Source organism: Streptomyces sp. NPDC048606 (assembly GCF_040650855.1).
GTDB lineage: Bacteria > Actinomycetota > Actinomycetes > Streptomycetales > Streptomycetaceae > Streptomyces.
The window spans coordinates 1-226296 of record NZ_JBEZIB010000012.1 but is presented as its reverse complement, the minus strand read 5'-3'; the positions used below and the strand labels follow the sequence as shown (position 1 = coordinate 226296).

The 226296-nt window shown below is 72.9% G+C and carries 210 protein-coding genes, 1 tRNA gene, 2 pseudogenes and 1 riboswitch (1 of these 214 only partly in view); of the genes and pseudogenes, 126 read left to right on the top strand and 87 right to left on the bottom strand.

From position 1 onward, the window contains the following. From AB0D01_RS16235 to AB0D01_RS16215, 5 genes are all read left to right on the top strand, one after another. Positions 1-767, top strand: the 3' portion of a protein-coding gene (locus AB0D01_RS16235; protein ID WP_363055799.1) for an SDR family oxidoreductase. 16 nt of this gene lie to the left of the window's left edge; only the last 767 of its 783 coding nucleotides appear in the window; its start codon lies off the left edge, out of view; its stop codon occupies positions 765-767. Positions 768-782: 15 nt separating this feature from the next. Further along, positions 783-1397 (top strand): TetR/AcrR family transcriptional regulator, encoded by a 615-nt coding sequence (locus tag AB0D01_RS16230; protein ID WP_363055798.1) that lies wholly within the window; start codon positions 783-785, stop codon positions 1395-1397. A 40-nt stretch (positions 1398-1437) separates the two neighbouring features. After that, positions 1438-2595: an acetyl-CoA C-acetyltransferase gene (locus AB0D01_RS16225; protein ID WP_363055797.1), complete on the top strand. Its 1158-nt coding sequence runs from the start codon at positions 1438-1440 to the stop codon at positions 2593-2595. A 209-nt stretch (positions 2596-2804) separates the two neighbouring features. Beyond that, positions 2805-3008: a cold-shock protein gene (locus AB0D01_RS16220; RefSeq protein WP_125816912.1), complete on the top strand. Its 204-nt coding sequence runs from the start codon at positions 2805-2807 to the stop codon at positions 3006-3008. Between the two features lie 103 nt (positions 3009-3111). Further along, positions 3112-4791 carry a DEAD/DEAH box helicase gene (locus AB0D01_RS16215; RefSeq protein ID WP_363055796.1) on the top strand — a complete coding sequence of 560 codons (1680 nt, stop codon included), beginning with the start codon at positions 3112-3114 and terminating at the stop codon, positions 4789-4791. Positions 4792-4898: 107 nt separating this feature from the next. On the opposite strand, the gene AB0D01_RS16210 is transcribed toward AB0D01_RS16215, so the two are convergent. The 5 genes from AB0D01_RS16210 to AB0D01_RS16190 are packed head-to-tail and all read right to left on the bottom strand — an operon-like array spanning position 4899 to position 9299. Beyond that, positions 4899-5822 carry a tyrosine-protein phosphatase gene (locus tag AB0D01_RS16210; RefSeq protein WP_363055795.1) on the bottom strand — a complete coding sequence of 308 codons (924 nt, stop codon included), beginning with the start codon at positions 5820-5822 and terminating at the stop codon, positions 4899-4901. 30 nt (positions 5823-5852) lie between these two features. Next, on the bottom strand, positions 5853-6959 hold the full coding sequence (locus tag AB0D01_RS16205) for a nitronate monooxygenase (protein WP_363055794.1): 1107 nt from the start codon (positions 6957-6959) through the stop codon (positions 5853-5855). Positions 6960-6964: 5 nt separating this feature from the next. Further along, positions 6965-7702 (bottom strand): CoA-transferase, encoded by a 738-nt coding sequence (locus AB0D01_RS16200; RefSeq protein ID WP_363055793.1) that lies wholly within the window; start codon positions 7700-7702, stop codon positions 6965-6967. Beyond that, positions 7699-8553: a CoA-transferase gene (locus AB0D01_RS16195; RefSeq protein WP_363055792.1), complete on the bottom strand. Its 855-nt coding sequence runs from the start codon at positions 8551-8553 to the stop codon at positions 7699-7701. The genes AB0D01_RS16200 and AB0D01_RS16195 overlap by 4 nt, the downstream gene beginning before the upstream one ends. Then, the gene (locus AB0D01_RS16190; RefSeq protein WP_363055791.1) at positions 8550-9299 is read right to left on the bottom strand and encodes an enoyl-CoA hydratase family protein; all 750 of its coding nucleotides are present in this window, start codon (positions 9297-9299) and stop codon (positions 8550-8552) included. The genes AB0D01_RS16195 and AB0D01_RS16190 overlap by 4 nt, the downstream gene beginning before the upstream one ends. A 56-nt stretch (positions 9300-9355) precedes the next feature. Here AB0D01_RS16190 and AB0D01_RS16185 point away from each other — a divergent pair, with 56 nt between their 5' ends. After that, on the top strand, positions 9356-10117 hold the full coding sequence (locus AB0D01_RS16185) for an SDR family oxidoreductase (RefSeq protein ID WP_363055790.1): 762 nt from the start codon (positions 9356-9358) through the stop codon (positions 10115-10117). Between the two features lies 1 nt (position 10118). Next, positions 10119-11099 (top strand): SDR family oxidoreductase, encoded by a 981-nt coding sequence (locus AB0D01_RS16180; RefSeq protein ID WP_363055789.1) that lies wholly within the window; start codon positions 10119-10121, stop codon positions 11097-11099. A 72-nt stretch (positions 11100-11171) separates the two neighbouring features. Here AB0D01_RS16180 and AB0D01_RS16175 read toward each other — a convergent pair whose 3' ends face one another. Together AB0D01_RS16175 and AB0D01_RS16170 are read right to left on the bottom strand one after the other, a co-directional pair. Then, positions 11172-11543 (bottom strand): peptidase inhibitor family I36 protein, encoded by a 372-nt coding sequence (locus AB0D01_RS16175; protein ID WP_363055788.1) that lies wholly within the window; start codon positions 11541-11543, stop codon positions 11172-11174. Further along, the gene (locus AB0D01_RS16170) at positions 11540-12271 is read right to left on the bottom strand and encodes a hypothetical protein (RefSeq protein ID WP_363055787.1); all 732 of its coding nucleotides are present in this window, start codon (positions 12269-12271) and stop codon (positions 11540-11542) included. The genes AB0D01_RS16175 and AB0D01_RS16170 overlap by 4 nt, the downstream gene beginning before the upstream one ends. 359 nt (positions 12272-12630) lie before the next feature. On the opposite strand from AB0D01_RS16170, the gene AB0D01_RS16165 reads away from it, so the two are divergent. Both AB0D01_RS16165 and AB0D01_RS16160 read left to right on the top strand, forming a co-directional pair. Beyond that, positions 12631-13278: a DUF4360 domain-containing protein gene (locus tag AB0D01_RS16165; protein WP_363055786.1), complete on the top strand. Its 648-nt coding sequence runs from the start codon at positions 12631-12633 to the stop codon at positions 13276-13278. 47 nt (positions 13279-13325) lie between these two features. Next, a complete protein-coding gene (locus AB0D01_RS16160) occupies positions 13326-14012 on the top strand; it encodes a DUF4360 domain-containing protein (RefSeq protein WP_363055785.1) in 687 nt (228 codons plus the stop codon). 186 nt (positions 14013-14198) lie between these two features. Here AB0D01_RS16160 and AB0D01_RS16155 read toward each other — a convergent pair whose 3' ends face one another. After that, entirely contained in the window at positions 14199-14897 is a 699-nt protein-coding gene (locus AB0D01_RS16155) for an HAD family acid phosphatase (RefSeq protein ID WP_363055784.1), read from the bottom strand. Positions 14898-15044: 147 nt separating this feature from the next. Further along, positions 15045-15920, bottom strand: a complete 876-nt coding sequence (locus AB0D01_RS16150; RefSeq protein ID WP_363055783.1) for a hypothetical protein — start codon at positions 15918-15920, stop codon at positions 15045-15047. 125 nt (positions 15921-16045) lie between these two features. On the opposite strand from AB0D01_RS16150, the gene AB0D01_RS16145 reads away from it, so the two are divergent. From AB0D01_RS16145 to AB0D01_RS16110, 8 genes are all read left to right on the top strand, one after another. Continuing rightward, the gene (locus tag AB0D01_RS16145; RefSeq protein ID WP_363055817.1) at positions 16046-16828 is read left to right on the top strand and encodes a serine protease; all 783 of its coding nucleotides are present in this window, start codon (positions 16046-16048) and stop codon (positions 16826-16828) included. A gap of 256 nt (positions 16829-17084) precedes the next feature. Next, complete coding sequence (locus tag AB0D01_RS16140; RefSeq protein ID WP_363055782.1) at positions 17085-17738, top strand: response regulator transcription factor; 654 nt, start codon at positions 17085-17087, stop codon at positions 17736-17738. 193 nt (positions 17739-17931) lie between these two features. Then, the gene (locus AB0D01_RS16135; protein WP_363055781.1) at positions 17932-19080 is read left to right on the top strand and encodes a histidine kinase; all 1149 of its coding nucleotides are present in this window, start codon (positions 17932-17934) and stop codon (positions 19078-19080) included. A gap of 73 nt (positions 19081-19153) precedes the next feature. Continuing rightward, positions 19154-19474 carry a chorismate mutase gene (locus tag AB0D01_RS16130; protein ID WP_363055780.1) on the top strand — a complete coding sequence of 107 codons (321 nt, stop codon included), beginning with the start codon at positions 19154-19156 and terminating at the stop codon, positions 19472-19474. Between the two features lie 78 nt (positions 19475-19552). Beyond that, positions 19553-22078 carry an aminopeptidase N gene (gene pepN, locus AB0D01_RS16125; RefSeq protein WP_363055779.1) on the top strand — a complete coding sequence of 842 codons (2526 nt, stop codon included), beginning with the start codon at positions 19553-19555 and terminating at the stop codon, positions 22076-22078. Between the two features lie 741 nt (positions 22079-22819). Beyond that, complete coding sequence (locus AB0D01_RS16120; protein ID WP_363055778.1) at positions 22820-24208, top strand: aminotransferase class V-fold PLP-dependent enzyme; 1389 nt, start codon at positions 22820-22822, stop codon at positions 24206-24208. After that, a complete protein-coding gene (locus AB0D01_RS16115) occupies positions 24205-25614 on the top strand; it encodes a SidA/IucD/PvdA family monooxygenase (protein WP_363055777.1) in 1410 nt (469 codons plus the stop codon). Before AB0D01_RS16120 ends, AB0D01_RS16115 begins: the two co-directional genes overlap by 4 nt. 69 nt (positions 25615-25683) lie before the next feature. After that, the gene (locus AB0D01_RS16110; RefSeq protein WP_363055776.1) at positions 25684-26316 is read left to right on the top strand and encodes a GNAT family N-acetyltransferase; all 633 of its coding nucleotides are present in this window, start codon (positions 25684-25686) and stop codon (positions 26314-26316) included. A 116-nt stretch (positions 26317-26432) separates the two neighbouring features. Here the strand turns inward: AB0D01_RS16110 and AB0D01_RS16105 are convergent, their stop codons facing one another. Continuing rightward, complete coding sequence (locus AB0D01_RS16105) at positions 26433-28217, bottom strand: 5'-nucleotidase C-terminal domain-containing protein (RefSeq protein WP_363055775.1); 1785 nt, start codon at positions 28215-28217, stop codon at positions 26433-26435. A gap of 152 nt (positions 28218-28369) precedes the next feature. Between AB0D01_RS16105 and AB0D01_RS16100 the strand changes: the two genes are divergently transcribed. The 3 genes from AB0D01_RS16100 to AB0D01_RS16090 all read left to right on the top strand — a co-directional run bounded on the left by AB0D01_RS16100 (position 28370) and on the right by AB0D01_RS16090 (position 31180). Then, entirely contained in the window at positions 28370-29074 is a 705-nt protein-coding gene (locus AB0D01_RS16100; RefSeq protein WP_363055774.1) for an SIMPL domain-containing protein, read from the top strand. A gap of 136 nt (positions 29075-29210) precedes the next feature. Beyond that, entirely contained in the window at positions 29211-30638 is a 1428-nt protein-coding gene (pyk, locus tag AB0D01_RS16095; RefSeq protein ID WP_363055773.1) for a pyruvate kinase, read from the top strand. An 83-nt stretch (positions 30639-30721) separates the two neighbouring features. Further along, positions 30722-31180 carry a MarR family transcriptional regulator gene (locus tag AB0D01_RS16090; RefSeq protein WP_363055772.1) on the top strand — a complete coding sequence of 153 codons (459 nt, stop codon included), beginning with the start codon at positions 30722-30724 and terminating at the stop codon, positions 31178-31180. Here AB0D01_RS16090 and AB0D01_RS16085 read toward each other — a convergent pair whose 3' ends face one another. Together AB0D01_RS16085 and AB0D01_RS16080 are read right to left on the bottom strand one after the other, a co-directional pair. After that, a complete protein-coding gene (locus AB0D01_RS16085; RefSeq protein WP_363055771.1) occupies positions 31181-31927 on the bottom strand; it encodes a transcriptional regulator in 747 nt (248 codons plus the stop codon). Between the two features lie 110 nt (positions 31928-32037). After that, a tRNA-Leu gene (locus tag AB0D01_RS16080) sits at positions 32038-32112 on the bottom strand. A gap of 98 nt (positions 32113-32210) precedes the next feature. Between AB0D01_RS16080 and AB0D01_RS16075 the strand changes: the two genes are divergently transcribed. Then, complete coding sequence (locus AB0D01_RS16075; RefSeq protein ID WP_363055770.1) at positions 32211-32867, top strand: response regulator; 657 nt, start codon at positions 32211-32213, stop codon at positions 32865-32867. A gap of 69 nt (positions 32868-32936) precedes the next feature. Here the strand turns inward: AB0D01_RS16075 and AB0D01_RS16070 are convergent, their stop codons facing one another. The 8 genes from AB0D01_RS16070 to AB0D01_RS16035 all read right to left on the bottom strand — a co-directional run bounded on the left by AB0D01_RS16070 (position 32937) and on the right by AB0D01_RS16035 (position 42623). Further along, entirely contained in the window at positions 32937-33653 is a 717-nt protein-coding gene (locus AB0D01_RS16070; protein WP_363055769.1) for an ABC transporter ATP-binding protein, read from the bottom strand. Further along, on the bottom strand, positions 33650-34618 hold the full coding sequence (locus tag AB0D01_RS16065) for an ABC transporter ATP-binding protein (protein ID WP_363055768.1): 969 nt from the start codon (positions 34616-34618) through the stop codon (positions 33650-33652). The genes AB0D01_RS16070 and AB0D01_RS16065 overlap by 4 nt, the downstream gene beginning before the upstream one ends. 5 nt (positions 34619-34623) lie before the next feature. Then, on the bottom strand, positions 34624-36339 hold the full coding sequence (locus AB0D01_RS16060) for a branched-chain amino acid ABC transporter permease (protein ID WP_363055767.1): 1716 nt from the start codon (positions 36337-36339) through the stop codon (positions 34624-34626). Between the two features lie 5 nt (positions 36340-36344). Beyond that, entirely contained in the window at positions 36345-37277 is a 933-nt protein-coding gene (locus AB0D01_RS16055) for a branched-chain amino acid ABC transporter permease (protein ID WP_363055766.1), read from the bottom strand. Positions 37278-37390: 113 nt separating this feature from the next. Next, on the bottom strand, positions 37391-38626 hold the full coding sequence (locus AB0D01_RS16050; RefSeq protein ID WP_363055765.1) for a branched-chain amino acid ABC transporter substrate-binding protein: 1236 nt from the start codon (positions 38624-38626) through the stop codon (positions 37391-37393). 542 nt (positions 38627-39168) lie between these two features. Next, on the bottom strand, positions 39169-39570 hold the full coding sequence (locus tag AB0D01_RS16045) for a hypothetical protein (protein ID WP_363055764.1): 402 nt from the start codon (positions 39568-39570) through the stop codon (positions 39169-39171). A 227-nt stretch (positions 39571-39797) separates the two neighbouring features. Then, positions 39798-40298 (bottom strand): hotdog fold thioesterase, encoded by a 501-nt coding sequence (locus tag AB0D01_RS16040; protein ID WP_363055763.1) that lies wholly within the window; start codon positions 40296-40298, stop codon positions 39798-39800. A gap of 54 nt (positions 40299-40352) precedes the next feature. Further along, positions 40353-42623 (bottom strand): FdhF/YdeP family oxidoreductase, encoded by a 2271-nt coding sequence (locus tag AB0D01_RS16035; RefSeq protein ID WP_363055816.1) that lies wholly within the window; start codon positions 42621-42623, stop codon positions 40353-40355. 352 nt (positions 42624-42975) lie between these two features. On the opposite strand from AB0D01_RS16035, the gene polA reads away from it, so the two are divergent. Continuing rightward, positions 42976-45696, top strand: a complete 2721-nt coding sequence (gene polA / locus AB0D01_RS16030) for a DNA polymerase I (protein ID WP_363055762.1) — start codon at positions 42976-42978, stop codon at positions 45694-45696. Positions 45697-45736: 40 nt separating this feature from the next. Here polA and AB0D01_RS16025 read toward each other — a convergent pair whose 3' ends face one another. Continuing rightward, entirely contained in the window at positions 45737-46609 is an 873-nt protein-coding gene (locus AB0D01_RS16025; protein WP_363055761.1) for a DUF4184 family protein, read from the bottom strand. A gap of 146 nt (positions 46610-46755) precedes the next feature. On the opposite strand from AB0D01_RS16025, the gene AB0D01_RS16020 reads away from it, so the two are divergent. From AB0D01_RS16020 to AB0D01_RS16010, 3 genes are all read left to right on the top strand, one after another. Then, positions 46756-48054 (top strand): lytic transglycosylase domain-containing protein, encoded by a 1299-nt coding sequence (locus AB0D01_RS16020; protein ID WP_363055760.1) that lies wholly within the window; start codon positions 46756-46758, stop codon positions 48052-48054. A 147-nt stretch (positions 48055-48201) separates the two neighbouring features. Beyond that, the gene (locus AB0D01_RS16015; RefSeq protein ID WP_363055759.1) at positions 48202-48342 is read left to right on the top strand and encodes an SPW_0924 family protein; all 141 of its coding nucleotides are present in this window, start codon (positions 48202-48204) and stop codon (positions 48340-48342) included. 12 nt (positions 48343-48354) lie between these two features. Next, the gene (locus AB0D01_RS16010) at positions 48355-49347 is read left to right on the top strand and encodes a DUF3068 domain-containing protein (protein ID WP_363055758.1); all 993 of its coding nucleotides are present in this window, start codon (positions 48355-48357) and stop codon (positions 49345-49347) included. Here the strand turns inward: AB0D01_RS16010 and hrpB are convergent. Further along, complete coding sequence (gene hrpB / locus AB0D01_RS16005) at positions 49337-51901, bottom strand: ATP-dependent helicase HrpB (protein ID WP_363055757.1); 2565 nt, start codon at positions 51899-51901, stop codon at positions 49337-49339. The genes AB0D01_RS16010 and hrpB overlap by 11 nt on opposite strands. A gap of 1 nt (position 51902) precedes the next feature. Then, entirely contained in the window at positions 51903-52751 is an 849-nt protein-coding gene (locus AB0D01_RS16000) for a class I SAM-dependent methyltransferase (protein ID WP_363055756.1), read from the bottom strand. A 364-nt stretch (positions 52752-53115) separates the two neighbouring features. On the opposite strand from AB0D01_RS16000, the gene rpsA reads away from it, so the two are divergent. From rpsA to AB0D01_RS15980, 4 genes are all read left to right on the top strand, one after another. Then, positions 53116-54630, top strand: coding sequence for a 30S ribosomal protein S1 (gene rpsA / locus AB0D01_RS15995; protein WP_363055755.1), 1515 nt, complete (start codon positions 53116-53118; stop codon positions 54628-54630). Between the two features lie 262 nt (positions 54631-54892). Then, complete coding sequence (locus AB0D01_RS15990; RefSeq protein WP_363055754.1) at positions 54893-55831, top strand: PAC2 family protein; 939 nt, start codon at positions 54893-54895, stop codon at positions 55829-55831. Positions 55832-55904: 73 nt separating this feature from the next. Beyond that, positions 55905-56525 (top strand): dephospho-CoA kinase, encoded by a 621-nt coding sequence (gene coaE, locus AB0D01_RS15985; protein ID WP_363055753.1) that lies wholly within the window; start codon positions 55905-55907, stop codon positions 56523-56525. Between the two features lie 201 nt (positions 56526-56726). Continuing rightward, positions 56727-57059: a tetratricopeptide repeat protein gene (locus AB0D01_RS15980; protein WP_363055815.1), complete on the top strand. Its 333-nt coding sequence runs from the start codon at positions 56727-56729 to the stop codon at positions 57057-57059. 52 nt (positions 57060-57111) lie between these two features. Here AB0D01_RS15980 and AB0D01_RS15975 read toward each other — a convergent pair whose 3' ends face one another. Further along, positions 57112-57372 (bottom strand): DUF6343 family protein, encoded by a 261-nt coding sequence (locus AB0D01_RS15975; RefSeq protein ID WP_363055752.1) that lies wholly within the window; start codon positions 57370-57372, stop codon positions 57112-57114. A 90-nt stretch (positions 57373-57462) separates the two neighbouring features. Continuing rightward, positions 57463-58077, bottom strand: coding sequence for a hypothetical protein (locus AB0D01_RS15970; RefSeq protein WP_363055751.1), 615 nt, complete (start codon positions 58075-58077; stop codon positions 57463-57465). A 110-nt stretch (positions 58078-58187) separates the two neighbouring features. Between AB0D01_RS15970 and AB0D01_RS15965 the strand changes: the two genes are divergently transcribed. From AB0D01_RS15965 to AB0D01_RS15955, 3 genes are all read left to right on the top strand, one after another. After that, complete coding sequence (locus AB0D01_RS15965) at positions 58188-59699, top strand: helix-turn-helix domain-containing protein (protein WP_363055750.1); 1512 nt, start codon at positions 58188-58190, stop codon at positions 59697-59699. A gap of 221 nt (positions 59700-59920) precedes the next feature. Further along, on the top strand, positions 59921-62788 hold the full coding sequence (locus AB0D01_RS15960) for a DEAD/DEAH box helicase (RefSeq protein WP_363055749.1): 2868 nt from the start codon (positions 59921-59923) through the stop codon (positions 62786-62788). After that, positions 62785-63993, top strand: a complete 1209-nt coding sequence (locus tag AB0D01_RS15955) for an SWIM zinc finger family protein (RefSeq protein WP_363055748.1) — start codon at positions 62785-62787, stop codon at positions 63991-63993. Before AB0D01_RS15960 ends, AB0D01_RS15955 begins: the two co-directional genes overlap by 4 nt. Here AB0D01_RS15955 and AB0D01_RS15950 read toward each other — a convergent pair. Further along, positions 63983-64576, bottom strand: a complete 594-nt coding sequence (locus AB0D01_RS15950) for a hypothetical protein (protein ID WP_363055747.1) — start codon at positions 64574-64576, stop codon at positions 63983-63985. The genes AB0D01_RS15955 and AB0D01_RS15950 overlap by 11 nt on opposite strands. Before the next feature lie 130 nt (positions 64577-64706). On the opposite strand from AB0D01_RS15950, the gene AB0D01_RS15945 reads away from it, so the two are divergent. Next, a complete protein-coding gene (locus AB0D01_RS15945; RefSeq protein ID WP_363055746.1) occupies positions 64707-65441 on the top strand; it encodes a chaplin in 735 nt (244 codons plus the stop codon). A 42-nt stretch (positions 65442-65483) separates the two neighbouring features. Here AB0D01_RS15945 and AB0D01_RS15940 read toward each other — a convergent pair whose 3' ends face one another. Next, a complete protein-coding gene (locus tag AB0D01_RS15940) occupies positions 65484-66167 on the bottom strand; it encodes a DUF2293 domain-containing protein (protein ID WP_363055745.1) in 684 nt (227 codons plus the stop codon). Positions 66168-66305: 138 nt separating this feature from the next. Here AB0D01_RS15940 and AB0D01_RS15935 point away from each other — a divergent pair, with 138 nt between their 5' ends. Further along, complete coding sequence (locus AB0D01_RS15935; RefSeq protein WP_363055744.1) at positions 66306-66674, top strand: cupin domain-containing protein; 369 nt, start codon at positions 66306-66308, stop codon at positions 66672-66674. Positions 66675-66788: 114 nt separating this feature from the next. Here the strand turns inward: AB0D01_RS15935 and AB0D01_RS15930 are convergent, their stop codons facing one another. Next, complete coding sequence (locus tag AB0D01_RS15930) at positions 66789-68234, bottom strand: WGR domain-containing protein (RefSeq protein WP_363055743.1); 1446 nt, start codon at positions 68232-68234, stop codon at positions 66789-66791. A gap of 122 nt (positions 68235-68356) precedes the next feature. Here AB0D01_RS15930 and AB0D01_RS15925 point away from each other — a divergent pair, with 122 nt between their 5' ends. Beyond that, the gene (locus AB0D01_RS15925) at positions 68357-68959 is read left to right on the top strand and encodes a uridine kinase (RefSeq protein ID WP_363055814.1); all 603 of its coding nucleotides are present in this window, start codon (positions 68357-68359) and stop codon (positions 68957-68959) included. 54 nt (positions 68960-69013) lie between these two features. On the opposite strand, the gene AB0D01_RS15920 is transcribed toward AB0D01_RS15925, so the two are convergent. Further along, a complete protein-coding gene (locus AB0D01_RS15920; RefSeq protein WP_363055742.1) occupies positions 69014-70042 on the bottom strand; it encodes a PfkB family carbohydrate kinase in 1029 nt (342 codons plus the stop codon). Continuing rightward, positions 70039-70971, bottom strand: coding sequence for a pseudouridine-5'-phosphate glycosidase (locus AB0D01_RS15915; protein WP_363055741.1), 933 nt, complete (start codon positions 70969-70971; stop codon positions 70039-70041). Before AB0D01_RS15915 ends, AB0D01_RS15920 begins: the two co-directional genes overlap by 4 nt. Positions 70972-71053: 82 nt before the next feature. On the opposite strand from AB0D01_RS15915, the gene AB0D01_RS15910 reads away from it, so the two are divergent. Both AB0D01_RS15910 and AB0D01_RS15905 read left to right on the top strand, forming a co-directional pair. Then, a complete protein-coding gene (locus AB0D01_RS15910) occupies positions 71054-71839 on the top strand; it encodes a class I SAM-dependent methyltransferase (RefSeq protein ID WP_363055740.1) in 786 nt (261 codons plus the stop codon). A gap of 73 nt (positions 71840-71912) precedes the next feature. Further along, positions 71913-72293, top strand: a complete 381-nt coding sequence (locus AB0D01_RS15905; protein ID WP_363055739.1) for a cupin domain-containing protein — start codon at positions 71913-71915, stop codon at positions 72291-72293. A 29-nt stretch (positions 72294-72322) separates the two neighbouring features. Here AB0D01_RS15905 and AB0D01_RS15900 read toward each other — a convergent pair whose 3' ends face one another. The 3 genes from AB0D01_RS15900 to AB0D01_RS15890 all read right to left on the bottom strand — a co-directional run bounded on the left by AB0D01_RS15900 (position 72323) and on the right by AB0D01_RS15890 (position 75509). Further along, positions 72323-73639, bottom strand: coding sequence for an MFS transporter (locus AB0D01_RS15900; RefSeq protein ID WP_363055738.1), 1317 nt, complete (start codon positions 73637-73639; stop codon positions 72323-72325). Positions 73640-73794: 155 nt separating this feature from the next. Next, entirely contained in the window at positions 73795-74358 is a 564-nt protein-coding gene (locus tag AB0D01_RS15895; RefSeq protein WP_363055737.1) for a methylated-DNA--[protein]-cysteine S-methyltransferase, read from the bottom strand. A gap of 227 nt (positions 74359-74585) precedes the next feature. Then, positions 74586-75509: a glycerophosphodiester phosphodiesterase family protein gene (locus AB0D01_RS15890; RefSeq protein WP_363055736.1), complete on the bottom strand. Its 924-nt coding sequence runs from the start codon at positions 75507-75509 to the stop codon at positions 74586-74588. A 200-nt stretch (positions 75510-75709) separates the two neighbouring features. Here AB0D01_RS15890 and uvrB point away from each other — a divergent pair, with 200 nt between their 5' ends. The 4 genes from uvrB to AB0D01_RS15870 all read left to right on the top strand — a co-directional run bounded on the left by uvrB (position 75710) and on the right by AB0D01_RS15870 (position 81954). After that, a complete protein-coding gene (gene uvrB, locus AB0D01_RS15885) occupies positions 75710-77893 on the top strand; it encodes an excinuclease ABC subunit UvrB (protein WP_363055735.1) in 2184 nt (727 codons plus the stop codon). Between the two features lie 87 nt (positions 77894-77980). Further along, positions 77981-78559 (top strand): TerD family protein, encoded by a 579-nt coding sequence (locus AB0D01_RS15880; RefSeq protein WP_363055734.1) that lies wholly within the window; start codon positions 77981-77983, stop codon positions 78557-78559. A 130-nt stretch (positions 78560-78689) separates the two neighbouring features. Further along, the gene (locus AB0D01_RS15875) at positions 78690-80696 is read left to right on the top strand and encodes a TerD family protein (RefSeq protein ID WP_363055733.1); all 2007 of its coding nucleotides are present in this window, start codon (positions 78690-78692) and stop codon (positions 80694-80696) included. A gap of 250 nt (positions 80697-80946) precedes the next feature. Continuing rightward, entirely contained in the window at positions 80947-81954 is a 1008-nt protein-coding gene (locus tag AB0D01_RS15870) for a TerC family protein (protein WP_363055732.1), read from the top strand. 39 nt (positions 81955-81993) lie between these two features. Here AB0D01_RS15870 and AB0D01_RS15865 read toward each other — a convergent pair whose 3' ends face one another. The 3 genes from AB0D01_RS15865 to AB0D01_RS15855 form a co-directional block, all read right to left on the bottom strand. Next, complete coding sequence (locus tag AB0D01_RS15865; RefSeq protein WP_363055813.1) at positions 81994-83391, bottom strand: MFS transporter; 1398 nt, start codon at positions 83389-83391, stop codon at positions 81994-81996. A 167-nt stretch (positions 83392-83558) separates the two neighbouring features. Beyond that, entirely contained in the window at positions 83559-84215 is a 657-nt protein-coding gene (locus AB0D01_RS15860; protein WP_363055731.1) for an MBL fold metallo-hydrolase, read from the bottom strand. Positions 84216-84245: 30 nt separating this feature from the next. Next, complete coding sequence (locus AB0D01_RS15855; RefSeq protein WP_363055730.1) at positions 84246-84941, bottom strand: maleylpyruvate isomerase family mycothiol-dependent enzyme; 696 nt, start codon at positions 84939-84941, stop codon at positions 84246-84248. Positions 84942-85127: 186 nt separating this feature from the next. Here AB0D01_RS15855 and uvrA point away from each other — a divergent pair, with 186 nt between their 5' ends. Then, positions 85128-88133 (top strand): excinuclease ABC subunit UvrA, encoded by a 3006-nt coding sequence (gene uvrA, locus AB0D01_RS15850; RefSeq protein ID WP_363055729.1) that lies wholly within the window; start codon positions 85128-85130, stop codon positions 88131-88133. Between the two features lie 72 nt (positions 88134-88205). On the opposite strand, the gene AB0D01_RS15845 is transcribed toward uvrA, so the two are convergent. Further along, entirely contained in the window at positions 88206-88856 is a 651-nt protein-coding gene (locus AB0D01_RS15845) for an NAD(P)H-binding protein (RefSeq protein ID WP_363055728.1), read from the bottom strand. 69 nt (positions 88857-88925) lie between these two features. Between AB0D01_RS15845 and AB0D01_RS15840 the strand changes: the two genes are divergently transcribed. Then, the gene (locus AB0D01_RS15840; protein WP_363055727.1) at positions 88926-89531 is read left to right on the top strand and encodes a TetR/AcrR family transcriptional regulator; all 606 of its coding nucleotides are present in this window, start codon (positions 88926-88928) and stop codon (positions 89529-89531) included. Here the strand turns inward: AB0D01_RS15840 and AB0D01_RS15835 are convergent. After that, positions 89470-90405, bottom strand: a complete 936-nt coding sequence (locus tag AB0D01_RS15835) for a carbohydrate kinase (RefSeq protein WP_363055812.1) — start codon at positions 90403-90405, stop codon at positions 89470-89472. The two genes, AB0D01_RS15840 and AB0D01_RS15835, sit on opposite strands and share 62 nt — an antisense overlap. Positions 90406-90559: 154 nt before the next feature. Between AB0D01_RS15835 and AB0D01_RS15830 the strand changes: the two genes are divergently transcribed. After that, positions 90560-90991: a Rieske (2Fe-2S) protein gene (locus AB0D01_RS15830; RefSeq protein ID WP_363055726.1), complete on the top strand. Its 432-nt coding sequence runs from the start codon at positions 90560-90562 to the stop codon at positions 90989-90991. Between the two features lie 36 nt (positions 90992-91027). Here the strand turns inward: AB0D01_RS15830 and AB0D01_RS15825 are convergent, their stop codons facing one another. Continuing rightward, a complete protein-coding gene (locus AB0D01_RS15825) occupies positions 91028-92014 on the bottom strand; it encodes an aldo/keto reductase (RefSeq protein WP_363055725.1) in 987 nt (328 codons plus the stop codon). Positions 92015-92120: 106 nt separating this feature from the next. On the opposite strand from AB0D01_RS15825, the gene AB0D01_RS15820 reads away from it, so the two are divergent. Continuing rightward, positions 92121-92687 carry a TetR family transcriptional regulator gene (locus tag AB0D01_RS15820; protein ID WP_363055724.1) on the top strand — a complete coding sequence of 189 codons (567 nt, stop codon included), beginning with the start codon at positions 92121-92123 and terminating at the stop codon, positions 92685-92687. 117 nt (positions 92688-92804) lie between these two features. Here the strand turns inward: AB0D01_RS15820 and AB0D01_RS15815 are convergent, their stop codons facing one another. Continuing rightward, on the bottom strand, positions 92805-93824 hold the full coding sequence (locus tag AB0D01_RS15815) for a hypothetical protein (protein ID WP_363055723.1): 1020 nt from the start codon (positions 93822-93824) through the stop codon (positions 92805-92807). A 229-nt stretch (positions 93825-94053) separates the two neighbouring features. On the opposite strand from AB0D01_RS15815, the gene AB0D01_RS15810 reads away from it, so the two are divergent. The 13 genes from AB0D01_RS15810 to pgi all read left to right on the top strand — a co-directional run bounded on the left by AB0D01_RS15810 (position 94054) and on the right by pgi (position 109964). Further along, positions 94054-94653, top strand: a complete 600-nt coding sequence (locus AB0D01_RS15810) for a papain-like cysteine protease family protein (protein ID WP_363055722.1) — start codon at positions 94054-94056, stop codon at positions 94651-94653. Then, the gene (locus AB0D01_RS15805) at positions 94650-95462 is read left to right on the top strand and encodes a hypothetical protein (RefSeq protein ID WP_363055721.1); all 813 of its coding nucleotides are present in this window, start codon (positions 94650-94652) and stop codon (positions 95460-95462) included. Before AB0D01_RS15810 ends, AB0D01_RS15805 begins: the two co-directional genes overlap by 4 nt. Positions 95463-95711: 249 nt before the next feature. After that, positions 95712-97766 carry an excinuclease ABC subunit UvrC gene (gene uvrC / locus AB0D01_RS15800; RefSeq protein ID WP_363055720.1) on the top strand — a complete coding sequence of 685 codons (2055 nt, stop codon included), beginning with the start codon at positions 95712-95714 and terminating at the stop codon, positions 97764-97766. Then, a complete protein-coding gene (gene rapZ, locus AB0D01_RS15795) occupies positions 97763-98722 on the top strand; it encodes an RNase adapter RapZ (protein WP_363055719.1) in 960 nt (319 codons plus the stop codon). The genes uvrC and rapZ overlap by 4 nt, the downstream gene beginning before the upstream one ends. Continuing rightward, positions 98719-99786, top strand: a complete 1068-nt coding sequence (yvcK, locus tag AB0D01_RS15790; protein WP_363055718.1) for a uridine diphosphate-N-acetylglucosamine-binding protein YvcK — start codon at positions 98719-98721, stop codon at positions 99784-99786. The genes rapZ and yvcK overlap by 4 nt, the downstream gene beginning before the upstream one ends. Further along, complete coding sequence (gene whiA / locus AB0D01_RS15785; RefSeq protein ID WP_030237199.1) at positions 99777-100772, top strand: DNA-binding protein WhiA; 996 nt, start codon at positions 99777-99779, stop codon at positions 100770-100772. The genes yvcK and whiA overlap by 10 nt, the downstream gene beginning before the upstream one ends. 173 nt (positions 100773-100945) lie before the next feature. After that, the gene (locus AB0D01_RS15780; RefSeq protein WP_363055717.1) at positions 100946-103912 is read left to right on the top strand and encodes a M14 family zinc carboxypeptidase; all 2967 of its coding nucleotides are present in this window, start codon (positions 100946-100948) and stop codon (positions 103910-103912) included. A gap of 209 nt (positions 103913-104121) precedes the next feature. Beyond that, the gene (gene gap / locus AB0D01_RS15775) at positions 104122-105126 is read left to right on the top strand and encodes a type I glyceraldehyde-3-phosphate dehydrogenase (protein ID WP_362583638.1); all 1005 of its coding nucleotides are present in this window, start codon (positions 104122-104124) and stop codon (positions 105124-105126) included. Between the two features lie 149 nt (positions 105127-105275). Continuing rightward, on the top strand, positions 105276-106487 hold the full coding sequence (locus tag AB0D01_RS15770; protein ID WP_363055716.1) for a phosphoglycerate kinase: 1212 nt from the start codon (positions 105276-105278) through the stop codon (positions 106485-106487). Between the two features lie 6 nt (positions 106488-106493). Further along, positions 106494-107279 (top strand): triose-phosphate isomerase, encoded by a 786-nt coding sequence (gene tpiA, locus AB0D01_RS15765; RefSeq protein ID WP_363055715.1) that lies wholly within the window; start codon positions 106494-106496, stop codon positions 107277-107279. A 133-nt stretch (positions 107280-107412) separates the two neighbouring features. Further along, a complete protein-coding gene (secG, locus tag AB0D01_RS15760) occupies positions 107413-107643 on the top strand; it encodes a preprotein translocase subunit SecG (protein ID WP_363055811.1) in 231 nt (76 codons plus the stop codon). Positions 107644-107810: 167 nt separating this feature from the next. After that, the gene (locus tag AB0D01_RS15755; RefSeq protein ID WP_007263454.1) at positions 107811-108146 is read left to right on the top strand and encodes an RNA polymerase-binding protein RbpA; all 336 of its coding nucleotides are present in this window, start codon (positions 107811-107813) and stop codon (positions 108144-108146) included. Positions 108147-108311: 165 nt separating this feature from the next. Further along, on the top strand, positions 108312-109964 hold the full coding sequence (gene pgi / locus AB0D01_RS15750) for a glucose-6-phosphate isomerase (protein ID WP_363055810.1): 1653 nt from the start codon (positions 108312-108314) through the stop codon (positions 109962-109964). Between the two features lie 104 nt (positions 109965-110068). On the opposite strand, the gene pgl is transcribed toward pgi, so the two are convergent. The 5 genes from pgl to tkt all read right to left on the bottom strand — a co-directional run bounded on the left by pgl (position 110069) and on the right by tkt (position 116851). Then, positions 110069-110851, bottom strand: coding sequence for a 6-phosphogluconolactonase (gene pgl, locus AB0D01_RS15745; protein ID WP_363055714.1), 783 nt, complete (start codon positions 110849-110851; stop codon positions 110069-110071). A 155-nt stretch (positions 110852-111006) separates the two neighbouring features. Next, complete coding sequence (opcA, locus tag AB0D01_RS15740) at positions 111007-112077, bottom strand: glucose-6-phosphate dehydrogenase assembly protein OpcA (protein ID WP_363055713.1); 1071 nt, start codon at positions 112075-112077, stop codon at positions 111007-111009. Next, on the bottom strand, positions 112074-113603 hold the full coding sequence (gene zwf, locus AB0D01_RS15735; protein WP_363055809.1) for a glucose-6-phosphate dehydrogenase: 1530 nt from the start codon (positions 113601-113603) through the stop codon (positions 112074-112076). Before zwf ends, opcA begins: the two co-directional genes overlap by 4 nt. A 2-nt stretch (positions 113604-113605) precedes the next feature. After that, the gene (tal, locus tag AB0D01_RS15730) at positions 113606-114724 is read right to left on the bottom strand and encodes a transaldolase (protein ID WP_363055712.1); all 1119 of its coding nucleotides are present in this window, start codon (positions 114722-114724) and stop codon (positions 113606-113608) included. A 36-nt stretch (positions 114725-114760) separates the two neighbouring features. Further along, positions 114761-116851, bottom strand: coding sequence for a transketolase (tkt, locus tag AB0D01_RS15725; protein ID WP_363055711.1), 2091 nt, complete (start codon positions 116849-116851; stop codon positions 114761-114763). A gap of 315 nt (positions 116852-117166) precedes the next feature. On the opposite strand from tkt, the gene AB0D01_RS15720 reads away from it, so the two are divergent. The 3 genes from AB0D01_RS15720 (at position 117167) to AB0D01_RS15710 (ending at position 119761) form a co-directional block, all read left to right on the top strand. Beyond that, positions 117167-118114 (top strand): heme o synthase, encoded by a 948-nt coding sequence (locus tag AB0D01_RS15720; protein ID WP_363055808.1) that lies wholly within the window; start codon positions 117167-117169, stop codon positions 118112-118114. Positions 118115-118138: 24 nt separating this feature from the next. Beyond that, positions 118139-118498: a hypothetical protein gene (locus AB0D01_RS15715; RefSeq protein ID WP_363055710.1), complete on the top strand. Its 360-nt coding sequence runs from the start codon at positions 118139-118141 to the stop codon at positions 118496-118498. A gap of 102 nt (positions 118499-118600) precedes the next feature. Further along, positions 118601-119761, top strand: a complete 1161-nt coding sequence (locus AB0D01_RS15710; RefSeq protein WP_363055709.1) for an amidohydrolase — start codon at positions 118601-118603, stop codon at positions 119759-119761. 110 nt (positions 119762-119871) lie between these two features. Here the strand turns inward: AB0D01_RS15710 and AB0D01_RS15705 are convergent, their stop codons facing one another. From AB0D01_RS15705 to AB0D01_RS15690, 4 genes are all read right to left on the bottom strand, one after another. Then, the gene (locus AB0D01_RS15705; RefSeq protein WP_363055708.1) at positions 119872-120864 is read right to left on the bottom strand and encodes a COX15/CtaA family protein; all 993 of its coding nucleotides are present in this window, start codon (positions 120862-120864) and stop codon (positions 119872-119874) included. Between the two features lie 4 nt (positions 120865-120868). Continuing rightward, positions 120869-122005, bottom strand: a complete 1137-nt coding sequence (locus tag AB0D01_RS15700; RefSeq protein ID WP_363055707.1) for a hypothetical protein — start codon at positions 122003-122005, stop codon at positions 120869-120871. 94 nt (positions 122006-122099) lie between these two features. After that, positions 122100-122882: an ABC transporter permease gene (locus AB0D01_RS15695; RefSeq protein ID WP_363055706.1), complete on the bottom strand. Its 783-nt coding sequence runs from the start codon at positions 122880-122882 to the stop codon at positions 122100-122102. Beyond that, positions 122879-123805 (bottom strand): ABC transporter ATP-binding protein, encoded by a 927-nt coding sequence (locus AB0D01_RS15690; RefSeq protein ID WP_363055705.1) that lies wholly within the window; start codon positions 123803-123805, stop codon positions 122879-122881. The genes AB0D01_RS15695 and AB0D01_RS15690 overlap by 4 nt, the downstream gene beginning before the upstream one ends. 122 nt (positions 123806-123927) lie before the next feature. Here AB0D01_RS15690 and AB0D01_RS15685 point away from each other — a divergent pair, with 122 nt between their 5' ends. The 12 genes from AB0D01_RS15685 (at position 123928) to AB0D01_RS15630 (ending at position 134055) form a co-directional block, all read left to right on the top strand. Then, positions 123928-124719: a formate/nitrite transporter family protein gene (locus tag AB0D01_RS15685; protein ID WP_363055704.1), complete on the top strand. Its 792-nt coding sequence runs from the start codon at positions 123928-123930 to the stop codon at positions 124717-124719. Positions 124720-124838: 119 nt separating this feature from the next. Further along, positions 124839-125576: an ArsR family transcriptional regulator gene (locus tag AB0D01_RS15680; protein WP_363055807.1), complete on the top strand. Its 738-nt coding sequence runs from the start codon at positions 124839-124841 to the stop codon at positions 125574-125576. Beyond that, positions 125573-126988 (top strand): Fe-S cluster assembly protein SufB, encoded by a 1416-nt coding sequence (gene sufB, locus AB0D01_RS15675; RefSeq protein WP_363055703.1) that lies wholly within the window; start codon positions 125573-125575, stop codon positions 126986-126988. The genes AB0D01_RS15680 and sufB overlap by 4 nt, the downstream gene beginning before the upstream one ends. A 77-nt stretch (positions 126989-127065) precedes the next feature. After that, on the top strand, positions 127066-128244 hold the full coding sequence (gene sufD, locus AB0D01_RS15670; protein ID WP_363055702.1) for a Fe-S cluster assembly protein SufD: 1179 nt from the start codon (positions 127066-127068) through the stop codon (positions 128242-128244). Continuing rightward, positions 128244-128561 carry a non-heme iron oxygenase ferredoxin subunit gene (locus tag AB0D01_RS15665; RefSeq protein WP_363055701.1) on the top strand — a complete coding sequence of 106 codons (318 nt, stop codon included), beginning with the start codon at positions 128244-128246 and terminating at the stop codon, positions 128559-128561. Before sufD ends, AB0D01_RS15665 begins: the two co-directional genes overlap by 1 nt. Positions 128562-128568: 7 nt before the next feature. Beyond that, positions 128569-129333: a Fe-S cluster assembly ATPase SufC gene (gene sufC, locus AB0D01_RS15660; RefSeq protein WP_053785807.1), complete on the top strand. Its 765-nt coding sequence runs from the start codon at positions 128569-128571 to the stop codon at positions 129331-129333. Next, positions 129330-130586 carry a cysteine desulfurase gene (locus AB0D01_RS15655; protein WP_363055700.1) on the top strand — a complete coding sequence of 419 codons (1257 nt, stop codon included), beginning with the start codon at positions 129330-129332 and terminating at the stop codon, positions 130584-130586. The genes sufC and AB0D01_RS15655 overlap by 4 nt, the downstream gene beginning before the upstream one ends. Before the next feature lie 31 nt (positions 130587-130617). Further along, on the top strand, positions 130618-131079 hold the full coding sequence (gene sufU / locus AB0D01_RS15650) for a Fe-S cluster assembly sulfur transfer protein SufU (RefSeq protein ID WP_190181976.1): 462 nt from the start codon (positions 130618-130620) through the stop codon (positions 131077-131079). Next, complete coding sequence (locus AB0D01_RS15645) at positions 131076-131420, top strand: metal-sulfur cluster assembly factor (protein ID WP_007263433.1); 345 nt, start codon at positions 131076-131078, stop codon at positions 131418-131420. Before sufU ends, AB0D01_RS15645 begins: the two co-directional genes overlap by 4 nt. 222 nt (positions 131421-131642) lie before the next feature. Continuing rightward, a complete protein-coding gene (locus AB0D01_RS15640; protein ID WP_363055699.1) occupies positions 131643-133046 on the top strand; it encodes a hypothetical protein in 1404 nt (467 codons plus the stop codon). Positions 133047-133171: 125 nt separating this feature from the next. Next, the gene (locus tag AB0D01_RS15635) at positions 133172-133495 is read left to right on the top strand and encodes a multidrug efflux SMR transporter (protein ID WP_363055698.1); all 324 of its coding nucleotides are present in this window, start codon (positions 133172-133174) and stop codon (positions 133493-133495) included. Further along, the gene (locus tag AB0D01_RS15630) at positions 133495-134055 is read left to right on the top strand and encodes a TetR family transcriptional regulator (protein WP_363055697.1); all 561 of its coding nucleotides are present in this window, start codon (positions 133495-133497) and stop codon (positions 134053-134055) included. Before AB0D01_RS15635 ends, AB0D01_RS15630 begins: the two co-directional genes overlap by 1 nt. A gap of 210 nt (positions 134056-134265) precedes the next feature. Here AB0D01_RS15630 and AB0D01_RS15625 read toward each other — a convergent pair whose 3' ends face one another. Continuing rightward, a complete protein-coding gene (locus AB0D01_RS15625) occupies positions 134266-135141 on the bottom strand; it encodes a winged helix-turn-helix transcriptional regulator (RefSeq protein ID WP_363055696.1) in 876 nt (291 codons plus the stop codon). A gap of 89 nt (positions 135142-135230) precedes the next feature. Between AB0D01_RS15625 and AB0D01_RS15620 the strand changes: the two genes are divergently transcribed. From AB0D01_RS15620 to AB0D01_RS15610, 3 genes are all read left to right on the top strand, one after another. Further along, positions 135231-136505 carry an MFS transporter gene (locus tag AB0D01_RS15620; protein ID WP_363055695.1) on the top strand — a complete coding sequence of 425 codons (1275 nt, stop codon included), beginning with the start codon at positions 135231-135233 and terminating at the stop codon, positions 136503-136505. 56 nt (positions 136506-136561) lie between these two features. After that, positions 136562-137542 carry a 2,3,4,5-tetrahydropyridine-2,6-dicarboxylate N-succinyltransferase gene (dapD, locus tag AB0D01_RS15615; RefSeq protein WP_363055694.1) on the top strand — a complete coding sequence of 327 codons (981 nt, stop codon included), beginning with the start codon at positions 136562-136564 and terminating at the stop codon, positions 137540-137542. Positions 137543-137831: 289 nt separating this feature from the next. Continuing rightward, on the top strand, positions 137832-139058 hold the full coding sequence (locus tag AB0D01_RS15610) for a DNA sulfur modification protein DndB (protein WP_363055693.1): 1227 nt from the start codon (positions 137832-137834) through the stop codon (positions 139056-139058). Positions 139059-139074: 16 nt separating this feature from the next. On the opposite strand, the gene AB0D01_RS15605 is transcribed toward AB0D01_RS15610, so the two are convergent. Both AB0D01_RS15605 and AB0D01_RS15600 read right to left on the bottom strand, forming a co-directional pair. After that, the gene (locus tag AB0D01_RS15605; protein WP_363055692.1) at positions 139075-139329 is read right to left on the bottom strand and encodes a hypothetical protein; all 255 of its coding nucleotides are present in this window, start codon (positions 139327-139329) and stop codon (positions 139075-139077) included. A gap of 228 nt (positions 139330-139557) precedes the next feature. Continuing rightward, positions 139558-141399, bottom strand: a complete 1842-nt coding sequence (locus AB0D01_RS15600) for an endonuclease/exonuclease/phosphatase family protein (protein WP_363055691.1) — start codon at positions 141397-141399, stop codon at positions 139558-139560. A gap of 406 nt (positions 141400-141805) precedes the next feature. Here AB0D01_RS15600 and AB0D01_RS15595 point away from each other — a divergent pair, with 406 nt between their 5' ends. Together AB0D01_RS15595 and AB0D01_RS15590 are read left to right on the top strand one after the other, a co-directional pair. Continuing rightward, positions 141806-143299: a hypothetical protein gene (locus AB0D01_RS15595; protein WP_363055690.1), complete on the top strand. Its 1494-nt coding sequence runs from the start codon at positions 141806-141808 to the stop codon at positions 143297-143299. Between the two features lie 186 nt (positions 143300-143485). Then, entirely contained in the window at positions 143486-144955 is a 1470-nt protein-coding gene (locus tag AB0D01_RS15590) for an alkaline phosphatase PhoX (RefSeq protein WP_363055689.1), read from the top strand. 65 nt (positions 144956-145020) lie between these two features. Here AB0D01_RS15590 and AB0D01_RS15585 read toward each other — a convergent pair whose 3' ends face one another. The 4 genes from AB0D01_RS15585 to AB0D01_RS15570 form a co-directional block, all read right to left on the bottom strand. Further along, complete coding sequence (locus tag AB0D01_RS15585) at positions 145021-145197, bottom strand: hypothetical protein (RefSeq protein WP_363055688.1); 177 nt, start codon at positions 145195-145197, stop codon at positions 145021-145023. Between the two features lie 102 nt (positions 145198-145299). Next, entirely contained in the window at positions 145300-146571 is a 1272-nt protein-coding gene (locus tag AB0D01_RS15580; protein ID WP_363055687.1) for a TerD family protein, read from the bottom strand. A 74-nt stretch (positions 146572-146645) separates the two neighbouring features. After that, a complete protein-coding gene (locus tag AB0D01_RS15575; RefSeq protein ID WP_363055686.1) occupies positions 146646-146867 on the bottom strand; it encodes a hypothetical protein in 222 nt (73 codons plus the stop codon). Positions 146868-146967: 100 nt separating this feature from the next. Continuing rightward, on the bottom strand, positions 146968-148497 hold the full coding sequence (locus AB0D01_RS15570; protein ID WP_363055685.1) for an aldehyde dehydrogenase (NADP(+)): 1530 nt from the start codon (positions 148495-148497) through the stop codon (positions 146968-146970). A gap of 136 nt (positions 148498-148633) precedes the next feature. Between AB0D01_RS15570 and AB0D01_RS15565 the strand changes: the two genes are divergently transcribed. The 8 genes from AB0D01_RS15565 to AB0D01_RS15530 all read left to right on the top strand — a co-directional run bounded on the left by AB0D01_RS15565 (position 148634) and on the right by AB0D01_RS15530 (position 156959). After that, positions 148634-149512 (top strand): IclR family transcriptional regulator, encoded by an 879-nt coding sequence (locus AB0D01_RS15565; RefSeq protein ID WP_363055684.1) that lies wholly within the window; start codon positions 148634-148636, stop codon positions 149510-149512. A 97-nt stretch (positions 149513-149609) separates the two neighbouring features. Beyond that, a complete protein-coding gene (locus AB0D01_RS15560; RefSeq protein WP_363055683.1) occupies positions 149610-150659 on the top strand; it encodes a hypothetical protein in 1050 nt (349 codons plus the stop codon). 205 nt (positions 150660-150864) lie between these two features. After that, positions 150865-152247 carry a histidine kinase gene (locus AB0D01_RS15555; protein WP_363055806.1) on the top strand — a complete coding sequence of 461 codons (1383 nt, stop codon included), beginning with the start codon at positions 150865-150867 and terminating at the stop codon, positions 152245-152247. Beyond that, positions 152244-152909 (top strand): response regulator transcription factor, encoded by a 666-nt coding sequence (locus AB0D01_RS15550; protein WP_363055682.1) that lies wholly within the window; start codon positions 152244-152246, stop codon positions 152907-152909. Before AB0D01_RS15555 ends, AB0D01_RS15550 begins: the two co-directional genes overlap by 4 nt. Before the next feature lie 62 nt (positions 152910-152971). Next, positions 152972-154420: a penicillin-binding protein 2 gene (locus AB0D01_RS15545; protein WP_363055681.1), complete on the top strand. Its 1449-nt coding sequence runs from the start codon at positions 152972-152974 to the stop codon at positions 154418-154420. Between the two features lie 64 nt (positions 154421-154484). Then, positions 154485-154982: a GNAT family N-acetyltransferase gene (locus tag AB0D01_RS15540; RefSeq protein ID WP_363055680.1), complete on the top strand. Its 498-nt coding sequence runs from the start codon at positions 154485-154487 to the stop codon at positions 154980-154982. A gap of 138 nt (positions 154983-155120) precedes the next feature. Beyond that, positions 155121-155828, top strand: a complete 708-nt coding sequence (locus AB0D01_RS15535; protein ID WP_363055679.1) for a DsbA family oxidoreductase — start codon at positions 155121-155123, stop codon at positions 155826-155828. A gap of 72 nt (positions 155829-155900) precedes the next feature. Then, entirely contained in the window at positions 155901-156959 is a 1059-nt protein-coding gene (locus AB0D01_RS15530; protein WP_363055678.1) for an aminotransferase class V-fold PLP-dependent enzyme, read from the top strand. 12 nt (positions 156960-156971) lie between these two features. Here AB0D01_RS15530 and AB0D01_RS15525 read toward each other — a convergent pair whose 3' ends face one another. Next, positions 156972-158042 (bottom strand): aminotransferase class V-fold PLP-dependent enzyme, encoded by a 1071-nt coding sequence (locus AB0D01_RS15525; protein WP_363055677.1) that lies wholly within the window; start codon positions 158040-158042, stop codon positions 156972-156974. A gap of 64 nt (positions 158043-158106) precedes the next feature. Between AB0D01_RS15525 and AB0D01_RS15520 the strand changes: the two genes are divergently transcribed. Both AB0D01_RS15520 and AB0D01_RS15515 read left to right on the top strand, forming a co-directional pair. Next, positions 158107-159201 carry an amidohydrolase family protein gene (locus AB0D01_RS15520; RefSeq protein ID WP_363055676.1) on the top strand — a complete coding sequence of 365 codons (1095 nt, stop codon included), beginning with the start codon at positions 158107-158109 and terminating at the stop codon, positions 159199-159201. A 316-nt stretch (positions 159202-159517) separates the two neighbouring features. Further along, on the top strand, positions 159518-160474 hold the full coding sequence (locus AB0D01_RS15515; RefSeq protein ID WP_363055675.1) for an SCO1860 family LAETG-anchored protein: 957 nt from the start codon (positions 159518-159520) through the stop codon (positions 160472-160474). 22 nt (positions 160475-160496) lie between these two features. Here the strand turns inward: AB0D01_RS15515 and AB0D01_RS15510 are convergent, their stop codons facing one another. Both AB0D01_RS15510 and cobC read right to left on the bottom strand, forming a co-directional pair. Then, positions 160497-161708, bottom strand: a complete 1212-nt coding sequence (locus AB0D01_RS15510) for a CapA family protein (protein ID WP_363055674.1) — start codon at positions 161706-161708, stop codon at positions 160497-160499. A gap of 240 nt (positions 161709-161948) precedes the next feature. Further along, positions 161949-163361: an Rv2231c family pyridoxal phosphate-dependent protein CobC gene (gene cobC / locus AB0D01_RS15505; RefSeq protein WP_363055805.1), complete on the bottom strand. Its 1413-nt coding sequence runs from the start codon at positions 163359-163361 to the stop codon at positions 161949-161951. Between the two features lie 161 nt (positions 163362-163522). Here cobC and AB0D01_RS15500 point away from each other — a divergent pair, with 161 nt between their 5' ends. After that, positions 163523-164248 carry a ZIP family metal transporter gene (locus tag AB0D01_RS15500; protein WP_363055673.1) on the top strand — a complete coding sequence of 242 codons (726 nt, stop codon included), beginning with the start codon at positions 163523-163525 and terminating at the stop codon, positions 164246-164248. 109 nt (positions 164249-164357) lie between these two features. On the opposite strand, the gene AB0D01_RS15495 is transcribed toward AB0D01_RS15500, so the two are convergent. The 7 genes from AB0D01_RS15495 to AB0D01_RS15465 form a co-directional block, all read right to left on the bottom strand. Further along, entirely contained in the window at positions 164358-165809 is a 1452-nt protein-coding gene (locus tag AB0D01_RS15495; RefSeq protein WP_363055672.1) for a cobyrinate a,c-diamide synthase, read from the bottom strand. Next, positions 165809-166408 (bottom strand): cob(I)yrinic acid a,c-diamide adenosyltransferase, encoded by a 600-nt coding sequence (gene cobO / locus AB0D01_RS15490; protein WP_363055671.1) that lies wholly within the window; start codon positions 166406-166408, stop codon positions 165809-165811. The genes AB0D01_RS15495 and cobO overlap by 1 nt, the downstream gene beginning before the upstream one ends. Continuing rightward, positions 166408-168549 carry a putative cobaltochelatase gene (locus tag AB0D01_RS15485; protein ID WP_363055670.1) on the bottom strand — a complete coding sequence of 714 codons (2142 nt, stop codon included), beginning with the start codon at positions 168547-168549 and terminating at the stop codon, positions 166408-166410. The genes cobO and AB0D01_RS15485 overlap by 1 nt, the downstream gene beginning before the upstream one ends. A 151-nt stretch (positions 168550-168700) precedes the next feature. After that, positions 168701-170221: a cobyric acid synthase gene (locus AB0D01_RS15480; RefSeq protein WP_363055669.1), complete on the bottom strand. Its 1521-nt coding sequence runs from the start codon at positions 170219-170221 to the stop codon at positions 168701-168703. Beyond that, on the bottom strand, positions 170218-171192 hold the full coding sequence (locus tag AB0D01_RS15475) for a cobalamin biosynthesis protein (RefSeq protein WP_363055668.1): 975 nt from the start codon (positions 171190-171192) through the stop codon (positions 170218-170220). The genes AB0D01_RS15480 and AB0D01_RS15475 overlap by 4 nt, the downstream gene beginning before the upstream one ends. A gap of 57 nt (positions 171193-171249) precedes the next feature. Continuing rightward, a riboswitch (cobalamin riboswitch) is annotated at positions 171250-171336 on the bottom strand. Between the two features lie 145 nt (positions 171337-171481). Further along, entirely contained in the window at positions 171482-171703 is a 222-nt protein-coding gene (locus AB0D01_RS15470) for a hypothetical protein (protein ID WP_363055667.1), read from the bottom strand. A 28-nt stretch (positions 171704-171731) separates the two neighbouring features. Continuing rightward, a complete protein-coding gene (locus AB0D01_RS15465; RefSeq protein WP_363055666.1) occupies positions 171732-173000 on the bottom strand; it encodes an inorganic phosphate transporter in 1269 nt (422 codons plus the stop codon). A gap of 332 nt (positions 173001-173332) precedes the next feature. On the opposite strand from AB0D01_RS15465, the gene AB0D01_RS15460 reads away from it, so the two are divergent. Both AB0D01_RS15460 and AB0D01_RS15455 read left to right on the top strand, forming a co-directional pair. Further along, positions 173333-174469 (top strand): alpha/beta fold hydrolase, encoded by a 1137-nt coding sequence (locus AB0D01_RS15460; protein ID WP_363055665.1) that lies wholly within the window; start codon positions 173333-173335, stop codon positions 174467-174469. Between the two features lie 266 nt (positions 174470-174735). Beyond that, positions 174736-176052, top strand: a complete 1317-nt coding sequence (locus AB0D01_RS15455; RefSeq protein ID WP_363055804.1) for a hypothetical protein — start codon at positions 174736-174738, stop codon at positions 176050-176052. Positions 176053-176081: 29 nt separating this feature from the next. Here the strand turns inward: AB0D01_RS15455 and AB0D01_RS15450 are convergent, their stop codons facing one another. Then, positions 176082-176477, bottom strand: coding sequence for a VOC family protein (locus tag AB0D01_RS15450; protein ID WP_363055664.1), 396 nt, complete (start codon positions 176475-176477; stop codon positions 176082-176084). A 79-nt stretch (positions 176478-176556) separates the two neighbouring features. Further along, on the bottom strand, positions 176557-177447 hold the full coding sequence (locus AB0D01_RS15445; RefSeq protein ID WP_363055663.1) for a neutral zinc metallopeptidase: 891 nt from the start codon (positions 177445-177447) through the stop codon (positions 176557-176559). 300 nt (positions 177448-177747) lie between these two features. On the opposite strand from AB0D01_RS15445, the gene AB0D01_RS15440 reads away from it, so the two are divergent. The 8 genes from AB0D01_RS15440 to AB0D01_RS15405 all read left to right on the top strand — a co-directional run bounded on the left by AB0D01_RS15440 (position 177748) and on the right by AB0D01_RS15405 (position 183404). Further along, on the top strand, positions 177748-179346 hold the full coding sequence (locus AB0D01_RS15440; protein ID WP_363055662.1) for an ABC-F family ATP-binding cassette domain-containing protein: 1599 nt from the start codon (positions 177748-177750) through the stop codon (positions 179344-179346). Between the two features lie 364 nt (positions 179347-179710). Beyond that, entirely contained in the window at positions 179711-179932 is a 222-nt protein-coding gene (locus AB0D01_RS15435) for a helix-turn-helix domain-containing protein (protein ID WP_007263382.1), read from the top strand. Between the two features lie 216 nt (positions 179933-180148). Beyond that, positions 180149-180928, top strand: a complete 780-nt coding sequence (locus AB0D01_RS15430; RefSeq protein WP_363055661.1) for an enoyl-CoA hydratase/isomerase family protein — start codon at positions 180149-180151, stop codon at positions 180926-180928. A gap of 207 nt (positions 180929-181135) precedes the next feature. Beyond that, on the top strand, positions 181136-181573 hold the full coding sequence (locus AB0D01_RS15425; RefSeq protein WP_363055660.1) for an Asp23/Gls24 family envelope stress response protein: 438 nt from the start codon (positions 181136-181138) through the stop codon (positions 181571-181573). Between the two features lie 29 nt (positions 181574-181602). After that, on the top strand, positions 181603-181818 hold the full coding sequence (locus tag AB0D01_RS15420) for a hypothetical protein (RefSeq protein WP_363055659.1): 216 nt from the start codon (positions 181603-181605) through the stop codon (positions 181816-181818). A 4-nt stretch (positions 181819-181822) separates the two neighbouring features. After that, positions 181823-182215 carry a hypothetical protein gene (locus tag AB0D01_RS15415; protein ID WP_363055658.1) on the top strand — a complete coding sequence of 131 codons (393 nt, stop codon included), beginning with the start codon at positions 181823-181825 and terminating at the stop codon, positions 182213-182215. A gap of 74 nt (positions 182216-182289) precedes the next feature. Further along, complete coding sequence (locus AB0D01_RS15410) at positions 182290-182814, top strand: DUF6286 domain-containing protein (protein ID WP_363055657.1); 525 nt, start codon at positions 182290-182292, stop codon at positions 182812-182814. Beyond that, entirely contained in the window at positions 182811-183404 is a 594-nt protein-coding gene (locus AB0D01_RS15405; protein WP_363055656.1) for an alkaline shock response membrane anchor protein AmaP, read from the top strand. The genes AB0D01_RS15410 and AB0D01_RS15405 overlap by 4 nt, the downstream gene beginning before the upstream one ends. Positions 183405-183485: 81 nt before the next feature. Here the strand turns inward: AB0D01_RS15405 and AB0D01_RS15400 are convergent, their stop codons facing one another. The 5 genes from AB0D01_RS15400 to AB0D01_RS15380 form a co-directional block, all read right to left on the bottom strand. Then, a complete protein-coding gene (locus AB0D01_RS15400; RefSeq protein ID WP_363055655.1) occupies positions 183486-184241 on the bottom strand; it encodes an SDR family oxidoreductase in 756 nt (251 codons plus the stop codon). Between the two features lie 10 nt (positions 184242-184251). Continuing rightward, positions 184252-185037, bottom strand: coding sequence for an SURF1 family protein (locus AB0D01_RS15395; RefSeq protein WP_363055654.1), 786 nt, complete (start codon positions 185035-185037; stop codon positions 184252-184254). A 116-nt stretch (positions 185038-185153) separates the two neighbouring features. Continuing rightward, on the bottom strand, positions 185154-185387 hold the full coding sequence (locus AB0D01_RS15390; RefSeq protein WP_351890894.1) for a hypothetical protein: 234 nt from the start codon (positions 185385-185387) through the stop codon (positions 185154-185156). Positions 185388-185493: 106 nt separating this feature from the next. Continuing rightward, positions 185494-186471, bottom strand: a complete 978-nt coding sequence (locus AB0D01_RS15385) for a DEDDh family exonuclease (RefSeq protein ID WP_363055653.1) — start codon at positions 186469-186471, stop codon at positions 185494-185496. A gap of 126 nt (positions 186472-186597) precedes the next feature. Further along, positions 186598-187257 carry a helix-turn-helix domain-containing protein gene (locus AB0D01_RS15380; protein ID WP_363055652.1) on the bottom strand — a complete coding sequence of 220 codons (660 nt, stop codon included), beginning with the start codon at positions 187255-187257 and terminating at the stop codon, positions 186598-186600. Positions 187258-187388: 131 nt separating this feature from the next. On the opposite strand from AB0D01_RS15380, the gene AB0D01_RS15375 reads away from it, so the two are divergent. The 7 genes and pseudogenes from AB0D01_RS15375 to AB0D01_RS15345 all read left to right on the top strand — a co-directional run bounded on the left by AB0D01_RS15375 (position 187389) and on the right by AB0D01_RS15345 (position 194508). Continuing rightward, positions 187389-188186 (top strand): acetoacetate decarboxylase family protein, encoded by a 798-nt coding sequence (locus AB0D01_RS15375; RefSeq protein ID WP_363055651.1) that lies wholly within the window; start codon positions 187389-187391, stop codon positions 188184-188186. Position 188187: 1 nt separating this feature from the next. Next, positions 188188-189072 (top strand): SDR family NAD(P)-dependent oxidoreductase, encoded by an 885-nt coding sequence (locus AB0D01_RS15370; protein ID WP_363055650.1) that lies wholly within the window; start codon positions 188188-188190, stop codon positions 189070-189072. Positions 189073-189082: 10 nt separating this feature from the next. Further along, positions 189083-190375 carry an amidohydrolase family protein gene (locus tag AB0D01_RS15365; RefSeq protein WP_363055649.1) on the top strand — a complete coding sequence of 431 codons (1293 nt, stop codon included), beginning with the start codon at positions 189083-189085 and terminating at the stop codon, positions 190373-190375. After that, positions 190372-191595: an amidohydrolase family protein gene (locus tag AB0D01_RS15360; protein ID WP_363055648.1), complete on the top strand. Its 1224-nt coding sequence runs from the start codon at positions 190372-190374 to the stop codon at positions 191593-191595. The genes AB0D01_RS15365 and AB0D01_RS15360 overlap by 4 nt, the downstream gene beginning before the upstream one ends. A 140-nt stretch (positions 191596-191735) precedes the next feature. Then, positions 191736-192560, top strand: a pseudogene (locus AB0D01_RS15355) (sterol desaturase family protein); the annotation flags it as partial. 244 nt (positions 192561-192804) lie between these two features. Further along, on the top strand, positions 192805-193434 hold the full coding sequence (locus AB0D01_RS15350; protein ID WP_363055803.1) for a lysoplasmalogenase: 630 nt from the start codon (positions 192805-192807) through the stop codon (positions 193432-193434). 30 nt (positions 193435-193464) lie between these two features. After that, positions 193465-194508 carry a zinc-dependent alcohol dehydrogenase family protein gene (locus tag AB0D01_RS15345; protein ID WP_363055647.1) on the top strand — a complete coding sequence of 348 codons (1044 nt, stop codon included), beginning with the start codon at positions 193465-193467 and terminating at the stop codon, positions 194506-194508. 89 nt (positions 194509-194597) lie between these two features. Here the strand turns inward: AB0D01_RS15345 and AB0D01_RS15340 are convergent, their stop codons facing one another. Then, positions 194598-196142 (bottom strand): S8 family serine peptidase, encoded by a 1545-nt coding sequence (locus AB0D01_RS15340; RefSeq protein ID WP_363055646.1) that lies wholly within the window; start codon positions 196140-196142, stop codon positions 194598-194600. A 275-nt stretch (positions 196143-196417) separates the two neighbouring features. On the opposite strand from AB0D01_RS15340, the gene AB0D01_RS15335 reads away from it, so the two are divergent. The 3 genes from AB0D01_RS15335 (at position 196418) to moaA (ending at position 199600) form a co-directional block, all read left to right on the top strand. Then, positions 196418-196783 (top strand): DUF485 domain-containing protein, encoded by a 366-nt coding sequence (locus AB0D01_RS15335; RefSeq protein ID WP_363055645.1) that lies wholly within the window; start codon positions 196418-196420, stop codon positions 196781-196783. Continuing rightward, entirely contained in the window at positions 196780-198405 is a 1626-nt protein-coding gene (locus AB0D01_RS15330; RefSeq protein WP_363055644.1) for a cation acetate symporter, read from the top strand. Before AB0D01_RS15335 ends, AB0D01_RS15330 begins: the two co-directional genes overlap by 4 nt. A gap of 205 nt (positions 198406-198610) precedes the next feature. After that, the gene (moaA, locus tag AB0D01_RS15325) at positions 198611-199600 is read left to right on the top strand and encodes a GTP 3',8-cyclase MoaA (RefSeq protein ID WP_363055643.1); all 990 of its coding nucleotides are present in this window, start codon (positions 198611-198613) and stop codon (positions 199598-199600) included. A 124-nt stretch (positions 199601-199724) separates the two neighbouring features. Here moaA and AB0D01_RS15320 read toward each other — a convergent pair whose 3' ends face one another. Continuing rightward, positions 199725-200021 (bottom strand): hypothetical protein, encoded by a 297-nt coding sequence (locus AB0D01_RS15320; RefSeq protein WP_363055818.1) that lies wholly within the window; start codon positions 200019-200021, stop codon positions 199725-199727. Positions 200022-200170: 149 nt separating this feature from the next. After that, positions 200171-200449, bottom strand: a complete 279-nt coding sequence (locus AB0D01_RS15315) for a DUF3099 domain-containing protein (RefSeq protein ID WP_363055642.1) — start codon at positions 200447-200449, stop codon at positions 200171-200173. A 232-nt stretch (positions 200450-200681) separates the two neighbouring features. Between AB0D01_RS15315 and AB0D01_RS15310 the strand changes: the two genes are divergently transcribed. Then, positions 200682-200960 carry a GlsB/YeaQ/YmgE family stress response membrane protein gene (locus tag AB0D01_RS15310; RefSeq protein WP_363055641.1) on the top strand — a complete coding sequence of 93 codons (279 nt, stop codon included), beginning with the start codon at positions 200682-200684 and terminating at the stop codon, positions 200958-200960. 81 nt (positions 200961-201041) lie between these two features. Here AB0D01_RS15310 and tyrS read toward each other — a convergent pair whose 3' ends face one another. From tyrS to AB0D01_RS15295, 3 genes are read right to left on the bottom strand one after another with little or no spacing between them, the layout of a single operon-like run. Then, positions 201042-202310, bottom strand: coding sequence for a tyrosine--tRNA ligase (gene tyrS, locus AB0D01_RS15305; protein WP_363055640.1), 1269 nt, complete (start codon positions 202308-202310; stop codon positions 201042-201044). Positions 202311-202361: 51 nt separating this feature from the next. Beyond that, complete coding sequence (locus AB0D01_RS15300; RefSeq protein ID WP_363055639.1) at positions 202362-203765, bottom strand: metallopeptidase TldD-related protein; 1404 nt, start codon at positions 203763-203765, stop codon at positions 202362-202364. Further along, positions 203765-205288 carry a TldD/PmbA family protein gene (locus AB0D01_RS15295; RefSeq protein ID WP_363055638.1) on the bottom strand — a complete coding sequence of 508 codons (1524 nt, stop codon included), beginning with the start codon at positions 205286-205288 and terminating at the stop codon, positions 203765-203767. Before AB0D01_RS15295 ends, AB0D01_RS15300 begins: the two co-directional genes overlap by 1 nt. Before the next feature lie 184 nt (positions 205289-205472). Here AB0D01_RS15295 and fabG point away from each other — a divergent pair, with 184 nt between their 5' ends. The 3 genes and pseudogenes from fabG to AB0D01_RS15280 all read left to right on the top strand — a co-directional run. Further along, a complete protein-coding gene (gene fabG / locus AB0D01_RS15290; protein ID WP_363055637.1) occupies positions 205473-206192 on the top strand; it encodes a 3-oxoacyl-[acyl-carrier-protein] reductase in 720 nt (239 codons plus the stop codon). 5 nt (positions 206193-206197) lie between these two features. Further along, positions 206198-206968: an enoyl-ACP reductase FabI gene (gene fabI, locus AB0D01_RS15285; RefSeq protein ID WP_363055636.1), complete on the top strand. Its 771-nt coding sequence runs from the start codon at positions 206198-206200 to the stop codon at positions 206966-206968. Positions 206969-207480: 512 nt separating this feature from the next. Next, positions 207481-207732, top strand: a pseudogene (locus AB0D01_RS15280) (hypothetical protein); the annotation flags it as partial. Positions 207733-207816: 84 nt separating this feature from the next. Here the strand turns inward: AB0D01_RS15280 and AB0D01_RS15275 are convergent. After that, the gene (locus AB0D01_RS15275; protein WP_363055635.1) at positions 207817-208494 is read right to left on the bottom strand and encodes a FadR/GntR family transcriptional regulator; all 678 of its coding nucleotides are present in this window, start codon (positions 208492-208494) and stop codon (positions 207817-207819) included. A 90-nt stretch (positions 208495-208584) separates the two neighbouring features. On the opposite strand from AB0D01_RS15275, the gene AB0D01_RS15270 reads away from it, so the two are divergent. The 4 genes from AB0D01_RS15270 (at position 208585) to AB0D01_RS15255 (ending at position 211151) form a co-directional block, all read left to right on the top strand. After that, positions 208585-209877, top strand: coding sequence for an MFS transporter (locus AB0D01_RS15270; RefSeq protein WP_363055634.1), 1293 nt, complete (start codon positions 208585-208587; stop codon positions 209875-209877). Between the two features lie 5 nt (positions 209878-209882). Next, the gene (locus tag AB0D01_RS15265; RefSeq protein WP_363055633.1) at positions 209883-210002 is read left to right on the top strand and encodes an SGM_5486 family transporter-associated protein; all 120 of its coding nucleotides are present in this window, start codon (positions 209883-209885) and stop codon (positions 210000-210002) included. 229 nt (positions 210003-210231) lie between these two features. After that, on the top strand, positions 210232-210540 hold the full coding sequence (locus AB0D01_RS15260; RefSeq protein ID WP_363055632.1) for a hypothetical protein: 309 nt from the start codon (positions 210232-210234) through the stop codon (positions 210538-210540). Between the two features lie 89 nt (positions 210541-210629). After that, complete coding sequence (locus tag AB0D01_RS15255; RefSeq protein WP_363055631.1) at positions 210630-211151, top strand: histidine phosphatase family protein; 522 nt, start codon at positions 210630-210632, stop codon at positions 211149-211151. Positions 211152-211250: 99 nt separating this feature from the next. Here the strand turns inward: AB0D01_RS15255 and serB are convergent, their stop codons facing one another. Then, positions 211251-212450 carry a phosphoserine phosphatase SerB gene (gene serB / locus AB0D01_RS15250; protein WP_363055630.1) on the bottom strand — a complete coding sequence of 400 codons (1200 nt, stop codon included), beginning with the start codon at positions 212448-212450 and terminating at the stop codon, positions 211251-211253. A gap of 301 nt (positions 212451-212751) precedes the next feature. Here serB and AB0D01_RS15245 point away from each other — a divergent pair, with 301 nt between their 5' ends. Then, positions 212752-215235, top strand: a complete 2484-nt coding sequence (locus tag AB0D01_RS15245; RefSeq protein WP_363055629.1) for an FHA domain-containing protein — start codon at positions 212752-212754, stop codon at positions 215233-215235. Between the two features lie 119 nt (positions 215236-215354). Here the strand turns inward: AB0D01_RS15245 and AB0D01_RS15240 are convergent, their stop codons facing one another. After that, a complete protein-coding gene (locus AB0D01_RS15240; RefSeq protein WP_363055628.1) occupies positions 215355-216011 on the bottom strand; it encodes a transglycosylase SLT domain-containing protein in 657 nt (218 codons plus the stop codon). 472 nt (positions 216012-216483) lie between these two features. On the opposite strand from AB0D01_RS15240, the gene AB0D01_RS15235 reads away from it, so the two are divergent. The 3 genes from AB0D01_RS15235 to AB0D01_RS15225 all read left to right on the top strand — a co-directional run bounded on the left by AB0D01_RS15235 (position 216484) and on the right by AB0D01_RS15225 (position 218711). Next, positions 216484-217671 carry a GAF domain-containing sensor histidine kinase gene (locus AB0D01_RS15235; RefSeq protein WP_363055627.1) on the top strand — a complete coding sequence of 396 codons (1188 nt, stop codon included), beginning with the start codon at positions 216484-216486 and terminating at the stop codon, positions 217669-217671. Continuing rightward, on the top strand, positions 217664-218326 hold the full coding sequence (locus AB0D01_RS15230) for a response regulator transcription factor (RefSeq protein ID WP_363055626.1): 663 nt from the start codon (positions 217664-217666) through the stop codon (positions 218324-218326). The genes AB0D01_RS15235 and AB0D01_RS15230 overlap by 8 nt, the downstream gene beginning before the upstream one ends. Before the next feature lie 139 nt (positions 218327-218465). After that, the gene (locus AB0D01_RS15225; RefSeq protein WP_363055625.1) at positions 218466-218711 is read left to right on the top strand and encodes a chaplin; all 246 of its coding nucleotides are present in this window, start codon (positions 218466-218468) and stop codon (positions 218709-218711) included. Positions 218712-218896: 185 nt separating this feature from the next. Here the strand turns inward: AB0D01_RS15225 and AB0D01_RS15220 are convergent, their stop codons facing one another. Beyond that, positions 218897-219679, bottom strand: coding sequence for a hypothetical protein (locus tag AB0D01_RS15220; RefSeq protein WP_363055624.1), 783 nt, complete (start codon positions 219677-219679; stop codon positions 218897-218899). Between the two features lie 133 nt (positions 219680-219812). Here AB0D01_RS15220 and AB0D01_RS15215 point away from each other — a divergent pair, with 133 nt between their 5' ends. The 4 genes from AB0D01_RS15215 to AB0D01_RS15200 all read left to right on the top strand — a co-directional run bounded on the left by AB0D01_RS15215 (position 219813) and on the right by AB0D01_RS15200 (position 223024). After that, a complete protein-coding gene (locus AB0D01_RS15215) occupies positions 219813-220613 on the top strand; it encodes an ABC transporter ATP-binding protein (RefSeq protein WP_363055623.1) in 801 nt (266 codons plus the stop codon). 56 nt (positions 220614-220669) lie between these two features. Further along, on the top strand, positions 220670-221098 hold the full coding sequence (locus AB0D01_RS15210) for an NfeD family protein (RefSeq protein ID WP_363055622.1): 429 nt from the start codon (positions 220670-220672) through the stop codon (positions 221096-221098). A gap of 85 nt (positions 221099-221183) precedes the next feature. Further along, complete coding sequence (locus tag AB0D01_RS15205) at positions 221184-222158, top strand: SPFH domain-containing protein (protein WP_363055621.1); 975 nt, start codon at positions 221184-221186, stop codon at positions 222156-222158. A gap of 95 nt (positions 222159-222253) precedes the next feature. Further along, the gene (locus AB0D01_RS15200) at positions 222254-223024 is read left to right on the top strand and encodes a sulfite exporter TauE/SafE family protein (RefSeq protein ID WP_363055802.1); all 771 of its coding nucleotides are present in this window, start codon (positions 222254-222256) and stop codon (positions 223022-223024) included. Positions 223025-223061: 37 nt separating this feature from the next. Here AB0D01_RS15200 and AB0D01_RS15195 read toward each other — a convergent pair whose 3' ends face one another. The 3 genes from AB0D01_RS15195 to AB0D01_RS15185 form a co-directional block, all read right to left on the bottom strand. Further along, positions 223062-223565, bottom strand: coding sequence for an HNH endonuclease (locus AB0D01_RS15195; protein ID WP_363055620.1), 504 nt, complete (start codon positions 223563-223565; stop codon positions 223062-223064). A gap of 148 nt (positions 223566-223713) precedes the next feature. Next, entirely contained in the window at positions 223714-224247 is a 534-nt protein-coding gene (locus AB0D01_RS15190) for a YbhB/YbcL family Raf kinase inhibitor-like protein (protein ID WP_363055619.1), read from the bottom strand. 86 nt (positions 224248-224333) lie between these two features. Then, on the bottom strand, positions 224334-225116 hold the full coding sequence (locus AB0D01_RS15185) for a sporulation protein (RefSeq protein ID WP_363055618.1): 783 nt from the start codon (positions 225114-225116) through the stop codon (positions 224334-224336). A 122-nt stretch (positions 225117-225238) separates the two neighbouring features. Between AB0D01_RS15185 and AB0D01_RS15180 the strand changes: the two genes are divergently transcribed. After that, positions 225239-225880 carry a DNA-3-methyladenine glycosylase gene (locus AB0D01_RS15180; RefSeq protein ID WP_363055617.1) on the top strand — a complete coding sequence of 214 codons (642 nt, stop codon included), beginning with the start codon at positions 225239-225241 and terminating at the stop codon, positions 225878-225880. 220 nt (positions 225881-226100) lie between these two features. On the opposite strand, the gene AB0D01_RS15175 is transcribed toward AB0D01_RS15180, so the two are convergent. Further along, positions 226101-226296, bottom strand: a 196-nt coding sequence (locus AB0D01_RS15175; protein ID WP_363055616.1) for a hypothetical protein, incomplete at its 5' end; no start/stop codon positions are given.

The following is a 226296-nucleotide window of genomic DNA, read 5'->3' as shown; positions in this document are numbered from 1 at the left end:
CCGTGGCCGGCCACCGCCTGCTGGAGGACCGCACCGCCGTCATCACCGCCGCCGCCGGCGCCGGCATCGGCGGGGCCACCGCACGCCGCTTCCTGGAGGAGGGCGCCCGCGTCCTGATCGGCGACTCCCACGCCCGCCGCCTCAAGGAGACCGAGGCCGCGCTCGCCGAGCGGTTCGGCGCCGACCGCGTCGCCTCCCTGCCCTGCGACGTCACCGACGAGGACCAGGTGCGGGCCCTGTTCGCCCGCGCCGAGGAACTCCACGGCCGCCTCGACGTCGTCGTCAACAACGCCGGCCTCGGCGGCACCGCCGACCTCGTCGACATGACCGACGAACAGTGGGGACGCGTCCTCGACGTCACCCTGGGCGGCACCTTCCGCTGCACCCGCGCCGCGCTCCGCTCGCTCAAGGCCTCGGGGAGCGGCGGGGTCCTCGTCAACAACGCCTCCGTCGTCGGCTGGCGCGCCCAGACCGGCCAGGCCCACTACGCCGCCGCCAAGGCGGGGGTCATGGCCCTGACCCGCTGCGCGGCGCTGGAGGCCGCCGAGTTCGGCGTACGCGTCAACGCGGTCGCCCCCAGCCTGGCCATGCACCCGCACCTGGCGAAGGTCACCAGTGAGGAACTCCTCGCCGACCTCACCGCCCGCGAGGCCTTCGGCCGCCACGCCGAGCCCTGGGAGGTCGCCAACGTGATCGTCTTCCTGGCCTCGGGCTACTCGTCGTACATGACGGGCGAGACCGTCTCGGTCAGCAGCCAACGCGCCTAGGACCACAATGGGCGCGTGCCAACGAACAAGAAGCCGCAGGTGACCGCGGCCCCCGAGCGCCGGCGGGAACTCCTCGACACCGCCGCCGAGGTCTTCGCCGCCCAGGGCTACGACGCCACCACCGTCCGCAAGATCGCCGACGCCGCCGGCATGCTCGCCGGCAGCCTCTACTACCACTTCGATTCCAAGGAATCGATGCTCGACGAGATCCTCTCGGCGTTCCTGAACGAGCTGTGGGCGGGGTACGACACCGTCCTCGCCGCCGGCCTCGGCCCCCGGGAGACCATCGAGGCCCTCGTCACCGAGTCCTTCCGGGAGATCGACCGGCACCGCGCCGCCGTCGCGATCTACCAGAAGGAGGCGCGCACCCTCTCCTCCCAGCCCCGCTTCCACTACCTCTCCGACTCGCAGCAGAAGTTCGAGAAGGCCTGGCTCGGGACCCTGGAGCGGGGGGTCGCCGCCCACGTCTTCCGCGCCGACCTCGACATCCGGCTCACCTACCGCTTCGTGCGCGACACGGTGTGGGTCGCGGCGTCCTGGTACCGGCCCGGCGGACACCACAGCCCCGAGGAGATCGCCCGCCAGTACCTGTCGATGGTCCTGGACGGGATCGCCGTACGCGCCACCTGAGCCGTACGCGCCACCTGACCAGCGAAGGAGTGGAGTCCCGATGCCCGAGGCCTACATAGTCGACGCGGTGCGCACCCCCGTGGGGCGGCGCGGCGGCGGCCTGTCCGCCGTCCACCCCGCCGACCTGGGAGCGCACGTACTGAAGGCGCTGGTGGAGCGGACCGGGATCGACCCGGCCGCCGTCGAGGACGTGGTCTTCGGCTGCCTCGACACCGTCGGGCCGCAGGCCGGGGACATCGCGCGCACCGCGTGGCTGGCGGCGGGCCTGCCCGAGGAGGTCCCGGGCGTCACCGTGGACCGCCAGTGCGGCTCCTCCCAGCAGGCCGTGCACTTCGCGGCGCAGGGCGTCCTCTCCGGCACCCAGGACCTGGTCGTCGCGGGCGGCACCCAGAACATGTCGATGATCCCGATCGCCTTCGCCTCCCGCCAGGCCGCCGAACCCCTCGGCCTCACCGAGGGCCCCTACGCCGGCTCGACGGGCTGGCGGGCCCGGTACGGCGACGCCCCCGTCAACCAGTTCCACGGCGCGCAGCTCATCGCCGAGAAGTGGGGCATCTCCCGGGAGGACATGGAGCGCTTCGCGCTGCGCTCCCACCGGCGGGCCGCGCGCGCCCTGGACGAGGGCCGCTTCGACCGCGAGACCGTCGCCTACGGGGACGTCCGCCTCGACGAGGGGCCCCGCCGGGACACCACCCTGGAGAAGATGGCCGCCCTGAGGCCGGTCGTCGAGGGCGGCACCATCACGGCGGCCGTCTCCTCCCAGGTCTCGGACGGGGCCGCGGCGATGCTGCTGGCCTCCGAGCGGGCCGTCGCCGAGCACGGGCTGACCCCGCGCGCCCGGATCCACCACCTGTCGGTGCGCGGCGAGGACCCGATCCGCATGCTGTCGGCGCCGATCCCCGCCACCGCCCACGCCCTGAAGAAGACCGGTCTGGCCCTGTCCGACATCGACCTGGTCGAGATCAACGAGGCCTTCGCCCCGGTGGTCCTGGCCTGGCTGAAGGAGACCGGGGCGGACCCGGACCGGGTGAACGTCAACGGCGGCGCCATCGCCCTGGGGCACCCGCTGGGCGCGACGGGCGTGAAGCTGATGACCACCCTCCTGCACGAGCTGGAACGCACCGGGGGCCGCTACGGCCTCCAGACCATGTGCGAGGGCGGCGGCCAGGCCAACGTCACGATCATCGAGCGGCTCTGACCCCGCCGGCGCCGCCCTCGACCCGGGCCCGTGACACGGTCGCGGGTCGAGGGCAGCGCCGCCGGGCCGAGGTGTGCTAGCTTTGGAGCGTTGCAGTTGTGGTACCCATGAACTTTATGTGCGCCTGACGGGAATGCTCCGACAGGCGCTTTAATTGTTTTTACCGGAATCTCCGGATGGGGCCCTTGCCGCCTATTCAGGAGATTCAAATGGCTAACGGTACCGTGAAGTGGTTCAACTCGGAAAAGGGCTTCGGCTTCATCGAGCAGGACGGTGGCGGCCCGGACGTCTTCGCCCACTACTCGAACATCGCCACCTCTGGCTTCCGTGAGCTGACCGAGGGTCAGCGCGTGACCTTCGACGTCACCCAGGGCCAGAAGGGCCCCCAGGCGGAGAACATCCTCCCCGCCTAATTTCTTCAGCATGCCGGGGTCCGCACCGCGAGGTGCGGGCCCCGGCTTGTCTGCTGTCTCGACCGTAGTTCGCACTTGCCGGTTTCAGGAGGGCTTTTTCCGCATGACCAGCTCCAGCTCCGCACGACCCAGCCGCCGCCCCACCCGGGGTCGAGGTGCGGCCCAGGGGCGTCCGAAGGCTGGCGCGGGACGGCAGAAGTCCGCCCCCGTTGCCCGGCCCCAAGAATTCACCATGCCCGAACCGCTGACCCCGGCCCTCCCGCCGGTGGCCGCGTTCGAGGACATGGACATGCCCGAGGCGCTGCTGAAGACCCTCGCCGCCCAGGGCGTGACCGAACCCTTCCCCATCCAGGCCGCCACGCTGCCGAACTCCCTCGCCGGCCGTGACCTCCTCGGCCGCGGCCGCACCGGCTCCGGCAAGACGCTGGCCTTCGGCCTGGCGCTGCTCGCCCGCACCGCCGGCCTGCGCGCGCAGCCCAAGGCGCCGCTCGCGATGGTCCTCGTACCGACCCGTGAGCTCGCGCAGCAGGTCACCGACTCCCTGGCCCCGTACGCCACGGCCGTCAACCTGCGCATCGCCACCGTCGTCGGCGGCATGTCCATCAACCGGCAGTCGGGCGCGCTGCGCCGCGGCGCCGAGGTGCTCGTCGCCACCCCCGGTCGCCTCAAGGACCTCATCGACCGCGGTGACGCGGACCTCTCGCAGGTCGCCATCACCGTCCTCGACGAGGCCGACCAGATGACCGACATGGGCTTCATGCCGCAGGTCACCGCCCTGCTCAAGCAGGTCGCGCCGGGCGGCCAGACCATGCTCTTCTCGGCGACCCTCGACAAGAACATCGACAAGCTCGTCAAGATGTTCCTCACCGACCCGGTCGCCTTCTCCGTCGACCCGTCCGCCGGCGCGGTCAGCACGATGGAGCACCACGTCCTGTACGTCATGGACGAGACCGACAAGAAGGCCGTCGCCACGCGCATAGCCGCCCGTGACGGCCGGGTGATCATGTTCGTGGACACCAAGCGCGGGGTCGACCGCCTGGTCAAGAAGCTCCTCGCCGACGGCGTGCGCGCCTCCGGCCTGCACGGCGGACGCTCGCAGCCGCAGCGCAACCGCACCCTGGACTGGTTCAAGACGGGCGAGGTGACCGCGCTGATCGCCACGAACGTCGCCGCGCGCGGCATCCACATCGACGACCTCGACCTCGTCGTCAACATCGACCCGCCCACCGACCACAAGGACTACCTGCACCGCGGCGGCCGTACCGCCCGTGCCGGCGAGTCCGGCAGCGTGGTCACCCTGGTGCTGCCCGACCAGAAGCGGGACATGACCCGTCTGATGTCGGACGCCGGGATCACCCCGCGCACCGCGCAGATCAAGTCCTCCGACGAGGAACTGGCCCGCCTCACCGGCGCCAAGGAGCCCTCGGGCATCCCCGTGGTGCTGGAGGTGCCGCAGGCCACCCCGCCGAAGCCGCGCTCCGGCTCCGGTTCCGGGTCCTCGCGCCGCCGCTCCGGTGGTCCCCGTACCGGCTCCGCCACGGGCTCCGCCCCGGCGGGCGGCGGTCGCTCCCGCCGCTCCGGTTCCGCCGCCGGCGGGTCCGGTCAGGGCGCGGGCTCCCAGGGCCAGGCCCGTCGCGGCCAGGGCGGCCAGGGCGGTTCCGCCGCCGGCTCCGCGGGCCAGGGCCGGCGCACCACCGGCGGCACCACCGGGGGCGGCGCCGCCGCGGCCTCGGCGCGCAGCCGGGTCGGCTCGGGCGGCCAGGGCCGTCGCAGGGCGGTCTGACCCCTCGGGGCGGAAATCGTGAAGGGAAGGGCCGGGTCGCGCGTCACGCGCGGCCCGGCCCTTCGCCGTTGCGGGACCCGGCGACCGGATCGCCGCCGTCGGGCCCGCTAGCGGACCATCTTCTCCTGGAGCTTCGCCAACGTCCGCAGGTCCAGGCCGAGACCGTCGGTCAGGTAGCCGTAGAAGCCGCCGTAGTCCGCCTCCATGCGCTGCGTCGCCGCGTCCAGGTAGTCCTGCCGGACCTCCTGGAGCGGGATCAACAGGTCCGGGTTCTGCATCCGCCCCGACTGCTTGAGACCCGCCCGCACCTGGGCGTCGTACGCCCCCCGGAAGGTGTTCGAGGCGAGGTAGTCGCCCTCGGCGCTCGACTGCGGCACGCCCAGCGCCCGCAGCAGGACGTAACTCATCCAGCCCGTACGGTCCTTGCCCGACGTGCAGTGGTACAGCAGCGGACCCTGCCGGCCGTCGGCCACCTCCCGCAGGGTCGTCGCGAACTGCGCCCGGTTCGCGGGATCGGTCACGAACGTGCGGTAGATGTCGCGCATGTACGCCTCGGCGCGCCCGCCCCCGAGCATCTGCTCCTGCTTGACGGGATCGCCGCTGGAGATCGCGCCGACCAGGGTCCCGTACAGGCCGAGGTCGCTGATCGAGCGGGAGGTGGGGGTGAGCCCCGGGGGCAGCCGGTCGGCGCCGTCGTACTGGAGCTCCATCGGAATGCGGAAGTCGACGACCTTCCTCAGGCCGAGACCGGAGACGGTGGTGATGTCCGCCGCGGTCAACTTGGACAGGGCGTCCGAGCGGTAGACCAGGCCCTCGCGGACCCGGTCGCCGGAGTAGGTGCGGTAGCCGCCGATGTCACGGACGTTGACGGCACCCTGGAGGGGGACCTGACGGATCGTCCCCGCCCACGGGTGGGCGACGGGGGCGGCCGCCGGAGCCGGCGCCGCGTGGGCACCGGCGGCGGGCAGGATCCCGGCGAGGAGGGCGGCGGCGGCCGCCGCGATCGCCAGGCGGGTTCGGGCACGGCTCATGGGGGCGACTCCTGTGACGGAGAAGGGGGATCACCCTGGTGGTGGCAGGGTGCCGAGCGGATGCCGGTCGTCCGACGGGTGCGGGGCGTGCAGACGGTCGAGCACGGTGAACGCCTCGGCCATGACGCGGTCGACGAGTTCCGCGCAGGAGGGCAGATCCTCGATCACCCCCGCGACCTGGCCCGATGCCATGACGCCGAGGTCCGTACGGCCCTCGACCATGGACGCCTTCAGGAGCATGGGGGTGTTCGCGGCCAGCAGGACCTGGCTCCAGGACAGGTCCTTGCCGTGTCTCATCGCGAGGCCGTCGCGCACCATTCGCGACCAGGACAGCCCCGAGAGCCGCCTGAAGGCGGCCGCGTGCCGCACGGCCCGCGCGAGCGCCCGGGCCCGGCCCGACCGCTCCAGCGCCTCGACCAGCTCGGTGCGCAGCATCCGGTGCGGCAGCCCGTCGACGGCCGTGGTGACGGTGACGTCCTTGACCGTGGCCTTCAGGTACTCGGCCTTGACGGCGTCCGGGACGGTCGAGTCGCGGGTCAGCAGGAAGCGGGTGCCCATGGCGATGCCCGCGGCCCCGTACGCCAGGGCCGCGACCAGGCCCCGGCCGTCGTGGAAGCCGCCCGCGGCCACCACCGGGATGTCGACGGCGTCGACCACCTGCGGCAGCAGCACGCTCGTGGCCACCTCCCCGGTGTGCCCGCCGCCCTCGCCGCCCTGCACGATCACCGCGTCGGCGCCCCAGGCCGCGACCTTCTCGGCGTGCCGACGCGCCCCCACGGAGGGGATCACGACGACGCCCGCGTCCTTCAGGCGCGCGATCAGCTCCCGCGACGGCGCCAGGGCGAACGAGGCGACCCGCACCTCCTCCTCGATGATCAGCCGCACCCGGTCGGCCGCGTCCCCGGCGTCCGCCCGCAGGTTCACCCCGAACGGGGCGTCCGTACGGGAACGGACCTCGCGCACCGCCGCCCGCAGCTCGTCGAGGCCCATCGTCGCCGAGGCCAGGACGCCCAGCGCCCCCGCGTTCGCCGCGGCCGACACCAGGCGGGGGCCGGCCACCCAGCCCATGCCCGTCTGCACGATCGGGTGACGGACCCCGGTCAGCCGCGTGAACGCCGTCTCCCACACCGCGTCCACGGCCCTCAGCCCCGCACTTCGCGTTCGCGCAGGCCCTCGGGGTCGATGACCTCGCGGATCAGCCGCAGCTCCACCGCCGACGGCTCGCGGGTGGCGGGCACCTGCGCGGGGACGGACAACTCGAAGCCGGTCTCCTCCCGCACCCGGTCGAGGGTGACCCCCGGGTGCAGGGAGGCCAGGCGCATCGTGCGGCCCGGGCCGCCGAAGTCGAAGACCCCCAGGTCGCTGACCACGCGCGGCAGGCGGTGGAAGCGGGTCACCCCGGCCGCCTCGGCCCGGTCGTGACCCACCCCGCTGACCATGTCGACGCGCTCCACGAACACCCGCCGCGAATGCCGCGGGATCCAGTAGCTCACCGGATTGTTCAGCGTGTTGACGGGGGCGCCGCGCACGCCCAGGAGCTGGCGGGCGGGCCGCTCCCAGTCGCCGACGCAGGAGATGTTCTGGTTCCCGTACCGGTCGATCTGACTGGCGCCCATCATCACGTGGCGCCGCCCCCCGGTGACCATCGTCAGGTGCCGCCGGTAGGGCAGCCAGCCCTCGACCGTGCCGTCCAGCCCGACGAGGAGGGCCTCGCCGTCGGTGAGCAGCAGGTCGGGGGAGAAGGTCCGCTTGGCGAGCCGGGCCCCGAAGGAGGGGATCGGACCCATCGGACTGGCGAGGACCTCGCCGTTGTCGCGCCAGGCCTCCGCGCAGGCGATCACGCAGTACTCGGCGCGGGTGATGGCGGTCGCTGTGCTCACGGCTGCTGCTCCTCGTGCCAGGTCCGGACGGCGCGCTGGTAGGCGTGTTCGCTGCCGCCGGAGAGGAAGCGGGCGGCGAACTCGGCCCAGGGGGTGGTCGCGTAGAGCTTCTGGAAGGCCTCGTCGCGGCCGTAGTCGGGGGCGCAGGAGGTGAAGTGCGCGCCGTGGGGGGTCTCCACCACCCCGGTGACCGAGTGGCGGCTGACCAGGAGGGACTGCGGGGGGCCGGCCTTGGCGAGCTCGGCGGTCTCGACGAGCTGCTCGCAGGAGACGTAGGCGGTGTCGGCGGCCTCGCAGAACAGGTCGTCGAAGTACGGGTCCGGGCCGAGGTACTGGCCGTTGCCCAGCCGGTCGGCGCGGTTGAGGTGGACCAGGGCCGCGTCCATGCGCAGGGCGGGGACGGCGACGAACTCCTCGCCGTCGGCGTAGGGGGAGGTGACGGTGCGCAGTTCGGGGTTGACGCGCATCACGTCGGAGCCCAGGCCCGCCCGGACGGGCAGGAACGGCAGCCGGTTCGCGGCGGCGTGCAGGCCCCACATGAACATGGCCTCGTCGTACTCGGTCAGCGCCAGGGAGCCGTTCTCGCGGGCGGTCCGGAAGTGGGGCTCCAGGGGGATGGAGTCGAGGGTGGCGAAGGGGGCCACGAGCCGGCGGATCCGGCCGGCGGCGGCGAGGAGCCCGACGTCGGGGCCGCCGTACGCGATCACGGTCAGATCGGTGATCTCGGACCGGAGCAGCGCTCTGACCAGGGCCATCGGCTTGCGCCGGGAGCCCCAGCCGCCGATGCCGAGGGTCATGCCGCTGCGCAGCCGTGCGACGACCTCGTCGGGGGTCATGGTCTTGTCGGTCACGGGCGCGTCTCCTTGCCGAAGGTGTCGCGGACCCGGTCGGCGATTCCGCTGAGGTTGGCCTCGAAGGTGAAGCCCTGTTCGAAGCGGTAGGAGCGGCGTACGTCGACGGGGTCGATGCCGTTGATGGCGGCCTTGGCCATGCGGATCAGCCGGCCGTCCTTGCGGGCGATCTCGGCGGCGAGCTCCAGGGCGGCCGCCTCCAGCTGCGCGCGCGGGACCACCTTCCACACGGAGCCGTGCGCGTGCAGTTCGGCGGCGTCGACGGTGCGGGAGGTGTAGTAGAGGACGCGCATCAGGTGCGGGGGGACCAGCCGGGACAGGTGGGTGGCCGCGCCGAGGGCGCCGCGGTCCAGTTCGGGCAGGCCGAAGACGGCGTCGTCGGAGGCGACGATCGCGTCGGCGTTGCCGACCAGGCCGATCCCGCCGCCCAGGCAGAAGCCGTTCACGGCGGCGACGACGGGGACCTCGCAGTCGTAGACGGCCGCGAAGGCCTCGGCGCAGCCGTGGTTGGCGCCGATGAGGGCGTCGTGGCCGGCGTCGCGCTGCATCTCCTTGATGTCGACCCCGGCGTTGAAGCCGCGGCCCTCGGCGTCGAGCACCACGCAGCGGACCTCGGGGTCGCGGCCGGCGGCGCGCAGGGCGTCGGCCAGTTCGTACCAGCCCCGCACGGGAAGGGCGTTGACGGGCGGGAAATCGACGGTGACGCGTGCGATGCCCTTGTCCGGGCGGGAGGTGGAGACACCCATGAGAGGATCAGCTACCTTTCCACCAAACATTTGTTAGGTGAGGAAGGTAGCAGCCGATGGAGCTCAACGGGAGGGTTGTCGTCGTCACCGGTGGAACCCGGGGCGTGGGGGCCGGGATCGCCCGCTCGTTCCTCGCGGCGGGCGCGCACGTGGTCGTCTGCGCCCGCCGCCCGGGAGCCGAGCCGGCCGCCGCCGGCCGCGAGGCCGAGTTCACGGCCGTCGACCTGCGCGACCCGGACGCGGTCGACGCGTTCTTCGCGGACGTCGTCACACGCCTGGGACGCCTCGACTGCCTGGTCAACAACGCGGGCGGCACCCCGTACGGGCTGCTGGCCGAGGGCGAGGGCCGCCGGCACGCCCGGATCGTCGAACTGAACCTGCTGGCCCCCATGACCGCCGCGCTGGCCGCGTACCCCCACCTGCGGGCGGTACGCGGCTCGGTGGTCATGATCGGCAGCGTCAGCGGAACCCGCCCCTCGCCCGGCACCGCCGCCTACGGGGCGGCGAAGGCCGGACTGGAGAACCTGGCCCGCTCGATGGCGGTCGAGTGGGCCCCGGAGGTCCGGGTGAACACGATCGTGCCGGGCATGGTGCGCACCGAATCGGCGCACCTGCACTACGGGGACGAGGCCGGGGTGGCGGCGGTCGCCGGCACCGTCCCGCTGGGACGGCTGGCCGAGCCCTCGGACGTGGGCGGGGCGGCGGTCTTCCTGGCCTCCGACCGGGCGGCCTACGTGAGCGGGGCGAGCCTGCTCGTCCACGGGGGCGGCGAGCGCCCGGCGTTTTTGGATGCGGCGACGGTCAACAAGGAGGCCTGAGATGGAGGACGCGGTGGGTGTGGGCGTGGGTACGGGTGCGGTGGCTGTGGGTACGGCGGCGGGTGCGGACGGGGGCGGCCTCGCCGAGGGGCGGGTCGTCGTCGTGACGGGCGCCGGGCGGGGGCTGGGCCGGGCCCACGCGTTGGCGTTCGCCGCGCAGGGCGCGCGGGTCGTCGTCAACGACCTCGGCGTCGGCCTCGACGGGCGCCCGGAGGCCGACGGTCCGGCCGCGCTCGTGGCCGAGGAGATCCGGGCGGCGGGCGGGCGGGCCGTGGCGCACGGCGGGGACGTCGCGACGGCCGCGGGCGCCGCCTCGCTGGTGGACCACGCCCTGTCCGCGTTCGGCCGGCTGGACACCCTCGTCAACAACGCCGGATTCCTGCGCGACCGGATGCTGGTCAACCTCGACGAGGACGACTGGGACGCCGTCATGCGCGTCCACCTCAAGGGCCACTTCCTGCCGCTGAAGTACGCGGCGGCCTGGTGGCGGGCCGAGTCGAAGGCCGGTCGGCGGGTGGCGGCCCGGGTGGTCAACACCTCGTCGGGCGCCGGACTGCTCGGCTCGGTCGGGCAGGGCAACTACAGCGCGGCCAAGGCCGGCATCCTCGGGCTGACCGCGGTCGCGGCCGCCGAGATGGGCCCCTACGGGGTGCAGGTCAACGCCGTCGCCCCGGCAGCCCGGACCCGCATGACCGAGGAGACCTTCGCCGCCTCGATGGCGGCCCCGGCCGACGGCGCCTTCGACGCCATGGCCCCGGAGAACGTCTCCCCGCTGGTGGTGTGGCTGGGCTCCGACGCCTCGGCGGGGGTCACCGGCCGGGTCTTCGAGGCCGAGGGCGGTCGCATCACCGTCATGGAGGGCTGGCGGCCGGGCCCCACCGCCGACCGGGGTGCCCGATGGACCCCGGCCGAGGCGGGCGAGGCCGCGGCCGGGCTCCTCGCGCGGTCCGATCGACCGCTGCCGGTCTACGGGGCGCGCTAGGGCCTGTCGTCAAACTCCTGTCGTCGCCCGCGGGGCAGGCGGGAGTTTGACGACAGGGCCTAGGGGTGGGCCTCAGCAGCGCACGGACCAGGTGTGGGAGCTGCCGCGGTCGTTGGCGTTCGCGTTGTAGCCGACCTCCTGCCCGGGGGCCAGGCAGATGGTGACGGCCCCGATCAGCTCCCGGCCGTCGTACACCTTGACGTGGTCGGGGACGCCGGGGCCGGAGGTGCCGTGATTGGCCCACGAGGAGTCGTAGTTGGAGATGTTCCCCTCCCACCAGTGGTCGTCCCCGCTCTGCTCGATCTTCAGGCCCTCGAAGTTGGCGTCCGTCCAGACGCAGAAGTAGCCGCTGCGGCAGTCGGCCGCCTCGGCGACCGCCGAGCCGGCCAGGACGGTGCCGGCGCCGAACAGGGCGGCGGCGAGAGCGGTGGTCAGTCGCTTCATGCGGGTGGTTCTCCCATCGGGTGGTGCGATCGGTGCGCTCGGTCGAGCAGGGCGGTGGCTTCGGAGAGGGCGTGGGCGCGCAGGCGCCGCCACTCGGCGATCTCGGCGCGGTGGCGCGCGCGGACCCGTTCGAGGTCGCTGTGGGTGTGCGCGGCCTCGGGGCCGAGGTTGTTGACGACCACCGAGGTGCGGAACCAGCGGCCCTGGTCGCCGTAGAGGCGGCGCTGGGCGGCGGCCAGGCACCCGTCGGTGTGGGCGCGTACGACGTGACCCGTCGGCAGGGAGATGGACAGTTCGGCCGGTCCCGCGCCGAACAGGGCCTCGCTGACACGCCGTTGTTCACGGGCGTCGGCCGTCCCCGCGGCCGGCCCGGGGCGGGGCGGAGGTCCGGGACGGGGCGGGGTCAGGCCCCGGCGGGTGAGACAGGCGTCGGTGAGGTGCCGGGTGGCGGCCTTGACCACCTCGTCCGCCGGGTCCGGCTTCCCGTCCGCGCCGGCCTCACCGGCGGTACGGGAACCACGGGCACCGGCGGCACCACCGGCACCGGGCGGATCCTGGCGACCGCTCCGATCCGGCCCGGCGGAGTGCTCGGAGTGCGCGGAGCGGTCGGCCGCGCCGTGCGGGGCGGCGGTCGGTCGCGCGGCGTCGGCGCAGCCGGCCAGCAGCCAGCAGGTCAGGGCCGACGCGGCCGCGAGGGGCAGTGCGGTGACTCGCGTACGGAAGCGCATGCGGGGATCGGGGATTCCTGGTGGTGGGGGGCGTGTTCGGTCACGGTCACCCTCCCCGGCACAGGAGTGCGCCATACCACCCGAAACGGTGAAACCGGGTGTTACCGGGCTGACCCGGGTCACGTGTGCGGGGTTCTGGTCATCCTCCGTCCGGGGCGTCGCGGCTCGCCCGGTCGGGCGGGGCGGGGGAGCGGGCTGATGGGCGCCCGTCGACGCGCGTCCGCCCTTCCGCGGGATCCGGCCAGGGGGTCCGGGGGTCGGTCCCTTGGCCGTATCGCGTCGTTACCGGGCCCCCGCCGGCGTGGTGGCATGTCCACGCCATTCCGCATCGATCGCTCCCCTCGAACGGAGAAACGGACATGCGCCTGCGCAGATTCGGCATCGCGGCGGCGGTCGTCGCCCTGACGGCCGTGGCGGCACCCGCCCGGGCCGGCGACGCCACCCCACCACCCGGCGTCGTCACCGTCGACGTGGTCACCGTCAACGGCTCGGGGTGCCCCCAGGGCACCGCCGACGTCGCCGCGGCCTCCGACAACACGGCGTTCACCGTCACGTACAGCAACTACCTCGCCCAGGCGGGCGGCGGTTCCGGCGGCACCGAGTTCCGCAAGAACTGCCAGCTCGGCCTGCGCATCCACGTACCCCAGGGGTTCACCTACGCCATCGCGCGCGCCGACTACCGCGGCTTCGCCCACCTCCAGCGCGGGGCCTACGGCCAGGAGCGCGCCAACTACTACTTCCAGGGCAACGCGCAGACCGCCCGCAGCACCCACCAGTTCAGCGGACCGCACTCCGACAGCTGGCAGGCGAGCGACTGGACGGCGTACGCCGACCTCGTCTGGGCGCCGTGCGGCGAGGACCGCAACCTCAACGTCAACACCGAACTGCGCGTCTACACGGGCACGTCGAGCCCGCAGGCCCTGAGCTTCATGAGCATGGACTCGACGGACGGCAGCGTCAGCACCGTCTACCACTTCGAGTGGAAGCGATGTCCCGCCGCCTCCTGACGCGGCGCGCGTTCCGGATTCCCGACTCACGGCCAGGAGTGACAACGATGTCTCATTCCCTGCCCCGTACCCTCCTCGTCGGAGGTGCGGTAGCCGCCCTGATCGCCGCGTCCTCGCCGGCCGGAGCCGCCGCGGGCTCCGGCTCCGGCTCCGGCGGGCCGATCACGGCCCCGCCCGACAAGATCGTGATCGAACTCGCCACCGTCAACGGCTCCGGCTGCCGCGAGGGCACCGCCGAGGTCGCCGTCGCGCCCGACAACACCGCCTTCACCGTCACCTACAGCGAGTACCTCGCGCAGGTCGGCCCCGGTGCCCCGGCCACGGCCTTCCGCAAGAACTGCCAGCTCAACCTGCGCGTCCACGTCCCCTCGGGGTTCACCTACGCGATCGTGCAGGCCGACTACCGCGGCTTCGCCTTCCTCCAGCGCGGAGCCTGGGGGCAGGAGCGGGCGAACTACTACTTCCAGGGGATGCCGCAGACCTCCCAGCGCACCCACACCTTCAACGGTCCGCTCGACGACAACTGGCAGGCCACCGACAAGACCGAGTACGCCGACCTCGTGTGGGCGCCCTGCGGGGAGAAGCGCAACTTCAACATCAACACCGAACTGCGGGTGAACGCGGGCACCTCCCCGCCCACGGCCACCAGCTTCATGGCCATGGACTCCACCGACGCCAGTGTCAGCACCCTCTACCACCTGGCCTGGCAGACCTGCCCCACGCCCAGGGGCTGACGCTCCGGGTCCGAACGGCGGCGGCCCGCGCCCGGTCGCCCCGGTCGGGCCCGGAAAGAGACCGCGGGCCCGGCCCCCTGGCGAGGGGTCGGGCCCGCGGTCTCACTCGTGCGATGTGCTATGACTACCCGCCGGACGCGGGCGTTGAACCGCGTACGGCCCCCGGAAGTCGTACGGCCGAACGATTCAGGACAGCTTGCCGCCGTAGTCCGGCAGCTTGACGGTGCGCTCGGCGTGCCCGCCGACGAGGTCGCCCTCCTTGTTGCCGATGTTGGCGATGATCGTGTAGCCGCGGGACTCGATCTCGGCGCGCTTGCCCGTCTTGTACGCGCTGACCTCGTCGAAGAGGTCGGGCAGGTCGCGCACGTAGAGACCGGAGACCGGGTAGCCGACGGACTTCAGGTTCCGCTCCGTCAGCGAGTAGATGATGCCGGGGCGGGCGGTGACGAAGAAGATCGCCACTCCGCGTTCCTGCGCGTGCCGGGTCAGGTCGCGGACCTTGGCGATCGCGGGGGTCGGCTGGACCCAGAACCAGTGGAAGTCCGTCTCCAGCGAGGTGTTGTCGATGTCGAGGACGATGGCCTGCTTCTCACCGGGCCGGGCGTTCGCGATCCGCTGCTCGATGGCCGGGCGGGCGGCGTCGACGACGGAGGCCACGTCGCGCTGCCACGTGGCGTAGTCGATGCCGAGGATCTTGGCGTTCCCGCCGGGCGCGGAGCCGGTGGCGGTGGCGGCCGCGCTCGACGAGACGGCGGCGGGGGCCGCGGCGGGGGCCGCCGCGGCGGCGCCGGCGGGCAGCAGCGTCAGGGCGGCGGTGGCGGCCACGGCGAGCGAAAGGGCCGTGGTGCGGCGGGTGTTGGCATTGATGCGGCGGGTGATGCGCATGTGGGGGACGCTCCTCGGTCGCGCGTTGGCATGTACGCGATCAGGTTCGGGGAGCGTCGAACACATGTCTACTGGTCGGTAGGAAACTTTTCGTGGCCGGGCGATGAATGGCGGCACCCGGCAGTCGCCCGATCGCGCCCCGGGGGTTCAGGTGACGCACTCCAGCACCGTGCGACACAGTCCGCACCGCGCCCGCAGCGCCCCCGCGCGCACCGGCACCCGCAGCCCCTGGCCGCACACCGGGCAGGGGAACGTCACCCGCCCCCGACCGTCGGGGCCCCGGTCGAACTCCGCCGCCCCCGCGCGCAGGCGCCGGGCGTAGCGCAGGCGCTCCCGGGCGCCGGCGGCGGCCGGCGGGGCGCGGCGCAGGTCCCGGGCGGCGTGCGCGCGACCGCGCCGCCAGGCCTCGTGCGCGTGCGGACCGGTGAACCAGGGGGAGGGGTCCTCGTCGAGGAAGGCGGCGCGCTTGGCGAGGACGAAGCCGAACTCCTCGGGGGTGAGGTAGCCGAGCCGCCGGTGGGTGAGCGCGTCCTCGCGGTAGGCGTCGAGGAGCAGCCGGCCGGGCCCGAGCAGGGTGGCGGCGGTGTCGGTGAGGACCTCGTTCGCGTCGGTCGTCGGGAAGGTCAACTCCAGCCGGTGCAGCAGGACGTGGGTGACCTCGTGGGCCAGGACGGCGGCCAGGTCCCCGCGGTGGACGCGGAAGCGGTCGTTCACCTCGACGAAGTACACCGGCCCCGCGCCCGGCTCGACGACGGCCGCGTCCCGCATCGGCTTGAACGCGACCACCACACGGGCCTCGGGCAACCGCAGTGAACGCACCACGGCGGAGGCCACCCGCTGCGCCCCGAGGTGCAGGTCCTCGTCCGGGCCGAACGCCGCGTCGGCGGGGGAGAGGCCCACGTCGTAGGCGCGCACCCCCTCGGCGGACAGGCGGCGGAAGACGGCGGTGATCGCCTGGCGGACCGTGTCCAGGCGTGGAAATCCGTGCTCCACGGGGCTGCCGCGCCCCCGGCTTTGCGTCATGGCGTCCCCCGGGCCGGAAATTGTCCGAAAACGCGTTCTTGTTGTCCGCCGCACGGCGGATGTGTCATGGACTCGTCATTCACCCGATGACAGTGCGCACAGCCCAACCCCCCACGAAAGGCAGTGTGTTGACCGTGGCCACCTTGCCGAGCATCCTCAAGCGCTTCCTCGCCGTCGGCGCCGTCGCCCTCGCGGCCGTCAGCCTCCAGCCCGCCAACGCCGGCGCCGCCCCCGCCCCCGTCGTCGGCGGCACCCGCGCCGCCCAGGGCGAGTACCCGTTCATGGTCCGCCTCTCCATGGGCTGCGGAGGCGCCCTCTACACCCAGCAGATCGTGCTCACCGCCGCCCACTGCGTGAACGGCTCCGGCAACAACACCTCCATCACCGCCACCGCCGGAGTCGTCGACCTCCAGAGCTCCAGCGCCATCAAGGTCAAGTCCACCAAGGTCCTCCAGGCCCCCGGCTACAACGGCAAGGGCAAGGACTGGGCGCTGATCAAGCTCGCCAAGCCCATCAACCTCCCCACCCTCAAGATCGCCGACACCAAGGCCTACGACAACGGCAACTTCGCCGTCGCCGGCTGGGGCGCCACCCGCGAGGGCGGCGGCCAGCAGCGCTACCTCATGAAGGCCACCGTCCCCTTCGTCTCCGACGCCTCCTGCCAGAGCGCCTACGGAAACGACCTCGTCCCCGGCGAGGAGATCTGCGCCGGCTACAACCAGGGCGGCGTCGACACCTGCCAGGGCGACTCCGGCGGCCCCATGTTCCGCCGCGACAACAACAACGCCTGGATCCAGGTCGGCATCGTCAGCTGGGGCGAAGGCTGCGCCCGCGCGGGATACCCCGGCGTCTACACCGAGGTCTCCACCTTCGCCAACGACATCCGCAACGCGGCCGCCGGCCTGTAGCCGACCCCGCCCCGCCCCACCCCCGCACGGCCCCACGCCCTCGTCCTTCCGGCCGGCCACGAACCGACCGGAAGGGCGAGGCGCGCCCGCCCGCCCGCACCTACCGTGGAAGACGCTGTGACGGGGCCGAAGCAGCGCCCGCCCCGCCCCGCCACCCCCTCCCGACAGCCCCCCGAGCGGTTGCGGGCCGGCGCACGCGCGGGTCCCATGGGAAGGATCCATCGGCGGCAGCGGGCGACAGTGGGGCAGGCAGCGCATGACGATCAAAGTGGTCATCGCCGACGACCAGGAGATGGTCAGAACCGGCTTCCGGATGATCCTCGAAAGCCAATCCGACATGGAGGTCGTCGCCGACGTCGTCGACGGGGAGGCCGCACTGGCCGCCGTCGACGCGCACCGACCGGACGTCCTCCTCCTCGACATCCGCATGCCCCGCCTCGACGGCCTCGAAGTCACCCGCCGCCTCGGCGGCCGGGACAAGCCGCGCATCGTCATCGTCACCACCTTCGACCTCGACGAGTACGTCCACGCGGCGCTCCACGGCGGAGCCTCCGGCTTCCTCCTGAAGGACGCGAGCCCGGCCATGCTGGTTGAGGCCGTCCGCGCCGCCGCCGTCGGGGACTCCCTCGTCTCGCCCGCCATCACCGTACGACTGCTGCGCGAGATGGCCCCCCGCCTGCCCGCCGGCCAGGCCGCCCGCCGCCCCGCCGAACCCCTCACCGAACGCGAACGCGACGTCGTCCTGTGCCTCGCGCGCGGACTGACCAACGCCGAGATCGCCGGCGAACTCTTCGTATCGCTGTCCACCGTCAAAACCCACCTGGCGAACGTCCAGGTCAAGCTGGACGCCCGCAACCGCGTCGAGATCGCCGCCTGGGCCTGGGAAAGCGGCCTGGCCACCGCCTCATGATCCCGAGCGGTACGCTCCCGCCCGGTCCGGCGCTACCCGCCACGGCCCGGGACGGTGTCGCGTCCCGTACGCCGGGCGGCCCGGCGCCGTTCACGGCGCGCCCCCGCAGGGCCCGACGTACGGCACCCCCCTGCCCGGGCCACCGCCCGGCCCCCCGTCCGGCCGGCCCCCGCGCCCCGCGTCGGGCGGGGGCGTGAGCCCCCTCGCCGGCTGGGCGCGCCGGCACCCCCGCGCCGCCGACCGGATCCGGCTCCTGCTCTCCCTGACCCTCCTCGCCCTCGTCACCTTCGAGGGCGTCGTCCTCGCCCGCCAACCCAGCGCCCCGCACGCCGCCGTCTGGATCTCGGGCATCCTCGTCTGCCTCGCCGCCGCACCCTGGCCCCGCATCCCCCTCGTCCCCCGCGCCTGGTTCGCCGCGGCCACCACCTGGACCGTCACCCTCCTGCTCATCTTCGGCAACCACCCCATCGTCGTCTGGGGCGGCGGCGAGGCCATCGCCCTCCTCGTCCTCCTCTCCCAGATCCTCCTGCGCGCCCCCGCCCGCACCGCCGCCGTCCTCGGCCCCCTCCTCGGCCTCGGCTGCATGGCCGTCCCCGTCCGCGACACCGACCCCGGACGCTTCACCCTCCTCTTCTCCGTCCTCGCCGTCGTCGTCGGCGCCTACTCCCTGCTCCTGCGCCTCCAGGCCGTCCAACGCGTCCGCGACCTGCGCGCCGTCCGCACCGCCGAACGCCTCGAACTCGCCCGCGAACTCCACGACCTCGTCGCCCACCACGTCACCGGCATCGTCGTCGAGGCCCGCGCCGCCCGCTTCACCCGCGTCTCCGCCGAACACGCCGCCGAGATCTTCGGCCGGATCGAAACCGCCGGCGACGAAGCCCTCGGCTCCATGCGCCGCCTCGTCAAGATCCTCCGCGAGGACGAGGGCACCACCGACGCCCGCACCCCCGTCGCCGGCCTCGCCGACATCCGCCGCCTCACCGAACGGTTCTCCGCCACCGGCCCGCCCGTCGTCCTCCACGTAGAGGAGGGACTCGACACCCGACTCCCCGGCGACGTCGCCGCCACCGCCCACCGCATCGTCCTCGAAGCCCTCACCAACATCGCCAAGCACGCCGCCGGCGCCACCACCGTCCGCGTCGGCCTGCGCACCGTCCCCACCGGCCTCGAAATCCGCATCGCCGACGACGGAGGACGCCCCGCCAAACTCTCCGAGAAGGCCCGCGGCGGCGGCTACGGCCTCGCCGGCATGACCGAACGCGCCGAAGCCCTCGGCGGCTCCCTCACCGCCGGCCCCACCCCCCGGGGCGGCTGGCTCGTCACCGCCACCCTGCCGCTGTGAACCGGCCGGCCGGCCGTCTCACGGACCGACCGAGCCGCCGGACCCGCCCACCGGCCACGTAAGCTCAAGAACCATGAACAACAGCGACACCGACCGCATCGACGAGTCCGTCACCGCCGAACTGTCCCGCCTGCGCGACAGCATCGACAACATCGACGCCGCCGTGGTCTACATGCTCGCCGAGCGCTTCAAGTGCACCCAGCAGGTCGGCCACCTCAAGGCTGACCACGAGCTCCCGCCGGCCGACCCCACCCGCGAGGCCAGCCAGATCGACCGCCTGCGCCGGCTCGCCGAGAGCGCCAAGCTCGACCCGGCCTTCGCCGAGAAGCTCCTCAACTTCATCATCGCCGAGGTCATCCGCCACCACGAGACCATCGCCGCCGGCGAGGAGTAGACCCGCCGCCGGGCGCCCGCCGGGCGCCGCCCCGGGGGTGTCCGGGGTCCCGGCGCCCACGTCGGGCAGCATGGCCCCATGTCCGCACTGACGCGCACCGAAGCGCAAGCCCGAGCCCAGCTCCTCGACGTCCGGAACTACGACGTCAGCCTCGACCTCACCACCGGCGACGAGACCTTCCACTCCGCCACCCTCATCCGCTTCACCGCACGCACCGCCGGCGACACCTTCGTCGAGCTGAAGCCCGAGGAACTGAGCTCCGCCACCCTCGACGGACACCCCCTCGACCCCACCACCCTCACCGACAACCGCCTCCCCCTCACGGGCCTCACCGAAGGCCCCCACGAGCTGCGCGTCGAGGCCCGCATGCGCTACTCCCGCACCGGCGAGGGCCTGCACCGCTTCACCGACCCCGCCGACGGCGAGACGTACGTCTACTCCCAGATGTTCCTCGACGACGTCCAGCGCGTCTTCCCCGCCTTCGACCAGCCCGACCTGAAGGCCGTCTTCGCGTTCACCGTCACCGCCCCCGCCCACTGGACCGTCCTCGCCAACGGCATCACCACCCGCACCGGCGAACGCCCCGCCACCGGCGACCGCCCCGCCGCCGGCACCTGGACCTCCGCACCCACCCCCCTCATCCCCACCTACCTCGCCGCCGTCGCCGCCGGCCCCTGGCACAGCATCCGCACCGAACACGCCGGCCTCCCCTTCGGCATCCACTGCCGCCGCTCCCTCGCCCCCCACCTCGACGCCGACGCCGACGAGATCCTCTCCGTCACCACCGCCTGCTACGACCGCTACCACGAGAAGTTCACCGAGCCCTACCCCTTCGACTCCTACGACCAGGCCTTCGTCCCCGAGTTCAACGCCGGCGCCATGGAGAACCCGGGCCTGATCACCTTCCGCGACGAGTTCGTCTTCCGGTCCGCCGTCACCGACACCGAACGCCAGGGCCGCGCCATGGTCATCGCCCACGAGATGGCCCACATGTGGTTCGGCGACCTCGTCACCCTCGCCTGGTTCGACGACATCTGGCTCAACGAGTCCTTCGCCGAGTACATGGGCTACCAGACCCTCACCGAAGCCACCCGCTTCACCGGCACCTGGACCGAATTCGGCATGGTCCGCAAGCCCTGGGGCTACGACGCCGACCAGCGCCCCTCCACCCACCCCGTCGCCCCCGCCCCCGAAGACGTCCCCGACACCGCCTCCGCCCTCCTCAACTTCGACGGCATCTCCTACGCCAAGGGCGCCTCCGCCCTGCGCCAACTCGTCACCTGGCTCGGCGAGAAGGAGTTCCTCGCCGGCATCAACACCCACTTCGCCCGCCACCGCTTCGCCAACGCCACCCTCGCCGACTTCGTCGACTCCCTCGCCGCCCACACCGACCGCGACGTCCACGCCTGGGCCGACGCCTGGCTGCGCACCACCGGCATCGACACCCTCACCCCCCACGTCCAGGACGGCCCCGCCGGCTGGACCCTCACCGTCGACCGCCAGGGCCACCGCCCCCACCGCATCACCGCCGGCGCCTACACCCGCACCCCGGGCGGCTTCCTCGAACGCACCGAACTCCTCGACCTCGACGTCCCCACCGACGAGGTCCTCTCCGTCGGCGGACCCCGCCCCGCCCTCCTCGTCCTCAACGACGGCGACCTCGGCTACGCCAAGATCCGCCTCGACGACACCTCCCTCGAAGCCGCCCTGCGCGAGACCTCCCGCATCCCCGACGCCCTCACCCGCGCCGTCGTCTGGGGCTGCCTGCGCGACATGGTCCGCGACGGCGAACTCGAACCCGCCTCCTACCTGGCCACCGCCGAAGCCCACCTGCCCGACGAATACGACCTCGCCATCCTCCAGGGCGTCCTCGGCTTCGCCCGCAACCAGATCGCCGACCGCCTCCTCGACCCCGCCGACCGCACCGCCGCCCTCGACACCCTCACCGACATCGGCCGCGCCCTGCTCGACCGCACCGAGGACGGCACCGAACCCGGAACGCGGCTCGCCGCCGTACGCTCCCTCATCGACAGCGCCACCCGCCCCGACACCATCGCCGCCTGGCTCGCCGACGGCACCGTCCCCGGCGGCCCCGCACTCGACCCCGAGCTGAGCTGGCGCATCCTCGCCCGCCTCGCGGTCCTCGGCGCCGTCGACGAGGCCGACATCGACGCCGCCCTCGCCGCCGACCCCAGCGCCACCGGCCAGGAAGGCGCAGCCCGCTGCCGCGCCGCCCTGCCCACCCCCGAGGCCAAGGCCGCCGCCTGGAACCGCCTCTTCCACGACGACAGCCTGTCCAACTACCTCTTCAGCGCCACCGCCCAGGGCTTCTGGCAGCCCGAACAGGCCGCACTCGTACGGGACTACGTGCCCCGCTACTACGCCGACGTCGTCGCCCTCGGCACCCGCCGCGGCCCCGCCATCGCCGAAGCCGCCGGCCGCTGGGCCTTCCCCGCCCACGCCGTCGACGAAGCGAACCTCCGGGCCGGCCACACCTGCCTCCAGGACCCCGAACTCATCCCGCTCCTGCGCCGCAAGCTCGTCGACCAACTCGACGACCTCGCCCGCGCCCTCCGCGTCCGCACCACCCCGCCGACCCCGTAACCCCGCGCCGGGACCGCCCACGAAGCCCACCCCGAGCCCGAGTACCGGGCCGCGCCCCCGCCCGGCCGCCCGGCCCGGCCCCGTCCCGGCCGGGCTCCCCGGCCTGCCCCCGCCTGGCATCCGGGCCGGTTACGGCCGGGCCCCGGCCTCCCGGCGCCGGCCCGGCCTCACGGCTGCGTGCCTCCGGCTCCGCCCCCGTGTTCCCGGCTTCGGGGCCCCGGCCCCAGGCTCCGCACGTCGGGCGGGCCGACGTCGGGCGCGGCAGCGTCCAGGCCCGCGCCCGGTCCTCCCGGATACCTCCGCACCGCAACCGGGGCCCGGCCGGCGGGCCCCGGACCCGTCCCCCGATCACCCCGCCCGGCCTCCGGCCCCGGCCCCGTGCCCGCGGGGTCCGTCCCGCCGCCCGGCGCCGCGGGCCGCCCGGCGGATCTCGGATCCGGCCATCGGGCGGCGGGGCGGGGGAGCCGCCGACCGGGCGCGCGCCGGGGCCCCGCGGAACCCGCCCACGGGCGGCCACCCGCGGGTTCGCACCCCCGGGCACCCACCCGCCGGGCCGACGCCCCACCCCGCACCGCACCCGCCGCGCGTCCGGAAACCGACGCCCGACACACCCCGGCGGTTACCCCATTCGGGTCGGATCGTTGTACCGCCCGGGTGTCCCGCCCGGCCCAGGCCTCCACCGCGCGCAGCCGCACCCCACCGCACCCCCGCCGCGCCCGGCCCGCCCCCGAAGGACCCCGCATGACAGCGCCCGCAACCCCGCCACCCCTCGCCGGAGGCGGCCGGACCGGCGCCGACGCCCTGCGCCCCCTCCTCGACACCGTCCTGACGGCCCTGCGCACCGGAGCCGCGGAACGCGGCGGCCCCCTCCCCGCCGGCGGCCCCGACGCCGTCACCGCCCGCGTCACCGCCGCACTGGGCGACGTACTCCCCGACCGGGGCACGGGGGACCACGAAGCACTGCGCACCCTCGTCCACACCCTCGCCGCAGGCGCCGCCGACCCCGCCCACCCCCTGTGCGCCGCCCACCTGCACTGCCCGCCCCTCGCCGTCGCGGCCGCCGCCGACCTCGCCGCCACCGCCCTCAACCCCTCCCTCGACTCCTGGGACCAGGCCCCCGCCGCCTCCACCGTCGAGGCCCTCCTCACCCGCACCCTCGCCGCCGAGTTCTACGGCACCCCCCGCGCCGACGCCGTCCTCACCACCGGCGGCACCGAGGCCAACCAACTCGCCGTCCTCCTCGCCCGCGAACACCACGGCCCCCACCTGGCCGTCCTCCACGGAGCCAACGCCCACCACTCGATCCCCCGCGCCGCCTGGCTCCTCGGCCTGCCCCCCGCCACCGCCCTCCCCACCCCCACCGGCACCCTCGACCCCGCCGCCCTCGACGAGGCCCTCGCCCGCACCCCCGGACCCGCCCTCGTCACCGCCACCGCCGGCACCACCGACGCGGGCCTCATCGACCCCCTCGACGCCCTCGCCGACGTCTGCGCCCGCCACCGCGCCACCCTCCACGTCGACGCCGCCTACGGAGGCCTCCTCGCCCTCCACCCCCACCGCCGCGCCACCCTCACCGGCATCGACCGCGCCGGGAGCATCACCGTCGACCTGCACAAACTCGGCTGGCAACCCGTCGCCGCCGGCCTCCTCGCCGTCCCCGACACCAGCCGCCTGGCCCCCCTGGCCCACCAGGCCGACTACCTCAACGCCGACGACGACACCGAAGCCGGCCTCCCCGACCTCCTCGGCCGCTCCCTGCGCACCACCCGCCGACCCGACGCCTTCAAGATCGCCGTCACCCTGCGCTCACTCGGCCGCGACGGCCTCGCCCACCTCGTCGACCTCACCTGCGCCGCAGCCCACCGGCTCGCCGAACTCCTCGACGCACACCCCCGCTTCGAACTCCACGCGCACCCCACCCTCACCACGGTCCTCTTCCGCCCCACCCCCGCGGACGACACCCACCTCGCCGCCCTGCGCCGCACCCTCCTCCACGACGGCACCGCCGTCCTCGGCCGCGCCACCGCGGACGGCCGCCTCTGGCTCAAGGCCACCCTCCTCAACCCCCACACCACCCCGCGGGACCTGGACACCCTCGTCACCCTCCTGGAAGGCAGAACCCACCGATGACCGCGCACCTCGATACGCCCCACGACCTCGTCGGAATCGGCATCGGCCCCTTCAACCTCTCCCTGGCCGCCCTCGCCCACGGCCTGCCCCGCCAGGGAGTCGACCCCCTCGCCACCGTCTTCTTCGACCAGCGCCGCGACTTCCGCTGGCACCCCGGACTCCTCATCGACGGAGCCGCCCTCCAGGTCCCCTTCCTCGCCGACCTCGTCACCCTCGCCGACCCCGCCAGCCCCTGGACCTTCCTCAGCTACCTCAAGCACAGGGAACGCCTCTTCCCCTTCTACTTCGCCGAGCGGTTCCACATCCAACGCGCCGAGTACGACGCCTACTGCCGCTGGGTCTCCGGCCGGCTCCCCGACCTCCACTTCGGCCACCAGGTCGACGCCGTCCGCTGGAACCCCGAACGCGACCTCTTCGAAGTCGACTACACCCGACTCGACACCGACGGCGAAGTCGAGGCCCTCGGCCGCACCCACACCCGCAACCTCGTCCTCGGCGTCGGCACCGCCCCCTACGTCCCCGAACCCCTGCGCCCCCTCGCCGACGCCCCCACCGTCCCCGTCATCCACTCCGCCGACTACCTCGACAACCGCCAACGCGTCCTCGCCGCCGACCACGTCACCGTCATCGGCTCCGGACAATCGGGCGCCGAGGTCTTCCTCGACCTCCTGCGCGCCCGCCCCACCGGCCGCGAAGGCCTCAGCTGGCTCGCCCGCACCCCCGCCTTCGCCCCCATGGAGTACTCCAAGCTCGGCCTCGAACACTTCACCCCCGACTACACCCGCTACTTCCACGCCCTCCCCGAGCCCGTCCGCGACCGCCTCGTCCCCACCCAGTGGCAACTCCACAAGGGCATCGACACCGCCACCCTCGCCGCCATCCACGAGGAGCTCTACCGCCGCACCCTCGACGGCGGCTGGCCCGACGCCGTCCTCACCCCCGGAGTCACCGTCCGCACCGCCGGCCGCGTGGCCACCACCAAGATCGAGCTCCACCTCGAACACGCCCAACAGGGCACCCGATCCCGCCTCACCACCGACGCCGTCGTCCTCGCCACCGGCTACCGCGAACGCCCCCTCACCAGCCTCCTCGCGGGCCTCGACCCCTACATCCGCAAGGACTCCTCCGGCCGCCCCCGCATCGACGACCGCTACCGGATGGTCCTCGACCCCTCCGTCACCGGAACCGTCTTCGTCCAGAACGGCGAACGCCACACCCACGGCATCGGCGCCCCCGACCTCGGCCTCGCCGCCTGGCGCAGCGCCGCCATCCTCAACACCCTCACCGGCAAGGAGCCCTACCCCCAACCCCTCCGCACCGCCTTCACCACCTTCGGCCTCGAACAGCGCGAACACACCCGCCCCCACCCCGCCGTCGAACTCCTGCCCCTCGTCGAACACCCCTAGGGCTGTCGACTGTGTAACATCCGACATCGGACAGGGGTCATTACCGTCACCGCTCGGAGGGGTGTCCGCATGTGGGAGATCGCACGCTCGTGGGTCCACGGATGGAGCGCCTCACGGAGCACACCCGAACCGGTCGACACACCGTGGGGCCTGACCGTCCGGGTCGGACTGCCGACCCAGACCGTCCGTCACGTCCTCCTCGACGCCGCCCCCGACACCGCCCGCGCCCTCATCGACGCCACCACCGAACCCGCCACCTGGATCAAGGGCTTCCTCGCCCCGGACCGCATGCGACCGTGGTTCCCGCCCCACTGGCAACCCACCGAACCCGGCTTCCTGATGGCCGTCGACCTGCGCCCGTCCCCCGTACGCACACCCGACGGATACACCGCCACGATCGAGGCCGGCCCCGACCTCGTCACCGTGCGCCTCCTGGCCGCCGACGGACGACCCGCCGCCCGCGGCCAGGTCGGCCTCGCCGCCGGCGCCTGCGTCTTCGACCAGATCATCACCGAGGAGAACCACCAACGCCGCGGCCTCGGTACCGTCGTGATGGCCACCCTCACCCGCGCCGCCCTCGACCAGGGCGCCACCACCGGCATCCTCGGCGCCACCCTCCAAGGACGGGCCCTCTACGAAACCCTCGACTGGAAGGTCCTCGCCCCCCTCACCGGCTTCGTCCACCGACCCGCCGGCGCCTGACCCGCCGGCCCCCGAACCGACGCGGGGCCGGGGCCCGCCACCGCGCACCCCGACCCCGCGACCACCGGCCAGGCGACCACCGACCCCGCGACCACCGGCCCTCCGAGGACCGGCCCCTAGAAGACCGGCACCCCGTCCCGCGTCAGCCGCCAGTCCACCGAGGCGAACCGCGCCGGATCCACCGTCCCCGCCGCCTTCACCCACTGGATGATCGTGTTGCGGATCTCGTCCGAATCCGCCCACAACTGCCGCGCCTGCGGAACGTGCGGGAAGTTGCCCCCGCCCGAAGCCCGGTAGTTGTTCACCGCGAACACGAACCGGGCCTCCGGCTCCACCGCCTTCCCCCCGAAGGACAACCCCACGATCCGCGAACCCACCGGTCGCGCGATGTCCACGTCGTACGTCAGCCCGTACACCGCGTCGTAGTTGTAGTCCGGCACGCCCTCGGAATTCGTCAGCTTCGCCGGATCCACCACCTCACCCGCCGCCGTACGCACGTAGTACCGCGCCGAGTACTCCAGGTAGTCCTTCAGCTGCGCACCCGTCAGCAGCCGCGCCTCCAGCGTGTTCTCGAACGGGTACAACCCCGCCGCGTCCCGGATCGTCACCTTCCCCGCCGGTATCGCCGCCGTCCGCGAGAAACACGACGCCTGCGACAACACCGGCAGCGCCGCCCACTCCGTACCCGCCAGAGCCGCCTTCACCGTCTCCGCCTGCACGTGGTTGATCAGATCGATGATCGGCACGTCCTTCACCGGACCCTCCGCCGAGGACATCGCCTGCGTCGACGTACCGATCACCTGGTTCACGTACGCCACCACCTTGCGGTGCTCGTCCGACAGCAGCCGCGTGATCTTCGGGTCCTCGGCCACCGTGTTCGAGTTCACCACCCGCGCCGCGACCTTCGCCACCGACCAGCGGCCCCGCTCCCACGACAGCTCGAAGTCGAACAGCGTCAACCGCTGACCCCACTTCAACGGCTCCGACAGGACCACGTCCTTGCCCGTCGCCTTGTTCTTCACCCGGTACTCCGGGATCTCCGTGTGCGCGTGCCCCACCAGGATCGCGTCGATCCCCGGCACCTGCTCGGCCACCAACGCCGCCGCGTTCTCGACGTGCGGCAACTGGTCACCGTACGAGGACGTACCGCTCGAACCCGAGTGCGCCGACACGATCACCACGTCCGCGCCCATCGAACGAAGCCGCGGCACGTACTTCGCCGCCTGCTCCTCCAACCCCGGGAACGTCATCTTCCCCTGCACGTTCGCCTTGTCCCACAGCGCGATCCCCGGATTCGTCAGACCCAGCACCGCCACCTTCACGTCCCGACCGTGCGGCGTGCGCAGCCGGTGCATGCTGTACGGCGCGAACGCCGGCCGCAACGTCTTCGCGTCCAACGCGTTCGCCCCCAGCAGCGGGAAATCACACTGCTCCTCGAACTTGCGCAGCACCGGGATCCCGTAGTTGAACTCGTGGTTCCCCAGCGCCGCCGCGTCGTACCCGATCGCGTTCATCGCCTGCGCCATCGGATGAACCGGACCACGCCGCGCCGTGATCGGATCCACCTTCGCGTAGTAGTACGACAACTGCGTGCCCTGAATGGTGTCACCGGCATCGATCAGCAGCGTGTTGCGCCGCCCCTTCTCCGCCCGCACCTGGTTCACCAGCGTCGAGATCTTCGCCAGACCCACGTCGTTGTGCGCCTTGTCGTCGAACTCCTTGTCCGTGAAGTAGTCCCAGTTGAAGACGTTCCCGTGCAGATCGGTCGTCCCCATCACGGTGAACGCGTACGTACGCGGCCCCCCGTGCGCCGCCGCCGGGGTGCTCGTGGCCCCCGCCAGCGCCACGGCCGCACCCGTCGCGGCCGAAGCCCCCATGAAAGTCCTACGGTCGAACGCCATGCCATCTCCCCTTGTGAGGCGTGTAGTGAGGCGTGTTACGAAGCGTGAACAACGCGCGTAGATTCTGACCCACCAGTAACAAGGCGCAACACCCCCGTCAGGTTTCGATCCGATGACCACACCCGAACGGACGACAGTGCGAGAGTGAAACCATGACCCAGGACACCACGCACCAGCCCTACGGAACCCCCGAAGTGCCCCGCGTCGCCGTCCGCGGCGAAGCCCACATCGAAGTCGACCCCGAGATCGCCCGCATCGGCATCACCGTCACCGCACGCGGCACCGACCGCCGCACCGCCCTCGAAGACCTCACCCGCCGCAACAACGCCGTCCTCGACCTCGTCAAGAGCTACGGAGACCCCGTCGAAAAACTCGAAACCGGCACCTTCTCCATCACCCCCGAACTCACCCGCCACGGCCGCGGCGAACGCGTCCGCGCCTACCACGGCCGCGTCCACCTCACCGCCGAGATCGCCGACTTCACCACCCTCGGAGAACTCACCACCCGCCTCGCCGACCTCGAACTCACCCAGGTCGACGGCCCCTGGTGGGCCCTGCGCCCCACCTCGCCCGCCCACGGCGAAGCCCGCCGCCAAGCCGTCCTCGAAGCCGTCCAACGCGCCCGCGAATACGCCGGGGCCCTCGGCGCCGACCTCGCCGCCCTCGTCGAACTCGCCGACCTCGGGGCGGAGAACGCCGCCCCCGTCGCCATGTCCGCCCCCGCCGGAACGTTCCGCGCGATGGCCTACGGCGACACCGAGGAAGCCGGCGCCCCGCCCCTCGACCTCGAACCCCAACGACAGACCGTCCACGCCCAGGTCAACGCCCGCTTCACGATGACCCCGCCCCGGCTCTGAACCACCCGCCCCGGGGGTGCTCATCGGAGCACCCCCACGCACATTCAACATATGTCAACAACCTTTCGCATAAAGGTTGTTGAGTGGACACCGGGAACCAATTTCCTACTGTCTGGTAGGGGCATACCCTCGCCCCATGCGCCGAGCAAAAATCGTATGTACCCTGGGCCCCGCCACCGACTCATACGACCAGATCAAAGCACTGGTCGAAGCCGGAATGGACATCGCCCGATTCAACCTCAGCCACGGCACCTACGCCGAACACGAGGAGCGCTACCAGCGCGTACGCAAGGCATCCGACGAGACCGGCCGCAGCGTCGGCATCCTCGCAGACCTTCAAGGCCCGAAGATCCGACTCGGCCGCTTCCACGAAGGCCCCGTACTCCTTGAACGCGGCGACGAGTTCACCATCACCACCGAACCCCACCAGGGCGACCGCCACACCTGCGGCACCACCTACCCCGGCCTCGCCACCGACGTCACCACCGGCGAACGCATCCTCGTCGACGACGGCCGCGTCACCCTCGAAGTCACCGCCGTCGACGGCCCCCGCGTCCACACCCGCGTCATCGAAGGCGGCATGGTCTCCGACCACAAGGGACTCAACCTCCCCGGCGTCGCCGTCTCCGTCCCCGCCCTCTCCGACAAGGACATCGAAGACCTCCGCTGGGCCCTGCGCACCGGCGCCGACGTCATCGCCCTCTCCTTCGTCCGCACCGGCCGCGACATCGAGGACGTCCACCGCGTCATGGACGAGGAAGGCCGCCGCCTCCCCGTCATCGCCAAGATCGAAAAACCCCAGGCCGTCGACAACATCGACGACATCGTCGCCGCCTTCGACGGCATCATGGTCGCCCGCGGCGACCTCGGCGTCGAAATGCCCCTCGAACAAGTCCCCATCGTCCAAAAGCGCGCCATCAAACTCGCCAAGCGCAACGCCAAACCCGTCATCGTCGCCACCCAAATGCTCGACTCGATGATCGAGAACTCCCGCCCCACCCGCGCCGAAGCCTCCGACGTCGCCAACGCCGTCATCGACGGCACCGACGCCGTCATGCTCAGCGGCGAGACCAGCGTCGGCAAATACCCCGTCGAAACCGTCCGCACCATGGCCCGCATCGTCGAAGCCGCCGAAGAGGACATCCTCGCCAAGGGCCTGCCCCCGCTCACCGAACGCAACAAGCCCCGCACCCAGGGCGGAGCCGTCGCGCGGGCCGCCGCCGAAATGGGCGACTTCCTCGGCGCCAAGTTCCTCGTCGCCTTCACCCAGAGCGGCGACACCGTCCGCCGACTCTCCCGCTACCGCTCGCCCATCCCCCTCCTCGCCTTCACCCCCGACCCCGCCACCCGCTCCCAACTCAACCTCACCTGGGGCGTCGAAACCTTCCTCGGCCCCCACGTCGACTCCACCGACGCCATGGTCGGCCAGGTCGAGGAAGAACTCCTGCGCATCGGCCGCTGCGTCCCCGGCGACATCGTCGTCATCACCGCCGGCTCACCCCCCGGCGTCAGCGGCAAGACCAACCTCGTCCGCATCCACCACATCGGCGACCCCGTCCGCTGACCCGCCCCCCGCCCCCGCGTCGGGCCGAACCCGCCCGACGCGGTCTTGACCTCAATCAAAGTTCAGGTCCTACCGTCACGCCCATGACGACGACCACGACGTACTCCCAGGACCGCCTCGCCGCCCAGCCCATCGGCTACTGGAGCCGCGAGACCGCCAAGCTCTCCATCGGCGCCATCCGCGCCGCCCTCGGCGAGGAACAACTCACCCAGCCACACTGGTGGATCCTCAACCACGTCGCCGCCGGCCCCGGCACCTGGACCCGCACCGCCCTCACCGCGAAGCTCGCCCCCTACGACGACCAGGACACCGACTTCGACGCCGTCCACGACGACCACGCCGACCGCGGCTGGACCACCGAAACCGACGGCACCCTGACCCTCACCCCCGCCGGCGAAGCCGCCCGAGCGCGTTCCCGCGCCCGCATCGCCAAGATCCACGCCCGCGTGCGGGCCGGCATCGACCCCGCCGAATACGCCGCCACCATCGACGTCCTGCGCCGCATGGTCGCCAACCTCGGCGGCTCCGGCGACCTCCCGTAGTCAGTACTTCGGCCCGATGTGCGCGTCCATGAGGGCCACGGACGCCTTACGGGCGACGGAGACGTTGAAGGCGTTCCCGCTCCGCGCCTGGAGGGTCCATGCGACGCCGACCTCGGTGAGCGTGTCGGTGCACAGCCGGCGGATGTCCTCGGACCTGTTGGTGAAGAAGTAGCGGGGGTACTCGTAGCGCTTCCCGTTCCGCACGGTCCAGTTGGTGATCCGGCACCCGTCGGAGTGGATCAGGCCCCGTAGGAACTCCCACGGGTGCGTGTCGACGATCTCCCGCTGCCATGCCTCAAGGGCGATCCGCCGGTCGTGCTTCTTGCCGGGTCCGTGCTGCGGGAACAGACACGTCCAGTGCCGCCCGTAACCGGTGACGGCGACGCAGCCCTGCTTCCGCAGGAGATGGACACTGTCCTGGGGCCGGACGGCCTTGATCGCGGCTCGGCACTGCTCGATGAGCCCGGGCCAGGCGTCCGCACAGACGATCCGGAGATGATGCCCGCCCCGGGGGTGCGGGCTGATGCACCCGTCGCCGAGATAGAGGCCCAGGAGGTACGCGTAGGCGCCCTTGTCGTCGGGCACCCCGCACGGCGCGACCTGGTTGAGCCGGGGCAGCGGCTCCACCCGCACCCGCCAGGCACGGATGGCGGCCCGGGATATCCCGGTCTCCTTGCTGACGGAGTTCATGCTCCGCCCGCCGTCGAGTAATTCCAGAACGCGAACGCGCGTGGCCATGTCGTACATGCGGTCGACGCTGAGGTGTGGAAATTTCGCGTGTGGTGCATTTGGGTGGAGCGTCACTGGAAAGAGTGATGGCCACGCGGTAATCGCGTGACCATGGAATCCAAGCAAAGTGCCCCAGGTGGGATTCGAACCCACACTGTCCGCTGTTTGAGAGCGGCCTCTCTGACCAGTTGGAGTACTGGGGCCTACGAAACGAAGGCTCAGGGGAGCCCTGTGTGCCACCACCTTACCGTAGCTAGGTAGGCTCGGGGGAGCAGTAATGCCCCGTATCGAGGAGCCATCCGTGACCGCCGAGCACGAGTCGACGCCCACGCCCGACGCCGACCAGTCGCACGTTCCGCCGCTGACGACGCGGGTCGTCATCGCCGAGGACGAGGCGCTCATCCGTCTCGACCTCAAGGAGATGCTCGAAGAGGAGGGGTACTCCGTCGTCGGGGAGGCCGGGGACGGGCAGACGGCCGTGGAGCTCGCGCGCGAGCACCGGCCCGATCTGGTGATCCTCGACGTGAAGATGCCCGTCCTGGACGGGATCTCCGCCGCGGAGAAGATCGCGGAGGAGTCCATCGCGCCCGTGCTGATGCTGACCGCCTTCTCGCAGCGCGACCTCGTCGAGCGGGCCCGTGACGCGGGGGCCATGGCGTACCTCGTGAAGCCGTTCAGCAAGAGCGACGTGGTGCCGGCCATCGAGATGGCGGTGTCGCGGTTCGCGGAGCTGCGGGCGTTGGAGAAGGAGGTCGCGGACCTCTCGCTGCGGCTGGAGACGCGCAAGCTGGTCGACCGGGCGAAGAGCATCCTCCAGACGCAGTACGGGCTGACGGAGCCGGCGGCGTTCCGGTGGATCCAGAAGACGTCGATGGACCGGCGCATGTCGATGCAGCAGGTCGCCGAGGCGGTCATCGAGGACGCCGAGGAGAAGAAGAACGCGGCCAAGGGCCAGTAGTCGGACGGCGTGCGAAAGGGCCCGTCTCCCCCCGAGGGGAGACGGGCCCTTTCGTGTGGTGCGGGTGGGTCAGTCCTCGCCGAGGTAGGCCTTGCGGACGTCCTCGTTGTGGAGGAGTTCCTGGCCGGTGCCGGAGAGCACGATCTTGCCGATCTCCATGACGTGCGCCTGGTCGGCGAGGGAGAGGGCGGCCTGGGCGTTCTGCTCGACGAGCAGGATGGTCATGCCGGTCGACTTGAGTTCGGTGATCGTCGACATGATCTTCTGCATCATCAGCGGGGAGAGGCCCATGGAGGGCTCGTCCAGCATGAGCAGCTTGGGCTGGCACATCAGGGCGCGGCCCATGGCGAGCATCTGCTGTTCGCCGCCCGAGAGGGTGCCGGCGGCCTGCTTGCGGCGCTCTCCCAGGATGGGGAAGAGGTCGTAGGCACGCTGGATGTCCTTCTCGATGCCTTCCTTGTCGCTGCGGAGGAAGGCGCCGAGCTGGAGGTTCTCGGCGATCGTCAGCCGGGGGAAGATGTGGCGTCCCTCGGGGGAGTGGGCCAGCTTCATGGAGACGATCTTGTGGGCGGGGATGCCGGCCAGGGGCTGACCGTCGAAGGTGATGCTGCCCGCGGTGGGCTTGAGGAGCCCGGAGAGGGTGCGCAGGGTGGTGGTCTTGCCGGCGCCGTTGGTGCCGACGAGGCAGACGATCTCGCCTTCGTTGACTTCGAAGGAGATGCCCTTGACGGCTTCGATCTTGCCGTAGGCGACCTTGAGGTCTTCGACCTTGAGCAGTGCGGTCACTTGGCCTCTCCTTCCGTGGTGCTGGTGGTGCCGGTGGTGCCGGTGGTGCTGTCCGCGTCGGAGTCCGGTGCGGGGGTGGCGTCGGCGTCGGCGTCGGCTTCCGCTTCCGCGTTCGCGTCGGCTTCGGCGTGGGCCTCGGCGGCTTCGACCTCGGCGGCCTCCTCGGCGCCGGGGGCGCCTTCGAAGGGGGTGCCGAGGTAGGCGGCGATGACGCGCTCGTCGCCCTGGACCTCCGCGGCGGTGCCCTCGATGAGCTTCTCGCCCTGGACGAGGCAGGCGACGCGGTCGCACAGGTTGAAGATGAAGCGCATGTCGTGCTCGATGACGAGGACGGCGATGCCCATGTCGCGGATCGCGAAGATGAGTTCCTCGGCGGCGCGGGTTTCCTGCGGGTTCATGCCGGCGGTCGGCTCGTCGAGGAGGATGAGGCCGGGGTCGCTGGCGAGGGCGCGGGCGATTTCGAGCTTGCGCTGTTCGCCGTAGGGGAGGTTCTTCGCGAGGTGCTCGGCCTTGTGCTGGAGGCCGATGAACTCGAGGAGTTCCATGGCGCGCGCTTCGCTGGCGGCTTCGGCCTTCTTGAAGCCGGGGCCGCGCAGGAGGGCGGACCAGAGGCCTTCCTTGGTGCGGGTGTGGCGTCCGACGAGGACGTTCTCCAGCACGGTCATGTTGTGGAAGAGCCGGATGTTCTGGAAGGTGCGGGCGACGCCTGCCTCGGTGACGCGGTGGGGCTTGGGAGGCAGGACGGTGCCCTTGTAGCTGACGGTTCCCTCGGTGGGGATGTACAGCCCGGTGAGGCAGTTGAAGAAGGTGGTCTTGCCGGCGCCGTTGGGGCCGATGAGGCCGACGATCTCGCCCGCGTTGACCTTGAGGTCCACGTTCTTGACGGCGGTGAGGCCGCCGAAGCGCATGGTGACGCCGCTGGCTTCGAGGACGGTGGCCTTGGTGGTGGTGTCTGTGGTGGTCATGTTGTTCACGCCCCCGCCTTGGCGGTGGCCAGGTCCTTGGGGGCCTGGTCAGCGGTGTCGTCGTGGAACTCGAGCTGCGCCCGCTTGTTGGCGATGAGGCCCTCGGGGCGGAAGCGCATGAGCAGGATGAGGGCGATGCCGAACGCGAGGAGCTGGTAGTCCTGGAGGAAGGCCAGCTTCGCGGGGATCAGGAAGAGGAGTGCGGCGCCGAGGATGGGGCCGCGGATGGTGCCCATGCCGCCGAGGATGACGGCGGCGAGGAGGAACGCGGAGTTCGGCGGGACGGGCCCGGCGAAGACGTAGTTCTCGGGGACGACCGTGCTGTTGACGTGGGCCTGGACGGTGCCGGCGAGGCCGGCGAGGGTGGCGCCGAGGGCGAAGGCGATGAGCTTGACCTTGAAGCCGTTGATGCCCATGGCCTCGGCGGCGGTCTCGTCCTCGCGGATGGCGACCCAGGCGCGTCCGATGCGGCTGCTGCCGGCTCGGGCGAAGACCACGACGACCAGTGCCATGACGAGCAGCATCAGGAAGTAGTAGTTGGCGTAGGCGCCGAGGACGATGCCGCCGACGTCGTGGGATTCCCCGAAGTTCCACCCGAAGAGTTCGAGGTGGGGGATGTTGGGGATGCCGTTGGGGCCGTTGGTGATGTCGGGGCCGGAGGTGCCGTCGAGGTTGCCCATGGCGATGCGGAAGATCTCTCCGAAGCCGAGGGTCACGATGGCGAGGTAGTCGCCGCGCAGGCGCAGGGTCGGGGCTCCGATGACCACGCCGAAGATGAGCGAGGCGAGGGCTCCGACGATGACCGCCGCCCAGAAGGGGAGGTGGATGCCGAAGGCGGATGCGGTGCTTCCGGAGACCAGGGCCGCGGCGTAGGCGCCGACGCCGAGGAAGGCGACGTAGCCGAGGTCGAGGAGGCCGGCGAGGCCGACGACGACGTTGAGGCCGAGGGCGACGGTCGCGAAGATCAGGATGTTGACCGCGATGAGGGTGTAGGTGTCGCCGCTCTGCTGGATGAAGGGGAAGGCGATGGCCGCGGCGGCGGTGGAGATGAGGGTGACCTGGCGGTACTTCGCGGTGAGGCTGCCGAGTCGGTCGAAGAGGCCGGACTTGAGCAGGGCGAAGGCCGCGAAGCCGACGATGATCAGGTAGGTGACGAAGAGCTGCGGCTCCTTGTCATCGGTGTCGATGCCGAAGGTGATCACGTACAGGCCGGCGGCGAAGGACGCGGCGATGACGAGGATCTCGGCCCAGGAGGGCAGCTTTCCGGCGGGGGCGGCCTTGCGGCTGTCGTCGGGGAGCTTGTACGCGGCGAGGGCCGGGACGAGCGAGCCGACGAGGGCGACGTAGGCGCCGGGTTCCAGGTGGGCGAACCCGCCGAGGACGACCGCGATGGCGATGACGGTGAACCAGGTGCCGGCGAGGGTGCCGAGGGAGAGGATCCACACGGGCTTGCGGGCGCCGGTGGGGGTCAGCCAGCGCAGGCCCTTGACGCCGAGCGCGGAGAGCGCGTGGGCGGCGGTGAGGAGGGCGCCGACGAGGCTGAGGAGCTGGATGGGGGCCGGGTCGCCGTAGTAGGTGAGGTCGCCGGGGAATTCGGCGGTCCAGGTCCAGGCGAGGAAGGTGCTGACGATGGTCAGCAGGCTGCCGGCGATGACGGTGTAGAGCAGGACGGAGGGGGATGCCTGCTTGACCGCGGCGGTCTGGGGGGTGGTGTTGGTCATGGTTCTCACGCCCGATCCGCGACGCGCTCGCCGAGCAGGCCTTGGGGCCGCACGAGGAGGACGACGATGAGGAGTACGAACGCCCAGACGTTGGACCAGGCTCCACCGCCGAGCTGCTGCATGCCGGGGATCTCTTCGATGTAGGCGATCGAGAGGGCCTCGGCGAGGCCGAGGACGACGCCGCCGACCATGGCTCCGTAGATGTTGCCGATGCCGCCGAGGACGGCCGCGGTGAATGCCTTGAGGCCGAGGATGAAGCCCATCTCGAAGTTGATCTGGCCCTTGTCGAGGCCGTAGGCGACGGCGGCGACGGCGGCGAACGCGGCACCGATGGCGAAGGCCATGACGATGATGCGGTCGGTGTTGATGCCCATGAGCTTGGCGGTGTCGGGGTCCTGGGCGGTGGCCTGCATGGCGCGGCCGCTGCGGCTCTTGGAGACGAAGACGCCGAGGGCGAGCATGCAGAGCGGGGCCAGGACGAGGACGAAGGCGTCGGCTCGCTGGATGGAGAGGCTGTCGGTGAGCTTGAAGGCCTCGCCCTTGAACTCGGGGAAGCTGACGGCCTTCTTGGCGTCCGGGTAGAACTGCCAGACGAGCTGCTGCAGCGCGATCGAGAGGCCGATTGCGGTGATGAGGGGTGCGAGCCGGGGAGCGCTGCGCAGGGGACGGTACGCGAAGCGTTCGGCTGCCGTGGCGACGAGGACGGAGGTGAGGGCACCTCCGATGATCATGATGGGTATCGCGATCAGCAGGGAGGTGCCGGTCGGGAGGGCGGCGTAGGCGGTGAGCGCCCCGAATCCGCCGATCATGAAGATCTCGCCGTGGGCGAAGTTGATGAGCTGGACGATGCCGTAGACCATGGTGTACCCGATGGCGATGAGGCCATAAAGGGCACCGAGGGCCAGGCCGTTGGCCAGCTGTTGCGGCAGTTCGTGCACCGCAGGGCCTCCGATGAGCGTGTCGGATAAGACTCCGCGCGAGGGCGCTGTTTGCGCCCTCGCGCGGTGGTGTGGGTCTGGTGTGGCGGGTGGTGCGGGGTGGTGCTAGGGGATTACTGGTTGAACGTGTCGCTCTTGACGTCGATCCACTTGCCGCCCTCGACCTTGTAGACCGTGAGCTGCTTGTTGGTGGTGTCGCCGTTCTCGTCGAAGGCGACCTTGCCGGTCACGCCTTCGAAGGAGACCTTGCCGAGGGCCTCGACGACCTTGGCGCGGGCGTCGGTGGGGAGCTTGCCGCCGTTGGCGGAGACGACGGCCTTGACGGCCTGGATGACGGCCCAGCCGGCGTCGTAGGAGTAGCCGCCGTAGGCCGCGTACGGGTCCTTGTAGCCGCCGGCCTGGTAGTCGGCGATGAAGGTCTTGGCGGTGGGGAGCTTCTCGACCGGGTAGCCGATGGAGGTCGAGAGGTCGCCCTCGTTGGCCTCGCCGGAGGCGGAGATGAAGGCCGGGTCCTGGATGCCGTCGCCGCCCATGAGCGGGATCTGGGCGCCGGTCTTCTTGATCTGGTCGGCGAGGAGGCCGCCCTCGGGGTACTGGCCGCCGAAGTAGACGGAGTCGGCGCCGGAGGACTTGACCTTGTCGGCGGTGGAGGAGAAGTCGGTCTCCTTCACGGTGACGTGGTCGGTGCCGACGACCTCGCCGCCGAGCTTCTTGAACTCGTCGGAGAAGATCGCGGCGAGGCCGGCGCCGTAGGTCTGCTTGTCGTCGACGACGAAGACCTTCTTCTTGCCGGCGTCCTTGAAGAGGTACTGGGCGGCGAACTTGCCCTGGACCACGTCGGTGGCGGCGGTGCGGAAGTAGGTCTTGAAGGGGCGCTTGTACTCGCCCTTGCCCCAGTTGTCGCCCTGGCTGAGCGCCGGGTTGGTGTTGGCGGGGGAGACCTGCGCCAGGTTCGCCGAGGCGAAGACGCCCTGCATCTGCTGGGCGACGCCGGAGTTCAGCGGGCCGACGACGCCGAGGACGTCCTTGTTGCCGACGAGCTTGGTGGCGTTGGCCTGACCGGAGGCGGGGACGGCCTGGTCGTCGAGGGCCTCGACCTGGAACTCGATCCCGGGGACCTCGTTCTTCTTGTTGGCGGTCTTGGCCGCGAGGTCGACCGAGTTCTTGATGCCCTGGCCGAGCGCGGAGAGCGAGCCGGTGAGCGGGGCGTCGACGCCGATGACGACGACGGTCTTCTTGCCGCCCGAGTTGTCCTTGGAACCGCCTTCATCGCGCGAACCGCAGGCAGTGAGGGTCAGTGCTCCCGTGGTGATCACGGTGGTGAGAACGAGCAAAGAACGGTGTCGCACGATTCTTCCTTTCCCTGGCGCGGCTGCCTCTGTCGAGGTGCCGTTGGGTCGCCGGGCCGCACTGGGAGGTCCACGGCCGTGCTGAGTCGCGCCATGCGGCGCGGTGACTGGCCGTGACTCTAGGGCCGAGTTGCCGAATGCGGGGAGCCGGGAAAGGAGGATGTGACGCTCTTGTTATGCCAAGGGCAAGAATGTGTGGCGGGAGTGCGGACAGATCGGGCGTTATTCGACTCCTGTGAATGACCACATCGTGAGAATTCCCTGTTCCTCTAAGGGGCTTGAGGGCCTCATGCTCCTGTCTCTGATCAATTTCGGTCGAATGTGGCTGGGAGTATCCGAAAGAATCCGGGGGGTCGCATTCCGTGGGGGGAAAGGGGGGATTCAGTACGGCGTGGGCGCTACGCTGCGTGACCAATGGGCGGGGCGGGTCGTGGGGCGGTCGCTCGTCGCCTGCTGCGCGCGACGTCGCCGACCTGCGGTTCGTCCGTGCGGGGGGTGTGCCCGGAAGGCGGACAGCGCGCTCGGGATTCCGGTGACCCGCGTCACGTCGGCGGTTTCCAGTTCTCCGAGCTCCACGTGGCGCCGTTCCGCTCCGCGCAGCGTTGGGCCACGAGGCGGTCGATCAGCTCAAGTGCCCTGTCCTGACCGGCAGTTCGCTCCTCCGCCCGGCCCGCGGCCACGGCTTCCTCGTGGATCGCGTACTGATCGTTGGACAGGCCCTTCTGTTCCCAGTCCAGACCGGACCACTTGCTGCCCTTGAGCGTCTCCTTGGCCCAGTAGGACACGAGGCTCGTGCAGATCTGCGCCGGGGAGGAGGGAGAGGCCGCCGAGGTCGTCGGGGCAGGTGGGGCGGCTGCTTCGGGTGGGGAGCAGCCGGCGAGGGCGAGCGCCGCGAGCAGGGTCGCGCGGCGGTACCGGACCGAGGTGGGTGGCTTGGTCCCCATGGGTGGACGGTAGGCGGTCACCTTCGGTGACACAACCGTCGCGGGCCGGTTCCGGGAGGACTGGCGGATTCCGGGCGGTCGGGGGCCGGTGTGCTCCGGTGCGGTGCGGCGGGGGTCCGGTGGGGCGCGGCGCGGGCGTGGGTGCGGCGCGGGCCCGGTCCCGCGCCGTGGTGGCGCGGGACCGGGCCCGTGGGGCGCCGTACGGGGTTTCCCGAGGGGTGCGGGGATCAGGCGGAGGGGCTCTGCGAGGCCACCGCCGCGCCGGCGGCGGCCGGGTCCACCTCGCGCAACAGGCAGGTCAGGCGGGCGGTGCACACGCGCCGGTCCTGGTCGTCGGAGATCACGATCTCGTAGGTGGTGGTGGAACGGCCCCGGTGGACCGGGGTGGCCACCCCGGTCACGATGCCGGTGCGGGCGCCCCGGTGGTGGGTGCAGTTGAGGTCGACGCCGACGGCCACCTTGCCGATGCCGCCGTGCATCATGGCGCCGACCGACCCGAGGGTTTCGGCCAGGACGGCGGAGGCGCCGCCGTGCAGCAGACCGTAGGGCTGGGTGTTGCCCTTGACCGGCATGGTGCCGACGATCCGCTCGGCGGAGGCCTCCAGGATGCGGATCTCCATCCGCTCGCCGAGGTCGCCCGCCGAGAACAGCGCGGGCAGGTCGATGCCCAGGGCCGTGTACTCGTCGAGGACTTCCTGCGGGAACTTCACAGCGTGGCGCTCGCCCATGGGCCGGCTCCGTTCGTCAACGTTCGTTAACCATCTTGTCCTGGGGTCGTTCTATCAGGCCGGTTCGAAGCGGACGACGACGGACTTGCTCGCGGGGGTGTTGCTGACGTCGGCGGTGGAGTCCAGCGGCACGAGCACGTTGGTCTCCGGGTAGTAGGCGGCGGCGCAGCCGCGCGCGGTGGGGTAGTGCACGACGCGGAAGCCCGGGGCACGCCGCTCCACGCCGTCCTTCCACTCGCCGACGAGGTCGGTGTAGGAGCCGTCGGCCAGGCCGAGCTCGGCCGCGTCCTCGGGGTTGACCATGACGACGCGGCGGCCGCCGGTGATGCCCCGGTAGCGGTCGTCGAGGCCGTAGATCGTGGTGTTGTACTGGTCGTGGCTGCGCAGGGTCTGCAGGAGCAGCCGGCCGGCGGGCACCCGCGGGTATTCGACGGGGGCGGCGGTGAAGTTGGCCTTGCCGGTCCGGGTCGGGAAGCGCCGCTCGTCGCGCGGGGCGTGGGGCAGGCGGAACCCCTCGGGGCGGGCCGCGCGGGCGTTGAAGTCCTCGAAGCCGGGGACCACGCGGGAGATCCGGTCGCGGATGGCGGCGTAGTCCTTCTCGAACTCCTCCCACGGGGTCGCGGAGGCCTCGCCGAGCACGGCGCGGGCCATGCGGGCGACGATCGCGGGTTCGGAGAGCAGGTGCGGGGAGGCGGGGGCGAGGTTGCCGCGGGAGGCGTGGACCATGCCCATGGAGTCCTCGACGGTGACGAACTGCCGGCCGGAGGCCTGTACGTCCTTGTCGGTGCGGCCCAGGGTGGGAAGGATCAGGGCGCGCCGGCCGGTGACCGCGTGGGAGCGGTTGAGCTTGGTGGAGACGTGCACGGTGAGGCGGGCGCGGCGGATCGCGGCCTCGGTGACGGTGGTGTCGGGGGTGGCGCCGACGAAGTTGCCGCCCATGGCGAAGAGGACCTTGGCGCGGCCGTCGCGCAGGGCCTCGATGGAGCGGACCACGTCGTAGCCGTGGCCGCGCGGCGAGGTGATGCCGAACTCCTTGTCGAGGGCGTCGAGGAAGGCGGGCGCGGGGCGTTCGAAGATCCCCATGGTGCGGTCGCCCTGGACGTTGGAGTGGCCGCGGACGGGGCAGACGCCGGAGCCGGGGCGGCCGATGTCGCCGCGCAGCAGGAGGAGGTTGACGACCTCGCGGATGGTGGCGACGGAGTGCTTGTGCTGGGTCAGGCCCATGGCCCAGCAGACGATGGTGCGCTTCGAGGCGAGGACCATGGCGAGCGCGGCCTCGATCTCGTGCCGGGTCAGGCCGGTGGCCTCGATGGTCTCGTCCCAGTCGGTGTCCCGGGCGGCGGCGACGAGGTCCTCGTAGCCGTGGGTGTGCTCGCGGATGAAGGCCTCGTCGGTGGCGCCGTCCGTCTCTATGACGAGCTTGTTGAGGAGGCGGAAGAGGGCCTGGTCGCCGCCGATGCGGATCTGGAGGAAGAGGTCGTTCAGGGCGGTGCCGCGCAGCATGCCGAGGGGGGTCTGCGGGTTCTTGAACCGCTCCATGCCGGCCTCGGGCAGCGGGTTGACCGAGATGATCCGGGCGCCGGACTCCTTGGCCTTCTCCAGGGCGGAGAGCATGCGGGGGTGGTTGGTGCCCGGGTTCTGGCCGGCGACGATGATCAGTTCGGCCTGGTGCAGGTCCTCCAGGGAGACGCTGCCCTTGCCGATGCCGATGGTCTCGCCGAGGGCCGAGCCGGAGGACTCGTGGCACATGTTGGAGCAGTCGGGCAGGTTGTTCGTGCCGAACTCGCGGGCGAACAGTTGGAAGAGGAACGCGGCCTCGTTGCTCGTGCGGCCCGAGGTGTAGAAGAGGGCCTCGTCGGGGGAGTCGAGGGCGCGCAGCTCCTCGGCGATCACCTCGAAGGCGCGGTCCCAGCCGATCGCCTCGTAGCGGTCGCCGCCCTCGGGGAGGTAGAGGGGCTCGGTGATGCGGCCCTGCTGGCCGAGCCAGTAGCCGGAGCGCTCGGCGAGGTCGGCCAAGGGGTGCGCGGCGAAGAAGGCGGGGGTGACGCGGCGCAGCGTCGCCTCCTCGGCGACGGCCTTGGCGCCGTTCTCGCAGAATTCCGCCGCGTGCCGCTCGTCGCCCTCGGGCCAGGCGCAGCCGGGGCAGTCGAAGCCGTCCTTCTGGTTGACCTTGAGGAGGGTGCGGGCGGTGCGGGCCAGGCCCATCTGCGCCTGCGCGATCTTCAGGGTGTGGCCGATCGCCGGGAGGCCCGCGGCCGCGTGCTTCGGCGGGGTGACCTGCGGAGCGTCCTGCACCGGATCACCTACGGGCGGCTTCGTCGCCATGGCGCTCCCCTTCGAGCGTACGTACGGAGGCAGCACGTGCTGCCGCATCCTTCGATCCTTTCACGGAGGTCGGGAACGCGGGAGGGCGGTCCGGGGCTCCCCGGCGTCCGGGCAGGGTGCGCCGGGGGCGGCCGGTGGGGCGGACGCGCCCCTGGTGGCGGGAGGTGGGCGCGCGGGGTGCGCGGGCGAGCGGGCGGGAGGGCGTGCGGGAGGGGCGCGGGGGCCGGCGGCGGTCCGGCGGCGGCTTCGCGGCGGGCCGGAGCCGGGCCCGCGGCGGGTCCGCGGGGCGTCGGCGGTAGCGGCGGGTTCGACGGCGCCGGAATTGTCGGTGCGGGCGCCTAGGATCGGGAGCGTGGCAGAGACAGCATCGAAGCAGACCGACCAGACGACCGCGGCGGACCGCCCCCGCCTGATGCTCATGGACGGGCACTCCCTGGCGTACCGGGCGTTCTTCGCGCTGCCCGCGGAGAACTTCACGACCGCGACGGGCCAGCCGACCAACGCCATCTACGGCTTCGCGTCGATGCTGGCGAACACGCTGCGCGACGAGGCGCCCACGCACTTCGCGGTGGCGTTCGACGTGTCGCGCAAGACGTGGCGCTCGACGGAGTTCCCCGAGTACAAGGCGAACCGTTCCAAGACCCCCGACGAGTTCAAGGGGCAGGTCGAGCTGATCGGCGAGCTCCTCGACGCGATGAAGGTGCCGCGGTTCGCGGTCGACGGCTTCGAGGCCGACGACGTGATCGCGACGCTCGCGACGCAGGCCGAGGCCCTCGGCTTCGACGTGCTCATCGTCACCGGCGACCGGGACTCCTTCCAACTGGTCTCCGAGCACACCACCGTGCTCTACCCGACCAAGGGCGTCTCCGAGCTGACCCGCTTCACGCCGGAGAAGGTCGAGGAGAAGTACGGGCTCACCCCGCAGCAGTACCCGGACTTCGCGGCGCTGCGCGGCGACCCGTCCGACAACCTGCCGGGCATCCCGGGCGTCGGCGAGAAGACCGCCGCCAAGTGGATCACCCAGTTCGGTTCGTTCAAGGAACTGGTGGAGCGCGCCGAGGAGGTCAAGGGCAAGGCCGGGCAGAACTTCCGGGACCACCTGGAGGCCGTCAAGCTCAACCGGGTCCTGACCGAGATGGTCAAGGACGTCGAGCTGCCCAAGACCCCCGCCGACCTGACCCGACTGCCCTACGACCGGTCCGCCGTCACCGGTGTGCTGGACGTGCTGGAGATCCGCAACGCCTCCCTGCGCGAGCGGCTCCTGGCCGTGGACCCGGGCTCGGCCGAGGAGGAGGCGCCCGCCCCGGCGGCCGGCGTCGAGATCGACGGCTCGGTGCTCGGCGCGGGTGAGCTCGCGCCCTGGCTGCGCGAGCACGCGCACGCCCCCCTCGGCGTGTCCACCGTCGACAGCTGGGCCCTGGGCCAGGGCAACGTCGCCGAGATCGCGCTCGCGTCCGCCGACGGCGCCGCCGCCTGGTTCGAGCCCACCGGGCTGGACGAGGCCGACGAGCGGGCCTTCGCCGCCTGGGCCGCCGACGCGGAGCGCCCCAAGGTCGTGCACAACGCCAAGAACCTGATGCGGGTCTTCCCCGAGCACGGCTGGACCCTCGCCGGCGTCACCATGGACACCGCCCTCGCCGCCTACCTGGTCAAGCCCGGCCGGCGGTCCTTCGCGCTGGACGTGCTGTCCAACGAGTACCTGCACCGGGAGCTGGCCCCGCCGGCCGCCGACGGCCAGCTGGCCTTCGGGGCCGACGAGACCGCCGAGGCCGACGCCCTGATGGCACAGGCCCGCGCGGTCCTCGACCTGGGCGACGCCTTCACCGCCCGACTGCCCGAGGTGGGCGCCGTGGAACTGCTCCACGGGATGGAACTGCCCACCTCGGAACTGCTGGCGCGGCTGGAGCGGGCGGGCATCGCCGCCGACCGCGACCACCTCGAAGGCATGGAGCAGCAGTTCGCGGGCGCCGTGCAGCAGGCCGTGAAGGAGGCGCACGCCGCCGTCGGCCACGAGTTCAACCTCGGCTCGCCCAAGCAGCTCCAGGAGGTCTTCTTCGGGGAGCTGGACCTGCCCAAGACGAAGAAGACGAAGACCGGTTACACCACGGACGCCGACGCGCTGGCCTGGCTGGCCACGCAGACCGACCACGAACTCCCGGTCATCATGCTGCGCCACCGGGAGCAGGCCAAGCTCCGCGTCACTGTCGAGGGCCTGGTCAAGTCCGTCGCCCCCGACGGCCGGGTGCACACCAGCTTCAGCCAGATCGTCGCCGCGACGGGCCGACTGTCCTCCACCGACCCGAACCTGCAGAACGTGCCGGTGCGCACCGACGAGGGCCGCGCCATCCGCCGCGGGTTCGTCGTCGGCGAGGGCTACGAGTCCCTCATGACCGCCGACTACAGCCAGATCGAGCTGCGCGTCATGGCCCACCTCTCCGAGGACGAGGGCCTGATCGAGGCGTTCGCCTCCGGCGAGGACCTGCACACCACCGTCGCCTCCCAGGTGTTCGGCGTGGAGCGGTCCGAGGTCGACGCCGAGATGCGCCGCAAGATCAAGGCCATGTCCTACGGTCTGGCGTACGGGCTGTCCGCGTTCGGTCTGGCCCAGCAGCTGAACATCGAGCCCGCCGAGGCCCGCGGCCTGATGGACACCTTCTTCGAACGGTTCGGCGGGGTCCGCGACTACCTCCAGCGGGTCGTCGACGAGGCCCGTGCCACCGGTTACACGGCGACGGTCTTCGGCCGCCGCCGCTACCTGCCCGACCTCAACAGCGACAACCGGCAGCGCCGCGAGGCCGCCGAGCGGATGGCGCTCAACGCCCCGATCCAGGGCACCGCCGCCGACATCGTCAAGGTCGCCATGCTGCGCGTGGACAAGGCCCTGGCCGAAGGCGGACTGCGCTCGCGGATGCTGCTCCAGGTGCACGACGAAATCGTGCTGGAGATCGCCCCCGGCGAGCGCGAGCGCGTCGAGGAACTGGTGAGGCGCGAGATGGGGGCCGCCGTCGAGCTGCGGGCCCCGCTGGACGTGTCGGTGGGCGTCGGCCCGGACTGGGAGTCCGCCGCGCACTGACGGTGGCGGCCGGCCCGCTCCCGGGCCGGCCCGCCCGCCCCTACGCCCGTTCCCGCCCGGCGGGGACGGGCGTACGCGTGCGGGGCTCCCCGGTGCCCGTGGGCGCGCCGCCGGGGCGGTGGCGCAGCCGTACGAGGGCCGCGTACAGCAGGAGTCCGACGGCGAGGCCGGCGCCGGCGCCGAAGCAGACGGTCGGGATGATGTCGAGGGGGCTGCGGATCCGGTCGTGGAAGGTGAAGAAGCGGATCACCCGCAGGGTGATCCCGACCCCCGCGCAGGCCAGGACGAGCAGCAGTCCGCCCCACGACTCCGCGCGGCCGAGCACCGGTACGGACGCCGGGGCGGCAGTCGCCGGCAGCCTGCGCAGGCCGGTCACCGTGAACCAGCCCACGGCGCAGGCGGCGAGGGCCGAAGTGCCGTACTGGAGGAAGGTGTAGAGGGGCAGGCCGAGGGCGAAGGTCTCCTCCAGGGCGGGCAGCGCGTCGGTGCCCCACCGGTCGCCGTGCGTGAAGCTGTCCCAGACCACGTGGGTGAGGGACCCGGCCACCGCCGAGGCGTAGAACCACAGCGCGAGCGCGAGCGGCCCGCGCCCGTGCCAGGGCTCACCCCGCACGAAGGCGTGCACCCGCCCCCGCCAGGCCCGCGGCAGCAGCGCCACGAGCGGCTCGCGCGACAGCAGCCAGCACAGGGCGAGCACGGCGGTCAGGACGGCGTCGACGGTGAGCACGCCCGGCAGGGAGTGCGTGAAGGTGCCGTACTCCATGAAGCCGGGGACGACGGCGTCGGCGAAGAAGACGGTGTCCGGCGCGAACGACCCGAAGACCAGCGCCGAGGCCACCAACGCGCCCCGCGCCCGCCCGTCGCGGCCGATGGCCGGAAGGACGGCGGCGGCGTGGCTGAGTGTGAACGGCATGCGGGCCGACCTCGATTCCTTGCGTCGCCACAGTATGCGTGAGCCGCGCACGTACGTGGGGATCCGGTGAACAAGCCCGCACGGTGCGTGCCCTGTGCAGGGAGTTGTCGTAGGGTCACGCGGACGTCCAGGGGAGGGGTCCGCTCATGACGACACGAATATCCGTACGCGGCCTGCGCCGGGGCGCGGCCACCGCGTTGGTCTCGGCACTGGTCGCCGCCGCGATGACGGCCTCCCAGGGGCCCGGCGCCCAGGGCCGCGAGGCCCGCGCGCAGGCCGACGGGGACCGCGTGCGGCCCGTCGCCGACGCGGCCGGGGCGCCGGGCGGGGACTCGGCCTACTTCACCGAACTGCCGCCCCTGATCAGCCCGGAGCCGCCGGCCGTGCTGCTGCCGGAGGGTGGGGCGCCGGACCCGACCGCCCCTTCTGCCGCCGCCCCGCCCGTTGCGCCGGCGCCGCAGGTCGTGGTCCCGGTCGTCGCCCCGGAGGCGGCGGGCGCGCAGGGGATCCCGGCGAGCGTCCTCGCCGCGTACCGGCGTGCCGAGCAGCGGGTGGGGGAGAACGACCCCGGATGCGGGCTGCGTTGGCAGCTGCTCGCCGCGATCGGCAAGGTGGAGTCCGGGCAGGCGAACGGCGGCCGGGTCGACGCCGCCGGCCGGACGCTGCGCCCCATCCTGGGGCCGGTCCTCGACGGCAACGGCTTCGCCTACATCTCCGACACCGACGGCGGCGCCTTCGACGGCGACGCCCGTCACGACCGGGCCGTCGGGCCGATGCAGTTCATCCCGTCCACCTGGGCGGCGTGGGGGCAGGACGCGGACGGCGACGGCCGGCGCGACCCGAACAACATCCACGACGCGGCGCTGGCCGCCGGACGCTACCTGTGCGCGGGCGGGCGCGACCTGCGGGTGGGGGCGGACCTGGACCGGGCGGTGCTCTCCTACAACCGGTCCGGGGAGTACCTGCGCACCGTGCGGTCCTGGTTCGCGTACTACCTCCGGGGCGCGCACGAGGTCCCGGACGCGGCCGGCTCCGGTCCGGGCGCCGGCGCTCCGGCGGGCCCGAGGCCCACGGACCCCGGACCCGCGGACCCGAAGCCGACGGAGCCGAAGCCGCGGCCCACGCCGAGCCCGACGCCGAAGCCCACCCCGACGCCGAAGCCCACCCCGACGCCGACGCCGACGCCGACGCCGACGCCCACACCCACGCCGACGCCCACACCCACGCCGACGCCCAAGCCGACGCCGACCCCCACGCCCACGCCGACCCCCACGCCGACCCCCACGCCCACGCCCACGCCGACCCCCACGCCGACGCCCACGCGGACCGGGCCCTCCGGCAGCCCGAACCCCGGCCCCACCCCGACGGCCACCCCGACCGCCTCGCCCAAGGCGAGCGCCTCCCCCCGGGCGACCGCGAGCCCCACCCCCACGCCCGGGCCCTGATCCCGCGGACACCCGCCCCGCCGCCCCGTCGCCCCGCCGCCCCGTCACTCCGGCACGGGGCGGCGGCGTACCGAACGGTTCTCATCTCGCCCCCGCGTTGCTACGGTGCCCCCGCCCTGACGTCCCATCAGATTCCGGAGGCCCGGCATGCGCGCACTCGTCGCCGCCGCCATCGGGCTGGCCGCCGCGCTGGCCCTCGTCCTCGCCGCGACCGCCGCCGGGGTCCCGGAGGGCAAGACCTCGCCCAGGCCCCTGCTCACCACCGCGCCCCCCGCGCCCGGAAAGTAGAGGAGGCCCGGCATGAGACGCAGAGCGAGCCTCGTCCTGCTGGCCCTCGCCGTGTTCTGCGCGGCCCTCGCACCGCTGCTGCGCTGGTACGCGTACCCCCGGCTGGCGAAGATCCCGCCCGGCCAGTACCAGGAGATGGTCCTGGAGGCCGAGGACGCCACCCTCCTCGACTACGCGGGCGGCATGCAGCCGAAGAAGGTGGACAAGGTCACCATCGTCCAGACCCTCAAGGGCAACGTGGAGGCCTCCGAGGAGATCGAGGCCGACGCCGGGAAGGACGTCGTCGTCTGGGACACGCTGTCGTACATCATCGGGCCCGACGGCAAGATGGTCTCCCGGATCCCCGAGCGCTACATCTTCGACGCCCACACGCAGGAACCGGTGCACGCCACCGGCGAGATGGTCGACGGGGACCCCGTCAAGCGCGAGGGCATCGAGTTCAAGTGGCCCTTCTTCACCGAACCCCGCGACTACCTCTACTTCGACGCGCAGACGCGCACCTCCTCGCCGATCCACTACGTCGGCCCGCGCACCTACCGGGGCATGGAGGTCTACTACTTCGAGCAGACCGTCCCCTGGACCAAGGTCCCCATGCCGAAGAAGATGCCCATCGAGGGCATCGACCCCGCGACGATCGAGCAGAGCACCGGAACCAGCCTCTGGTACACGGTCAAGGCGATGTTCTGGGTCGACCCGGTGACGGGCGCGCCCGTCAACGCCGAGCAGGAGATCCGGCAGGAGATGCGCGGCGGCATCGCGGCGGCCGGCCCCGACGGCCGGCTCACCGCCTTCGCCGGACACGTCAAGATGCGGCCCGACTACGCCGACCACACCTTCGAGCTGGTCTCCGCCAACCGTACGAAGGTCCTCGCCCTGCACACCTACGCCCCCGCCGGCTCCGCCCTCACCGGGCTCGCCCTGCTGGCCCTCGCCCTGTGGCTGGAGGCGCGCGGCCGGCGCGCACCGGCCGACCGGCCCCGCGAGGGGGAGGGCCTCAGCGCCTGAGCCGGGCGTTGGTGTGCCGGGTCGGCTCCGCCGTCGACGGGTCCTCGGGCCACGGGTGCTTCGGGTAGCGCCCGCGCAGCTCGGCCCGCACGGCCCGGTAGCCGCCCTGCCAGAACGACGCCAGGTCGGCCGTGACCGCGGCGGGCCTGCCGGCGGGCGACAGCAGGTGCACCAGGACCGGCACCCCCGCCACCCTCGGCGTCTCGGCCAGCCCGAACAGCTCCTGGAGCTTCACCGCGAGCACGGGCTGCCCGTCGCCGTCCCCGTAGTCGACGCGGATCCGCGAACCGCTGGGCACCTCGATCCGCTCCGGCGCCAGCTCGTCCAGCCGCCCCGCCTCGCCGGTGGCCCACGGCAACAGCCGGTTCAGGGCCTGCCCGGCGTCGATCCGGGCCAGGTCGGCCCGGCGGCGGGCCCGCGACAGCTCGGGCTCCAACCACTCGTCGGCCCGCTCCAGCAGCGCCCCGTCGTCCGCCACGTCCGGCCAGGCCCCGCCCAGGGTCCGGTGCAGGAAGGCGAGCCGGGCCCGCAACGCCCGCGCCTCGGGCGACCAACGCAGCAGCTCCGGACCCTCGGCCCGCAGCCCGTCCAGCAGGGCGGCCCGCACCGCCGCCGGATCGGGATCCCGCAGCGGGCGCGCGACGAGCTCGATCGCCCCGAGCCGCTCGACGCGACGGGCGACCAGGTCACCGTCCTCCCACCGCACCTCCTCGCCCGAGGACAGCAGGTGCGCCGCCGCCTCCCGCGCGGTCTCCGCGTCGATCGGCGCGGCCAGCCGCACCCGCGCCGACGCCGCGTGCGGAGGCCGGTCGGCCACGGCCACCGCCAGCCAGGGCGCCTCCCGCAGCACCGACCCGCCGTCCGCCTCGGCCCCGGTCCCCGAGGCCATCAGGAACGTCCCCGCGCCCCGCGCCCGCGCCACCCGCTCCGGGAAGGCGAGCGCGGCCACCAGACCCGCCGCGGCGTCGTCGCCCGCCCGGCCGCCCGAGCCGCCCCGACCCCGCTCCGCGCCCACGGCTGAGGCCCGCTCCGCGCCCGCACCCGAGCCCACGGCCCGCTCCAGCCGGCGCGCCTCGGCCCGCCAGCGGGCGGCGTACGCGTCCCCGCCGGCGCGCGCCGCGCGCCAGGCACCCGCCAGGTCGTCCCCGTGACCGCGCGGGGGCTCCTCGCTCAGCAGGGCCACCACCTCCGCGGCCCGCCGCGCGCCGAGCGCCTCCGCCCCGTCCAGCAGCGCCCGCGCCAGCCGGGGGTGCACCCCCATGCGGACCATCCGGCGCCCGCGCGCGGTGGGCCGCCCGGCGGGGTCCACCGCCCCCACCGCGAGGAGCACCTCCCGGGCCGCGGCCATGGCCCCGGCCGGCGGCGGATCCGGCAGCGCCAGCCCCGACGCGTCCGGATCGCCCCAGCAGGCCGCCTCCAGCGCGAACCGGGCCAGGTCCGCGACCCGGATCTCCGGCGGGGGGAAGGCCGGCAGCCGCCCGTCCTCCGCCCGGTCCCAGCAGCGGTACACCGTCCCGGGCGCCTCCCGCCCGGCCCGGCCGGCGCGCTGGCGGCCCGCCGCGCGGGACGCCCGTACGGTCGCCAGGGCCCCCAGCCCACGGGCGTGGTCCACCCGGGGCTCGCGGGCCAGCCCGGCGTCCACGACCACCCGCACCCCCGGCACGGTCAGGCTGGACTCCGCGACCGCCGTCGCCAGGATCACCCGCCGCCGCGCCGAGGCCGTCAGCGCCTCCTCCTGCACCTCGGCCGGCGCCCGCCCGTGCACCTGGAGCACCCGCGCGTCCACCCCGCCCAGCAGCCCGGCGACCTTCGCCAGCTCGCCCACGCCCGGCAGGAAGCACAGCACGTCCCCCGAACGCTCCGCGAGCGCCCTGCGCACCACCGACGCCACGTGCGCCAGCTGCGCCGGGTCCACCCGCGTACCGTGCGGCGGCCGCACCGGCCGCGGCGGCGGCGCCCACACCGTCTCCACCGGGTGGGCCACCCCGGCCGCCTCCACCACCGGGGCGTCCCCGTCCGCGCCGCCCAGCAGCCGGGCCCAGCCGGCCGCGTCCGTCGTCGCCGAGGCCGCCACCAGGCGCAGCTCCGGGCGCAGGGTCCCGCGCACGTCCAGGAGGAAGGCGGCGGCGGTGTCGGCGTCGAGGTGCCGCTCGTGGCACTCGTCCAGGACCACCACGTCCACGCCGGCCAGTTCCTGGTCGCGCTGGAGGCGCTGGAGCAGGACGCCGGTGGTGACCACCTCCACGACCGTGTCGGGGCCCGCCACCCGCTCGCCGCGCACGGTGAAGCCGACCGAGCCGCCCACGGCCTCGCCCAGCAGCCAGGCCATCCGGCGCGCCGCCGCCCGGGCGGCGATCCGCCGGGGCTCGGCCACGACCACCCTGCGCCGCACCCCACCCCCCACCAGCCCCGCCAGCACCAGCGGCACCAGCGTGGTCTTTCCGGTGCCGGGCGGAGCGCACAGCACGGCCGCGCCGCGGGCGTCCAGGGCCGCGGTGAGCGCGGGCAGCACCTCCCGTACGGGCAGGGAGTCGAGGGCGGCGGTGCGGATCACGTCAGTCGCGCTCGCAGACGAAGATCGCGGTCCCGGGGATCAGGTTGCCGCGCAGCGGGGACCAGCCGCCCCACTCCTGGTCGTTCCAGGCGGGCCACTCCGGCTCGACGAGGTCCACCAGGCGGAAGCCGCCGGCGACCACGTCGCGGACCCGGTCGCCGACGGTGCGGTGGTGCTCGACGTAGACGGCGCGGCCCCGCTCGTCCTGTTCGACGTAGGGCGTCCGGTCGAAGTAGGAGGCGGAGACGGACAGGCCCTCGGGGCCCGCCTCGTCGGGGAAGGCCCAGCGGATCGGGTGGGTGACCGAGAAGACCCAGCGGCCGCCGGGGCGCAGGACGCGGTGGACCTCGCGCATGACGTTGACCGGGTCGGAGACGAAGGGGACCGCGCCGTAGGCGGAGCAGGCGAGGTCGAAGGAGGCGTCGCGGAAGGGCAGCCGGCCGGCGTCGGCCTCCACCAGGGGGACGTCCCCGCCGATGCGCAGGGCGTGCTGGAGCTGGCGGTGGGAGAGGTCCAGGGCGACGGGGCGGGCGCCGCGCGCGGCGAGCCAGCGGGAGCACTGGGCGGCGCCGGCGCCGATCTCCAGGACGTCCTTGCCCGCGAGGGAGTCCGCCGGGCCCAGGAGGCCGGCGTCGGCCTCGTCGAGGCCCTCGGGGCCCCAGACGAAGCGGTCGTCGCCGAGGAAGGCGCCGTGCTCGCTCTGGTACTCGTCGGCGTTGCGGTCCCACCAGCCCCGGCTCGCGCGGCTGCTCTCCGCCTCCCCGGCTTCCCGCCGGGTGGCCTCGGCGTCGTCCTCGGCGCCGTCGCCGGCCCCGTAGGCGTCTTCGGGGGAGTGGTCCTCTTGGTTCATGGGGCCCGTCGTCGTAGTCTGCGGATGCGTCGCGAAAGGGATGTGTGGCGGATGTGGACGGCCCATCACGGCGTCCCCGCCCACGAATTGTGCCGGTTATGCGGTCATCTGCCCGCGCTGTGGGCGTTCGCGCATTGACCCTGTCCGGCTGCCCCCGTATGCTACAAGTTGCGCTGCGAGCCTGTGCTCCTCAGACCTAGCAGGCTGCGCTTGCATCTGTTGATGTCCCCTCGGTTTTCGAGGCCCCTCCCCCTTCGGGGATTCGGGCTTCTTTGGCTGTCCGGCTTCTTCGGCAGATGCCGATAAGGGCTCCCGGCGTAGCAGTACCTACGACTTTCTGTCCGTAACCGGAGCCCTTTCCCACATGACGAGCAGCACCGAGACCACCGCCACCACCCCTCCGCAGGTAGCGGTCAACGACATCGGTAACGCGGAAGCCTTCCTGGCCGCGATCGACGAGACGATCAAGTACTTCAACGACGGCGACATCGTCGACGGCGTCATCGTGAAGGTCGACCGGGACGAGGTCCTGCTCGACATCGGTTACAAGACGGAAGGCGTGATCCCGAGCCGCGAGCTCTCGATCAAGCACGACGTCGACCCGAACGAGGTCGTCAAGGTCGGCGACGAGATCGAGGCCCTGGTCCTCCAGAAGGAGGACAAGGAAGGCCGCCTGATCCTGTCCAAGAAGCGCGCTCAGTACGAGCGTGCCTGGGGCACGATCGAGAAGATCAAGGAAGAAGACGGCATCGTCACCGGTACCGTCATCGAGGTCGTCAAGGGTGGTCTCATCCTCGACATCGGCCTCCGCGGCTTCCTCCCGGCCTCTCTCGTCGAGATGCGCCGCGTCCGCGACCTCCAGCCCTACGTGGGCAAGGAGCTCGAGGCGAAGATCATCGAGCTGGACAAGAACCGCAACAACGTGGTCCTGTCCCGCCGTGCCTGGCTCGAGCAGACCCAGTCCGAGGTTCGCCAGACGTTCCTCACCACCCTGCAGAAGGGTCAGGTCCGCTCCGGCGTCGTTTCCTCGATCGTCAACTTCGGTGCCTTCGTGGACCTGGGCGGCGTCGACGGTCTCGTGCACGTCTCCGAGCTGTCCTGGAAGCACATCGACCACCCGTCCGAGGTCGTCGAGGTCGGTCAGGAAGTCACCGTCGAGGTCCTCGACGTGGACATGGACCGCGAGCGCGTCTCCCTGTCGCTGAAGGCGACGCAGGAGGACCCGTGGCAGCAGTTCGCCCGGACCCACCAGATCGGCCAGGTCGTCCCGGGTAAGGTCACCAAGCTGGTTCCGTTCGGTGCGTTCGTCCGCGTGGACGAGGGCATCGAGGGTCTGGTCCACATCTCCGAGCTGGCCGAGCGCCACGTGGAGATCCCGGAGCAGGTCGTCCAGGTCAACGACGAGATCTTCGTCAAGGTCATCGACATCGACCTCGAGCGTCGCCGGATCTCGCTGTCCCTCAAGCAGGCCAACGAGTCCTTCGGTGCCGACCCGGCGTCGGTCGAGTTCGACCCGACCCTGTACGGCATGGCCGCGTCCTACGACGACCAGGGCAACTACATCTACCCCGAGGGCTTCGACCCCGAGACCAACGACTGGCTCGAGGGCTACGAGACCCAGCGCGAGACGTGGGAGCGCCAGTACGCCGAGGCGCAGGTCCGCTTCGAGCAGCACCAGGCGCAGGTCATCAAGAGCCGCGAGGCCGACGAGGCCGCCGCTGCCGAGGGCGCTGCCGCCCCGGCCGCCGGTGGCAACGCCGGTGCGGGCATCTCGGGTGGTTCCTACTCCTCCGAGGGTGCGGACGAGACCTCCGGCGCCCTGGCGTCCGACGAGGCCCTCGCCGCGCTCCGCGAGAAGCTGGCCGGCGGCCAGAGCTGATCGCAGCGCACGGCATCGACTCCACGTCACGGCGTGAGTTGAACTGAGTCCGACGACGAGGCCCGTCCCCTTCGGGGGGCGGGCCTCGCCGCGTTTCCCGGAGGCCTGCCGAAGGAATCCCCGGGGCTCGGGCGGGCGCCGCGGCGTCCCACCGCCGGCCCCGCGTCACGGCGTGTTCACACGAAACCGGCCAACTGGGGAATGGCGGGCCCGCCTTGGACGTTCTGTGCAGAGAACACGCGGCGAGGGAGGAGTGGTGACGGTGCTTGATCCACAGGGTCTGTACGAATGGGACGCCAAGGGCCTGGCGGTGGCCGACCTGGCGCTGGCCCAGGACTCGGCCGGGTTGGTCATGCTCTACCACTTCGAGGGCTACATCGACGCCGGCGAGACCGGCGAGCAGATCGTCGAGCGACTCCTCGACACCCTGCCGCACCAGGTGGTGGCCCGCTTCGACGCCGACCGGCTCGTGGACTACCGCGCCCGGCGACCGCTCCTGACCTTCCAGCGCGACCACTGGGCGGACTTCGAGGAGCCCCGCCTGGAGGTCCGCCTCGTCCAGGACGCCACCGGCGCCCCCTTCCTGCTGCTGTCCGGCCCCGAGCCCGACGTCGAGTGGGAGCGCTTCGCCCTCGCCGTCCGCCAGATCGTCGAGCGGCTCGGCGTACGGCTCTCGGTCAACTTCCACGGCATCCCCATGGGCGTGCCCCACACCCGGCCCGTCGGCATCACCCCGCACGGCAACCGCACCGACCTGATGCCCGGACACCGCAGCCCCTTCGACGAGGCCCAGGTCCCCGGCAGCGCCGAATCGCTCGTCGAGTTCCGCCTCGGCCAGTCCGGGCACGACGTGCTCGGCGTCGCGGCGCACGTCCCGCACTACGTCGCCCGCTCCCCGTACCCGGACGCCGCGCTGACCGCGCTGGAGGCCATCACGGCCGCGACCGGGCTGGTCCTGCCGGCGGTGGCGCACGCCCTGCGCACGGAGGCCCACCGCACGCAGACCGAGATCGACCGGCAGATCCGCGAGGGCGACGAGGAGCTGGTCAGCCTCGTCCAAGGACTGGAGCACCAGTACGACGCCGCCGCCGGCGCCGAGACCCGCGGCAACATGATCGCCGAACCCGCCGAGATCCCCTCGGCGGACGAGATCGGGCGCGAGTTCGAGCGCTTCCTCGCGGAGCGCGAGGGCGAGGCGTAGGCCGTAGGGGCCGGTACCCGGAGTCGGTACCCGGGGCCGGCGCGTCCGCGCCCCGGGCCCTAGGGTGCTCACCATGTTGAAAGTGGGCCTGACAGGCGGAATCGGTGCCGGCAAGAGCGAGGTCTCGCGGCTGCTGGCGGGGTACGGGGCGGTCGTCGTGGACGCCGACCGGATCGCGCGCGAGGTCGTGGAACCGGGCACGCCCGGTCTCGCGGCCGTGGTGGAGGCCTTCGGGGAAGCGGTCCTGACCGCCGACGGACGACTCGACCGGCCCGCGCTCGGAGCCGTGGTCTTCACCGACCCGGAGAAGCTGCGGACGCTCAACGCGATCGTGCACCCGCTCGTCGGAGCCCGCTCCGCGGAACTGGAGGCCGCCGCCGGCGCCGACGCGATCGTCGTGCACGACGTACCGCTGCTCACCGAGAACGGGCTCGCGCCGCTGTACGACCTCGTCGTGGTCGTCGACGCGGCCCCCGCGACGCAGCTGGCCCGGCTCACCGCGCTGCGCGGGATGACCGAGGACGAGGCCCGCTCCCGCATGGCCGCGCAGGCCACCCGCGAACAGCGGCTGGCGGTGGCCACGCTCGTGATCGACAACGACGGGCCCCTGGAGGCGCTGGAGCCGCAGGTGCGCGCGGTGTGGCGGGACCTCGTCGAACGGGCGGCGGCGGCCGCGGCGGCGAAGCCGGCCTGAGCCGGTTCGGTGTGGTCCCGGGCGCCGAGGCGCCCGGGCGGCCCCGGGCCCCTCGGAACAGGTGGTGGCGCCTCCGGCGTTGAAGGCGGGCGTAGAGGGAAGGAAAGCACTGTGTCCGACACCACGCCCCCACCGCCCGAGCGACCCTCCCGCGACCCGCGGCCTCCTTCGCCGGGCGCCGCCAGCCCGGAGACCCACGTCATCGACTACCGGGCCGCCGAGCAGCTCCTCGCGGCCCGCGACCCGAGAGGCGCCGTCCGGCTGCTCGACTCCGTCATAGCCGCCCACCCCGAGAACACCGCCGCCCGGCTGTTGCGCGCCCGGGCCTTCTTCGCGTCCGCGCAGCTGCGGGCCGCCGAGCTCGAATTCGAGCTCGTCCTGGAGCGGGAGCCGGACAACGCCTTCGCCCACTTCGCGCTCGCCCGCACCCACCAGCGTTCCGGGCGCGAGGAGCGGGCCCGCCGGCACTTCCGCCTCGCCGCCGCCCTCGACCCGCAGCCCGAGTACGTGGCCGCCGCGGGCTTCGACGCGTAGCACGCCGAGGCCGCGCGGGGGCCCGGGACGCGGGGGCCCCGCGCGGCCGGGTTCAGCGCGTGCGCGGGGGATCGTACGGGGGCACGTCACGGCCCGGTTGGTAGTGCGGGCCCTGATGGATGTGCCGGAGGACGACGACCAGGTCCACGGCCGTCAGCACGACGAGCGCCGCGCAGGCCGCCGCCCAGCCGACCCGGCCGACGACCGAGAACACGGCCGCGCCGGCGGCGGCCCAGATCATCCCCCACAGACTCAGCCAGAACCGCAGCCGCAGCGGACTGCGGGCGGTCACCGGCTCGCTTCCGGTGCGCATGGCATCGCCCCGTCCCGTGTCGAAGCCCCGCTTCCATGCTGCCACGCGGCACGGGCCGGGCGGGCGGGCCGGCCCGGGCGGACGGTCGGATCAGGGGTTCAGCTTGTTCACGGCCTTGACGGTGGTCTGCTTGAAGGCGGACACCGGGGCGTCGGTGAGGTGCCCCATCTGTCCCCAGTTCACGACCGTGACCGTGGAGCCGTCCCGCCCGATGCCGAAGAGGTGCACGCCCGGCTCGGACTCCGGGATCGAGGTGTCGACCCCGTAGACGTGCGCGCCCTCCTCGACGGTCAGCTTCCCGTAGTCCTGCCAGGAGGCCGTGCCGCCGGGCGTCTTGCGCAGCCAGTCGGCGGCGCAGGCGGCCACCTTGCGCTCCAGGGCGGTCACCAGCTTGGCGGCGGCGGCGTCGGAGGCCGTGCGCACCGAGATCTGGACGGCGCCGGCGTCGACGTCGGTGTGGAAACCCCGGTGCCAGCCGCCCGTCGCGGGCAGCACCCCCTCCAGGCAGAACGGGGTGGTCTCCGGCAGGCCCTTGGTCACCTGGCCCGCGGACCAGGGGGAGGAGGGGTGCGGCGGGAGGTCGGTGCCGTTCAGGAACCCGGGCGCGGTGGCGGCCGTGGCGGTGGTCGAGGCGGTGAGGACGAGGGCGGCCGCCGCCGCGAGGGCGGCGGTGGCGAGGGCGGAGGTGCCGGTACGACGGAACACGTGGTCTCCCCGTGAGAGGTGCGGTCGAGGTGCGATGTGTCCACAGCATTGCCCGGCCGGTCGGGAGGGGGCGAGAGGCTGTGGCGGAATCGGGACACTGGAACGCCCGTATGGCCCCCGACCTGGGGGAACATCGTTTCCATGGAACGGGGACACGGGACGGGGGAGTAGTGGGCGAGGCAGGAAGGTCGGGCGAGGCGGAGGCTTTCGCACGGCTGATGAGGGGGCTGAAGGAGCGCGCGGGTCTCAGCTACGGGACGCTCGCGCGCCGGTTGCACACCAGTACGTCGACGCTGCACCGGTACTGCAACGGGGACGCGGTGCCGGCCGAGTTCGCGGCGGTGGACCGCTTCGCGCGGGCCTGCGGGGCGACGCGCGACGAGGCGCTCGGGCTGCACCGGGCCTGGCTGCTGGCGGACGCGCGGCGGCGGGCGGTTGCGGGGACTCCGATCGCGGAACGACAGCCGGAGCCCGAGCCCGAGCCGGAGCAGGAACCGGGGCCCGTCGTCGGCGCGGGCGCGGAACCGGATGCGGGTGTCGATCCGGATGCGGCCACGCGGCAGGCGTCGCAGGAGCGGGAGGCGGGGGACGGGCTCGCGGAGGGTCCCGTCGTGGAGGTCGCGCCCGGGCCGGTACCGGTCGTCCGCAGACGGCGGGCGTTCGCCGTGGCCGCGGCCGGGGTGGCGGTGGCCGCCGCCGCGGCGGTCACGGTGGCGATGGTCGTACGGGGGCCGGACGGGCTCGCGACGGGCGCGGCGGGCATCGGCGGGCCCGCGGGCCTCGCCTCGGCGGGGCCGACGGGCAGCGCCGGAGGGTCCCCGTCCGGGCCGGGGGCGACGAGCCCGGGCCCGGACGGCGCGTCGGCGGAAGCGTCGCCGAGCGGCGCCGGGTCGCCGACGGGCACGCCGTCGGACCCCGCGCCGGGCGGGTCCGCGGCCGGGTCGGCCGGGTCGGCCGGGTCCGCTCCGGCGGACCCGCCCGCCGCGACGTCCCCGCCCGCGCAGGGGGCGGCCCCGCTCAAGGCCGCCGTGCGGTCGCACGTGTGGGCCGGGGCCTGCGACCACCGCTACCTCTCCGAGCGGGCCCCGACGGCCGTCCCCGCGCCGCCCGTGGAGGCGGACGCGCCGGCCTGGGCGCGGGCGCAGGGGGCGGTGCACGCCGGGAGCCAGATCGTGGAGGCCACCGTCCACGGGACGGGCGAGGGAGCCGTGGTGCTGGAGGGGATGGAGGTGCGGGTGACCGCGCGGCGCAGCCCGCCGGCCTGGAACGTCTACGGGATGTCGCAGGGCTGCGGGGGAGCGCTCACCCCGGCGACCTTCGCGGTCAACCTGGATGCGCCTCGGCCGCTGGCCCGCCCCGTGGCGGGCAACGACTCCGGCGAGGCGCTGCCCGCCCCGAGCTTCCCCATGCGGGTCTCGGCCGCGGAGCCCGTCGTCCTGCGGGTGGAGGCGGCCACCACGGGATGCGACTGCGACTGGTCCCTCGACCTGCGCTGGAGCTCCCCGGGCGGATCGGGCACCCTGCGGCTCGACGACGGAGGGGGACGGTCGTGGCGCGTGGCCCCGACGGCGGGACGGCCGCTGTACGGGTTCGCGGGCGAGCTGGGTCGCTGGGCCCGCTGACCTCGGGCCTGTCGTCGAACTCCCGTCGTCGCCCGGTGCGCCGAGCGTGCGTGCCAGGCGTCGCGGGGCAGGCGGGAGTGTGCCGACAGGCCCTGGGGCGGGCCTCGCGCGGGTCGGCGTTCGCGCAGGTCAGCGGTGTTGTCAGTGGGCCCGCCTAGACTCGGCGGCAGTGGGCGTGCCGTGTGCGGCACGCCCGGACCGGGACCGGGAAGGGGGACGACATGACCGCGCAGCCGCAGGCGGAGCCGCATCCGTTGCTGCGTCGGGCCGCCGTGTTCCTGCCCGCCGCCGTCCCCCGCGAGGGCCGGTTCGCGTTCTGGAGTCCGGAGGGCGCCCCCTTCCCCGAGAGCCTTTCCGAAGCCGGGGAGGGACCCGGGACCGGGGGCGCGGGCTCGCTGCTGGTGGTCCGCCCGCACGGGGCGGGCGTGCGCACCCGGACCGTGCCCGCCGTGACCCTGTCCGTGGTCGAGGCCCTGCCGCTGCTGGCGCGGGCGGGCCGCAGCCGCGCCGCGCATCCCGCGACCCGCGCCTGGGGCACGGCCGCGGCCCAGGCGCTGACCCTCGTCGCGCGCGGCCGGCTGCTGCCCGGGCTCACCCCCGAGGGGGTCGACGCCTGGCGCGCCGGCCCGCTCGACGCGCAGGACGTCGGCTACCTGCGCGCGGTCGCCGCCGCCCTGCCGTACGAGGGGTACGCCACCCCGCTGGGCGGTCGCCGCCCGCTGACGCTGCCGGAGCCGGAGGCCCTGGTGCGGGCCTTCCTCGACGCCGTGGCCGACGCCCTGCCCCGTACCCCGGCCGCGCCGGTCGCCGCCGGGGCGCCGTTCGCCGCGCGGGAGCCGCAGCGGGTGCCCGGGTTGAGGGAGTGGGCCGCGCAGGTGGCGTCCGGGGCCGATACCGGCGTGGGGATCTCGCTGCGCCTCGACCTCTCCTCCTTCCGCCTGTTCGACGAGGCCGAGCCGCAGGACGTGCGCCGCGCCGGGGCCGCCGTCGTCCAGGTCCACAGCCTCGCCGACCCGATGCTCGTCACCGACGCGGCCGCGCTGTGGGCGGGGACGGCCGCCGCCGGGTTCGGGGCCCGCGCCCGGGTCGACGCCGTCCTCGCGCTGCGCCGCGCCGCCCGGACCTGGCCGCCGCTGCTGCGCCTGCTGGACCAGCCGGTCCCGGACGCCCTGGCGCTGTCGGACCCGGAGCTGGAGGACCTGCTGGGCGTGGCCGCGACCCGGCTGGCGGCCGTCGGGGTCCTGGTCCACTGGCCGCGCGAGCTGGCCCGTACGCTCTCCGCCTCGGCGGTCGTCCGCTCCACCGCCCCCGGTTCGGCGACCGACGGCACCGCCTTCTTCGACGCGGCCGGCCTCTTCTCCTTCTCCTGGGAGCTCGCCCTGGGCGGGGACCGGCTCACTCCGGGGGAGATGGAGGCGCTCGCGCAGGCCCACCGGCCCGTCGTACGGCTGCGCGACCAGTGGGTGCGCGTCGACCCGGCGTTGGTGCGCAAGGCCCGCAAGCGCGAGCTCGGGCTGCTCGACCCGGTCGACGCCCTGGCCACCGTACTGACGGGGACGGCCGAGGTCGACGGCGAGACGGTGCCGGCCGTCGCGGTGGGGGCGCTGGCGGCGTTGCGCGACCGGCTCACCGGGGAACCGGCGACGATCGCCGCGCCGGCCGGCCTGCGGGCGACGCTGCGGGACTACCAACTGCGGGGCCTGGCCTGGTTGGACCTGATGACCTCGTTGGGACTGGGCGGCTGCCTGGCCGACGACATGGGGCTGGGCAAGACCGTCACCCTGATCGCCCTGCACCTGCACCGGGCCCGCCCCGAACCGACGCTGGTCGTCTGCCCGGCCTCCCTGCTGGGCAACTGGCAGCGCGAGATCGAGAAGTTCGCCCCCGACACCCCCGTGCGCCGCTTCCACGGCGGCGACCGCAACCTCGACGACCGGGTCGGCGGCTTCGTCCTCACCACGTACGGGACGATGCGGGCGGCGGCCCCCCGGCTGGCGGAGCACGCCTGGGGCCTGGTCGTCGCCGACGAGGCCCAGCACGTCAAGAACCCGAACTCGGCCACCGCGAAGGCGCTGCGCACCATCCCGTCACCGGCCCGGGTCGCGCTGACCGGCACACCGGTCGAGAACAACCTCTCCGAGCTGTGGGCGCTCCTCGACTGGACCACGCCCGGGCTGCTGGGCCCGCTCACCGCCTTCCGGGCCCGGCACGCCCGCCCGGTGGAGCACCAGCAGCAGGAGGACGGTGGGAACGAGGCCGCGGTGGCCCGCCTGGCCGCGCTCGTCAGGCCGTTCCTGCTGCGCCGCAAGAAGTCCGATCCGGGTATCGCCCCCGAACTGCCCCCGAAGACGGAGACCGACCATCCGGTGTCCCTCACCCGGGAACAGGTCTCGCTCTACCAGGCGGCCGTGGATGAGGCGATGGCCGTGATCGAGGGCAGCGAGGGCATCGAACGACGCGGCATGATCATGAAGTTGCTGGGCTCGCTGAAGCAGATCTGCAACCACCCGGCGCAGTACGCGCGGGGCGCCGGCGCGGTGGAGGAGACCCGCATCGCTCACCGTTCGGGCAAGCTCGCCCTGCTCGACGAACTGCTCGACACGATCCTGGCCGAGGACGGCTCCGTGCTGATCTTCACGCAGTACGTCACCATGGCCCGGATCCTGGAGAAGCACCTCACCGCGCGCGGCATCGCCAACCAACTCCTGCACGGCGGCACCCCCGTGGCCCGGCGCCAGGAACTCGTCGACCGCTTCCAGTCCGGCGAGGTCCCCGTGTTCCTGCTCTCCCTCAAGGCCGCCGGTACGGGCCTGAACCTCACCCGCGCCGGTCACGTCGTCCACTACGACCGCTGGTGGAACCCGGCCGTCGAGGAACAGGCCACCGACCGCGCCTACCGCATCGGCCAGACCCAGCCCGTCCAGGTGCACCGCATCATCGCCGAGGGCACCGTCGAGGACCGCATCGCCGAACTGCTGGAGGCCAAGCGGGCCCTGGCCGATGCCGTCCTGGGCTCCGGCGAGGCGGCGTTGACCGAGCTGACCGACCGCGAACTGGCCGACCTCGTCTCGCTGCGGAGGCCCTCGTGATCACCGCCCGGGACGACCGCCGCCGCACCTTCGAGACCGTGCCGCCCGGCATCGACGCGCAGACCTGGTGGGGTCGCGCGTGGGTGGCCGCGCTGGAGGAGCGGGCGCACGACCCGGCCCGCCTGGCGCGCGGTCGCACGTACGCGGCCGAGGGGCACGTCGACGCCGTCACCATCACCCCCGGGCGGATCGTGGCGTACGTACGGGGCGGCCGGCCGCGCCCGTACCGCACGGAGCTGAGCCTCGGCGTCCTCACCGACGCCGAGTGGGACGAGGTCCTGGAGGGGGTCGCGGCGGACCCGGCCGTCCTCGGGGCGCTGCTGGAGCGCGAGGTGCCGCGGTCCCTCGCCGGATCCGTCCTGCCGGGCGTGGGCGAGCCGGCGCCGCGCTGCTCCTGCCCGGACACCGGCCGGGGCCCCTGCAAGCACGCCGCCGCCCTGTGCCACCGGGCGGCCCGACTGCTCGACGAGGACCCCTTCGTCGTCCTGCTGCTGCGCGGTCGGGGCGAGCGGGAACTGCTCGACGACCTGGCCCGGCGCAGCGCCGCCCACGCCGCGCGCGAACAGCCCGACGCCGCGCCGGACTTCCCCGGGGTGTCGGCCCGTGAAGCCGTCGCCCGCACCGTCCTGCCGCCGCTGCCCGCACCGCCGGCCGTGCCCGCCGCCGTGGGCCTGCCGCCCGCCTGTCCGGCGGACCCGGTGGCGCCCGATCCCCTCGCGCTGGACCAGCTCGCCGCTGACGCCGCGGTCCGCGCGCTCACCCTGCTGACCACGGGGGACGACCCGACCGCGGGCCTGAGCCTGTGGCAGGACGCGGTCCGGCTGGCGTCCGCGCACCCGACCGCGGGCCTGACCGGGACCGCCCGGTCCCTCTACCGTGACCTGGCCCGCGCCACCGGCCGCACCACCACGGAGCTGGCGCGCGCGGCCGCGGCCTGGCGCCAGGGCGGCCTGGCGGCCCTCACCGTCCTCGACGAACCCTGGGACCCGCCGGCGGGGCCCTTCGACCGGGCCCGTCCGATCCTCCTCGCCGCCGGCCTGGGCTCCTTCCGGCCCGAGCGCAATCGCCTGACGGCGTCCGGGCGTCAGCTCCGGCTCGGCCGCGAGGGCCTCTGGTACGCCTACGAGTCCCGGTCGGGGGACGAGGACTGGTGGCCCACGCCCGCCCCGGCCTCCCCGGACCCCCTCGGCGTCCTCAGGCCGTGAGCCCCCGCCCGGGCTCGCCGTCGCGCCCGGGTTCGCCGTCCCGGCCGGTGTCGAGGCCGGCCGCCCAGCCGGCCAGGGTCACGAAGTCCCGTTCGCGCAGACCGTGTCGGGGGTGCACCCGCAACAGCAGGGCCGGCGCGGGGTGATGGGCGGCCACCCACGCGCGGTCGCGGGGGGTGATCATGTCGTCGACCCAGGCGAAGGGACGTCCGGCCGCCCAGTCGAGCAGGGGGCGGGTCTTCCAGAACAGCCCGTCGGGGTCCTGGGCGAAGAGTTCCGGCCACTCCACGACGGGAAGGTCCTCGGGGAGCCCGATGTGCGGGGCGATCAGGGTGTTGGCCTGGTGGGTCCACGCCGTCGCCCAGGCCAGTTCGAAGGGCAGGGCCCGGAGTCGGGCACCGTGCCGGGGGTGCAGGCGCACCCGCGTGCCGCGCCGGGCGGCGCGCGAGTCGGGGTCGCGGTAGGAGAGCCAGACGTCGGGGCGCATGCGGTGGCTCGTGTACCCGCGCAGCCCGGCGAACAGGGACCGGAAGGGGTTGAGCGGACCGTCCACGTCGAGAAGGAGCAGCGGTCGTTCAGTCATGAAGTAGGAAGTACCCCGTACACGATGGAGTGAAATGCCTACCGTCTCTATAACCCGAACGGGTTCACGGCGTTGTCTCCGGTACGGGGCGCGAAGTCCCCGAAACCCTTCCGGAAGGCAGGAAATCCTGATGCGTCACAGTCGTCGGAATGGCTTGATCGCGGCGATGGTCGCGGGCGGTGGACTGGCGGTCGCGGGGGTGGGTGCCCTCGCGCACGCCGACGCGGAGGCGGGCGGGCGGGCCGAACGATCCCCGGGGCTGCTCTCCGGGAACCTGGTGCAGCTGCCCGTGAACACCCCGGTGAACGTCTGCGGGAACACCGTCAACGTGGTGGGGCTCCTCAACCCCGCGGCGGGCAACCGCTGTACGAACGCCTCGGGCGGCGGGCACGGCGGGCATACCGGGTCGGGCCCGGCCCAGCATCCCTCCTCCGCCTCCTCGAACGCCGGGAGCACGGCGGGCGGGGGAGCGGTGGCCGTCGGAAGCGGAAAGGATTCCCCCGGACTGCTGTCCGGCAACGGCATCCAACTGCCCATCGACCTCCCCGTGAACGTCAGCGGGAACTCGGTGAACGTCGTCGGCATCGGGAACCCCTCCGTCGGGAACACCTCCGTCAACGGCGAAACCCCCACCGGCGGCAAGCCGGTCCAGCCGCCGAAGCCGACCCTGCCGCCCGTCGCCCCGCGCCCCGTCACCCCGCCGGCGCCGCAGCAGCCGGAGCAGCCGCAGGCCGGGCAGAAGCCGCACACCTCGGCGCTCGCCCACACCGGCGCCGAGGGCGTCGGCTACCTGCTGCCCGGTGGCGGCGCGCTGCTCCTCGGCGGCGCCCTGCTCTACCGCCGCTTCCGCGCGAGCCAGGCGTAGCCGGACCCCGAACGGGACCTTGGCCGGGCCGGGTTCGGGCCTTCACGCGGATTCCCTCGCCCCGGATTCCAGGGCCGGGGCGGCACGCCACCCGTCGAGGACGGCGTCGATCAGCGGTGCCAGCCGGGCCCGGGCCGTGAAGCGGGGCACCCCGGCCATCAGCAGGGCGTCGTACTCGGTGTCGAGGTGCCGCACGGCCGCCCGCACCGCCACGGACACCGCCTGCTCGTCGAGGGCCCGACCGGCCGCCGTACGTCCGACCCGACCGCTGCCGCGCACCGACGCGTGCGCGGCGATGTCCCGAGCGCGGTCGGGAGGACATCCGGGGAACAGCCGCAGGATCTCGGCGGCGAAGGCGGCCGTGAAGCGCACGTCCTCGGCGGCCCGCCGCCGCCGGTCGCGTTCCCGGCGGCGGGCCCGCGCCTCGGCGTCCGCCAGGCAGGAGCGTTCGGCGTGGGCCAGCGCGGCCTCCTCGACCAACAGCCCCAGGCGTTCGTAGCGGTGCCGACGCTTGTTGAGGCGCACCACGACCGCGGAGAGCGAACCGGCCTCGCGGGCCCTTCGGGTGAGCGCCGCGTCACCGCGCGGCAGGTAGACGAGATGGCCGAGGTCGGCGCAGTCCAGGCAGCGCGGCACGCCCGCTTCGCGTACCAGATGCCGCAGAGGGCCCTGCCTGCACTCGGCGCAGTGGATCTGCTTGCGCGACTCGAAAACGACGAGGCTCATAGGGTGGTGATACCGCCGGCTGATGCTTATATCACCTTGTCCGGACAGGTTGTCGGCCTTTCATCAAAGCTTCCTGAACCTCGTGTTGTCCTCCTACCGTGAGTCGGATGGGTCCGGTGGGCCCATGGGGGAGGGCACATGGGCGGACGGCAGGCGACGGCACGGCGGCCGGGGGAGACGGCCCCCTCCGACCTCATGGGTCGGGAGATCGTCATAGAGCCCGGCGGCTGCACCGGATGGCACTACCACCGGGTGCCGCTCATGGCCGTCGTCACCTCGGGGGTGCTGACCCGGATCCTGGCCGACGGAGGCGTCGAGGTGCACCGGGTGGGCGACACCTTCGTCGAGCCCGCCGGCACCGACCACGTCCACCTCGGCCGCAACATCGGCACCGACCCGATCGTCCTGCTCGTCACCTGCGACCTCGCCGAGGACGCCCCCTTCGCCGTCCCGGCGCCACCGCCGCGCGGGGCGCACCCCTGCGGCTGCCCGGGCCACCGGCGCTGATCGGGCGCCGGCCCCGGCCGGACCTACGCCGGGACGGCCGGCGCGCGGCCCGCACCGGTCCGGTCCCGGCGCCCGCGGAGACCCCCGTCCACCGCGGGCGCCGGGACCGGACCGTCAGACCAGGCGGCGGATCTCCCCGCGCACCCGGTAGAAGCCGCCGGAAGCGGCGTGCAGACCGTCGACCACGTACCGCGCGCCCGGCTCCCGGATGCCGCGCGGGAACTGCACCTTCCAGGAGGACTCGAAGCCGTCCGACACGACCCGCACCCGCATCCGCCCGCCCTGCTGGACGCACTCCACGACCACGCCGCCGGCCGGGACCGCCGCCACGGACACCGTCGCCACCGCCGCGGCCGAGGCCGCCGGGGTGAACACGGGCAGCGCCGCCGCGGACTTCACGTCCACGACCGTCGGCACCGACCCCTGCTGAGCCGCCGCGATGGCCGCTTCGCTCGCGTCGACGCACACGAGTGAACCGTCGGTGGTGACCAGGTAGAGCCGCTCGTCCAGGTACTGCATCGACAGCGCCGAACCGCCGCCGGTGCCGAGCTTCCACAGCCGTCGGCCGTCCGCGTCGAAGCAGTACACCGAGGACGAGGAGTCACCCGCGAACACGTGGCGCCCGTCGGGCGAGGTGGCGCACGAGTACACCGACGCGTCGCACGGGTACGTGGCCTCCACCGCGCCGGTCGCCTTCGACAGGCGCTGCACGGTGTTGCGCGAGGTGCCCGCGTAGACGGCGTGCTCCTCCTGCCAGCCGAACAGCACCGAACCGGGCGTGCGGGTGTGCCACAACTCGCGGGTGCCGTCGGCCGCGTAGGCGGTGACGCCGCCGCTGTGGCCGTGGTAGACCGCGTCCTCGTCGGCGCGCACCATCCACGCGCCGGTGCCGGCGGACCTGCGCGACCACTGGTGCTCGTCCTCGTGGTCGATGACGGTCAGACCGCCGCCCGCGTCCGAGACGTTCAGCACGCCCTCGTGGATGTCGAGCCAGTAGATGTCCACGTCCGCGGCGATCCCGTACGCCCCGAAGGGCACCTTCGACGACAGGTCGTACACGGTGCCGTCGTCACACCCCGCGTAGATCCAGAACTCGTCCGCCACCAGGCACTTCACGCCGTCCGGCAGCGAGTAGCGGGCCAGCACCTCACCGGTGTGGCTCACCGTGTACACGTCGCCGGCCTGGTTGCCGACCCAGCAGCGGTCCTCGTCGACGTGGATGCCGAACGCGGCGGAGCCGGTGCGGAACCGCCACAGGACCGGGGCCACCGAGCGGGCCGTCGAGGGGGCCGAGGTCACCTGGCGGCGGGTCACCGCGCGGGCGGCGCGCACGCCCTGGATCGCAGGCGCGTAGCCCTTGCGGACCTTCTCGCCGACCTTCTTCGCGGCGGCCGCGCGGGCCTTGTCCACCGTGGGGAACGACGAGGTCTGGAGCTGGCCGTCGGCGCCGATGCGACCGTAGCGGACGGTCACCGAGGTGCCGTCGACGGTCACCTCGTAGAACTTGTGCGCCCCGCCGCCGTCCTGCGAGAGCTCCAGGTACGTCGTTTCCCGAGCCATGACAGACCCCTCCCGTGGTCGGGCCGACGACTCCGTGACGCCGGTGATCCCTTGCGAAGAACGTACGGGCGGGCACTGACAATGGGCCGGTGGACAAGTTCGAACCGATCACCTGGCAGGGGATGGCCGAGCGGCTCGCCGAACGGGCGGGGCGGGAGGCCGGGGCGGCCCCGTGGTGGCGGGTTGGCATCGACGGGGCCCCCGCCGCCGGCACCGACGTGCTCGCGGGCCGGCTCGCCGACGAACTCCGGGCACGGGGCCGCTCGGTGGTGGTCGTCGCGGTCGCGGGATTCCTGCGGCCGGCGTCGTTGCGCTTCGAGTTCGGGCGCCGGGACGTGGACCAGTACCTGGCGGGCTGGTACGACACGGGCGCGCTGTGGCGCGAGGTGTTCGGCCCGACGGACCCGGGCGGCGACGGGCGGGTGCTGCCCGACCTGTGGGACCCCGTACGGGACCGGGCCACCCGCAGCCCCTACGTCGAACTCCCGCCCGGCGGCGCGCTGATCGTGCACGGGCCGCTGCTGCTGGGGCAGTGGTTCCCCTTCGACCTCAGCGTGCACATCGGCCTGTCGCCCGGGGCGCTGGCGCGGCGCACCCCGGAGCCGGAGCGGTGGACGCTGGAGGCGTTCGCCCGCTACGCGCGGGAGGTCGATCCCGAGCGGTCGGCGGACGTCCTGGTCAGGGCGGACGACCCGGCGCGCCCCGCCTGGTCCGGCGCCGGATGACCCCCGCCGGAGCGGGGGCGCGCGGGAGCCGCCGCGCCCCCGTCCCGGCGGGGGTCAGGGGCGTCCGCCCAGGTGGGCCACGGCGTCGGCCGCCGCCCGACAACCGGCGCGGGCCGCCTCCGCCGCGCCGGCCCCGGCCAGTCGGGCCGCGAGGAAGCCACCGGTGAAGGCGTCCCCGGCGCCGGTGGTGTCCACCGCCTCGACGGGTTCGGCGTCCACCTCGGCGGTGATCCGGCCGTGTTCGGCGACGAGGGCCCCGCCCGTGCCCCGGGTGACCACCACGAGCGGCACCCGACGGCTGAGCGCCACCGCCGCCCGCACCACCCCGCCGGGTCCCGGCAGCCCGGCCAGCAGCCGGGCCTCGTCCTCGTTCGGCAGGAGCACCTGGGTCCCCGCCACGAAGCCCAGGAACCGCTCGGGGCCCAGCGCCGCCAGGAACCCCGCCGACGCCGGGTCCACGCTGACCGGCACCCCTCGCGTCCGGGCGGCCCGCAGCGCCACCAGCGCCAACTCGCGGCTGGTGTCGGCGAAGAAGAGGTAGCCCGACAGGTGCAGGTGCGCGGCGCCGTCCAGCAGGGCGGGCACCCAGTCGGCCGGACACAGCCGCAGCGAGGCCCCGCTGTCGGTCAGGAAGGTCCGCTCCGCGTCGCCGTCGACCAACGCCACGACCGTGCCGGTCGGCTCCGCCGGATCCACGACCAGCCGCGGCCGGACCCCCGCGTCGACCAGGGCCCGCTCGTGCCACCGGGCCGACTCGGAGCCCACGCGGGCGAGGAGGCGCACCTCGGCCGCGCCCGTACGGGCCGCCCAGCAGGCCGCGTTGGCGCCCGCGCCGCCCGGCAGCGTGCGGATGCGGGCGAGGGTGTCGGTGGCCGGGGCCAGGGGGCGGGGGTGCACCGCGACCACGTCCGTCACCACGTCGCCGACCACCAGCAGCGCGCCGGGCGGGGCGCCGACCTCCCCGCCGCCGTCCGTGCCGCTTCCGCTTCCGCCGCCGTCCGTGCCGTTTCCGCCGCTTCCGCTTCCGACGCCTCCGCCCGTGGCGTCCGTACCGCCCGTGGCGGCCGCCCCCGCGCCGCTCATGCCCGGGCCGCCCAGGCCCCCGCGATCAGGGCCCCGAGCCGCACGTTGCCCCGTACCGCCGCCAGGTTCGCCTCCAGCGAGGCGCCGCCGGTGGCGGTGACCAGGTGGTCCAGCAGGAACGGGGTCACCGCCTGCCCGGTGATCCCCCGCTCCCGGCACCGGTCGAGGGCCTCGGCCAGCACCCGGTCGTGCAGCTCCCGGTCCAACTGCAGCTCCTCGGCCACCGGATTGGCCACCACCAGGGCCGACTCCGGCCCGCCCAGCGCGTCCTGTGCGGCCATCACCCCGGCGACCTCGGCCGGCCCCTGCACCGTCCAGTCCACCGGGTGGCCCGAGTCGGCCAGGTAGAACCCGGGGAAGCGGTCCGTCCCGTAGCCCAGGATCCCTACACCCAGGGTTTCCAGGCGCTGGAGCGTGGCCGGAACGTCCAGGATCGACTTCACCCCCGCGCACACCAGCGTGATCCGGGTCCGCGCGAGCAACGCGAGGTCGGCCGACTCGTCCTGGGAGCTGGTCCACTCCCGGTGGACGCCGCCCAGCCCACCCGTCGCGAAGACCCGCAACCCGGCGCGCGCGGCGAGGAAGGCCGTCGCGGACACCGTCGTCGCCCCGCTCGCCCCGGTGGCCAAAGCCGGCGCCAGATCCCGATGGCCGAGCTTGCGTACGCCTTCACCTGCGGCGATCCGCTCCAGACGGGACTTGTCGAGACCCGCGTACGCCACCCCGTCCAGGACCGCGATCGTGGCCGGAACGGCCCCCTCCGCCCGGACCAGGTCCTCCAGCTCCAGGCCCACCTCCAGATTGCGCGGGCGCGGCAGTCCGTGCGTGATGATCGTCGACTCCAGCGCGACGACGGGCCGGTTCGCGGCCAGCGCCTCGCGTACCTCGTCCGACAGGACCGGGACCGGGTGTGCTCTGTGCTGTGGCATGTCCCCATCCATGGCACGGGATTCGCGCCGCCAAACGCGCCGCTGCCGCCCCGGCGCGAACCTGTCCGAGTAGCGTGCCCCCATGAACACGCGCGTTTTCTACGACGAACTCGCCGCCCGCTACGACCTCCTGTACGCGGACTGGGACGCGAGCATCGACCGGCAGGGCCGGGCCCTGGACACCCTCCTCACCCGAGCCCTGGGCCCCGGCCCGCACAGGGTGCTGGACAGCGCCTGCGGCATCGGCACCCAGGCACTGGGCCTGGCGCGCCTGGGCCACCGGGTCACCGGCACCGACCTCAGCGCGGTCGCCGGGGCCCGCGCCGTCACCGAGGCCGCCGACCGCGGACTCGACGTGTCGATCGCCGCCGCCGACATGCGCGCCCTGCCCTTCCCGGACGCCTCCTTCGACGCCGTCGTCTGCGCCGACAACGCCCTCCCGCACCTGCTCACCGCCGAGGACGTGCGCGCGGCCCTGGCCGAATCCCGGCGGGTGCTGCGCCCCGGCGGCCTGCTGTTGCTCTCGACGCGGCCGTACGGCGAACTGCGCCGCACCCGGCCCGCCAGCGAGGCGCCGCGCGTGCGCATCGGGCCCGACGGGCGGACCATCACCTTCCAGCTGTGGCACTGGCACGACGACGGCGAGCGGTACGACGTCGAGCTGTTCCAGTTGCTGCCGACGGGCGCCACCTGGGCCCCGTGCACCTCGACCACCACCTACTGGGCGCTGTCGGAGGCGGAGACCGCCCAGTTCGTCCGGCAGTCCGGCTTCGGCGAACCGGTGTGGCACCCGACCTCCGCCACCGGCTTCCACCAGCCCCTCCTCGGGGCCCGCCGGCCGCTGCCGCGCCCCCGCTCGACGGAGTGACGCGTCCGCCACGCCCACGCTGGACGATCTGATCACCCCGGGGTCCGGGAGGTCCGCACTAGGCTCACGCGCCATGAGCACCAGTGACCGCACCCCCGCCGCGCCCGCCTCGTTCGCCGTCTCGGTGTCCGACTTCCCGGACGAGGAGTTGGAACGGGAGGAACTCGACCCCGGGCAGATCGTCTCCGGCGACCCCGTCGTGACGGGCAGGGTGCTGTGGGAGTCCGAGGACGGCTCGCAGGTCCGGGGCATCTGGCAGATCACCCCCGGGGTGGTCACCGACACCGAGGCCGACGAGCTGTTCGTCGTCGTCAGCGGACGGGCCACCATCGAGGTCGAGGGCGGCGCGACGCTGGAGGTGGGCCCGGGCTCGGCCTGCGTCCTGCGGGAGGGCGACAAGACGACCTGGACGGTCCACGAGACCCTCCGCAAGGCCTACCACATCAACGGCTGAGCCCCCGCCGTCCGCCTCAGGCTTCTGTCTCAGGCGTCCGCGTCCGGTCCGGCCGGCGCGGGCGCCGCGCGCCGACGGGCCGTGAACAGGGCCAGCGCGGCCATCGGCAGGATCAGCGCCGCCCCGATCGCGTTGAGCCAGCCGTAGCCCGCGTAGGCCATGATCAGGCCGGACGCCGCCCCGCCGATCGCGGCCGTCGTGTTCATCGTCAGGTCGCTCAGGCCCTGTACGGCGGCCCGTACGGGTTGCGGCACCGAGTCGGTCAGCAGCGCCGAACCGGCGACCAGACCGGCTGACCAGCCGAGACCGAGCAGGAAGAGACCGGCCGTGGTCTGGGCGTGGCTGCCGTTCGCGGTGCCGGCGAGCAGCGCGGCCAGCGACAGCAGCCCGGCCGAGAGGCCGATCACGGAGAGTCGGCCCAGCCGGTCGGCGAGCCAGCCCATGACGGGCGAGAAGGCGAACATCCCGGCGATGTGGATGCTGATCACGAGTCCCACGAGGCTCAGGTCCGCGCCGTGGTGCCCCAGGTCGACCGGGGTCATCACCATGATCGAGACCATGGTGGTGTGGGACACGGCGACGGCGACCAGCGCGAGCCGGGCCCGTGGGGAGGCCTTCACGGCGGCCAGCCCGGCGCGCAGCGAGTGGCCCGGCGGGGCGGTGTCGCCGGGCGTGGCCAGCGCCCGGGCCGTCAGCAGCGGATCGGGGCGCAGGAGCACGGCGACCAGCGCGCCGGTGACCAGGAAGACGCCGCCCGCCCAGACGAAGGGTCCCGCCGTCTCGGGTATCGCGGTGCCCGCGAAGGAGGCACTGGCCGGGGCGGACAGGTTGGGGCCGAGGACCGCGCCGATGGTCGAGGCCCAGACGACCACCGAGATCGCGCGGGCCCGCCGGTCGGGCGCCGCGAGGTCGGCGGCCGCGAAGCGGGCCTGGAGGTTGGCCGAGGAGGCGGCGCCGAAGGCGGCCATGCCGAGCATCAGCAGGGGGAAGCTCTCGACCACGGCGGACAGGACGACCAGGGCCGCGCCGGCGGTGGCGATGGCGTAGGCGAGGACCAGCCCGGGGCGGCGCCCGCGCGCGGTCATCAGGGCGGCCAGCGGGAGCGAGAACAGGGCCGTGCCGATCACGGCGGCCGTGGAGGCGAAGCCGGACAGGGATTCGGTGCCGCTGATCTCGGTGGCCAGGACGGGGGCCAGGGCGATGCTGATCGGTACGCCGAGGCTGCCCAGCATCTGGCTCGCTATCAGCACGCCGGATATGCGGCGTCTGAGCCGGGGCAGCTCCGCCTCGGTCACCGCGGCGGCCGCCGCGGTGGAGGCGTCGTGGGCGGCGGTCACCGTCGACACCCCGGGCACGGGAACGCGGCGGACGGGTCTGCGGCGGGGCCTGAGGCGCTGGGACTGGTCACAGGCGCAGTGTCCCACCCCCTGCGAACAGGGGAAACCGCATATCGAGCCCGCCCCGCCCGAGCCGGTGGCCGGGCGGCGGGGAGGTCGGCCGGTCAGAAGAGGGGCTGCGGGAGGACGCCCTCCAGGGCGAGCAGGACGCGCTTGGTCTCCACGCCGCCGCCGAAGCCGCCGATCCCGCCGTCGTTCTCCACGACCCGGTGGCAGGCCACGACCAGCGGCAGCGGGTTCGAGCCCATCGCGTTGCCCACGGCCTGGGCCGCGCCGGGTTGGCCGACCCGGGCGGCCAGCTCTCCGTAGCCGACGACCGATCCGTAGGGCACCGAGCGGTCCAGCTCCCGCAACACCTGGCGGTTGAAGCCGGAGCTGAGGCGCCAGTCGAGGGGCAGGTCGAACCGCCGCAGGGTGCCCGCGAAGTACGCCGCGAGCTGGCGCACCGGCTCGGCGAGGAGCACCTCCTCGCCGGGCGCCGGCCGCCGGGCGTCGGCGCCGAGCCGCGAGACCAGCGCGCCGATCAGCGCCTCGACGCGCTCCGGACCGGCGTGGAACTCCACCCGCACCAGCCCCTCGGGGGTCGCGGCCAGGAGGAGGGGACCGATGTCGCTCGGCACGACGGTCCATTCGAGGTGCGGCCCGCGCGGCCGCTCGCTGGTGTCCACACGACCACGGTAGTGCGCCGCGCCGACACCCCGCGCCGGCGACCGCGGCCCTCTAGGGCCTGTCGTCAAACTCCCGTCTGCCCCGCGACGCCCGGCACGCGCTCTCGCCGCACCGGACGGAAGACCGAGTACGTCCAGTACACGGGCTTCCGCCCGGCACGCCGAGAGCACGCACCGGACGCCGCGGGGCCGCCCTCCGGGCGACGACAGGAGTTTGACGACAGGCCCTAGTAGCCGCCCACGGCCCCGCGCACGACGTCCGGCGCGTTCGTGATGATCCCGTCGACGCCCATCGCCTGGACCTTCCGCGCGGTGGCCGCGTCGTCCACGATCCAGGTGTCCACCTCCATGGCCTTCCCGTGCGCCCCGAGCAGTCCGTGCACCGCCGCGACCCAGTCCGCGGAGATCGTGGTGTGCCACGGGTTGATGCGGTCGGTGAATTCCGCGTAGCGGGGCAGTTCGGCCACGGTCGGCGTGCCGAGGAAGGCCGTCACCAGGTCGGGTCGCAGTCCGTGCACGATGCGCACGGAGTCGGCGCTGAAGCTCTGCACGACCAGCCGGCCCTCGACGTGCCGCGCGTCGAGCCAGCCCATGTCCTCCAGCAGGTCCAGGGTCTGCCGCTCGATCCCGGGGTACAGCTCCGGCTTCTTGATCTCCAGCAGAAGCTTCTGCCGGTTGTGCCCCACCCGCTCCATGTACTCCCGCAGCGTGGGCACCCGCGCGCCCGCGTACCGGCCGTCGCCGAACCAGGCGCCCGCGTCCAGTCGGGAGATCTCCTCGGCGGTGAAGTCCTTGACCCGCCAGGGCTTGCGGTCGGGGAACACCTGCTCGACGTCGGTGGTGCGGGTCAGGGTGTCGTCGTGGATGACCACGAGTTCCCCGTCGCGCGTCCGCTGCACGTCGTTCTCGACCCACTCGAAGCCGAGCCACATCGCCCGGTCGACGGCTTCGAGGGTGTTCTCGGGGGCGTACGCGGAGGCCCCCCGGTGGGCGTAGACGACGGGCCCCAGCACACCGGCGCCCCGGGCGCCCGTCGCGGGCGCGGCGGGCCCGGGGGCCGTCGAGGCGGTCGCGGCCGCCGCGCCCAGCACGGTGAGGGTGAGGCCCAGGAAGGCGGCGGCTGCCGCGGCGGCGGGTCGGACGACGTACATGTGCGTTCTCCTCGGGTCGTGAGCCCTGCTTCTGCCTCAAACGGGTGGGGAGCGCCTGACGTTGCGGCGATACGCCCGATGTGTACCGGAGCGGGCCGCGTCACGGCGATCATGGGGCTGAAGATCACCGCGCCGCCACCGAACTACGACAAACGGACCAGACCGTGCCCGCTGTCGGTGGGGGGTCGTACGGTGGACCCATGCGGCCCGTATCGAAGATCGAACGAACGGTGGCGCCTTTCGAGGTCGTCAGCCCCTACCAGCCCAGCGGCGACCAGCCGGCGGCCATCGCCGAGCTGGAGAAGCGCGTGAACGCGGGGGAGAAGGACGTCGTCCTGCTCGGGGCCACCGGCACCGGCAAGTCGGCCACGACGGCCTGGATGATCGAGAGGCTCCAGCGCCCCACCCTGGTGATGGCGCCGAACAAGACCCTCGCCGCCCAGCTGGCGAACGAGTTCCGCGAGCTCCTGCCGAACAACGCCGTCGAGTACTTCGTCTCGTACTACGACTACTACCAGCCCGAGGCGTACGTACCGCAGTCGGACACCTACATCGAGAAGGACTCCTCGATCAACGAGGAGGTCGAGCGGCTGCGGCACTCCGCGACGAACTCCCTGCTGACCCGCCGTGACGTCGTCGTGGTCGCCTCCGTGTCCTGCATCTACGGCCTCGGCACCCCGCAGGAGTACGTCGACCGGATGGTGCCGCTCAAGGTCGGCGAGGAGATGGACCGGGACGCCCTGCTGCGCCGCTTCGTCGACATCCAGTACACGCGTAACGACGTGGCCTTCACCCGGGGCACCTTCCGGGTGCGCGGCGACACCATCGAGATCTTCCCGGTCTACGAGGAACTGGCCGTCCGCATCGAGATGTTCGGCGACGAGATCGAGGCCCTGTCCACGCTGCACCCGCTCACCGGCGAGGTCATCAGCGAGGACCGCGAGCTCTACGTCTTCCCCGCCAGCCACTACGTCGCCGGCCCCGAGCGCATGGAGAAGGCGGTCGCCGGCATCGAGACCGAGCTCGCCGCGCGCCTCGCGGAGCTGGAGAAGCAGGGCAAGATGCTGGAGGCCCAGCGGCTGCGCATGCGCACCACCTACGACCTGGAGATGATGCGCCAGATCGGCTCCTGCTCCGGCATCGAGAACTACTCCCTCCACATGGACGGCCGCGAGCGGGGCTCCGCGCCCAACACCCTCATCGACTACTTCCCCGAGGACTTCCTCCTCGTCATCGACGAGTCGCACGTGACGGTGCCGCAGATCGGCGCGATGTACGAGGGCGACGCCTCGCGCAAGCGGACCCTGGTCGACCACGGTTTCCGCCTGCCGTCCGCCCTCGACAACCGCCCGCTGAAGTGGGAGGAGTTCCAGGAGCGGATCGGCCAGACCGTCTACCTGTCGGCCACCCCCGGCCAGTACGAGCTCTCCCGCTCCGACGGCTTCGTCGAGCAGATCATCCGCCCCACCGGCCTCGTCGACCCGGAGGTCGTCGTCAAGCCCACCGAGGGCCAGATCGACGACCTGGTGCACGAGATCAGGCAGCGCGTGGAGAAGGACGAGCGGGTCCTCGTCACCACCCTCACCAAGAAGATGGCCGAGGACCTCACCGACTACTTCCTGGAGCTCGGCATCCAGGTCCGCTACCTGCACAGCGACGTGGACACCCTGCGCCGCATCGAGCTGCTGCGCGAGCTGCGCGCCGGCGAGTACGACGTCCTCGTCGGCATCAACCTGCTGCGCGAGGGCCTCGACCTGCCCGAGGTCTCCCTCGTCGCGATCCTGGACGCCGACAAGGAGGGCTTCCTGCGCTCGGGGACCTCCCTGATCCAGACCATCGGCCGCGCCGCGCGCAACGTGTCCGGCCAGGTCCACATGTACGCGGACCGGATGACGCCGGCGATGGAGAAGGCCATCGACGAGACCAACCGGCGCCGCGAGAAGCAGGTCGCCTACAACACGGCCAACGGCATCGACCCGCAGCCGCTGCGCAAGAAGATCAACGACATCGTCGCCACCCTCGCCCGCGAGGAACTGGACACCGAGGAACTGCTCGGGACCGGATACCGGCAGGCCAAGGACGGCAAGGGCGCCAAGAGCCCGGTGCCCGCCCTCGGCCTCGCCGCGGGCAAGGCCGGCGCGCCGGCCAAGGCCGCCAAGGCCGCCAAGGCCGCCAAGGGCGCGAAGGGGACGAAGGGGGCGGCGGCGGGCGCGGTGCCCACCGACCGGCCCGCCGCCGAACTGGCCGCGCTCATCGAGCAGATGACGGAGCGGATGCGGGGCGCGGCGGCCGAGCTGCAATTCGAGGTCGCCGCCCGGATCCGGGACGAGGTGGGCGAGCTCAAGAAGGAGCTGCGACAGATGAAGGAAGCGGGCCTCGCCTGACCGGGAGCCGGTCAGTAGGGTTGGATCCAGCCGCAGGAACACGCTGCGCGCCCACATCGGGGGCGGGCCATGGAGAGGGGACACCGCGTGACGGTCAACATGACCAAGGGTCAGGCCATCAGTCTGCAGAAGGCTGACGGCGGCACACTGACCGCGGTCCGGATGGGCCTGGGCTGGCAGGCGGCCAAGCGCCGTGGCCTGTTCGGCTCGCGGACCCGGGAGATCGACCTGGACGCGTCGGCGGTGCTGTTCGCCGACAAGCAGCCCGTGGACGTGGTGTTCTTCCGCCACCTGCAGAGCGACGACGGCTCGGTGCGGCACACCGGTGACAACCTGGTCGGCGGCGTCGGCCAGGGCGGGGACGACGAGGCCATCCTCGTCGACCTCCAGCGCGTCCCGGTCCACATCGACCAGATCGTCTTCACGGTGAACTCGTTCACCGGCCAGACCTTCCAGGAGGTGCAGAACGCCTTCTGCCGCATCGTCGACGAGACCAACGGCCAGGAGCTGGCCCGCTACACCCTCGACGGCGGCGGCCAGTACACGGCGCAGATCATGGCGAAGGTGTCCCGCGCGGGCGCCGGCTGGAAGATGACGGCCCTGGGCACGGCGGCCAACGGCAAGACCTTCCAGGACCTGATGCCGGCGATCCTGCCGCACCTGTAAGAGCCCGCGGCACACGGCACACCGGTACATCGCACACGGCACACGGCACACGGCACACGGCACACGGCACACGTCGCGCGACGCGCGGCGCGCGGCGACAAGAGAAGAAGGCACGGGGAGGGGCTGCACGATGACGGCCGAACTGGTCCGGGGGCAGAACCACCCCGTGTCCCACAGTCGGGTGGAGATCAGGGTCTCGGCGGGCACGGCCGTGCTCGCCGTGGCCACGCTGGCGGACGAGCGGGGCCGGTTCGCCGGCCCCGCCGTCCTGGCCCACCCCGGGGCCCCGGCCCTGCCCGGGCTTCTGGTGCCCGCGCTGCCCGGCGAGCGGCACACCGTGGCCGTCGACCTCGACGCCGTCGAGCCGGACGTCCACCGCGTGGGCGTGCACCTCGTACTGCCGCCCGGCGGGGCGCCGCGCTTCGGCGCGGTACCCGCCCCGTACGTCGCGGTGGCCGGCGAGGACGGCGCCGAGTTCGCCGGGTTCACCCTCACCGACCTCGACCCCGAGACGGCCGTCGTGGCCCTGGAGCTCTACCGCCGCCAGGGCTCCTGGAAGGTACGGGCCGTCGGCCAGGGGTACGCCGACGGGCTGGGCGCGCTGCTCACCGACGGGGGGCTCGCCGCGCCCCGGGCCGCCGAGCTCACGTCCGCGGCCCTGGGCCTCGTACCGGGCGGCGACATCACCCTGGCCGCGCTGCCCACCCCCGCCGCGCCCACCGTCCCGCGCGGTCTGCGCGCCCCGGTCGACGCCCCGCCCGCCGCGACCCCGACCCCTCCGGCGGACCCGATACCGGTCTCCGGGGTCCCGTACCCGACCGCGCCCGGCCCGGCGCCCGCCACCCCGCCCGGCCCGCCGGCCGCGGACACCCTCGGCGGCAACGCGTCGGCCGACGGGGGCCCGCCCACCATCGACTACGCCCACCCGCGCCGCCGCCGCACCAGCGCCGAGCCCCCCGAACCGGGCCCGCGCCCCGCGCCGCCCGCGGCCCACGGGGAGCACGCCCGGCCCGTCGCCGGCGACGCCAGTGGCTGGTCCATGGACGAGCGGCTCTACAACCAGGTCTGGGGCATGTTCGAGGACCTGGCCCGCACCGTCGCCGCCTACCGCGGCGCCGTCGAGTTCGCCGACAACCGTCTCGAACGCGAACTCGACGAGGCCCTGTCCGACCCCCGCCACCGGCTGGGCGGCTCGGGCGACGCCGCCCGTGACACCGCCCGGGCCCGTCGCGAGGAACTGGTGGACCGGGCGCGGGCCGTCCTGGACCGCGACCTCGTCCAGCTGACCGCCGAGTGCGAGGTCGTCGAGCCCGCCCTGCCGGCGGCGTACGCCCGCTGGGACAACCCCGTCTGGCACGCTCGCGCCGGCGAGCCCGAGGAGGGCCCGCTGGCGCTGCGCCTGGGCGACCTGACCCTGCCCGAGCGGCCCGACCTGCGGATCCCCATGCTGATGCGGCTCCCGCTGGAGCGCGGCCTGTGGATCGACAACGGCCGCACCGGTTCCGAGGCCGCCATGGCCATGGACAGCGACCGGCTGCGGCGGGCCGCGATGGACATGGCCGTCGCGCACGCCGCGCGACTGCTGGCCGTCCACCCCGCCGACCGGTTCTCCGTGCACGTCATCGACGCCGCCGGGGCGGGAGCCGCCTCCCTCGCCCCGCTGGTCGGGGCCGGGGTGCTGGCCGCGCCGCCCGCCACGGGCGCCGCCGGGGTCGCCAGGACCCTGGAGACGCTGACCCGTCGCGTGGACCTCGTACAGATGGCGCTGCGCGCCGGCGTCCCCGAGGAGCTGCCCGCCGACGTGGACCGGGCCGAGCAGCTGCTGATCGTCCACGACTTCCCGCACGGCTTCGACGACCGGTCCGTCACCCGCCTGCGCTATCTGGCCGACGAGGGCCCCGCGGTCGGCGTGCACCTGCTGATGGTCGCGGACCGTGACGAGGCCTCGGCGTACGGGCCGCTGCTGGACCCGCTGTGGCGGTCGCTGCTGCGCCTGTCGCCCGTCCCGGACAACCACCTCGCCGACCCCTGGGTGCAGCACGCCTGGACCTTCACGCCCGACCTCCCGCCGCGCGAGAGCCTGGTCCTGGAGCAGGCGCTGCACCGTGTCGCGGCGGCCCGGCGCGGAGGTCGATGACCGACCGCTGACCCGTTCTTGGTCTTCCCTTTACCTTTCCCCTCCTCGGCGGGTAACCTGGTGCCCGCGGAGGGGAGTATTCCTGCTTTCCTGCTACGGCGTACCCGTCAATACGGACCCATTGGGCGATACTGCCCGAAGTCGGTCCCGGGGCGTCGGCCCACGACCTCCAGGTCGCCCGGGTGGAAGAGACCTCCGGCAGCGATGAAGCTGACGATGTGCTGAGCCATCTGCCGGAGGCGTGGAAGTAGTGGACGTTTCGTTGACCCTTTGGGTGCTGACCATCGCGGGTCTGTGCCTTCTCATCGGCGCCGATTTCTTCATCGGCCGCAAACCGCACGACGTCTCCATCAAGGAGGCGGGCATCTGGACCGTCGTCTGGATCGCGCTCGCCGTGCTCTTCGGGCTCGGCCTGCTCTTCTTCGGCAACGGCCAGGCCTCCCAGGAGTTCTTCGCCGGGTTCATCACCGAGAAGTCCCTGAGCGTGGACAACCTCTTCGTCTTCGTCCTGATCATGGCGAAGTTCTCGGTGCCCTCGCACCTCCAGCAGCGCGTGCTGCTCGTGGGCGTGCTGATCGCCCTGGTCCTGAGGGCCGTGTTCATCGCGGCCGGCGCCGCGATCATCACCACCTTCTCGTGGGTCTTCTACATCTTCGGCGCGTTCCTGATCTACACCGCGTGGAAGCTGATCCAGGAAGCCCGCAAGGACGAGGACGAGGAGGAGTTCGAGGAGAACCGTCTCCTCAAGTCCATCGAGAAGAAGTTCGGCGTCGCCGACCGCTACCACGGCACCAAGCTGTTCATCCAGAACAACGGCAAGCGCATCATGACCCCCCTCATGGTGGTCATGCTCGCCATCGGCACCACGGACGTCCTGTTCGCCCTGGACTCGATCCCCGCGATCTTCGGCCTCACCCAGGACCCGTACATCGTCTTCACCGCCAACGCCTTCGCCCTGATGGGTCTGCGCCAGCTGTACTTCCTCATCGGCGGCCTGCTCAAGAAGCTGGTCCACCTCAGCTACGGCCTGTCCGTCATCCTCGGCTTCATCGGCGTCAAGCTGGTGCTGCACGCCCTGCACGAGTCGGGGCTGCACGTTCCGCAGATCTCCATCCCGGTCTCGCTGGGCGTCATCTGCGGCGTGCTGGTGATCACCACGATCACCAGCCTGATCGCCTCGAAGAAGCAGGCGGCGGCCGAGGCCGCCGCCACCGGCACCGCGACCGACACCGACGAGACGCGCAGCGTCGACGCCTGACGGTCGAGACGACACCCGGGGCCCCGCGGGGCCCCGGGGCTACGCGGGGGTGGCCGCTTCGGCCGCCCCCGCCTTCGCGTCCGCGTCCGCACCGGCCTTCGCGTCCGCACCGGCCTTCGCTTCCGCGCCGGCCGGCGCCTCCGTGTCCGCGCCCGCGTCGGTTCCCGGGCCCGTGCCCCGGGTGCCCGCGCGCGCCGGCCGGGTCTCAGGCAGCAGCGCGAAGCAGCCCAGGCTGACCAGCGCGATGACCGTCAGGTACACCGCGACCCCCCACGGCGGCCCCGACCCGTCCGCCAGCGCCGTCGCCACGATCGGGGTCAGCGCCCCGCCCAGCACCCCGCCCAGGTTGTAGCCGACGGCCGCGCCCGTGCACCGCACGCGCGGGGCGTACAGCTCGGGCAGGTACGCCCCCACCACCGCGAACATCGTCACCATCGCCAGCAGCGCCACCGTGCAGCCCACGACGATCAGCAGCGGGTCCCCGGTGCGCAGCAGGGCCACGAAGGGGAACATCCACACCACGCAGGCCGCGCAGCCGGCCAGGCACAGGGGGCGGCGTCCCCAACGGTCGCCGAGCACCGCCGGCAGCGGGGTCGCGACCCCCTTGACCAGGACCGCCACCATCACGCAGGCCAGCATCGTGGTGCGCCCGACGCCCAAGTGGGCGGTGGCGTAGGCGAGGGCCCAGGTGGTGACCGCGTAGAAGACGGCGTACCCGACGGCCATGGCGCCCCCGGTCAGCAGGAGCAGCCGCCAGTGGCCGCGGACGACCTCGGAGAGCGGCGCCTCGGCCCGCCGGCCGGTCTCCTCCAGCCGCCGGAACTCCGGCGTCTCCTCCACCGAGCGGCGCAGCCACAGCCCGGCCAGCGCCAGCAGACCGGCGAACCAGAACGGCAGCCGCCAGCCCCAGGCGGCGAACCGCTCGTCGCTCAACGTGCCGGACAGCGTCAGCATCAGGCCGTTGGCCAGCAGGAACCCCACCGCCGGGCCCATCTGCGGGAAGCTCGACCACAGTCCGCGCCGCCCCTCGGGGGCGTGCTCGGCGGTCAGCAGCACGGCCCCGCCCCACTCCCCGCCGAGGCCGAGCCCCTGGAGGAAGCGCAGCAGGAGCAGCAGGACGGGCGCGGCGACGCCGATCGAGGCGTACGAGGGCACGCACCCGACGGCCACCGTGGCCAGGCCGGTGAGCAGCAGCGAGCCGAGCAGCACGGGCCGGCGCCCGTAGCGGTCGCCGATGTGCCCGAAGACGACCGAGCCCAGGGGGCGGGCCAGGAAGCCGACGCCGAAGGTGGCGAAGGCGGCGAGGGTGCCGGCGAGCGGCGAGAAGGACGGGAAGAAGAGCGGCCCGAGGACCAGGGCCGCGGCCGTGCCGTAGACGAAGAAGTCGTAGAACTCGATGGCGGTGCCGGCGAGGGCGGCCGAGGCGAGCCGCAGCATCGGGACGGGGCGGGTCGGGGGAGGGGAGGGGTGCTGTCGCATGGTGCAGCAACTACCCCAACCCGCACCCCCAGGACATGCGTTCGGTCGGTATCGACCGGAAGGTGTGCATGGCCCCGCGATGTTGACGGACGTCGGGACGCCGTGACGTCCCGGACGTCAGGTCGTCACCAGCCGCGTTCGCGCCATTCGGCCAGGTGCGGACGCTCGGCGCCGAGGGCGGTGTCGTTGCCGTGGCCCGGGTAGACCCACGTCTCGTCGGGGAGCGGCGCGAAGATCTTGGCCTCGACGTCGTCCAGGAGGGAGGTGAAGGCCGCCGCGTCGCCGTGGGTGTTGCCCACGCCGCCCGGGAAGAGGCAGTCGCCGGTGAACACGTGCGGGTGACCGTGCGGGTCGTCGTAGACCAGCGCGATCGAGCCCGGGGTGTGGCCGACCAGGTGGCGGGCGGTCAGGGAGACCCGTCCGACCGTGATGGTGTCGCCGTCCCGGACGAGGACGTCCGTGGCGACCGGGATGCCCTCGGCGTCGTGGGCGCCGGCGTAGGTGCGCGCGCCGGTCGACTCGACGACCTCGGCGAGGGCGCCCCAGTGGTCGCCGTGCCGGTGGGTGGTGACCACGGACTCGATGCCGTCGTCGCCGATCAGGCCGATCAGCGTGGCCGGCTCGGCGGCCGCGTCGATCAGCAGCTGCGCCCCGGTGGCCCGGCAGCGCAGGAGGTAGGCGTTGTTGTTCATCTCGCCGACCGCGACCTTGGAAATCATCAGGTCCGCGAGTTCGTGCACGTCGGCCGGACCGCCGACCTTGACCGCTCCGCTGTACGTCATGACTGTGATCCTAGGGTCTGGGACGGGTGATCAGAGCGCCGGGAGCACGGGCAGGTCGTTGCCCGTCACGACGGCGAGGTGGGCGCCCTTGAGGTCGCGGCCGGCGAGCCAGCCGAGCAGCTCGTCGAGGGGGCCTTCGAGGACCACGGGGTCGCCCTCGGTGCCACCGGTGTGCCAGACCGGCTCGTCCCCGTACCCCTTGAGCGTGACCGGCGGGACGTCGGGGCGGCCGGACCAGCGGTCGGCGAGGAAGGCGATCTCGCGCTCGGTGAACTCCCGCGACAGGTCGGACAGCTCGTAGCCGATGTTGAGGTCGACGTGGTGCAGCTCGACCTCGATGAGCCGGCGGAAGGGCACGTTGGCCGCGAGGTCGGTGACCCCGTTGCGCAGCTCGACGGTGCGCGACCAGTCCTGGTCGGGTTCGGTCGTGGCGAGGAAGCGCTCCCCGGAATCACGGAGGTCCCGCAGGTGTTCCTCCAGGGGGCGACCGGCGTCGCGCGCGATGTCGGAGTCGCGGGCCGTGCCGCTCTCGTACATCGGGCGGCCCTCGAAGACGTTCACGAGGGCGTCGGCGTTGCGGGCGAGGTGGGCCAGGATGTGGCCCCGGGTCCAGCCGGGGAGGTGTGACTCCTCGGACAGGGCGGCGTTGTCCAGTTTCGCGACCGCGGTCAGCAGTCGGTCCGTGGCCTCATGTACGGATCGCAGGTCGTGCACATGATCAGTCATGGATCCGAGCCTAGTGGGCCCCGGGGCCGCGACACACGATCGGGTGAAGCGGTCTCGCGAGTGCCGTAAATCGAATGTGCGTGCTATACGCTCGGAAGTCAGACTCCATCCCATCGCAGAGGCGCCCCCCATACCCTGGACAGCCGGGGCCCGTGCCCCCGCTCTCTCAAGAAAGGTGCGACCGGCGTGACCGACCGTCTCATCGTTCGTGGCGCTCGCGAGCACAACCTGAAGAACGTCTCGCTCGACCTGCCGCGCGACTCCCTCATCGTCTTCACCGGGCTCTCCGGCTCCGGCAAGTCCTCCCTGGCCTTCGACACGATCTTCGCCGAGGGCCAGCGTCGCTACGTCGAGTCGCTCTCCTCCTACGCCCGCCAGTTCCTGGGGCAGATGGACAAGCCCGACGTCGACTTCATCGAGGGCCTCTCCCCGGCCGTCTCCATCGACCAGAAGTCGACCTCGCGCAACCCCCGCTCCACGGTCGGCACCATCACCGAGGTCTACGACTACCTCCGCCTGCTCTTCGCCCGCATCGGCAAGCCGCACTGCCCCGAGTGCCGCCGTCCCATCTCGCGGCAGTCGCCGCAGGCGATCGTCGACAAGGTGCTCGCACTGCCCGAGGGCAGCCGCTTCCAGGTGCTGTCCCCGCTGGTCCGCGAGCGCAAGGGCGAGTTCGTCGACCTCTTCGCCGACCTCCAGACCAAGGGCTACAGCCGGGCGCGGGTGGACGGCGTGACCGTCCAGCTCTCCGAGCCGCCCACGCTGAAGAAGCAGGAGAAGCACACCATCGAGGTGGTCATCGACCGCCTCACCGTCAAGGACAGTGCCAAGCGCCGGCTCACCGACTCCGTCGAGACCGCCCTCGGCCTCTCCGGCGGCATGGTCATCCTGGACTTCGTCGACCTCGCCGAGGACGACCCCGAGCGCGAGCGGATGTACTCGGAACACCTCTACTGCCCCTACGACGACCTGTCCTTCGAGGAGCTGGAGCCGCGCTCCTTCTCCTTCAACTCCCCCTTCGGCGCCTGCCCCGAGTGCACCGGCATCGGCACGCGCATGGAGGTGGACCCGGACCTGATCGTCCCGGACGAGGACAAGTCCCTCGACGAGGGGGCCGTCTCCCCGTGGGCCCTCGGCCACACCAAGGACTACTTCCAGCGGCTGATCGGCGCCCTCGCCGGCGAGCTGGGCTTCCGCACGGACATCCCGTGGGCCGGGCTGCCGCTGCGGGCGAAGAAGGCCCTGCTCCACGGCCACAAGACGCAGATCGAGGTCCGCTACCGCAACCGGTACGGGCGCGAGCGCGCCTACACCACCGCCTTCGAGGGCGCGGTGCCCTTCGTCAAGAGGCGGCACGCCGAGTCCGAGAGCGACGCCAGCCGCGAGCGCTTCGAGGGCTACATGCGCGAGGTGCCCTGCCCGACCTGCGAGGGCACCCGCCTCAAGCCGATCGTGCTCGCGGTGACGGTGATGGAGAAGTCCATCGCCGAGGTCGCCGCGATGTCGATCAGCGAGTGCGCGGACTTCCTCGGCGCGATGCGCCTCGACGCCCGCGACAAGAAGATCGCCGAGCGGGTGCTGAAGGAGGTCAACGAGCGGCTGCGGTTCCTCGTCGACGTCGGCCTCGACTACCTCTCCCTCAACCGCGCCGCCGGCACCCTCTCGGGCGGCGAGGCCCAGCGCATCCGCCTCGCCACGCAGATCGGCTCCGGGCTGGTCGGCGTCCTGTACGTGCTCGACGAGCCCTCCATCGGCCTGCACCAGCGCGACAACCACCGCCTCATCGAGACGCTGGTGCGGCTGCGCGACATGGGCAACACCCTGATCGTCGTCGAGCACGACGAGGACACCATCAAGGTGGCCGACTGGGTGGTGGACATCGGCCCCGGCGCCGGCGAGCACGGCGGCAAGGTGGTGCACAGCGGCTCGCTGAAGGAGCTGCTCCGCAACACCGAGTCGATGACGGGGCAGTACCTCTCGGGAAAGAAGTCCATCCCCGTGCCGGACGTCCGCCGGCCCGTGAACGGCGAGCGCAGGCTCACCGTGCACGGGGCCAAGGAGAACAACCTGCGGGACATCGACGTCTCCTTCCCGCTGGGCGTGCTCACCGCCGTCACCGGCGTCTCGGGATCCGGCAAGTCCACCCTGGTCAACGACATCCTCTACACCCACCTGGCGCGCGAGCTCAACGGCGCCCGCTCGGTACCGGGTCGCCACACCCGGGTGGAGGGCGACGACCTCGTCGACAAGGTGGTCCACGTCGACCAGTCGCCCATCGGTCGGACCCCGCGGTCCAACCCGGCGACGTACACGGGCGTCTTCGACCACGTCCGCAAGCTGTTCGCGGAGACGATGGAGGCGAAGGTCCGCGGCTACCTGCCGGGCCGCTTCTCCTTCAACGTCAAGGGCGGCCGGTGCGAGAACTGCTCAGGCGACGGCACCATCAAGATCGAGATGAACTTCCTGCCGGACGTCTACGTCCCGTGCGAGGTGTGCCACGGCGACCGGTACAACCGGGAGACGCTGGAGGTCCACTACAAGGGCAAGTCCATCGCCGAGGTCCTGAACATGCCGATCGAGGAGGCCCTGGACTTCTTCGAGGCCGTCCCGACGATCGCCCGCCACCTGCGCACGCTCAACGAGGTCGGGCTCGGCTACGTCCGGCTCGGACAGTCCGCGCCCACCCTGTCGGGCGGCGAGGCGCAGCGCGTCAAGCTGGCCTCCGAGCTGCAGAAGCGCTCGACGGGTCGGACGGTGTACGTCCTGGACGAGCCGACGACCGGTCTGCACTTCGAGGACATCAGCAAGCTGATCAAGGTGCTGTCGGGCCTCGTCGACAAGGGGAACTCGGTGATCGTCATCGAGCACAACCTCGACGTCATCAAGACCGCCGACTGGGTCGTGGACATGGGCCCCGAGGGCGGCTACGGCGGCGGTCTCGTCGTCGCCGAGGGCACCCCGGAGCAGGTGGCCTCGGTGGGCGCCAGCCACACCGGCAAGTTCCTGCGGGACATCCTCGGCGCGGAGCGCGTCTCGGACGCGGCGTTGGCCGCCGGTGCGGCGCCGGTCGGGAAGACCGCCGCGAAGCGCACCGCGGCCAAGAAGGCGGCCCCGGCCAAGACCGCGAAGAAGGCCGCCGCCCCGGTGAAGGCGCCGGCGAAGAAGGCGACGACCCGGGCCCGCAAGGCGTAGGGGTCGCGCCTGTCCTCGGCCCCGTGGGGCCCGGTCGCGTCGACCGGGTCCCACCGGGGCCGGGCCCGCGGGTCAGGCGGCCACGCCCAGGGCGTGGCCGGCCGTGGCGGGGTCGTTCAGGGTGCTCAGCAGGGCGTCCGCGACGTCCGCGCGGGAGATGACCTTCCCGCCGGGGACGTTGGCGTCCAGGGCGCGGCGGTAGGTGCCGGTACGGGGACGGTTCAGCAGGCGCGGCGGGCGGACCACCGTCCAGCGGGTGCCGCTCGCCGCGATGGCCGCCTCCATGACGGCGAGGTCCGCGTACAGGTCGCGCAGCGCCCTCCGCAGCAGGGGGTGGACCACCGCCCGCAGCAGCACCCCGTCGCCCGGGGCGTCGGGCCCGAGCGGGGCGGCGCTGACGGCCGACAGCCGGGACACCCCGGCACGGTCCATCGCGGCGAGGATGGCCCGCAGGGCCGGTCCCGCGACCGGTGTCAGCCGGGCCTGGCGGTTGTTGGCCGCGCCCAGCGCCGAGACCACCGCGTCCCGCCCGGTCAGCAGCGCGACCAGCGCGTCCTCGTCCGTCAGGTCGGCCAGGACGGCCACCCGCAGCCCCTCCCGCGCCGGCACGTCCAGCCGGGCGGGGTCGCGGACCACCGCCGTCACCCCGTGGCCCTCCGCGAGGGCCTGGCGGACGACCTCTCGGCCCACTCCGCCGCTGGCTCCGAACACCGTGAGTTCCATGGCGCACCCCTCAGTGGAGACCGTGGTGGGTGAGTATTCACTCACCCCCGTTTCCACTAGGGTGAGCGAATGCCCACCCCCACGTCAAGCCGCCCGACGCCCGAGCGGCTCCTCGACGCCGCCGAGACCCTCATGCGGACCGTCGGCCTCGCCAACGCCACCACCAAGGCCATCGCCCGCGAGGCCGGCTGCTCGGAGGCCGCGCTCTACAAGCACTACGCGAACAAGGAAGAGCTGTTCGTCCGGGTGCTGATGGAACGCACTCCCAACGCGGGCCCCCTGATGGCGGTGCTCACCGCGCCCCCCGGCGACGCGACCGGCGAGGAACTCCTGGCCGACATCGCCGCCCTCGCCTCGCGGTTCTACGCCGACGCCATGCCCATCGCCGCCTCGCTCTTCGCCGAACCCGCCCTGCTCACCCGCCACCGCGAGGGGGTCCGCGCACTCGGCGTGGGCCCGCACGTGGTGCTGGAGGAGCTGGAGGGGCGCCTGCGACGGGAACGCGACGCGGGACGGCTGCGCCCGGCGGCCGACCCCGCCTCCGCCGCCGCCCTGCTGCTCGGCGCCTGCTTCCAGCGGGCCTTCTTCCTCCACTTCTCCGGGTCCGACGTGGTCAGTCCCGTCGAGGATTTCGCCCCGGCCCTGGCCCGGACCCTGTGGGCGGCTGTCGGCTGAGCTCCAGCTCGGCCGCGTACGGGGGCTCCGCGCCCGCTCGGGTGCAGGTCAGGGCGGCCGCGTGGGCGGCGTACGCCAGCACCTCGGGCCAGGGGGCCGCGTCCGGGTCCGTGCCGACGAGCCGGTGCAGCAGCGCCGCGTTGACGGTGTCGCCGGCGCCGATCGTGTCGACCACCGGGACCGGCCGTGCGGCCGCGTCGTGACGCCGCCCGGCCCGCGTCCACACCGTCAGCCCCTCCCCGCCCCGGGTCAGCACCACCGCCGAGGGCCCGGCCGCCAACCAGTCCGGGACCCCGCCACCGAGCCAGGCCGCGTCCTCCTGCGACAGCTTGAGGACGGAGACGTACGGCAGCCAGCCGAGGAAGCGCTCCCGGTAGGCGGCCGGGTCCGCGATCAGCGCCGGGCGGATGTTGGGGTCGAGCAGGGTCAGCAGCCCGCGCCGCGACTCCCGGCGCAACAGGGCCTCGTACGCGCTCGCCCCGGGCTCCAGCACCAGCGAACAGGTCCCGAGCGCGAGGGCTCGGGCCCGCGCCGGCAGCGCGGGCGGCAGCGTGAACAGCCGGTCGGCCGTTCCCTCGGTGTAGAAGCCGTACGCCGCCGAGCCGTCCGGGGCCAGCGAGGGCACGGCCAGCGTGGTCGGTTCCGGACCGCGCCGCACCAGCGAGCAGTCCACCCCGGCGGCGCGCAGCCCGCCGAGCAGGCTCTCGCCGAAGCCGTCGGTCGACACCCGCGAGCAGAAGGCCACCGGCGCGCCGAGGCGCCCGAGCGCGAGCGCGGTGTTGTACGGCCCGCCGCCGGGCCGGGGGGACAGCGCACCGGGGGGCTCCGCGAGGGGCACCAGGTCGATCAGGGCTTCTCCGCCGACGACGATCACGCCGGGAAGGTATCCCATCGGAGGCCTCCGGCGGACCCCCGGTATCGTCGGCGGGGCCGGGTCGTCGCGGCCGGCCGGTCGGGGCGGACCCCGGTCTTCGCCACCCGCGCGCGCGCCCGGCCCGCGCCCGACCCCCTCGCTCCAGGAGAACCGCATGTCCGCCTCGCAGCCCGCCGCCCGCCGTACCGTCCTCAAGGGCGCCGCCGCGCTCGCCGGGGCCGTCGGCGCCGGAGCGGCCCTGTCGGCGTGCTCCACGGAGACCAACAGCGGCGGCGGCACCCCCGCCGTGCCGACCGAGCCGGTGGAACTGGGCGCGGCGAGCGAGGTCCCGGTGGGCGGGGCGAAGCTGTTCCGCGAGCGCAAGGTCGTCGTCAGCTGCCCGGCCGAGGGGCAGTACACGGCGTTCAGCGCGCAGTGCACGCACGCCGGATGCGTCCTGGACAAGATCGTCGAAGGTCAGGGCAACTGCCCGTGCCACGGCAGCCGCTTCGACGTCGCCACCGGCAAGGTCCTGCGCGGCCCGGCCACCGACCCGCTGCCGTCCGTCCCGGTCAAGGCCGAGAACGGCCGGCTGATCGCGGGCTAGCCGGCGGCGCGGCGGGGGCGGTGGGGGCGGCGGGGGTCAGCCGTCCAGGGTGGCCATCAGTTCCTCGGGGTACCGGTCGCCGGTGACGACACCGCGCGGGGCCACGGCCTCGATCGCGGCGACGTCCTCGGGCGTGATCGTCACGTCCGTCGCGGCGACGTTCTCCTCCAGGTAGCTACGCCGCTTGGTGCCCGGGATCGGGACCGCGCCCCGGTGCAGGACCCAGGCCAGGGCGAGCTGGGACGGGGTGACCCGCTTCTCCTCGGCCAGCCGGCGCACCGCGTCGACGACGGCGAGGTTCGCGGCGAAGTTCGCGCCCTGGAAGCGGGGGTCGACGCGGCGGAAGTCGTCCTCGGCGAAGTCGTCCGGGCTCTTGACGGCGCCGGAGAGGAAGCCGCGGCCCAGCGGGGAGTACGCGACCAGGCCGATCCCCAGCTCCCGCAGGGTGTCCTCGACCCCGTTCGCCTCCAGGCCCCGCTCGAACAGCGAGTACTCGGTCTGCACGGCGGTCAGCGGGTGGACCGCGTGCGCCCGGCGGATGGTGGCCGCCGCGGCCTCGCTGACGCCGAGGTAGCGGACCTTGCCCTCGGCGACCAGCTCCGCCATGCCGCCGATGCTCTCCTCGACGGGCACGTTCGGGTCGACGCGGTGCAGGTAGTAGAGGTCGATGTGGTCCGTGCCGAGGTGGCGCAGCGAGCGTTCGGCCGCGCGGCGGATGTAGTCGGGCCGGCCGTTGAGGCCGAGGTGGTTGCCCTCGTCGTCGATCTCGGCGCCGGTCTTGGTGGCGATCACCACCCGGTCGCGGTCGCGGCCGGCGAGGGCCCGGGCGATCAGCCGCTCGTTGCGGAAGGGCCCGTAGGACTCGGCGGTGTCCAGCATCGTGACGCCGAGTTCCAGGGCCCGGTGGACGGTGGCGATCGACTCCGGTTCGTCGGTGGCGCCGTAGAAGGCGCTCATGCCCATGCAGCCGAGCCCCTCGGCCCCCACGTGGAGTCCCTGGCTTCCCAATGCGCGCGTTTCCACGGCGGTTCCTTTCCTGCGAAGTGAGTAACCAACTGGTTAGTTCCATCATGGGGAGGGGGTTCCGGCTTTGTCAATAACCGGATGGTTACTTGCTAGCCTGGGCCGCATGGCACGTGATTCCCAGGCGACGAAGGCGCGGATACTCGAAGCCGCCTTCGCCGAGTTCGCCGAGTACGGCGTCGCGGGGGCGCGGATCGACCGGATCGCCGAGGCGGCCGGGGCGAACAAGCGGATGATCTACGTCTACTACGGCAACAAGGAACAGCTCTTCGACCAGGTGATCCAGCGCGCGCTGGAGGCGGGCACGGAGTCGGTCCCCTTCGACGCCGAGGACCTCCCGCGCTACGCCGGAGCCGTCTTCGACCACCTCACCGCCGACCCCCGGCTCATGCGCCTGGTCACCTGGAAGCGGCTGGAACGCCCCGAGCCCACCGAGCTGGAGACCGCGTCCTACGCCCGCAAGGCCGCCGCCGTGGCCGCGGCCCAGGACAGCGGCCGGATCGACCCCGCCCTCGCGCCGGCCGACGTCCTGACGCTGGTCCTCGCCCTCGCGCAGGCCTGGTTCCACACCGCCGGCGGCCCCGACGGGGACGGGGAGCACCGCGCGGCGCACCGCGCCGCCGTCATCGACGCGGTCGCCCGCGTCACCGCCCCGGTCCGCGCCGCCGGCTAGCCACCGGACGGCGGGCCTCGGACGGCGCGGCCCGGACGGCGGGCCTCGGACGGCGTGGCCCGGACGGCGGGCCTCGGACGGCGCGGAGAGGGCCCGTTCCCGGGGCGGCCCCGCGGGCTACTCCCAGTCCCAGGCGATGCCCAGGATCCCCCGGTGGACCGCCTGTTCCACCAGGTGGACGGCGCGGTGGCGGCCGCTCGGGGTGAGATCGGCCAGGTGCGTGCGCGGGGCGCGCGGGCCCGTACGGGCGAAGCGTCGGCAGCGCACCGGCAGGGCCGCGTCGTCGAAGCGGACCTGGAGCATGTACTGCCCGCCCGCGTAGCTGAAGCCCCGTACGTACTCCGAGCTCCGCGCCCCCGTACCGTCCTCGATCCCGTAGCCGAAGACGTACGTGTCCCCGCGCCGCAGGCGGGCGTCGAAGAGCAACTCGGCGACCACCACGCCGGCCTCCCGGTGGTGGCGCACCCGACCCGTCCGGCAGTTCTCGTGGGCCGTCACCCTCATCCGGGCCGGGTCGCACCCCGGGTCGCCGTGGTGCACGGCGAGGTAGCGGTCGACGCCGTCGCGGTGGGCCCGGACGATCTGCTGGGAGTCCCGCGCGCGCATCTCGCCGCCCGCCCCGATGCGGACGCGCTCGTGGTGGCCCACCGTGTGCAGGCCCCCGTCCGCCGGGAGTTCCATCGCGTCGAGCAGTGCCTCCACCGCCGCGCCGACGCTGACCAGGGCCCGGTACGGGCGGGCGGCGGGGCGTCCGACCGTACCGGGACCGGGCGGCGGATCGGTCAGGAGCCGCAGCAGGGCGCCGTCGGGCAGCTCCAGGATCTCCTCCAGCGCGCGGACGGCCCGCAGCGACTCCGGCCGGCGGGGGCTGCGCGCGCCCTGCTGCCAGTAACTGAGGCTGGTCACGCCGACCTTGATGCCGCGTGACGCGAGCCGGTGCTGCACCCGGTGCAGGGGCAGGCCGCGGGCGGTGAGGGCGGCGCGCAGGGCGAGGTGGAAGGGGCCGCCGCGCAGCAGCCGTGCCAGTTCGGCGGCGTCCGGGTCGCTCGGCCCCTTCGCTCCGGCGGCTCCCGTCGCTCCGACCGCTGCGCCGGCTCCGGTGGCCCGGGCGTCCGCCGCGTCGCCCATCGCCCGCATGGCGACTCCTCTGTGAACGTTCACACGCGCCGGTGTGGGGGTCCGGGCCGGTGTCGGTGGGGGAGCAGGTGGAACGACAGCAACCGTTCACACCACAGCCCCACCGTTCACACTGCGATGTCACCGCGTATTGAAGCGTGTTGACCTGATCGCGACAACACCCTGATGCTCCTCCACAGCGTCCGGACGCGCTCCTCCACCCCCACATCCCCGCCTCGGGAGGAACGCGATGCGCAACCGAAAGCGGCGGCCGTACCCGGCCGCCCTCCTCACCGCCCTGCTCCTGGCCCTGTCCGCCACCGGTACCGCCGCCGGCACCGCCACCGCCGCCGATGCCGACTCCGCGCTCGCCTCCAAGCGCCTGAACATCACCATGCAGGCACAACAGAAGACCAACTGGTGCTGGGCCGCCGGCGGAAACACGATCGCCACGTGGTTCGGCCGCAACTACAGCCAGAACCAGTTCTGCAACGCCTCCTTCAACCGTCAGCAGGGCACCGAGTGCCCCAACAACCAGGCCACCCTGGGCAACGTGCAGACCGGCCTGCGCTGGGCCGGCGTCAACCCCGGCAGCTACGTCAACGGCTGGCTCCAGTACTCCACCGTGCAGGGCGAGATCAACGCCAACCGACCCGTCGAGACCCGGATCCAGTGGTCCAACGGCGGCGGCCACATGCACGTCCTCTACGGCTACGACACCGCCAACAGTTGGGTCTACTGGGGCGACCCGTGGCCCTCCAGCGACCGCTACAACTGGGCCTCCCACGCCTGGTACGTGGACAACAACACCTTCTCCTGGACCCACTCCCTCTACCGGATCGGGGCGTGAGCGCCGTGAACCAGCGCGCCGGCGCCGCCGCCGTCCTCGCCACCACCGCCCTCCTCGGCCTCGGCCTCGCCCCGCGGGCCGCCGCCGCCCCGGTGCCCCAGCCCGCCACGGCCACCGCCGAGAACCGGGCGGCGGCCCACGAGGCGGCCGTCGCCCCCGACACCCTGGCCACCCTCTCGCGGTTCTTCGCCCGCGAGGGCAGGGTCTCGATCGCCGACGCCCGGCCCCGCGTCGAGGGCGAGGCGATCCCCGTGCACCACCTCTCCCCGGAGTTCGTCGCGGGCAAGGCCGGGGCGCCCGTGGCCCGGCTGGAGTTCCTCGCGAGCCGGGCCGTCTCCACCGACGGGCAGCAGGCGGCCCTGTGGACCGCGAAGACGGCGTCCGGCTGGCAGGTGGTGAACATCGCCACCGGCGACGACGAGTTCCGCTACGCCCGCCTCGGCGCCGAGAAGCTCCCCGGGGGCACCGTCTTCCGGGAACCGCAGATCGACGCCTGGTACGTCGCCGGGGGCAGCCGCGTCCTCCCGCTGGACGAGGACGCCGTACGGGCCGTGGGGGAGGCGGGCACCACCCTGGCCGGCTACCGCACCCGCGTCACCAAGGCCTACGGGGACAAGCTCCCCGGCTCCGACTACTCCCGCTCGGGCCGCGCGGGCGGCTTCGAGGAGGCGGCCGGAGCCGCCGCCGGGCCGGGCGGGGAGGCGGGGGCGCCCCTGGGCCTGCTCGCCTCGGGGGCCGGGGCGCTCGCGCTCGGCGCCGCCGGATCGGTGCTCCTGCTGCGCCGCCGCCGCTCCTCCGCGCAGGCCTGAGCCCGAGGTCCGAGCCCCGGTGCCCGAGCCCCGGTGCCCGAGGCCCGGTGTTCGGGGCTCACGCCCGGCCGGGGGGCCGGGCGTGAGCCCCCGGGCCACGGACCCCACCGACCACGCGCCCCGGCGGCCGGAACCGACCGACCGGCCCCCGGGGCGCGTGCCCGTCCCGCCGCTCCCCGCCCCCGTACGCCGGCCCTCACCCGGCCGGCGTACGGGGCGCTGTCCCCGGGCGCCAGTAGGGTGGTTGGCATGGCCGACCCTTCCAGTTACCGCCCCCAGCCCGGGCAGGTCCCCGACTCCCCGGGGGTCTACAGGTTCCGCGACGAACACCGCCGGGTCATCTACGTCGGGAAGGCCAAGAGCCTGCGCCAACGCCTGGCCAGCTACTTCCAGGACCTCGCGGGCCTGCACCCCCGTACCGCCACCATGGTCACCACCGCCGCCTCCGTCGAGTGGACGGTGGTCTCCACCGAGGTCGAGGCCCTCCAGCTCGAATACTCCTGGATCAAGGAGTACGACCCCCGCTTCAACGTCAAGTACCGCGACGACAAGAGCTACCCCTCCCTCGCCGTCACCCTGAACGAGCAGTACCCGCGGGTCCAGGTCATGCGCGGTCCCAAGAAGAAGGGCGTGCGCTACTTCGGCCCCTACGGCCACGCCTGGGCCATCCGCGAGACCGTCGACCTGATGCTGCGCGTCTTCCCGGTCCGCACCTGCTCCGCCGGGGTGTTCAAGCGCTCCGCCCAGATCGGCCGCCCCTGCCTCCTCGGCTACATCGGCAAGTGCTCGGCGCCCTGCGTCGGCCGGGTCACCCCCGAGGAGCACCGTGAACTCGCCGAGGACTTCTGCGACTTCATGGCCGGCCGGACCGGCACCTACCTCTCCCGGCTGGAACGGCAGATGCACGAGGCCGCCGAGGAGATGGAGTACGAGAAGGCCGCCCGGCTGCGCGACGACATAGGGGCCCTGCGCCGGGCCATGGAGAAGAACGCCGTCGTCCTGGCCGACGCCACCGACGCCGACCTGATCGCCGTCGCCGAGGACGAGCTCGAAGCCGCCGTGCAGATCTTCCACGTACGCGGCGGCCGGGTGCGCGGCCAGCGGGGCTGGGTCACCGACAAGGTCGAGGCCGTCGACACCGCCGGCCTCGTCGAGCACGCCCTCCAGCAGCTCTACGGGGAGGAACAGGGCGAGGCCGTCCCCAAGGAGGTGCTGGTCCCCGCCCTGCCCGAGGACACGCCCGCCCTCGCGGAGTGGCTCGCCGCCCGACGCGGCTCGCAGGTCAGCCTGCGCATCCCGCAGCGCGGGGACAAGAAGGCCCTCATGGAGACCGTCCACCGCAACGCCCAGCAGTCCCTCGCGCTGCACAAGACCAAGCGCGCCGCCGACCTCACCACCCGCTCCCGGGCCCTCGAGGAGATCGCCGAGGCCCTGGACCTCGACAGCGCGCCCCTGCGCATCGAGTGCTTCGACATCTCCCACCTCCAGGGCCAGGACGTGGTCGCCTCGATGGTGGTCTTCGAGGACGGACTCGCCCGCAAGAGCGAGTACCGGCGCTTCCAGATCAAGTCCTTCGAGGGCCAGGACGACGTCCGCTCCATGCACGAGGTGGTCTCCCGCCGCTTCCGCCGCTACCTGCAGGAGAAGCAGCGCACCGGCGAGTGGGACCCCCGGGACGCCGCCGGGACCGACACCGCCCTCGACGACACGACCGACGGCCCGCTCGGCGACACGCCCGGGGACGACGGCCGTCCCAAGCGGTTCGCGTACCCCCCGCAGCTCGTCGTGGTCGACGGCGGAGCACCGCAGGTCGCCGCCGCCCGACGAGCCCTGGAGGAGCTCGGCGTCGACGACGTCGCCGTGTGCGGCCTGGCCAAGCGCCTGGAGGAGGTCTGGCTGCCCGGCGAGGACGACCCCGTCGTGCTGCCCCGCACCAGCGAGGGCCTCTACCTGCTCCAGCGGGTGCGTGACGAAGCCCACCGATTCGCCATCCAGTACCAGCGCTCCAAGCGCGGCAAACGCCTGAAATCAAGCCCCCTCGACGAGGTGCCCGGCCTCGGCGAGAGCCGCAAGCAGGCCCTCGTGAAGCACTTCGGTTCGGTGAAGAAGCTGAGACAGGCGACAATCGACCAGATCCGCGAGGTCCCGGGCATAGGCCTCAAGACGGCCGAGGCCGTGGCCGTGGCCCTCGCGCGGGCGACCCCCGCCGCTCCTGCGGTCAACACGGCCACAGGAGAGATCATGGAGGACGAGACCCCCGCGCCCGCGGGGACGCCATCGTCCGAACGGGGGACCGAGCAATGACCGAGCACGAGTCCGATCGCAAGACCGAGCACGACCGAGACGGAGCACAGGTGAGTACGGGCACGACACTGGAGCCCGGCGACAACGCCGAGGCCGCCATCCCCGAGCTGGTGATCATCTCCGGGATGTCCGGGGCCGGCCGCAGTACGGCGGCCAAGTGTCTGGAGGACCTCGGCTGGTTCGTCGTCGACAACCTCCCGCCGGCGCTGATCCCCACCATGGTGGAGCTCGGCGCCCGCTCGCAGGGCAACGTGGCGCGCATCGCCGTCGTCGTCGACGTGCGCGGCCGCCAGTTCTTCGACGCCCTGCGCGAATCGCTCGCCGACCTCGACAGCAAGGGCGTCAACCGGCGCATCGTCTTCCTGGAGTCCTCCGACGACGCCCTGGTACGACGCTTCGAGTCCGTCCGCCGCCCGCACCCCCTCCAGGGCGACGGCCGCATCACCGACGGCATCGCCGCCGAGCGCGACCTGCTGCGCGAGCTGCGCGGCGACGCCGACCTGGTCATCGACACCTCCAGCCTCAACGTCCACGAGCTGCGCGCCAAGATGGACGCCCAGTTCGCCGGCGACGAGGAGCCCGAGCTGCGGGCCACCGTCATGTCCTTCGGCTACAAGTACGGCCTGCCCGTCGACGCCGACCTCGTCGTCGACTGCCGCTTCATCCCCAACCCGCACTGGGTCCCCGAGCTGCGCCCCTTCACCGGGCTCAACGAGGAGGTGTCGGGCTACGTCTTCAGCCAGCCCGGCTCCAAGGAGTTCCTCGACCGCTACACCGAGCTGCTCCAGCTCATCGCCACCGGCTACCGCCGCGAGGGCAAGCGCTACGTGACCATCGCGGTCGGCTGCACCGGCGGCAAGCACCGCAGCGTGGCCATGTCCGAGAAGCTCGCCGCCCGCCTCGCCTCCGAGGGAGTCGAGACCGTCGTCGTCCACCGGGACATGGGGCGCGAGTGACCGGACGCACCCTGCGGCTGCGCCGCCTGCGCCGTCTGACCCCCGGCAGGGGCGAGGACCGCGCGGGCCGCGCGGGCCGCCGCGGCGGCGCCGCGGAGGCGGTCGCGCCCAAGGTCGTCGCCCTCGGCGGCGGCATGGGCCTGTCGGCCTCCCTCGCCGCGCTGCGCCGCATCACCGGCGAGCTGACCGCGGTGGTCACCGTCGCCGACGACGGCGGCTCCAGCGGCCGGCTCCGGGAGGAGCTCGGCGTGCTCCCGCCCGGCGACCTGCGCAAGGCGCTCGCCGCGCTGTGCGGGGACGACGACTGGGGCCAGACCTGGGCCCGCGTCATCCAGCACCGCTTCCAGTCGGCGGGCGACCTCCACGAGCACGCCGTCGGCAACCTGCTGATCGTCGCCCTGTGGGAGCAGCTCGGCGACCCCGTCCAGGCCCTCGACCTCGTCGGCCGGCTGCTGGGCGCCCACGGGCGGGTGCTGCCCATGTCGGCGGTGCCGCTGGAGCTCCAGGCCCTGGTCAAGGGGCACGACCCGGCCCGCCCGGAGGACGTGGACACCGTCCGGGGGCAGGCCACCGTTGCCCTCACCCCCGGCGAGGTGCTCTCCGTACAGGTCGTGCCGAGCGACCCGCCCGCCGTGCCGGAGGCCGTCGCCGCCGTGCTCGACGCCGACTGGGTGGTCCTGGGTCCCGGATCCTGGTTCTCCTCCGTCATCCCGCACCTGCTGGTGCCGGAACTCCTCGACGCGCTGATCCAGACGAAGGCCCGCAAGGTCCTCTCGTTGAACCTCGCACCACAGCCCGGCGAAACAGAGGGGTTCTCTCCGCAGCGTCATTTGGAGGTTTTGGCCCGACACGCCCCTAAACTCGCCCTGGACGTGGTGTTGGCCGACGAGGCCGCCGTGCCCGACCGCGAGTCCCTCGCCGAAGCCGCCAAGCGCTTCGGCGCGGCGGTCGAGCTGGCGCCCGTGGCCAGGCAGGACGGCTCTCCGAAGCACGATCCGGAGCTGCTGGCCGCCGCGTACGACCGTATTTTTCGGATGCATGGAAGGATCGGCCCATGGCGATGACGCCCGCGGTGAAGGATGAGATCTCCCGCCTCCCCGTCACCCGGACCTGCTGCAGGAAGGCGGAGGTCTCGGCGATCCTTCGGTTCGCCGGCGGGCTGCACCTGGTGAGCGGCCGCATCGTCATCGAGGCCGAACTGGACACGGGGATCGCCGCCCGCAGGCTGCGCAAGGACATCCTGGAGATCTTCGGCCATTCTTCCGACCTGGTCGTGATGGCCCCCGGCGGGCTGCGCCGGGGCAGCCGGTTCGTCGTACGGGTCGTGGCCGGCGGCGACCAGCTGGCGCGCCAGACCGGGCTCGTGGACGGCCGCGGCCGTCCCATCCGGGGTCTTCCCCCGCAGGTGGTCTCCGGGGCCACCTGCGACGCCGAGGCGGCGTGGCGCGGTGCCTTCCTGGCCCACGGCTCCCTCACCGAGCCGGGCAGGTCCTCCTCCCTGGAGGTCACCTGCCCCGGCCCCGAGGCAGCCCTGGCCCTGGTGGGTGCCGCCCGCAGGCTCTCCATCGCCGCCAAGGCGCGCGAGGTGCGCGGCGTGGACCGGGTCGTGGTCCGCGACGGCGACGCCATCGGCGCGCTGCTGACCCGCCTCGGCGCCCACGAGTCGGTGCTGGCCTGGGAGGAGCGGCGGATGCGGCGCGAGGTCCGCGCCACCGCCAACCGCCTCGCCAACTTCGACGACGCCAACCTTCGCCGCTCGGCGCGGGCCGCGGTGGCCGCCGGAGCCCGAGTGCAGCGCGCGCTGGAGATCCTCGGCGAGGAGGTCCCCGAGCACCTCGCCGCCGCCGGCCGGCTGCGCATGGAGCACAAGCAGGCCTCCCTGGAGGAGCTGGGCGCCCTCGCCGACCCGCCGCTGACCAAGGACGCCGTGGCCGGACGCATCCGCCGGCTGCTGGCGATGGCCGACAAGCGGGCCCAGGACCTGGGCATCCCGGGCACCGAATCCAACCTGGACCTCAGCGAGGAGCTGGCCGACAACATGGCCGGCTGACCGACGGGGCCGCCCGTGTCGCCCGAAGGGGCCCGTACGACCGAAAGGGGTTCGTGCCATCCCGGCGCGGGCCCCTTTCGCGGCACGCCCCATTGACACGCGCGCGGGGTGATCGTGAGCCTGTCGTCCGTAGCTTCGGTAGCTTCGGTTGCAGACGACGCCCAGGGGGGCACATGAGGCAACGCGCGAGAACGATCCTCGCCGCAAGCGCACTCGTCATCGGCACCACACTCGCCGCGTTACCCGCCGCGGCCCAGCCCGCTCCCGGCCCCGCTCCCGGCGCCGCCTCCGGCTCCGACGAGGTACGCGTCTACGACGCCGACATCACCCGGGAACAGGTCCCGCTCGTCCTCGCCGCGGGCCAGGACGCCCACGAACTCTCCGAACGCGCACCCGAGTCCGGCACCGCCAAGGTCGAGCTGTTCCTCACCGGCGAGCAGGCGAAGTCGCTCGCGGCCCAGGGCATCGGGCTCGCGGAGCGCAAGGCCCCCGATCGGGGACTGGCCCGCGACCGGGCCGCGGGGGGCGGCGTCTTCCGGCCCTACAGCGGCAAGGGCGGACTCCAGGAGGAGATCCTGGCGACGGCCCGGGCCAACCCGGGGCTGACCAAGGTCGTGTCCATCGGCAAGACCGTCCGGGGCAAGGACATCCTCGCCCTCAAGGTCACCCGCGACGCGGCCAGGGCGAAGGACGGCGACAAACCGTCCGTCCTGTACATGTCCAACCAGCACGCCCGTGAGTGGATCACCCCCGAGATGACCCGGCGGCTGATGCACCACACCCTCGACAACTACGGCAAGGACCCGAGGATCACCAGGCTGGTGGACTCCACCGAGCTGTGGTTCCTGCTCTCGGCCAACCCCGACGGCTACGACCACACCTTCACCGCCGACAGCGCCCGCCTGTGGCGCAAGAACCTCCGGGACAACAACGGCGACGGGAAGATCACCGCCGGCGACGGCGTCGACCTCAACCGGAACTTCGCCTACAAGTGGGGCTACGACAACGAGGGTTCCTCGCCGAGCCCGTCGAGCGAGACCTACCGCGGCCCCGCGGCCTCCTCCGAGCCCGAGACCAAGGCCCTGGACGCCTTCCAGAAGCGCGTCGGCTTCCGGTACGCGATCAACTACCACTCCGCGTCCGAACTGATCCTCTACGGGGTCGGCTGGCAGGTCGCGACCCCGACCCCGGACGACGTCGCCTACCGGACCCTCGCCGGCACCCCGGAGAACCCGGCCGTCCCCGGCTACCACCCCCAGCTGTCCTCCGAGCTCTACACGACCAACGGCGAGGCCGACGGGCACGCGGCCAACGCCAACGGCATCATGATGTTCACCCCCGAGATGACGACCTGCCAGACGGCGTCCGCCCTCGACCCGAACGACCGCTGGAAGCCCGAGGACTGCGCGTCCGGGTTCAACTTCCCCGACGACGAGAAGCTGATCCAGGACGAGTTCGCCAAGAACATCCCCTTCGCGCTGACCGTCGGCGAGAGCGCGGCGCACCCGGACCGACCGGCCTCCGCCGTCGGCCTGAGCGCCCCCGACTTCACCGCGGACCCCTTCACCACCTCCTACGTGACGCGCGGCGAGGACCAGACCGTCTCCGTCACCGCCCGCAAGTCGCTGCGCGACAAGACGCTCCACTTCCGCGTCAACGGCGGTCGCACCCACACCGACGAGCTCAAGGCCTGGAAGGGCGGCGAGGTCTACGGCGGCGAGGACAACAACTGGTTCGACGAGTACCGCGCCAAGGTCGACGGGACCAGGCCCGGCGACAGGGTCGAGGTCTGGTTCACCGGCCGCGACCGCGCCGACCGGAAGGTCACCGGCGGGAACTTCGCCTTCACCGTGGCCGAGCGCCCCCGCGCGGACGTCCTGGTGATCGCGGAGGAGGGTGCCAAGGCCGTGCACGCCCAGGGCTACGTCGACGCCCTGCGCGCCAACGGCAGGTCCGCCGCCGTCTGGGACGTCGCCACCCAGGGAGCCCCGCACCACCTGGGCGTCCTCGCGCACTTCACCACCGCCGTCCACTACACCGGGGCCAAGTCCCCCGGCGGGGACACCCAGCTCGCCGTGCGCGACTTCCTCAACGAGGGCGGCAAACTGATCGAGGCCGGTGAACTGGCGGGCGGCAACGCCCAGGTCGGCCGCGCCGTCACCAACGACTTCAGCCAGTACTGGCTCGGCGCCTACGGCCGGGCGAGCGTCACCGGCCCGACCGGCTTCACCGGCGACGGCGCCCTCGGCGGCGCGGCCGGCGGCCTCGGCGACGCGGCGGGCAACCCGCTCAACGCCCCCGGCGCCTACACCGTCACCTCCGACACCCTGCCGGCCGCGCAGTTCCCGCAGTTCAAGAGCGCGCAGTCGGGCCGGTACGCCGGCGTGGCGAACCCGTACGCCCCCTACGCGGGCACCAGCATGGCCTCGGCCACGCACGAGGACGACGACTGGAAGCGGCTCACGCGCACGATCGACCTCACCGGGGTCACCGCCGCCGACCGGCCGCAGCTGAGGATGGCCCTCAACTGGAACACCGAGGAGGGCTACGACCACGCCCTCCTGGAGGCCCGCACCGCCGACGGCGACGACTGGACCACACTTCCGGACGCGGGCGGGCTGAGCTCCGCCACAGTTCCGACGGAGTGCGCCGCCGGATTCTTCGTCAACGGCCACCCGTTCCTGCGGCGCTACCTCACGCTGGACTCCTCGGGCTGCACGGCGCGTGGTCAGAGCGGCGCGTGGAACAGCTTCACCGGCTCCTCCGGCGGTTGGAAGCAGGTCTCCTTCGACCTGAGCGCCTACGCGGGCAAGTCCGTGGAGGTGTCCCTGTCCTCCGTCACCGACCCCGGATCCGGCGGTCGCGGCGTCTTCGCCGACGAGGCGCGGGTGTCCGCGGGCGGCTCCGACCAGGCCGTCGAGGGGTTCGAGACCTCCCTCGGGGCCTGGAGCACCGGGCCCGCTCCGGCCGGAAGTCCCGATGTCGCGGGCGATTGGTCCCGTACCGGCGAGCTGTTCAAGTCCTTCGCCTCGGTCACTACGCGTGACACGGTGCTCCTCGGCTTCGGCCTGGAACACGTGCCCGCGGCGAAGGACCGCGCCCTACTCGTAGGTAAGGCCCTCAGGTCCCTGAACCGCTGACCTGCGACCCCTTCCCCCGTCACCCTGCGTGACGGGGGCGAAAGTCCCCGGAGCCCCGTGCCGGAGCGGGTGGTACAGGGCTCCGGGGAGTGTCAGGCCCCGGTCGATGTCACTCCGAAGCTCACGGAGAGGTAGGGTCATAAGCGGTCGGGGACATCCCATACAGCTCGCCGGCGGACAGGCCGGCGCACCAACGAGGAGATCGGTTCGTGACGATCCGCGTAGGCATCAACGGTTTTGGCCGCATTGGCCGCAACTACTTCCGGGCACTCCTGGAGCAGGGAGCGGACATCGAGATCGTCGGTGTCAACGACCTGACTGACAACGCCACCCTGGTGCACCTGCTCAAGTACGACACCATCCTGGGCCGCCTCAAGGCAGAGGTCTCCCACACCGACGACACGATCACCGTCGGTGGCAACACCTTCAAGACCTTCGCCGAGCGCGACCCCGCGAACCTCCCCTGGGGCGAGCTGGGCGCCGACATCGTCATCGAGTCGACCGGCATCTTCACGAAGAAGGCCGACGCCGCCAAGCACATCGCGGCCGGCGCGAAGAAGGTCCTCATCTCGGCTCCGGCCAAGGACGAGGACATCACGATCGTGATGGGCGTCAACCAGGACAAGTACGACGCGGCCAACCACCACGTCATCTCCAACGCCTCCTGCACCACCAACTGCGTGGCGCCGATGGCCAAGGTCCTCCTGGAGAACTTCGGCATCGTCAAGGGCATGATGACGACGGTCCACGCCTACACCAACGACCAGCGCATCCTGGACTTCCCGCACTCGGACCTGCGCCGCGCCCGCGCCGCCGCCGAGAACATCATCCCGACGACCACCGGTGCCGCCAAGGCCACCGCCCTGGTCATCCCGGAGCTGGCGGGCAAGCTCGACGGCATCGCGATGCGCGTCCCGGTCCCCACCGGTTCCGTGACCGACCTGGTCATCGAGCTGGAGCGCGAGGTGACCAAGGACGAGGTCAACACGGCCTTCCAGAAGGCCGCCGAGGGCCAGCTGAAGGGCATCCTCGACTACACCGAGGACGCGATCGTCTCCTCCGACATCGTGAACTGGCCCGCCTCCTGCACCTTCGACTCCTCCCTGACGATGGTCCAGGGCAAGAGCGTCAAGGTCGTCGGCTGGTACGACAACGAGTGGGGCTACTCCAACCGACTCGTCGACCTCACCGTCTTCGTCGGCGGCCAGCTCTAGGCGGTCGGCTCCAAGAAACGTAGGGCAAGGCACAACGATGTGAGCACAGGGTCCGCTCGGCGCGATGAGGCGCCGTTCGGGCCCTGTCGCTTGCCTGGCCCTCCCGTCCTCGCCCTCCGGGTGAAGGTCTCCTAAGGAGTAGGAAACACATGAAGACGATCGACGAACTGCTCGCCGAGGGCGTCGCCGGCAAGCGGGTCTTCGTCCGCGCCGACCTCAACGTGCCGTTGGCGAACGGTGAGATCACCGACGACGGTCGCATCCGCGCCGTCCTGCCGACCATCGCGAAGCTCGCCGAAGCCGGCGCCCGCGTGGTCGTCGCCTCCCACCTGGGCCGGCCCAAGGGCGCCCCGGACCCGGCCTTCTCGCTGGCCCCGGCCGCCAAGCGGCTCGGCGAACTGCTCGGCGCGGACGTGGCGTTCGCCACCGACACCGTCGGCACCTCCGCCAAGGAGACCGTCGCGGCCCTCGCCGACGGACGGGTCGCCGTCATCGAGAACCTGCGCTTCAACGCCGGCGAGACCTCGAAGGACGCCGCCGAGCGCGGTGCCTTCGCGGACGAGCTGGCCGCGCTGGCCGACCTCTACGTCGGCGACGGCTTCGGCGCCGTGCACCGCGCCCACGCCTCGGTCGTCGACCTGCCCGCGCGCCTGCCGCACGCGGCCGGGTACCTCATCGCCACCGAGGTCGGCGTCCTGAAGAAGCTCACCGCCGACGTCAAGCGCCCGTACGCGGTCGTCCTCGGCGGCGCCAAGGTCTCCGACAAGCTCGCCGTCATCGACGAGCTGCTCGGCAAGGCCGACCGCATCCTCATCGGCGGCGGCATGGCGTACACCTTCCTCAAGGCCCAGGGGCACGAGGTCGGCATCTCCCTGCTCCAGGAAGACCAGCTGGACAAGGTCACGGAGTACATGGAGCGCGCGAAGGCGACCGGCGTCGAGCTGGTGCTCCCCGTCGACGTCCTCGTCTCCGCCGAGTTCCCCGACCTGAAGACCAAGGCCCCGGCCGTCTTCGAGACCGTCGACGCGGACAAGATCCCCGCCGACAAGGAGGGGCTGGACATCGGCCCCAAGACGCGTGAGCTGTACGCGTCGAAGATCGCGGACGCCGAGACCGTCTTCTGGAACGGTCCCGTGGGCGTCTTCGAACACCCCGACTACGCGAACGGCACGAAGGCCGTCGCCCAGGCCCTCGTCGACAGCGACGCCTTCACCGTGGTCGGCGGTGGCGACAGTGCCGCCGCCGTCCGCATCCTGGGCTTCGACGAGAATGCCTTCGGCCACATCTCGACCGGTGGCGGCGCCAGCCTCGAATACCTCGAAGGCAAGACGCTCCCCGGCCTCGCCGCCCTGGAGGGCTGAACCCATATGACCACCGTGAACGGCCGCACCCCGCTGATGGCGGGCAACTGGAAGATGAACCTCAACCACCTCGAGGCCATCGCCCACACCCAGAAGCTCGCCTTCTCCCTCGCCGACAAGGACTTCGACGCCGTCGAGGTCGCGGTGCTCGTCCCCTTCGTCGACCTGCGCTCGGTGCAGACCCTCGTCGAGGCCGACAAGCTGAAGATCAAGTACGGCGCCCAGGACGTCTCGGCGCACGACTCCGGTGCCTACACCGGCGAGATCTCCGGCCCGATGCTCTCGAAGCTGGGCTGCGCCTACGTGGCCGTCGGCCACAGCGAGCGCCGCCAGTACCACGGCGAGAACGACGAGGTCTGCAACGCCAAGGTCAAGGCCGCCTACAAGCACGGGATCACCCCGATCCTGTGCGTCGGCGAGGGCCTCGACATCCGCAAGGCCGGTCAGCAGGTCCAGTACACGCTGAACCAGGTGGACGGCGGCCTCAAGGACATCCCGGCCGAGCAGGCCGAGTCCATCGTGATCGCGTACGAGCCCGTCTGGGCCATCGGGACCGGCGAGGTCGCCACCCCCGAGGACGCCCAGGAGGTCTGCGGGGCGATCCGCGGCCGGCTCGCCGAGCTGTACTCCCAGGAGCTGGCCGACAAGGTCCGCATCCAGTACGGCGGCTCCGTGAAGTCCGGCAACATCGCCGCGATCATGGCCCAGCCCGACGTCGACGGCGCCCTGGTCGGCGGTGCGGCGCTGGACGTGGACGAGTTCGTCAAGATCGTCCGCTTCCGCGACCAGTGAAGCGACCGGTGAGTATGCGGTAGGACGGATCCGTCGTACCCTTGCGGGGGCCGGAGGCTGCACGGGCAGCCACCGGCCCCCGCTTCATCCCAGCAGCATCCGCAAGCCCAGAAAGTAGGAATCAGCCGTGGTTATGGGGTTCTCGATCGCCCTGATCGTCTTCAGCGCTCTGCTGATGCTGCTCGTGCTGATGCACAAGGGCAAGGGCGGCGGCCTGTCCGACATGTTCGGTGGCGGCATGCAGTCCTCCGTCGGCGGCTCCTCGGTGGCCGAGCGCAACCTCGACCGCATCACGGTCGTCGTCGGCCTGCTCTGGTTCGCCTGCATCGTGGCGCTCGGCCTCCTGATGAAGTCGAGCGGCTGACCGGTTCTCGTCATTCCGGCGGTCCCGCCCCCCGTGGCGGCCCTATCCTGAGCTCCGGCGCCCCTCCTTCCGTTTGTTGCACGCGGGTTGGGCCCTACGGAGACCGGGGCGCCCTCGGCGGGTATACCCTCACGCTTGGCGGCACCATCACGCAGGGAGTTACGACCGTGGCAAGTGGCAACGCGATTCGTGGAAGTCGGGTCGGAGCCGGGCCGATGGGCGAGGCCGAGCGCGGGGAATCCGCGCCCCGTCTGCGCATCTCCTTCTGGTGCTCGAACGGGCACGAGACGCAGCCCAGCTTCGCCAGCGACGCGCAGGTCCCCGACACCTGGGACTGCCCGCGCTGCGGATTCCCGGCCGGCCAGGACCGGGACAACCCGCCCGCTCCGCCGCGCACCGAACCGTACAAGACCCACCTCGCGTACGTGCGGGAGCGCCGTACCGACGCCGACGGCGAGGCGATCCTCGCCGAGGCCCTCGCCAAGCTGCGCGGCGAGATCTGAGACTCGGCCTGAGCCGGGGCCACACTCAAGAGTGACTCGGGGTCCGGCCCGTGGGAGTACGAATCCCGCGGGCCGGACCCCTTTGTGTGCGTTGTCCCCCTTCGGATCCCTTAGGTTGGTCGCGGCGGGGCACAACAGGACGGAAGAAGTGGGTTGATGTCCGAGATGAACGCAGACAGCCGCATGAGGCTCAACCGGACGCCGCAGTGGCAGGCACTCGGCAAGCACCGGGAAGAGCTGGGGCAGACGCATCTGCGGGAGCTTTTCGAGTCGAACCCCGAGCGGGGCACCGGCTACACGCTGCGGGTCGGGGACCTGCACATCGACTATTCGAAGCACCTCGTCACGGACCGGACGCTGGAGCTGCTCCGCGACCTGGCCGCCGCGACGGGCGTGAGCGCCCTGCGCGACGCGATGTTCCGCGGCGAGAAGATCAACACGACCGAGGACCGGGCGGTCCTGCACACCGCGCTGCGCGCCGAGCGCGACGCGGTGATCGAGGTCGACGGGGAGAACGTCGTCCCCGGCGTACACGCCGTCCTCGACAAGATGGCCGCCTTCTCCGACCGGATCAGGTCGGGGGAGTGGACCGGGTTCACCGGCAAGCGCATCAAGAACGTGGTCAACATCGGCATCGGCGGCTCCGACCTGGGCCCCGCGATGGCGTACGAGGCCCTGCGGTCCTTCACCGACCGCGGCCTGACCCTGCGCTTCGTCTCCAACGTGGACGGCGCCGACCTGCACGAGGCCGTGCGGGAACTGGACCCGGCCGAGACGCTGTTCATCATCGCCTCCAAGACCTTCACCACCATCGAGACCATCACCAACGCCACCTCGGCGCGGGAATGGCTGCTCGGTGGTCTGGGCGGCGACCAGGCCGCCGTGGCACGGCACTTCGTGGCCCTGTCCACCAACGCCGAGAAGGTCACCGAGTTCGGCATCGATCCGGCCAACATGTTCGAGTTCTGGGACTGGGTCGGCGGCCGGTACTCCTTCGACTCGGCCATCGGCCTGTCCCTGATGATCGCGATCGGCCCGGACGCCTTCCGCGAGCTGCTCGGCGGCTTCCACGCCATGGACGAGCACTTCCGCACGGCGCCGATCGAGAGCAACGCCCCCTTCCTGCTGGGCCTGTTGGGCATCTGGTACGGGGCGTTCTTCGACGCGCAGTCGCACGCGGTGCTGCCGTACAGCCACTACCTCTCCCGCTTCACGGCCTACCTCCAGCAGCTGGACATGGAGTCCAACGGCAAGTCCGTCGACCGTCAGGGCGAGCCGGTGGACTGGCAGACCGGCCCGGTGGTGTGGGGAACGCCCGGCACCAACGGCCAGCACGCCTACTACCAGTTGATCCACCAGGGCACCCGGGTGATCCCGGCGGACTTCATCGGCTTCGCCCGCCCCGTCGCCGAGCTGCCGCCCGCCCTGGAGGCCCAGCACGACCTGCTGATGGCGAACTTCTTCGCCCAGACGCAGGCCCTGGCCTTCGGCAAGACCGTCGACGAGGTCCGCGCGGAGGGCGTCGCCGAGGAACTGGTCCCGCACAAGACCTTCCAGGGCAACCACCCGACGACCACGATCCTGGCGGGCGAACTCACCCCGGCGGTGCTGGGCCAGCTGATCGCCCTCTACGAGCACAAGGTGTTCGTCCAGGGCGCGGTGTGGAACATCGACTCCTTCGACCAGTGGGGCGTGGAGCTCGGCAAGGTCCTGGCCAAGCGCCTGGAGCCCGCCCTGACGGAGGGTTCGGACGTGGCGGACCTCGACCCCTCGACCCGCGCCCTCGTGGCCGCCTACCGCGAACTGCGCGGCCGCTGACGGGAATCCGACGGCGGCCAGCGCGGCCGCCGCGTACGGCCCCGTACGCACGACGAGAGCGCCCCCGCACCGACCGGTGCGGGGGCGCTCTCGCGTCGTTCGGGTCAGGCGGACGCAGGCGGGTAGAGCCCGGTCGGCAGCTTCGCGGCGGCGGCGCGGTCCAGCAGCCACAGGGTGCGGCTGCGGCCGTACGCGGCCGCGGCGGGGGCCTGGACCCCGCCCGCGCCGCCCAGCGCGATGGCCACCGCGCCCGCCTTGTCCTCACCGGCGGCCAGCAGCCAGACCTCGCGGGCCGCGCGGATCGCCGGGAGGGTCAGCGAGACCCGGGTGGGCGGGGGCTTCGGGGCGCCGTGGACGCCGACGACGGTGCGCTCGGTCTCGCGGGAGGCCGGGTGCTCCGGGAAGAGGGAGGCCACGTGCGTGTCCGGGCCCACCCCGAGCATCAGGACGTCGAAGCGGGGGACCGGGCCGTGGTCCTCGGGGCCGGCGGCCCGCGCCAGCTCGGCGGCGTACGCGGCCGCCGCGGCGTCCACGTCGGCGCCGTACGGGCCGTCGGAGGCGGGCATCACGTGCACGCGCGCGGGGTCCACCGGGACGGAGTCCAGGAGGGCCTCACGGGCCTGTACGTGGTTGCGCTCGGGATCGTCGGCGGGGACGTAGCGCTCGTCGCCCCACCACAGGTCGATCCGGGACCAGTCGACCGCGTCCCGCGCCGGGGCGGCGGACAGGGCCGCGAGCAGGCCGTTGCCGTTGCGACCGCCGGTCAGGACCACGGAGGCGCTGCCCCGGGCGGCCTGCGCGTCCACGATCTTCGTGATGAGCCGGGCCGCCGCGGCCTGGGCCATCAGCTCCTTGTCCCGGTGGACGACGACCTGGGGAGTCGTCATACCCATGTGCTGCCGCCTTGTCGATAGTGCGGTGGGTGGTGCCGTGCGGTGGTGCGGGTGACGACCACGGCGCGGGTCCCCCGCCCGCCCCTCCCGGGGAACGGGACGGGCGGGCGGAGGGACCCGCGCCGGGCCGGCGTACTGCCGGTCCGCGACTACTTGGTCGCGGCCTTCTTCGCGGCGGGCTTGGCCGCGCGCTTGGGAGCCTCGGCCCCCTCCTCGGCCCGCGGGGCCTCGGAGCGGTCCTCGTCCCGGTCCGCCGGCTTCGCGGCGGCGACCGGGGCCGCGGCCCTGGCGGCGGACTCCTCCAGACGGGTCACGCCGAACTTCAGCGAGGACTCGTAGGTGTTGTCCGGGTCCAGCCGGCGCAGCTCCTCCGCCAGCAGCTCGGCCGTGTCGCGGCGCTTGAGCGCCACCGCGCGGTCGGGCTGACCCGGCATGCACAGCGTGGCCAGCGCGCCGTCGGCCCGGTCCAGGACGACCTCGCCGTCCTTCGTCGTGAGCCGGACCGCGGTCAGGCCCGGACCACCGGACAGGGTGCGCTGGACCGGGACGCCGAGGCGGTCCGCCAGCCACATGGCCAGCAGCTCGCAGCTCGGGTTCTCGTCCTCGCCCTCGACGGTCGCGGACAGCACGGACACCGACTGCTGGTCCAGTGCCGCCGCCAGCATCGAGCGCCACGGAGTGATCCGGGTCCAGGACAGGTCCGTGTCACCGGGCGCGTACGCCGAGGCCCGCGCGGCGAGGGCGCCGATCGGGTGCTCCAGGGAGTACGTGTCCGTGATCCGACGCTGGCCCAGCGCACCCAGCGGGTCGCCCGCCAGGTCCGAGGGGGCGCCCTCCGGCCACCAGACCACCACGGGGGCGTCCGGCAGGAGGAGCGGGAGAACCACCGACTGGGCGTGGTTGACCAGTTCGCCGTGCAGGCGCAGCACAACCGTTTCGCCGGTGCCCGAGTCCGCCCCGACGCGGATCTCCGCGTCGAGTCGGGCCTCGCGGCGGCTGCGCGGTGAGCGGCTGACCCGCTTGACCACGACGACGATCCGCGACGGGTGTTCGTGGGACGCGTCGTTCGCCGATTTGAGCGCGTCGTACGCGTTCTCCTCGTCGGTCACGATCACCAGCGTGAGGACCATGCCGATGGCCGGCGTGCCGATGTCCCGGCGCGCCTGCACCAACGCGGCGTTGATCTTGCTGGAGGTGGTCTCCGTGAGGTCGATCTTCATGGCCGGCGCCAGCTCCGTCCGTCTCGTGCGAGCATCTCGTCCGCCTCGACCGGCCCCCAGGTGCCCGCCGGGTACTGCGCGGGCTTGCCGTGCTTGTCCCAGTACTCCTCGATCGGGTCGAGGATGTTCCAGGACAGTTCGACCTCCTGGTGACGCGGGAAGAGGTTCGCGTCGCCGAGGAGCACGTCGAGGATGAGCCGCTCGTAGGCCTCGGGGCTGGACTCCGTGAAGGACTCGCCGTACGCGAAGTCCATCGTCACGTCCCGGACCTCCATGGAGGTGCCGGGCACCTTGGAGCCGAAGCGGACCGTGATCCCCTCGTCCGGCTGCACCCGGATGACCAGGGCGTTCTGCCCCAGTTCCTCGGTGGCGCCCGATTCGAACGGCAGGTACGGCGCCCGCTTGAAGACCACCGCGATCTCGGTCACCCGACGGCCCAGGCGCTTGCCCGTGCGCAGGTAGAACGGGACGCCCGCCCAGCGGCGGTTGTTGATCTCCAGGCGGATGGCCGCGTAGGTGTCGGTCTTCGACTTGGGGTCGATGCCGTCCTCTTCGAGGTACCCGACGACCTTCTCGCCACCCTGCCAGGCCGCCGAGTACTGGCCGCGCACGGTGTGCTTGCCCAGGTCCTCGGGGAGCTCCACGGCGGTGAGCACCTTGAGCTTCTCCGCGACCAGCGCCTTGGGGTGGAAGGAGCCGGGCTCCTCCATCGCGGTCAGCGCCAGCAGCTGGAGCAGGTGGTTCTGGATGACGTCGCGGGCGGCGCCGATGCCGTCGTAGTAGCCGGCGCGACCGCCGATGCCGATGTCCTCCGCCATGGTGATCTGCACGTGGTCCACGTAGGACCGGTTCCAGATCGGCTCGAACATCGTGTTGGCGAAGCGGAGCGCCAGGATGTTCTGGACGGTCTCCTTGCCGAGGTAGTGGTCGATCCGGAAGACCTCGTCACGGGGGAAGACCTCGTGGACGACCTTGTTCAGTTCCTCGGCGCTCTTGAGGTCGTGGCCGAAGGGCTTCTCGATGACGGCACGCCGCCAGGAGCCCTCCTTCTGCGCCAGACCGTGGTCCTTGAGCTGCTGGACCACCTTGGGGAAGAACTTCGGCGGGACCGACAGGTAGAAGGCGAAGTTGCCGCCCGTGCCCTGGGCCTTGTCGAGTTCCTCGATCGTCGACTTCAGCGTCTCGAAGGCGGCGTCGTCGTCGAAATCGCCCTGGACGAAGCGGCAGCCCTGCACCAGCTGCTGCCAGACCTCCTCACGGAAGGGGGTGCGCGCGTGCTCCTTGACGGCGTCGTGCACCTCCTGGGCGAAGTCCTCGTCCTGCCACTCGCGACGGGCGAAGCCGATCAGCGAGAAGCCCGGCGGCAGCAGGCCGCGGTTGGCGAGGTCGTAGACGGCGGGCATGAGCTTCTTGCGCGACAGGTCACCCGTAACGCCGAAAATGACCAGGCCGGACGGCCCCGCGATGCGCGGGAGCCGCCGGTCCTGTGCGTCACGAAGCGGGTTCGCTCCGTTCACCGACAAAATACTCAGTCCTCCGCGGGGGCGAGGCGCTTCAGCTCCGCCTCGGTCGACTTCAGCAGGTCGTTCCACGACGCCTCGAACTTCTCGACGCCTTCGTCTTCGAGCAGCTGCACCACATCGTCGTACGAGATGCCCAGCTTCGCGACCGCGTCGAGCTCGGCGCGCGCCTGCCCGTACGTGCCGCGGATGGTGTCGCCGGTGACCTCGCCGTGGTCGGCGGTGGCCTCCAGGGTCGCCTCGGGCATGGTGTTGACGGTGCCGGGGGCGACCAGGTCCACCACGTACAGGGTGTCCTTGTACGCGGGGTCCTTGACGCCGGTCGAGGCCCACAGCGGACGCTGCTTGTTGGCCTGCGCCTTGTCCAGCGCGGCCCAGCGCTCGCCGCCGAACACCTCTTCGTAGGCCTCGTAGGCCAGACGGGCGTTGGCGAGGGCCGCCTTGCCCTTCAGGGCCTTGGCCTCGTCGGTGCCGATGCCGTCCAGGCGCTTGTCGATCTCGGAGTCCACGCGGGACACGAAGAAGGAGGCCACGGAGTGGATCTTGGAGAGGTCGAGGCCCGCGGCCTTGGCCTTCTCCAGACCCGCCAGGTAGGCGTCCATGACCGCGCGGTAGCGCTCCAGCGAGAAGATCAGCGTGACGTTGACGCTGATGCCCCTGCCGATGACCTCGGTGATCGCCGGCAGGCCGGCCTTGGTCGCCGGGATCTTGATGAGCGTGTTCGGGCGGTCCACCAGCCAGGCGAGCTGCTTGGCCTCGGCGATGGTCGCCGTGGTCTCGTGCGCCAGGCGCGGGTCGACCTCGATCGACACGCGGCCGTCCTGGCCGTCCGTCGCGTCGTACACCGGGCGCAGGATGTCGGCGGCGTCGCGGACGTCCGCCGTGGTGATCATCCGGATCGCCTCGTCCACGGTGACCTTGCGGGCGGCGAGGTCGGCGAGCTGCTGCTCGTAACCGTCACCGCTGCTGATCGCCTTCTGGAAGATCGACGGGTTGGTGGTGACACCGACGACGTGCTGCTGGTCGATCAGCTCGGCCAGGTTGCCGGACGTGATGCGCTTGCGGGACAGGTCGTCCAGCCAGATCGCCACGCCCTCGTCAGAGAGGCGCTTCAGTGCGTCTGTCATGGGAATTGCATCTCCTACTTGTACTTGTAGCCGGTGTCAGCGCGCGTCGGCGGCGGCGAGGGATTCCTTGGCTGCCGCGGTCACGGCCTCGGCGGTGAGGCCGAACTCGCGGTACAGCACGGCGCCGTCGGCCGAGGCACCGAAGTGCTCCAGCGACACGATCCGGCCCGCGTCGCCGACGTAACGGTGCCAGGTCAGACCGATGCCCGCCTCGACCGCGACTCGGGCCTTGACGGAGGGCGGCAGGACGCTGTCCTTGTACTCCTGGTCCTGCTCCTCGAACCATTCGACGGACGGCATCGAGACCACGCGGGCCGGGACGCCCTCGGCCTGGAGGGCCTCGCGCGCCGCGACGGCGAGCTGGACCTCGGAGCCGGTGCCGATGAGCACGACCTGCGCGGGGCCGCCTTCGGCCTCGAACAGCACGTACCCGCCCTTGGCGGCGTCCTCGTTGCGCTCGTAGGTCGGCACGCCCTGACGGGTGAGCGCCAGACCGTGCGGGGCGCCCTTGCCGAACACCTTGGTGTGGCGGCGCAGGATCTCGCGCCAGGCGATGGCGGTCTCGTTCGCGTCGGCCGGGCGGACCACGTTCAGGCCCGGGATCGCGCGCAGCGAGGCGACGTGCTCGACCGGCTGGTGGGTCGGGCCGTCCTCGCCGAGGCCGATGGAGTCGTGCGTCCACACGTACGTCACCGGCAGGTGCATCAGCGCGGAGAGGCGGACGGCGTTGCGCATGTAGTCGGAGAACACCAGGAAGGTGCCGCCGTAGATGCGGGTGTGGCCGTGCAGCGCGATGCCGTTCATGGCCGCGGCCATGGAGTGCTCGCGGATGCCGAAGTGGATGGTGCGGCCGTACGGGTCGGCCTCCGGCAGCGGGTTGCCCACCGGCAGGAACGAGGAGTTCTTGTCGATGGTCGTGTTGTTCGAGCCGGCGAGGTCGGCCGAGCCGCCCCACAGCTCCGGGATGACGGCGCCGAGCGCCTCCAGCACCTTGCCGGACGCGGCGCGGGTGGCGACGCCCTTGCCGGTCTCGAAGGCGGGGAGCTTGTCCTCCCAGCCCTCGGGCAGCTCGTTGGCCTCGATGCGGTCGAACTCGGCGGCGCGCTGCGGGTTCGCGGAGCGCCAGGCGGCGAACTCCTTCTCCCAGGCGGCGCGGGCGTCACGGCCGCGGTCGCCGAGGGCGCGGGTGTGGGCGATGACCGCGTCGGAGACCTCGAAGGTCTGCTCCGGGTCGAAGCCGAGCACGCGCTTGGTCGCGGCGACCTCGTCGTTGCCGAGGGCCGAGCCGTGGGAGGCCTCGGTGCCCTGGGCGTGCGGGGCCGGCCAGGCGATGATCGAGCGGGCCGCGATGAAGGACGGACGGCCCGTCTCGGCCTTCGCCGCCTGGAGGGCCGCGTAGAGCGCCTTCGGGTCGAGGTCGCCGTTCTCCTGCTGCTCGACGCGCTGGACGTGCCAGCCGTACGCCTCGTAGCGCTTCATGGTGTCCTCGGAGACGGCCGTCTCCGTGTCACCCTCGATGGAGATGTGGTTGTCGTCCCACAGCAGGACCAGGTTGCCGAGCTTCTGGTGGCCGGCCAGCGCGGACGCCTCGTGGGAGATGCCCTCCTGGAGGCAGCCGTCGCCCGCGATCGCGTAGACCATGTGGTCGAACGGGGAGGTGCCGGGGGCGGCCTCCGGGTCGAACAGGCCGCGCTCGTAGCGGGCGGCCATGGCCATGCCCACCGCGTTCGCCACGCCCTGGCCGAGCGGGCCGGTCGTGGTCTCGACGCCCGCCGTGTGGCCGTACTCCGGGTGGCCGGGGGTCTTGGAACCCCAGGTGCGGAACGCCTTGAGGTCGTCCAGCTCCAGCCCGAAGCCGCCGAGGTAGAGCTGGGTGTAGAGGGTCAGGGACGAGTGCCCTGCGGAGAGCACGAAACGGTCGCGGCCGACCCACTGGGGGTCCGCCGGGTCGTGCCGCATGACCTTCTGGAAAAGGGTGTACGCGGCGGGGGCCAGGCTCATCGCCGTTCCCGGGTGGCCGTTCCCGACCTTCTGGACCGCGTCGGCGGCCAGGATGCGGGCGGTGTCGACGGCCCGCTGGTCCAGTTCGGTCCACTCGAGCTCTGTGGTGGTCGGCTTGGTGCTCACCGTTGGTCAGGGCTCCTCTCCACATGTTGTTTTCCCGGTGACGAACGGTGACACCGGCGCGATTCCGAGCCTACCCCCGCCAGGGCGTGCGGCTATTCGAGTGCCGGTAGTGCGTCGCCGGGTCGAAGCCCGCTGTTCATCTGTGCGCGTCCGGTTTCATCTGTGCCGGTCCGATCCGATCGGCCCAACACGAGGCGACCCCCGCGCGGGGCGAGGTAAGAGGTACGTCTACAGTGGCGTGGTACGCGCAAGCCTTTACGGGGCCTTCATCCACTGGAAGGGCCCAGTCGGAGCTTGCTGGATTCTCTCTCAGGGGTGTGCGTGACGGCCGTCGAATCCCGTCCAGCGGGGGTGCTCGGGACGAGCCCCGGTCACCGGCCGTTCGGGGCCCGGGCCATGGCTTTCGTGGCTTTGACCAAGCCGCGGATCATCGAACTTCTGCTGATCACCACAGTGCCGGTGATGTTCCTGGCCGAACAGGGCGTTCCGTCGCTGTGGCTGGTCCTGGCGACCTGCTTCGGCGGTTACCTGTCGGCGGGCGGCGCGAACGCGCTGAACATGTACATCGACCGCGACATCGACGCGCTGATGGACCGCACGTCGCAGCGACCGCTGGTCACGGGCATGGTGAGCCCGAACGAGTGCCTGGTCTTCGGCATCTCGCTCGGCGTGATCTCCACCCTGTTCTTCGGCTTCCTGGTCAACTGGCTGTCGGCCGCGCTGTCGCTCGGGGCGCTCCTCTTCTACGTCGTCGTCTACACGATGCTGTTGAAGCGCCGCACGACGCAGAACATCGTCTGGGGCGGCATCGCCGGTTGCCTGCCGGTGCTCATCGGCTGGTCGGCGGTGAAGAACGAGGTCTCCTGGGCCGCGGTCATCCTCTTCCTCGTCATCTTCTTCTGGACGCCGCCGCACTACTGGCCGCTGTCCATGAAGGTGGCCGACGACTACGCGCGCGTCGGCGTGCCGATGCTGCCGGTCGTGGCGGGCAACAAGGTCGTGGCCAAGCAGATCGTGATCTACAGCTGGGTGATGGTCGGCGTGTCGCTGCTGCTCACCCCGCTGGGTTACACGGGCTGGTTCTACACCACGGTCGCGCTGGTGGCCGGCGGTTGGTGGCTGTGGGAGGCGCACGCGCTGAACGCCCGGGCCAAGGCCGGGGTGACGGGCGCGAAGCTCAAGGAGATGCGGCTGTTCCACTGGTCGATCACCTACGTGTCGCTCCTGTTCGTCGCCGTGGCCGTGGATCCCTTCCTCCGCTGATTACTCGCCGGTAGCATGCCGTGTATGGCAGAGACCGCGGAGACCACAGACACCGCTGACACCACAGACAAGAAGCAGGACCGCAAGGCCGCGAAGCTGGCCCGGCAGATCGACGCGTTCGCCGGGCAGCACGGCGGCGCGCAGGGCCACCTCGCGCACATCGGCCAGGCCGGCACCCGCATCGTCCTCGTCGGCGCCGACGGCGGTTGGGGCGACCTCGTCGCCCCGACCTTCGAGGTGGCGAGGCTGGCCGCCGAGAAGGCCGGCCTCACGCTCCACGAGGAGTTCGACGGCGAGTTCGCCGCCCGGGTCAAGACCGGCCCCTACGAGTGGACCCGCATGGCGGGCATCCAGATCGGCGGCCCCGCCAACCCGGCCGCCTGATCCCGTGGGGGGTCGGTCAACAGCGCGAGCAACACCTCACACCCCGCTCACCCGTTAGGACGTGTGGAAGCCCCTTCCCCACGTCCGCAACGGGATGCCCGGATGATCGAAACGCCGCCCCTGGTGGACCAGCACTGCCACGGAGTGCTCCGTACGGAGCTGGGACTCGCCGGTTTCGAGGCGCAGCTGATCCGCTCGGCGGGTCCGCCCGCCGCCGGTACCACCTTCTTCGACACCCAGACCGGCTTCGCCGTACGCCGCTGGTGTCCGCCCCTGCTCGGCCTGGAGCCGCACTGCCCGCCCGCCCACTACCTCGCCCGGCGGCGCGAGCTCGGGGCCGCGGAGAGCGGCCGGAGGCTGTTGCGGGGCTCCGGGGTGGGCGTCTTCCTCGTCGACACGGGGGACGTCGGCGCCCCCGGCCACGACGGACACCCCGGGCATCCCGGTCACCACGGTGACGGCGGGGACGTCTGCGGGCCCGGGGAACTGGCCCTCGCCGGGCGGGCGCGGGCCCACGAGGTCGTCCGGCTGGAGATGCTGGCCGAGCAGGCCGCGGACACCTCCGGAACCGTCGCCGCCTTCCTCGCCAACCTCGCCGGAGCCGTCCACCACGCCGCCGCGCACGCCGTGGCCTTCAGCTTCGGGGCCGCCATGGCCGACGGGACGGGGTACGCGCAGGCCCTGCTCCGGGCCGCCGAGCCGCCCGGGCCGGGCGAGGTGCGCGGGGCGGCCGACCGGTGGATCGCCGGGCGCGCCAGGGGCGGGGCCGTCCACGACCCCGTACTCCTGCGGCACCTGCTGTGGAGCGCGGTCTCCTCGGGGCTGCCGATCCAGCTGCACACCGGCACGGCGCCGCCCGAGGCGCTCACCGGGTTCGTCCGGGCCACCGCCGGACTGGGGGCGTACGTCGTCCTGCTGGGCGGCTACCCGCACCACCGGCACGCGGCCCGGCTCGCGGCGGCGTACCCGCACGTGCACGCGGACCTCGGGCCCGTCCTGGCGCGGACGGGGGCGCGGGCCGGCGCCGTACTGGCCGAGCTGCTGGAGCTGGCCCCGTTCGGGAAGCTGCTGTACTCCAGCGGGGCTCGACGCCTTCCCGAGCTGCACGCGACCGGGGCCCTGGTGTTCCGCGAGGCCCTGGGGCGGGTCCTGGGCGGTTGGGTCACCGACGGTGCCTGGTCCTGGCGCGACGCGCACCGCGTCGCGGGGATGATCGCGGCGGGCAACGCGCGCCGCGTCTACCGGCTGGACGAACGGGACTGACGGACGGGACCTACGAACGGGACCGGCGGCACCCGACGGGGCGGGGACGACGGGCGGGGGAGTGCCCCGCCCGTCCGCCGGGCGTCGGGCCGCGGCCTCGGACCGCGGCGTCAGACCGCGGAGAGCGCGGACTCGTCGCGGGCCGGCGCGGCGTCCACCGGCTCCGTCGAACGCTCGCGCAGGCTCAGCGTCAGGCGGAGCACCGAGATCCACACCAGGCAGGAGCCCAGCATGTGCGCGGCGACCAGCACCTCGGGGAGCTGCGTGAAGAACTGGACGTAGCCGATCGCGCCCTGCGCGAGCAGCACCACCAGCAGGTCGCGGGCGCGCGCCCGGGTGTCGGTGGGGGCGTCGACCACCCGCAGCACCAGCCACATCGCGACGGCCAGCGCGCAGACCAGCCAGGCGGCGATGGCGTGCACGTGCGCGGTGGCCGCCCAGTCGAACGGCATCCGCTTGATCTCGCTGCGGTCACCGGCGTGCGGCCCCGAGCCGGTCACGACGGTGCCCGCCGCGATGAGCACGAGCGTGGTGGCGATCAACGCCCACGACAGCTTGCGCACCGGTGCCGGCACGCGCGGCCGGGGAGCGGCGTCGCTCTCGCGGGTGCGCTGCCAGGTGAGGGTGGTGACCGTGATCAGGCCGGTGGCGAGCAGGAAGTGCCCGGCCACGCTGTACGGGTTCAGCCCCGTCAGGACGGTGATGCCGCCGAGGACGGCGTTGCACATCACCAGCGCGAACTGGATCCAGCCGAGCTTCGTCAGCGAGTGCCGCCAGGGCTTCGCCGAGCGGGCCGCGAGGATGACGGCGCCGACGGCCGCGCTCAGCACGTAGGTCAGCATCCGGTTGCCGAACTCGATGGCGCCGTGGAAGCCCTGGGCCTGGGTGACGATGAGGCTGTCGTCGGTGCACTTGGGCCAGGTGTCGCAGCCGAGACCGGAGCCGGTCAGCCGCACCGCGCCGCCGGTGACGACGATGACCACGCTCATCACGAGCGCGGCGAGGGCCGCGCGCCGGACGGTCCGGGGTGACGGGGTCCAGCGGTCGGCGAGGTATGCGAATGGGTTCAACACGGCCCCTATCGTAGGCGGAGCCTTGTGCAAACTTTCACGAGGGGGTGGGTCCTGGTGCGTCGGCCCCGACGACCAGGCGGAACCGGGCCCCGGCCGGGTCGCCCTCCTCGTGCCACCACACGCGGATCCGCCACAGGGCGCCCTCGCCCGGGTACCGGGGCGAGGCGACGAAGCCCCGCACCAGCTCCTCGCCCACCTCCCGCGCGCTGCGGTCGCGCACCGTCGCGCCGTCGCGCCAGGGGTGGGGCTCCGCGGTCCACAGCCCGTCGGCGGCGCGTACGTCCACCCGCCACACCGCCCGCCAGGCGGTCACCTCCAGCATCGTGGACACCTGCTCGACCTCCAGCCCCAGCCGGTGGGCCGCCTCCGCGGCGGAGAAGCCCTGGATCCGGGCGGCCACCACGGCCCGCGGCAGCAGCCCTTCGGGCAGCAGACCGTCCGCCCGCAGCCCGGCCAGGGAGTCGAAGGACAGCAGCCGCAGCCGCCGTTCGAGCTGACGGCCGACGTGGTCCAGGGCCTCCTCCGCCTCCTGGGCCACCTCCGGGTCGGGCGCCTCGCGCAGCAGCCGGCGGAAGTCCGCCTCGGCGTCCACCGCCCAGGCGAAGGCCTCGGCGGCGAGGCCGAGCTCCGCGAGACGGTCCCCGAGGAACACCTTCGCCTGCGCGAGCCCCCGCCGGTTGACCGGATCGCCCCGGTCCAGGGCCGCCCACACCTCGACGGCGGCCCGGGTCAGGTCACGGGCCCGTTCGCCGGCCGCCCGTTCCATGAAGCCGGGGCCCTCCTCGGCGGCGTCCCCGAGCGGGTGGCGGGGCAGCCGCGCCGCGTCGCTCAGCGGCCAGGCCAGCCACACGCCCTGGTTGATCAGTCCCCGCGCGTACCAGCGGGCGTACTCGGGGGCGTGCCCGGCGGCCTCGCGCGCGTGCCGCAGGCCCTCCTCGACGGCGGCCAGGGCCCCGGCCCGGTCGCCGGCGGCGAACCTGCGCGCCGCGAGGTCGGCCAGCCGCAGCCCGAGCCGGGCGGCGCACTCGGGGTCCGTGCGGGCGGGCTCGCGCAGTGCCCCGATCAACTCGGCGAGCAGCCGCTCGCTCTCCTCGGGCGTCGCGTGCGCGGCCCCCGATCGGATCCGCGCCCACTGCGCGTCCAGCCGCAGAACGGCTTCCCGCTGAGCCATGCCCGCCCCCCGGCGTCCCGGTCCCGCATCCTCGGTCCCCCGCAGGGGTGGAGGTGGTCATCCTCCCGCCGGGGCAACGTCCGGGGGAAGGGATTCACTCCCAGCGGAAGAGCCTCGCGGCGGCGCCGAGTCCCAGTACCGACCAGACCGCGAGGACCGCGGCGTCGCCCCACGGCAGGCCGGAGCCGTGCTGGAGCACCTCGCGCAGCCCGTTCGAGAGCGCCGAGATGGGCAGCAGCCCGAGGACGCTCTGCACCGCGTCGGGGAACTTCTCCATCGGCACGATCACCCCGCCCCCGACCAGCAGGAGCAGGAAGACCAGGTTGGCGGCGGCGAGGGTGACCTCGGCCTTGAGGGTGCCCGCCATCAGCAGCCCGAGGCCGGAGAAGGCGGCGGTGCCCAGCAGGATCAGCGCGGCGACGGTCAGCGGGTTCCCCTGCGGGGACCAGCCCAGCGCGAGGGCGATCGCCGTCAGCAGGGCGATCTGGAGCACCTCGGTGACCAGGACCGACAGGGTCTTGGCGGTCATCAGGGCCCAGCGCGGCAGCGGGGAGGCCCCGAGCCGCTTGAGGATCCCGTAGCGGCGGTCGAAGCCGGTGGCGATGGCCTGGCCGGTGAAGGCGGTGGACATCACGGCGAGGGCGAGGATGCCCGGGGCGAGGAAGTCCACGGACTTGACGGAGCCGCCCGCCTCCAGGGGGACGGAGATGATGTCCACGGAGGAGAACAGGGTCAGCAGCAGCGCCGGGATGATCACGGTGAGCAGCAGCTGCTCGCCGTTGCGCAGCAGCATCCGGGTCTCCAGCGCGGTCTGCGCGGCGATCATCCGGGACACGGGCGCGGCGCCCGGGCGGGGGGCGAACGTACCGGCGCTCATGCGCGCAGCTCCTTGCCGGTCAGTTCGAGGAAGACGTCCTCGAGGGTGTGTCGTTCCACGGCGAGGCTGCTCGGCATCACCCCGTGCTGGGCGCACCAGGAGGTGACGGTGGCCAGCATCTGCGGGCCGACGTCACCGGTGACCCGGTAGGAGCCGGGGGTGAGCTCGGCCGCGTCGGTGCCGTCGGGCAGGGCCTTGAGCAGGGAGGCGAGGTCGAGGGAGGGGCGGCCGTTGAAGCGCAGGGTGTTCTCGGCGCCGCCGCGGCACAGCTGATCGGGGCTGCCGTGGGCGATGACCTTGCCGGCGTCGACGATGGCGACCTCGTCGGCGAGCTGCTCGGCCTCGTCCATGTGGTGCGTGGTGAGCACGACGGCCACGCCGTCCGCGCGCAGTTCCCGTACGAGCTCCCAGGTCGCGCGGCGGGCCTGCGGGTCGAGGCCGGCGGTGGGCTCGTCGAGGAAGACCAGCTCGGGGCGGCCCACGACGGCCATGGCCAGGGCGAGGCGCTGCTGCTGTCCGCCGGAGAGCCGGCGGTAGGGGGTGCGGCCGCAGCCGCCGAGGCCGAGGCGTTCCACCAGGGTGTCGACGTCCAGGGGGTCGGCGTACAGCTTCGCCATGTGGCGGAGCATCTCGACGGCGCGGGCGCCGGAGTAGACCCCGCCGGACTGGAGCATGACGCCGATGCGCGGGCGCAGGGCCTCGGCCTGGGAGGTCGGGTCGAGCCCGAGCACGCGCACGGCGCCGGCGTCGGGGCGGCGGTAGCCCTCGCAGGTCTCGACGGTGGTGGTCTTGCCCGCGCCGTTGGGACCGAGGACGGCGGTCACCGCGTCGCGGGGCACCGTGAGGTCCAGACCGTCCACCGCTGTCTTGGATCCGTACCGTTTCACCAGTCCGCGGATCTCCACGGCGGGGTCGTTGCTCATGGGAGACGAGTCTACGGAGCGCGGGAGGGGGGCTTTGGTCCCGGGGGTGGCGGGGTCAGGGGCCCGGTACCCGGTGACCTTTTCGGGCCGTCCGGGGGCCGGCGCGGTCCTAGCGTTGAGTGGTGAACAGCATCGCCGAGAACGTCCGGGCCACTTCAGGACAGGCCGCGCACAAGGCCCACGACCTGGGGCACCCGCCGCGCTACTTCGTCTCCGCGATGCTCGCGGGCGCGTACATCGGCATCGGCGAGGTGCTGCTGCTCGTGGCGATCTCGCCGTTCGTGGCGCAGGGCTCGGCGGCGGTGAAGCTGCTGGAGGGCGCGGTGTTCCCGATAGCGCTGACGATCGTGATGTTCGCGGGGGCGCAGCTGTTCACCAGCAACGTGATGGTGATGCTGGTCGGCGCCCTCTCCGGGCGGACGGGCCCGCGGGACCTGGCGCTGTCCTGGGGGCTGTCGCTCGCGGGGAACCTGGCGGGGGCCTTCCTCTTCGGGGCGATGGTGCACGCGTCCGGGGTGACCTCGTCGCCGTCGGCGCGGGCGATGCTGGCGGAGATGGTGCACGGGAAGACGGCGCTGGGCGGCGGTCAGCTGTTCTGGCGCGCGGTGCTGTGCAACATGCTCGTCTGCCTGGCGATCTGGATGTTCACTCGAGCCCGGGGTGACGCGGCCAAGATTTTCGTCCTGTGGCTGCCCGTGGCGGTCTTCGTGGCGGTGGGATTCGAGCACTGCGTCGCGAACATGGCTCTTTTCAGCCTGGCGATCCTGGATGGCTCATCGCAATGCGGTGATCTTTTCCGGAACCTGATGTTTACCGTCCCGGGGAACGTCGTGGGCGGAGGTTTGCTGGTGGGAGCCGTTTATTGGTTCACCGGAGGCTCCCGCAGGGAATGCGGAACGCTGCCATCCGATTAACTCTCCGTCGACAAATTAGGTAACCCTTAGTGATGGAGGCCACCAGGGGTGGCGTCCGTCACGGCTTGTCGTCGCTCACTTAATTACGCAACAATGGCGTTGTGAAATACGGCGAACGGATGATCGAGACCCCGCACGGGGAGCTCGCGACCGGAGAGCGGTCAACCCGCAACCGGGTCGCGCGGTCGATCCTGGACCACGGTCCTTCCACCGTCGCCGACCTCGCGCAGCGTCTCGGCCTCACCCAGGCCGCCGTCCGCCGCCACCTCGACACGCTCGTCGCCGACGACGTGGTCGCACCCCGTGAGCAGCGCGTGTACGGCACGCGCACCCGGGGTCGACCCGCCAAGGTCTTCGCGCTCACCGACTGCGGCCGCGACGCCTTCGACCAGTCCTACGACACCCTCGCCGCCGACGCCCTGCGCTGGATCGCGCAGTCCGTCGGCGGGGGTGAGCGGGGGGAGGCGGCCGTGGCCGCCTTCGCCAGGGCCCGCATGGAGGCGCAGGCGCAGCCCTACCGGGAGTCCATCGAGGCGGCCGCACCCGCGGACCGTACCGAGGCCCTGGCCAAGGCGTTGACCGCGGACGGGTACGCTGCTACGGCGAAGAGCGCTCCCGGTCCGCACAGCGGCGAACAGCTCTGTCAGCACCACTGCCCGGTCGCACACGTCGCCGAGCAGTTCCCGCAGCTCTGCGAGGCGGAGACCGAGGTCTTCTCCCGCCTGCTCGGGACGCACGTGCAGCGCCTCGCCACGATCGCCCACGGCGACGGAGTGTGCACCACGTTCATTCCGCGAAGCGCCACACAGACCGACACATCAGCATCTGCAAGTACGGCCGGGAGGAACCCCGCATGACCACGGAGACTGCTCACCCTGAGCTCGATGGCCTGGGCACCTACGAATACGGCTGGGCCGACTCCGACGCGGCCGGCGCCGCTGCCAAGCGGGGTCTGTCCGAGGAGGTCGTCCGCGACATCTCGGCCAAGAAGTCCGAGCCGGAGTGGATGCTGAACCTCCGCCTCAAGGGCCTCAGGCTGTTCGACAAGAAGCCCATGCCGAACTGGGGTTCCGACCTCTCGGGCATCGACTTCGACAACATTAAGTACTTCGTGCGTTCCACCGAGAAGCAGGCCGCTTCCTGGGAGGACCTGCCCGAGGACATCAAGAACACGTACGACAAGCTCGGCATCCCGGAGGCGGAGAAGCAGCGCCTCGTCGCCGGTGTCGCGGCCCAGTACGAGTCCGAGGTCGTCTACCACCAGATCCGCGAGGACCTGGAGGAGCAGGGCGTGATCTTCCTCGACACGGACACCGCGCTCAAGGAGCACCCGGAGCTCTTCCAGGAGTACTTCGGCACGGTCATCCCGGTCGGCGACAACAAGTTCGCGTCGCTGAACACCGCGGTGTGGTCCGGCGGCTCGTTCATCTACGTCCCCAAGGGTGTCCACGTGGACATCCCGCTCCAGGCCTACTTCCGCATCAACACGGAGAACATGGGCCAGTTCGAGCGGACGCTGATCATCGTCGACGAGGACGCCTACGTCCACTACGTCGAGGGCTGCACCGCCCCGATCTACTCCTCGGACTCGCTGCACAGCGCCGTGGTCGAGATCATCGTGAAGAAGGGCGGCCGCTGCCGCTACACGACCATCCAGAACTGGTCGAACAACGTCTACAACCTGGTCACCAAGCGCGCCGTGGCGTACGAGGGCGCGACCATGGAGTGGATCGACGGCAACATCGGTTCCAAGGTCACCATGAAGTACCCGGCCGTCTACCTGATGGGCGAGCACGCCAAGGGCGAGACCCTGTCCATCGCCTTCGCGGGCGAGGGCCAGCACCAGGACGCCGGCTCCAAGATGGTCCACATGGCGCCGAACACCTCGTCGAACATCGTCTCCAAGTCGGTGGCGCGAGGCGGCGGCCGCACCTCCTACCGCGGTCTCGTCGAGATCGGCGAGGGCGCCCCGGGCTCCAAGTCCAACGTGCTGTGCGACGCGCTCCTGGTCGACACGATCTCCCGCTCGGACACCTACCCCTACGTCGACGTCCGCGAGGACGACGTGACGATGGGCCACGAGGCCACCGTCTCCAAGGTCTCCGACGACCAGCTCTTCTACCTCATGCAGCGCGGCCTCACCGAGTTCGAGGCCATGGCCATGATCGTGCGCGGCTTCGTCGAGCCGATCGCCAAGGAGCTGCCGATGGAGTACGCGCTGGAGCTCAACCGGCTGATCGAGCTGCAGATGGAGGGCTCGGTCGGCTAGCGCCGACCGCCCCCGTCCCGCAGCACACCCTTTAGACGTAGACGTGTTCTTTTAAGAGAGCGAGCAACACGACAGCCATGGCTGAGGCTCAGAACATCCCGGCGGGCTCCACCACCGCCGGCTCGATCGCGGTGGCCGCCGAGTCCACCGTCGCCACCCGGATGAGCGCGCCCCCGTCCTTCGACGTGGCCGACTTCCCGGTCCCGCAGGGTCGCGAGGAGGAGTGGCGCTTCACCCCGCTGGCCCGCCTCAAGGGCCTGCACGACGGCACCGCGGTCGCCAACGGCACCATGAAGGCCCAGATCGACGCGCCCGAGGGCGTCACGGTCGAGTCCGTCGAGCGCGGCGACGAGCGGATCGGCAAGGCCGGCGTCCCCGTCGACCGGGTCTCGGCCCAGGCCTTCTCCTCGTTCGCCAAGGCCACGGTCGTCACCGTGCCCAAGGAGACCGTGCTCGCCGAGCCGATCCGCGTCGCGCTGCACGGCGAGGGCGGCACGACCTACGGTCACACCGTCTTCGACATCAAGCCGTTCGCCGAGGCGATCATCGTGATCGACCACACCGGTGACGGCGTGCGCGCCGCCAACGTCGACGTCCTCGTCGGCGACGGCGCCAAGGTGACCTTCGTGTCGATCCAGGACTGGGACGACACCGCGGTCCACACCTCGCAGCACAACGCCCTCGTCGGCCGCGACGCGAGCTTCAAGTCCGTGGTCATCACCTTCGGCGGCGACCTGGTCCGGCTGCACCCGCGCGTCACCTACGCCGCCCCCGGCGGCGAGGCCGAGATGCTCGGCCTGTACTTCACGGACGCCGGCCAGCACCAGGAGCACCGCCTCCTGGTCACGCACGACGCCCCGCACTGCAAGTCGAACGTGGTCTACAAGGGCGCGCTCCAGGGCCAGGACGCCCACGCCGTCTGGATCGGTGACGTGCTCATCGAGAAGACCGCCGAGGGCACCGACACCTACGAGATGAACCGCAACCTCGTCCTGACGGACGGCGCGCGCGTCGACTCGGTGCCGAACCTGGAGATCGAGACCGGCGAGATCGTCGGCGCCGGCCACGCCTCCGCGACCGGTCGCTTCGACGACGAGCAGCTGTTCTACCTCCAGGCCCGCGGCATCCCGGCCGACGAGGCCCGCCGCCTGGTCGTGCGCGGCTTCTTCGCCGAGCTCGTCCAGCAGATCGGCGTCGCGGACATCGAGGAGCGGCTGATCGCCCGGATCGAGACCGAGCTGCAGGCGTCCGTCTGATGACCTACCTCAAGGCCTGTGCGCTGAGCGAGCTGGAGGAGAACACCCCCAAGCGGGTGGAACTCGACGGCACGCCGGTGTCCATCGTCTCCACCGAGGGGGAGGTGTTCGCGATCCACGACATCTGCTCGCACGCGAACGTCTCCCTCTCGGAGGGCGAGGTCGACGACTGCATGATCGAGTGCTGGCTGCACGGTTCGGCCTTCGACCTGCGCACCGGCAAGCCCTCGGGCCTGCCCGCGACCCGCCCCGTACCCGTTTACCCCGTCAAGATCGAAGGGGACGACGTGCTCGTCTCCCTCACCCAGGAGTCCTGAGGTATCCATGGCAACGCTTGAAATCCACGACCTGCACGTCTCCGTCGAGGCCGAGAACGGCGCCCGCGAGATCCTCAAGGGCGTCGACCTCACCGTCAAGCAGGGTGAGACGCACGCCATCATGGGTCCGAACGGCTCCGGCAAGTCCACGCTGGCCTACTCCCTGGCCGGTCACCCGAAGTACACCATCACCGGTGGCACCGTCACCCTCGACGGCGAAGACGTCCTGGAGATGTCCGTCGACGAGCGCGCCCGCGCCGGTGTCTTCCTCGCCATGCAGTACCCGGTCGAGGTCCCCGGCGTCTCGGTCTCCAACTTCCTGCGGACCTCGGCCACCGCCATCCGCGGCGAGGCCCCCAAGCTGCGCACCTGGGTGAAGGAGGTCAAGTCCGCGATGGAGCAGCTCCAGATGGACCCGGCCTTCGCCGAGCGCAACGTGAACGAGGGCTTCTCCGGCGGTGAGAAGAAGCGCCACGAGATCCTCCAGCTGGAGCTCCTCAAGCCGAAGATCGCGATCCTCGACGAGACCGACTCCGGCCTCGACGTCGACGCCCTGCGCATCGTCTCCGAGGGCGTCAACCGCGTCCGCGAGACCGGTGAGGTCGGCACCCTGCTGATCACGCACTACACGCGCATCCTGCGCTACATCAAGCCCGACTTCGTGCACGTGTTCGCCAACGGCCGCATCGCCGAGTCCGGCGGCGCCGAGCTGGCCGACCAGCTGGAGGCCGAGGGTTACGACAAGTACGTGAAGGGTGGCGCGACCGCGTGACACAGCTGCCTGGCCTCCTCGACATCGAGGCGATCCGCAAGGACTTCCCCCTGCTGGATCGTGTGGTCCACGACGGGAAGAAGATCGTTTACCTGGACAACGCGGCGACCTCGCAGAAGCCGCGCCAGGTGCTCGACGCGCTGAACGAGTACTACGAGCGGCACAACGCCAACGTCCACCGCGGCGTGCACGTGCTCGCCGAGGAGGCCACGGCGCTGTACGAGGGCGCTCGCGACAAGGTCGCCGCCTTCATCAACGCGCCGAGCCGCGACGAGGTGATCTTCACCAAGAACGCCTCGGAGTCGCTCAACCTGGTCGCGAACATGCTCGGCTGGGCGGACGAGCCCTACCGGGTCGACCGCGAGACCGAGATCGCCATCACGGAGATGGAGCACCACTCCAACATCGTCCCGTGGCAGCTGCTCGCGCAGCGCACCGGCGCGAAACTGAAGTGGTTCGGCCTCACCGACGACGGCCGGCTCGACCTGTCCAACATCGAAGAGGTCATCACGGAGAAGACGAAGATCGTCTCCTTCACGCTGGTCTCCAACATCATGGGCACCGTCAACCCGGTCGAGGCGATCGTCCGCCGCGCGCAGGAGGTCGGCGCGCTGGTGCTGATCGACGCCTCGCAGGCCGCCCCCCACATGCCCCTGGACGTCCAGGCCCTCGGCGCCGACTTCGTGGCCTTCACCGGCCACAAGATGTGCGGCCCGACCGGCATCGGCGTCCTGTGGGGCCGCCAGGAGCTCCTGGAGGACCTGCCGCCGTTCCTCGGTGGCGGCGAGATGATCGAGACCGTGTCGATGCACGCCTCGACGTACGCCCCCGCGCCCCACAAGTTCGAGGCCGGTACGCCCCCGATCGCCCAGGCCGTCGGCCTCGGCGCGGCCGTGGACTACCTGTCCGCGATCGGCATGGACAAGATCGCCGCCCACGAGCACGCGATCACCGAGTACGCCGTCCGGCGCCTCCTGGAGGTCCCCGACCTGCGGATCATCGGCCCGACCACGGCCGAGGACCGCGGCGCCGCGATCTCGTTCACGCTCGGGGACATCCACCCGCACGACGTCGGTCAGGTGCTCGACGAGCAGGGCATCGCCGTCCGCGTGGGTCACCACTGCGCGCGTCCGGTCTGCCTGCGGTACGGAATTCCCGCGACCACGCGAGCGTCTTTCTACCTGTACTCCTCTCCCGCCGAGGTCGACGCGCTGATCGACGGGCTGGAGCACGTACGGAACTTCTTCGGATGACGGGGAACGAGACGAAGGCGCTGGGGCCGCTGTGAAGCTGGATTCGATGTACCAGGAACTGATCCTGGACCACTACAAGCACCCGCACGGACGTGGCCTGCGCGACGGCGACGCCGAGGTGCACCACGTCAACCCGACGTGCGGCGACGAGATCACGCTGCGCGTGAAGTACGACGGGGAGACGCTCACCGACGTCTCCTACGAGGGCCAGGGCTGCTCCATCAGCCAGGCCAGCGCGTCCGTGCTGAACGAGCTGCTCGTCGGCAAGGAGCTCGCCGAGGCGCGGAAGATCCAGGGCGTCTTCCTGGAGATGATGCAGTCGAAGGGCAAGATCGAGCCCGACGAGGCCATGGAGGAGGTGCTGGAGGACGCGGTCGCGTTCGTCGGCGTCTCCAAGTACCCCGCGCGGGTGAAGTGTGCTCTCCTGAGTTGGATGGCCTGGAAGGACGCGACCGCCCAGGCACTGGGTGACGCGGAGAGGAAGACGGCATGACCGAGAACGCGACGCCCGAGGCGTCGATCAAGCCGGCCACCGAGGAAGAGGTCCGCGAGGCCCTCTACGACGTGGTCGACCCCGAGCTGGGCATCGACGTCGTCAACCTGGGCCTGATCTACGGCATCCACATCGACGACGCGAACATCGCGACCCTCGACATGACCCTGACCTCGGCGGCCTGCCCGCTGACGGACGTCATCGAGGACCAGGCGAAGTCGGCGACGGAGGGCATCGTCAACGAGCTCCGCATCAACTGGGTCTGGATGCCGCCGTGGGGTCCGGACAAGATCACGGACGACGGTCGTGAGCAGCTGCGCGCGCTCGGCTTCAACGTCTGACGCACGCTCCGACGCGGGCGTGGCGCGCGCACGGCGCGCACCGCGCGCATCGCGCGTACGGGGGAGGGCCCCCGGCACGGTCGTGCCGGGGGCCCTCCCCGCTTTCCGGGCGGTGCCGGTTGTTACCCGGCCGGCCGGCCGGCGTGCACCCGGAGTTGGCCGGGCCGGCCGAACCTTCTCGACGGCCGTCAGCACGTGACGGCGCCCACGAGAGGATCCTCCGTGCCCGTTCGCCCCACCCCGGTACACCGTCGCGCCGCCCTGGGCGCCGGGGCCGCGGCCCTGCTCGTCGCGGGCCTCACCGTCCCCGCGCACGCGCAGGCCGGCCACGCCGCCCCGACGATCGCCCTGTCCGCCGCCCGGCTCGCCGGCGCGGTGGGCGGCGTCGGCGACCCGTTCGTCACCGTGGACGTGGCGCAGGCCGGGGTCCCGGACGGCTTCCTGAGGCTGCGGGTGGTCGCCTCCAGCAATCCGGCGGTGGCCCGCGTGGAGGACGTACGGCAGACCCGCACGCGCGAGGGCGACCGCGAGCTGACGGTCCGCGCCCGCGGGCGCGGATACACCGACCTGACCATCGAGGTCACCGGGCGCGGCGGCAGGACCGCCACGACCACCCTCTCCTACGCCGCCTCGGCGCGGGTCGCGGACTCCGCCTCCACCCGCTACCAGACCGGCTCCTCCGACGCCTCGGCCGCCGTCGACGTGGGGGGCGGCCACGTGCTGGTGGCCGACGACGAGTCCAACGTGCTGCGCCTGTACGACCGTTCCCGCTCCGGCGGCCCGGTCAGGACCTGGGACCTCGGCCCCGCGCTCGGCCTGAAGAAGGAGGTCGACATCGAGGGGGCGGCCCGGGTCGGCGACACCGTCTACTGGACCGGCTCGCTCGGCAACAACAAGGACGGCAAGTACAAGGCGGAACGCGACACCGTCTTCACCACCCGCGTCACCGGTTCGGGCGCCTCCACCGAGATCGCCTTCGGCGCCGCCTACCGGAGCCTGCGCGAGGACCTGGTCGCCTGGGACGCCGCGCACGGCAACCGGTACGGCTTCGCGGCGGGGACGGCCGCCGGTGAGGTGCCCAAGCAGATCGACGGGTTCAACGTGGAGGGGCTGGAGTTCGCCCCGGGCTCCACGACCACCGCCTACCTGGGCTTCCGGGCCCCGCTGGCCCCGGCCGTGCCCGGCGGCAGGGCGCTGGTCGTCCCCGTCACCAACATCGACCGGGTGCTCGCGGCCGGCGACCGGCCGGTCTTCGGCGAGCCGATCGAATGGGACCTCGGCGGGCTCGCGATCCGCGACGTCAAGAAGAACGCCGCGAACCAGTACCTGATCCTGGCCGGCTCCTTCGCGGCCGACGACAACTCCGACCCCTACGCGCTCTACCAGTGGGACGGCGTCCCCGGGCACGCCCCGCGCAAGCGGGCGGACCTGCCGACCACCGACCCCGGCGGCTGGGAGTCCGTCGTCGAGGTCCCCGACCTGCGGCGGCCCGGCGCGCGCGTGCAGCTCGTCACCGACAACGGCGCCGCGGACCTGTACGGCGACGGGGTGGAGGCCAAGGACCTGCCGCACGCGGAGTGGAAGAAGTCGCGGTCGGCCTGGTTCACCCTGAACCGCGCCCGCTGAGGCCGGCGGGGGCCGGCTTCGGGGTCCGGCCCTGTGGGGCGGTCCCGTGGGGCGGTCCTGTACGACCGTGGCCGGCGACACGGGATGCGTACACCTGTACGCACCCCGTGTGTACAGTCGTACGCATGCCCTACGTACTGCTTGCCGCGGCCATCGCCGCCGAGGTCGCCGGAACCACCGCCATGAAGTACAGCGAGGGCTTCACCCGCCTGTGGCCCTCGCTGGGGACTCTGCTCGGCTACGTCATCGCCTTCACGCTCCTCGCGCAGACGTTGAAGTCGATGTCGGTGGGCACGGCGTACGCGATCTGGGCCGGCGTCGGCACCGCCGCCATCGCCGCGATCGGCATGGTCTTCATGGGCGAGGCGGCCACCGCCGCGAAGATCGCCGGGATCGGGCTGGTCATCGCGGGCGTGGTCCTGCTCAATCTGGGCGGGGCCACCCACTGATGGCTCCCGGTGCGCGCCGCCACGATCCCGGGCGCCGGCAGCGGATCATCGACGCGGCGACGCGCGTGGTCGAGGCACGGGGCATCGCCGGTCTCAGTCACCGCAGCGTGGCGGCCGAGGCGGACGTGCCGCTGGGCTCGACCACGTACCACTTCGCGACCCTCGACGAACTCCTGGTCGCCACCCTGAGGCAGGCGAACGAGGCCCATGTCCCGAGGCTCGTGCTCCGCGACGGCGAGGACCTCGCCGGGGCCTTGGCGCGGCTGCTGGGCGAGCGGTTGACGGCGGAGCGCGGCCGCGTCGAGCTGGAGTACGAGCTCTACCTCGCCGCGCTGCGCCGGCCCGCGCTGCGCCCGGTCGCCGCGCGGTGGTGCGAGGACGTGGACCGGGCCCTGGAGCCGTACGCCGACCCGGCCACGGCCCGCGCGCTGGTGGCGGTGCTGGACGGGATCGGCCTGCGGGTGCTGCTCACGGACACCCCGTACGACGAGGCCGGCGCGCGGGAGGCGCTGGGCCGGATCCTGACCGGGGGCCGACCCGGGGGTCGACCCGGATCCTGACCGGGGACTGACCCTGGCGGTCGACCCGGGGGCTGACCCCGGCGGTCGCCCCCGGTGGCTGAACGGCCGCCGAACCCGGCACGCGGAGCCCGACGGGCCGGCCCGCGCCCGCCCAGGACGGGCCGCCGGGCCGGGTGCGCCGGGCTCCGAGTGCCGGGTACGGCGGGCCGGGTGCGCCGGGTTCCGTGCGCCGGATTCGGTGCGCCGCGCTCAGTGCGCCGCGCGCACCGCCGCGAGGGCCGTCGTCACGCTCGCCTCGATGTCCCCGATCGGGTAGATCACCTCGCGCACCGTCCGGTCCCGGTCCACGACCAGCGTCAGCCGCTTGATCCGGCTCGTCCCGGCCGCGCGGAACGTCGGCAGGCGCAGGGCCGTCACCAGTTCCAGTCCCGCGTCCGACAGCAGCGGGAAGCGCAGCCCCTCCTTCTCGGCGAACTCCCGCTGCTCGTCCGGGCGCTGCGTCGACACCCCGTGCACGGTGGCGCCGGCCGCGGTGAACTCCGCGAGCTGGTCGCGGTAGGTGCACGACTCCAACGTGCAGCCCTGCGCGCCGGGGATCCCGGCCCAGCCGGGCGGGTAGGACTCGGCCCGGGCGTACGCGCCCGGAAAGCAGTACAGGACCGTGAACGGGGTCCCCGCCACCGGGTCGCGGAGCTCGCCGAACCGGTCCGGCAGCAGCAGCTCCGGCAGTCGTGTGCCGCGCAGCGCGTGGACCCGTGCGGCCTCCTTCGAGGACTCCCGCGTCGTCGCCGTCATCTCTCCCTCTCCCAGGACCCAGGTGTCACCCCAGTCCTGGAGGGCCACCAGGACCGGCAGCAGGCCCCGCCCGCGCGGGGTCAGCCGGTACGCGTGCCGCACCGGACGTTCCTGGTACGGCTCGCGCGTCAGCACGCCCGCCTCGACCAGCAGCCTCAGCCGCTCGGCGAGCACCTTGCGGGAGACGCCGAGTTCGCGTTGGAGCTCGTCGAAGCGGTACAGGCCGCGTGCGGTGTCGCGCACGATCAGCAGCGTCCACCAGTCGCCCACGACGTCGAGGGCCTGGGCGATGGAGCAGTCCGCGTCGCCGAGTTGTGTGCGCTGGGCCATGGCACTCCTTTGTCCGTTGACCCCAGGCTGTCATGCTGACATAGTCCGTTCCTAAAGGGAACTTACTCGTCGGATGCGGGGGCGCGGGAGTGCTGAAGGGGTTCAAGGACATACCGAGGGTCGTGTGGCTGCTGGCCGCGGGGGTGTTCGTCAACGCCGTCGTCGGCTTCACCTTCGTCTTCGTCTTCCTCTACCTGACCGGCCCGCGCGGCCTCGGCGCCGCACAGGCGGGCCTGGCCACCGGCATCGGCGGCATCGGTCTGGTCGCGGGCAACTTCACGGGCGGCTGGTACGGGGACCGCTTCGGGCACCGCAGGGTGCTGCTCGCCGCCTCCGCCGTCGGCGGACTGCTCCTGACGACCTTCCCCCTGCTGTCGAACCCCGCGCTCTACGCGGCCCTGCCACTGGCCCAGTACGCCTCCGGGGTGGTCCGCGCCTCGAACGCCGCGCTGGTCGCCGTCACCGTCCCCGAGGGAGCGCGCCGGCAGGCCTTCGCCGTCGTGCGCTGCGCCTCCAACGGGGGCTTCACCCTCGGCCCGCCGATCGGGGCCCTGGTCGCCGCCGGACTCTCCTACGACTGGCTGTTCGTCGCCGACGGCGTCGGCACCCTCTTCTTCGCCTGCTGGACCGCCCGCGTCGTCCCGGCCCGCGGCGCCCGCGGGAGCGCCGCCGCCCGGGCGGGCGGCGGGGCGGGCGCGGAGGCGGAGCGGGGCGGGGTCCTCGCGGCGCTGCGGGCGCGGCCGACCGTACCGGTCCTGCTCGCCGCCATCCTCGTCGTGGACGTGGTCTACCGCCAGCAGTACTCCGTCTTCCCCGTCTTCCTCGCCGACCACGGGCTCGACGTACGGGCCTTCGGCCTGATCATCGCCCTCAACGGGGCCGTGATCCTGCTGCTGGAACTGCCCGCCGCCGTCGCGCTGCGCGCCAGACCCCCGCTGGCGGTGATCGGGACCGGCCTCGTGCTGGTCGGCGCCGGCTACGCGGCCCTGATCGCGGGAGCCGGGGTCGCCACCGCCGTCACCATGATGGTGCTCCTGAGCCTCGGCGAGATCCTCTACAAGACCACCGCCACCGCCTACGTGGCGGACCAGGCACCGGACCACGCCGTCGGACGCTTCCAGAGCCTCTACGCCGGGGTCTCCACGGGCGGTGTCGTCCTGGGCCCGCCACTGGGGGGAGCGCTGTACGCGGCCGCGCCGGGCCTGCTGTGGCCGCTGTGCGCCCTGCTCGCGGCGGGCGCGGGGGCTCTGCTGCTGGCGCTGTCCCGCCGGGAGGCGCGCAGGGCCGCCCGCGCCGCCGCGCACGGGGCGGCGGCGCAGGGGCGGACACCCACGGCGGCGCCGGCGCACGCGACCGGCACCTGAGACCGGCACATGAGACCGGTTCGCGACCACGGGCCGTCGCCGGTTAGGTTTCGGGCATGACTGCTACGCGTACCACCGGCGCCGTCGCCGCCGGACTTGCCACCATCACCGCCGACGGCACCGTCCTCGACACCTGGTTCCCCGCCCCCGAGCTGGCCCCCGAGCCCGGCCCGGCCGGCACCGAGCGCCTCACCGCCGAGCAGGCCGTGGAGCTCCTCGGCGCGGCCGCGGCCAAGGCCGTCCGCTCGGACGCGGTCCGGGGCGTCGAGGTCGTGGCCGTCCGCACCGTCATCGCCTCCCTGGAGGACAAGCCGCTCGACGCGCACGACGCGTACCTGCGCCTGCACCTGCTGAGCCACCGCCTGGTCAAGCCGCACGGCCAGAACCTGGACGGCGTTTTCGGCCTCCTCGCCAACGTCGCCTGGACCTCCCTGGGCCCGGTCGCCGTCGACCAGGTCGAGACCGTCCGCCTGAACGCGCGCGCGGAGGGCCTGCACCTCCAGGTCACCTCGATCGACAAGTTCCCGCGCATGACCGACTACGTCGCCCCCAAGGGCGTGCGCATCGCCGACGCCGACCGCGTCCGCCTCGGCGCGCACCTCGCCGAGGGCACCACCGTCATGCACGAGGGCTTCGTCAACTTCAACGCCGGCACCCTGGGCACCTCCATGGTCGAGGGCCGCATCTCGGCGGGCGTCGTCGTCGGCGACGGCTCCGACATCGGCGGCGGTGCCTCCACCATGGGCACCCTCTCGGGCGGCGGCAAGCAGATCATCTCGATCGGCGAGCGCACCCTCGTCGGCGCCGAGGCGGGCGTGGGCATCGCGCTGGGCGACGAGTGCGTCGTCGAGGCCGGCCTCTACGTCACCGCCGGCACCCGCGTCACCCTGCCGGACGGCCAGATCGTCAAGGCCCTGGAGCTCTCGGGCGCCGACAACATCCTCTTCCGCCGCAACTCGGTCACCGGCACCGTCGAGGCCCGCCCGTACAAGGCGGCCTGGGGCGGCCTGAACGAGGTCCTGCACAGCCACAACTGAGGTCCCGCCGCCCCGACCGGCGGCCGAACCACCGACGAGCGCCCTCTCCGGCCCCACCACGGCCCGGGAGGGCGCTCCTCGTTTCCGCGGACGGGGAAAATCCCCGAATGGAGCCCACCTCAGCATGCTCGAACGGCCTGAGGTCGCGCCGCAGATCGAAAGACGTCATCTACGGCGGCGTTGATGGCCGATTTCCGCCACCTCGGTTGCCTTCCTGATGATCCGTTGGATAACGTTTCACATGTGACGGCGCGTCAAAGTGGCGGCCGCAGAGGGGGGATTGCCCATCATGAGCTCGTCCTTGAAGCCGGTGACCACCGGGCTGCCCGTCGACCTCCGGGAGATCCGCAAGGGGGTCATGGCGAACGGCGTCATCGACTGCGAGAACCTGCTGGCCATCGTGAACGACCCCCAGGAGGTCGAGGACGCCGCCAAGCGCGCCCAGAAGGCCGGCCAGCCGATCAGCGAGTACGCCCGTACGCGCGCCGAGATCCAGCGGCAGCTCGGCACGGCGGGCAGCAAGAAGGCGAAGAACGTCGGCGAGTACGCCGACTACATCGCGGCCGGCCTGCGCGGGGACTTCGACGACGCCTGGTCGCTCCCGCAGATCACCCTGTGGTCGCCGCGTCCGCTGGTCGTCTCCGCGGAAGGCACATCGGCCCTCCCGATCAAGGACGGCCTGTACGCCCTGGACAGCGAGACCCAGGTCACCGCCTGGCACCGGATCAAGAGGAACCCGGCCGCCTACGGCCTGGCGGACCTCGACTTCGGCGCCATCCCGCTGTCGTTCGAGATCTTCCACGGCATCGGCGTCATGGCCGCCCGCCAGATCTTCCACGACCGCAACCTGAAGGGCGTTCCGGTCGACAAGTCCCTGGCCATGTCGATGGACGGCCGGGACTTCGGCACCACCGTGACCCGCAAGCTGATGGAGTCGCTCCAGGTGCCGGCCGGTGAGACCACGGTCCCGCTGTCCGGCCTGATCCTCACCGGCAAGCGCCAGGTCTCGGACAAGGCCCCGGAGTGGATGACCATGTCGGTCCTGCGGACCCTCGTCGCCACCGCCATGCTCGGCAAGGCCGGCATCCACGCCGCGTCCACCGGCATCGAGCACGAGGACATCCCCGCCGACGAGAACGGCGAGCGTACGGACAAGGCCGTCGTCCAGCGCGAGGTCATGGAGACGGTGGGCGAGTTCCTCCAGGCGAACGCCGAGCTCTTCCACGCCAAGACCGCCGTCACCGCCCCCGCGGTCGTGGCCGGCCTCGGCGCGACCATGAACCGCACCATGTCCTGGAGCACCGACCCGCTGCCCCCGTACGTGACCCTGGAGCGGCTGCTGGAGGGCATCCAGTGGGAGCGCGAGGCGAAGTACTGGAGCGGCATCGCGGCCAAGGTGAGCGACCGGGGCGTGGTGTCCTGGGCGGGCGGCGCCCGCGACTCCGGGCACAAGGTCTACGACGCGCTGAACCACCCGGAGAGCGACGCGGGCAAGCAGATCCGCGGCCGGTTCTGATCCCGGAAGGGATCTCCTAGCGCAGGGGGATCGAGCGGATCAGGCCGGCGAAGGCCTCCTGTTCCGCCTCGGTCAGTTCGACCGACTCCATCGGGTGCCCCGCCGACGTGCGCTGCGTCGGGATGAACGGCATGCCCTCGTAGGCGCCCGGCTCGGGGTGGTGGAAGCGGCTGTCCCACAGCATGTGGCCGAGGCCGACGACCCAGACGAGCGCGGCCACGAAGAGCACCACGAGGCCGATTTCCTGGGCGAGGGAGATGGAGGGGAACACGCGGTCCTCCCGGTAGGGCGAGCGAACGGGCCGGTACGCGACATTGCGGTGGATCGGGCGTGCAGACACTCAACACCACAACCGGACGATTTCGGTACGGATGTGTCCAGGGTCACGCCAGGGCCCAAAGTCCCCACCTCGCCCCGCGTCCGGCCCGGACCGCGCCGGACCGCGCCCGGCCGGCCGTGCCCCGCGCACCGGGGGGGCGCGGGGCACGGGCGCGGGTGACTACGGACGGAAGCGGATCACCTGCGGGTCGTGGTCGCTGTTCTGCGCCGCGAACTCCGCGTTGATGTGGACGCTGTCGTACGTGAAGTTCTTGATCGCCGGGCTGGTCAGGATCTGGTCCAGGACCTGCGCGTTGCCCTGGTAGACGTAGGAATAACGTTCCGCCTTCGGCAGCGACTTGATCGCCGGGTACAGGGCGCCGTCGGCCGCCAGCGCGTCCGTCGTCGCCGAGAACTCGAAGTCGTTGATGTCGCCGAGGACCAGGACGTTCGCGTTCTTCTCCGCCGCGAGGATCTCCTTGACGAAACCGTTCACCGACTGCGCCTGGAGCAGCCGCTTGGCCTCCGAGGAGCGGACCGGCGGCTGGTGGTGCGAGGTCAGGCCCTCGTCGCCGCCCTTCGAGCCGAAGTGGTTGGCGATCACGAAGACCTTCTTGCCGCGGAAGACGAACTCGCCGGCCAGCGGCTTGCGGCTGTCGGCCCACGCCGGGTTCGCCGGGTCGACGCGGCCGGGGGAGTGGGTCAGGGCGGCCTTGCCCTGCTCCTTGACCACGCCGGTCGCCGTCGTCGCGTCGCCCGGGGCGAGCTCGGTGAAGGAGACCCGCTCCGGGTTGAAGAGGAAGACCTGGCGGATGTTGCCGCCGGGCTCGCCGCCGTCCTTCTTGTCCTCCGGGTTGATCGAGCGCCACTGGTAGGACGGGCCGCCCGCCGCCGCGATCGCCGCGGTGAACTTCGCCAGCGTCTGCTCCGCCGAGACGGTGCCGTCGTTCTTGGCGCCGTTGTCGTCCTGGATCTCCTCCAGGGCCAGGACGTCGGGGGAGGCGAGGTTCTCGACGACGGCCTTCGCCAGGTTGTCGAACTTCTCCTGCGGGTCCGTCGGGTCGAGGTTCTCGACGTTGTACGTGGCCACCGCGAGCTCGTTGGAGGCCTGCGCCTTGGTCTTCTCGGGGGCGAGGGTGCCCGCCTTGACCGTGCCCAGGGTGCGTGCCACCAGCGTGTAGCCGCCGAACTGGTTGAAGTCCAGCGGGCCTTCGGTGGTGCCGGTCAGCTTGTCGCCGACGTTGGCGACGGGGAAGGGCTGCTGCGAGACCGGGGCCAGCTGCTGGATCTGGAGGCGGCCGGTGTTCTGGGAGTCGTAGGAGCCGTAGACGGTGCCACCGCGCTTGGCGGCGTTCTCCCACCCCTTGACCGTGACCCACAGCTCCGAGTACGGGTCGGTGGCGCCGACCACGCGGGAGGTGCCGATGCGGACGTTCATGCCCTCCAGGGACTCGTAGTAGTCCAGGGCGTAGCGCGAGGGCTCCAGGGTCAGGCCGTTGATGCTGCCCTGGGCGGCCGGGTCGCCCGCCGGGGCGTAGGCGGCCGGGACCGTGTACTCGTTGACGGCGGTGGCCGCCGGCAGCGCGTTGCCGGAGGAGACCACGGTCACCGCGGGCTTGGAGATCTGGGTGACGGACTGGTTCCCCGAGTTGACCCCGCCGGGCACGTACTCGCCCACCGTGCCGGAGACCATCACCGCGTCGCCCACGGCGACGGTCGGGACGGAGCTGGTGAAGACGAAGACGCCCTCGCTGGTGGCGGCGTCGTCGTCGGCGTCCGGGTCCTGGATCCAGAAGCCGCGGGAGCCGTAGGTGCGCACGCCGGTGACGATGCCCTCGACGTCGGCGACCTGCTTGCCGTTGAACGGGGAGATCCGGGTGGTGCCCTGGATGTCGTGGATGCGTATCGGATCGGCGGACACGGCGCCTTCGGCCGCGTCGGCGGTACCGGCGAGCAGGCCGGTGGCCAGCGCGGTGGCGACGAGGGCCGCGACGGCGGCGGAACGGGGATGCGAGGAGCGCATGGGCGGGAACTCCGGTGTGTGGAGGAGGGGGAACCCTGAGGGTCTCAAGATGTCTACGCGCGTCAATTTCCAGTGCGACCAGCGAAGTTGTCAAGGCCTCCAGGGAATACGGGAGACGACTGTGGGATGAACCAACGGATATGGACCGCCGAGCCTGCCCGGAATGCGTCTACGCTGGGTGGCCGCACCCGGCCTGACGGACCACGAACGGACCGCGGATCGCGGGTCCGTCGCCCTGTCCGCGGGCGCTCCGCCGGCCGTCGCGTCGGACCGTTCCGCTCCGTGCGCGCGTACGCGTGTACGCGTGTGCGTACGGCTCGCCGCCGTGCCGCCGTGCCGTCAGTTCCACCGCTCGACCGCCGTACCGTCCCGCCGTCCAGGCGTTCCGTCCGAGGAGAACCACCCCATGTCCGCAGAGCCGCGCTCCACGCTGCCGCCGGTACGGCTGCCCTCCGATGCGGAGCTGGCCCGCGACGCCCTCGTCGCCCCGCTGTTCGCACGCGCCGTACGCCTCGCCCGCTGGGCCGGACCCGACACCCGGGTCGACGTCGGCGGTGAACTCGTCGCCGACCAGCTCGTCGGCGCCGTCGCCGAACTCGGCCTCGACGAACGGGACGAGGACAGCCCCGTTCACGCGAGCCAGGCCTGGCGGGTCGCCGTCGACACCGGCCTGGTCGACGTGACCGAACCCGAGGAGGACACCGGGGACGGCGCCGAGGGGGAGGAGCCCGAGTACGGCACCGCCACCCCCGGCGAGGACCTCGCGCTGGTCGCCGGAGGAGCCCCCGGCGACGTCCTCGACCTGTGGCTCGCGGCCCTGGACACCGTGCTCGCCGACGCCGCCGTACCCGACCTCGACGACCTCGTCGACGCGTTGGACGCGGGCGGCGAGATCGACTTCGACCGGCTCGACTGGAACCCGCAGCGCGAGGCGGACTTCCTCGACGGGGTCCTCGCCAACCTCTACCTGCTCACCGTCGCCGAGGGCGGCCCCGGCGACGGGCCCGTGCCGCTGCCGGTGCTCGCCGCCTCGATGATCGTGCCCGACGACATGGGCGACCCCAGCGACGCCGTCCTGGAGCAGGTCTCCGACGCGATGATGCGCCTCGACGACCAGTTCCGGCAGCTGGAGCCCATCGGTCTCGTCGAGTACCAGCCCGTCGACGAGGAGCTGATGGCGGAGGCCGACGACGAGGAGTTCGCCGCCGGGGACCGCACGCTCGCCGCCGAGGACGAGGACGTCTCCCGGTACGGGATGGTCCGCCTGACCCCGCTCGGCCTGTACGGCGTGCGCGCCCGGATGCTGGAGGCCGGCGTCGAGGCCCCCGCCATCGGGGAACTGGCCGACAAGGGCGCCGACACCCTGCTCGACGCGGTCTCCTCCTACCCCGAGCGGGCCGCCCAGGCGGAGATCGAGCAGTGGCTCGTCGGCCGCGAGCCGGCCGCCGCCGTGAGCGAACTGCTGGCCGCCGCCCGGGGGGACGACGAGGGCGCCCCGCTGCGCAGGCTGCGCTGCCAGCAGGCCCTGGCCCCGGCCGGGCGGGAGGCCGAGCCGGCCGTGCGCGCCGTCCTGGACGACCCGGAGCTGGGCGGACTGGCCCGGGTGTGGCTGGCGGAGCACGGGGTGTCCGACGTACCGCCCCCGGACGGGGCCATGGTGTTCTGGCTGACCGTGGACACCCTCGCCGCGCAGCTCACCTCGGACGCGGAGACGGAGGAACTCCCGCTGCTGATGCGGGGGCTGACCGAGAACCACGCCGGCTTCTTCGAGGAGGTCTGGCGGGTGGAGCACCCGGCGACGGCGTACGTGCTGGAGGCCATGGGGCGGCTGCACCCGGACAGGAAGGCCTCGAAGGAGGCGCGCAAGGCCGCCTTCAAGGCCCGTTCCCGGCAGCCCTGATCCGCGGCCAGGTCGCCCCGGGCGGTACGGAACCGGCCCTTCCGGGGCGGGAGCGCGCCAATGTGGCCGGCGGTGAGGCGGTGGCCCGCTTTCCCGGGTAGTTCAGCCGCCGTTCACGTACGGGCGGGAGCGTGTGCGCCGACGACCGTACGTCAGGCGCACCACCTCCCCACCCCTGGAGACCCGATGCCCCTCAGCCGCAGAGACTTCACCGCCCGTACCGTCCTCGCCGGGGCGGGAGTCGCGCTCACCGGCACCGTCGGCGCCCTCGCCACCGCACCGGGCGCCCTGGCGGCCGGGGAGGCCCCCGTCGGGGCCGGGCCGGAGGGCGAGGGCGTCGACGCGGCCACCGGGCGCCGGCCGCACGGCCCCGGCTACGGTCCCCTGATCGCGGACCCGGCCGGGCTGCTCGCGCTGCCGGCCGGGTTCTCGTACCGGGTGATCACGCACAGCGGCGTCACCACCCTGGACAGCGGCGAGAGCACCCCGTCCCACCACGACGGGACCGCGGCCTTCGAGGGGCACCGCGGGGTCACCCTCCTGGTCAACAACCACGAGTTGCGGGGGGCGCGGACGGGCTGGAAGCACCCCGTCCCGCTCGCCGAGGGCCTCGTCTACGACCCGGCCGCGGCCGGGGGGTGCACGGTCGTCGAGGTCCGGCGCGGTGGCGAGGTCGCCGAGTGGGTGGGCATCGCCGGTACGTCGACCAACTGCGCGGGCGGGGCCACCCCGTGGGGTACGTGGCTGACCTGCGAGGAGACCGAGGACCTGGCCGGCCGCAACGGCATGACCAAGGACCACGGCTACGTGTTCGAGGTCGACCCGCACGACCGCCGGGCCAACCGCGACCCGAAGCCCGTCAAGGCGTTCGGGCGGTACGCCCACGAGGCCGTGGTCATCGACCCGCGCCGGGGCCACGCGTACCTGACGGAGGACGCGTCGGGTCCCAACGGGCTGCTCTACCGCTGGACCCCGCCCGAGGGCTTCCGGCACGGGCGCGGCCGACTGCGCGGCCTCGCCGACGACGCGGGGGTGCTCGCCGCCGCCAAGTGCTTCGACAGGACGGGCCGGTTCGTCGACGACCTCACGCGCGCGACGAAGACGGGCACCGTGTACGGGGTCGACTGGGTGCCGGTCCCCGACCGCGACGCGCGGACCACGCCCGTTCGGGCGCAGTTCGGGGTGAACGGCGTGACGCGGGGGCGCAAGCTGGAGGGCATGTGGTGGGCCGACGGCGGCGCCTACTTCGTCTCCTCCTTCGCCCGCTCCGAGAGCCCGGGCGCGGCGCACGACGGCCAGGTGTGGTTCTACGACCCGAAGCGGCGCACGATCCGGCTCGTCGTCCTGATCGGGGTGAACGCCGATCCGTCCGCCGAGGGCGGCTACGACGGCCCCGACAACATCACGGTCTCGCCGTACGGGGGCCTGGTCATCGCCGAGGACGGCTCGGGCGTCCAGCACCTGTTCGGGGCCACCGAGTCGGGGAAGGTCTACCCGCTCGCCCGCAACGAGCTGAACATCGGCTCGGCGACGGAGCCCGAGTACTCGGAGTTCACCGGGGTGTGCTTCTCACCGGACGGGCGCACCCTGTACGCCAACCTCCAGGACCCGGGCATCATGCTGGCCATCACCGGCCCCTGGCGGCGCGACCGCTGATCAGGCGCCGGCGGACCGGTGCGCACCGGTCCGCCGGACTTGTCGGCTCACCCGGCTCATTGGGCTCACTGGGCCGCGGCGAACTCCGCTCGCGAGGCCGCGGTCCACTCCTCCAGGAGGAACTCGTACGCCCGCGCGGGCCACTCCCCGTCCACACCGGTGTCCACCAAGTGCCGGATCGCCTCGTTCGCCTCCGCGGCGGACGGGCGAGCGGGACCCGCGGGCCGGAGTGTTGTCTGCATGGCTTCAAGGCTACGGGCGGGCACTGACAGCCACCTCCGGATTACGGGTGGCATCCGTCACCCGGTTCGACCGTCGGTCGCGGCATGTGCCCGCCCACCTGCTCAGAGTGTCTGGGAGCCCGCCTTGACCATGCCGCGCACTGTGCGCGACTTCACAAATTCGCCGATGGCCGTCATCTCCCACTCGCCGCTGAACTGCCGGATCAGCTTGGCCATCATGACGCCGGTCTGCGGCTCGGCGCTCGTGAGGTCGAAGCGGACCAGCTCCTCGCCGCTGGCGGCGTCGATGAGTCGGCAGTAGGCCTTGGCGACCTCGGTGAACTTCTGGCCGGAGAAGGAGTTCACCGTGAAGACCAGGCCCGTGACCTCGGCGGGCAGTCGGCCGAGGTCCACGACGATCACCTCGTCGTCCCCGGCGCCCTCGCCCGTCAGGTTGTCGCCGGAGTGCGTGATGGCGCCGCCCAGGATGGACAGCCGGCTGAAGTAGCAGCTGTCGAGGTGGTTGCGCTGGGGGCCGTAGGCGATGACGGAGGCGTCGAGGTCGATGTCGCGCCCCCGGTAGGCGGGCTCCCACCCGAGGCCCATCTTGACCTGCGAGAGCAGCGGGCGGCCGCCCTTGACGAGGGAGACCGTCTGGTTCTTCTGGAGGCTGACCCGCCCCTTGTCCAGGTTGATCTTGCCCGAGGCGGGAGCCGCGGCGGGCGGCGCGACCGGGGGAGCCGGCGGCGCGGGGGTGCTCGCCGCCGGGCCGTTCGCACCGGCGGTCAGCCAGGGCGAGACCGGGTGCGTCGTCGGCGCCGGCGGGGCGGCGACGGGAGGGGCGGTGACCGGCGGGGCGGGCGGGGCCGGGGGCGCCTGCGCGGCGGCGGCCGCGGGCGGCTCCTCCTCCACGGAGACGCCGAAGTCCGTGGCGATGCCGGCGAGGCCGTTGGCGTACCCCTGGCCGACCGCGCGCACCTTCCACACGCCGCCGCGCAGGTAGATCTCGACGACCACGAGCGCCGTCTCGGTGCCCAGCCGCGGCGGGGTGAAGGTGGCGATCACCGCGCCGCCGGCCGCGTCCCGCACGGTGGCGGTGGGCTCGACGCCCTGGAAGCTCTGTCCGGCGGCGTCCGGGCTGGCCGTGACCACGATCCGCTCGATGCCGGGCGGCAGCGCGGACGTGTCCACGGTGATCGAGTCGGGGGCCGATCCCCCGCCGGACCGGTAGTCGACACCCGGGCCGGACGGCTGGTTGTAGAAGATGAAGTCGGCGTCGGAACGCACCTTGCCGTCGGCCGTCAGCAGCAGGCCCGAGACGTCGAGCCGCACCGGGGCAGCCACGTCCACCGTCACGCGGACGGTGTCGAGCGGCAGGTTGGAACCAGGGGTCATAGCGGTCATGCACCCAGAACGACCGGACCGGCTTTGCCGTTCCCTTACCCTCCGCGAGATTGGGCCGGGAGGGTTCAGCGCCGGTTGCGGGGGTGGTCGCGGGCCATGCGCTCGTTGCCGAACTTGTAGGCGCCGGTCCACCGGGCCATGACGAGCTGGGCGTCCCCGGACCCCACCTCCGCCAGGAACTTGTCGGCGCGGCCCCCGCGCAGGGTGCCCGCGGCGCGGCCCCGGTGCGTGATGACGACGGTCCCGTCGCCGCGTACGTCGTACGTGAACCCGTGTGGTTTCGGCATGACGCGCAGCCTGCCCCGCCGGGGGCGGGGCGGGCAACGCAATTAGCGGGCGCGGGCGCAGTCGGTGGCCGGGGCCGGGCCGGTCACGCGCCCGGAGCGGTCACGCGCCCGGGCCGGTCACGCGGCGCGGCAGTCCCAGCGGGTTGTCCTCGCGGAGTTCCGCGGGGAGCAGCGCGTCGGGCACCGACTGGTAGGCCACCGGGCGCAGCCAGCGTTCGACGGCGGTGGCGCCGACGGAGGTCGCGTGGGAGGTGGCCGCGGGGTAGGGGCCGCCGTGGTGCTGGGCGGGGGCCACGGCCACGCCGGTCGGCCATCCGTTCACGACGATCCGCCCGGCCAGCCCGGTGACCAGGGAGATCAGCTCGGCGGCCGGTCCGGGCGCGCCCCGGGTCTCGTCCTCGGACAGCTGGAGGGTGGCGCTCAGGTTCCCGCCGAGCCGGCCCAGCACCGCGGCGGCCTCGCTCTGGTCGGCGTAGCGGACGAGGACGGTGACGGGGCCGAAGCACTCCTCCAGGAGCACCTCGTGGGGGCCGTCCTCCAGCAGCGTCGTGGCGTCGACGGTCAGGAAGCCCGCGCCGACGGAGCGTTCCCCGCCCGGGCCGGGGGCGACGGGGGCGTCGACGCCGGGCAGCGCGGCGCGTTCGCGGGTCCCGGCGAGGAAGGCCTCCCGCATCCGGTGGTCGAGCAGGACGCCCGGCTCCGTGCCCGCGAGCGACTTGGCCAGGGCGGCGGCGAGGCGGTCGCCGTCCTGTCCCGTCGGGACCAGGACCAGGCCCGGTTTGACGCAGAACTGGCCGACGCCCAGGGTGACCGACCCCGCGAGCCCGGATCCGATCTCCTCGGCGCGTTCGGCCACCGCCGCCGGGGTGACCACGACGGGGTTGAGGGAGCCGAGCTCGCCGTGGAAGGGGATCGGTACGGGGCGGGCGGCGGCGGCGTCGAACAGGGCGCGTCCGCCCCGGATGGAGCCGGTGAACCCGGCCGCGGTGACGAGCGGGTGGCGGATCAGCTCCAGCCCGGCGTCGAACCCGTGCACCACCGTCACCACGTCGGCGGGCAGCCCGTTCGCCGTGGCGGCCTCCCGCAGCAGCGCGGCGCACAGCTCGGAGGTGGCCGGGTGGTCGGGGTGGGCCTTGACGACCACCGGGCAGCCGGCCGCGAGGGCGCTCGCGGTGTCGCCGCCGGGGACGGAGAAGGCCAGCGGGAAGTTGGAGGCGGCGTAGACGGCGACCACGCCGAGCGGCACCTTGTAGCGGCGCAGCTCGGGGCGGGGCGGGGTGAGGGAGGGGTCGGCCCGGTCGATCCGGACGTCGAGGTAGGCGCCCTCGTCCACGCAGTCGGCGAAGACGCGCAGCTGGCCGGTGGTGCGGGCGAGTTCCCCGGTCAGGCGCGCGGCGCCGAGCGCGGTCTCGGCGTCGGCGCTCTCCACGATCCGGGCGGCGGACCCGTCGAGCAGGTCGGCGGCGGTCCGCAGGAAGGCGGCGCGGGTCGCGGCCCCGGCGAGGGCCGCGCGGGCGGCGTGGGCGGCGCGCACGGCCCGGTCCACGTCCCGGTGTGTGGCTTCCGCCGCAACCCGTTCGCGCTGCTTCCCGGTGCGGGGGTCCACACTCCAGACTGGATTCGCTGTCACGGCCCACTGCCTCCTGGATCGTTCAGTATTCTGAACGCCGTTCCGGTGGATGAATGATCGCTTCTGCTGCGGACCCTATTTCCGCGTCCACCGCGTGACAAGAGGCGACAGAGCCGAACAGAGGGGAATCAGGCGCATGAGCACAGCCGAGTCCGGGGGTCCCGCCGGTTCCGGAGGCAGAGGCGGGGGCGGTGCCGAGGGCGACGACGTGGACGGGGGAGCGGGTGGCGCCTCGGGTGGCGGCGCGGTCGCCGGTCCGCTGACGGCGGCGCCCGTGAAGTCCGCGGTACGCACCGTCCTGTTGTTGGAACACTTCGCGGCCCGGCCCGGTCTGCACAGCCTCGCCGACATCCAGAGCGACCTCTCGCTGCCCAAGTCCAGCCTGTACATGCTCCTGCGGACCCTGGTGAACCTCGGCTGGGTGGAGACCGACGCCACCGGCACGCGCTACGGCATCGGCGTACGGGCCCTGCTCGTCGGCAGCTCCTACATCGACGGGGACGAGGTCGTCGCCGCCGCCCGGCCCACCCTGGACCGGCTCTCCGACGACACCACCGAGACCATCCACCTGGCCCGACTGGACGGAACCAGCGTCGTCTACCTCGCCACCCGACAGTCCCGGCACCACCTGCGTCCCTTCACCCGCGTGGGGCGCAGGCTGCCGGTCCACTCCACCGCCCTCGGCAAGGCGCTGCTGGCCACGCACACCGACGACGAGGTGCGCGCGATGCTGCCGGAGCGGTTGGAGGCGGTCACCCAGCACACCATCACCGACCGGGAACGGCTGGTGGAGGAGCTCGCGCTGGTGCGGGAGCAGGGGTACGCGGTGGACCGCGAGGAAAACACGCTCGGACTGCGCTGCTTCGGCGTGGCCGTCCCGTACCGGACGCCGGCGCGGGACGCGGTGAGCTGCTCGGTGCCGGTGGCGCGGCTGACGCCCGGGCACGAACGGCTCATCAGGCAGGCCCTGTTCGAGGCGCGCGACCGACTGTCCGTGGTGACGCGCAGGATGTGAGCCCACCCCGGGGGCGAGGCCGCCTCCCCCGTGCGGGGGAGGCGGTTCACCTGCGCGGGGGAGGCGGCGGGGCGCCGGGCGGGCGACCGTTGGGGACATGACCACACGACACGTCTCCGCGACGGAACGGGCGGCCCCCGCCGGCCCGCCCGACACCACCACCGCCTCGACCCGCGTCCCGCCTCGCGGCCCGACGCCGACCGCCGCGCCCCGGGGTGCGGGCCTCGGCACGGGGCGGCGCCTCCTGCGGGCCCTCGCCGTGGCCGCCACCCTGCCGTACGTGGCGCTCAAGGCGGCCTGGCTGGGCGGGAGTCGGATCGGGATACCGCCGGACAGCGTGCTGCTGGAGTCCGGATCCTTCCTCGTCGTGGCCAACGCGGTGACCCTGGCGATGGACGCCTGCGTGATCGTGCTCGCCCTGGTGCTGACCCGCCCGTGGGGGATGCGGGTGCCGGCCCCGGTCCTCACCCTCCCGGTCTTCGTCGCCACCGGGCTGCTCGCCCCGATCGTCGTCACCTCACCCGTCCAACTCCTGATCCGGGTCGTGGGCCCGGGCCAGACGGCCCCGGCCGCCGGGGAACCCTTCCTCGACCCGTGGGTCTTCGGCGTCGTGTACGGGGGCTTCATCGTCCAGGCCCTTGCCCTGATGGGACTGTTCGTCCCCTATGCGCGGGAGCGCTGGGGCGGCCTCTGGCAGGGCTCGCTCGGCCCGCGGCTCCCGTCACCCACGGGGGTGGTGACGGCGGCCGCGGTCGTCACGGGCGCGGTGGTGGCCGCGGTCCACCTGTACTGGGCCTTCGGGGGGAGCGCCGGGCTGCCCGCCGCGCGGGTGGCCCTGTACTCGGCGGAGACGGGCGCCGGGTCGGCCGCCCTCGCCCTGTTCGTCCTCGGCGCCGCCACCGGAGCGGTCCTCTTGGCCCGCGGAGGGGCCCGGTCGGCCCGGGCACCGATGGCGCTCGCCTGGGTCTGCGCCGCCGCCTCCCTGTGCTGGGGCGGCTGGTTGACGGTGGCCCTGCTCGCGCCGGACATCGGCGGGGCCGAAGGGGACACGAGGGTGATGGGGCTGATCTACGCTGGCCAGATGATCACGGGACTGCTCGCCTCGATCGTCGTCGTACGGTCGCTGCGCTCCCGTCGTACGGGCTGAGGGTGTGCGGGACATGGTCGTCGGGGGACGGGTCCGGGGGCGCGGGGCGCGGCGCGCCGCGACCGGCGAGGAAGCGGCGGGGCGGCGGGCCCGGGCGGGTCGGCCGGAGCGAGCGGGTCGGCCGGATCGGGGGTTCGGGGCGCACCCGTTCCTGCGGGCCCGGGCCTGGTCGCGGTGGGTGCACCTGATCCTCGGCGGGGCCCTGATGATGCCCTACGTCCTGCTCAGCCAGGTCTGCGTCACCGTGGGCACCCGGGCGGACGCCTTCAACTCCCTGCCGTTGAGCTTCGTCGCCTACGGGGCGGCCCTGCCCCTGGTGGCGATCACCGGGCTGCTCGGTTTGATCAGACCGCTGGCCGTGGCGGCCGTCCGCTCGCTGTGCGGGGTGCCCGGCGTCCGGCCGGCGGAGGGGCCGGCCCGCTCGTGGGCCGCCCGGTGGCGGGCCTCGGCCTGGTGGACGGCGCACCTGGGGATCGGCGCGTTGGTCAGCGCGTCGAGCCTCGCCGTACCGCCGATGGCGGTGGTGCTGCTCGCCTTGCCGTTCGTCCCCGCGCTGCGCGATTCCGAGTACGGGTTCGGTTGGCTCGGCTTCGGGGACGCGCCCTGGGTCGCCCCCCTGATCGGGGCGGGGCTGCTGGTCGCCCTGGCCCTGTGCTGCGGCGGGGCGGGGATGCTGCTGTCCCGGCTGGCCCCCGTACTCCTCGGGCCGACGGCAGCGGACCGGCTCGCCGCCGCCGAGGAGCGGGCGGCCGATCTCGCGGTGCGCAACCGGCTGGCGCGCGAGCTGCACGACGCCGTCGGACACGCGCTGAGCGCCGTCGCCCTCCAGGCCGCCGCCGCCCGGCGGGTCCTCGACACCGACCCGGAGTTCGTCCGGGAGGCCCTCGACGCCATCCGGGACACCACCCGGCGCACGGTCGGCGAGCTCGACGCGGTGCTGGGCCTGCTGCGCGACGGCGACCCGGCCCGCGGCGACACCGCTCCCGCACCGACCCTGGCCACCGACCTCGACGGACTGCTGGCCCGCACCCGGGCCGGCGGCACCGTCGTCGCCGTCCGCCAGGATCCCGGGCGGTCCGGGGACTGGGCGCGGCTCCCGGCGATCACCTCCCGCGAGGCGTACCGCATCGTCCAGGAGGGCCTGAGCAACGCCCTGCGCCACGGGTCCGGACCGGTCGCCCTGGACATCGGGGTCCACCTCCACGACGGACGGCGGGAACTGGGGATCACCTTGACGAACCCGCTCGCGCGCTCCCGCTCCGACCCCGGGGCGGACGGGCCGGAGCGCACCACCGGGGGCCGCGGCCTGCGGGGCGCCGTCGAGCGGGCCGTCCTGCTCGGCGGCCGGATCGAGGCGGGACCGTACGAAGGGGGACCGTACGAAGGGGGATGGCGCCTGCGCGCCACCCTGCCCCTCGGCGCCGATACCGATACCGAAACCGGCACCGGCACGGATACCGAGGCCGCGACTTCCACCGCCACCGCCACCGGCCGGGCGGGCACCGCGTCGACCCCGATCCCGACCTCCGCCCCGCCCCCCGCCTCCGCCCCCGCCCCCGTCCCCGTCCCCGAAGGAGAGGTCCGATGAGCCGACCGCCGCTGCGCGTGGTCGTCGCCGACGACGAGCGGATGGTCCGCACCGCCCTGCGCGTCATCCTCGACGCCGAGCCCGACCTGGAGGTCGTCGGGGAGGCCGCGACCGGCGCCGAGGCGGTCTCGGTCGCGCGCGCCCTCACCCCCGACGTGGTGCTGATGGACGTCCGCATGCCCGAGATCGACGGCATCCGGGCGACCGAGCGGATCCTCGCGACGATGGCCGAGCCGCCGAGGATCGTCGTCGTCACCACCTTCGAGAACGACGCCTACGTCTACGACGCGCTGCGCGCCGGCGCCTGCGGGTTCCTCCTCAAGCGCGCCGACCCCGACGAGCTGATCGGGGCGGTCCGCCTGGTCGCCCGGGGCGACTCGCTGCTGTTCCCGGCGGCGGTGCGCTCCCTGGCCGCCTCCCGCGCGGCCGGCGCCCCGCCGGCCGCCGCGTCCTGGGTGGGCCGGCTCACCGACCGGGAGGCGGACGTGCTGCGGCTGATGACCACCGGGCTGACCAACCAGGAGATCGGCGAGCGCCTCGGCGTCGGCCCCCAGACGGTCAAGACGCACGTGGCGGGCGTCCTCGCGAAAACCGGCTCTCGGGACCGCACCCAGGCCGTCATCGCCGCCTACGAGGGAGGCTTCCTCATGAAGAAAAGCTGAGAAGCAGGCCACAATCGGGGCAGAGCGGAACGCCCGGGGCCGTTGACGCGTCCTTCTGGGGGATGAACAAGACGATCAGGCGTGCGTCGGTCTTCTGTCTGCTTCTGGTGCTGGCCCTTTTGGTGCGGGTGACCTGGGTGCAGGCATATCAAGGCCAGGCCCTCGCAGACGACAAGAACAACCGGCGCAACCTCATCGGGCAGTTCGAGAACCCGTTGGGGAACATCATCGTGGGCGGGGAGGCGATCACCGGTTCCACGAAGACGGGCGGCAAGGACTTCGGGTACAAGCGGACCTACGTCGACGGCCCGCTGTACGCGCCGATCACCGGCTACAGCTCCCAGGCCTACGGCACGAGCATGTTGGAGGGCGTCTACAAGAACATCCTCAACGGCTCCGACACCCGGCTGAAGACGGTGATGGACACCCTCACCAACAAGCGCGCCGACCCGGGCGACGTGCTGACCACCATCGACAAGGGAGTGCAGAAGGCCGCCTACGACGCCCTCGACGGCAAGCAGGGCGCGGCCGTGGCCATCGACCCGGCGACCGGCGCCATCCTCGCGGTCGTCAACAACCCCTCCTACGACCCGGGCCGCATCACGGGCGCCAACGACAAGGCCGCCTGGCAGGAGCTGTCGGCCGACCAGGGCAAGGCCATGGAGAACGTCGCGCTGCGCAAGCCGCAGGCGCCCGGCTCCACCTTCAAGCTGGTCACCCTGGCGGCGGCGATCGAGAACGGCATGGTCACGAACATCGACCAGCCGACCGGCATCGCGGCCCCGTACACGATTCCGGGCACCCGCACGAAGCTGCCCAGCGAGGCGGGCGACGCGGCCTGCAACAACGTCTCGGCCCGCACCGCGCTCAAGCTGTCCTGCAACAACGTCTTCGCGGAGCTCGCCTCCAAGCTCGGCCAGGACAAGATGCGGGCGATGGCCGAGAAGCTGGGCTTCAACACGCAGATCGACACCCCGGTCCGCACCAACCCGCCCAGCAAGTACCCGTCGAAGAAGATGTCGATCGACCAGGTCGCGCAGACCGGCATCGGCCAGTTCGACGTCCAGGCGACCCCGCTCCAGATCGCCATGGTGACCGCCGCGATCGAGAACGGCGGCAAGCTGGTCGCCCCGCACATGGTCTCCGGGGTGACCGACTCCAACGGCAACGTGCTGGAGAGCTTCAAGGACTCGAAGTCCCGGCAGGTGATGGGCGCGAAGACCGCCTCGATGCTCCAGGACGCCATGCGCACGGTCGCCGCCGAGGGCGGCGGCAAGCCCGCCCAGGTCGCGGGCGCCGAGGTGGGCGGCAAGACGGGCACCGCCCAGCGCGGCGAGAACAACAGCATCCCGCCGCTGGCCTGGTTCACCTCGTACGGCAAGGCCGGCGACAAGCAGATCGCCGTGGCCGTGATGATCGAGAACTCGGACACCGACCGCTCCGAGATCGGCGGCGGCAAGCTGGCCGCGCCGATCGCGCAGAAGATGATGGCGGCGTGGCTGAAGAAGTAGCCGCGCCCCCTTCGGGGCGGACGCGCCGGGAACCCGACTCCCTTCCCGGCGCGTTCTCCCTTCCGTGATCCGGACCGCGTTGCCCTCCGACCTCGACGCCATCGCCGCCCTCCACACCCGGGCCCGCGCCACCTACTACCGGGGTCACCTCGCCGAAGGCGCCTACGCGGGCGCGGTCGAGGTCGCCCGGTTCCGCGAGGGCTGGGCGCGCGCGGTGGCCCGCGCGCAGGGCGACGGCGCGGTGCTGTGCGCCGAGCGGGACGGCCGCGTCACGGGCGTGGCGGCCTTCCGCACCGCCGACGGCGTGACCACCCTCACCCAGCTGCACGTCGACCCCGACCACTGGCGCCGGGGCACCGGCGCCGCCCTGCACGCCGCCTGCCTCGACGCCTGGCGCCGCGCCGGCGTCGACCGCGTCCGCCTGGAGGTCTACGAGCACAACCTCCGCGCCCAGGCCTTCTACGCCTCCCACGGCTGGCGCCCGGACCCCCGGGACGCCCCCCGCACCGGCTCGCACCGCGTCCTGTGGCTCCGGGTGGCGCAGGGCACACCCGCCGCGTGACGTCCGGGGAATGAGACGGACCGAGGGATGGTTGAAGCAGAAACCGTTCTGTCGGCGGATCCGTCGCCTAACCCGTCGGTGAATCCGTCAGCGAACCCGTCAGCGAACCCGTCAGTGAACCCGGAGAGAAGAAGGAACATGCGCGTCGAGATCTGGAGCGACATCGCCTGCCCCTGGTGCTACATCGGCAAGGCCCGTTTCACCAAGGGACTGGCCGACTTCGCGCACCGCGACGAGGTAGAGGTCGTCTTCCGTTCCTTCGAACTCGACCCGCACGGCGCCAAGGGCGTCACCGCGCCCGTCGTCGAGATGCTCGCCCGCAAGTACGGCCGCACCCTCGACGAGGCGCGCGGCATGGAGGAGCACGTGGCGGGCGCCGCCCGCGCCGAGGGCCTGGACTACCGCGTCGACGGCCGCGACCACGGCAACACCTTCGACATCCACCGCCTGCTGCACCTGGCCGCCGCCCGCGGCCGCCAGGAGGAACTGCTCGACCTCGCCTTCCGCGCCAACTTCGCCGAGGAGCGCTCCGTCTTCGACCCCGAGGTGCTCGTCGCGCTCGCCGTCGAGGCCGGGCTGGAGGAGGCCGAGGTCCGCTCGGTCCTCGCCGACGACTCCGCCTACGCCGACGAGGTCCGCGCCGACGAGCGCGAGGCGGCCGAACTCGGCGCCAACGCCGTCCCGTTCTTCGTCCTGGACCGCCGCTACGGCATCTCCGGCGGACAGCCCGCCGAGGTCTTCACCCAGGCCCTGGAGCAGGCCTGGGCGGGTCGCGAGACCATCGAGGCCGCCCCGGCCGCCGACGCCTGCGCCCCGGACGGCGCCTGCGCCGTCCCGCAGGCCTGACGAGGGACCGGCGGATCGCCCGCCGGGCCGCGTACGTGGACGACGAGGGGTCCGTGGCGCAGAGTTGACGCCATGGATCTCTCGCTCTCCGACGTGTCCCGCGCCGAGTTCGCGCCCTCCACCACCTACCTCAACACCGCGACCGGCTGCATCCTGCCGCGTTCCGCGGTCGCCGAGGTGCGGGCCCTGGCCGATGCGGCCGGGGCCGGAGAGGCCGCGGGCTTCGGCGACTTCGACCGGGTGGACCGGGTGCGGGACTCCTTCGCCCGGCTGGTCGGCGTCGACCCCTCCCGGGTCGCCGTCGGCTCGGCCGTGGCCACCCACGTCGGCCTGGTGGCGGCGGCGCTGCCGGCCGGCGCCGAAGTCCTGGTCCCCGAAGGCGACTTCGCCTCCGTCATGAACCCGTTCGTGGTGCGCGGCGACCTCTCGGTCCGGTTCGCCCCGCTGGAGGCGATCGCGGAGGCCGTCGGGCCGGACACCGCGCTGGTCGCGCTGAGCGCCGTACAGTCCGCCGACGGGCGCGCGGCCGACCTCGCCGGGATCCGCGCCGCGACCGGCGCCCACGGGGCCCGGATGCTCGTGGACGCCACCCAGGCCGCCGGCTGGCTGCCCTTCGACGCCACGCCCTACGACTACACGGTCACGGCCGGGTACAAGTGGCTGCTGGGCTCGCGCGGGGCCTCGTACCTGACGGTCTCCGAGGAGGCGCAGGCCACGCTGACCCCGCTGCACGCCGGCTGGGTGGCCGCCGCCTCGATGTGGGAGGCCACGTACGGGCCCGTGCGGGAACTGGGCCCCGGCGCCCGCCGCTTCGACGAGTCCCCGGCCTTCCTCTCCTACCACGCCGCCGAACCCGGGCTGGCGCTGCTGGAGCGGATCGGGATCGACGCCGTCCACGCCCACGACACCGCCCTGGCCACCCGCTACCGCGAGGGCCTCGCCCGCCTCGGGCACGAACCCGTACCGGGCGCGGCGCCCATCGTCTCCGTCCCCGGCCTCGCGCACCGCCAGGCCGGGCTGCTGGCCGCCGGGGTGGCCACCGCGGCCCGCGCCGGATCCCTGCGCGCCTCGTTCCACCTCTACAACACCGAGGCGGACGTGGACCGACTCCTCGACGTTCTCGCCGGCTGACCGGCCCCGTGCCTACCGCCAGGCCGCCGACGCCGCCGCGAGGGCCGGGGTCGGGTCGGCGCCCAGGGCCGAGGCGAGGGCCCGCAGCGCCTCCTCGACCGCCGCGGGCGAGGCCGCCGCACCGTAGTGGTTGACCCGGACCATCTCGCCGGCCAGCGCCCCGCCGCCCGCCGCCAGCGGGGCCGAGGGCCGCGCCGCCAGGGCCTTCGCCACCACCGCGGAGGCGTCCGCGACCCGCAGCGTGGTCGCCACCGGCGCCGCCTGCGCCCGGTCGGCCACCCACGGGGCCACCCCGAGCGCCGCGGCGCCCGCCCGCGTGGCGTCGGCGGCGGCGACGTGCCGACCCAGCACGCCCGGCAGGCCCTCGCGCGCGATGGCCTCCAGGCACGCCTCCAGCGCCAGCATCTCCAGCTGCGCCGGCGCGTGCAGCAGCGCCTTGCGCCCGCCGTCGATCCAGCGCTCCTTCCAGTCCAGCAGGGACAGGTAGGAGCGGCGCGGAGCCGCCGGGTTCGCGGCGAACCGCTCCCACGCGCGCTCCGAGACCGACACCGCCGAGACCCCCGCCGGTCCGCCCATCGCCTTCTGCGCGCCGATCACGCACAGGTCGACGCCCCAGGCGTCCGGCAGCAGCGGCTCGGCCCCGACGGAGGCCACCGCGTCCAGCATGAACAGCGCCCCGTGGGCGCGTACGGCCTCGCCGATCTCCGCGACCGGGTTGGTGTTGCCGGTGGCGGCCTCCGCGTGCACCAGCGAGACGAAGTCGATCTCCGGGCGCTCGGCCAGCGCGCGCGCCACCCGCTCGCCGCTCACCGCCGTGTCGAAGGGGACCGCGAGGTCGACCACGTCGGCGCCCGCGTCCCGCAGCCAGTTGCCGAAGGTGGTGCCGTAGGGGCCGGTCACGATGTTCAGGGCCACCGAACCGGGGCGGGCGCCCGAGCGGATGCACCCCTCCAGCGGCAGCAGCGCCTCGCCCTGGGTGATCACCACGTCCTGCCGGGTGCCGAGGAGTTCGGCGACCCCCCGCTCGATCGAGGCGAAGCGCTCGGCGTCGAGCGGCGGAAGGTCCAGCAGGGGGTGGGTCACGGCGGTGCTCTCCTCGTCGGGGGTTTCCCGGTGAGGGTATCCGGCGCGCACGTACAGTGCCGATATGAGTGATCACAACGGTGTGCTCCATGTGAAGGGAAGAGTGCTCGTCGGGCCCCACGAGGCGCGCGACGAACTCTGGGTCGTCGGTGGTCGGATCACCTGGGAGCGGCCGACCGCCGCCCGGGAGGTCACCACGGTCACCGGCTGGGTCCTGCCGGGCCTGGTCGACGCCCACTGCCACGTGGGCCTCGACGCGCACGGTCCGGTCGACGCCGCGACCGCCGAGCGGCAGGCCCTCACCGACCGCGACGCCGGCACGCTGCTGATCCGCGACGCCGGATCCCCCTCCGACACCCGCTGGATCGACGACCGCGAGGACCTCCCGAAGGTCATCCGGGCCGGTCGGCACATCGCCCGGACCCGGCGCTACATCCGCAACTACGCGCACGAGATCGAGCCCGACGAACTCGTTGAGTACGTGGGGCGCGAGGCGCGGCGCGGCGACGGCTGGGTCAAACTCGTCGGCGACTGGATCGACCGGGACGCCGGCGACCTGACGGCCTGCTGGCCGCGCGCGGAGGTCGAGGCCGCCATCGCCGAGGCGCACCGCCTCGGGGCGCGGGTCACGGCCCACTGCTTCGCCGAGGACTCCCTGCGCGACCTGGTCGAGGCGGGCATCGACTGCGTCGAACACGCCACGGGGCTCACCGAGGACACGATCCCGCTGTTCGCCGAGCGCGGCGTGGCGATCGTCCCGACGCTGGTGAACATCGCGACGTTCCCCAAGCTCGCGGCCGGCGGCGACGCCAAGTTCCCGCGCTGGTCGGCGCACATGCGCCGGCTGCACGAGCGGCGCTACGACACCGTGCGCTCCGCCTGGGACGCCGGGATCGGGGTCTACGTCGGCACGGACGCGGGCGGTTCGCTGCCGCACGGGCTGGTCGCCGCCGAGGTGGCCGAGCTGGTCAAGGCCGGGATCCCGCCGCTGGACGCCCTCGCGGCGACGACCTGGGCGGCGCGCGCCTGGCTGGGCAGGCCCGGCCTGACGGAGGGGGCGCCGGCCGACCTCGTGGTCTACGGGGAGGACCCGCGGGCCGACGTACGGGCCCTGGCGCGACCGCGGCGGGTGATGGTGAACGGGGTCGTCCGCGCGTGAGGGAAGGCGCGGCACGGCGCCGGGGAGGCGTGTTGACGGGGCGTGACCTCGGCGCCCCGTCCGTCGTTCCTATGGCCTGATCCGGCCGCTCGGGACGGAACGCGGGGAAAGCGCGGGAACGAGGCGGGACACACGGGACGCATGGGGCGCCAAGAATCGAATACGTGAGTGGAAACCACCCTTTGGGGTGAACTCACGTCAGGTTGCCGCCCGTTCACTCACAGTGCGTAAAACTTCGAGCGTCGAAGCCGTCGGCGCGCGCGATGTCCCCCATTGGCTGCGCGACGGCGCCCATCTCCCCGGGGGTTCCACCACCTTGAACAGCAACACCTTCCGCCTGCCCGCGGCCGTGCTCCTCGCCACGGGGGCGGTCGCCCTCCTCACCGCCCCTCCCGCCCTCGCCACGGGCGGCGACGGCGCGAGCGGCGAGGGCAGGTCCGGAGCCGTCGTCCTGCGGACCGGGCTGGACGTGGGCCTGCTCAACAAGACCGTCCACCTGCCGCTGAAGGCCACCCTCAACGAGGTCAGCGCCCCCGGCGCGGCCGAGAAGACGGCCCTGACCGTCACCCTCGACGGTGCCGAACAGGGCAGGCCGGTCAGCGTCCTGAAGGCGGACGTCGCCACCTCCAGGGCCACCGCCGACAAGAACCGCGCCGAGGCCGAGGCCAACCTCGCCCGCGCCCGGGTGCACGTGCCGGGGCTGCCGAGCCTCTCCCTCATCGAGGTGGAGAAGGTCACGTCCAAGGCCGTCTGCGAGGCCGGCAAGAAGCCGGTGGCCACCTCGAACGTCCTCGGCACCGTCACGGCCCTCGGCAAGAAGGTGACCGTCACGGCGGGCGGCCCGCCGACCAGGCTCGAAGTCCCCGGCGTCGGCCGGGTCGAGCTGGAACTCTCCGGCACGCGGACCACCACCACCACGGCCGCCGCGGCCGCCCTGAGCCTGAAGGTCGCCGTCAACCCGCTCGACCTGAACGTCGCCCGGGTCGACGGCGAGATCGTCCTCGCCGAGGCGCACTGCGAGTCCCCGAAGGCCGCCGCGAAGCCGGACGCCAAGCCGGAGGTCAAGCCCGAGGCCGAGCCGGACGCCAAGCCGGACGTCAAGCCGCAGGCCGGTACCGCCGCGGTCGCCTCCGGCACCGGCGGCCCCGCCTCCCGGGCCAACCTCGCCGAGACCGGCGCCGGTTCGGTCACCCCGTACGTCGCCGGCGGCGCGCTGCTCCTCCTCGGCATCGGCGCGGCCGCCCTCGTGGTGACCCGTCGCGGCAAGGCCTGACCCCCTCGCCCGGCACCGCTGCCTAGCGGGTCGCGCGCTCCAGGCCCGCGGCAGCCGCGCCGCGTGACATCACGGCCGCGGTGACCTCCTTGTCGATCCGGGCGTACTCGGTGCGCTTGGCGGCCGGCAGGGAGGCGTCGCCCTCGGCGCAGGAGGTGCAGACGACCCGGAACGGCGGCCCCATGTCCGAGTACTGCGTGAGGTACTCGGCCTTCACCACCTCCCAGCGGCCCGCGTGCGAGGCCGACGGGGCGAAGGTGAACCGGGGCACCGAGGACTGGTTGCCGCGGAGCTTGTCGGTCGGCACGAAGCTGGCGACCTGGTCGCCCATCCCGAAGACCACCCACGTGCCGTTGATCTTCTCGTAGGGCTGCGGCACGTGGTTGTGGGTGCCGATGATCACGTCGAGGTCGGGGAGCCCGTCGGCCCCCTTGGAGGCGGTCAGCGTCCGCGCCAGATCGAGCTGCTGCCGGTCGGGGGCCGTCTGCCACTCGGTGCCCCAGTGGATGCTGAGCACCACCACGTGGGCTCCCGCCGCGCGCGCGGCGCGGGCGTCGGCGATGATCCGGTCCGCGTCGATGAGGTTGACCGCCCACGGCTTGCCCTGCGGGACCGGTATGCCGTTCGTGCCGTACGTGTACGACAGCTGGGCCACCTTCGCGCCGCCGGCCTCCGACCACGCGGGGGCCTTGGCCTCCTCGGCGCTGCGGGCCGAACCGACGTGCCGGATGCCGGCCCGGTCGAGGTGGTCCAGGGTGCGGACGAGGCCGTCGTAGCCGTCGTCCAGGGTGTGGTTGGAAGCGGTGGAGCAGCTGTCGTAGCCGGCGTCCTTCAGGGCGTCGGCCAACTGGTGCGGGGCCTTGAAGGTGGGATAGCCCGTGTAGGGTCCGCCGGGCTTCCCGTACGGTATCTCGTGATGGCACATCGCCAGGTCGGCGGCGGACACCAGGGGTTTGACCCCGGCGAGGATCCGGCGGAAGTCGTACTCCCCGGGCCGGCCCGCGTCGGTCGCCGAACGCTGGATGATCGACGGGTACGGGATGATGTCGCCCGTCGCCACGAGCGTGAACGGCGCCTCCTTGCCCGACCGGCCCGGGGCGGTGCCGGGTTTGGCCTGGAGCCGCTGCTCGGCGGCGGAACCGGCGCCGTCCAGCAGCCGGGGCGCGACGTACATCCCGCCCCCCACGACCGCCACTCCCGCCAGCGCCATGGCTATCCGCGCCGCTGCCCTCATCCGCCCGCCCCCGTCCTCGTCGCGCCGCGATGACACCGCGGCCGGTGGCGCCATCGTAGGCGGGCGCCCCGGCGCCGGCGCGCCCGCCGTCGGGGCGAGCACCCCGGCCCGGCCTGCCGGTGGACCGACGCCGCACCGGGCCCGGCCTCGGGTGTGCACCCGGCCCGGTCCCCGAACCCGGCGCGGCCGGCCCGGCCCCCGGCCCGGCCCGTGAACCCGGGCCCGCCCCGGCCGGCGTGCCTAGCCCCGTCCGGTCAGGGCCAGGGCGTGGTCCAGGGCCTGGAGGAGGCGGCCCGTCGTCGCCCGGTCGCGGACCGCCAGCCGCAGCCAGGACGCGTCGAGGCCGGGGAAGGTGTCCCCGCGCCGGACCGCGAAGCCCAGGGCCCGCAGCCGGGTGCGTACCTCCATCGCGCCCTCCAGCCGGATCAGCACGAACGGTCCGTCCGCCCGGCCGGCCGTCGTGATCTCCTCGAACTCCGCGAGCCCGGCCAGCAGGTGCTCCCGGTCCACCGCGATCCGCCGGGCCGCCTCCTCCGCCTCGGCCAGCGCCGGGGGCGCGACGCAGGCCTCGGCGGCCACCAGGGCCGGCGTGGACACCGGCCACAGCGGCTGGGCCGCCGCCAGCTTCGCGATCACCTCCGGCTCGGCCAGGACGTAGCCGATCCGCAGCCCCGCCAGTCCCCAGGTCTTCGTCAGGCTCCGCAGCACCACCAACCCCGGCACGTCCATGCGTCCGGCGAGCGCCTCCCGCTCCCCGGGGACGGCGTCCATGAAGGCCTCGTCCACCACCAGGGTCCGCCCGGGGCGGGCCAGCGCCGTCAGGTCGGCCGCCGGATGCAGGACGGACGTCGGGTTCGTGGGGTTGCCGACGACCACGAGGTCCGCGTCGCGCGGCACCGCCGCCGGGTCCAGCCGGAAGCCGTCCTCGGGCCGCAGCAGCACCCGTTCCACCCGGTGGCCCGCGTCGCGCAGGGCCGCCTCCGGCTCGGTGAACTGCGGGTGCACCACCACCGGCCGTTCGGCGCCCAGGGCCCGGGCGATCAGTACGAACGCCTCCGCCGCCCCCGCCGTGAGCAGCACCCGCTCGACCGGCAGCCCGTGCCGGGCCGCCACCGCCGCCCGCGCGGCCCGGCCGTCCGGGTACGCGGCGAGGTCCCCGAGGCTGTCCGCGATCCGCTGCCGGAGCCAGGCCGGGGGAGTGTCCGACCGTACGTTCACCGCGAGGTCCACGAGCGCGCCGCCCGCGTCCACCACCTCCACGTCCCCGTGGTGGCGCAGGTCGTGCTCCCGCGCCGCGGCCACGGCGCAGGTCGCCGCGACCGAACGGCGCTTGGGCACGAGCAGCTCCCCGCCGCCCGCCAGCGCCGCGGCCTCCGCCACCGAGGCGGTCCCGACCGCGTCCCGGACGGCCGTCGAGGGGTGCGGGACCCGGACGGCGGCCAACTCCTCGGCGGAGTAGCCGACCAGCGGGACGCCGAATCGTTTCGCCGCACCGACGAGCCCCGCCTCCCCGGTCTTCGCCTCCACCGTGGCCAGCGCCGTCACCGCCGCGACGGCCAGCCCCGCACCCCGCAGGGTCTCCTCGACCAGCGCGCAGACCTCCTCGACGGACACCCCCGCGCGTCCGCCCACCCCGACCACCAACCGGGTCACGTCCTCGCCCACCGGGGGCCTCCCTCCGTCGGATCCCTCGGATCCGTCTGCGTCATCGGCTGCGCCGGCCCGGTCGGACCGGTCGGCCTCGTCAACACGGTGGCGTCCGCCACCCGCGCACGGAAGTGCGCGCCCGCCCGCCAGTCTGTATGCAGGGGCACATGGCGGTGATCGTGGCTCTGGGCGCGTTCCTGATGACCCTGGCGGGCGGCTGGACGGCGCAACGCGTCACCGACCGCCGCCACCTCGTGCTGGGCCTCGCCGGCGGGCTGATGCTCGGCGTCGTCGGCCTCGACCTGCTCCCGGAGGCCCTGCACGCCGCGGGCCGGGAGGTCTTCGGCGTACCGCTCGCCCTGCTGCTGTTCGTCGCGGGCTTCCTGGTCGCCCACGTCGTGGAACGCGTCCTGGCCGTGCGTCAGGCCGCGCACGGCGCGGAGGACGGGGCCCGCGTCCCGCAGGTCGGACTGACCGCGGCCGGCGCGATGGTCGGCCACAGCGTCGCCGACGGGGTGGCCCTCGGCGCCGCGTTCCAGGTCGGCGGGGGCATGGGCGTGGCCGTGGCGCTGGCCGTCATCACCCACGACTTCGCCGACGGGTTCAACACGTACACGCTCACGAGCCTGTACGGGAACGCCCGCAAGCGGGCCCTCGCGATGCTCTTCGCCGACGCCGTGGCCCCCGTCGTGGGCGCGGCGTCCACTTTGCTGTTCACCCTTCCGGAGGAACCGCTCGGGGCCTACCTCGGCTTCTTCGGAGGCGCCCTGCTGTACCTGGCCGCCGCCGAGATCCTGCCCGAGGCGCACCACCGCCACCCCGCCCTGTCCACGCTGATGTGCACGGTGGGCGGGGTGGCCGGGATCTGGCTGGTGGTCGGCCTCGCGGAGTGAGGTCACCGGCCCGAAGACCGGTCCGTCGACCGGCCCGAAGGCCGGCCCGTCGACCGGCCCGAAGGCCGGCCCGTCGACCGGCCCGAAGGCCGGCCCGTCGACCGGTTCCTCACGGGGCCGCCGTCCCGGCCGCGACCGTCGCCCGGGCCGCCGCCGACGCGGCGAAGCGCAGCGCCACCGACGGCTGCCCCGCCCAGTGCGTGTGCAGGTAACTGGCGTGCACGCCGCCCTGGACGAAGCCCTCCACGCGCCGCTCCGGGTGCGTGAACCCCCAGGCCGGGGTGGCGCCCGCGCCCGGCTCGGTCACCGTCCGGTGGAACTCGTGGCCGCGCAGCCGGGTGCCGGCCGCGGCGAGCGCGCTGTCCGACACGGCCACCGCCTCCCGGTACCCGAGCGTGAGCCGCTCCGACATCCGGGCGTCGGCGTCGAGGACCCCGCACATCGGCTTCCCGTCCAGGGAACGGGCCAGGTACAGCAGCCCCGCGCACTCGGCGGCCACCGGACCGCCGGCCGCGGCGAAGTCCGCCACGGCCCGGCGCAGCGGCTCGTTCGCCGACAGCTCGGGCGCGTACACCTCGGGGAACCCGCCGCCGATCACCAGGCCGGCGGTGCGCTCCGGGAGCCGCTCGTCGCGCAGCGGGTCGAAGGTGACGACCTGTGCCCCGGCGGCGGTGAGCAACTCCGCGTGCTCGGCGTAGGAGAACGTGAACGCGGCCCCGCCGGCGACGGCGACGACGGGCGCGCCGGAGTCCGGGCCGAGGCCCGTGACGCCCCCGGCCCCGATCACCGGCACGCCCGGTCCCCGCTCGGTGCGGTCGGGGAACAGGGCCCCCTGCGGCGACCACGGCTCGCACTCCAGCGGCGGCGCCGAGCGGGCCAGGGCCATCAGCGCCTCCAGGTCGCAGCCGGCCCGGACCTGGTCCGCCAGGGCGGCCACGGCGGCCAGCGCGTCGGCCCGACGCTCGGCCACCGGGACCAGGCCCAGGTGCCGCGACGGCGTCGCCACCTGCGGGGCCCGGCGCAGCACGCCGAGGACCGGCGTCCCGGCCTCCTCCAGCGCCTCCCGCAGCATCACCTCGTGCCGGTCGGAGCCCACCTTGTTGAGGATGACCCCGCCCAGGCGCACCCGCGGGTCGAAGGAGGCGAAGCCGTGCACCAGCGCCGCCACAGACCGGGACTGCGACGAGGCGTCCACGACCAGCACGACCGGCGCCCGCAGCAGCTTCGCGACCTGCGCCGTCGAGGCCAGTTCACCGCGCCCGGCGGCCCCGTCGTACAGGCCCATCACGCCCTCGACGACCGCGACGTCGCAGCCGGCGGAGCCGTGCGCGAACAGCGGCGCGATCGACTCCGGCCCGCACATGAAGGCGTCGAGGTTGCGCCCCGGGCGGCCGGTGGCCAGCGCGTGGTAGCCGGGGTCGATGTAGTCGGGCCCGGCCTTGTGCGGGGACACGGCGAGGCCGCGCTCCGCGAAGGCCGCCATCAGGCCCGTCGCCACGGTGGTCTTGCCGCTGCCGGAGGACGGCGCGGCGATGACCAGCCGCGGCACGGTGCACGACATCACCACTCGATGCCCTTCTGGCCCTTCTGGCCGGCGTCCATCGGGTGCTTGACCTTGGTCATCTCGGTGACGAGGTCCGCGAACTCCACCAGCTTCGCCGGCGCGTTGCGGCCCGTGATCACCACGTGCTGGGTGCCGGGCCGGTCGCGCAGCACCTCGATGACCTCGTCGACGTCGATCCAGCCCCAGTGCATCGGGTACGCGAACTCGTCGAGCACGTACAGCCGGTGCGTCTCGGCGGCCAGGTCGCGCTTGACCTGCTCCCAACCCTCCTTCGCCGCCTGCTCGTTGTCGAGCTGGGCGTCGCGCTGGACCCAGGACCAGCCCTCGCCCATCTTGTGCCAGACGACGCTGCCGCCCTCGCCCGAGGCGCCGAGCACCTTGAGCGCGTTCTCCTCGCCGACCTTCCACTTCGCCGACTTGACGAACTGGAACACCCCGATCGGCCAGCCCTGGTTCCAGGCGCGCAGCGCGAGCCCGAACGCGGCCGTCGACTTGCCCTTGCCCGGTCCGGTGTGGACGAAGACGAGCGGACGGTTGCGGCGCTGACGCGTCGTGAGTCCGTCGTCCGGAACGACGGACGGCTGTCCCTGCGGCATTACGCGGCCCTCCTGGAGGCGGTGGATGCGGAAGATGATCCGGGTGCGGCGGACGTCACCGCGGTACGTACGTTCTTCACGAGCCCGGCCAACGAGTCGGCCCGCAGCCCGTCGAGGGTCACGGCGGGTGCCCCCAGGTCCGAGGCCAGCGCCCCGGCCAGTCCCAGCCGCACCGGGCCCGATTCGCAGTCCACGACCACGGAGGTGACCCCTTCGGCGGCCAGCAGTCGGGCGCTGCGCCCGGACAGCTCGCGGGGGTCGCCGCCCAGGTCCCCGGCCGAGGTGGCCCGACCGTCGGTGACGACCACGAGCAGCGGCCGGCGCGAGGGGTCCCGCAGCCGTTCCAGGCGCAGGACGTCGCGGGCCTTGAGCAGCCCGGAGGCGAGCGGGGTGCGCCCGCCCGTCGGCAGCAGTTCCAGCCGGGTCGCCGCGGTGTCCACGGACGAGGTCGGCGGCAGCGCCAGCTCGGCGCCCGCCCCCCGGAAGGTGATCATGCCGACCTTGTCCCGGCGCTGGTAGGCGTCCAGCAACAGGGAGAGCACCGCGCCCTTGACCGCGCTCATGCGCTGCCGGGCGGCCATGGAACCGGAGGCGTCGACGAGGAACAGCACGAGGTTGCCCTCGCGGCCCTCCCGGGTGGCCTGGCGCAGGTCGTCCTTGCGGACCACCAGCCCCCGACCGCTGCGCCCGCGCGCCTTCTGGTGCGGGGCGGCGGCCTGGACGGTGGCCGCGAGGTGCAGCTTCGTCAGGTGCCCCCGGGGACGCGTGGCGCCGGTGGTGCGGCCGTGCGCGGTACGGGCGCGCGAGCGCCGTCCCGCCGCGCCCTCGCCGAGGCCCGGCACGCTGAGCATCTTGGTGCGGAAGGGCTCGGAGGCCCGTACGGCGGCCTGTTCGGGGGCCGCTGCCGCCGGGGCGGAGGAGGGCTCGGGCGCCTGCGACGGCCCCTCGGGAGCCTCCAGAGCCTCCGGGGCCTCGGGTGCCTCCCGGGCCTCGGGGGTATCGGGCGCCTCGGGTCCGCCGCCCTGCGGGGGAACCCCGCCGCCACCGCCCCCGTCGGGGTCGTCCTCGGGGCCGCTGCCGCCGTCGTCCGGGCCCTGCGGCTCGGGCTCCGGCTCCGGGTCGGGCTCCTCGTCGGGGAAGCCGTCCAGGATCTCGTCGAGCCTGTCCTCGTCGAGGCCCGGCGCGTCGAAGGGGTTGCGGCGCCGCCGGTGGGGGAGCGCCAGCAGCGCGGCCTGGCGCACGTCCTCCTTCAGCACGTCGACCCGCCCCGCCCAGGCCGCCAGCGCGGTGGCCGTCCGCGCCATCACGATGTCGGCGCGCATGCCGTCGACCTCGAAACCGGCGCAGGTCGCGGCGATCCGCAGCAGCGCGGTGTCGCCGAGGCGGACCTGCGGCAGCAGCGCCCGGGCGGCCACCACGCGGGCGCGCACGTCCGCCTCGTCCTCGGCCCAGCGGTCCGCGAAGCCGGCCGGGTCGTCCTCGTAGGCGAGCCGGCGGCGCACCACCTCGACGCGCTGGGCGGGCTCGCGGGAGGCCGCCACCTCCACGGTCAGCCCGAACCGGTCGAGGAGCTGCGGGCGCAGCTCGCCCTCCTCCGGGTTCATGGTGCCGACGAGCAGGAAGCGGGCCGCGTGGCGCACGGAGACGCCCTCGCGCTCGACGTACGAGGCGCCCATGGCGGCGGCGTCGAGGAGCACGTCGACCAGGTGGTCGTGGAGCAGGTTGACCTCGTCGACGTAGAGGATCCCGCGGTGCGCGTCGGCGAGCAGACCGGGTTCGAAGGCCTTGACGCCCTCGGACAGGGCCCGCTCGATGTCGAGGGCTCCGACGAGCCGGTCCTCGGAGGCGCCGACCGGCAGCTCGACCATCCGCGCCGGTCGGGCGCCGCCGGGGCCCTCCTCGTGGGGGCCGTCGGGGCAGGACGGGTAGGGCGCGGCGGGCGCGCAGCTGAACCGGCAGCCGGGGACGACGTCGACCTGCGGCAGCAGCGCGGACAGCGCGCGCACGGCGGTCGACTTGGCGGTGCCCTTCTCGCCGCGCACGAGCACGCCGCCGACCGCCGGGCTCACGGCGTTGAGCAGGAGCGCCAGCCGCAGGTCGTTCTGGCCGACCACTGCGGTGAACGGATAGGGGGTGCTCATGCGGTGCCTTCCTCTGTACGGGTACGCGTGCGGGTACGGGTACGGGTCCGGGTAGGGGTGAGTCCGCGGGCGTCCGCGGACCGGGCGTGCGGTGCGGGCGAGCGGCGGCGCCCGGGCGGGGCGGCGACGGCCCCCCGCCGGGCCGGGCGCCTCACGGGGCGCCCGGGGGGAGGAAGGGCAGGCCCACCGGGGCGCCCTCCTCGATCAGTCGCAGCAGCGCGTCGGTGTCGGCGTGCTCCGCGATGAGGTCGCCCAGCAGGTCGAGCTGTTCCTCGCGCAGCGCCCCGAAGGAGGTGTCCGGCGCGGGGACGAAGCGGCGTCCGGCGGCGGAGGCGACCTCGCGCAGGAACGCCCGGCGGAAGCCGTCCGACTCCAGCGAGCCGTGCCAGTGGGTGCCCCACACCGACCCGACCCGGCAGCCGTCGAGGAACGGCTCCCCGCCCAGCACCTCGGCCACCCCGTGGTGGATCTCGTAGCCGAAGACCTCCTCGCCCAGCGCCGTGCCCGTCGGCCGGGCCAGGGTCTTCTCGCGCGCGAAGCGGACGCGCACCGGCAGCAGGCCGAGGCCGTCCACCGTCCCCGCCCGCGATTCGACCTCGTCCTCGATCCGCTCGCCCAGCGCCTGGAACCCGCCGCAGATGCCCAGCACCGGCCGCCCCTCGGCGGCCCGCCGCACCAGCGCGTCGGCCAGACCGCGTTCCCGCAGCCACGCCAGCGCCTTCACGGTGCCGCGCGTGCCCGGTACGACGACCAGGTCCGCGTCGGCCAGCTCCTCGGCCCGGTCCACGAACCGCACGACCACGCCCGGCTCCGCCGCCAGCGCGTCGACGTCGGTGAAGTTCGACATCAGCGGCACCGCGCAGACCGCGACCCGCAGCACGTCCTCGCCGACCGGCGGCGCGACCACGGACTCCCGCACGGCGCCCCGCAGGGACACGCGCAGGCCGTCCTCCTCGTCGATGCCCAGGCCGTGCCGGTAGGGCAGGACCCCGTAGGTGGCCCGCCCGGTCAGGCCGCGCAGCATCTCCATGCCCGGCTCCAGCAGGCTCACGTCGCCGCGGAACTTGTTGACCAGGTACCCGGCGATCAGCGACTGGTCCTGCGGCGACAGCAGGGCCGTCGTCCCGAAGAAGGACGCGAAGACGCCGCCCCGGTCGATGTCCCCGACCACGACCACCGGGAACCGCGCGGCGCGCGCGATGCCCATGTTCACGATGTCGGTCCGCCGCAGGTTGATCTCGGCCGGACTGCCCGCCCCCTCGCAGATCACGGCGTCATACGTGCCCCGCAGTTGCTCCAGGCAGTCGGTGACGATGCCGAGCAGCTGTTCCTGACGGCCCCCGTGGTAGCCGCGCGCGCTCATCTCGCCGACCGGCTTGCCCAGCAGCACCACCTGGCTGCTGCGGTCGCTGCCGGGCTTGAGCAGGACCGGGTTCATGAGGGCGGTCGGCTCGACGCGGGCCGCCTGCGCCTGCATGGCCTGCGCGCGGCCGATCTCGGCGCCCTCCCGCGTCACGAAGGAGTTCAGCGACATGTTCTGCGCCTTGAACGGCGCGACCTTCACGCCCTGGCGCGACAGCCAGCGGCAGATGCCCGCCGTGACGACGCTCTTGCCCGCGTCCGACGTCGTACCGGCGACCAGCAGTCCGCCGCCGCGCTTCGCGCCGCTCATGCGCGTCCTTCCCTCTTCTTCGCGTGCGAGATGCCCGAGGCCACGAGGGCGCGGGCCGCCACGCAGGCCGCCAGCGCCAGCCAGGTGACCCGGTGGGAGAGCCGTACGGCCCGTTCGATGTCGGCGACCTCCACCGGCCGGCCCGCCGCCCCGTTCAGCACGGCCCGGTGCTCGATTCGGCCGCCGTAGGAGAGGGTCCCGCCGAGCCGGACGCCGAGGGCCCCGGCGAAGGAGGCCTCGACCGGGCCGGCGTTCGGGCTGGGGTGGTCGGCGGCGTCCGCGCGCCAGGCCAGGGCGGCGCCCCGCCGGTCGGGGCCGGCCACGACGGCGGCGAGCGCCGTCAGCCGGGCGCCCGGCCAGCCGGCCAGGTCGTCGAGGCGGGCGGAGGCCCAGCCGTAGCGCAGGTAGCGGGGGGACTTGTGGCCCACCATCGCGTCCAGGGTGTTCACGGCGCGGAAGGCGAGCAGGCCGGGGACGCCGGCGACGGCCCCCCACACCAGGGCGCCGACGACCGCGTCTGAGGTGTTCTCGGCGACGGATTCCACGACGGCCCGCGCCATCGCGGGGCCGTCCAGGGCCTGCGGGTCGCGTCCGCACAGGTGGGGGAGTCGTTCCCGGGCCACCTCGTCGTCGCCGACGGCGAGCGCGCCGCCGATGGCGCGGGCCTCCCGGCCGAGCGAGGTGCCGCCCACCACGGCCCAGGTGGCGGCGGCGGTCAGGGCGACGCGGGCGGCGGCGGGCCGCGAGCGCACGGCGCGGGCGCCGAGCACGCCGACGGCGGTGGCGCCCCCGGCGCACACCAGGGTGTGCAGGAGGCCCCGGGCGCGGTCGTCGCGCCACAGGGCTCGTTCGACCGCGGCCGCGGCCCTACCGAAGGCGGCCACGGGGTGCCCGCGGCGCGGATCCCCGAGGATCCGGTCGCCGATCAGGCCCGCCGTGACGCCGTACGCGAAGACGCGATCGGCACGCATGGTGCAGGTATGTCCTCACTCAGGGTCCGCGCCCTGGTTCGACGTGTCCGGCGGCGAGAGTTCCTGGCTCCCGGGGCGCACGCGCGGCGTGCGCTCCCCGGTGACAGTGGCGGGACCGCGCCGGATTCGCACCGGACTTCCTCTCCATGCCGCCGTGATGGCTCGGGCAGTCCACCACGCCCCGCGAACGCCCGTCAACTCGCTGTTGACCTGCGAAGGGGAGCGGGGCCGGGTACGCGAAAGCCCCCTCCGGAGAACCCGGAGGGAGCCGTCACGGTGTCGGGCGTCGTCAGCTGACGATCAGGTAGATCGCGTAGGCCACGGCCGCGGTGCAGACCGCGAAGCAGGCGTAGGCGCCGGTGCGGGCGAGGGTGGCGGTGCCGCCCTGCTCGGTGGCGGCCTCGTGCCGGGACAGGCCCACCAGGCCCAGGGTGAAGAGGGCCACGAGGGCGACGGTGGCCGAGAGGCTGACTCCGAAGACGGAGCCGAGTGCTGCCCAGTCGATCTTCATACTGCCGTTTCCTCTGTCGTTCTCGGGGTCAGACCGCCGCGGCCGGGGCCGCGGGGGTCGCCGGGTTGGCCGTCGCGGCCGGGATGGTGGCCTTGAGGTCCTCGTCGGTCACGGCCGCGGTGGTACCGGCGGCCGGCGGGACGGCGACGGCGGCCATGGCGGTGGTGACCACGCCCGGCTGCTCGTCGGCGGCCGGAGCCACGTCGTTGACGTTGGTGTGGTCGACGACCTGGCGGCGCGAGATCAGCCAGATGGCGAGGCAGGAGCCGACGAGGAAGACCGTCACGGCGCCGACGCCGACGTCACCGGTGCGCATGACCAGCTCGGCGACGGACGCGACCAGGGCGGCGGCCGGCAGGGTCAGGCCCCAGGCGACGAACATGCGGGTCGCGGTGGACCAGCGGACGACGCCGCCCTTGCGGCCCAGGCCCGCGCCCATGACCGCGCCGGAGCAGGCGTGGGTGGTGGAGAGGGAGAAGCCGAGGCTGGAGGAGGCCAGGATGACGCTCGCGGCCGAGGTCTGGGCGGCGAAGCCCTGCTGCGGCTGGAGGTCGGTCAGGCCGCTGCCCATGGTGCGGATGATGCGCCAGCCGCCCAGGTAGGTGCCGAGGGCGATGGCCACACCGGCGGAGACGATGACCCACACCGGCGGGTTGGAGCCGGGGGCCAGGGCGCCACCGGCGACGAGCGCCAGGGTGATGATGCCCATCGTCTTCTGCGCGTCGTTGGTGCCGTGCGCCAGCGAGACGAGACCGGCCGAGGCGATCTGGCCCGCGCGGTACCCCTTGGCGGAGGTCTTCGCGCCGACCTTGTCGTTCAGCCTGTACGTGATCTTCGCGGCCAGCATCGCGGCCACACCGGCCACGATCGGCGCGGCGATCGCCGGGATCAGCACCTTGGTGACGACGACGCCGCCGTTGACCGCGCCGAGGCCGGCGGAGGCGACCGCGGCACCGATGAGGCCACCCATCAGGGCGTGCGAGGAGCTGGAGGGGAGGCCGACCAGCCAGGTGACGAGGTTCCAGAGGATCGCGCCGACCAGGGCGGCGTAGATCACTTCCGGCTGGATGCCCTCTTCGTTGACGAGGCCCTTGGAGATCGTCTTGGCGACCTCCACGGACATGAACGCGCCGACGAGGTTGAGCACGGCGGACATGGCCACCGCCGTCTTGGGCTTGAGGGCGCCGGTCGAGATGGTGGTGGCCATCGCGTTGGCCGTGTCGTGGAAACCGTTCGTGAAGTCGAACACGAGAGCGGTGATGATCACGATCCCGAGGAGAAGCGTTATGTGCTCCATTTACCCAGGCTTCTGTTTGACGTCAGTGGCTCGGCGACCGTAGGCAACCTGGGTGAACGGAAGATGAACTGACTCGGGACGGTTGGTGTCCCGGCCCGGCACCCCATCGGACTCTTCGTCCCGATTCTGTCGTAGATATATCGATTAATGCACGTCAGGACGGGGTCGTGAGCACCTTCCGGTTGTCCTACCCGGCAGGTTCGAAGCCCCTCGCCGGGCTGTTGAAGAGAGGTAGATCACTCCGCTTCCGCGCCCCGGCCGGCCGGCCGCCCCGACCCCCGTCCGCCGTACCTCCGGTGGCCCCCGCGCGCCCCCGCCTCGACACTGGAGCCGTGCGTACCGCCACTGCGACGGCAACGGCCGTCACCGCGACCCTGATCGGCGCCGGAGCGGCCGCGGCCGCCGTCGCGGCGGGCCGGTACGCCGCCGACGCGGCCCTGCGCCCCGAGCCCGGCCGCCCCCTGCCCGGAACCCCCCGGCTCAGCGTCCACTCCACCGCCGCCGGCCGCGTCGTCCTCACCCGCTCGCTCGCCTCCCTGCGACCGGGCACCTACGGACTGGACGCCCCCGGGATCCACGCGGTCATCGGCCCCGTCCTGCCCGACGCCCCCCACGACCCGGACGCCGTCGTACGCCGCCTCCTGGCCGTCACCCACGGCAGCCTCGACCCCGGCACCCGGGTGGCCCTCACCCCCCAGGTCCACCTGGGCAACCCCCGCACCGCCCTCGGCCTCGACCACGCCGACGTGGACGTCCCCGGCGAGCTCGGCCCGCTCCCCGCCTGGTTCGTGCCCGCGGCCCGCGACACCTGGGTGATCGCCGTCCACGGCCTGGGCGGCAGCCGCGAGCACCCGATGGTGGTCATGCCCTTCCTGCACCGCCACAAGCTGCCGGTGCTCTCCCTCGCCTACCGCGGCGACCTCGGCGCCCCCGCCTCCCCGGACGGCCTCGGCCACCTCGGCGAGTCCGAATGGCGCGACCTCGACGCCGCCATCCGCTACGCCCTGCGCTACGGCGCCCGGCGCGTGATCCTGCACGGCTGGTCCACCGGGGCCACGATGGCCCTGCGCGCCCTGGAGCGCTCCGCCCTGGCCTCGCGCGTCAGCGGCGTCGTCCTCGACTCGCCCGTGCTGGACTGGCACACCACCCTGCGCGGCCTCGTCGCCGCCCGGCACACCCCCGCCCCGCTGATGCCGTTCGCGATGCGGGCGGCGGAGGGCCGGGCCGGACTGCGCGCCGACCACCGGCCCCCCGCGGCGGACCCCGGCGCGCTGCGCGTCCCCGTCCTCCTCTTCCACGGCCCGGACGACACCCTCGCCCCCTGGGAGCCCTCGCGCCGGCTCGCCGCCGCCCGCCCCGACCTCGTCACCCTGCACACCGTCCGGGAGGCCGGCCACGGGGCGATGTGGAACGCCGACCCCGCCGGCTACGAGGAGGCGCTGCGGCGCTTCCTGGTGCCCCTGATGTGACGGGCCGTCGGGCGCGGGACGCGGCGTCGGACGGGGCGCCGGGTGTGGCGCGGTCGTGAAGGGCCTGTGGCGGACCGGAGCCTGTGGGTGAATCATCCCGATTCATCCACCCTGTGACCTGTGGAAAGGCCCCGTTCCGTTTGGGCTTTCGGCCAGTGACGGGCGAGACTGCTTCCGTGACGTCCCGAAAGCCTGATGAGCAGTTGGCTCGCGACTCCAGACTCCGACTCGTCTCCCCGCGCTCCGTCGCCACGGCGCGCAAGGCGGTGACCGACCGGCGAACCCGGCCGGCTCCCCGGCCCCCGGCGGGCACCCCCGCCACGGCAGACCTGGCGAACCGCGCCCGCGCCTCCCTCGCCGACGCGGTACGGCTGGCCCGCTGGGCCGAGCTGAACCTCGGAGCCGGCGACGGCGGCCGCCCCGCACCGTCGGGCGCGCTGCCCGCCCCCGACGTCGAACGGGCCGCCGCCGAACTGGGCCTGACGCACGGCCAGATCCGCGTCGGCTGGGACCGCGCCCGGCTCTCCGGCCTCGTCGAGGTGCACGGCGCCCAGGCCCGGCCCGGCTGGCGCCTGCGCGCCTGGGACCGCGACGACACCGCCGTGCTGCGCGGCTGGGTCGCCCTCTTCGACGCCTGGTCGCTCGTCCACCCGGCCCCCGCCGACATCGCCCCCTCGGCCGTCGCCGAGGTGGTCGAGGCCATGCCCCAGCTGCTGTCCCTGCTCCAGCTGTCCGCCGGGCCGGTCACCGTCCCGGACCTCCTGGACCTCCTGGGCCAGCGCGTCACCGAGCTGCGCGACGAGCGGTGCGAGGTCCCCTACGACACCGAGGCCGCCTCCACCGGCACGGGCGAGCGCCCCCTGCCGCTCACCCGACTGCTGCGCTGGGCACTGGGCGGGCTCGCCGCCGTGGACGCCGTCACCCTCGGCCCCGCGCAGGCCACACTCACCCCGCTCGGCAGTTGGGCCGTCTGGGTCAAGTTGGAGCAGATCTGCGTCGCCGCGCAGAGCCCCGCCGGGAACATCGAGCAGTCCGCCGCCGCCATGCTGCACGGCTGCGCCCGCCTGACCCCCGGCCCCGCCCGCGCCGAGTACCAGGCCTGGCTCGCCGCCCGCCCCGTCGGCCACGCCGTCAGCGAGCTGCTCCACGCGGCCCGCGGCGAGGACGCCCTGCTGCGCGGCCTGGCCTTCGAGGCCCTGCGCGTGGTCGGCGCCCCCGCCGAACGCGAGGTCCGCGCGGCCGTACGGGAACCCGCGCTGCGCCCGTACGCCCTGCTCTGGCTCGCCGAACACGACGGGGTCGACCCGGACGAGGCCCAGGACGTCCTGACCCCCGAGGAGTCCACCTGGCTCTGGGTGGACACCGCGGCCGCCATCGCCGACCACGGCGAGGCCGACCTGCTCGCCCGCCACCTGGACTCGGCCGTCCGCACCACCGTCCCCCGGCTCCTCGACGAGGTCCGCGCGGTCGGCCACCCGCGCACCGTGCAGGTCCTGGTGGCCCTCGCCGCCGCCCACCCCGACCCGGCCCTGGCCAAGGCCGTCCGCCGGGCCGCGTTCCAGGTCCACACCGGGGGCGCGTAGCACCCCGGGGACGTGCGCGCCGCGGGCCTTCAGAGCTGCGGCGCGTACGTCCCGAAGCTCCAGACGTTGCCCTCGGCGTCGCGCGCCATGTAGTCCCGCGAGCCGTATTCCTGGTCGGTGGGCTCCATGAGGATCTCCACCCCGTGCTCGACGGCCCGCCGGTGGTGCGCGTCCACGTCGTCGACGACGACGTAGACGCCCGTCGTCCCCGCCCCCTCCATCGCCTCGTCGAACCGGCCCCCGCGCCCCTTGCTGCCGAGCATCACCGCGCCGTTGCCGTAGGACAGCTCCGCGTGCATCACCGAGCCGTCCTCGCCCTCGTAGACCGCGACCCGTTCGAAGCCGAACGCGTCCGTGAGCTGCCGGATCGCCGTCTTCGCGTCGCGGTAGAGCAGGGTGGGGTAGATGGACGGAACGCCTGCCATGACGAACACTCCCTCTCGTGACGCGCGGCACCCGCCGCGCCGGTGACCCACGTCACAGCATGGCAGGCCCCGCCGCGCGTCAGCGGAAGGTGTTGCACTGGGCCATGTCGCCGGTGCGGTAGCCCTGGTAGAACCACTGCTGACGCTGTTCCGCCGAGCCGTGCGTCCAGGACTCCGGGGTGACCCGACCCTGGAACTTCTCCTGGATCCGGTCGTCGCCCACCGCAGCCGCCGCGTCCAGCCCGTCCCGGATGTCCTGGTCGGTCAGGGTCGTGATCAGGGGTCGCCCCGTGGACTCGTCCGGGGTCCTCGTCGCGTTGTGCGCCCACACCCCGGCGTAGCAGTCGGCCTGGAGCTCGACCTTCACCGCGTTGCTGTTCGCGCCCTGCCGGCCGTCCTGGGCCCGCTGGAGGGTGCCGGTCAGGTTCTGGATGTGGTGCCCGTACTCGTGCGCGACGACGTACGCCTGGGCGAAGGGGCCGCCGCTCGCGCCGAACTTCGTCCGCAGCTCGTTGAAGAAGCCGAGGTCCAGGTACACCTTGCGGTCGCCGGGGCAGTAGAAGGGGCCGACGGCCGAGGTGGCCGCGCCGCAGGCGGTGCCCACCCGGCCGGTGAAGAAGACCGTCTGCGCGGGACTGTAGGTGCCCCCGCGCCGGGCGAACTCCTGCTTCCAGAAGTCCTGCGTGCTGTTCACCACGGCCACCAGCCGGCAGTCCTCGCGGGTGTTCGCGTCCTGCCCCGTCCGGCAGGCCTGCTGCACCTGTGCGTCCGAGGAGGCGTTCGGGACCGGCTGCGGGTTCCCGTCGGACAGGCCCAGCTGTTCCGGACCCACCCCGAAGAGCAGCCCCAGCACCAGCGCGATCAGGCCGACGATGCCGCCGCCCACCGTGGCCCGCCCGCCGGGGATGCGGCTGCCGCGCACGTCCTGGACCTCGGAGGTGTCCAGGTTGGCGTTGTCGTCGAACTGCATGCCGCACCGCCCTCGGGCTCGGAAGCGGGGCGGTCGGGTGGCCGCTCCTGCGGCGAGTATCAACCCGTTCGTCCCGCCGCGCCCCCGATGTCCCGGCCCCGGCCGTGGGCCGAACGGGCGACGCGGGCGCGGGTCGGGGCCGGCGGGAGTCGGGCGGGAGCGCGGCGGGAGGCCCCGAAAAGTAGTTGCGCACCCCCGGTAGAATGACTCCCATGGCAAATCTCCTCGCGGATTAGCGGCGTCGAAGCAACGCGCGTCCCGCCACCCCTTCCGCCGTCCCCACCGCCCTGGAGTATTTCCGTGATCACCGCCACCGGCATCGAGCTGCGCGCCGGCGCCCGCGTCCTCATCGAGTCCGCCTCCTTCCGCGTCGCCAAGGGCGACCGCATCGGCCTGGTCGGCCGCAACGGAGCCGGCAAGACCACCCTCACCAAGTGCCTCGCCGGCGAGGGGCTGCCCGCGGGCGGCACCATCACCCGATCCGGTGAGGTCGGCTACCTGCCGCAGGACCCCCGTACCGGCGACCTCGACGTCCTGGCCAAGGACCGGATCCTGTCCGCGCGCGGCCTCGACGTCCTGCTCAAGAAGATGCGCGCCAACGAGGAGCGCATCGCCACCGGCAGCGGCGCCACCCGCGAGAAGGCGCTCAAGCAGTACGAGCGCCAGGAGACCGAGTTCCTGACCAAGGGCGGCTACGCCGCCGAGGCGGAGGCCGCGACGATCTCGGCCGCCCTCGGCCTGCCCGACCGGGTCCTGAACCAGCCGCTGCACACCCTCTCCGGTGGTCAGCGCCGTCGCGTCGAGCTCGCCCGGATCCTCTTCTCGGACGCAGACACCCTGCTCCTCGACGAGCCCACGAACCACCTCGACGCCGACTCCATCGTCTGGCTGCGCGACTACCTGAAGAACTACCGCGGTGGCTTCATCGTCATCTCCCACGACGTCGACCTGGTCGAGACCGTCGTGAACAAGGTGTTCTACCTGGACGCCAACCGCGCCCAGATCGACGTCTACAACATGGGCTGGAAGCTCTACCAGCAGCAGCGCGAGGCCGACGAGAAGCGCCGCAAGCGCGAGCGCCAGAACGCCGAGAAGAAGGCCGCGGCCCTGAACTCGCAGGCCGACAAGATGCGCGCCAAGGCCACCAAGACGGTGGCCGCGCAGAACATGGCCAAGCGCGCCGAGCGCCTGCTGTCCGGCCTCGAGGCCGTCCGCGTCTCCGACAAGGTCGCCAAGCTGCGCTTCCCGGACCCGGCCCCCTGCGGCAAGACCCCGCTGACCGCCGAGGGCCTGTCGAAGTCCTACGGCTCGCTGGAGATCTTCACCGACGTCGACCTGGCCATCGACAAGGGCTCGCGCGTCGTCATCCTGGGCCTCAACGGCGCCGGCAAGACCACGCTGCTGCGCCTGCTGTCGGGCACGGAGAAGCCCGACACCGGCACGGTCGTCCCCGGTCACGGCCTCAAGCTCGGCTACTACGCCCAGGAGCACGAGACGCTCGACCCCGAGCGCACGGTCCTGGAGAACATGCGCTCCTCGGCCCCCGACCTCGACCTGGTCGACGTCCGCAAGACGCTCGGTTCCTTCCTGTTCTCCGGCGACGACGTGGACAAGCCGGCCGGCGTGCTCTCCGGTGGCGAGAAGACCCGTCTGGCCCTGGCCACCCTGGTCGTCTCCTCGGCGAACGTGCTGCTCCTCGACGAGCCCACGAACAACCTCGACCCGGCCAGCCGCGAGGAGATCCTGGGCGCCCTGCGGACCTACAAGGGCGCCGTCATCCTCGTCACGCACGACGAGGGCGCCGTGGAGGCCCTGGAGCCGGAGCGGATCATCCTGCTCCCGGACGGCGTCGAGGACCTGTGGGGCCCGGACTACCGGGACCTGGTCGCCCTGGCCTGAGGGCCGCCCGATCGGCCCCGACCCGCTGATCCAGTTCCTTATGGATCATTCGGCTCAGGCGTGATCCATCATCTGAGTGAGACGGTCTCGTACCGTCGCGCGTGGTTCGACGACCCCGGCCGCATCCGCACGGATGCGCGACCGGGGTCGTCGCCGTTCCGGCGTCCCGCCCCTGACCTGGCGATTCCCGCCGGTCGCGCGGAAGTGTGACGCAGGTCATGCGGCGGAAGAGAAGATTCCGTTCTGCTCGTGTGTCCACTGCTTGAGAAATGCGGTCGTACCGACCTTGCTGAATGGGTGGCCAGGAAGCCGGGGAGGGGTGATCATGAGAAGTCCAGAGCGCACTTCCCACGAGGAGGCACGGGTGGCCGAGACTCTGAAGAAGGGCAGCCGGGTGACCGGCGCCGCGCGCGACAAGCTCGCGGCAGACCTGAAGAAGAAGTACGACTCCGGTGCGAGTATCCGGGCACTGGCCGAAGAGACCGGCCGGTCCTACGGATTCGTCCACCGGATGCTCAGCGAGTCCGGAGTCACGCTACGTGGTCGCGGTGGCGCGACGCGCGGCAAGAAGGCGGCTGCGGCCTGACCCTGGCCCCCGGGCCGAGGCCGGTGCCGAAGGCGCCCGACAGCTCCACGCTCACGCTCCACAGCTCCATGGATCGACGTCTCGACGGATCGGCGGATTCTCACCTACGCGCGGTTCCTTCGGTGACCCCCGGTCGGCCCCGTGGTCGACCGGGTGGTTACTGTGCAGTCACTTAGGTCCGGTACACGGCCACGACTGCACTTCCGGAGGCACCAGATGGCTCTGCTCGACAAGGACGGCGTACGGCTCACCATCGACGACTCGGTCGCCACGGTGACCCTGACCAATCCGGCCAAGCGAAACGCCCAGTCCCCCGCGCTCTGGCGGGCGTTGGCGGAGGCCGGACGGTCGTTGCCGGGCACCGTCCGGGTCGTCGTACTGCGGGGCGAGGGCAAGTCCTTCTCCGCGGGCCTCGACCGGCAGGCGTTCACCCCCGAAGGCTTCGAGGGCGAGCCGTCCTTCCTGGATCTGGCGCGCGGTTCGGACGAAGCCCTCGACTCCACCATCGCCGAGTACCAGGAGGCCTTCACCTGGTGGCGGCGCAACGACATCGTCTCCGTCGCCGCCGTGCAGGGACACGCGATCGGCGCCGGCTTCCAGCTGGCGCTCGCCTGTGACCTGCGCGTGGTCGCGGACGACGTGCAGTTCGCCATGCGCGAGACCAGCCTCGGGCTCGTCCCCGACCTGGCCGGCACCCAGCCGCTGACCGCGCTCGTCGGCTACGCCCGCGCGCTGGAGATCTGCGCGACGGGCCGCTTCGTGCACGCCGAAGAGGCCGAGCGGGTCGGCCTCGCCAACCTGGTCGTCCCGGCCGACGAACTCGACGCCGCCGTCAAGGACCTCGCCACGGCACTGGTCGCACCCCCGCGCGACGCCGTGATCGAGACCAAGGCCCTGCTGCGCGAGGCCGGCTCCCGCCCCTACGACGAGCAGCGCGCCGCCGAGCGCGCCGCCCAGGCCCGCCGCCTGCGCGACCTGGCCGGCCTCTCCGACTGACCCGCCCTCGCGATGACCGACGCCGGATCCCCCCGCCCCCCGGGCGGGGGGATCCGGCGTGTCCGGCCCCGTGTCCGGCCCCGTGTCCGTCGTCGCCCGCCCGTCGTCGCCCGCCCGTCGTCGCCCGCCCGTCGGCGGTCGCCGGGCGGCCGCGCGGTGACGCGCTTACCGTGGTCCGGGGGTCCGCACCACGGGAAGGACGCGCCGATGACCGATGCAGCGACAGGGGGCGGGGGCGCCTCCCGCGCGCCCGCCGACCGAGGCCGCACGACCATCGCCGACGGCGTGGTCGAGAAGATCGCCGGCCTGGCCGCCCGCGAGGTCGCCGGAGTCCACGCCATGGGCAACGGCAGCGGCCTCTCCCGCACCTTCGGCGCCGTGCGCGACAAGGTTCCGGGCGGGCCGAAAGCCGCCGTCAGCCGGGGCGTCAAGGCCGAGGTCGGCGAGGTGCAGACCGCCCTCGACCTGGAGATCGTCGTCGATTACGGGGTGTCGATCCGCGACGTGGCCCGGGCGGTCCGGGAGAACGTCGTCTCGGCGGTCGAGCGCATGACCGGCCTGGAGGTCGTCGAGGTGAACATCGCCGTCGCCGACGTCAAACTGCCCGACGAGCCCGACGACGAGCCCGAGTCCCGGCTCCAGTAGCCGGCTCGGGAGCCGAGAGGAGCCAAGCGATGAGCATGGCGGTCGCCGGCCTGCTGGCCGGCATGGCCCTCGGGTTCGCCGGGTACTTCGGCGGATTCGGGGCCTTCCTGTTGGTGGCGGCGCTCGGCGCGGTCGGCTTCGTCGTGGGCCGCCTCCTCGACGGGGACCTGGAGGCGGGCGACCTGTTCCGCAGCCGGACCCGCGAGGGCCGGGGCCCGCGCGAGCGCGACGACCGGCACGGGTGAGGCCGTGACGAGCCCACCGCGCACCACACCGCCCCGGGTGCCGGCGGCCGACCGGGGAGCCCTGCGCATCGCCGACCGGGTCATCGCCAAGATCGCGGCCCGGGCCGCGCGGGAGGCCCTCGGACCGACCCGGACCCCCGCCGCGGGCGCAGCGACCCTGCCCGCCCCCCACGCCACCGTCACCGTCCACCACGACATCGCCCGGGTGCACGTCAGCCTGCACCTCCCCTACCCCGACGACCTCGCCGCGCGCTGCGCCGCCGTCCGCCGGCGGGTCGTCGAGCGCGTCGAGGGCTGCGCGTCGATGAGCGTCCCCGAGGTGGACATCGACATCGAGCACCTGCGCCCCGCCGGCGCCCCCGACGCCCCCGCCGGGCGCGAGCGGCGGCTGCGGTGAGCGCGCCCACGCGGCGACCGCCCGGCGGGCCGGCCCCCGGAGCGGGCCCCGAGCCGGGCCCTGCGCGCGGCCCGGTGCGCAAGCCCCCGAGGTCCCCCCGGCGCCTGCCGGCCGCCCTCACCGCGCTGGTGGTGCTGGCCGCGGCCGGGCTCCTGCTCTACGACCTGGTCGCCGTACGGGCCCACCGCCCGGCGACGCGCCCGTACGGCGCGTTCGTCCGGCTGCTGGAACACCACACCCCCGCCGACCCGGGCGTCATGATCGCGGGCGCGCTGCTCGCCCTCGCCGGAGCGGCGCTCCTGCTGCCCGCGCTCCTGCCCGGCCGGCGGGGGCTCCTCACGATGAGCGCCCACCCCGGGGTGCGGGCCGGGATCGGCCGCAAGGCGGCGGCCCTGGTGCTCCGGGACCGGGCCATGGAGGTCTCCGGGGTCCGCGCCGTACGGGTCAGGGTCGGCCGCGCCCACGTCGGGGTCCGGGCCACCTCGCACTTCCGGGACCTGGACGACGTACGTGCCGACCTGGAACACGTACTCGCCGTCGGCATCGAGGAACTCGGCCTCGCGCACCCGCCCCGGGCGCGGATCCGGGTCGGGAGGTGACCCGCGTGCTCGCACCGCTGAACCGGACCCTGCTCGCGCTCGCCGGAGCCGTGCTGCTGGCCGCCGGCGTCACGCTCCTCACCGCGACCCGGCCCTTCGCCGACCGGCACGCCCCGCTGCTGGCGGCCGACGACCGGGCGCGGTACGGGGACCTGGCGGACACCTGGTGGTGGGCGGTGCTCGCCGGCGTCGGGCTGTGCGTGCTGCTGGCGCTGTGGTGGCTCCTCGCGCAGCTGCGCCGGGCGCGGTTGCCCGCGCTGGAGGTGGACACGGGCGACGGGGGCTTCGCGGTGCTGCGGGGCCGGGCGTTGGAGGAGGCGGTGGCCGCCGAGGCGGGAGCGCTCGACGGGGTCGCCGCCTGCCGGGTCGCGCTGCGGGGGCGGCGAGGCCGGCGGGGCCTGCCCCGGCGCGGCGGCGCCCCGCGGCTGCGGGTGCTGTTGGAGCTGGAGCCGCACGCCGTCCCCGCCGACGCGCTGGCCGCCCTCGCGGGACCGGTGCTCGGCCACGCCCGCGCCTCGACGGCCCTGCCCGACCTGTCCGCCGAGGTCCGCCTGAAGGTGGTGGCGCACCGGGCGAGCCGCGTCACCTGAGCGGCCCCGGGACGCCCGGCCCCGAGGGGCCGGGCGGTGGCCGCGGCGGGTGCCGCGTGGGCGGCGGATGCGGCGGGTGCGTCAGAAGCCGTGCCGCGCGCCGCCGTCCACCGGGAGCATGACGCCGGTCAGGTACGAGGCGGCCGGGGAGAGCAGGAACGCCGCCGTGCGGCCGAACTCCTCCGGGGTGCCGTAGCGGCGCAGCGGGATGCGGGCCTCGTGGCCGGCCCGCGCCGCGTCCGCGTCCCCGGACAGGGCGTCCAGTTCCCGCACCCGGTCGGTGTCGACCCGCGCCGGCAGCAGCCCGACCACGCGGATCCCGCGCGGCCCCAGCTCCACCGACAGGGACTTCGCGAAGCCCGCGAGTCCGGGGCGCAGCCCGTTGGAGATGGTCAGGCCCGGGATCGGCTCGTGCACGGAGCCGGACAGGACGAAGCCGATGACCCCGCCCTCGCCGAGTTCGGCCGCCGCCGCCCGCGCGAGGCGGACCGCGCCCAGGAACACCGAGTCGAAGGCCGCCGCCCACTGCTCGTCGGTGTTGTCCGCCGCGCTGCCGGGAGCCGGTCCGCCGACGCTGACGAGGATGCCGTCCAGGCGCCCGAAGCGTTCCTTCGCGCCGGCCACGAGGCGGGCCGCGGCCAGCGGGTCGGCGTTGTCGGCGGCCACGCCCACCGCGTTCGGGCCGAGCGCGGCGGCCGCGTCCGCGGCGCGCTTCTCGTCCCGCCCGGTGAGCACCACCTTCGCCCCGTCGGCCGTCAGCTCGCGCGCCGAGGCGAAGCCCAGGCCCCGCGTCGCGCCGGTGACCACGTACACGCGGTCCTTCAGTCCAAGATCCATGCGGGTCACGCTACGCCGAAGCGGGCTCCGGCGAAACGGCCTTGGCGGCGGCCTCCTCGCGGTCGCGCCGCTCGCGGCGGACCAGGACCACCCAGCCCACCGGCACCGCCGAGGCGAACAGCCACCACTGGACGGCGTACGCCATGTGCGCGCCGATCGAGTCGTGGTCGGGCTCGGCGACCGGCTCGGGTCCGCCGTCGGCCGGGGCGGGGGCGGTCAGTTCCAGGTAGCCGCCGAGGACGGGTCGGCCGAGGGCCGCGGCCTGCTGCTCGCTGTTGATCAGCATCACCTGGCGGTCGGGCAGGCCCTTGCGGTCCTTGATGCCGCTGCCGCCGCTGGTCTCGTCGGCCTTCAGCCGCCCGGTGACCGTGACCTCGCCGGTGGGTGCCGCCGGGACCGGGGGGTAGGCGCGCGGGTCGTCCCCGCCGGGCACCCAGCCCCGGTTGACGAGCACCGCGCGGCCGTCGGCCAGCAGCAGCGGGGTCACGACGTGGAAGCCGACCTTGTCGTCGTTGGAGGTGCGCATCCGGACGACGACCTCGTGCGCGGGGTCGTAGGTGCCGGTCGCGGTGACGGCCCGCCAGTAGTCGTCCCGGGGGACGGTGTGGCCGGGGGAGGTGAGGTCGCCCACCGACACCGGCTCGCCGTACAGGTTCTTCGCGATCAGTTCGTTCTGGGCGACCCGGTGCTCGTGGCGGTGGAACTGCCAGAACCCCAGCTTGATCATCGCGGGGATGAGGACGAGGGCGACGAGGGTGAGGCACACCCACTGCCGGGTCAGGACGAAGCGGTACACGCCCACGACGGTACCCCCAGCGACGAGGACCCCGGCGGCCGGGTGGCCTTCCGGGGTCGCGGGGAGGGGGTGGGGGAGAGGCGGGGAGGGGGCGGGGGGACGGGTGGGGCCGGGGGTCAGACGCGGTCGACGATGCCCACCTTCCCTTCCGCGCGGGCGCAGTGCCCGCCGCAGAACCACTGCCCGTCCACCTCGACGCCCTGCCCGATGATCTGCACCCGGCAGTGCTCGCAGATCGGCGCCATGCGGTGGATGGCGCAGGAGAAGCAGTCGAAGACGTGCACCGCGCCCTGCGCGTGCACCTCGAAGGACATGCCGTAGTCGTTTCCGCAGACCTCGCAACGTGCCATGCGCCGCATGCTCGACGGGGCGGCGGAACGGAACAAGATCCACCGGGGTGAGTCGTGGCGCCTGCACCCGGCCGGAGCAACGCGCCCCGTCCCGCCCCCGCGCGTCTCAGCCGGCGGGGGCCACGTCCCGCAGCAGGTGCGTGAAGGCCGCCTCGTCGACGACGGGGGTGCCGTAGGACTTCGCCTTGACCGTCTTGGAGGTGGCGGAGTCGGGGTCGTTGGTCACCAGCAGGCTGGTGAGGCGCGACACGCTCGTCGCGACGTGCAGCCCGGCCTCCACGGCCCGGTCCTCCAGCAGCTCCCGGTCCACCGAGGTGTCGCCCGAGAAGGCGACCCGCATGCCCTGTTTGAGGGGCTTGCCGTCCTCGAAGCGTCCCGGGTTGGGGTGCGGGCAGGCCGGCCGCTTGCGCGGGGTGCGCCACGTCGCGCCGCCGCCGTACGAGGCCTGCTGCCCGATCCGGGGCGTCGTCGGGGTGTCCGACCACTCCGTCAGCGGGCGGCACTCCAGCAGCGGCAGTCGTACGCCGTCCCGCGCGGCGGCGTGCAGCGACGGTCGGAAGGCCTCGGCCAGCACGCGGGCGTCGTCGAGCGCGTTGTGGGCGCGCTGCTGGACGACGCCGAAGTGCGCGGCGAGGGAGGCGAGCTTGTGGTTGGGCAGGGGGAGCCCCAGTTCCTTCGACAGGGCGATGGTGCACAGCCGTTGACGCACCGGCGCGGTCACCGAGGCCCGCGCGTACTCCCGGGCGATCATCTGCCAGTCGAAGATGGCGTTGTGCGCGACGAGCACGCGGTCCGCGAGCCGTCCGGCGAACTCCTCGGCGATGTCCTCGAAGTGCGGGGCGTCGGCGAGCATGGCACTGGTCAGGCCGTGGATCCAGACCGGTCCCGGGTCCCGGCGCGGGTTGACCAGGCTGTACCAGTGGTCCTCCACGTTCCCCCGCGCGTCGAGCCGGTAGACGGCCGCGGAGACTATCCGGTCGTCGCGCGCGAGCCCGGTGGTCTCCACGTCGACGACCGCGTAACCCTGGGGGTACGCGGTCGGCCACGTCGTCTCTGCGGTCGTTCGGTCGTCGAGCATGGTCACAGAGGATATCGGCACCCGCTGACAGACATGGCCCGACGACCTTGCGGGCCGGCTCCACCGAGGGGTCGGCGACCGGGCGAGGAATGCGACAAAAGCCTCAATTCGCTACAGGGGGCGGGGTCGAGATCAGGGGGGCGCGGGGTCCGCCGGTCGGCTCCGCCGCTTTCCCCCCTGCCCCAGCAGGGCCTCCGTCAGGGCCCCCACCGACAGCAGGAACAACCGCTCCGGGTCCGCCGGGCGGGCCAGGGCGCGGGCGAGCGCCGGGTCGTCGGGGGCGGACGCCGGGTCCCAGAGGTCGCCCTCGGTCGGGGACTGGGCGGGGGAGCGCTCGCGGTTGCGCTCGACCAGCAGGAAGCCGACGATCTGGAACTGGATGGCCCGCACCGCGTCGGCGGCCCGCGCCCCCCGCAGTCCGGCGGCGCGCACCTCGTGCACGAGGGCCCGCTGCGCGGGCAGGAACATCCGCTCGGTGAGGCCGCGTTCGTGGACCATCGCGATCAGGTGCGGGCGCTCGCGCAGTTCGCGCCGCAGGGACCGGGCCACCGACAGGACCCGCTCGGCCGGGGTGCGCCCCACCGGGTCGACCGCGCCCATCTCCCGCACGGTGCGTTCCACGAGCGCGTCGAGCAGCGACTCGCGGTTGCCGACGTGCCAGTAGATGGAGGTCACCGCCGTACCCAGCTCGGCGGCCAGCCCCCGCATCGTGAGGGCCGCCGGGCCGTGGCGCCTGACCAGGGCCGCGGCGGCGTCCAGCACCTCCCCGCGGGTGAGCGCGTTCCTCGCCACGGCCCCGGTCCGCCCATCTGTCGAAGCGTCAGTTTCGTTGCGTGCAGGGGCCTTTACCCTTCATCGAAGGGAGTGTAACTGTGTTACACACCCGACCGACCCCGCTCACGAGACGAGGGATGGTGCGAGACATGGCACGCGTACGGTACGGAGCGCGGACCGAGGCCGAGATCGCGGCGGCGCGCGAGAAGAACGCGAAGCTCCCCGACATCTGGTCCACCGGCGTGGTGGCCGTCTGGGAGAGCGACCCGGACGTGGTGGCCGCGGTGCTGCCCCCGCCACTGAAACCCGCCGAGCGGCCCCTCGTACGGGCGAACATCAGCAAGGTCGACCTGGCCGGCTACCCCCTCGGAGCCGGTTCCGTGGCCGTCGCCGCCCGGCACGGCGACGTCGAGGGCTGGTACCCCCTCGTCATGCCGATGACCCACGAGCGCGCCCTGACCGGAGGCCGCGAGGTGTTCGGCGAACCGAAGAAGCTCGGCGAGGTCACCGTCGAACGCGACGGCCTCGTCGTCCGGGCCGCCCTGGCCCGCCACGGGATCGCCTTCGTCGAGGTGCGCGGGGCCGTCGACCGCGCCCTTCCCCTGCCCGAGCCCACCCTCAAGACCGACTTCTACTTCAAGTTCCTTCCCGCCGTCGATGGTTCCGGCTTCGAGACCGACCCGGTCCTCGTCCACTGCACCCGCAACGAGAGGGTCCGCCGGCTGGACCACGTCACCGGTGACGTGGTCCTGCGCGAGTCGATGTACGACCCCGTCGCCGACCTCCCCGTACGCCGGATCGTGGAGATCACCATCGGTGAGAAGACCACGGACCAGAAGGGCCGCGTCGTCGAGCGCGTCAGCGCCCGGGCCCTCCTGCCCTACCTCCACCAGCGCTACGACGACCCGATGCAGATCCTCGACGGACCTCCGGAAGGCAGCGTCTGAGATGCGACTCGAACCCGGTCAGGTGGCCGTCGTCACCGGCGCCGCCAGTGGCATCGGCCTCGCCATGGCCCGTCGCTTCGCGGCCGAGGGGCTCAAGGTGGTCCTCGCCGACGTCGAGGAGACGGCCCTGCGCAAGGCCTCCGAGGAACTCGTCGCGGAGGGCGCCGAGGTCCTCGCCCGGGCCGTCGACGTCAGCGACCGCGACGCGGTCCTCTCGCTGGCCGACGCCGCCTACGACACCTTCGGCGCCGTGCACGTACTGTGCAACAACGCGGGCGTCGGCTCCGGAGCCGAGGGCCGCATGTGGCAGCACGAACCCAACGACTGGAAGTGGGCCTTCTCCGTCAACGTCTGGGGGGTCTTCCACGGCATCCAGGCCTTCGTCCCCCGCATGATCGAGGGCGGCGCCCCCGGCCACGTCGTCAACACCTCCTCCGGCGACGGCGGCATCGCCCCCCTGCCCACCGCCTCCGTCTACGCCGTCACCAAGGCGGCCGTGGTCACCATGACCGAGTCCCTCTACGCCCACCTCAAGGCCGAGGGCGCGACCGTCGGGGCCTCCGTCCTCTTCCCCGGCCCGCACATGCTGCGCACCGGCCTGTGGGAGTCCCACCGCAACCGCCCCGAGCGGTACGCGAAGCGGCGCCCGCGCAGGACCCCGTACCGCAGCCTCGACCAGTACGAGGCCGCGATGCGCGCGGCCGGCCACGAGCCGACGTTCACCCCGGTCGAGGAGGTCGCCGAGCACGTCGTCGACGGCATCCGCGCCGACCGCTTCTGGATGCTCCCGGCGAGCGAGCACAGCGACCGGCAGATCCGCGCCCGGTCGCGGTCGATGCTCGACCGCGCCAACCCCGCCTACCTGGAAAGCTTCATCCTCGACTGAGGGGCCCGCCGTGCCTGACGAGACGTACGAAGACCCGTACCTGATCATCTCCTCCGACTGCCACGCGGGCCTGCCGACCGAGCGGTACCGCCCCTACCTCGACTCCCGCTTCCACGCGCGGTTCGACGAGTTCCTCGGGCAGCGCGACGCCCGCCGCGAGGAGGCCACCCGCCTCGGCATCCGCAACGAGGCCTTCGCCGAGAAGTGGTTCCACGACCACGAGGAGGGCCTCAAGGGCGGCTGGGACGTCACTCAGCGGCTCAAGGAACTCGACGGCGACGGCGTGGCCGCCGAGGTCGTCTTCCCCGACGCGGACGCCGTCGACAGCCAGACCGCCGCCCCCTTCGGCGTGGGCCTCGGCCTCTCCGGCGACCAGGACCCCGAACTCGGCATGGCGGGCGCTCGGGCCCACAACCGCTGGCTGGCGGAGTTCGTCTCGCAGAACCCCGAACGGCACTGCGGGGTCGCCCTCCTGCCGATCACCGGGGAGCCGGACAAGGTCGTCGCCGAGATCCACCGGGCCAAGGAGTCCGGGCTCGGCGCGCTGATGATCCCCTCCATGTGGGTGGACAAGGCGCCCTACCACGACCGCCGCTACGACCCCGTGTGGGCCGCCGCCGCCGAGACGGCCATGCCGATCGTCACCCACTCGGGGGCCGCGCCCCGCCACGAGTACGGCGACCACCTCGGCATCTACGTCTCCGAGGTCACCTGGTGGCCGGCGCGCCCCCTGTGGTTCCTGCTGTGGTCCGGGGTCTTCGAGCGCCACCCCGGCCTCAGGTTCGGCGTCGCGGAGTCCGGCTGCTGGTGGCTGCCGAACCAGCTGTGGTTCATGGACCGGCTCTACCTCGGCGCCCACGGCGGGAAGAAGCTCTCGCCCTTCGAGGAGCTGCGGCGCCCGCCGAGCGAGTACCTGGACCGGCAGGTGTTCGTCTGCGCCACCAACACCAAGCGCCGCGAACTCGCCCAGCGCTACGAGATCGGCGTCGACAACATCCTGTGGGGCTCGGACTTCCCGCACCCCGAGGGCACCTGGCCCCACACCCGCACCTGGCTGAAGAACACCTTCCACGACATGCCGGTCGCCGAGACCCGTCGCATGCTGGGCCTCGCGGCGGCCGAGGTCTTCGGCTTCGACACCGACCGGCTCGCCCCGATCGCCCGCCGGATCGGCCCCACCCCGGCCGAGCTGGGCCAGTCCCCGGACCAGCCGGCGGTGGAGGCCTCCTGGGCCCGCTCGCGCGAGGTGGGCCGGCACTGGCTGACCGGGCACGACTTCCCGACCCTGGGGGTCTCGCCGTGACGGACGACGACCGCTACACGGTGATCTCGGCCGACTGCCACGCGGGCGCCGACCTGCCGGACTACCGGCCCTACCTGGAACGCCGCCACCACGAGGCCTTCGACGCCTGGGCCGCCACGTACGTGAACCCGTACGAGGACCTCCTCGCCGACACGGCGGACCGCAACTGGAACTCGGCGCGCCGGCTGGCGGAACTGGAGGCGGACGGGATCGTCGCGGAGGTCCTCTTCCCGAACACCATCCCCCCGTTCTTCCCCAAGGCCTCCCTGATGGCCCAGCCGCCGACGGCCGCCGAGTACGAGCTGCGTTGGGCCGGACTCCAGGCGCACAACCGCTGGCTGGAGGACTTCTGCGCGCAGGCCCCGGGCCGACGGGCGGGCGTCGCCCAGATCCTGCTCAACGACGTGGACGCGGCGGTCGCCGAGATCCGCCGTACGAAGGAGGCCGGCCTGACGGGCGGCATCCTGCTGCCGGGCGTCCCGCCGGGCTCGCCGGTCCCGGAGCTGTACTCGTCGGCGTACGACCCGATCTGGGCGGTGTGCGCGGAACTGGACGTCCCCGTCAACCACCACGGCGGCTCGGCGTCGCCGCCGCTGGGGGACGAACCGGCGGCGCGCGCGGTCTTCATGGTGGAGACGACCTGGTTCTCGCACCGGGCGCTGTGGCACCTGATCTTCGGCGGGGCCTTCCGCCGCCACCCGGGGCTCAAGCTGGTCCTGACGGAGCAGGGGTCGGGCTGGATCCCCGGCGTCCTGGAGATGCTGGACTACTACCACGGGCGGCTCGTCGCGGCGGCGTCCACGGCGGAGGCCAAGTTCGGTGCGGGCCTGGCCGATTCCATGGGCGCGGGTCCCGGCGAGGTCTGGCGGGAGAACTGCTTCGTCGGCGCGAGCTTCATGCGCCCCCACGAGGTCCCGCTGCGGCACCGGATCGGGCTCGACAAGATCATGTGGGGCAGCGACTACCCGCACGACGAGGGCACCACGCCGTTCTCCCGCGAGGGCCTGCGCGCGGCGTACGCGGGCCTGCCCCGCGAGGAGGTCGCGGCGATGGTCGGCGGCAACGCGGCCCGCGTCTACGGCTTCGACCTCGCCCTCCTGGACGCGCCGGCGGCCAAGCACGGCCCCCTGGTCCGGGAGGTCGCCGAGCCCCTGACGCACGTCCCGCCGGGCGCCACGAGCCCGGCCTTCGCCCGGGGGGCGTCGGTCCGGGTCTGGTAGCCGCGCCGGCTCGGCCCGGGGGTGCAACGGGCTCCCCCGGGCCGAGCCGGCCGGACCCGCCGGACCGTCGGTGACATCGATGGGGTACCGATCGGTAACCACCCCTGGCGGCGGCCCGGGAGCGGCTCTATGGTGCGGGCATGCCGAATCCGCCCGATGTCGTGCTGTGGGCCATACCCGCCTTCGTCCTGCTCACCGTCGTCGAGGTGGTGAGCTACCGGCTCCGTCCCGACGAGGACGCCGTCGGCTACGACGCCAGGGACTCCGTCACGAGCGTCACCATGGGGCTCGGCAGCATCGGCTTCGACCTGCTGTGGAAGATCCCGGTCATCGCCGTCTTCACGGCCGTCTGGGAACTGACCCCGCTGCGGGTGCCGTTCCTGTGGTGGACCCTCCCGCTGATGCTGCTCGCGCAGGACTTCCTCTATTACTGGCAGCACCGGCTCCACCACACCGTCCGCATCCTGTGGGCCTGTCACGTCGTCCACCACAGCAGCCGCAGCTTCAACCTCACCACCGCCCTGCGGCAGCCCTGGACCAGCGCCACCGGCACGTGGTTCTACCTGCCGATGGTCGCCCTCGGCGTGCACCCCGCCGTGATCCCGTTCTGCTACGGCCTCAACCTCCTCTACCAGTTCTGGGTGCACACCGAACGGGTGGGCAAGCTCCCGAGGCCCTACGAGTACGTCTTCAACACCCCCTCCCACCACCGCGTCCACCACGCCTCCCAGGGCGGCTACCTGGACCGCAACTTCGGCGGGATCCTGATCGTCTGGGACCGGGCGTTCGGCTCCTGGGTCGGCGAGACCGAGCGGCCCGTGTACGGGCTGACCAAGAACATCGAGACCCACAACCCGCTGCGCGTCGCCACCCACGAGTACGCCGCCATCGCCCGCGACGTACGGGCCGCCGGCAGTTGGCGCGAGCGCGTCGGACGGGTCTTCGCCGGCCCCGGATGGCAGCCGGGCCCGGCCGCCGCCGCCCCACCACCCCGGCCGCCCCGGCCGCCGCCCCCGGCCCCACCACCCCCGCCGTCCGTGCCGCCGCCGCTCCCGCGGCCCCGCAGAGTGAGGCCGCCGCGTGAGCGTCACCGGATCCCGCACCCCGTCCCCGTCCGTGCCGCCCGGCTCCGGCTCCGGCCGCGCCCCCGCATCCGGCCCCGGCCCCGCCGCCGCCGCCGCTCCCGCGACGGGCGGACGCGCCGGCCGGGTGCTGCTCGGCGCCTTCCTCGTCGCCGTCGCCGTGGACCTCGGCTCGCTGCTGGCCGACTGGCACCTCGGGCACGTCATCGCCAAGCCGCTGCTGATGCCGCTGCTGGTGGCCCACGTCATCACCCGCCGCGCCCCCCGATTGCTGGTCGCCGCGCTCGTCTTCGGCTGGGGCGGGGACGTGGCCCTGCTCTTCGACGCCGACGCCGCCTTCCTGGTCGGGATGGGCTCCTTCGCCGCCGGGCACGTCTGCTACCTCGTGCTCTTCGGCCGGCGCCGGACCGGCCCCGTGCTCGGGGTCGCGTACGCCGCGGCGCTCGTCACCACCGTCGCGCTGCTCTGGGGCGACCTCCCGGCGGAGCTGCGGATCCCCGTCGCCGGATACAGCCTGCTGCTCACCGCCATGGCCTACCGCGCCGGGGCGCTCGGGCGGGCCGCGGGGCTGGGCGGGGCGCTGTTCCTGCTCTCCGACACCCTGATCGCGACGGGGGTGGCGCAGTGGCCCCAGCTGCCCCGGCCCGACTTCTGGATCATGGCCACCTACCTGGCGGCCCAGTACCTTCTGGCCACGGGCGCACTCACTTTCGGACAGGCGTACCGTAGGGAGGTCAACAAAGTCGTACAAGACTGAACCAACCTTGATCCGGAGGGCTGCACCACCATGCGCGCCACCGTCATCCACGCCCCGCACGACATACGCGTGGAGGAGGTGCCCGACGCTGCGATCCAGCGCCCCGAGGACGCCGTCGTCCGCGTCCTGCGCGCCTGCATCTGCGGCAGCGACCTGTGGGCCTACCGCGGCGAGGCCACCCGGCAGCCCGGCCAGCGCATCGGCCACGAGTTCCTCGGCGTCGTCGAGGAGACCGGCGCCGCCGTTGCGGACCTCAAGGTCGGCGACCTCGTCGTCGCCCCCTTCATGTGGTCCGACGGCACCTGCGACTACTGCGTCGAGGGCCTGTACACCTCCTGCACCCACGGCGGCTTCTGGGGCTCGGTCGGCCACGACGGCGGCCAGGGCGAGGCCGTACGGGTCCCGCACGCCGACGGCACCCTCGTACGGCTGCCCGCCGCCGCGGCCTCCGACGAGCACCTGCTGACCGGCCTGCTGGCGCTCTCGGACGTCATGGGCACCGGACACCACGCCGCCCTGGGGGCGGGCGTGCGCCCGGGCACCACGGTGGCCGTCGTCGGTGACGGCGCGGTCGGCCTGTGCGGCGTCCTCGCGGCCAGGCGGCTCGGCGCCGAGCGGATCATCGCCCTCGGCCGGCACTCCGCGCGCACCGACATCGCGAAGCTGTTCGGCGCCACCGACGTCGTCGCCGAGCGCGGCGAGGCCGCCGAGGCGGCGGTCCGCGAGCTGACCCGGGGCCAGGGCGCCCACGCCGTGATCGAGGCGGTCGGCACCGAGCAGTCGATGCGCACCGCCGTGAACATCACCCGCGACGGCGGGGCGATCGGCTACGTCGGCGTCCCGCACGGCAGCGGCACCGGCCTCGACCTCGGCGTGATGTTCGACCGCAACATCACCCTGCGCGGCGGTGTCGCCCCCGTCCGCGCGTACATCCCGGAGCTGCTGGAGGACGTGCTGAGCGGGGCCATCGACCCGGCGCCCGTCTTCGACCGCGCCGTGTCCCTGGACGAGGTCCCGGACGGCTACCGCGCGATGGACGACCGCAGCGCGCTCAAGGTGCTGATCAAGCCCTGACCCCTCGCGCCGTACGCGGCGAAAGGCCGGGCGGGGGAGGACCCCGTCCGGCCTTTCGATGAGCCCGTGCGCGAGCGCGTGCGCGGGTGTTACTTGACGGCCTTCAGGGCGTCGACCACGCCGTGACCGTAGTAGCCGCTCTGGCCCCACTTGGTCTGGCAGGTGGTGGCGTCGATCAGGTTGCCCGCGGCGTCGTAGATCTTCGCCGGGCAGGCGGCCTTCGTGGCCTGGCCCTTCAGCATCGCCTGGAGCTGCGAGGGCGTGGCCTTCGGGTGGGCGCTCTTGAGGAGCGCGGCCACGCCCGCGACGTGCGGAGCGGCCATCGAGGTGCCCTGCTTGTAGCCGTAGCCGCCGTCGAGGACGGTCGACAGCACGCGGCCGTTGGCGTCCGGGGTGGCGGGCACCTGGTACTTGTCGCCGCCCGGGGCGGCGACGTCCACGACGCCGAGACCGTAGCTGGAGTAGTAGGAGCGCAGGCCCTGGTCGCCGGTGGCCGAGACGGTGACCACGCCGGGCAGCTGCGTGGGCAGGTCCAGGCAGACCTTCGGGTCGATGGTGCGCGGCACCGGGGTGGTGTCGTTCGGGCTGGTCGTGTCGGTGATGGAGTCACCGGCCAGGTCGTGGTTGGAGTTGCCCGCGGAGGCCACGCTCAGCACGCCCTTGCGCTCGGCGTACTTGGTCGCCCGGGCGAGGGCCTCCACCAGCGCCTTCTGGTCGTCGTCGTTCTTGCAGGTGTAGTTCCACGGGTCGACGTAGTAGCTGTTGTTGGTCACCTCGATCCCCTTCTCGGCGGCGAACATGAACCCGCAGACGACCGCCTCGGTGTAGAAGAGGCTGGTGGCGGGCTCGCTCACCTTGATCGCGGCGACCTTCACGCCCGGCGCGACGCCGCTGATGCCGATGCCGTTGCGGGCGGCGGCGATGGTGCCCGCCACGTGGGTGCCGTGGTCGCTGCCGTCGGCGTACGGACGCCAGGCGCCCTCGGAGGTGTCCGCGACACCGCCGACACAGTTGGCGGACTGGCCCTTGGAGAAGTTCGGGGCGAGATCCGGGTGGGTGTCGTCGACACCCGTGTCGATGACGCCCACAGTGACGTCCGGGCTGCCATCGTTGATCTTGTGAGCCTGGTCGGCCTTGATCGTCCGCAGATCCCACTGGTTGGGCTCCAGCGGCTCCTGCCCCTCGGTGGCCCGTGCCGCCGCCTTCGCGGCGTCCGCGTCGCTCAGCTTCTGCGTCGCGCCCTCCTCGGTGGTCTGCACCGCCGAGAGGGGGGCCGTGCGCGTGGCGCCGACCGAGACGAACAGGCTGCGCTGGGTCCGCAGCTGCTTGGCGAACTCCGGGTTCTGGGAGTGCGCGACGACGACGCCGATCTGCTCATAGGCCGTCACCACCGTTCCGCCGGCCCGCTCGATGGCCTTCTTCGCCTGCTTGGCCGTGCCGTAGGCGGTCAGGTTCGCCACGTAGGAGAGCTTCGGGCCGGTGGTGGTCGCCTTCGAGACCGCCGCGGGCTCCGCCGTGTTGCCGAGGGGAGCGGCCGAGGCGCTCACCGAGGGCAGGACGGCGAGCGAGGCGGCGAGCGCCAGACCGAACGGAACGGCGAGGGCGCGCCGGCGACCGTGGACCGGATGAGGCATGGGTTCTCCACATTCATCGTCAAAAAGCCGTACGGGCGCGGTCGCGCCGGACGGGTTCATGACACGCGAACCTAGTGCCGCCGTTCGCCTTTGCGCCATCAGTTCGAGAAATCAGCGTCCAAAAAAGACGAGAAGCCAAAAAAACAGCGGGTGTTGAACCGTCGCGACACGCCGGCCGTGCCGTTGGCAGGGGGGCTCAGCACCACCGTCCCCCCCACACGGAGGTTGTTTTGTCCGTCGTCCCCACCGCACCCGCGTCACAAGGAGAACCCCCCGTGACCACCGAAGCAGCGCCGCCCCCCGGCGGCGCGGGACCGGCCCCGACGGGTCCCACGGCCGATGACTTCGCGCGCGTCCAGCAGAGCCCCGAGTTCGTGGAGCTGCGCGGCGCCTACCGCTCGTTCGCCTTCCCGCTCACCGTGGCCTTCATCGCCTGGTACCTGCTCTACGTCCTGCTGTCCAGCTACGCGGGCGGCTTCATGGGGACCAAGCTCTTCGGCAACATCAACGTCGCCCTCGTCCTCGGCCTCGCCCAGTTCGCGACCACCTTCCTGATCGCCTGGCTCTACTCCCGGCACGCCGCCGCCAGGCTCGACCCCAAGGCCGAGGCCATCAAGCAGCGCATGGAGGCCGGAGAGTGAGCACCCTCGCCCCCCTGACGGTCGCCGCCGGGGCCACCGAGCACCGCCCGCTGATCATCACCCTGTTCGGGCTGTTCGTCGTCGCCACCCTGATCATCACGATCTGGGCCGGCCGCCAGACCAAGGACGCCGCCGACTTCTACGCGGGCGGACGCCAGTTCACCGGCTTCCAGAACGGCCTGGCCATCTCCGGCGACTACATGTCCGCCGCGTCCTTCCTCGGCATCGCCGGAGCCATCGCCCTCTTCGGCTACGACGGCTTCCTCTACTCCATCGGCTTCCTCGTCGCCTGGCTCGTGGCCCTGCTCCTCGTCGCCGAGCCGCTGCGCAACTCCGGCCGCTACACGATGGGCGACGTCCTCGCGTACCGGATGCGCCAGCGGCCCGTCCGCACCGCCGCCGGCACCTCCACCATCGTGGTCTCGATCTTCTACCTGCTCGCCCAGATGGCCGGCGCCGGCGTCCTCGTCTCGCTGCTCCTGGGCATCACCAGCGACGGCGGCAAGGTCGCCGTCGTCGCCCTGGTCGGCGTGCTGATGATCGTCTACGTGACCATCGGCGGCATGAAGGGCACCACCTGGGTCCAGATGATCAAGGCGGTGCTGCTCATCGCGGGCGCCCTGCTGATCACCCTGCTGGTCCTCGTGAAGTTCAACTTCAACATCTCCGCCCTGCTGGGCCAGGCGGCCGAGAACAGCGGTCAGGGCACCAAGTTCCTGGAGCCGGGACTCAAGTACGGCAAGGACGCCCTCTCCAAACTGGACTTCATCTCCCTCGGCCTCGCCCTGGTGCTCGGCACCGCGGGCCTGCCGCACATCCTGATCCGCTTCTACACCGTCCCGACGGCCAAGGCCGCCCGCAAGTCCGTGAACTGGGCCATCGGCATCATCGGCGCCTTCTACCTGATGACCATCGCCCTCGGCTTCGGCGCCGCCGCCCTGCTGGGGCGGGCCGACATCCTCGCCTCCAACAAGGCCGGCAACACCGCCGCCCCGCTCCTCGCCCAGGAGGTCGGCGGCGGAGCCGGATCCACCGGCGGCGCGATCCTGCTCGCGGTGATCTCCGCGGTCGCCTTCGCCACCATCCTCGCGGTGGTCGCCGGCCTCACCCTCGCCTCCTCCTCGTCCTTCGCGCACGACCTCTACGTGAACGTCATCCGCAAGGGCAAGGCCACGGAGAAGGAGGAGGTGCGCGCCGCCCGCTGGTCTACCGTGGTCATCGGGGCCGTCGCCATCGGCCTGGGCGCCCTGGCCCGCGACCTCAACGTCGCCGGCCTCGTCGCCCTCGCCTTCGCGGTCGCCGCCTCCGCCAACCTCCCGACGATCCTCTACAGCCTCTTCTGGAAGCGCTTCACCACCCAGGGCGCGCTGTGGTCCATCTACGGAGGCCTGATCTCGGCCGTCGGCCTGGTGCTCTTCTCGCCCGTCGTATCCGGCAAGCCGACCTCGATGTTCAAGGACGCCGACTTCTACTGGTTCCCCCTGGAGAACCCCGGCATCATCTCCATCCCCCTCGGCTTCCTCCTCGGCTGGCTGGGAACCGTCCTGTCCAAGGAGCCGGCCGACCCGCAGAAGTTCGCCGAGCTGGAGGTACGCTCCCTCACCGGCACCGGGGCCCACTGACCGGCCGACCGACCGGCGGATTCACCGAAAGCATCCGGACACGGGGCGTGGCCGCGTCGTACTTCTCTACGATGCGGTCACGCCGCGTCTCGTTCATTCGGGCATCCCTACGGGCCACGGCCGTCGCGTAGGCTCGAATCAGCGCATCCGTCCATCCGCGACTGCGCCTACCTCTAGGAAAACCGGACAGGGGAGGGGGCCCACAGTGCTTCTCGACACCTACGGCCGCGTGGCCACTGACCTGCGCGTCTCACTCACCGACCGGTGCAATCTGCGCTGCACCTACTGCATGCCCGAAGAGGGCCTCCAGTGGCTCGGCAAGTCGGACCTCCTCAGCGACGAAGAGATCGTCCGGCTGATTCGCATCGCCGTCACCCGGCTCGGGATCACCGAGGTCCGCTTCACCGGCGGCGAGCCGCTGCTGCGCCCCGGCCTCGTCGGGATCGTCGAGCAGTGCGCCGCCCTGGAACCGCGTCCCAAGATGTCGCTGACCACCAACGGCATCGGCCTCAAGCGCACCGCGCAGGCCCTGAAGGCCGCCGGCCTCGACCGAGTGAACGTTTCCCTCGACACCCTGCGGCCCGAGGTCTTCAAGACCCTCACCCGCCGCGACCGGCACAAGGACGTCATCGAGGGCATGGCCGCCGCCCGGGACGCCGGCCTCACCCCCGTCAAGGTCAACGCCGTCCTCATGCCCGGCCTCAACGACGACGAGGCCCCCGACCTCCTCGCCTGGGCCGTGGACAACGCGTACGAGCTCCGCTTCATCGAGCAGATGCCGCTCGACGCCCAGCACGGCTGGAAGCGCGACGGGATGATCACCGCCGGGGACATCCTGGAATCGCTGCGCACCCGCTTCACCCTCACCGAGGAGGGCGCCGACGAGCGCGGCTCCGCCCCCGCCGAGCGCTGGATCGTCGACGGCGGCCCCGCCACCGTCGGCGTCATCGCCTCGGTCACCCGCCCCTTCTGCGGCGCCTGCGACCGCACCCGGCTCACCGCCGACGGCCAGGTGCGCACGTGCCTGTTCGCCACCGAGGAGTCGGACCTGCGCGCCGCGCTGCGCTCGGGGGCCCCGGACGAGGAGATCGCCCGCCTGTGGAAGGTGGCGATGTGGGGCAAGAAGGCCGGCTCCGGCCTCGACGACCCGACGTTCCTCCAGCCCGACCGGCCCATGTCGGCGATCGGCGGCTGACCCGCAGCGGCCGACCCGCCGGGGGCGACCCGTCGCGGGCGACCGCCCGGGGCGGCCCGCCCCAGGCGGCCCGTTCCACACTCCGCGCACCGAGCCCCGGTCACGACCGGGGCTCAGGCGTTCCTCAAGGGCGTCCGGAGCCCTCCGGCTGCACCCACTCCTCCAGGCGTACGACGTCCTTCAGGAACCCCCGGACCCCCAGGAACTGCGACAGGTGCTCGCGGTGCTCCTCGCACGCCAGCCAGGTCTTGCGCCGCTCGGGCGTGTGCAGCGTCGGGTTGTTCCACGCCAGGACCCACACCGCGCAGGCACGGCACCCCTTGGCGGAGCAGGTGGGGGCGGCTTCGGGGGCGGCGTCGGCGGCGGTGTCCGCGGCGTGCGGGGTGTTCGCTTCGGGGGTGTTGTCATCAGGGGAAGTCACGGCCTCAACCCTACAAACACCCCTGGAACGGAAGGGCGACGCCGGGCAGCCACGGGGGGAGCTGCCCGGCGTCGGTCCGTCGCTCCGACGGGGGATGCGGAGCGCGTAGGCAGTATGTCACGCAGGACCCGGTGCGGTGCACCGGAACTTCATGATTGATCTGAGCTTTTATTGAGGTTTCCCGCCTCCAGCGCGGGGCGCACGGGCGCGGGCACGAAGTGCGACGGCAGCGAGGGCGCCGTCTCGCGTCCGGCGTTCGCGATGACCACCGCCACGTAGGGCAACAGGACGCCCGCCGCGAGGGTCACCATCGCCACGTGACGCTCCACGTTCCACAGGATCACCGTCGCGATGACCGACAGGGTGCGCACCGTCATCGAGATGACGTACCGGCGCTGGCGCCCCCGCACGTCCTCGGCCAGCCCCATCCGGGCTCCCGTGATCCGGAAGACCTCGGGTCCGTTCCGCTTCGTCCGCTGCACTCTCCACCACCCGATCGGCCGGCCGGGCGCTCCCGGCCCGGTCCCGTTCCACGGTACGCCGCCCGGCCCGCGGCGAGGAGAGGGGGTACCCCCGAACGGCAGTGTCCGAAATGCGCGGTAGGCCGGACGGGTTGAAACTGGGCCCACATGCGCACCACGCGCCACGAGGAGGCTCGTCATGGAATGGTTGTGGGCGATCATCGTCGGTTTCGTGCTGGGCCTCATCGCCCGTGCCATCCTGCCCGGGAAGCAACACCAACCCCTGTGGCTGACGACCATCTTCGGCATCGTCGGAGCCATCCTCGGCAACGCCGTCTCCCGATGGATCGGCGTCGAGGACACCCGGGGCATCGACTGGGTCCGCCACCTGCTCCAGCTCGCCGGCGCGGTGCTCATCGTCGGACTCGGCGACATGGTCTACATGGCGCTGAAGGGCGGCAAGAGCCGCACCACGTGACGGGCCGGCGCCACGGCACCCCGCGCACGACGAGGGGGCCGGCGCGGACGAGACGTCCGCACCGGCCCCCTCGACCGCGCGTCAGGCGCCGGTGACCTCGACGGCGGCCAGGTTCTTCTTGCCGCGCCGCAGCACCAGCCAGCGGCCGTGCAGCAGCTCGCCCTCGGCCGGGACCGCGTCCTCGGCGGTCACCTTCACGTTGTTCACGTAGGCCCCGCCCTCCTTCACGGTCCGCCGGCCGGCCGACTTGCTGGCGACCAGACCCGTCTCCGCGAGCAGGTCCACGACCTGGCCGAGCGCCTCGACCCGCACGTGCGGCAGCTCGGACAGGGCCGCGGCCAGCGTGGCCTCGTCCAGCTCCGCCAGATCGCCCTGACCGAACAGCGCCTTCGACGCGGCGATGACGGCGGCGCACTGGTCCGCGCCGTGCACCAGCGTGGTCAGCTCCTCCGCCAGCGCCCGCTGCGCGGCCCGCGCCTGCGGCCGCTCGGCGGTCTGCGCCTCCAGCGCCTCCAGCTCCTCACGGCTCTGGAACGACAGGATCCGCATGTACGTCGAGATGTCCCGGTCGTCCACGTTCAGCCAGAACTGGTAGAACGCGTACGGCGTCGTCATCTCCGGGTCGAGCCACACGGCCCCGCCCTCGGTCTTGCCGAACTTGGTGCCGTCCGCCTTGACCATCAGCGGCGTCGCCATGGCGTGCACCTGCGCGCCCGGCTCGACCCGGTGGATCAGGTCGAGACCGGCCGTCAGGTTGCCCCACTGGTCCGAGCCGCCCTGCTGGAGGGTGCAGCCGTGCCGGCGGTACAGCTCCAGGAAGTCCATCCCCTGGAGCAGCTGGTAGCTGAACTCCGTGTAGCTGATGCCCTGGTCGGACTCCAGGCGCTTGGCGACCGAGTCCTTCGTCAGCATCTTGTTGACGCGGAAGTGCTTGCCGATGTCCCGCAGGAACTCGATGGCGGACATGCCCGCCGTCCAGTCCAGGTTGTTCACCAGGACCGCCGCGTTCTCGCCCTCGAAGGAGAGGAACGGCTCGATCTGCGAACGCAGCCGGTTCACCCATTCCGCGATCACGGCGGGGTCGTTCAGCGTCCGCTCGGCGGTCGGACGGGGGTCGCCGATCTGACCGGTGGCCCCGCCGACGAGCGCCAGCGGCCGGTTCCCGGCCAGCTGGAGCCGGCGCATGGTGAGGACCTGCACCAGGTGACCCACGTGCAGCGAGGCCGCGGTGGGGTCGTAGCCGCAATAGAACGTGACCGGACCGTCCGCGAACGCCTTCCGCAGCGCTTCTTCGTCGGTGGACTGGGCGAAGAGCCCACGCCACTTCAGTTCGTCGACGATGTCCGTCACGGTCTCTCGACTCCTTCGATGTCTGAAATTGCCATGGTCAGTCTAGGTGGGTCAGACGCCCTTGCTGACCGAGCTCATGTTGAAGTCCGGGATGCGCAGCGCCGGCATCGCGGCCCGCGTGAACCAGTCGCCCCACTCGCGCGGCAGCGTCCTCTCGGTCCGGCCCGCCTCCGAGGCCCGCGACAGCAGGTCCACCGGGGACTCGTTGAAGCGGAAGTTGTTCACCTCGCCCGTGACCCGCCCGTTCTCCACCAGGTACACCCCGTCCCGGGTCAGGCCCGTGAGCAGCAGGGTGGCCGGGTCGACCTCGCGGATGTACCAGAGGCAGGTCAGCAGCAGGCAGGGCCCGTCGTGGCCCGACTCCGCCACCATCTCCTCCAGGGACTTCTGCCCGCCCCCGTCCAGGATCAGGTTCCCGAACGACGGGGACAGCGGCAGGCCCGTCAGCGCCGCGCTGTGCCGGGTCGTCGTCAGCCGGGCCAGCTCGCCCCCGCTGATCCACTCGGTCGCCCCGACCGGCAGGCCGTTGTCGAACACCGAGGCGTCGTCGCCCGAGCTGTGCGCGATCACGAACGGCGCGGACTCCAGGCCCGGCTCGTTCGGGTCGCTGCGCAGGGTCAGCGGCAGCCCGGAGAGCCGCTCCCCGACGCGGGTGCCGCCTCCGGGCCGGGAGAACACCGTCCGGCCCTCGACCGCGTCGCGGGCCGCCGCCGACCACATCTGGTAGATCAGCAGGTCGGCCACGGCGGTCGGCGGCAGCAGGGTCTCGTACCGGCCCGCCGGCAGCTCGATCTTCCGCTCCGCCCAGCCCAGGCGCACGGCCAGCTCCGCGTCGAGCGCGGTCGGGTCCACGTCCTTGAAGTCGCGGGTGGCACGGCCGGCCCAGGCCGAGCGGGTGCGGTCCGGGGACTTGGCGTTGAGTTCGAGGGTGCCGTTGGGCTGGTCGTGGCGCAGTCGCAGACCGGTCGAGGTGCCGACGTACGTCGACACCAGCTCGTGGTTGGCGAACCCGTACAGTTCCCGGCCGCCCGCGCGGGCCCGGGCGAAGGCCTCGCCGAGGGCCGGGGCGAAGTCCGCGAACACCGCCGAGGAGGTCTCGTCCGGGGCGTCGGTGAAGTCCGGCGAGGCCGGGGTGCCCGTCACGAGCGGCTGGGCGTCCTCGGCGGGAGCGGCCCCGCGCGCGGCCGCCTCGGCGGCCCGCACCAGCGGCTCCAGGTCCGCGGCGGTGACGGCGGAGCGCGAGACGACCCCGGAGGCGGTGCCCTCCTTGCCGTCGACGGTGGCGATGACCGTCAGGGTCCGGCCGCGGGTGACGCCGTTGGTGGTGAGCGCGTTGCCCGCCCACCGCAGGTTGGCGCTGGACTCCTCGTCGGCGATGACGACGCAGCCGTCGGCCGTGGACAGCTCCAGGGCCCGCTCGACGATCTCGTGGGGCTTCGTGCGAATCGCAGACATCAGCGTCCGGCCTCCTGCGTGGTGTTCAGAATGTTCACGTCGCGGAACAGGGCGGACGGGCAGCCGTGCGAGACCGCCGCGACCTGGCCCGGCTGGGCCTTGCCACAGTTGAAGGCGCCGCCCAGGACGTAGGTCTGCGGGCCGCCCACCTTCTCCATCGAGCCCCAGAAGTCGGTGGTCGTGGCCTGGTACGCGACGTCGCGCAGCTGCCCGGCCAGCCGGCCGTTCTCGATCCTGTACGCCCTCTGCTGCGTGAATTGGAAGTTGTAGCGCTGCATGTCGATCGACCACGAGCGGTCGCCGACCACGTAGATCCCGCGCTCCACCCCGCCGATCAGGTCCTCCGTGGAGAGCCCGCCCGGATCCGGCTGGAGGGACACGTTCGCCATCCGCTGCACGGGCACGTGCCCGGGGGAGTCGGCGTACGCGCAGCCGTTGGACCGGCCCAGACCGGTGAGCTTCGCGATGCGCCGGTCCGTCTGGTAGCCGGTCAGGGTGCCGTCCTTGACCAGGTCCCAGCTCTGCGCCTCGACGCCCTCGTCGTCGTAGCCGATGGTCGCCAGGCCGTGCTCGGCCGTCCGGTCACCCGTCACGTTCATGATCGAGGAGCCGTACTTGAGCTTGCCCAGCTGGTCGAAGGTGGCGAAGGAGGTCCCCGCGTACGCCGCCTCGTAGCCCAGCGCCCGGTCGAGCTCGGTGGCGTGGCCGATCGACTCGTGGATGGTCAGCCACAGGTTGGACGGGTCGACCACCAGGTCGTAGCGGCCCGCCTCGACGCTCGGGGCCCGCATCTTCTCGGCGAGGAGCTCCGGGATCCGCTCCAGCTCGGAGCCCCAGTCCCAGCCGGTGCCCGTCAGGTACTCCCAGCCGCGCCCGGCCGGCGGGGCGATGGTGCGCATGGAGTCGAACTCGCCGGTGGTGGAGTTCACCGCGACGGCCGTGAGCTGCGGGTGGATCCGCACCCGCTGCTGGGTGGTGGTGGTGCCGGCGGTGTCGGCGTAGAACTTGTTCTCGTGGACGGCGAGCAGCGAGGCGTCCACGTGCGCCACCCCCTCGGCCGCGAGCAGCCGGGAGCTCCAGTCGGCGAGCAGGGCCGACTTCTCGGCGTCGGGCACCTCGAACGGGTTCACCTCGTAGGCGGAGATCCACGTCCGGTCCGCGTGCACGGGTTCCTCGGCGAGCTCGACCCGTTCGTCGGAACCCGCCGCCTTGATCACCTGCGCGGACAGCTTCGCCATGGCGACGGCCTGCGAGGCCACCCGGGCCGCGGCGTCCATGGTGAGGTCCACGCCCGAGGCGAAGCCCCAGCTGCCGCCGTGCACCACCCGGACCGCGTAGCCGAGGTCGGTGGTGTCGGAGCCGCCGGAGGGCTTGGCGTCGCGCAGGCGCCAGGAGGCGCTGCGGATCCGCTCCAGCCGGAAGTCGGCGTGATCGGCGCCCAGCGCGCGGGCCCTGGCGAGCGCCGCGTCGGCGAGCGCCCGCAGGGGCAGCGCGGTGAAAGCCGCGTCGATGGAATGGGCCACGGAAGTCCTCCCGGGGTCGGGGCCGGTCGCCCCGATCATGTCGCGCCCGGGGCTCTTGTGCACACATCTTTCTGTAGGAATGCGACAGAGCCCGTCGCGAGGCCCTGTCGGAGCCCGATTCTCCGGATGCCGGCGCGGGCCTATAGGTTTTCGGTATCCAGACAGCTAGCGAAAGGGTGATCCGTTGAGCCGCTCGGTTCTCGTCACCGGAGGTAACCGGGGCATCGGCCTCGCCATCGCCCAGGCCTTCGCACAGGCGGGCGACAAGGTCGCGATCACGTACCGTTCGGGCGAGCCGCCGGAGGCGCTCACCTCGCTGGGTGTGCTGGCGGTGCGCTGCGACATCACCGACTCCGAGCAGGTGGAGCAGGCCTACAAGGAGATCGAGGAGAAGCACGGCAACGTCGAGGTGCTGGTGGCCAACGCCGGCATCACCAAGGACACGCTGCTGATGCGCATGTCCGAGGACGACTTCACCTCCGTCCTCGACACCAACCTCACGGGCACCTTCCGCGTCGTCAAGCGGGCCAACCGCGGCATGCTGCGCGCGAAGAAGGGCCGCGTGGTCCTGATCTCCTCGGTCGTGGGCCTGCTGGGTTCGGCGGGCCAGGCCAACTACGCCGCCTCGAAGGCCGCGCTGGTGGGCTTCGCCCGTTCGCTCGCTCGCGAGCTGGGCTCGCGCAACATCACCTTCAACGTGGTCGCCCCGGGCTTCGTGGACACCGACATGACGAAGGCGCTCACCGACGAGCAGCGCGCGGGCATCGTCGCCCAGGTGCCGCTCGCCCGCTACGCACGGCCCGAGGAGATCGCGGCCGCCGTGAGCTTCCTGGCGTCCGACGACGCCGCGTACATCACCGGAGCCGTCATTCCCGTTGACGGCGGATTGGGCATGGGTCACTGATCACCATGAGCGGAATTCTCGACGGCAAGCGCATCCTCATCACCGGGGTGCTGATGGAGTCGTCCATCGCCTTCCACGCCGCCAAGCTGGCCCAGGAGCAGGGCGCCGAGGTCATCCTCACCGCCTTCCCGCGCCCCACGCTCACCGAGCGCATCGCCCGCAAGCTGCCCAAGCCGGCCAAGGTGATCGAGCTCGACGTCACCAACGACGAGCACCTGGCACGCCTGGAGGGCCTGGTCCGCGACGAGCTCGGTGGGCTCGACGGCGTCGTGCACTCCATCGGCTTCGCCCCGCAGGACGCCCTCGGCGGCAACTTCCTGAACACGCCGTTCGAGTCGGTCGCGACCGCGATGCACGTCTCGGCGTTCTCCCTGAAGTCGCTGACGATGGCCTGCAAGCCGCTGTTCCCGGCGGAGGGCGCGGCCGTCGTCGGCCTCACCTTCGACGCGCAGTTCGCCTGGCCGCAGTACGACTGGATGGGCCCGGCCAAGGCCGCGCTGGAGGCCACCAGCCGCTACCTCGCCCGCGACCTGGGCAAGGAGAACGTCCGCTGCAACCTGGTCTCGGCCGGTCCGATCGGTTCGATGGCCGCGAAGTCCATCCCCGGCTTCACCGAGCTGGCGGACGTCTGGAACAGCCGCTCCATGCTGGAGTGGGACATGAGCGACCCGGAGCCGGCGGGCCGCGGCGTCGTCGCGCTGCTGTCGGACTGGTTCCCGAAGACCACGGGCGAGATCGTCCACGTGGACGGCGGTCTGCACGCGATGGGTGCCTGATCCAAGGCGCCTCGCGCATCGGTACGGCGGTGGCCGCGTTCCCCTCGGGGGAGCGCGGCCACCGCCGTGTCCGCCTCCGGAAGCGGTCGCCGTGGCACCGCGAAGGGGGTGGCTTCGATCAGATTTTCGTCGTCTGACCGGATCTTCCCGAGTCGAAAACCGGGACGGATGCCTGCAAACTGACCACGTCGGGATCTTCCCGGCCGGTACGGGGAGGAGGCACGGGCGTGGGCGCCAGGCCGAGCCGAGCGGTATCGCTGCTGGTCACCTCCGTGGTCCTGACCGCACTCCTGATCCCCGCGGGAGCCACCGCGCACCCGGGCGCGGCGGGCCCGCCGGCCGCACCCGGAACGAGGTCCCCGGCGGTCGCCGACCCCGCGGCCCTCATCGAACCCGCCGACCTCACGGACCCCGCGACCCTCGCCGACCACGTCGGCCTGGCCGATCACCCGGCCGACCTCCCCGCCGAACCCCCCGCGACCCCCGCCAGGCCCCCGACCGTCGAACTCTTCGGGGCCGACTGCGACACCCGCATCGACGGCTCGCTGGTCGTGGCCACCTGCCACAACGCCTACCCCGAGACCGACCTGCTGCGGCTGCACGTCGAATGCGACCGCTGGTGGGACGTCGACGGCGACGGGGCCGCCGTCCCCCTCCACCCGGCGGGCCGCGTGGAGCTCACGGGGCGCTGCTGGAAGGAGGTCCGTACGGCCTGGGTGAGCCACGAACGGCCCCCCGCGGCGACGAAGTCCCCGACCGGCTGACCGCCTGACTGCCCGACCGGCTGACCGCCCGGCCCGCCGACGGGCCGGCCTCAGTGACGGCCCCCGCCACGACGGCCGCCCCCGCTACCGCGCTTCCTTGGCGAGGCAGACGAAGGGGTACCCCGCCGCCTCCGAGGCCGCCGCGTCCGCGTCCCCGCGCCGGATCGCCTCGATCAGCCGGGAGTGGTCCAGGTGGTCGGCCGCGCGCAGCTCGGTGCCCACGTCCGTGCGCAGCCAGTCGGCCACCAGGTCGCCCAGGTCGGCGTAGAGCTCGATGAGCACGTCGTTGTGCGAGGCCGTCACCACCGCCATGTGCAGGCCGACGTCCGCCCCGACGAACCGCTCGGCGTCCCCGCTGCGCCACGCCTCCTCGCGCCGCGCCAGCAGCGCGTCCAACTGCTGGAGGTCCCGCTCGGTGCGCCGTTCGGCCGCCAGCCGCGCCGCCGAGGACTCCAGCGTCGAGCGGAGCTCCGCGATGTGCCGGGGGTCGGCGCCGGCGAAACGCCGGTGCATCACCCCGGCCAGCTCGCTGGTGGCGATGACGTAGGTGCCCGAACCCTGGCGGATGTCCAACAGCCCGTTGTGCGCGAGCGCCCGTACGGCTTCGCGCACGGTGTTGCGGGCGACGCCCAACAGCTCCACCAGCGCGGGCTCCGTCGGGATGCGGCTGCCGACCGGCCACTCGCCGGACGTGATCTGGTTCCTGAGCTGGGCGATCACCTGGTCGACGAGCGCGGATCGCCGGGGCGAGGTCAGCGGCATGCGGACGGGGTCCTCTCTGGAGGGGCTCCCATGGGCCCGCTCGGTACGACGACTGGACAACCAATCATCCCATGATTCTATGATGGTTCAATGCCCGACGAAGACATCCAGACCCTCCACCGCCCCGTCCCGAACCCCACCCCCACCCCGGCCGCCCGCACGGCCACCCCCGCAGCGGAGGGACAGCCCACCTGGCTGGGCCCGGTCCTCGTCGTCGGCATCGTGCTCGCGGCCCTCAACCTGCGGCCCGCCATCACCAGCCTCGGAGCCCTCTTCGAGGAGGCCCGCACCGGCCTCCACATGAGCGGCGCCGTCGCGGGACTCATCACCTCCGTCCCCGCCCTGTGCTTCGCCGTCTTCGGCGTCACCGCCCCCCGGCTCTCCCGCCGCTTCGGTCCGGCCGCCGTCGTCTGCGCCGGCATGGTCGCCGTCGCCGCGGGCCTGCTGATCCGCCCCTTCGCGGACAGCGCCGCCGCCTTCCTCGCCGCCAGCGCCCTGTCCCTGGCCGGCATCGCCCTGACCAACGTGCTGCTCCCGGTGATCGTCAAGCGCTGGTTCCCCGACCGGGTCGGCACCATGACCGGCCTCTACTCGATGGCCCTGGCCGCCGGCACCTCCCTGGCCGCCGCCGCCACCGTCCCGCTGACCTCCGCGCTCGGCGGCGACTGGCGTACCGGACTGCTGATCTGGGCCGTCCTGGCCGCGGCCGCCGTCCTGCCCTGGCTGCCCGTCGCCCTCGCCGCCCGCAGGGAGAAGGCCGCCGCGCCCGCCGCCGCCCGCGAGAGCGCCGGCCCCTCCGTCGTCCGCAGCCGCACCGCCTGGGCCCTGGCCTGCTACTTCGGCCTCCAGGCCACCGGCGCGTACGTCACCATGGGCTGGCTCCCGCAGATCTTCCGCGACGCCGGCGTCTCCGCCTCCACCGCCGGCGTCCTGCTCGCCGTCACCATGGTCATGGGCGTCCCCCTCGCCTTCGTCATCCCCGGCCTCGCCGGCCGGATGCGCAACCAGGGGCCCATCGCCGTCGTCCTCGGCGCCTTCGGCCTCGTCGGCTACCTCGGGCTCTACCTCGCCCCCGCCGCCGGCGCCTGGGCCTGGGCGCTCCTGCTCGGCGTCTCCAACTGCGCCTTCCCGCTCGTCATCACCCTGATCGGACTGCGCGCCAAGTCCCCGGCCGGCGTCGTCAAGCTCTCCGCCTTCGCCCAGAGCACCGGCTACCTCATCTCGATCCCCGGCCCCCTCGTCATCGGCACCCTCTACCAGCACAGCGGTGGCTGGGACATCCCGCTGGCCCTGATGGCCGCCCTCCTCGTCCCGCAGATCGTCCTCGGCCTCCTCGCGGGCCGGGACCGCACGATCGAGGACGAATGCGGCATGCGAGACTGAACGACATGTCGCCGGTACTCGAACCCAACCCCCAGAACGGTCGCAAGAAGCTCGGCCTCGTGCTGGGCGCGATGCTCCTCGTGACCGTGGTCATCTCCGTCATCGCCACGATCGCCTCCCCCTGACGACCCTCCCCGACGGCCTCCCCGACGCCCTCCCGGGCGCCCGCGTCGAGGCCCGACCGCGCACCGCGCCGAGCCGCGGGGATGGGGGCGGGGGTGGGGATATCCCCACCATCCCCTAGGGGGTCGGGTTCAGGGTCCAGTGGGGTGTGCCCCGGATGGGAACGGCCGCCTCGAATCCATAGATTCGAAGCAGCGAGCCCGTCCCGTCCGCACACCCACGGAGGCGGCCATGTCGGCCACCACGCACACCCCGCCCCTCGCCGCCCCGCTCCCCGGGTCGCCCCGGCACACCCCGACCGTCCGCGCGGCCCGCCGCGCCGCCGACGGCGCCGCCCGCCCGGCCCGCTCCGCCCGCCGCGCCTCCCGCGCGGGCGCCGGCGCGAGCACCCGACTGCACTGGTGGACCCTGGCCCTGCCCGCGCTCGCCTTCGGCCTCCTGCTGCTCCTGCTCGCCGGCTCCGGCGAGGCCCAGGCCGCCACCGAAGAGGCCTCCGGCCTGGTCCACGTCACGCACCAGCTGCTGCGCGCCGTCGGCTGATCCGCGTGCGCCGGGGTGCGCCGCACCCCCGGGTGGTGGTCCCTCAACACCCTGCGCCCCGTGGCTCGTTTCATGCGAAGCTGGGAGCCATGAGCGCCGACACACCCCGCAGGATCGCCCTCCTCCGGCACGCCAAGGCCGACTGGCCCCAGGTCGCCGATCACGACCGCCCGCTCGCGGAACGCGGACGCAAGGACGCACCGGCCGCCGGGCTGAAGCTCGCCGAGACCGGCATCACCTTCGACCTGGCCCTCTGCTCCACCGCCGCCCGCACCCGGGAGACGTGGAAGCTCGCCGTCCAGGAACTGTCGCACCGGCCCAGGACCGTCTACGAAGAGCGGATCTACGACGCCTCCCCGGGCGAGCTCATCGCCCTGCTGAACGAGACCTCCGACGAGGTCGCCGACCTGCTCGTCATCGGCCACAACCCCGGCATGCACGCCCTCGCCGACGTCCTCGCCGGGCGCGCGGAGGGCGACACCCTGGCCCGGATGGGCCGCAGCGGATTCCCGACCGCCGCGCTGGCCGTCGTCTCCTTCACCGGCTCGTGGAAGTCCCTCGAACCCGGGGTCGGCACCCTGCTCGACTTCTGGACGCCGAAGGAACACTGAGACGGGCCCGCGCGCGCCGCGCGGACGACAACGGGCGGGCCCCGGCGCGATCACGCCGGGGCCCGCCCGTTCCTCGTCCGTACGTCGTCGGGAGACCGCTCACGCCAGGTCGGCGGCCTCGACCTCTTCCCGGGTGATCCCCAGCAGGTACAGCACCGCGTCCAGGAACGGCACGTTCACCGCGGTGTGCGCCGCCTCGCGGACCACCGGCTTCGCGTTGAAGGCCACGCCGAGGCCGGCCGCGTTCAGCATGTCGAGGTCGTTGGCCCCGTCGCCGATCGCCACCGTCTGCGCCAGCGGCACGCCCGCCTCGCCGGCGAAGCGGCGCAGCAGCCGGGCCTTGCCCGCACGGTCCACGATCTCGCCCGTGACCCGACCGGTGAGCCTGCCGTCGACGATCTCCAGCGTGTTGGCCGAGGCGAAGTCGAGCCCCAACCGCTCCCGCAGGTCGTCCGTGACCTGCGTGAACCCGCCCGAGACCACGCCCACCTGGTAGCCCAGCGTCTTCAGGGTCCGGATCAGGGTCCGCGCCCCGGGCGTCAGCCGCACCTCGGAGCGGACCTTGTCCACCACCGACGCGTCCAGCCCCGCCAGCAGCGCCACCCGGGCGTGCAGGGACTGCTCGAAGTCCAGCTCTCCGCGCATGGCCCGCTCGGTCACCTCGGCGACCTCGGCCTCGCAGCCCGCGTGCGCGGCGAACAGCTCGATGACCTCGTCCTGGATCAGCGTCGAGTCCACGTCCATGACGACGAGCCGCTGCGCCCGGCGGTGCAGCCCGGCCGACACCACGGCCACGTCCACCCCGATCTGCGCGGCGGTGGTGGCCAGGGCGGTGCGCAGGGGCTCGGTCTCCACGCCCGAGACGGCGAACTCGACCGCCGTCACCGGGTACTTGGCCAGGCGGAAGACGCGGTCGATGTTGCCGCCGCCCTCGGTGATGCGGGCGGCGATGGTGGCGGTGGACTCCGCGGTGAGCGGGTGCCCCAGCACCGTGACGTGGGAACGGCCACTGCCGCGCGGCCGGTTGTCACCGGTGCCCGAGAGGATCTCGGCCTGCAGCTTGAGGGACTCGGCCCAGCTGTGGACGGTGGCCCGCAGCTCACCCTCCGTACCGGCCGTGGGATGGGTGACGAGGGCGCACAGGACGATGCGGCCACGGGTGACGACCTGCTCGATGTCGACGACGTCGACGGAGTAGGCGGCGAGGGTGTCGAACAGCCCGGCGGTGATCCCGGGACGGTCCTTGCCGAAGATCTTGACGAGGAGGGTGGGGACCTCGGAGGTCTGCGAAGCGCTCATGGTGACCTCACCGTATCTTCCCCGTCCCCGGGACCCGACCCCCGTCCCACCCAGTGAACGCGTCGCGCGTCCGGAGCCCCCCGAATTACTACCGGGCGGTAGCTGACGTGGACGCCGGTCGAGAAGTCCCGTATTTCACTCTCCGGGTCACTTTCGCCCCCGCCGAAGGACAGCCGCGGACGCGTGTGGAAGGCCCCGATTCCACATGTGGCCCAAGGCCTGAAATAGTTCCCCCGGATGTTCGCCATCCCTAGACTCCCTGACGTCAGGGGGATTCTCGGGGGACTTAAGTGGGGCTGGAGTGCCGGAACTCGTACTGGAATTGAACGGAAGGACCTGGACGCTCGATCCGTCCAGGTCGTACTCGCTGGGGCGCGATCCCCAGGGAGACATGGTGATCGACGACGCCCGGGTGTCGTGGCGGCACGCCACCATCAGCTGGGACGGCCGGGGTTGGAGCATCGAGGACCACGGCAGCACCAACGGCACCTACGTGCGCGGCGCCCGGGTCCAGCAGGCCGAACTGGTGCCCGGTACGCCGGTCCACCTGGGCAACGCGACGGACGGCCCCCGGCTGGACCCGAGCGCCGCCGGCGCGCAGCAGCACGCCTACCAGGCGCCGGCCGCCGCCGCTCAGCAGGCTCCGGCCTACCAGGCCCCGGTGGCGCAGCAGCCCTGGGAACAGCAGCAGCCGCAGCAGGCCCAGCAGCAGCCGTACGTGCCCCCGCAGCAGAACGCGCCGGCCGCGCAGTCGTCCGGGCCCGCCCACGTCGACCACCGCAGCCCGACGACGTTCCACCAGCTCTCGCTGGGCCACGTCATGCGCATCGGTCGTGCCCTGGAGAACGAGCTGGTGGTCTCCGACCTCCAGGTCTCCCGCCACCACGCCGAGTTCCGCTCGATGCCCGGCGGCCGCTTCGAGATCCACGACCTCGGCAGCCACAACGGCACCTACGTCAACGGCCAGCCGCTCGCCAAGTCCGGCACCGCGCTCCTGGGCCCGAACGACATCGTGGGCGTCGGCCACTCCACCTTCCGGATCGTCGGCGACCGCCTCGAGGAGTTCGTCGACACCGGTGACGTCTCCTTCTCGGCCCGCCACCTCACGGTCACGGTCGACGGCGGCAAGCAGATCCTCAAGGACGTCACCTTCGGCGTCCCGGAGAAGTCGCTCATCGGCGTCATCGGCCCCTCCGGCTCCGGCAAGTCCACCCTGCTGAAGGCGCTCACCGGCTACCGGCCCGCCGACCAGGGCGACGTCCTCTACGACAACCGCAACCTGTACAAGCAGTTCGCGGAGCTCCGCCAGCGCATCGGCCTGGTCCCGCAGGACGACATCCTGCACAAGGAACTGAAGGTCAGCACGGCCCTGAAGTACGCGGCCAAGCTCCGCTTCCCCGGCGACACCGCCGAGTCCGAGCGCGCCGCCCGCATCGACGAGGTGCTGCGCGAGCTCAAGCTCGACATCCACAAGGACAAGAAGATCACCTCGCTCTCGGGTGGTCAGCGCAAGCGCGTGTCCGTGGCCCTGGAGCTGCTCACCAAGCCCTCGCTGATCTTCCTGGACGAGCCCACCTCCGGCCTCGACCCGGGCATGGACCGCGACGTCATGCAGTTGCTGCGCGGCCTCGCCGACGACGGCCGCACCGTGCTCGTCGTCACCCACTCCGTCGCCGAGCTGGCCCTGTGCGACAAGCTGCTGGTCATGGCCCCGGGCGGATCCGTCGCCTACTTCGGCCCCCCGGACGAGGCGCTGAACTTCTTCGGCTACACCACGTGGGCCGACGTGTTCTCCGCCTTCGAGAACTACCGCGACTACGACTGGGCCGGCCGCTGGAAGGGCTCGCAGCACTACCAGCTGTACGCCGCCGAGCTCGACCAGGTCGCCCCGCAGCCCGTGGCCATGCCGTCGCCGCAGCAGATGAACCCGCCGAAGCCGCAGGGCTGGGGCTCGCAGCTGTGGACGCTGATCCGCCGCTACGTCTCCGTCATCGCCTCGGACCCCGGCTTCCTCGCGCTGATGGTGCTGCTGCCCGCCGTCCTCGGCGTGGTCTCCACGGTGATCCCCGCGAAGTTCGGCCTGGCCCCGCCGGTGGCCCCGTCCCGGTTCAACGGCGACGCGGGCACGATCATGCTGATCCTCGCGGTCGGCATGTGCTTCTCCGGCGCCGCGAACTCCGTCCGCGAGCTGATCAAGGAACGGGTCATCTACGAACGGGAACGCGCGACCGGCCTGTCCCGGTCGGCGTACCTGATGTCGAAGGTGATCGTCCTCGGCTTCATCACGGCCCTCCAGGGCGTCATCATCTGCGCCATCGGCTTCTTCCCGCGCGACCTGCCGCTGGAGGGCCTGGTCATGCCGCCGGCCGTCGAGATCTGCCTGTCGGTGATCGCGCTCGGCTTCACCTCGATGATGTTCGGCCTCGTGATCTCCTCGCTCGTCAAGACGGCCGAGAAGACCATGCCGCTGCTCGTCATGTTCGCGATCGTCCAGGTCGTCTTCACCGGCATCCTCTTCCAGGTCTACGACTCCCCGGGCCTGGAGCAGTTCGCCTGGCTGATGCCCTCCCGCTGGGCCATCGCCGCCGCCGGCACCACCTTGAACCTCGGCAAGCTCATGCCGCCGTGGGACGCCGACAACCCGCTCAACACCGACCCGCTGTGGGACGCCACGATCGGGCAGTGGAGCCTCAACATCACCGTCCTGCTGCTGCTCGGCATCGCCTGCGGCTTCCTGGTGGCCCGCCTCCTGCGCCGCCACGAGCCGGAGGTCATGCGCAAGTGACGGAGGCCGGGACCTGCGGGTCCCGGCGCCCGCGCCCGCGCACGCGAAACGCCTCAGGGCGGCACCCGGAAGGTTCCGGGGGCCGCCCTGAGGCGCATGGGGGATCCGTGGGGCGCGGCCTAGTAGGCGCTGTTCACGTTGTCCATGGAGCCGTAGCGGTCGGCGGCGTAGTTGCACGCGGCGACGATGTTCGCGACCGGGTCGTACTGGTCGAACTTGGTGCCCTTGACGTGGTACGCGGCGAAGGTCGGCTTGATGACCTGGAGCAGGCCCTTCGACGGGATGCCGTTCTGCGCGTTGATGTCCCAGTTGTTGATCGCGCGGGGGTTGCCGCTCGACTCGCGCATGATGTTGCGGTGGATGCCCGCGTACGTGCCGGGAATGCCCTCGCGCTTCATGATGAAGAGCGCTTCCTTGATCCAACCGTCGAGGTTGTTCGCGAAGACCGGGGTGCGGGCCGCGGAACGGCTCGCGGCGGCCTTGGCCTCGCGGTCCGCCTTCGCCTTCGCCTGCGCCTCGGCCTTGGCCTTCGCGTCGTCCTGGGCGGCCTTGTTCGCCACGACCTGCTGCGCGGTGAGGTTCTGCTGTACCGACTGGCTCCACGCGACCGGGGCCATGGCCACGTTCGTGCTCTCCACGGGGGCGGCGACCGTGGTGGCGCCGGCCGGGACGAGGGAGAAGGCGAGCGCGGAGGCGCCGAGGGTGGCGACACCGGCGAGGGACAGCTTGTGTGCCTTCGTCAGACGACTGTGACCGGGAGTGCTGGAAGCAGACATGGCGGGGCAACCTCTTCGAATAGCGGGGGCCGCAGGAAAGCGCCGTGTGGATCCGGGATCCGCGGCGCTGTGCGACGTCGACATTCTTAGCGGCGGCAAAATCCCCTGGCAAAGGTGTGACGTACGATCCCGCTTAGTGGATCAGGGGCCGCCGCAGACACCCTGATTCGGGCCCCGGAGCTACGTACGCCCGCACTGACAGAGCCTTTACCCGTCCACTACGGAGCTTCGTAAGTGATGTGCGTCCTATGCCGGGGCTCACACCACCCCTACGTCACTCTCACTCAGAGTTGCACTCGCAATGCAATGCGTGAGCGAACTCCTCCTTGAGGACGACCCGATCCCCCCGGTCCCTCATCCCCAGGGCAGACCCCACACCCCCGCATCCCCTCCCCGCGCACGACGGCCCCCGTCCCCAGCCCTACGTCCCGGGCCCGATCCCGCAGGTCAGGGCCGCCGGTACGGTGACCCCATGCACAACGGACCCTGTACGGGACTGGCCGCCGTCAGCAGTGCGCTGCTCGCCATGAGCCGCCACCTGGAGGTCCACGACGTCCTGCGCACGATCGTCGCCTCGGCCCGGGAACTGCTCGACGCCGAGTACGCCGCCCTCGGGGTCCCCGACGACCACGGGGGCTTCGCCCAGTTCGTCGTGGACGGGGTGAGCGAGGAACAGTGGCGCCGCATCGGCCCCCTGCCCCGCCAGCACGGCATCCTCGCCGCGATGCTCCACCAGGACGGCCCCGAGCGCCTGGCCGACGTCCGCCGGGACCCCCGCTTCGGCGGCTGGCCGGCCGCGCACCCCGAGATGGCCGACTTCCTCGGCATGCCGATCCGGGACGGCGAGGAGACCCTCGGCGCGCTCTTCCTCGCGAACAAGAGGACCCCCGAGGGAGCCGGCGACGACCCCGGCGCCCCCGCCCCCGCCGACCCCGGCCCGCGCCGGGGCTTCACCGACGAGGACGAGGAGCTCCTCTCCCTCCTCGCGCAGCACGCCGCCCTCGCCCTGACCAACGCGCGCCTCTACGAACGCGGCCGCGAGCTGACCATCGCCGAGGAGCGCTCCCGCCTCGCCCACGAGCTGCACGACGCCGTCAGCCAGAAGCTGTTCTCCCTGCGCCTGACCGCCCAGGCCGCCGCCACCCTCGTCGACCGGGACCCCGCCCGCGCCAAGGGCGAGCTCCAGCAGGTCGCCGCCCTCGCTGCGGAGGCCGCCGACGAGCTGCGCGCCGCCGTCACCGAGCTGCGCCCCGCCGCGCTGGACGAGGACGGCCTCGTCGCCACCCTGCGCAACCACGTCCGCGTCCTCGACCGGGCCCACGAGGCACACGTCACCTTCACCTGCGACGGCGTACGGGCCCTGCCCGCAGCCCAGGAGGAAGCCGTCCTGCGCGTGGCCCAGGAGGCCCTCCACAACGCCCTGCGCCACTCCGGCTCCGACCGGGTCGAGGTCACCCTCGCCCGCACCCCGCAGGGCGGGGCCGTGCTGCGCGTGCGCGACCGCGGCCGCGGCTTCACCCCTTCCACCGTCCGCACCGCCGGCCGCCACCTCGGGCTCGTCTCCATGCGGGACCGCGCGAGCGGGGCCGGAGGCCGACTGGACGTCCGCTCGGAGCCCGGTACGGGCACCACCATCGAGATGGAGGTCCCCGGTGGCTGACACCCCCGCCCCGGCCCCCGGCCGCATCCGCGTCCTGATCGTCGACGACCACCAGGTGGTCCGCCGCGGCCTGCGCACCTTCCTGGAGGTCCAGGAGGACATCGAGGTGGTCGGCGAGGCCTGCGACGGCGCCGAGGGCGTCGCCCGCGCCGGGGAACTGCGGCCCGACGTGATCCTCATGGACGTCAAGATGCCCGGCACCGACGGCATCGAGGCCCTGCGGAGGCTGCGCGGCACCGACTCGGACGCCCGCGTCCTGATCGTCACCAGCTTCACCGAACAGCGCACCGTCGTCCCCGCCCTGCGCGCCGGCGCCGCGGGATACGTCTACAAGGACATCGACCCCGACGCCCTGGCCGCCGCCATCCGCTCCGTGCACGCCGGCCACGTCCTGCTCCAGCCGGAGGTCGCCGAGGTCCTCCTCGCCCAGGACGACCAGCCCGCCGGCGCCGGCCGACCCGGCGCCCTGACCGAGCGCGAGCGCGAGGTCCTCGGCCTGATCGCGGACGGGCGCTCCAACCGCGAGATCGCCCGCGCCCTGGTGCTCTCCGAGAAGACGGTCAAGACGCACGTGTCGAACATCCTGATGAAGCTGGACCTCTCGGACCGCACCCAGGCAGCGTTGTGGGCGGTCAGGCACGGGATCACCGACTGACCGGACGGCTAATCGCCTCAACGGAGATTCATACGGTCGGGTGTATGTAGCCCACATGGCGTATCCGCGGAGGCGGGCCGCCGTTCTCCATACCGTGCCGCGACGGCTGGTCGCGGCAGACGTAGTGGAGGACGAGAACGTGAAGAACTTCAAGAAGGCCGCAGCCGTCACCATGATCGCGGGCGGCCTCGTCGCCGCCGGCGCCGGTGTCTCCTCGGCGCACGGCGGTGCGTCCGCGGAGGGCGAGGCCCTGAACTCGCCCGGCGTGGCCTCCGGGAACCTGCTCCAGGTCCCCGTGCACGTCCCCGTGAACGTGGTCGGCAACACCGTCAACGTGATCGGCCTGCTCAACGGAGCCTGGGGCAACACCGGCGTCAACGCCTGATCCCCTCCGGGCCCGCCCCCGCACGGGCCCGCCGGCCCCGCTTCCCCCCACTCTCCCCGGGAAGCGGGGCCGCTCCGCGCGGGCCCCGCCCCGTACCCGGCCCTGCGCCCGGGGCCGCCCGACGCCCCCGGCCGCTCCGCGCCCGGCCCCGCGTCCGTGCGGGCCCCGCTCCGCGCCCCCGGGGCTCAGCCCCGCTCGCGCTCCTCCACCGCCGCGTTGTACGCCGCCACCAGGGCCCGCCGGGCCACCCGCTCCACCGGCCGCAGCGCCTCCGCCCGCGCCGCCATCTCCGAGGCCGCCACGGCGCCCCCGTGCCCCCTCTCGTACGCCAGCGACACCAGCAGGTCCACGCGCTGCGCCAACGCCAGCACCCGCACCGCCCGCGGCGGATACCCCGGGGCCAGGACCTCCCGCCCCGCCTCCGCCCGCGCCCGGTACGCCGACAGCGCCGCGTCGGCCACCGGCCCCGACGCCGCCACGTCCAGCCGGGTCAGCACCGTCGTCGCCTCCCGCACCGCCTCCGCCAGCTCCCGCTCGGCCTCGCCCAGCGACGGCACGTCCGCCGGCGGGGCCTCCCGTACCGGCAGGCAGTGCCACACCACCGAGACGTGCACGTCACCCGCCGGGCCCACCTCCGTGACCTCCGGCACCAGACCCAGCGCCGCCCCCGCGCACACCACCGCCTCCTCGGCCTCCAGGGCGCGCGCGTTGAACTCCGCCGGTCCGCTCAGCCCCAGCGGGTGCCCCGGCGCCGGCAGCGCCACCCGCAGCCCGCTCACCCCCAGCGCCCGCAACCGCCCCAGCGCCAGCGACAGACCGACCGGCCCCGCTTCACCCGGCAGCCCGGACACCCGGTGCGCGGCGTCCTCGCCCACGATCGACGACACGGCCTCGTCGGGCGAGACCAGACCGGCCAACAGCGCGTTCCCCCAGGCGGCCAACCGCCCTGAACGTGGTTCGAAAAGCATCCCCCCACTTTACGGATCCGGCCCCGCACCCGGCCTGGCGCCCGGAGCCCTTCCGGAGTGGCGTAGGTTTTCCCCTGGGGCTGCGCCTGCCGGCGCACAGAGAACCGTGACTGCAAGGGGTGACAACACGCTCATGAGCGATGTTCTGGAGCTGGTGGACGTATCCGTGGTCCGCGAGGGCCGGGCTCTGGTGGACCAGGTCTCCTGGTCGGTGAAGGAGGGGGAGCACTGGGTGATCCTCGGCCCCAACGGCGCCGGCAAGACCACGCTGCTGAACCTCGCCTCCAGCTACCTCTTCCCCACCAAGGGCACGACCACGATCCTCGGCAGCACCCTCGGCAAGCCCGGGACCGACGTGTTCGAGCTGCGCCCGCGCATCGGCGTCGCCGGCATCGCCCTCGCCGACAAGCTGCCCAAGCGGCAGACCGTGCTGGAGACCGTGCTCACCGCCGCCTACGGCATGACCGCGACCTGGCAGGAGGAGTACGAGGACGTCGACGAGCAGCGCGCCCGCGCCTTCCTGGACCGCCTCGGCATGTCCGACTACCTCGACCGCAAGTTCGGGACCCTCTCCGAGGGCGAGCGCAAGCGCACCCTGATCGCCCGCGCGCTGATGACCGACCCCGAGCTGCTCCTCCTCGACGAGCCCGCCGCCGGCCTCGACCTCGGCGGCCGCGAGGACCTCGTACGCCGCCTCGGCCGCCTCGCCCGCGACCCGCTCGCCCCCTCCATGGTCATGGTCACGCACCACGTCGAGGAGATCGCCCCCGGTTTCACCCACGTCCTGATGATCCGCCAGGGCAAGGTCGTCACCGCCGGTCCCATCGACCTCGAACTGACCTCCCGCAACCTCTCGCTCTGCTTCGGCCTCCCGCTGGTCGTCGAGCGCAACGAACACGACCGCTGGACGGCCCAGGGCCTGCCCCTGCGTTAGATCCGCACCTCCCCGCGCCCTGTCCGGACCGCGCCCACCCGACCTACCATGACCATGTGGACATCGACGCATGGGTGTGGTGGCTCATCGGCGCGGTCGGACTGGGCATCCCCCTGGTCCTGACGGCACTGCCGGAATTCGGCATGTTCGCCGTCGGCGCGGTCGCGGCCGCCGTCACGGCGGCCCTCGGCGGGGGAGTGGTGGCCCAGGTCCTGGTGTTCGTGATCGTGTCGGTGGCGCTCATCGCCGTCGTCCGCCCGATCGCCAACCGCCACCGCCACCAGCGCCCCCAACACCGCAGCGGCATCGACGCGTTGAAGGGCAGGTCCGCCGTCGTCCTCGAACGCGTCGACGGCAGCGGGGGACGCATCAAGCTCGCCGGCGAGGTCTGGTCCGCCCGGGCCCTGGACTCGGACACCAGTTTCGAACCCGGCCAGTCCGTCGACGTCGTCGACATCGACGGGGCCACCGCAGTCGTGATGTGAGAAAGCAGCCGACCCGCGGCCCCGGGGTCTGCGAGACTCCGATCAACGGGGCAGCACAGACAGCCGGAAGGGCACGGGGAACCGCATGCAACCGATCATCATCGTCCTGATCATCCTGGTGGTTCTGGTCTTCATCGCCCTGGTCAAGACGATCCAGGTGATCCCGCAGGCCAGCGCGGCCATCGTCGAGAGGTTCGGCCGCTACACGCGCACCCTCAACGCCGGCCTCAACATCGTCGTCCCCTTCATCGACTCCATCCGCAACCGGATCGACCTGCGCGAACAGGTCGTCCCGTTCCCGCCCCAGCCCGTCATCACCCAGGACAACCTGGTCGTCAACATCGACACGGTCATCTACTACCAGGTGACGGACGCCCGCGCCGCGACCTACGAGGTGGCCAGCTACATCCAGGCCATCGAGCAGCTCACCGTCACCACGCTGCGCAACATCATCGGCGGCATGGACCTGGAGCGGACCCTCACCTCCCGCGAGGAGATCAACGCCGCCCTGCGCGGGGTCCTCGACGAGGCCACCGGCAAGTGGGGCATCCGCGTCAACCGCGTCGAGCTCAAGGCCATCGAGCCGCCGACCTCCATCCAGGACTCGATGGAGAAGCAGATGCGCGCCGACCGCGACAAGCGCGCCGCCATCCTCCAGGCCGAGGGCGTCCGCCAGTCCGAGATCCTGCGCGCCGAGGGCGAGAAGCAGTCCTCCATCCTGCGCGCCGAGGGCGAGGCCAAGGCCGCCGCGCTGAAGGCCGAGGGCGAGGCCCAGGCCATCCGTACGGTCTTCGAGTCCATCCACGCCGGCGACGCCGACCAGAAGCTCCTCGCCTACCAGTACCTCCAGATGCTCCCGAAGATCGCCGAGGGCGACGCCAACAAGCTCTGGATCGTGCCCAGCGAGATCGGTGACGCGCTCAAGGGCCTCTCGGGCGCCATGGGCAACTTCGGCCCCCTGGCGGGCGGTTCGAGCGGGTTCAACCCGCAGAACCCCGGCAAGGCGGCCCCCGAGGGCGGCGCCGCCGCCGAACGCCGGGAGCAGCCCCCCATCGACTGAGCGACCCTCCCCTCGTGCATGATCGGTGAGGCCCCTCGACCTTCATGGCGGGGAGGCGACCCACTCACTCGAAGGGGATGGCTCTGTCCATGTCCATGTCCATCTGGGAAGCGCTCGCGGTCCTCGCCGCCGGAATCGGCGCAGGCACGATCAACACCATCGTCGGTTCCGGCACCCTCATCACGTTCCCGGTCCTCCTCGGCATCGGGCTGCCCCCGGTGACCGCCAACGTCTCCAACACCCTCGGCCTGGTGCCCGGTTCCATCAGCGGAGCCATCGGCTACCGCAAGGAACTGAAGGGCCAGCGCGGCCGCGTCCTGCGCCTCGGAGCCGTCTCCCTCGTCGGAGGCCTCGCGGGCGCCGTCCTCCTGGTCACCCTGCCCTCGGACTCGTTCGACACGATCGTGCCCGTCCTCATCGCGGTGGCCCTGGTGCTCGTCGTCCTCCAGCCCCGCCTCGCCGCGGCCCTGCGCCGCCGCCGGGAAGCCACCGGCGGACCCGGATCCCACCCCGACGGCGGCCCGGCCCTGTTGACCGGCATGCTGCTCTCCAGCGCCTACGGCGGCTACTTCGGCGCCGCCCAGGGCGTCCTCTACATCGGCCTCATGGGGCTGCTGCTCAACGAGGACCTGCAACGGATCAACGCCGTCAAGAACATCCTGGCCGCCCTCGTCAACGGCATCGCGGCCGTCTTCTTCCTCTTCGTCGCCGACTTCGACTGGACCGCCGTGCTGCTCATCGCCGTCGGCTCCACCCTCGGCGGCCAGATCGGAGCCAAGGTCGGCCGCAAGCTCCCGCCCACCGCCCTGCGCGCCGTGATCGTCACGGTGGGCCTCATCGCCATCGCCCAACTCCTGCTCCGCTGAACGACGTAGAAGACCTACGCCGTCCAGCGCGAGCGGACTAGGCGGACCGGGCCAGCCACTCCGGCAACCCGTCCTGCCCCCCGACCCCCAGGGCCAGCAGCATCGCGTCCGCCGGGGACGGCACGAAGGGCTTGCGCAACAGCGGCATCCCCGCCTCCTCCGGCGTCCGCGCCGCCTTGCGGTGGTTGTCCTCGGCACAGGAGGCCACCGTGTTCAACCACGTGTCCCCACCGCCCTGGGCCCGCGGCAGTACGTGGTCCACGGTCGTCGCGCGCTTCCCGCAGTACGCGCACCGGTGTTGGTCCCGGACCAACACCCCCCTCCGTGACCAGGGAGCATGTCTTCGGAAGGGCACCCGCACGTACCGGCAGAGCCTGATCACCCGCGGCATCGGCAACTCCATCGTGGCCGCGCGCACGCGCAGCTCGGGATGCGACTGTTCGACCACGGCCTTGTCCTGGAGCACCAGGACCACGGCCCGATTCAGGGTCACCGTCGACAGCGGCTCGAAGCTCGCATTCAGCACCAGCGTGTCCCGCATCTCGCCCACCTCCCGTGCGCAGGCCCGCGACCACCCTGGCGGCAGGGCCCGCAACCACTCTGGCCGCGCGCGCCACGCGGGACAACGCAATAAAAATGCCCGGTCCTGGCCTTCCTTAGACCAGGACCGGGCAAACGCTCGGCGAAGATCAGCCGACCGGCGACGCGTACTCACCGATCAGCTGCGCACGACCGATGGCGTGGAAGCGCAGATGGAACCCGACCACCGCCGGCGAGGAATCCTCGTCCGGCCCCAGCTCCTCCGTGTCCACCGCGTACACCGTGAACACGTACCGGTGCCGCTCCCCGCGCGGCGGAGCCGCACCACCGAAGTCCCGGGTGCCGTAGTCGTTCCGTACGTGCACGGCCCCCTCCGGCAGACCCTCGAAGTCACCGCTGCCCGCCCCTGCCGGCAGCGAGGTCACCGACACGGGCAGGTCGAACAGCACCCAGTGCCAAAATCCGCTGCCCGTCGGCGCGTCCGGGTCGAAGCACGTCACCGCGAAGCTCTTCGTGCCCTCGGGGAAGCCCTCCCACCGCAGCTCCGGCGAGACGTTGCCCCCCGTCAGCACCTGCGCCGCGGCCAGCTCCGCACCCGGCGCGAGATCCGCGCTGGTCACGGTGAAGGCCTCCACCTCGGGGTGGAAGGCGTGCGGAAGGGGCGCCCTGTTCTGCTCGGCCACTGCTGTTCCTCCTGGATCGCTCGGGATGAGGGGTAAAGGCCGCACGCGCGTACGCGTGGCGCGCGTACGGCCCCGAGCTCCCGAGCCTAGAACCAGTTGCGCTGCGAACCGACCGAGGCGATCCACTGGTTCAGGTACGCCGCCCAGTCGGTCCCCTCGTAGGACTGCAGCCCCACCTGGAAGCAGCGGTACGTGTCACTGCCCTCGCTGAACAGCCCCGGCTTCTTGTCCATCTCCAGCACGACGTCCATCTCGCGACCGTCCGAGACGAAGGTCAGCTCGACCTGGTTCAGCCCCCGGTACTGCGCCGGCGGCAGGAACTCGATCTCCTGGTAGAACGGCAGCGTCTGCCGCGTCCCCCGGATGTGCCCGCGCTCCATGTCCGCACTGCGGAACGTGAAGCCCAGCTGCCGGAACGCGTCGAGGATCGCCTGCTGCGCCGGCACCGGGTGCACGTTGATCGGGTCCAGGTCGCCCGCGTCCACGGCGCGCGCGATCTCCAGCTCAGTGCTCACACCGATGTTCATCCCGTGCAGGTGCTGCCCCCCGAAGTGGGTGATCGGCGTCTCCGCCGGGATCTCCAGCCCGAACGGCACCACGTGCAGGGCACCCGCCTGCACCTTGAACGCACCACCGAGACGCTGCTTGGTGAAGACGACGTCCTGCTTGTACTCGCCGTCGCCGCCCTCCACCTCCACCCGCGCCTGCAGGCCCACGGACAGCCCCTCGATCTGCTGCTCGACGGACCCGCCCTGGATCCGGACCTCACCCTGGACGATCCCGCCCGGCACGACGTTCGGCTCGGTGATGATCGTGTCCACCGAAGCACCACCGGCACCCAGGCTCGCGAACAGCTTCCTGAACCCCATGCTCAAACTCCCCTGATACGGATTACGGACCTACGGAAACGACAGGCCGGCGGCCTACCCCTTACCAACGCGGAACCTTAGGCCCCGGTTGCACGCGTACGCCGTCCACTACGCTCGACCGGATGAGCGCGCGCCCCGACCGTACGCCCTTGGGCCGGTCCTTCTTCGACCGCCCGGTCCTCACCGTGGCCCCCGACCTGCTCGGACGCGTCCTCGTCCGCCGCACCCCGGACGGCCCCCTCGAACTGCGCATCACCGAGGTGGAGGCCTACGAGGGCGCCGCGGACCCCGGCTCCCACGCCTACCGCGGCCGCACGGCCCGCAACGCGTCGATGTTCGGCCCGCCCGGACACGCGTACGTCTACTTCATCTACGGCATGTGGTTCAGCCTCAACCTGGTGTGCGGCCCCCCGGACCACGCGAGCGGCGTACTGCTGCGCGCGGGGGAGATCACCGTGGGCGCCGACCTCGCGTCCAAACGCCGGATCTCGGCCAGAACCCCGCGCGAACTCGCCAAAGGCCCGGCACGCCTCGCCACGGCCCTGGACGTGGACCGCTCACTGGACGGCACCGACCTGTGCGCGGGACCCGAAGCACCCCTCTCCCTGCTCGCCGGCACCCCCACCTCACCCGAGCTGGTGAGCAACGGCCCGCGCACGGGAGTGGGCGGCGCCGGCGCGGCCCACCCGTACCGCTACTGGATCACGGGGGACCCCACGGTCAGCCCCTACCGCGCCCACGCGCCGCGCCGCCGCACAACTTGACTCGCCCCGCACGGACGCCTAACGTAGCCCGAGCCGCTTGAACGGGGCACTGCCATCAGCAGACCCCCAGAGCGGCCAAACCACTACCTACGACTTACCCCTGGCGGGGTCCTATTCGGCATGCCCGAATTCCCGCCGCCCGGCTCGATTATGAACCGGAAGGGGAAAGCGCTAACGTAGCGGAGCGTCGAAAGGCACAGACCCCCAACGGTCACCGAATTCAAATCCAAGTCCGGCAAAACGGCGCGGAAATGATCTGGTAGAGTTGGAAACGCCGGAAAGGGAAAGCGCGAAAGCGCAGAACCTGGAAAGCGCCGAGGAAAATCGGGCCCGAAAGAGTCTGATAGAGTCGGAAACGCAAGAACACAGAACGAAAGCCCGGAGGAAAGCCCGAGAGGGTGAGTACAAAGGAAGCG

What these genes read in the sequence shown, in the direction of transcription:
- AB0D01_RS16105 (WP_363055775.1), bottom strand. Translation starts at nt 28,217, where the DNA reads ATGGCGTTCGACCGTAGGACTTTCATGGGGGCTTCGGCCGCGACGGGT.
- AB0D01_RS15595 (WP_363055690.1), top strand. Translation starts at nt 141,806, where the DNA reads ATGTCCGCAGAGCCGCGCTCCACGCTGCCGCCGGTACGGCTGCCCTCC.
- AB0D01_RS15300 (WP_363055639.1), bottom strand. Translation starts at nt 203,765, where the DNA reads ATGTCTGCGATTCGCACGAAGCCCCACGAGATCGTCGAGCGGGCCCTG.
- cobO (WP_363055671.1), bottom strand. Translation starts at nt 166,408, where the DNA reads ATGCCGCAGGGACAGCCGTCCGTCGTTCCGGACGACGGACTCACGACG.
- sufB (WP_363055703.1), top strand. Translation starts at nt 125,573, where the DNA reads ATGACCACGGAGACTGCTCACCCTGAGCTCGATGGCCTGGGCACCTAC.
- AB0D01_RS15550 (WP_363055682.1), top strand. Translation starts at nt 152,244, where the DNA reads ATGAGCCGACCGCCGCTGCGCGTGGTCGTCGCCGACGACGAGCGGATG.
- AB0D01_RS15215 (WP_363055623.1), top strand. Translation starts at nt 219,813, where the DNA reads ATGAGCGATGTTCTGGAGCTGGTGGACGTATCCGTGGTCCGCGAGGGC.
- dapD (WP_363055694.1), top strand. Translation starts at nt 136,562, where the DNA reads ATGACTGCTACGCGTACCACCGGCGCCGTCGCCGCCGGACTTGCCACC.
- AB0D01_RS15430 (WP_363055661.1), top strand. Translation starts at nt 180,149, where the DNA reads ATGGCTCTGCTCGACAAGGACGGCGTACGGCTCACCATCGACGACTCG.
- rpsA (WP_363055755.1), top strand. Translation starts at nt 53,116, where the DNA reads ATGACGAGCAGCACCGAGACCACCGCCACCACCCCTCCGCAGGTAGCG.
- AB0D01_RS15445 (WP_363055663.1), bottom strand. Translation starts at nt 177,447, where the DNA reads ATGCAGTTCGACGACAACGCCAACCTGGACACCTCCGAGGTCCAGGAC.
- AB0D01_RS15470 (WP_363055667.1), bottom strand. Translation starts at nt 171,703, where the DNA reads ATGAAGATCGACTGGGCAGCACTCGGCTCCGTCTTCGGAGTCAGCCTC.
- AB0D01_RS15340 (WP_363055646.1), bottom strand. Translation starts at nt 196,142, where the DNA reads ATGCCTCATCCGGTCCACGGTCGCCGGCGCGCCCTCGCCGTTCCGTTC.
- AB0D01_RS15845 (WP_363055728.1), bottom strand. Translation starts at nt 88,856, where the DNA reads ATGGAACTCACGGTGTTCGGAGCCAGCGGCGGAGTGGGCCGAGAGGTC.
- opcA (WP_363055713.1), bottom strand. Translation starts at nt 112,077, where the DNA reads ATGAAGATCGACCTCACGGAGACCACCTCCAGCAAGATCAACGCCGCG.
- AB0D01_RS15815 (WP_363055723.1), bottom strand. Translation starts at nt 93,824, where the DNA reads ATGCGGGCGATGGGCGACGCGGCGGACGCCCGGGCCACCGGAGCCGGC.
- pgl (WP_363055714.1), bottom strand. Translation starts at nt 110,851, where the DNA reads ATGACGACTCCCCAGGTCGTCGTCCACCGGGACAAGGAGCTGATGGCC.
- serB (WP_363055630.1), bottom strand. Translation starts at nt 212,450, where the DNA reads ATGAGCGCTTCGCAGACCTCCGAGGTCCCCACCCTCCTCGTCAAGATC.
- AB0D01_RS16215 (WP_363055796.1), top strand. Translation starts at nt 3,112, where the DNA reads ATGACCAGCTCCAGCTCCGCACGACCCAGCCGCCGCCCCACCCGGGGT.
- AB0D01_RS15700 (WP_363055707.1), bottom strand. Translation starts at nt 122,005, where the DNA reads ATGGCTCAGCGGGAAGCCGTTCTGCGGCTGGACGCGCAGTGGGCGCGG.
- AB0D01_RS15810 (WP_363055722.1), top strand. Translation starts at nt 94,054, where the DNA reads ATGCGCAACCGAAAGCGGCGGCCGTACCCGGCCGCCCTCCTCACCGCC.
- AB0D01_RS15935 (WP_363055744.1), top strand. Translation starts at nt 66,306, where the DNA reads ATGGGCGGACGGCAGGCGACGGCACGGCGGCCGGGGGAGACGGCCCCC.
- pyk (WP_363055773.1), top strand. Translation starts at nt 29,211, where the DNA reads ATGCGCCGAGCAAAAATCGTATGTACCCTGGGCCCCGCCACCGACTCA.
- AB0D01_RS15420 (WP_363055659.1), top strand. Translation starts at nt 181,603, where the DNA reads ATGAGCATGGCGGTCGCCGGCCTGCTGGCCGGCATGGCCCTCGGGTTC.
- AB0D01_RS15780 (WP_363055717.1), top strand. Translation starts at nt 100,946, where the DNA reads ATGAGGCAACGCGCGAGAACGATCCTCGCCGCAAGCGCACTCGTCATC.
- AB0D01_RS16120 (WP_363055778.1), top strand. Translation starts at nt 22,820, where the DNA reads ATGACAGCGCCCGCAACCCCGCCACCCCTCGCCGGAGGCGGCCGGACC.
- AB0D01_RS15520 (WP_363055676.1), top strand. Translation starts at nt 158,107, where the DNA reads ATGAGTGATCACAACGGTGTGCTCCATGTGAAGGGAAGAGTGCTCGTC.
- AB0D01_RS15205 (WP_363055621.1), top strand. Translation starts at nt 221,184, where the DNA reads ATGCAACCGATCATCATCGTCCTGATCATCCTGGTGGTTCTGGTCTTC.
- AB0D01_RS16060 (WP_363055767.1), bottom strand. Translation starts at nt 36,339, where the DNA reads ATGACCAACACCACCCCCCAGACCGCCGCGGTCAAGCAGGCATCCCCC.
- whiA (WP_030237199.1), top strand. Translation starts at nt 99,777, where the DNA reads ATGGCGATGACGCCCGCGGTGAAGGATGAGATCTCCCGCCTCCCCGTC.
- AB0D01_RS15585 (WP_363055688.1), bottom strand. Translation starts at nt 145,197, where the DNA reads ATGCAGACAACACTCCGGCCCGCGGGTCCCGCTCGCCCGTCCGCCGCG.
- AB0D01_RS15910 (WP_363055740.1), top strand. Translation starts at nt 71,054, where the DNA reads ATGAACACGCGCGTTTTCTACGACGAACTCGCCGCCCGCTACGACCTC.
- AB0D01_RS15370 (WP_363055650.1), top strand. Translation starts at nt 188,188, where the DNA reads ATGCGACTCGAACCCGGTCAGGTGGCCGTCGTCACCGGCGCCGCCAGT.
- AB0D01_RS15860 (WP_363055731.1), bottom strand. Translation starts at nt 84,215, where the DNA reads ATGACGTACAGCGGAGCGGTCAAGGTCGGCGGTCCGGCCGACGTGCAC.
- AB0D01_RS15580 (WP_363055687.1), bottom strand. Translation starts at nt 146,571, where the DNA reads ATGACCCCTGGTTCCAACCTGCCGCTCGACACCGTCCGCGTGACGGTG.
- AB0D01_RS16085 (WP_363055771.1), bottom strand. Translation starts at nt 31,927, where the DNA reads ATGTACGACATGGCCACGCGCGTTCGCGTTCTGGAATTACTCGACGGC.
- pgi (WP_363055810.1), top strand. Translation starts at nt 108,312, where the DNA reads ATGAACGCAGACAGCCGCATGAGGCTCAACCGGACGCCGCAGTGGCAG.
- AB0D01_RS15830 (WP_363055726.1), top strand. Translation starts at nt 90,560, where the DNA reads ATGTCCGCCTCGCAGCCCGCCGCCCGCCGTACCGTCCTCAAGGGCGCC.
- AB0D01_RS15940 (WP_363055745.1), bottom strand. Translation starts at nt 66,167, where the DNA reads ATGAGCCTCGTCGTTTTCGAGTCGCGCAAGCAGATCCACTGCGCCGAG.
- AB0D01_RS16045 (WP_363055764.1), bottom strand. Translation starts at nt 39,570, where the DNA reads ATGGGGACCAAGCCACCCACCTCGGTCCGGTACCGCCGCGCGACCCTG.
- sufC (WP_053785807.1), top strand. Translation starts at nt 128,569, where the DNA reads ATGGCAACGCTTGAAATCCACGACCTGCACGTCTCCGTCGAGGCCGAG.
- AB0D01_RS16160 (WP_363055785.1), top strand. Translation starts at nt 13,326, where the DNA reads ATGTCTCATTCCCTGCCCCGTACCCTCCTCGTCGGAGGTGCGGTAGCC.
- AB0D01_RS15890 (WP_363055736.1), bottom strand. Translation starts at nt 75,509, where the DNA reads ATGTACGTCGTCCGACCCGCCGCCGCGGCAGCCGCCGCCTTCCTGGGC.
- AB0D01_RS15945 (WP_363055746.1), top strand. Translation starts at nt 64,707, where the DNA reads ATGCGTCACAGTCGTCGGAATGGCTTGATCGCGGCGATGGTCGCGGGC.
- AB0D01_RS15610 (WP_363055693.1), top strand. Translation starts at nt 137,832, where the DNA reads ATGAGCTCGTCCTTGAAGCCGGTGACCACCGGGCTGCCCGTCGACCTC.
- AB0D01_RS16220 (WP_125816912.1), top strand. Translation starts at nt 2,805, where the DNA reads ATGGCTAACGGTACCGTGAAGTGGTTCAACTCGGAAAAGGGCTTCGGC.
- AB0D01_RS15560 (WP_363055683.1), top strand. Translation starts at nt 149,610, where the DNA reads ATGACCACACGACACGTCTCCGCGACGGAACGGGCGGCCCCCGCCGGC.
- AB0D01_RS15645 (WP_007263433.1), top strand. Translation starts at nt 131,076, where the DNA reads ATGACCGAGAACGCGACGCCCGAGGCGTCGATCAAGCCGGCCACCGAG.
- AB0D01_RS16040 (WP_363055763.1), bottom strand. Translation starts at nt 40,298, where the DNA reads ATGGGCGAGCGCCACGCTGTGAAGTTCCCGCAGGAAGTCCTCGACGAG.
- AB0D01_RS16035 (WP_363055816.1), bottom strand. Translation starts at nt 42,623, where the DNA reads ATGGCGACGAAGCCGCCCGTAGGTGATCCGGTGCAGGACGCTCCGCAG.
- AB0D01_RS15390 (WP_351890894.1), bottom strand. Translation starts at nt 185,387, where the DNA reads ATGGCACGTTGCGAGGTCTGCGGAAACGACTACGGCATGTCCTTCGAG.
- AB0D01_RS15425 (WP_363055660.1), top strand. Translation starts at nt 181,136, where the DNA reads ATGACCGATGCAGCGACAGGGGGCGGGGGCGCCTCCCGCGCGCCCGCC.
- AB0D01_RS16010 (WP_363055758.1), top strand. Translation starts at nt 48,355, where the DNA reads ATGAGACGCAGAGCGAGCCTCGTCCTGCTGGCCCTCGCCGTGTTCTGC.
- AB0D01_RS16015 (WP_363055759.1), top strand. Translation starts at nt 48,202, where the DNA reads ATGCGCGCACTCGTCGCCGCCGCCATCGGGCTGGCCGCCGCGCTGGCC.
- AB0D01_RS15665 (WP_363055701.1), top strand. Translation starts at nt 128,244, where the DNA reads ATGACCTACCTCAAGGCCTGTGCGCTGAGCGAGCTGGAGGAGAACACC.
- AB0D01_RS15915 (WP_363055741.1), bottom strand. Translation starts at nt 70,971, where the DNA reads ATGCCACAGCACAGAGCACACCCGGTCCCGGTCCTGTCGGACGAGGTA.
- AB0D01_RS15180 (WP_363055617.1), top strand. Translation starts at nt 225,239, where the DNA reads ATGAGCGCGCGCCCCGACCGTACGCCCTTGGGCCGGTCCTTCTTCGAC.
- AB0D01_RS15485 (WP_363055670.1), bottom strand. Translation starts at nt 168,549, where the DNA reads ATGAGCACCCCCTATCCGTTCACCGCAGTGGTCGGCCAGAACGACCTG.
- AB0D01_RS16180 (WP_363055789.1), top strand. Translation starts at nt 10,119, where the DNA reads ATGGAGGACGCGGTGGGTGTGGGCGTGGGTACGGGTGCGGTGGCTGTG.
- rapZ (WP_363055719.1), top strand. Translation starts at nt 97,763, where the DNA reads ATGACCGAGCACGAGTCCGATCGCAAGACCGAGCACGACCGAGACGGA.
- AB0D01_RS15345 (WP_363055647.1), top strand. Translation starts at nt 193,465, where the DNA reads ATGCGCGCCACCGTCATCCACGCCCCGCACGACATACGCGTGGAGGAG.
- AB0D01_RS15680 (WP_363055807.1), top strand. Translation starts at nt 124,839, where the DNA reads ATGATCGAGACCCCGCACGGGGAGCTCGCGACCGGAGAGCGGTCAACC.
- AB0D01_RS16225 (WP_363055797.1), top strand. Translation starts at nt 1,438, where the DNA reads ATGCCCGAGGCCTACATAGTCGACGCGGTGCGCACCCCCGTGGGGCGG.
- AB0D01_RS15820 (WP_363055724.1), top strand. Translation starts at nt 92,121, where the DNA reads ATGGCACGTGATTCCCAGGCGACGAAGGCGCGGATACTCGAAGCCGCC.
- AB0D01_RS15975 (WP_363055752.1), bottom strand. Translation starts at nt 57,372, where the DNA reads ATGCGCACCGGAAGCGAGCCGGTGACCGCCCGCAGTCCGCTGCGGCTG.
- AB0D01_RS15450 (WP_363055664.1), bottom strand. Translation starts at nt 176,477, where the DNA reads ATGGCAGGCGTTCCGTCCATCTACCCCACCCTGCTCTACCGCGACGCG.
- AB0D01_RS15625 (WP_363055696.1), bottom strand. Translation starts at nt 135,141, where the DNA reads ATGGCCCAGCGCACACAACTCGGCGACGCGGACTGCTCCATCGCCCAG.
- AB0D01_RS15220 (WP_363055624.1), bottom strand. Translation starts at nt 219,679, where the DNA reads ATGCTTTTCGAACCACGTTCAGGGCGGTTGGCCGCCTGGGGGAACGCG.
- AB0D01_RS16130 (WP_363055780.1), top strand. Translation starts at nt 19,154, where the DNA reads ATGAACAACAGCGACACCGACCGCATCGACGAGTCCGTCACCGCCGAA.
- fabI (WP_363055636.1), top strand. Translation starts at nt 206,198, where the DNA reads ATGAGCGGAATTCTCGACGGCAAGCGCATCCTCATCACCGGGGTGCTG.
- AB0D01_RS15185 (WP_363055618.1), bottom strand. Translation starts at nt 225,116, where the DNA reads ATGGGGTTCAGGAAGCTGTTCGCGAGCCTGGGTGCCGGTGGTGCTTCG.
- AB0D01_RS15270 (WP_363055634.1), top strand. Translation starts at nt 208,585, where the DNA reads ATGCCCGACGAAGACATCCAGACCCTCCACCGCCCCGTCCCGAACCCC.
- AB0D01_RS15200 (WP_363055802.1), top strand. Translation starts at nt 222,254, where the DNA reads ATGTCCATCTGGGAAGCGCTCGCGGTCCTCGCCGCCGGAATCGGCGCA.
- AB0D01_RS15875 (WP_363055733.1), top strand. Translation starts at nt 78,690, where the DNA reads ATGACGGCCGAACTGGTCCGGGGGCAGAACCACCCCGTGTCCCACAGT.
- AB0D01_RS15310 (WP_363055641.1), top strand. Translation starts at nt 200,682, where the DNA reads ATGGAATGGTTGTGGGCGATCATCGTCGGTTTCGTGCTGGGCCTCATC.
- AB0D01_RS15555 (WP_363055806.1), top strand. Translation starts at nt 150,865, where the DNA reads ATGATGCCCTACGTCCTGCTCAGCCAGGTCTGCGTCACCGTGGGCACC.
- AB0D01_RS16210 (WP_363055795.1), bottom strand. Translation starts at nt 5,822, where the DNA reads ATGAGCCGTGCCCGAACCCGCCTGGCGATCGCGGCGGCCGCCGCCGCC.
- AB0D01_RS15930 (WP_363055743.1), bottom strand. Translation starts at nt 68,234, where the DNA reads ATGGCTCGGGAAACGACGTACCTGGAGCTCTCGCAGGACGGCGGCGGG.
- AB0D01_RS15475 (WP_363055668.1), bottom strand. Translation starts at nt 171,192, where the DNA reads ATGCGTGCCGATCGCGTCTTCGCGTACGGCGTCACGGCGGGCCTGATC.
- AB0D01_RS15905 (WP_363055739.1), top strand. Translation starts at nt 71,913, where the DNA reads ATGAGCACCAGTGACCGCACCCCCGCCGCGCCCGCCTCGTTCGCCGTC.
- AB0D01_RS15495 (WP_363055672.1), bottom strand. Translation starts at nt 165,809, where the DNA reads ATGTCGTGCACCGTGCCGCGGCTGGTCATCGCCGCGCCGTCCTCCGGC.
- AB0D01_RS15480 (WP_363055669.1), bottom strand. Translation starts at nt 170,221, where the DNA reads ATGAGCGGCGCGAAGCGCGGCGGCGGACTGCTGGTCGCCGGTACGACG.
- AB0D01_RS16110 (WP_363055776.1), top strand. Translation starts at nt 25,684, where the DNA reads ATGTGGGAGATCGCACGCTCGTGGGTCCACGGATGGAGCGCCTCACGG.
- sufD (WP_363055702.1), top strand. Translation starts at nt 127,066, where the DNA reads ATGGCTGAGGCTCAGAACATCCCGGCGGGCTCCACCACCGCCGGCTCG.
- AB0D01_RS16100 (WP_363055774.1), top strand. Translation starts at nt 28,370, where the DNA reads ATGACCCAGGACACCACGCACCAGCCCTACGGAACCCCCGAAGTGCCC.
- AB0D01_RS15715 (WP_363055710.1), top strand. Translation starts at nt 118,139, where the DNA reads ATGGCAGAGACCGCGGAGACCACAGACACCGCTGACACCACAGACAAG.
- AB0D01_RS15260 (WP_363055632.1), top strand. Translation starts at nt 210,232, where the DNA reads ATGTCGGCCACCACGCACACCCCGCCCCTCGCCGCCCCGCTCCCCGGG.
- AB0D01_RS15315 (WP_363055642.1), bottom strand. Translation starts at nt 200,449, where the DNA reads ATGGGGCTGGCCGAGGACGTGCGGGGGCGCCAGCGCCGGTACGTCATC.
- coaE (WP_363055753.1), top strand. Translation starts at nt 55,905, where the DNA reads ATGTTGAAAGTGGGCCTGACAGGCGGAATCGGTGCCGGCAAGAGCGAG.
- AB0D01_RS16190 (WP_363055791.1), bottom strand. Translation starts at nt 9,299, where the DNA reads ATGGGTGTCTCCACCTCCCGCCCGGACAAGGGCATCGCACGCGTCACC.
- AB0D01_RS15635 (WP_363055698.1), top strand. Translation starts at nt 133,172, where the DNA reads ATGCCCTACGTACTGCTTGCCGCGGCCATCGCCGCCGAGGTCGCCGGA.
- pepN (WP_363055779.1), top strand. Translation starts at nt 19,553, where the DNA reads ATGTCCGCACTGACGCGCACCGAAGCGCAAGCCCGAGCCCAGCTCCTC.
- AB0D01_RS15600 (WP_363055691.1), bottom strand. Translation starts at nt 141,399, where the DNA reads ATGCGCTCCTCGCATCCCCGTTCCGCCGCCGTCGCGGCCCTCGTCGCC.
- AB0D01_RS15400 (WP_363055655.1), bottom strand. Translation starts at nt 184,241, where the DNA reads ATGGATCTTGGACTGAAGGACCGCGTGTACGTGGTCACCGGCGCGACG.
- AB0D01_RS15275 (WP_363055635.1), bottom strand. Translation starts at nt 208,494, where the DNA reads ATGCCGCTGACCTCGCCCCGGCGATCCGCGCTCGTCGACCAGGTGATC.
- AB0D01_RS15265 (WP_363055633.1), top strand. Translation starts at nt 209,883, where the DNA reads ATGTCGCCGGTACTCGAACCCAACCCCCAGAACGGTCGCAAGAAGCTC.
- tpiA (WP_363055715.1), top strand. Translation starts at nt 106,494, where the DNA reads ATGACCACCGTGAACGGCCGCACCCCGCTGATGGCGGGCAACTGGAAG.
- AB0D01_RS16000 (WP_363055756.1), bottom strand. Translation starts at nt 52,751, where the DNA reads ATGAACCAAGAGGACCACTCCCCCGAAGACGCCTACGGGGCCGGCGAC.
- AB0D01_RS16175 (WP_363055788.1), bottom strand. Translation starts at nt 11,543, where the DNA reads ATGAAGCGACTGACCACCGCTCTCGCCGCCGCCCTGTTCGGCGCCGGC.
- AB0D01_RS16170 (WP_363055787.1), bottom strand. Translation starts at nt 12,271, where the DNA reads ATGCGCTTCCGTACGCGAGTCACCGCACTGCCCCTCGCGGCCGCGTCG.
- AB0D01_RS15925 (WP_363055814.1), top strand. Translation starts at nt 68,357, where the DNA reads ATGGCCGAGCGGCTCGCCGAACGGGCGGGGCGGGAGGCCGGGGCGGCC.
- AB0D01_RS15565 (WP_363055684.1), top strand. Translation starts at nt 148,634, where the DNA reads ATGAGCACAGCCGAGTCCGGGGGTCCCGCCGGTTCCGGAGGCAGAGGC.
- AB0D01_RS15500 (WP_363055673.1), top strand. Translation starts at nt 163,523, where the DNA reads ATGGCGGTGATCGTGGCTCTGGGCGCGTTCCTGATGACCCTGGCGGGC.
- AB0D01_RS15865 (WP_363055813.1), bottom strand. Translation starts at nt 83,391, where the DNA reads ATGCTGCGGCTCGCCTCGGCCGCCCTCGCCGGCACCGCCATCGAGTTC.
- AB0D01_RS15590 (WP_363055689.1), top strand. Translation starts at nt 143,486, where the DNA reads ATGCCCCTCAGCCGCAGAGACTTCACCGCCCGTACCGTCCTCGCCGGG.
- uvrB (WP_363055735.1), top strand. Translation starts at nt 75,710, where the DNA reads ATGCGGCCCGTATCGAAGATCGAACGAACGGTGGCGCCTTTCGAGGTC.
- AB0D01_RS15695 (WP_363055706.1), bottom strand. Translation starts at nt 122,882, where the DNA reads ATGAGCGCCGGTACGTTCGCCCCCCGCCCGGGCGCCGCGCCCGTGTCC.
- AB0D01_RS15960 (WP_363055749.1), top strand. Translation starts at nt 59,921, where the DNA reads ATGACCGCGCAGCCGCAGGCGGAGCCGCATCCGTTGCTGCGTCGGGCC.
- AB0D01_RS16020 (WP_363055760.1), top strand. Translation starts at nt 46,756, where the DNA reads ATGACGACACGAATATCCGTACGCGGCCTGCGCCGGGGCGCGGCCACC.
- AB0D01_RS15240 (WP_363055628.1), bottom strand. Translation starts at nt 216,011, where the DNA reads ATGTCTGCTTCCAGCACTCCCGGTCACAGTCGTCTGACGAAGGCACAC.
- AB0D01_RS16140 (WP_363055782.1), top strand. Translation starts at nt 17,085, where the DNA reads ATGACGATCAAAGTGGTCATCGCCGACGACCAGGAGATGGTCAGAACC.
- AB0D01_RS15235 (WP_363055627.1), top strand. Translation starts at nt 216,484, where the DNA reads ATGCACAACGGACCCTGTACGGGACTGGCCGCCGTCAGCAGTGCGCTG.
- AB0D01_RS15690 (WP_363055705.1), bottom strand. Translation starts at nt 123,805, where the DNA reads ATGAGCAACGACCCCGCCGTGGAGATCCGCGGACTGGTGAAACGGTAC.
- AB0D01_RS15770 (WP_363055716.1), top strand. Translation starts at nt 105,276, where the DNA reads ATGAAGACGATCGACGAACTGCTCGCCGAGGGCGTCGCCGGCAAGCGG.
- AB0D01_RS15465 (WP_363055666.1), bottom strand. Translation starts at nt 173,000, where the DNA reads ATGGAGCACATAACGCTTCTCCTCGGGATCGTGATCATCACCGCTCTC.
- AB0D01_RS15510 (WP_363055674.1), bottom strand. Translation starts at nt 161,708, where the DNA reads ATGAGGGCAGCGGCGCGGATAGCCATGGCGCTGGCGGGAGTGGCGGTC.
- AB0D01_RS16115 (WP_363055777.1), top strand. Translation starts at nt 24,205, where the DNA reads ATGACCGCGCACCTCGATACGCCCCACGACCTCGTCGGAATCGGCATC.
- tal (WP_363055712.1), bottom strand. Translation starts at nt 114,724, where the DNA reads ATGACAGACGCACTGAAGCGCCTCTCTGACGAGGGCGTGGCGATCTGG.
- AB0D01_RS16185 (WP_363055790.1), top strand. Translation starts at nt 9,356, where the DNA reads ATGGAGCTCAACGGGAGGGTTGTCGTCGTCACCGGTGGAACCCGGGGC.
- AB0D01_RS15840 (WP_363055727.1), top strand. Translation starts at nt 88,926, where the DNA reads ATGCCCACCCCCACGTCAAGCCGCCCGACGCCCGAGCGGCTCCTCGAC.
- secG (WP_363055811.1), top strand. Translation starts at nt 107,413, where the DNA reads ATGGGGTTCTCGATCGCCCTGATCGTCTTCAGCGCTCTGCTGATGCTG.
- AB0D01_RS15375 (WP_363055651.1), top strand. Translation starts at nt 187,389, where the DNA reads ATGGCACGCGTACGGTACGGAGCGCGGACCGAGGCCGAGATCGCGGCG.
- AB0D01_RS15965 (WP_363055750.1), top strand. Translation starts at nt 58,188, where the DNA reads ATGGCCCCCGACCTGGGGGAACATCGTTTCCATGGAACGGGGACACGG.
- AB0D01_RS16025 (WP_363055761.1), bottom strand. Translation starts at nt 46,609, where the DNA reads ATGCCGTTCACACTCAGCCACGCCGCCGCCGTCCTTCCGGCCATCGGC.
- AB0D01_RS16065 (WP_363055768.1), bottom strand. Translation starts at nt 34,618, where the DNA reads ATGACCACCACAGACACCACCACCAAGGCCACCGTCCTCGAAGCCAGC.
- AB0D01_RS16165 (WP_363055786.1), top strand. Translation starts at nt 12,631, where the DNA reads ATGCGCCTGCGCAGATTCGGCATCGCGGCGGCGGTCGTCGCCCTGACG.
- AB0D01_RS15255 (WP_363055631.1), top strand. Translation starts at nt 210,630, where the DNA reads ATGAGCGCCGACACACCCCGCAGGATCGCCCTCCTCCGGCACGCCAAG.
- AB0D01_RS15630 (WP_363055697.1), top strand. Translation starts at nt 133,495, where the DNA reads ATGGCTCCCGGTGCGCGCCGCCACGATCCCGGGCGCCGGCAGCGGATC.
- AB0D01_RS15575 (WP_363055686.1), bottom strand. Translation starts at nt 146,867, where the DNA reads ATGCCGAAACCACACGGGTTCACGTACGACGTACGCGGCGACGGGACC.
- AB0D01_RS16090 (WP_363055772.1), top strand. Translation starts at nt 30,722, where the DNA reads ATGACGACGACCACGACGTACTCCCAGGACCGCCTCGCCGCCCAGCCC.
- AB0D01_RS15530 (WP_363055678.1), top strand. Translation starts at nt 155,901, where the DNA reads ATGGATCTCTCGCTCTCCGACGTGTCCCGCGCCGAGTTCGCGCCCTCC.
- AB0D01_RS15545 (WP_363055681.1), top strand. Translation starts at nt 152,972, where the DNA reads ATGAACAAGACGATCAGGCGTGCGTCGGTCTTCTGTCTGCTTCTGGTG.
- AB0D01_RS15855 (WP_363055730.1), bottom strand. Translation starts at nt 84,941, where the DNA reads ATGACTGATCATGTGCACGACCTGCGATCCGTACATGAGGCCACGGAC.
- AB0D01_RS15920 (WP_363055742.1), bottom strand. Translation starts at nt 70,042, where the DNA reads ATGAGCGGCGCGGGGGCGGCCGCCACGGGCGGTACGGACGCCACGGGC.
- AB0D01_RS15195 (WP_363055620.1), bottom strand. Translation starts at nt 223,565, where the DNA reads ATGCGGGACACGCTGGTGCTGAATGCGAGCTTCGAGCCGCTGTCGACG.
- AB0D01_RS16155 (WP_363055784.1), bottom strand. Translation starts at nt 14,897, where the DNA reads ATGCGCATCACCCGCCGCATCAATGCCAACACCCGCCGCACCACGGCC.
- AB0D01_RS15710 (WP_363055709.1), top strand. Translation starts at nt 118,601, where the DNA reads ATGATCGAAACGCCGCCCCTGGTGGACCAGCACTGCCACGGAGTGCTC.
- uvrC (WP_363055720.1), top strand. Translation starts at nt 95,712, where the DNA reads ATGGCCGACCCTTCCAGTTACCGCCCCCAGCCCGGGCAGGTCCCCGAC.
- AB0D01_RS15535 (WP_363055679.1), top strand. Translation starts at nt 155,121, where the DNA reads ATGCGCGTCGAGATCTGGAGCGACATCGCCTGCCCCTGGTGCTACATC.
- AB0D01_RS15950 (WP_363055747.1), bottom strand. Translation starts at nt 64,576, where the DNA reads ATGACTGAACGACCGCTGCTCCTTCTCGACGTGGACGGTCCGCTCAAC.
- AB0D01_RS16150 (WP_363055783.1), bottom strand. Translation starts at nt 15,920, where the DNA reads ATGACGCAAAGCCGGGGGCGCGGCAGCCCCGTGGAGCACGGATTTCCA.